Annotated in this window: 210 protein-coding genes and 2 tRNA genes (2 of these 212 running past the window's edge); 119 read left to right on the top strand and 93 right to left on the bottom strand. The window is 67.1% G+C overall.

The window, feature by feature from the left end; translation table 11 throughout:
• Positions 1–727 carry the 3' portion of a nucleotidyltransferase domain-containing protein gene (locus VGV58_RS12430; protein ID WP_326874325.1) on the top strand. 161 nt of this gene lie to the left of the window's left edge, so only the last 727 of its 888 coding nucleotides appear in the window; its start codon lies beyond the left edge, outside the window; its stop codon occupies positions 725–727.
• A gap of 251 nt (positions 728–978) precedes the next feature.
• Here VGV58_RS12430 and VGV58_RS12435 read toward each other — a convergent pair whose 3' ends face one another.
• The 4 genes from VGV58_RS12435 to VGV58_RS12450 form a co-directional block, all read right to left on the bottom strand.
• Positions 979–2,025: a DUF4238 domain-containing protein gene (locus tag VGV58_RS12435; protein ID WP_326874326.1), complete on the bottom strand. Its 1,047-nt coding sequence runs from the start codon at positions 2,023–2,025 to the stop codon at positions 979–981.
• 15 nt (positions 2,026–2,040) lie between these two features.
• Entirely contained in the window at positions 2,041–3,729 is a 1,689-nt protein-coding gene (locus VGV58_RS12440; protein WP_326874327.1) for a hypothetical protein, read from the bottom strand.
• 51 nt (positions 3,730–3,780) lie between these two features.
• A complete protein-coding gene (locus VGV58_RS12445; RefSeq protein WP_326874328.1) occupies positions 3,781–4,845 on the bottom strand; it encodes a dsDNA nuclease domain-containing protein in 1,065 nt (354 codons plus the stop codon).
• Between the two features lie 116 nt (positions 4,846–4,961).
• Positions 4,962–6,221: a DUF4238 domain-containing protein gene (locus tag VGV58_RS12450; RefSeq protein WP_326874329.1), complete on the bottom strand. Its 1,260-nt coding sequence runs from the start codon at positions 6,219–6,221 to the stop codon at positions 4,962–4,964.
• 427 nt (positions 6,222–6,648) lie between these two features.
• Here VGV58_RS12450 and VGV58_RS12455 point away from each other — a divergent pair, with 427 nt between their 5' ends.
• The 6 genes from VGV58_RS12455 to VGV58_RS12480 all read left to right on the top strand — a co-directional run bounded on the left by VGV58_RS12455 (position 6,649) and on the right by VGV58_RS12480 (position 13,244).
• Complete coding sequence (locus VGV58_RS12455; RefSeq protein WP_326874330.1) at positions 6,649–7,173, top strand: hypothetical protein; 525 nt, start codon at positions 6,649–6,651, stop codon at positions 7,171–7,173.
• 7 nt (positions 7,174–7,180) lie between these two features.
• On the top strand, positions 7,181–8,608 hold the full coding sequence (locus tag VGV58_RS12460; RefSeq protein WP_326874331.1) for an exonuclease domain-containing protein: 1,428 nt from the start codon (positions 7,181–7,183) through the stop codon (positions 8,606–8,608).
• A 124-nt stretch (positions 8,609–8,732) separates the two neighbouring features.
• A complete protein-coding gene (locus VGV58_RS12465) occupies positions 8,733–9,866 on the top strand; it encodes an AAA family ATPase (protein ID WP_326874332.1) in 1,134 nt (377 codons plus the stop codon).
• Positions 9,867–9,935: 69 nt separating this feature from the next.
• A complete protein-coding gene (locus VGV58_RS12470) occupies positions 9,936–10,829 on the top strand; it encodes a hypothetical protein (protein ID WP_326874333.1) in 894 nt (297 codons plus the stop codon).
• A gap of 108 nt (positions 10,830–10,937) precedes the next feature.
• Entirely contained in the window at positions 10,938–12,134 is a 1,197-nt protein-coding gene (locus VGV58_RS12475; protein WP_326874334.1) for a hypothetical protein, read from the top strand.
• A 225-nt stretch (positions 12,135–12,359) separates the two neighbouring features.
• Positions 12,360–13,244: a hypothetical protein gene (locus VGV58_RS12480; RefSeq protein WP_326874335.1), complete on the top strand. Its 885-nt coding sequence runs from the start codon at positions 12,360–12,362 to the stop codon at positions 13,242–13,244.
• Positions 13,245–13,342: 98 nt separating this feature from the next.
• Here VGV58_RS12480 and VGV58_RS12485 read toward each other — a convergent pair whose 3' ends face one another.
• The gene (locus VGV58_RS12485; protein WP_326874336.1) at positions 13,343–15,067 is read right to left on the bottom strand and encodes a tyrosine-type recombinase/integrase; all 1,725 of its coding nucleotides are present in this window, start codon (positions 15,065–15,067) and stop codon (positions 13,343–13,345) included.
• Positions 15,068–15,161: 94 nt separating this feature from the next.
• Positions 15,162–15,248 (bottom strand) — tRNA-Leu (locus VGV58_RS12490).
• Between the two features lie 181 nt (positions 15,249–15,429).
• Between VGV58_RS12490 and VGV58_RS12495 the strand changes: the two genes are divergently transcribed.
• Positions 15,430–16,431 (top strand): complex I NDUFA9 subunit family protein, encoded by a 1,002-nt coding sequence (locus VGV58_RS12495; protein ID WP_326874337.1) that lies wholly within the window; start codon positions 15,430–15,432, stop codon positions 16,429–16,431.
• Positions 16,432–16,437: 6 nt separating this feature from the next.
• Here the strand turns inward: VGV58_RS12495 and VGV58_RS12500 are convergent, their stop codons facing one another.
• A complete protein-coding gene (locus tag VGV58_RS12500) occupies positions 16,438–17,427 on the bottom strand; it encodes a quinone oxidoreductase family protein (protein ID WP_326874338.1) in 990 nt (329 codons plus the stop codon).
• A 102-nt stretch (positions 17,428–17,529) separates the two neighbouring features.
• On the opposite strand from VGV58_RS12500, the gene VGV58_RS12505 reads away from it, so the two are divergent.
• Positions 17,530–17,916 (top strand): winged helix-turn-helix transcriptional regulator, encoded by a 387-nt coding sequence (locus VGV58_RS12505; RefSeq protein ID WP_326874339.1) that lies wholly within the window; start codon positions 17,530–17,532, stop codon positions 17,914–17,916.
• A gap of 54 nt (positions 17,917–17,970) precedes the next feature.
• Here the strand turns inward: VGV58_RS12505 and VGV58_RS12510 are convergent, their stop codons facing one another.
• Positions 17,971–18,966: a 2-hydroxyacid dehydrogenase gene (locus VGV58_RS12510; RefSeq protein WP_326874340.1), complete on the bottom strand. Its 996-nt coding sequence runs from the start codon at positions 18,964–18,966 to the stop codon at positions 17,971–17,973.
• A gap of 234 nt (positions 18,967–19,200) precedes the next feature.
• On the opposite strand from VGV58_RS12510, the gene VGV58_RS12515 reads away from it, so the two are divergent.
• The gene (locus VGV58_RS12515) at positions 19,201–19,737 is read left to right on the top strand and encodes an SH3 domain-containing protein (protein WP_414643954.1); all 537 of its coding nucleotides are present in this window, start codon (positions 19,201–19,203) and stop codon (positions 19,735–19,737) included.
• Between the two features lie 30 nt (positions 19,738–19,767).
• On the opposite strand, the gene irrA is transcribed toward VGV58_RS12515, so the two are convergent.
• A complete protein-coding gene (gene irrA, locus VGV58_RS12520; RefSeq protein WP_326874916.1) occupies positions 19,768–20,229 on the bottom strand; it encodes an iron response transcriptional regulator IrrA in 462 nt (153 codons plus the stop codon).
• 157 nt (positions 20,230–20,386) lie between these two features.
• Here irrA and VGV58_RS12525 point away from each other — a divergent pair, with 157 nt between their 5' ends.
• The 6 genes from VGV58_RS12525 to VGV58_RS12550 all read left to right on the top strand — a co-directional run bounded on the left by VGV58_RS12525 (position 20,387) and on the right by VGV58_RS12550 (position 24,575).
• Positions 20,387–21,028, top strand: coding sequence for a LysE family translocator (locus tag VGV58_RS12525; protein ID WP_326874341.1), 642 nt, complete (start codon positions 20,387–20,389; stop codon positions 21,026–21,028).
• Between the two features lie 117 nt (positions 21,029–21,145).
• Entirely contained in the window at positions 21,146–21,658 is a 513-nt protein-coding gene (fabA, locus tag VGV58_RS12530) for a 3-hydroxyacyl-[acyl-carrier-protein] dehydratase FabA (protein WP_326874342.1), read from the top strand.
• Between the two features lie 120 nt (positions 21,659–21,778).
• Complete coding sequence (gene fabB / locus VGV58_RS12535; protein ID WP_326874343.1) at positions 21,779–23,005, top strand: beta-ketoacyl-ACP synthase I; 1,227 nt, start codon at positions 21,779–21,781, stop codon at positions 23,003–23,005.
• 10 nt (positions 23,006–23,015) lie between these two features.
• Positions 23,016–23,288, top strand: coding sequence for a DUF3303 domain-containing protein (locus VGV58_RS12540; RefSeq protein ID WP_326874344.1), 273 nt, complete (start codon positions 23,016–23,018; stop codon positions 23,286–23,288).
• A gap of 103 nt (positions 23,289–23,391) precedes the next feature.
• Positions 23,392–24,225, top strand: a complete 834-nt coding sequence (gene fabI / locus VGV58_RS12545) for an enoyl-ACP reductase FabI (RefSeq protein WP_326874345.1) — start codon at positions 23,392–23,394, stop codon at positions 24,223–24,225.
• 104 nt (positions 24,226–24,329) lie between these two features.
• The gene (locus VGV58_RS12550) at positions 24,330–24,575 is read left to right on the top strand and encodes a DUF2188 domain-containing protein (protein WP_326874346.1); all 246 of its coding nucleotides are present in this window, start codon (positions 24,330–24,332) and stop codon (positions 24,573–24,575) included.
• A 9-nt stretch (positions 24,576–24,584) separates the two neighbouring features.
• Here VGV58_RS12550 and VGV58_RS12555 read toward each other — a convergent pair whose 3' ends face one another.
• From VGV58_RS12555 to VGV58_RS12575, 5 genes are all read right to left on the bottom strand, one after another.
• Positions 24,585–24,950, bottom strand: coding sequence for a hypothetical protein (locus VGV58_RS12555; protein ID WP_326874347.1), 366 nt, complete (start codon positions 24,948–24,950; stop codon positions 24,585–24,587).
• Between the two features lie 67 nt (positions 24,951–25,017).
• The gene (gene metZ, locus VGV58_RS12560) at positions 25,018–26,211 is read right to left on the bottom strand and encodes an O-succinylhomoserine sulfhydrylase (RefSeq protein WP_326874348.1); all 1,194 of its coding nucleotides are present in this window, start codon (positions 26,209–26,211) and stop codon (positions 25,018–25,020) included.
• 99 nt (positions 26,212–26,310) lie between these two features.
• The gene (locus VGV58_RS12565; RefSeq protein ID WP_326874349.1) at positions 26,311–27,087 is read right to left on the bottom strand and encodes an ABC transporter ATP-binding protein; all 777 of its coding nucleotides are present in this window, start codon (positions 27,085–27,087) and stop codon (positions 26,311–26,313) included.
• Positions 27,063–27,815 carry an ABC transporter permease gene (locus tag VGV58_RS12570; RefSeq protein ID WP_326874350.1) on the bottom strand — a complete coding sequence of 251 codons (753 nt, stop codon included), beginning with the start codon at positions 27,813–27,815 and terminating at the stop codon, positions 27,063–27,065. The genes VGV58_RS12565 and VGV58_RS12570 overlap by 25 nt, the downstream gene beginning before the upstream one ends.
• 13 nt (positions 27,816–27,828) lie before the next feature.
• Positions 27,829–28,845 carry an ABC transporter substrate-binding protein gene (locus VGV58_RS12575; protein ID WP_326874351.1) on the bottom strand — a complete coding sequence of 339 codons (1,017 nt, stop codon included), beginning with the start codon at positions 28,843–28,845 and terminating at the stop codon, positions 27,829–27,831.
• A gap of 155 nt (positions 28,846–29,000) precedes the next feature.
• Here VGV58_RS12575 and VGV58_RS12580 point away from each other — a divergent pair, with 155 nt between their 5' ends.
• The 4 genes from VGV58_RS12580 (at position 29,001) to VGV58_RS12595 (ending at position 31,588) form a co-directional block, all read left to right on the top strand.
• A complete protein-coding gene (locus tag VGV58_RS12580) occupies positions 29,001–29,471 on the top strand; it encodes an Lrp/AsnC family transcriptional regulator (protein WP_164547550.1) in 471 nt (156 codons plus the stop codon).
• A gap of 104 nt (positions 29,472–29,575) precedes the next feature.
• Positions 29,576–30,262: a fumarylacetoacetate hydrolase family protein gene (locus VGV58_RS12585; protein ID WP_326874352.1), complete on the top strand. Its 687-nt coding sequence runs from the start codon at positions 29,576–29,578 to the stop codon at positions 30,260–30,262.
• A 24-nt stretch (positions 30,263–30,286) separates the two neighbouring features.
• The gene (locus tag VGV58_RS12590; protein ID WP_326874353.1) at positions 30,287–31,216 is read left to right on the top strand and encodes a dihydrodipicolinate synthase family protein; all 930 of its coding nucleotides are present in this window, start codon (positions 30,287–30,289) and stop codon (positions 31,214–31,216) included.
• A 147-nt stretch (positions 31,217–31,363) separates the two neighbouring features.
• Positions 31,364–31,588, top strand: a complete 225-nt coding sequence (locus VGV58_RS12595; RefSeq protein WP_326874354.1) for a hypothetical protein — start codon at positions 31,364–31,366, stop codon at positions 31,586–31,588.
• Between the two features lie 28 nt (positions 31,589–31,616).
• Here VGV58_RS12595 and VGV58_RS12600 read toward each other — a convergent pair whose 3' ends face one another.
• Both VGV58_RS12600 and aroQ read right to left on the bottom strand, forming a co-directional pair.
• Complete coding sequence (locus VGV58_RS12600; RefSeq protein ID WP_326874355.1) at positions 31,617–32,354, bottom strand: invasion associated locus B family protein; 738 nt, start codon at positions 32,352–32,354, stop codon at positions 31,617–31,619.
• Positions 32,355–32,634: 280 nt separating this feature from the next.
• Positions 32,635–33,084, bottom strand: a complete 450-nt coding sequence (gene aroQ, locus VGV58_RS12605; RefSeq protein ID WP_326874356.1) for a type II 3-dehydroquinate dehydratase — start codon at positions 33,082–33,084, stop codon at positions 32,635–32,637.
• 109 nt (positions 33,085–33,193) lie between these two features.
• Between aroQ and VGV58_RS12610 the strand changes: the two genes are divergently transcribed.
• On the top strand, positions 33,194–33,670 hold the full coding sequence (locus tag VGV58_RS12610; RefSeq protein WP_326874357.1) for a hypothetical protein: 477 nt from the start codon (positions 33,194–33,196) through the stop codon (positions 33,668–33,670).
• A 13-nt stretch (positions 33,671–33,683) separates the two neighbouring features.
• Here VGV58_RS12610 and VGV58_RS12615 read toward each other — a convergent pair whose 3' ends face one another.
• The 7 genes from VGV58_RS12615 to VGV58_RS12645 form a co-directional block, all read right to left on the bottom strand.
• The gene (locus tag VGV58_RS12615) at positions 33,684–34,649 is read right to left on the bottom strand and encodes a succinylglutamate desuccinylase/aspartoacylase family protein (RefSeq protein ID WP_326874358.1); all 966 of its coding nucleotides are present in this window, start codon (positions 34,647–34,649) and stop codon (positions 33,684–33,686) included.
• A gap of 28 nt (positions 34,650–34,677) precedes the next feature.
• Positions 34,678–35,499, bottom strand: coding sequence for an ABC transporter permease (locus VGV58_RS12620; RefSeq protein WP_326874359.1), 822 nt, complete (start codon positions 35,497–35,499; stop codon positions 34,678–34,680).
• An 8-nt stretch (positions 35,500–35,507) separates the two neighbouring features.
• Complete coding sequence (locus VGV58_RS12625) at positions 35,508–36,443, bottom strand: ABC transporter permease (RefSeq protein WP_326874360.1); 936 nt, start codon at positions 36,441–36,443, stop codon at positions 35,508–35,510.
• Between the two features lie 90 nt (positions 36,444–36,533).
• A complete protein-coding gene (locus VGV58_RS12630) occupies positions 36,534–38,126 on the bottom strand; it encodes an ABC transporter substrate-binding protein (protein ID WP_414643979.1) in 1,593 nt (530 codons plus the stop codon).
• Positions 38,127–38,261: 135 nt separating this feature from the next.
• A complete protein-coding gene (locus tag VGV58_RS12635; RefSeq protein ID WP_326874361.1) occupies positions 38,262–39,893 on the bottom strand; it encodes an amidohydrolase in 1,632 nt (543 codons plus the stop codon).
• A 250-nt stretch (positions 39,894–40,143) separates the two neighbouring features.
• Positions 40,144–41,631 (bottom strand): M81 family metallopeptidase, encoded by a 1,488-nt coding sequence (locus tag VGV58_RS12640; RefSeq protein WP_326874362.1) that lies wholly within the window; start codon positions 41,629–41,631, stop codon positions 40,144–40,146.
• Between the two features lie 201 nt (positions 41,632–41,832).
• Positions 41,833–42,960, bottom strand: a complete 1,128-nt coding sequence (locus VGV58_RS12645; RefSeq protein WP_326874363.1) for a saccharopine dehydrogenase family protein — start codon at positions 42,958–42,960, stop codon at positions 41,833–41,835.
• A gap of 120 nt (positions 42,961–43,080) precedes the next feature.
• On the opposite strand from VGV58_RS12645, the gene VGV58_RS12650 reads away from it, so the two are divergent.
• Complete coding sequence (locus VGV58_RS12650) at positions 43,081–43,512, top strand: Lrp/AsnC family transcriptional regulator (RefSeq protein WP_326874364.1); 432 nt, start codon at positions 43,081–43,083, stop codon at positions 43,510–43,512.
• A 1-nt stretch (position 43,513) separates the two neighbouring features.
• Here the strand turns inward: VGV58_RS12650 and VGV58_RS12655 are convergent, their stop codons facing one another.
• Complete coding sequence (locus tag VGV58_RS12655; RefSeq protein WP_326874365.1) at positions 43,514–44,317, bottom strand: IclR family transcriptional regulator; 804 nt, start codon at positions 44,315–44,317, stop codon at positions 43,514–43,516.
• A gap of 219 nt (positions 44,318–44,536) precedes the next feature.
• On the opposite strand from VGV58_RS12655, the gene VGV58_RS12660 reads away from it, so the two are divergent.
• From VGV58_RS12660 to VGV58_RS12690, 7 genes are all read left to right on the top strand, one after another.
• Positions 44,537–46,093 carry an ABC transporter substrate-binding protein gene (locus VGV58_RS12660; RefSeq protein ID WP_326874366.1) on the top strand — a complete coding sequence of 519 codons (1,557 nt, stop codon included), beginning with the start codon at positions 44,537–44,539 and terminating at the stop codon, positions 46,091–46,093.
• A gap of 149 nt (positions 46,094–46,242) precedes the next feature.
• On the top strand, positions 46,243–47,220 hold the full coding sequence (locus VGV58_RS12665; RefSeq protein ID WP_326874367.1) for an ABC transporter permease: 978 nt from the start codon (positions 46,243–46,245) through the stop codon (positions 47,218–47,220).
• A complete protein-coding gene (locus VGV58_RS12670; RefSeq protein WP_326874368.1) occupies positions 47,217–48,053 on the top strand; it encodes an ABC transporter permease in 837 nt (278 codons plus the stop codon). The genes VGV58_RS12665 and VGV58_RS12670 overlap by 4 nt, the downstream gene beginning before the upstream one ends.
• On the top strand, positions 48,053–49,660 hold the full coding sequence (locus VGV58_RS12675; RefSeq protein ID WP_326874369.1) for an ABC transporter ATP-binding protein: 1,608 nt from the start codon (positions 48,053–48,055) through the stop codon (positions 49,658–49,660). The genes VGV58_RS12670 and VGV58_RS12675 overlap by 1 nt, the downstream gene beginning before the upstream one ends.
• Before the next feature lie 131 nt (positions 49,661–49,791).
• Entirely contained in the window at positions 49,792–51,081 is a 1,290-nt protein-coding gene (locus VGV58_RS12680; RefSeq protein WP_326874370.1) for an ArgE/DapE family deacylase, read from the top strand.
• An 87-nt stretch (positions 51,082–51,168) separates the two neighbouring features.
• Positions 51,169–52,053, top strand: a complete 885-nt coding sequence (locus VGV58_RS12685) for a DMT family transporter (RefSeq protein WP_326874371.1) — start codon at positions 51,169–51,171, stop codon at positions 52,051–52,053.
• Positions 52,054–52,120: 67 nt separating this feature from the next.
• Positions 52,121–54,097, top strand: a complete 1,977-nt coding sequence (locus VGV58_RS12690) for a hybrid sensor histidine kinase/response regulator (RefSeq protein ID WP_414643956.1) — start codon at positions 52,121–52,123, stop codon at positions 54,095–54,097.
• Between the two features lie 6 nt (positions 54,098–54,103).
• Here the strand turns inward: VGV58_RS12690 and VGV58_RS12695 are convergent, their stop codons facing one another.
• The 6 genes from VGV58_RS12695 to VGV58_RS12720 form a co-directional block, all read right to left on the bottom strand.
• The gene (locus VGV58_RS12695; RefSeq protein ID WP_326874373.1) at positions 54,104–55,138 is read right to left on the bottom strand and encodes a LacI family DNA-binding transcriptional regulator; all 1,035 of its coding nucleotides are present in this window, start codon (positions 55,136–55,138) and stop codon (positions 54,104–54,106) included.
• Between the two features lie 119 nt (positions 55,139–55,257).
• Positions 55,258–56,382, bottom strand: coding sequence for a substrate-binding domain-containing protein (locus VGV58_RS12700; protein ID WP_326874374.1), 1,125 nt, complete (start codon positions 56,380–56,382; stop codon positions 55,258–55,260).
• 79 nt (positions 56,383–56,461) lie between these two features.
• Positions 56,462–57,445 (bottom strand): ABC transporter permease, encoded by a 984-nt coding sequence (locus VGV58_RS12705; RefSeq protein WP_326874375.1) that lies wholly within the window; start codon positions 57,443–57,445, stop codon positions 56,462–56,464.
• Positions 57,442–58,422 (bottom strand): ABC transporter permease, encoded by a 981-nt coding sequence (locus tag VGV58_RS12710; RefSeq protein ID WP_326874376.1) that lies wholly within the window; start codon positions 58,420–58,422, stop codon positions 57,442–57,444. The genes VGV58_RS12705 and VGV58_RS12710 overlap by 4 nt, the downstream gene beginning before the upstream one ends.
• Positions 58,419–59,933: a sugar ABC transporter ATP-binding protein gene (locus tag VGV58_RS12715; protein ID WP_326874377.1), complete on the bottom strand. Its 1,515-nt coding sequence runs from the start codon at positions 59,931–59,933 to the stop codon at positions 58,419–58,421. The genes VGV58_RS12710 and VGV58_RS12715 overlap by 4 nt, the downstream gene beginning before the upstream one ends.
• Complete coding sequence (locus VGV58_RS12720) at positions 59,930–60,805, bottom strand: sugar phosphate isomerase/epimerase family protein (protein ID WP_326874378.1); 876 nt, start codon at positions 60,803–60,805, stop codon at positions 59,930–59,932. Before VGV58_RS12720 ends, VGV58_RS12715 begins: the two co-directional genes overlap by 4 nt.
• A 774-nt stretch (positions 60,806–61,579) precedes the next feature.
• Between VGV58_RS12720 and VGV58_RS12725 the strand changes: the two genes are divergently transcribed.
• Genes VGV58_RS12725 through VGV58_RS12765 form a run of 9 tightly spaced genes read left to right on the top strand, consistent with a single transcriptional unit; the run spans position 61,580 to position 71,155 of the window.
• Positions 61,580–62,176 (top strand): flavin reductase family protein, encoded by a 597-nt coding sequence (locus VGV58_RS12725; RefSeq protein WP_326874379.1) that lies wholly within the window; start codon positions 61,580–61,582, stop codon positions 62,174–62,176.
• A 17-nt stretch (positions 62,177–62,193) separates the two neighbouring features.
• The gene (locus VGV58_RS12730) at positions 62,194–63,198 is read left to right on the top strand and encodes an MsnO8 family LLM class oxidoreductase (protein ID WP_326874380.1); all 1,005 of its coding nucleotides are present in this window, start codon (positions 62,194–62,196) and stop codon (positions 63,196–63,198) included.
• A gap of 17 nt (positions 63,199–63,215) precedes the next feature.
• A complete protein-coding gene (locus VGV58_RS12735) occupies positions 63,216–64,559 on the top strand; it encodes an LLM class flavin-dependent oxidoreductase (protein ID WP_326874381.1) in 1,344 nt (447 codons plus the stop codon).
• Positions 64,560–64,568: 9 nt separating this feature from the next.
• Positions 64,569–65,747 (top strand): M20 aminoacylase family protein, encoded by a 1,179-nt coding sequence (locus tag VGV58_RS12740; RefSeq protein ID WP_326874382.1) that lies wholly within the window; start codon positions 64,569–64,571, stop codon positions 65,745–65,747.
• A 26-nt stretch (positions 65,748–65,773) separates the two neighbouring features.
• Positions 65,774–66,307: a GNAT family N-acetyltransferase gene (locus VGV58_RS12745; RefSeq protein ID WP_326874383.1), complete on the top strand. Its 534-nt coding sequence runs from the start codon at positions 65,774–65,776 to the stop codon at positions 66,305–66,307.
• Positions 66,308–66,348: 41 nt separating this feature from the next.
• Positions 66,349–68,148, top strand: a complete 1,800-nt coding sequence (locus tag VGV58_RS12750) for an amino acid ABC transporter permease/ATP-binding protein (RefSeq protein WP_326874384.1) — start codon at positions 66,349–66,351, stop codon at positions 68,146–68,148.
• Positions 68,149–68,173: 25 nt separating this feature from the next.
• The gene (locus VGV58_RS12755) at positions 68,174–69,106 is read left to right on the top strand and encodes an ABC transporter substrate-binding protein (RefSeq protein WP_326874385.1); all 933 of its coding nucleotides are present in this window, start codon (positions 68,174–68,176) and stop codon (positions 69,104–69,106) included.
• A 38-nt stretch (positions 69,107–69,144) separates the two neighbouring features.
• The gene (locus VGV58_RS12760) at positions 69,145–70,098 is read left to right on the top strand and encodes an ABC transporter substrate-binding protein (protein WP_326874386.1); all 954 of its coding nucleotides are present in this window, start codon (positions 69,145–69,147) and stop codon (positions 70,096–70,098) included.
• A gap of 7 nt (positions 70,099–70,105) precedes the next feature.
• The gene (locus VGV58_RS12765) at positions 70,106–71,155 is read left to right on the top strand and encodes an LLM class flavin-dependent oxidoreductase (RefSeq protein WP_326874387.1); all 1,050 of its coding nucleotides are present in this window, start codon (positions 70,106–70,108) and stop codon (positions 71,153–71,155) included.
• Positions 71,156–71,193: 38 nt separating this feature from the next.
• Here VGV58_RS12765 and leuA read toward each other — a convergent pair whose 3' ends face one another.
• Positions 71,194–72,861, bottom strand: a complete 1,668-nt coding sequence (leuA, locus tag VGV58_RS12770; RefSeq protein ID WP_326874918.1) for a 2-isopropylmalate synthase — start codon at positions 72,859–72,861, stop codon at positions 71,194–71,196.
• Between the two features lie 305 nt (positions 72,862–73,166).
• Between leuA and VGV58_RS12775 the strand changes: the two genes are divergently transcribed.
• From VGV58_RS12775 to VGV58_RS12790, 4 genes are all read left to right on the top strand, one after another.
• A complete protein-coding gene (locus tag VGV58_RS12775) occupies positions 73,167–74,108 on the top strand; it encodes an ABC transporter permease (protein ID WP_326874388.1) in 942 nt (313 codons plus the stop codon).
• Complete coding sequence (locus tag VGV58_RS12780) at positions 74,105–74,983, top strand: ABC transporter permease (RefSeq protein WP_326874389.1); 879 nt, start codon at positions 74,105–74,107, stop codon at positions 74,981–74,983. Before VGV58_RS12775 ends, VGV58_RS12780 begins: the two co-directional genes overlap by 4 nt.
• A 4-nt stretch (positions 74,984–74,987) precedes the next feature.
• The gene (locus VGV58_RS12785; RefSeq protein WP_326874390.1) at positions 74,988–75,758 is read left to right on the top strand and encodes a glycerophosphodiester phosphodiesterase; all 771 of its coding nucleotides are present in this window, start codon (positions 74,988–74,990) and stop codon (positions 75,756–75,758) included.
• 67 nt (positions 75,759–75,825) lie between these two features.
• Positions 75,826–77,388 carry an ABC transporter substrate-binding protein gene (locus tag VGV58_RS12790; RefSeq protein WP_326874391.1) on the top strand — a complete coding sequence of 521 codons (1,563 nt, stop codon included), beginning with the start codon at positions 75,826–75,828 and terminating at the stop codon, positions 77,386–77,388.
• A gap of 67 nt (positions 77,389–77,455) precedes the next feature.
• Here the strand turns inward: VGV58_RS12790 and VGV58_RS12795 are convergent, their stop codons facing one another.
• The 3 genes from VGV58_RS12795 to VGV58_RS12805 are packed head-to-tail and all read right to left on the bottom strand — an operon-like array spanning position 77,456 to position 80,962.
• On the bottom strand, positions 77,456–78,922 hold the full coding sequence (locus VGV58_RS12795; protein ID WP_326874392.1) for an alkaline phosphatase family protein: 1,467 nt from the start codon (positions 78,920–78,922) through the stop codon (positions 77,456–77,458).
• Positions 78,923–78,947: 25 nt separating this feature from the next.
• Complete coding sequence (locus VGV58_RS12800; protein WP_326874393.1) at positions 78,948–79,940, bottom strand: ABC transporter ATP-binding protein; 993 nt, start codon at positions 79,938–79,940, stop codon at positions 78,948–78,950.
• Entirely contained in the window at positions 79,937–80,962 is a 1,026-nt protein-coding gene (locus VGV58_RS12805; protein WP_414643980.1) for an ABC transporter ATP-binding protein, read from the bottom strand. The genes VGV58_RS12800 and VGV58_RS12805 overlap by 4 nt, the downstream gene beginning before the upstream one ends.
• A gap of 290 nt (positions 80,963–81,252) precedes the next feature.
• Here VGV58_RS12805 and VGV58_RS12810 point away from each other — a divergent pair, with 290 nt between their 5' ends.
• The 5 genes from VGV58_RS12810 to VGV58_RS12830 all read left to right on the top strand — a co-directional run bounded on the left by VGV58_RS12810 (position 81,253) and on the right by VGV58_RS12830 (position 87,604).
• The gene (locus VGV58_RS12810; protein WP_326874395.1) at positions 81,253–82,137 is read left to right on the top strand and encodes a helix-turn-helix transcriptional regulator; all 885 of its coding nucleotides are present in this window, start codon (positions 81,253–81,255) and stop codon (positions 82,135–82,137) included.
• Between the two features lie 154 nt (positions 82,138–82,291).
• Positions 82,292–84,469, top strand: a complete 2,178-nt coding sequence (locus tag VGV58_RS12815) for a TonB-dependent siderophore receptor (protein ID WP_326874396.1) — start codon at positions 82,292–82,294, stop codon at positions 84,467–84,469.
• A 71-nt stretch (positions 84,470–84,540) separates the two neighbouring features.
• Complete coding sequence (locus VGV58_RS12820) at positions 84,541–85,338, top strand: alpha/beta hydrolase (protein ID WP_326874397.1); 798 nt, start codon at positions 84,541–84,543, stop codon at positions 85,336–85,338.
• Entirely contained in the window at positions 85,335–86,471 is a 1,137-nt protein-coding gene (locus tag VGV58_RS12825) for an ABC transporter substrate-binding protein (protein WP_326874398.1), read from the top strand. The genes VGV58_RS12820 and VGV58_RS12825 overlap by 4 nt, the downstream gene beginning before the upstream one ends.
• Before the next feature lie 29 nt (positions 86,472–86,500).
• Complete coding sequence (locus tag VGV58_RS12830; protein WP_326874399.1) at positions 86,501–87,604, top strand: siderophore-interacting protein; 1,104 nt, start codon at positions 86,501–86,503, stop codon at positions 87,602–87,604.
• 1 nt (position 87,605) lies between these two features.
• Here the strand turns inward: VGV58_RS12830 and VGV58_RS12835 are convergent, their stop codons facing one another.
• The 8 genes from VGV58_RS12835 to VGV58_RS12870 form a co-directional block, all read right to left on the bottom strand.
• On the bottom strand, positions 87,606–88,868 hold the full coding sequence (locus VGV58_RS12835; RefSeq protein ID WP_326874400.1) for an NAD(P)/FAD-dependent oxidoreductase: 1,263 nt from the start codon (positions 88,866–88,868) through the stop codon (positions 87,606–87,608).
• A gap of 23 nt (positions 88,869–88,891) precedes the next feature.
• Positions 88,892–89,521 carry a Rossmann-fold NAD(P)-binding domain-containing protein gene (locus VGV58_RS12840; protein ID WP_326874401.1) on the bottom strand — a complete coding sequence of 210 codons (630 nt, stop codon included), beginning with the start codon at positions 89,519–89,521 and terminating at the stop codon, positions 88,892–88,894.
• A 64-nt stretch (positions 89,522–89,585) separates the two neighbouring features.
• Entirely contained in the window at positions 89,586–90,458 is an 873-nt protein-coding gene (locus VGV58_RS12845; RefSeq protein WP_326874402.1) for an alpha/beta hydrolase family protein, read from the bottom strand.
• Positions 90,455–91,462 carry an ABC transporter ATP-binding protein gene (locus tag VGV58_RS12850; protein ID WP_326874403.1) on the bottom strand — a complete coding sequence of 336 codons (1,008 nt, stop codon included), beginning with the start codon at positions 91,460–91,462 and terminating at the stop codon, positions 90,455–90,457. Before VGV58_RS12850 ends, VGV58_RS12845 begins: the two co-directional genes overlap by 4 nt.
• Entirely contained in the window at positions 91,459–92,442 is a 984-nt protein-coding gene (locus VGV58_RS12855) for an ABC transporter ATP-binding protein (RefSeq protein WP_326874404.1), read from the bottom strand. The genes VGV58_RS12850 and VGV58_RS12855 overlap by 4 nt, the downstream gene beginning before the upstream one ends.
• Positions 92,439–93,347: an ABC transporter permease gene (locus VGV58_RS12860; RefSeq protein ID WP_326874405.1), complete on the bottom strand. Its 909-nt coding sequence runs from the start codon at positions 93,345–93,347 to the stop codon at positions 92,439–92,441. The genes VGV58_RS12855 and VGV58_RS12860 overlap by 4 nt, the downstream gene beginning before the upstream one ends.
• Complete coding sequence (locus tag VGV58_RS12865) at positions 93,344–94,321, bottom strand: ABC transporter permease (RefSeq protein WP_326874406.1); 978 nt, start codon at positions 94,319–94,321, stop codon at positions 93,344–93,346. Before VGV58_RS12865 ends, VGV58_RS12860 begins: the two co-directional genes overlap by 4 nt.
• A 31-nt stretch (positions 94,322–94,352) precedes the next feature.
• Positions 94,353–95,963: an ABC transporter substrate-binding protein gene (locus VGV58_RS12870; protein WP_326874407.1), complete on the bottom strand. Its 1,611-nt coding sequence runs from the start codon at positions 95,961–95,963 to the stop codon at positions 94,353–94,355.
• 97 nt (positions 95,964–96,060) lie between these two features.
• Between VGV58_RS12870 and VGV58_RS12875 the strand changes: the two genes are divergently transcribed.
• From VGV58_RS12875 to VGV58_RS12890, 4 genes are all read left to right on the top strand, one after another.
• A complete protein-coding gene (locus tag VGV58_RS12875) occupies positions 96,061–96,933 on the top strand; it encodes a MurR/RpiR family transcriptional regulator (RefSeq protein WP_326874408.1) in 873 nt (290 codons plus the stop codon).
• Between the two features lie 131 nt (positions 96,934–97,064).
• On the top strand, positions 97,065–99,890 hold the full coding sequence (locus tag VGV58_RS12880) for a xanthine dehydrogenase family protein molybdopterin-binding subunit (protein ID WP_326874409.1): 2,826 nt from the start codon (positions 97,065–97,067) through the stop codon (positions 99,888–99,890).
• Positions 99,887–100,432 carry a (2Fe-2S)-binding protein gene (locus VGV58_RS12885; protein WP_326874410.1) on the top strand — a complete coding sequence of 182 codons (546 nt, stop codon included), beginning with the start codon at positions 99,887–99,889 and terminating at the stop codon, positions 100,430–100,432. Before VGV58_RS12880 ends, VGV58_RS12885 begins: the two co-directional genes overlap by 4 nt.
• Before the next feature lie 5 nt (positions 100,433–100,437).
• Positions 100,438–101,715 (top strand): cytochrome c, encoded by a 1,278-nt coding sequence (locus VGV58_RS12890; protein WP_326874411.1) that lies wholly within the window; start codon positions 100,438–100,440, stop codon positions 101,713–101,715.
• A 30-nt stretch (positions 101,716–101,745) separates the two neighbouring features.
• Here the strand turns inward: VGV58_RS12890 and VGV58_RS12895 are convergent, their stop codons facing one another.
• The 14 genes from VGV58_RS12895 to VGV58_RS12960 all read right to left on the bottom strand — a co-directional run bounded on the left by VGV58_RS12895 (position 101,746) and on the right by VGV58_RS12960 (position 116,587).
• Entirely contained in the window at positions 101,746–102,618 is an 873-nt protein-coding gene (locus VGV58_RS12895) for an ABC transporter permease (RefSeq protein WP_326874412.1), read from the bottom strand.
• Between the two features lie 10 nt (positions 102,619–102,628).
• Entirely contained in the window at positions 102,629–103,570 is a 942-nt protein-coding gene (locus tag VGV58_RS12900) for an ABC transporter permease (protein WP_326874413.1), read from the bottom strand.
• Between the two features lie 124 nt (positions 103,571–103,694).
• Positions 103,695–105,287, bottom strand: coding sequence for an ABC transporter substrate-binding protein (locus VGV58_RS12905; RefSeq protein ID WP_326874414.1), 1,593 nt, complete (start codon positions 105,285–105,287; stop codon positions 103,695–103,697).
• A 156-nt stretch (positions 105,288–105,443) separates the two neighbouring features.
• Positions 105,444–106,544: a mandelate racemase/muconate lactonizing enzyme family protein gene (locus tag VGV58_RS12910; RefSeq protein ID WP_326874415.1), complete on the bottom strand. Its 1,101-nt coding sequence runs from the start codon at positions 106,542–106,544 to the stop codon at positions 105,444–105,446.
• Between the two features lie 13 nt (positions 106,545–106,557).
• A complete protein-coding gene (locus tag VGV58_RS12915) occupies positions 106,558–107,367 on the bottom strand; it encodes an alpha/beta fold hydrolase (protein WP_326874416.1) in 810 nt (269 codons plus the stop codon).
• Between the two features lie 4 nt (positions 107,368–107,371).
• On the bottom strand, positions 107,372–107,767 hold the full coding sequence (locus VGV58_RS12920; protein ID WP_326874418.1) for a RidA family protein: 396 nt from the start codon (positions 107,765–107,767) through the stop codon (positions 107,372–107,374).
• Positions 107,768–107,797: 30 nt separating this feature from the next.
• Positions 107,798–109,231 carry an NAD-dependent succinate-semialdehyde dehydrogenase gene (locus VGV58_RS12925; RefSeq protein ID WP_414643981.1) on the bottom strand — a complete coding sequence of 478 codons (1,434 nt, stop codon included), beginning with the start codon at positions 109,229–109,231 and terminating at the stop codon, positions 107,798–107,800.
• A 71-nt stretch (positions 109,232–109,302) separates the two neighbouring features.
• On the bottom strand, positions 109,303–110,274 hold the full coding sequence (locus tag VGV58_RS12930) for a Bug family tripartite tricarboxylate transporter substrate binding protein (RefSeq protein WP_326874421.1): 972 nt from the start codon (positions 110,272–110,274) through the stop codon (positions 109,303–109,305).
• Between the two features lie 50 nt (positions 110,275–110,324).
• Complete coding sequence (locus tag VGV58_RS12935; RefSeq protein ID WP_326874422.1) at positions 110,325–111,332, bottom strand: NAD(P)H-dependent flavin oxidoreductase; 1,008 nt, start codon at positions 111,330–111,332, stop codon at positions 110,325–110,327.
• On the bottom strand, positions 111,329–112,966 hold the full coding sequence (locus VGV58_RS12940; RefSeq protein WP_326874423.1) for an AMP-binding protein: 1,638 nt from the start codon (positions 112,964–112,966) through the stop codon (positions 111,329–111,331). Before VGV58_RS12940 ends, VGV58_RS12935 begins: the two co-directional genes overlap by 4 nt.
• On the bottom strand, positions 112,963–113,754 hold the full coding sequence (locus VGV58_RS12945; RefSeq protein WP_326874424.1) for an enoyl-CoA hydratase/isomerase family protein: 792 nt from the start codon (positions 113,752–113,754) through the stop codon (positions 112,963–112,965). The genes VGV58_RS12940 and VGV58_RS12945 overlap by 4 nt, the downstream gene beginning before the upstream one ends.
• Positions 113,754–114,905 carry a CaiB/BaiF CoA transferase family protein gene (locus tag VGV58_RS12950; RefSeq protein WP_326874425.1) on the bottom strand — a complete coding sequence of 384 codons (1,152 nt, stop codon included), beginning with the start codon at positions 114,903–114,905 and terminating at the stop codon, positions 113,754–113,756. Before VGV58_RS12950 ends, VGV58_RS12945 begins: the two co-directional genes overlap by 1 nt.
• Complete coding sequence (locus VGV58_RS12955; protein WP_326874426.1) at positions 114,902–115,648, bottom strand: enoyl-CoA hydratase/isomerase family protein; 747 nt, start codon at positions 115,646–115,648, stop codon at positions 114,902–114,904. The genes VGV58_RS12950 and VGV58_RS12955 overlap by 4 nt, the downstream gene beginning before the upstream one ends.
• Before the next feature lie 15 nt (positions 115,649–115,663).
• A complete protein-coding gene (locus tag VGV58_RS12960) occupies positions 115,664–116,587 on the bottom strand; it encodes a hydroxymethylglutaryl-CoA lyase (RefSeq protein WP_326874427.1) in 924 nt (307 codons plus the stop codon).
• A gap of 402 nt (positions 116,588–116,989) precedes the next feature.
• On the opposite strand from VGV58_RS12960, the gene VGV58_RS12965 reads away from it, so the two are divergent.
• Positions 116,990–118,381 (top strand): aminotransferase, encoded by a 1,392-nt coding sequence (locus tag VGV58_RS12965; RefSeq protein ID WP_326874429.1) that lies wholly within the window; start codon positions 116,990–116,992, stop codon positions 118,379–118,381.
• Between the two features lie 18 nt (positions 118,382–118,399).
• Here the strand turns inward: VGV58_RS12965 and VGV58_RS12970 are convergent, their stop codons facing one another.
• On the bottom strand, positions 118,400–118,726 hold the full coding sequence (locus VGV58_RS12970) for a DUF3870 domain-containing protein (protein ID WP_326874430.1): 327 nt from the start codon (positions 118,724–118,726) through the stop codon (positions 118,400–118,402).
• 284 nt (positions 118,727–119,010) lie between these two features.
• On the opposite strand from VGV58_RS12970, the gene VGV58_RS12975 reads away from it, so the two are divergent.
• The 19 genes from VGV58_RS12975 to VGV58_RS13065 all read left to right on the top strand — a co-directional run bounded on the left by VGV58_RS12975 (position 119,011) and on the right by VGV58_RS13065 (position 139,388).
• Positions 119,011–120,066 carry an ABC transporter substrate-binding protein gene (locus VGV58_RS12975; RefSeq protein ID WP_326874432.1) on the top strand — a complete coding sequence of 352 codons (1,056 nt, stop codon included), beginning with the start codon at positions 119,011–119,013 and terminating at the stop codon, positions 120,064–120,066.
• Positions 120,063–121,148 carry an ABC transporter ATP-binding protein gene (locus VGV58_RS12980; RefSeq protein WP_326874433.1) on the top strand — a complete coding sequence of 362 codons (1,086 nt, stop codon included), beginning with the start codon at positions 120,063–120,065 and terminating at the stop codon, positions 121,146–121,148. The genes VGV58_RS12975 and VGV58_RS12980 overlap by 4 nt, the downstream gene beginning before the upstream one ends.
• Before the next feature lie 10 nt (positions 121,149–121,158).
• Positions 121,159–122,058, top strand: coding sequence for an ABC transporter permease (locus VGV58_RS12985; protein ID WP_326874435.1), 900 nt, complete (start codon positions 121,159–121,161; stop codon positions 122,056–122,058).
• A complete protein-coding gene (locus tag VGV58_RS12990; RefSeq protein ID WP_326874436.1) occupies positions 122,058–122,879 on the top strand; it encodes an ABC transporter permease in 822 nt (273 codons plus the stop codon). The genes VGV58_RS12985 and VGV58_RS12990 overlap by 1 nt, the downstream gene beginning before the upstream one ends.
• Entirely contained in the window at positions 122,876–123,718 is an 843-nt protein-coding gene (locus tag VGV58_RS12995) for an arginase family protein (RefSeq protein ID WP_326874437.1), read from the top strand. The genes VGV58_RS12990 and VGV58_RS12995 overlap by 4 nt, the downstream gene beginning before the upstream one ends.
• A gap of 177 nt (positions 123,719–123,895) precedes the next feature.
• On the top strand, positions 123,896–124,948 hold the full coding sequence (locus VGV58_RS13000) for an ABC transporter substrate-binding protein (protein ID WP_326874438.1): 1,053 nt from the start codon (positions 123,896–123,898) through the stop codon (positions 124,946–124,948).
• A gap of 20 nt (positions 124,949–124,968) precedes the next feature.
• Entirely contained in the window at positions 124,969–125,997 is a 1,029-nt protein-coding gene (locus VGV58_RS13005; protein ID WP_326874439.1) for a histone deacetylase family protein, read from the top strand.
• Positions 125,994–127,055, top strand: coding sequence for a phosphotransferase (locus tag VGV58_RS13010; RefSeq protein WP_326874440.1), 1,062 nt, complete (start codon positions 125,994–125,996; stop codon positions 127,053–127,055). Before VGV58_RS13005 ends, VGV58_RS13010 begins: the two co-directional genes overlap by 4 nt.
• A 23-nt stretch (positions 127,056–127,078) precedes the next feature.
• The gene (locus tag VGV58_RS13015; RefSeq protein ID WP_326874441.1) at positions 127,079–128,359 is read left to right on the top strand and encodes an aspartate aminotransferase family protein; all 1,281 of its coding nucleotides are present in this window, start codon (positions 127,079–127,081) and stop codon (positions 128,357–128,359) included.
• Between the two features lie 279 nt (positions 128,360–128,638).
• Entirely contained in the window at positions 128,639–129,505 is an 867-nt protein-coding gene (locus VGV58_RS13020; RefSeq protein ID WP_326874442.1) for a fumarylacetoacetate hydrolase family protein, read from the top strand.
• 3 nt (positions 129,506–129,508) lie between these two features.
• Positions 129,509–130,312, top strand: a complete 804-nt coding sequence (gene hpaH, locus VGV58_RS13025; RefSeq protein WP_326874443.1) for a 2-oxo-hept-4-ene-1,7-dioate hydratase — start codon at positions 129,509–129,511, stop codon at positions 130,310–130,312.
• A gap of 165 nt (positions 130,313–130,477) precedes the next feature.
• Positions 130,478–131,515, top strand: coding sequence for an amino acid ABC transporter substrate-binding protein (locus VGV58_RS13030; RefSeq protein WP_326874444.1), 1,038 nt, complete (start codon positions 130,478–130,480; stop codon positions 131,513–131,515).
• A 67-nt stretch (positions 131,516–131,582) separates the two neighbouring features.
• Entirely contained in the window at positions 131,583–132,767 is a 1,185-nt protein-coding gene (locus VGV58_RS13035; RefSeq protein WP_326874445.1) for an amino acid ABC transporter permease, read from the top strand.
• Entirely contained in the window at positions 132,764–133,882 is a 1,119-nt protein-coding gene (locus VGV58_RS13040) for an amino acid ABC transporter permease (protein ID WP_326874446.1), read from the top strand. Before VGV58_RS13035 ends, VGV58_RS13040 begins: the two co-directional genes overlap by 4 nt.
• A 20-nt stretch (positions 133,883–133,902) precedes the next feature.
• Positions 133,903–134,640 carry an amino acid ABC transporter ATP-binding protein gene (locus VGV58_RS13045; protein ID WP_326874447.1) on the top strand — a complete coding sequence of 246 codons (738 nt, stop codon included), beginning with the start codon at positions 133,903–133,905 and terminating at the stop codon, positions 134,638–134,640.
• Between the two features lie 59 nt (positions 134,641–134,699).
• Positions 134,700–135,860 (top strand): pyridoxal-phosphate-dependent aminotransferase family protein, encoded by a 1,161-nt coding sequence (locus tag VGV58_RS13050; protein ID WP_326874448.1) that lies wholly within the window; start codon positions 134,700–134,702, stop codon positions 135,858–135,860.
• Positions 135,861–135,880: 20 nt separating this feature from the next.
• Entirely contained in the window at positions 135,881–136,294 is a 414-nt protein-coding gene (locus VGV58_RS13055) for a 5-carboxymethyl-2-hydroxymuconate Delta-isomerase (protein ID WP_326874449.1), read from the top strand.
• A gap of 69 nt (positions 136,295–136,363) precedes the next feature.
• The gene (gene hpaR, locus VGV58_RS13060) at positions 136,364–136,864 is read left to right on the top strand and encodes a homoprotocatechuate degradation operon regulator HpaR (RefSeq protein WP_326874919.1); all 501 of its coding nucleotides are present in this window, start codon (positions 136,364–136,366) and stop codon (positions 136,862–136,864) included.
• Between the two features lie 172 nt (positions 136,865–137,036).
• Positions 137,037–139,388 (top strand): xanthine dehydrogenase family protein molybdopterin-binding subunit, encoded by a 2,352-nt coding sequence (locus VGV58_RS13065; protein ID WP_326874450.1) that lies wholly within the window; start codon positions 137,037–137,039, stop codon positions 139,386–139,388.
• Between the two features lie 12 nt (positions 139,389–139,400).
• On the opposite strand, the gene VGV58_RS13070 is transcribed toward VGV58_RS13065, so the two are convergent.
• The 6 genes from VGV58_RS13070 to VGV58_RS13095 all read right to left on the bottom strand — a co-directional run bounded on the left by VGV58_RS13070 (position 139,401) and on the right by VGV58_RS13095 (position 145,464).
• The gene (locus VGV58_RS13070) at positions 139,401–140,441 is read right to left on the bottom strand and encodes a LacI family DNA-binding transcriptional regulator (RefSeq protein WP_326874451.1); all 1,041 of its coding nucleotides are present in this window, start codon (positions 140,439–140,441) and stop codon (positions 139,401–139,403) included.
• Positions 140,442–140,567: 126 nt separating this feature from the next.
• A complete protein-coding gene (locus VGV58_RS13075; RefSeq protein ID WP_326874452.1) occupies positions 140,568–141,212 on the bottom strand; it encodes a ThuA domain-containing protein in 645 nt (214 codons plus the stop codon).
• A 12-nt stretch (positions 141,213–141,224) separates the two neighbouring features.
• Complete coding sequence (locus VGV58_RS13080; RefSeq protein WP_326874453.1) at positions 141,225–142,322, bottom strand: Gfo/Idh/MocA family protein; 1,098 nt, start codon at positions 142,320–142,322, stop codon at positions 141,225–141,227.
• A gap of 25 nt (positions 142,323–142,347) precedes the next feature.
• On the bottom strand, positions 142,348–143,208 hold the full coding sequence (locus tag VGV58_RS13085) for a carbohydrate ABC transporter permease (protein ID WP_326874454.1): 861 nt from the start codon (positions 143,206–143,208) through the stop codon (positions 142,348–142,350).
• On the bottom strand, positions 143,201–144,091 hold the full coding sequence (locus tag VGV58_RS13090) for a carbohydrate ABC transporter permease (RefSeq protein WP_326874455.1): 891 nt from the start codon (positions 144,089–144,091) through the stop codon (positions 143,201–143,203). The genes VGV58_RS13085 and VGV58_RS13090 overlap by 8 nt, the downstream gene beginning before the upstream one ends.
• Before the next feature lie 113 nt (positions 144,092–144,204).
• Positions 144,205–145,464 (bottom strand): ABC transporter substrate-binding protein, encoded by a 1,260-nt coding sequence (locus VGV58_RS13095; protein WP_326874456.1) that lies wholly within the window; start codon positions 145,462–145,464, stop codon positions 144,205–144,207.
• Between the two features lie 127 nt (positions 145,465–145,591).
• Here VGV58_RS13095 and VGV58_RS13100 point away from each other — a divergent pair, with 127 nt between their 5' ends.
• The 16 genes from VGV58_RS13100 to VGV58_RS13175 all read left to right on the top strand — a co-directional run bounded on the left by VGV58_RS13100 (position 145,592) and on the right by VGV58_RS13175 (position 164,077).
• On the top strand, positions 145,592–146,371 hold the full coding sequence (locus tag VGV58_RS13100; protein WP_326874457.1) for an SDR family NAD(P)-dependent oxidoreductase: 780 nt from the start codon (positions 145,592–145,594) through the stop codon (positions 146,369–146,371).
• Positions 146,372–146,494: 123 nt separating this feature from the next.
• Complete coding sequence (locus VGV58_RS13105; protein WP_326874458.1) at positions 146,495–147,340, top strand: AraC family transcriptional regulator; 846 nt, start codon at positions 146,495–146,497, stop codon at positions 147,338–147,340.
• Between the two features lie 294 nt (positions 147,341–147,634).
• Positions 147,635–150,577: a xanthine dehydrogenase family protein molybdopterin-binding subunit gene (locus tag VGV58_RS13110; protein WP_326874459.1), complete on the top strand. Its 2,943-nt coding sequence runs from the start codon at positions 147,635–147,637 to the stop codon at positions 150,575–150,577.
• Entirely contained in the window at positions 150,574–151,401 is an 828-nt protein-coding gene (locus VGV58_RS13115; protein ID WP_326874460.1) for an FAD binding domain-containing protein, read from the top strand. Before VGV58_RS13110 ends, VGV58_RS13115 begins: the two co-directional genes overlap by 4 nt.
• Positions 151,389–151,931 (top strand): (2Fe-2S)-binding protein, encoded by a 543-nt coding sequence (locus VGV58_RS13120; protein ID WP_326874461.1) that lies wholly within the window; start codon positions 151,389–151,391, stop codon positions 151,929–151,931. The genes VGV58_RS13115 and VGV58_RS13120 overlap by 13 nt, the downstream gene beginning before the upstream one ends.
• The gene (locus VGV58_RS13125) at positions 151,924–153,468 is read left to right on the top strand and encodes an AMP-binding protein (RefSeq protein WP_326874462.1); all 1,545 of its coding nucleotides are present in this window, start codon (positions 151,924–151,926) and stop codon (positions 153,466–153,468) included. The genes VGV58_RS13120 and VGV58_RS13125 overlap by 8 nt, the downstream gene beginning before the upstream one ends.
• Before the next feature lie 29 nt (positions 153,469–153,497).
• Positions 153,498–154,301 carry an enoyl-CoA hydratase/isomerase family protein gene (locus tag VGV58_RS13130; protein ID WP_152015176.1) on the top strand — a complete coding sequence of 268 codons (804 nt, stop codon included), beginning with the start codon at positions 153,498–153,500 and terminating at the stop codon, positions 154,299–154,301.
• Between the two features lie 87 nt (positions 154,302–154,388).
• Positions 154,389–155,567 carry an ABC transporter substrate-binding protein gene (locus VGV58_RS13135; protein WP_326874463.1) on the top strand — a complete coding sequence of 393 codons (1,179 nt, stop codon included), beginning with the start codon at positions 154,389–154,391 and terminating at the stop codon, positions 155,565–155,567.
• A 64-nt stretch (positions 155,568–155,631) separates the two neighbouring features.
• Positions 155,632–156,522, top strand: coding sequence for a branched-chain amino acid ABC transporter permease (locus VGV58_RS13140; protein ID WP_326874464.1), 891 nt, complete (start codon positions 155,632–155,634; stop codon positions 156,520–156,522).
• The gene (locus VGV58_RS13145) at positions 156,515–157,558 is read left to right on the top strand and encodes a branched-chain amino acid ABC transporter permease (protein WP_326874465.1); all 1,044 of its coding nucleotides are present in this window, start codon (positions 156,515–156,517) and stop codon (positions 157,556–157,558) included. The genes VGV58_RS13140 and VGV58_RS13145 overlap by 8 nt, the downstream gene beginning before the upstream one ends.
• Positions 157,555–158,298 (top strand): ABC transporter ATP-binding protein, encoded by a 744-nt coding sequence (locus tag VGV58_RS13150; protein WP_326874466.1) that lies wholly within the window; start codon positions 157,555–157,557, stop codon positions 158,296–158,298. The genes VGV58_RS13145 and VGV58_RS13150 overlap by 4 nt, the downstream gene beginning before the upstream one ends.
• Position 158,299: 1 nt before the next feature.
• Positions 158,300–159,007 (top strand): ABC transporter ATP-binding protein, encoded by a 708-nt coding sequence (locus tag VGV58_RS13155; RefSeq protein ID WP_326874467.1) that lies wholly within the window; start codon positions 158,300–158,302, stop codon positions 159,005–159,007.
• Positions 159,008–159,131: 124 nt separating this feature from the next.
• Entirely contained in the window at positions 159,132–160,238 is a 1,107-nt protein-coding gene (locus VGV58_RS13160) for a PspA/IM30 family protein (protein WP_326874468.1), read from the top strand.
• Entirely contained in the window at positions 160,238–160,888 is a 651-nt protein-coding gene (locus VGV58_RS13165) for an OB-fold-containig protein (protein ID WP_326874469.1), read from the top strand. Before VGV58_RS13160 ends, VGV58_RS13165 begins: the two co-directional genes overlap by 1 nt.
• Positions 160,889–160,892: 4 nt before the next feature.
• Positions 160,893–162,614 (top strand): flotillin family protein, encoded by a 1,722-nt coding sequence (locus VGV58_RS13170; RefSeq protein WP_326874470.1) that lies wholly within the window; start codon positions 160,893–160,895, stop codon positions 162,612–162,614.
• 287 nt (positions 162,615–162,901) lie between these two features.
• The gene (locus tag VGV58_RS13175) at positions 162,902–164,077 is read left to right on the top strand and encodes an MFS transporter (RefSeq protein ID WP_326874471.1); all 1,176 of its coding nucleotides are present in this window, start codon (positions 162,902–162,904) and stop codon (positions 164,075–164,077) included.
• A gap of 64 nt (positions 164,078–164,141) precedes the next feature.
• Here VGV58_RS13175 and VGV58_RS13180 read toward each other — a convergent pair whose 3' ends face one another.
• Positions 164,142–165,050 carry a dihydrodipicolinate synthase family protein gene (locus tag VGV58_RS13180; RefSeq protein WP_326874472.1) on the bottom strand — a complete coding sequence of 303 codons (909 nt, stop codon included), beginning with the start codon at positions 165,048–165,050 and terminating at the stop codon, positions 164,142–164,144.
• Positions 165,051–165,150: 100 nt separating this feature from the next.
• On the opposite strand from VGV58_RS13180, the gene VGV58_RS13185 reads away from it, so the two are divergent.
• The 4 genes from VGV58_RS13185 to VGV58_RS13200 all read left to right on the top strand — a co-directional run bounded on the left by VGV58_RS13185 (position 165,151) and on the right by VGV58_RS13200 (position 168,923).
• On the top strand, positions 165,151–165,897 hold the full coding sequence (locus VGV58_RS13185; RefSeq protein WP_326874473.1) for a FadR/GntR family transcriptional regulator: 747 nt from the start codon (positions 165,151–165,153) through the stop codon (positions 165,895–165,897).
• Positions 165,894–166,862 (top strand): tripartite tricarboxylate transporter substrate binding protein, encoded by a 969-nt coding sequence (locus tag VGV58_RS13190; RefSeq protein WP_326874474.1) that lies wholly within the window; start codon positions 165,894–165,896, stop codon positions 166,860–166,862. Before VGV58_RS13185 ends, VGV58_RS13190 begins: the two co-directional genes overlap by 4 nt.
• A gap of 76 nt (positions 166,863–166,938) precedes the next feature.
• The gene (locus tag VGV58_RS13195; protein ID WP_326874475.1) at positions 166,939–167,412 is read left to right on the top strand and encodes a tripartite tricarboxylate transporter TctB family protein; all 474 of its coding nucleotides are present in this window, start codon (positions 166,939–166,941) and stop codon (positions 167,410–167,412) included.
• 5 nt (positions 167,413–167,417) lie between these two features.
• A complete protein-coding gene (locus tag VGV58_RS13200; protein ID WP_326874476.1) occupies positions 167,418–168,923 on the top strand; it encodes a tripartite tricarboxylate transporter permease in 1,506 nt (501 codons plus the stop codon).
• A gap of 106 nt (positions 168,924–169,029) precedes the next feature.
• On the opposite strand, the gene VGV58_RS13205 is transcribed toward VGV58_RS13200, so the two are convergent.
• Genes VGV58_RS13205 through VGV58_RS13215 form a run of 3 tightly spaced genes read right to left on the bottom strand, consistent with a single transcriptional unit; the run spans position 169,030 to position 171,959 of the window.
• Positions 169,030–170,175 carry a serine hydrolase domain-containing protein gene (locus tag VGV58_RS13205; protein WP_326874477.1) on the bottom strand — a complete coding sequence of 382 codons (1,146 nt, stop codon included), beginning with the start codon at positions 170,173–170,175 and terminating at the stop codon, positions 169,030–169,032.
• 43 nt (positions 170,176–170,218) lie between these two features.
• Complete coding sequence (locus VGV58_RS13210) at positions 170,219–171,559, bottom strand: NAD(P)/FAD-dependent oxidoreductase (RefSeq protein WP_326874478.1); 1,341 nt, start codon at positions 171,557–171,559, stop codon at positions 170,219–170,221.
• On the bottom strand, positions 171,546–171,959 hold the full coding sequence (locus tag VGV58_RS13215) for a Rid family hydrolase (RefSeq protein WP_326874479.1): 414 nt from the start codon (positions 171,957–171,959) through the stop codon (positions 171,546–171,548). Before VGV58_RS13215 ends, VGV58_RS13210 begins: the two co-directional genes overlap by 14 nt.
• Positions 171,960–172,189: 230 nt before the next feature.
• Here VGV58_RS13215 and VGV58_RS13220 point away from each other — a divergent pair, with 230 nt between their 5' ends.
• The 7 genes from VGV58_RS13220 to VGV58_RS13250 all read left to right on the top strand — a co-directional run bounded on the left by VGV58_RS13220 (position 172,190) and on the right by VGV58_RS13250 (position 181,492).
• A complete protein-coding gene (locus VGV58_RS13220; RefSeq protein WP_326874920.1) occupies positions 172,190–173,326 on the top strand; it encodes an NAD(P)/FAD-dependent oxidoreductase in 1,137 nt (378 codons plus the stop codon).
• Positions 173,327–173,412: 86 nt separating this feature from the next.
• Entirely contained in the window at positions 173,413–175,044 is a 1,632-nt protein-coding gene (locus VGV58_RS13225) for a peptide ABC transporter substrate-binding protein (protein WP_326874480.1), read from the top strand.
• A 9-nt stretch (positions 175,045–175,053) separates the two neighbouring features.
• Positions 175,054–176,004 (top strand): ABC transporter permease, encoded by a 951-nt coding sequence (locus VGV58_RS13230; RefSeq protein ID WP_326874481.1) that lies wholly within the window; start codon positions 175,054–175,056, stop codon positions 176,002–176,004.
• Positions 176,005–176,006: 2 nt separating this feature from the next.
• Positions 176,007–176,891 carry an ABC transporter permease gene (locus tag VGV58_RS13235; RefSeq protein ID WP_326874482.1) on the top strand — a complete coding sequence of 295 codons (885 nt, stop codon included), beginning with the start codon at positions 176,007–176,009 and terminating at the stop codon, positions 176,889–176,891.
• A 40-nt stretch (positions 176,892–176,931) separates the two neighbouring features.
• Positions 176,932–177,831 (top strand): LysR substrate-binding domain-containing protein, encoded by a 900-nt coding sequence (locus VGV58_RS13240; RefSeq protein ID WP_326874483.1) that lies wholly within the window; start codon positions 176,932–176,934, stop codon positions 177,829–177,831.
• Between the two features lie 390 nt (positions 177,832–178,221).
• A complete protein-coding gene (locus tag VGV58_RS13245; RefSeq protein ID WP_326874484.1) occupies positions 178,222–180,336 on the top strand; it encodes a TonB-dependent receptor in 2,115 nt (704 codons plus the stop codon).
• A 25-nt stretch (positions 180,337–180,361) separates the two neighbouring features.
• Positions 180,362–181,492: an ABC transporter substrate-binding protein gene (locus VGV58_RS13250; RefSeq protein ID WP_326874921.1), complete on the top strand. Its 1,131-nt coding sequence runs from the start codon at positions 180,362–180,364 to the stop codon at positions 181,490–181,492.
• Positions 181,493–181,770: 278 nt separating this feature from the next.
• Here VGV58_RS13250 and VGV58_RS13255 read toward each other — a convergent pair.
• The 12 genes from VGV58_RS13255 to VGV58_RS13310 all read right to left on the bottom strand — a co-directional run bounded on the left by VGV58_RS13255 (position 181,771) and on the right by VGV58_RS13310 (position 191,818).
• Positions 181,771–181,847: transfer RNA gene (locus VGV58_RS13255), tRNA-Arg, on the bottom strand.
• Between the two features lie 140 nt (positions 181,848–181,987).
• The gene (gene hisE / locus VGV58_RS13260; protein WP_326874485.1) at positions 181,988–182,404 is read right to left on the bottom strand and encodes a phosphoribosyl-ATP diphosphatase; all 417 of its coding nucleotides are present in this window, start codon (positions 182,402–182,404) and stop codon (positions 181,988–181,990) included.
• Between the two features lie 62 nt (positions 182,405–182,466).
• The gene (locus VGV58_RS13265) at positions 182,467–182,970 is read right to left on the bottom strand and encodes an RNA pyrophosphohydrolase (protein WP_326874486.1); all 504 of its coding nucleotides are present in this window, start codon (positions 182,968–182,970) and stop codon (positions 182,467–182,469) included.
• On the bottom strand, positions 182,967–184,175 hold the full coding sequence (locus VGV58_RS13270; protein ID WP_326874487.1) for a divergent polysaccharide deacetylase family protein: 1,209 nt from the start codon (positions 184,173–184,175) through the stop codon (positions 182,967–182,969). Before VGV58_RS13270 ends, VGV58_RS13265 begins: the two co-directional genes overlap by 4 nt.
• 157 nt (positions 184,176–184,332) lie before the next feature.
• Positions 184,333–185,703: a S41 family peptidase gene (locus tag VGV58_RS13275; protein ID WP_465247883.1), complete on the bottom strand. Its 1,371-nt coding sequence runs from the start codon at positions 185,701–185,703 to the stop codon at positions 184,333–184,335.
• A complete protein-coding gene (locus VGV58_RS13280) occupies positions 185,703–187,070 on the bottom strand; it encodes a murein hydrolase activator EnvC family protein (protein ID WP_326874489.1) in 1,368 nt (455 codons plus the stop codon). The genes VGV58_RS13275 and VGV58_RS13280 overlap by 1 nt, the downstream gene beginning before the upstream one ends.
• Positions 187,067–187,549: a 23S rRNA (pseudouridine(1915)-N(3))-methyltransferase RlmH gene (gene rlmH, locus VGV58_RS13285; RefSeq protein ID WP_326874490.1), complete on the bottom strand. Its 483-nt coding sequence runs from the start codon at positions 187,547–187,549 to the stop codon at positions 187,067–187,069. The genes VGV58_RS13280 and rlmH overlap by 4 nt, the downstream gene beginning before the upstream one ends.
• A gap of 12 nt (positions 187,550–187,561) precedes the next feature.
• Positions 187,562–187,918, bottom strand: a complete 357-nt coding sequence (gene rsfS / locus VGV58_RS13290; protein WP_326874922.1) for a ribosome silencing factor — start codon at positions 187,916–187,918, stop codon at positions 187,562–187,564.
• A gap of 123 nt (positions 187,919–188,041) precedes the next feature.
• Positions 188,042–188,653 carry a nicotinate-nucleotide adenylyltransferase gene (locus VGV58_RS13295; RefSeq protein WP_326874491.1) on the bottom strand — a complete coding sequence of 204 codons (612 nt, stop codon included), beginning with the start codon at positions 188,651–188,653 and terminating at the stop codon, positions 188,042–188,044.
• Entirely contained in the window at positions 188,650–189,957 is a 1,308-nt protein-coding gene (locus VGV58_RS13300) for a glutamate-5-semialdehyde dehydrogenase (protein WP_326874492.1), read from the bottom strand. The genes VGV58_RS13295 and VGV58_RS13300 overlap by 4 nt, the downstream gene beginning before the upstream one ends.
• 18 nt (positions 189,958–189,975) lie before the next feature.
• The gene (gene proB / locus VGV58_RS13305; RefSeq protein WP_326874493.1) at positions 189,976–191,115 is read right to left on the bottom strand and encodes a glutamate 5-kinase; all 1,140 of its coding nucleotides are present in this window, start codon (positions 191,113–191,115) and stop codon (positions 189,976–189,978) included.
• Between the two features lie 115 nt (positions 191,116–191,230).
• Positions 191,231–191,818 (bottom strand): hypothetical protein, encoded by a 588-nt coding sequence (locus tag VGV58_RS13310; protein WP_326874494.1) that lies wholly within the window; start codon positions 191,816–191,818, stop codon positions 191,231–191,233.
• A 210-nt stretch (positions 191,819–192,028) separates the two neighbouring features.
• Between VGV58_RS13310 and rpsU the strand changes: the two genes are divergently transcribed.
• The 5 genes from rpsU (at position 192,029) to VGV58_RS13335 (ending at position 196,148) form a co-directional block, all read left to right on the top strand.
• Positions 192,029–192,292 carry a 30S ribosomal protein S21 gene (gene rpsU, locus VGV58_RS13315; protein WP_110489825.1) on the top strand — a complete coding sequence of 88 codons (264 nt, stop codon included), beginning with the start codon at positions 192,029–192,031 and terminating at the stop codon, positions 192,290–192,292.
• A gap of 84 nt (positions 192,293–192,376) precedes the next feature.
• The gene (locus VGV58_RS13320; RefSeq protein ID WP_326874495.1) at positions 192,377–192,751 is read left to right on the top strand and encodes a DUF6481 family protein; all 375 of its coding nucleotides are present in this window, start codon (positions 192,377–192,379) and stop codon (positions 192,749–192,751) included.
• A 277-nt stretch (positions 192,752–193,028) separates the two neighbouring features.
• Positions 193,029–194,144, top strand: a complete 1,116-nt coding sequence (locus VGV58_RS13325; protein WP_326874496.1) for a TRAP transporter substrate-binding protein — start codon at positions 193,029–193,031, stop codon at positions 194,142–194,144.
• Positions 194,145–194,229: 85 nt separating this feature from the next.
• Positions 194,230–194,817, top strand: a complete 588-nt coding sequence (locus VGV58_RS13330) for a TRAP transporter small permease subunit (protein WP_326874497.1) — start codon at positions 194,230–194,232, stop codon at positions 194,815–194,817.
• Positions 194,817–196,148 (top strand): TRAP transporter large permease, encoded by a 1,332-nt coding sequence (locus VGV58_RS13335; protein ID WP_326874498.1) that lies wholly within the window; start codon positions 194,817–194,819, stop codon positions 196,146–196,148. Before VGV58_RS13330 ends, VGV58_RS13335 begins: the two co-directional genes overlap by 1 nt.
• A 3-nt stretch (positions 196,149–196,151) precedes the next feature.
• On the opposite strand, the gene VGV58_RS13340 is transcribed toward VGV58_RS13335, so the two are convergent.
• The gene (locus VGV58_RS13340) at positions 196,152–196,682 is read right to left on the bottom strand and encodes a hypothetical protein (RefSeq protein ID WP_326874499.1); all 531 of its coding nucleotides are present in this window, start codon (positions 196,680–196,682) and stop codon (positions 196,152–196,154) included.
• Between the two features lie 198 nt (positions 196,683–196,880).
• Between VGV58_RS13340 and VGV58_RS13345 the strand changes: the two genes are divergently transcribed.
• The gene (locus tag VGV58_RS13345; protein WP_091838229.1) at positions 196,881–197,192 is read left to right on the top strand and encodes a hypothetical protein; all 312 of its coding nucleotides are present in this window, start codon (positions 196,881–196,883) and stop codon (positions 197,190–197,192) included.
• Positions 197,193–197,285: 93 nt separating this feature from the next.
• Here VGV58_RS13345 and VGV58_RS13350 read toward each other — a convergent pair whose 3' ends face one another.
• On the bottom strand, positions 197,286–198,710 hold the full coding sequence (locus VGV58_RS13350) for a M20 family metallopeptidase (RefSeq protein WP_326874500.1): 1,425 nt from the start codon (positions 198,708–198,710) through the stop codon (positions 197,286–197,288).
• Between the two features lie 143 nt (positions 198,711–198,853).
• Here VGV58_RS13350 and VGV58_RS13355 point away from each other — a divergent pair, with 143 nt between their 5' ends.
• Positions 198,854–200,008 (top strand): glycosyltransferase family 4 protein, encoded by a 1,155-nt coding sequence (locus VGV58_RS13355; RefSeq protein ID WP_326874501.1) that lies wholly within the window; start codon positions 198,854–198,856, stop codon positions 200,006–200,008.
• On the top strand, positions 200,005–200,676 hold the full coding sequence (locus VGV58_RS13360) for a class I SAM-dependent methyltransferase (protein ID WP_414643961.1): 672 nt from the start codon (positions 200,005–200,007) through the stop codon (positions 200,674–200,676). The genes VGV58_RS13355 and VGV58_RS13360 overlap by 4 nt, the downstream gene beginning before the upstream one ends.
• 17 nt (positions 200,677–200,693) lie before the next feature.
• Here the strand turns inward: VGV58_RS13360 and VGV58_RS13365 are convergent, their stop codons facing one another.
• The 4 genes from VGV58_RS13365 to VGV58_RS13380 all read right to left on the bottom strand — a co-directional run bounded on the left by VGV58_RS13365 (position 200,694) and on the right by VGV58_RS13380 (position 203,828).
• Positions 200,694–200,909: a DUF1059 domain-containing protein gene (locus tag VGV58_RS13365; RefSeq protein ID WP_326874502.1), complete on the bottom strand. Its 216-nt coding sequence runs from the start codon at positions 200,907–200,909 to the stop codon at positions 200,694–200,696.
• Between the two features lie 220 nt (positions 200,910–201,129).
• A complete protein-coding gene (locus VGV58_RS13370; RefSeq protein ID WP_326874503.1) occupies positions 201,130–201,837 on the bottom strand; it encodes a L,D-transpeptidase in 708 nt (235 codons plus the stop codon).
• Between the two features lie 141 nt (positions 201,838–201,978).
• On the bottom strand, positions 201,979–203,046 hold the full coding sequence (locus VGV58_RS13375; RefSeq protein WP_326874504.1) for a patatin-like phospholipase family protein: 1,068 nt from the start codon (positions 203,044–203,046) through the stop codon (positions 201,979–201,981).
• Positions 203,043–203,828: a 3-hydroxybutyrate dehydrogenase gene (locus VGV58_RS13380; protein WP_326874505.1), complete on the bottom strand. Its 786-nt coding sequence runs from the start codon at positions 203,826–203,828 to the stop codon at positions 203,043–203,045. Before VGV58_RS13380 ends, VGV58_RS13375 begins: the two co-directional genes overlap by 4 nt.
• Before the next feature lie 118 nt (positions 203,829–203,946).
• On the opposite strand from VGV58_RS13380, the gene VGV58_RS13385 reads away from it, so the two are divergent.
• From VGV58_RS13385 to VGV58_RS13395, 3 genes are all read left to right on the top strand, one after another.
• Entirely contained in the window at positions 203,947–204,480 is a 534-nt protein-coding gene (locus VGV58_RS13385) for a transcriptional repressor (RefSeq protein WP_326874506.1), read from the top strand.
• Between the two features lie 67 nt (positions 204,481–204,547).
• A complete protein-coding gene (gene ispG / locus VGV58_RS13390; RefSeq protein WP_326874507.1) occupies positions 204,548–205,822 on the top strand; it encodes a flavodoxin-dependent (E)-4-hydroxy-3-methylbut-2-enyl-diphosphate synthase in 1,275 nt (424 codons plus the stop codon).
• Between the two features lie 160 nt (positions 205,823–205,982).
• On the top strand, positions 205,983–207,968 hold the full coding sequence (locus VGV58_RS13395; RefSeq protein ID WP_326874508.1) for a potassium transporter Kup: 1,986 nt from the start codon (positions 205,983–205,985) through the stop codon (positions 207,966–207,968).
• Between the two features lie 6 nt (positions 207,969–207,974).
• Here the strand turns inward: VGV58_RS13395 and VGV58_RS13400 are convergent, their stop codons facing one another.
• Complete coding sequence (locus VGV58_RS13400) at positions 207,975–208,928, bottom strand: polyprenyl synthetase family protein (RefSeq protein ID WP_326874509.1); 954 nt, start codon at positions 208,926–208,928, stop codon at positions 207,975–207,977.
• A gap of 78 nt (positions 208,929–209,006) precedes the next feature.
• Between VGV58_RS13400 and mtgA the strand changes: the two genes are divergently transcribed.
• Together mtgA and rpmF are read left to right on the top strand one after the other, a co-directional pair.
• Entirely contained in the window at positions 209,007–209,720 is a 714-nt protein-coding gene (gene mtgA, locus VGV58_RS13405; protein ID WP_414643962.1) for a monofunctional biosynthetic peptidoglycan transglycosylase, read from the top strand.
• A gap of 139 nt (positions 209,721–209,859) precedes the next feature.
• Positions 209,860–210,045 carry a 50S ribosomal protein L32 gene (gene rpmF / locus VGV58_RS13410; protein WP_057189713.1) on the top strand — a complete coding sequence of 62 codons (186 nt, stop codon included), beginning with the start codon at positions 209,860–209,862 and terminating at the stop codon, positions 210,043–210,045.
• 79 nt (positions 210,046–210,124) lie between these two features.
• On the opposite strand, the gene VGV58_RS13415 is transcribed toward rpmF, so the two are convergent.
• Positions 210,125–210,343 (bottom strand): hypothetical protein, encoded by a 219-nt coding sequence (locus VGV58_RS13415; RefSeq protein WP_326874511.1) that lies wholly within the window; start codon positions 210,341–210,343, stop codon positions 210,125–210,127.
• A 167-nt stretch (positions 210,344–210,510) separates the two neighbouring features.
• On the opposite strand from VGV58_RS13415, the gene VGV58_RS13420 reads away from it, so the two are divergent.
• On the top strand, positions 210,511–212,208 hold the full coding sequence (locus tag VGV58_RS13420) for an EAL domain-containing protein (protein WP_326874512.1): 1,698 nt from the start codon (positions 210,511–210,513) through the stop codon (positions 212,206–212,208).
• 35 nt (positions 212,209–212,243) lie between these two features.
• Here the strand turns inward: VGV58_RS13420 and phaR are convergent, their stop codons facing one another.
• Positions 212,244–212,819, bottom strand: coding sequence for a polyhydroxyalkanoate synthesis repressor PhaR (gene phaR, locus VGV58_RS13425; RefSeq protein ID WP_326874513.1), 576 nt, complete (start codon positions 212,817–212,819; stop codon positions 212,244–212,246).
• Positions 212,820–213,069: 250 nt separating this feature from the next.
• Here phaR and VGV58_RS13430 point away from each other — a divergent pair, with 250 nt between their 5' ends.
• From VGV58_RS13430 to VGV58_RS13445, 4 genes are all read left to right on the top strand, one after another.
• Positions 213,070–214,248 (top strand): acetyl-CoA C-acetyltransferase, encoded by a 1,179-nt coding sequence (locus VGV58_RS13430; RefSeq protein WP_326874514.1) that lies wholly within the window; start codon positions 213,070–213,072, stop codon positions 214,246–214,248.
• 13 nt (positions 214,249–214,261) lie between these two features.
• Complete coding sequence (locus tag VGV58_RS13435) at positions 214,262–214,477, top strand: DUF1737 domain-containing protein (RefSeq protein WP_326874515.1); 216 nt, start codon at positions 214,262–214,264, stop codon at positions 214,475–214,477.
• 40 nt (positions 214,478–214,517) lie between these two features.
• Positions 214,518–215,243, top strand: coding sequence for an acetoacetyl-CoA reductase (phbB, locus tag VGV58_RS13440; protein WP_326874516.1), 726 nt, complete (start codon positions 214,518–214,520; stop codon positions 215,241–215,243).
• A gap of 392 nt (positions 215,244–215,635) precedes the next feature.
• Complete coding sequence (locus VGV58_RS13445) at positions 215,636–218,773, top strand: autotransporter family protein (RefSeq protein ID WP_326874517.1); 3,138 nt, start codon at positions 215,636–215,638, stop codon at positions 218,771–218,773.
• Between the two features lie 30 nt (positions 218,774–218,803).
• Here VGV58_RS13445 and VGV58_RS13450 read toward each other — a convergent pair whose 3' ends face one another.
• Together VGV58_RS13450 and VGV58_RS13455 are read right to left on the bottom strand one after the other, a co-directional pair.
• The gene (locus VGV58_RS13450) at positions 218,804–220,000 is read right to left on the bottom strand and encodes an MFS transporter (RefSeq protein ID WP_326874518.1); all 1,197 of its coding nucleotides are present in this window, start codon (positions 219,998–220,000) and stop codon (positions 218,804–218,806) included.
• 94 nt (positions 220,001–220,094) lie between these two features.
• Positions 220,095–220,754 carry a GntR family transcriptional regulator gene (locus VGV58_RS13455; RefSeq protein WP_326874519.1) on the bottom strand — a complete coding sequence of 220 codons (660 nt, stop codon included), beginning with the start codon at positions 220,752–220,754 and terminating at the stop codon, positions 220,095–220,097.
• A gap of 44 nt (positions 220,755–220,798) precedes the next feature.
• Here VGV58_RS13455 and VGV58_RS13460 point away from each other — a divergent pair, with 44 nt between their 5' ends.
• Complete coding sequence (locus VGV58_RS13460) at positions 220,799–221,965, top strand: pyridoxal phosphate-dependent aminotransferase (protein ID WP_326874520.1); 1,167 nt, start codon at positions 220,799–220,801, stop codon at positions 221,963–221,965.
• 8 nt (positions 221,966–221,973) lie between these two features.
• Here the strand turns inward: VGV58_RS13460 and VGV58_RS13465 are convergent, their stop codons facing one another.
• Positions 221,974–222,960, bottom strand: coding sequence for a GlxA family transcriptional regulator (locus VGV58_RS13465; protein WP_326874521.1), 987 nt, complete (start codon positions 222,958–222,960; stop codon positions 221,974–221,976).
• A gap of 122 nt (positions 222,961–223,082) precedes the next feature.
• Here VGV58_RS13465 and VGV58_RS13470 point away from each other — a divergent pair, with 122 nt between their 5' ends.
• Entirely contained in the window at positions 223,083–223,913 is an 831-nt protein-coding gene (locus VGV58_RS13470) for an alpha/beta fold hydrolase (RefSeq protein ID WP_326874522.1), read from the top strand.
• Positions 223,914–224,095: 182 nt separating this feature from the next.
• Positions 224,096–224,977, top strand: coding sequence for an aromatic amino acid exporter YddG (yddG, locus tag VGV58_RS13475; RefSeq protein ID WP_326874523.1), 882 nt, complete (start codon positions 224,096–224,098; stop codon positions 224,975–224,977).
• A 162-nt stretch (positions 224,978–225,139) separates the two neighbouring features.
• Here yddG and VGV58_RS13480 read toward each other — a convergent pair whose 3' ends face one another.
• Positions 225,140–225,901, bottom strand: coding sequence for a GNAT family N-acetyltransferase (locus tag VGV58_RS13480; protein WP_326874524.1), 762 nt, complete (start codon positions 225,899–225,901; stop codon positions 225,140–225,142).
• A gap of 2 nt (positions 225,902–225,903) precedes the next feature.
• Positions 225,904–226,085 carry the 3' end of a cupin domain-containing protein gene (locus VGV58_RS13485; RefSeq protein WP_326874525.1) on the bottom strand. The gene runs 274 nt beyond the window's last position, so 182 of the gene's 456 nt are visible here — the last part of the coding sequence; its start codon lies beyond the right edge, outside the window; it ends in the stop codon at positions 225,904–225,906.

Consider the following 226,085-nt stretch of genomic DNA (forward strand, 5'->3'; position numbering starts at 1 on the left):
CACCAACGTCTATGGCGACAGCGACGTGGATGTCGTGGTCCGCCTGGATTCGGTTTTCTACACGGATTTGTTCTTCCTGAACGACGAGGAGAAGGCGCGCTTCAACGCGCAGCGCAGCCCGGGCACGTACACGCTCGAGGAATTCAAGGCATCGGTCGTCGCCTGGCTCGTCCGGCACTATGGGAGCGCGGTGAAGGTCGGAAAGAAGGCGGTCCTGATCCAAGGGAACGGCACCCGCCGGGACGCCGACGTGCTCGTCTGCGCGAAGCTGCGGCGCTACTACGCGTTCCCGGCCTATGGGGAACCGCGTTACGTCGACGGCATCTGCTTCTTCCTGCCCGATGGCACGCGGATCGAGAACTTCCCCGAAAAGCACAGCCTAAATTGCACGGCGAAGCATCAGGCGACGCGGGAATGGTTCAAGCACACCGTGCGCATCTTCAAGAACCTGCGGAACACGATGATCGAGCGACGGATTATCGCGGACGGCCTGGCGCCGTCGTATTTCATCGAGGGGCTACTCTACAACGTCCCCGCGGACAGGTTCGGCGGCAGCGAGCAGGTCAACTTCAGGGACGTGCTGAATTGGCTGATGGCAGCGGATCGCAGCGGCTTCGTGTGCGCCAACGAGCAATTCAAGTTGCTCGGCAACGCCAACGTCACCTGGCCCGCAGCCAATTGCTCGGAGTTTCTCGGCGCAATGGTAGCGTTCGATCGGGCCGCGTAGCTAGCCGGCAGGCCGATCATCTATCCCCGCATATGCGCCCCGGAACAGGCCAATCGCGATCCCGCGACTACTTCTGAGCGGGCATTTCTCCATAGAGGTGTGCAGGGGCGCGCACCGACGCGCGAAATCCGACAAGGCAGCGCACTCCGGAAGATCGGGGTCTGCCAACCGAGTGGCCACGCACTGCCATGGTACCCCGATCGCGTTCTAGGGTGATCCCGAGGAACCAAATTTGCGCGATCTTTGTCCATTCAGGACAGCGAGAACCGCAAACCCGATCGATAGGATTCATCGGCCGCGATCATACGCCGAGCGATATCGAAGTTTGCGCTCCGCCCAAGAAGCCAACGCTCCGCGCATCTCACCTGCAAGGAGTTCAACCGGGTGACGTGATCCTCCTCCGCGATGAGAGGCATTCCGGCGTCACGAGCGTTCGGCATCCGAGAGAGTCTGACGCCGATGGCTTCAAGCTCCGAGGCCTTTACCGCAGCGTCTGCCGCGACCTCTGCCGAGCCTATCGTCATCCGCACTCGCGCGTCGGCCGCTGCCCGACGGGCCTTCGTCACCCCCGACCGCAGTTCGCGGAGTATCGTGGGGCAATAAAACGCCAGCGAGTAACGAACGCCGATCGGCAGGTAAATCTCTATGTTCGGCAATGCTAAACCGATGTTGCCGTAGGGCCCGAAATCCCGCTCGTTCTGCATCGCGATCGGGTTGTCGCCCAGAATGAACTCGGTTCCTTCGGTTGCCTCGAAAAGGAGGAGGTCCTTGGAGCTGAAATGCAGAGCCAGTTCGGCAAGCTGTTCGACGATCAGCTTGAAGGCGACTAGCTTGGCCTCGTCCTGATCGGTGACTGTCACCTCATCGCTCGGGGCCGACGTTAGCTCCCTGGCTCGATGCGTGACCCGAGAGATCAGGTCAGTGAGCTGAGCCCGCGTCGCGGTCCCGCGCACGAACTGCAATGCGCAGAAGAGATTTATCGCGCTCCGCTGCGACGGTGTCAGGCCGGAGAGGGAGCGTCTCTCTAAAATCTCCGCGATCGGCGCCGCTGCGTCGCTTTCGATCATCCCCATCGCCGCCTCCAGCGACAGGCGAACACCGGACTGATCGAGACTGTAGAAATCGGATTCTACGGCGACATTCTCCACGGCGGTCCTGAACGACCGCTCCGTTGCCTTGTCGAACGCCCAAATTTGGAAATGCCCCGCCCGACGCTGGGTTGCGAAGTTCTTCATCAGGAAGCGCGGGACATAATGATGGCGGCGTGGTTCCGCGATGGCTGGACTCCCGGAAGCCATGTCGAGATACGCCCCCTAGATCGCCTGCCGAATGAAGGGCGTCATGCTCGCGTTCACGGCTTCAAATTCCGACGCCCGCAGCACGGAGAGCTTCTCGGTGAATTCAATCACGACAGCATCCTCGGGGTCGATGCCGTGCATCTCAACCGAACCAAGGATCATCTGCCCCCCGTCGGGGATGTTGTTGACGATTAGCTTGATCATGGCGGCGATGTTGATCTTGTCCTGATCCTGCTGGTTGGGACTGTCGATCACCATCGGAGCGGTGAACGAGTTACCGTATCGATGGATCGTATGAAGAAGCGCCAGATCATACGCCAGCACCGCACGCGGCAGGTCGCTGCCCGTCTCCACGATACGCGGATTGATTTTGGCCATGGCCTCAGCATCATAGTTGAGGACGTCGAGCTCACGTAGGAAGGTCGCGACCAGCTTCGCATGGAACGTTTCGACTTCATTCCGTCGAGCGGGACTCTTTAGGTCCTTCTGCTGCTTGGATATCTCCTCCACCCGATCGTTGAGGCCGCCGGCCGTCGTATCGATCTCCCCGATCTGTAACCGGAATAGCTCCGCAGCCGCGCGCTCGCCTTCGCTCCGGATCACGTCGCCGAGCGAGATCTCGCCCTGCTTATCCGCTAACGCAGCCTGCACGTCGGCAATCGTCCGATCCCTCTCGCGGATATCGGTTTCGATCGATCGCGCGTCAGCCGCCAGATCCCTGATAGCGATGTTCGTCGCAGAGATGAATTCGAGACACGTTTCCCGATCGTCGAGGATGCCGTAGCGCCTGGCAAAATCATTCTCGTGAACGGTATTGCACAGGGGGCAATGAACCTCCGCCTCGAGCGTCGCTGCGTAATGCGCATCCTTCTCGAGTTCCGAGATCGCGTGCCGCGCGATCCTTACCTGGCTGTCGAGAGACGCCCGCTGGTCAACGATATGCGCCAGCTTCGCCGCTCGTTCGTGGCGCACTTCCTTTAATCCGCGCAGGTGGCGCAGGAGCCGTTCGATCGCAGCCTCGTGCCCTTCGATCGACAGTTCGAGCCCCGAGAAGGAGGCATCCAAGCCCAGTTTCTCGACGGCCTTCACCATCGCGCGGCGATCACGGAAAAGTTCGTCGAGATCGAACCTTATCTTCTTCTTCTCGGCCTCAAGCACGTAGTATTCGTTGCCAAGGATGCCCGAGTGGAAATCGATCAGCGAATCCTTGAAGTTCGGATACTGACCAAGGTCGTCGAATGCGACGAACGGCTTCTCCCAGCTCGCCTCCTGATTCACGTAGAACGGCAGGAAGGCAAAGGCGGGCGGCGGGACCTCGGGTACGTTCTGCCTGCTGGCGAGAACCAGTCGAAAGTCCAGGAGATCCGCCATGAACGGGGCGAGCTCCCGCGTTATGCTTCTCGTGAACAGCAGCACCCGCCCCTCCGCATCGAACACGGCGAAGGAATCTCCTGCCCGCATGATCGAATGGCGAACACCATCCAATGTGAACGTCAGGAGCGATCGGACCCCGGCATCGAGCCATTTTCGGTGGATCGACTTGGGTTTGGCTCCGAAGGTCCAATAAATGCTCTTGATGACGGACGATTTTCCGACGTCATTCGCGCCGTTGATCACGGTCAGGCGTGGGTGGAACTCGATCGTCCTTGCCTTCGCCTCTTTCGCGGACAGCAAGTCCAGTCTTTCGAAGCGCAATTTTCTCATCGATCGCTTTTCTCAGGTGCCGAATGAGCATTCGGTAGTTGTCCGTCGAACTCATGCGAAATACTCGTAAAGGGCGGCCGCGATTGCGAAACTCGGCTTCCGTGGGCCGAGAATAGCCTCCAGGTCGGCCCTAATCACCGCCCCGGCCGCCACTGCCCCCTCCATCAGGCTTGCTGCTGGATCGATGATGGGGGTGACGCGGTCTCGCATGCCGTCGATGAGCTTGCGGGTCGCCGGTGTCGCCCTCGCGATTCTGATGAGCTCGTACTCACGCCAGGCATCCCGAAGCTCCCTCTCGAGCGCATGGGGCTGAGCGAGACGGCGACCAGCATCCTCCCAGACGGGCCTGCGAAGCCGAGTCACCCTTATCCGTTCGAGATCGGCCTCTACATCGTCGCGCGTGACGAACTTGGAAGCGACGAGGTCATCGATCGAAGAAAGATCCGCCAACCGCTTCGATCGGCCACGGCACTCGAAACCCAGCGTGAGATAGAAGCGCTTGGCATCGACGTCGCCCCCGATCTCCTTGGCTAGAAAAAGCGCAATCTGCCCGATGACCGTCCGATCGTACGTGTCGAGATGCAGGCCACAGTCCAGGAAACGCAATCTTGGAAGGTCGTCCGCCTCTGAGAAAGATGCGCTCTCGGCCTTCAATGCCGTAAGAAAACCCGTCAGTTGCTTGAGCTCCGCGTTAGTCAAAGCGAACTCGCCCGCCGCCCCCTTGGCTTCCGACAGGGGACGGTTGCTGACGAAAACGGCTTTCTCGGCCAAGCGACCGAACTTCCCGAGATTCGCGTGCATGCGTCCCGCGAATGATGGCTTGGGAGCGCCCTTGGAATTCCTCTCCGGCCGGGCGATGGCCGCAAGGGTCCAGTTTCCGCTCCTCTTCGTCTTCAGTTGGTACAGCCGCAGGAACGACGGATTGGCCGGGTCGTCGACCTCGGCGATGTCATCATGGAATTCGAACGCGATGGCGTATGGGCGACTGCCCGGCCCCGAGTGGAGGTCGATGAGGCGTGCGATGCCCCAAGATGTCTGGAAATCGAGGCGATCGAAGGCGGTCTCACCGCCGTGCTCCGCCTCCTCGACGGCCAGAAGGTCGCCAATGACCCCCATGAACGAATCCTAACCCTCCGTAAGTATTCGACCCTATCGGACTCGCAGGCGTCATCGCAATCATGCTCTGGGGTCCTTCTGTGGGACCGGGGTTCCGAACGAACCGGCGCTCGGCGTCAATCTTCATCGTCGGTCAACTCGAACTCGCCCGTGCGGAACGGTACGGCCGGATTACGGAGGATCAAATCGGCGCGCCGCTCTCCATCACCTGCCCACCGTAGACGAACTCGCTCCATGGCCGGCCTTACGATGCGCTCGAAAGTGAACTGCCGCAGCGTCTCCGCCTCCTCCCCGGATACACCCGGATACGCGTGCGCCATGAAGTCGTGGATCACGACCGGAACCAGCGTTTTCATCGCCATGGCCTCTCCGTCGGCCATCGGCGGCTCTCGCAACTCCGGTTCGGATGCTATGGCTGCATCGATGAAACTGAGGTCATCTTCCTTCTCGCCAATGATCCACCGCGATGCGAGCGTCAGGGCACCCCGGTTCTTGTCGTCTACGAACCCGTCGTCGACGTCGATGACGAGCCCCGACCTGAGGTAGCGCTCACACTTGTCGCGAGCGAAATCCATCCTGAACGATCCCCGAAGCGCGTAGCCGTCGAGATCGGTCTCAAGCCATGCGCGCCACTCCGGGCCCAATTTCGTCGGGTCACTCCGCGTAAGCCCATCGAGCCGCTCGATCGTCTTCGTGCAGAAGAGCAGGATGCCCATCTGCGCGGAGATCGGCATGAAGACCTCGACGCCCGGACTGCGGTAACCGTTCCAACGCCCCCAAGCCGCCGAAAAGATTGGATTGTCGCGGATGACGGGATCATCGCCGAGGATGAATGGTCGTCCCGTCGATTTAACGATTCTTAGCGTCAGGTGCGGCAGCCGGGTCGACAACGGGTTTCCGGACATGGCCGATAGCATGGCGTGCCTGGAAACCTCGCGGGCCTCCTCCCGCGTGGCAGGTACGCGAAAGCGTCGGTTGGCGCCGAGTTCCTCGATCAGGTCGGTCATGTATTCGGCGATCTGCTCTTGTTGGCTGAACGCTGAATGGGTCCGACCATCTTGGAAAGCGATGTAGCGAAGGATCTTCTTCCGTTCCGGGCGTGTGAGGGTCTTTACGCTCCCAGCCAGGATACGATTCCGAATTGGCCAGAACCCGGCCTCGATGGGATGCGTAACCGTTTTCTCGACGAAGTTCGTCGGAAGCAGCGTGCTTTCGTACATCCAAGTTCGAGCGCAGATCACGCCGATATTAATTCGCTTCTTGAGCACGCCATCAATCTTGTTGAAGGCACAGACGCATTCATCCCCGTCGGTATCAAAAGGGCGCATATGCTCTCGGGGAACGAAGTGTTGGAGATGAGTGACGCCGTTCGCCATACAGATCGCTGATCCTACGCTGTCGCTTCGAATAGGCCCGATCGTCGGACTACCAATTTTGACCGATGCGTGGGGAGTCCAGAGTAGACCTTCAGCGCCAATCTCAACAATGCAGACCGACGGTAATAGGTCATCCCACGCGCCGCGGTGTCTGATGACAATGACAGCGTTCCATCGAGCCACCGGCCATCGTCGAATGGTTCATAGGTGGTTCACCTTCTCGGTCCGACAGGCGTTCGCTAATTGGCGGCGACACCGAGACAGACTGTTGAGGGCGTGCTCGTGGCACGACCCGCCTTCCAGGCATTCTTGGCAATCGCGAGCATAAGACGGCCCGTTCCTGAGCCGCCGACAAGACCTCCCGAGAGCAGACGCTCCGAAGGTCGGCAATGGGCCACCTCCGGAAACACCGACTAGAGTGAAGAGAGTGCAGGGCGGAATCTCCTTTGAGATTACCCCCGAGAATGAAGATCCCTGGAGCGGATCCTCGGGCTCGCGCTCCTTGGAACTGAGAATGACGAACGAGACCTTTGCCGACGGCCACGGCACCCCGCCCGACGATGACCAGATGCGGCTTTATGCGCGCGCCTATGCGACGCAGAAGACCGCCGACGAAATCTTCCTCCGCTGGGAGGCGTGTCACGCTGACGCTCTGCAACTGGATCAGGCGCCAGACCGCTTCCATGGCGACTATGGCCTCAACGGCCGCCAGCTCGCAGAAGGTGCCCGCATCGCCGCGCGCCGCATGGCGCTGGTGCTGGCCGAGGCTCCGACCGAGCTGCGCGCGGTGCTCGCGCTGAAGATCCACGCCTACGAGTCGATGGCGCAGCTGGATGGCGAAGGCACGCGCTCGAACGCGATCTTCATGGTCGAGGCCGCCATGAAGGCCGATGCCGAGCGGCTCGACATCGTGCTGATGCCCTTGCCGCATCCGCCCCGCCAGGCACAGTGAGGGCGTCATGTACCTGTTCTACGACCTGGAGACCTCGGGCCTCGAACCCTGTTGGGACGTGCCGCTGCAGGCAGCGTTCCTGCAGGCCGACGCCAACCTCTCGGCGCAGCGCGAGGTGACGCTGCGCTGCCGCTTGCCGGCGCATGTCGTGCCGTCGCCCGACGCCCTGATCGTGACCGGTGTCACGCCGGTGATGCTCGAGAACCAGCCACTGTCGCATCTCGAGATGATGGCGCAGATCGCCAGGATCATCGCGGACTGCAAGCCCGCGATGCTGATCGGTTTCAACACGATCCGCTTCGATGACGAGGTGCTTCGGCAGTCGTTTTACCAGACGCTGCTACCACCCTATGCCGCGTCCATGACGGGCCACGGCCGCGCCGACGTCCTGAGCATGCTGAGGGCCGTCGTGATGCTCGAGCCGGATGCTGTCGCGATCCCACGCGATGACGCAGGCAAGCCGGTCCTGAGACTCGGGGACGTCTGCCGAGCCAACGGCATCTCGTTGTCTGAGGACGACGCACATGACGCGTTGGCCGACGTCCGCGCGACCCTCGACCTGTTCGCGCTGCTGCTCGAGCGGGCGCCATCGACGATGGCGACGATGCTCGGACATGCCAAGAAATCCGGTCCGCTCGCGCTGCTGGAGCCAGGCGAGCCGGTGATCCTCGGTGGCACCTTGCGATTGACGCCGGTCCTGCCGATGATCGGCTCGCCCACGAACCCGGGCGCGCGGATCTGCATCGATCTCGGCCAGGACCCGTCCGGGTTCATCGATTTGCCCGCGTTGGACCTTCTCGCGCGCATCCGGTCGAGCAGCTCGCCGGTCCGTCAGGTCAAGGTCAACGCCCAGCCGATTCTGTTCGGCTGGGATCAGGCCGCGCATGCCCTCGTCGAGGCTGAGCCTGATTCGGTCTATCGCGAGCGGGCCCGGGCGCTGTGGGCGCATCCGACCTTCACTCGCCAGCTCGTCCTCGCACTTGAGGGTCAATATGCCGACCGCGAACCCTCCGCCTGGCCGGACGCCCAGCTTTACTCGGGCGGCTTCGTCTCCGATGCCGATGCGGCGGCCTGCCGTCGCTGGCATGAGATTGCCTGGGAACACCGGGCCTCTTTCGCTGCGCAACACATCGCCGATCCGCGACTGCGGAGCCTGGCGATCCGGCAGGTCTTCCTTAACGCGCCGGAGACGCTCTCGCCCGAAGCGTGGAATCGTGGCCAGGACTGGTTTCGCAATCGGCTCATGACTGAGGACGAGGTGCCCTGGTTGACACTGCCACGAGCCCTGGCGCGCTGCAGGGAACTGGCGACGACCGCCGATCCGGATCAGCTTATAGCACTCGACAGGATCAGCACCTGGTTCATCGGGCGCCGTGATTCGCTCGGGCCGAATGGCGAGACGGTCGCCATGCCGACCTGCGCAATCGTGTCGTAAGGACGCTTGCCAGCGAACAATAATCGAGGGCGCGGCCGCAAGGCCAGCGCCCTTTCTCATGACCGGAACCAGGACCGGGACTGCAGCCGCAGAACCCCATGAACCCGCGAACCCTGGATCTTTCATGAGTCCCATTATCCGCCGACCGCGTCGCAAGCGTTCGGACGCCATCCCTCCCACGCCGCCCGAGGCCATCGGTCTGGATCTGTTCAAACCGCGTGACCTGCTTCAACGGCTCTATGCCGACCGTACCTCCGCCACGGGTGACGGCGAGGACGACTCTGCCCAGGCCGCCCGACAGCGCGCGCTGTGGCTGCGCCTTCATGAGGACGAGCGCGGCGCACGCCGCAGCCTGATCCAGCCCGATGCCGCGTTGCTGGCCCGCATCGCGGCGCTCGACCTGACCTGCCCGCAATTCAGCGAGGTGACCGCCTGGATCCTGCGTGCGGCGACGCTGGCGATGGCCGGTGGGCAGCCACTGCGCCTCGACCCCTGTGTTCTGTTGGGGCCACCCGGAATGGGCAAAACCTTCTATGCGAGCAAGCTAGCCGAGGCCTTTGGAGTGTCGACGCTGACCATCCCCATGAGCACGATAACCGATCGCGGAACCTGGTTCACTGGCCTTTCGCCGGCCTGGCGTGCCGCAGGCCCCGGCAAGATCGCCCAGCTCCTGATCGACAGCGATAGCGCCTCACCTGTCGTCGTCATCGATGAGATCGAGAAGTCGAGCCCGATCAACCCGAGCGAAACGCCCATCAACGTCCTGCATAGTCTCCTGGAACGCGAGAACGCTCGCTCCTTCCAGGACGAGTTCCTCGAGATCCCCGTTCGCGCCGATGCGATCATCTGGATCGCGACAGCCAACGACCTGTCGCCGTTGCCACCGTCGATCGTGGACCGCCTGATCACCTTCGAGATCAGCCTCGAGCCCGCTCAGATGCTCGCGATCCAGCGCTCGCTTTTCGGCGAGGCAAATGCCGCGACCGGCGGTCTGTTCGAGACACCGCCCGAAATTCTCCTTGAGGAGCTCGCCGCACTGACGCCGCGCTCGTTGTCGCGTCTGTGGCCGATCGCATTCGGCTTCGCCTGCATGGCTTCGCGCCGCTACGTGACCCGTAGCGATCTCGCGCGGGCCGAGGGAGTCCTCGGGCTCGACCGCGTGCGGAAGGGGCGGATCGGCTTCCTCGCCGGAATGAGGTGGCCGCCAGTGCAAGCGGGGGCCGCGGCGGCGAGCAGGAAGAGCAAGGCCAGGGATTGAGAGGAGCAAGCGAGAGGAAGGGAAAAGCACCCCCGAGAACCTCCGACGCACTCAATAGGAAGGCTCAACATGACCAACACCCATCCGCGCCAACCCTTGCGCCCTGCGGCCTACCGCGGCCTCAGCATCGATCGGATCGAGCATCGCGTCATAGACGAATTCGCGGCGCTGCGCCTGCACCGCCCGAGCTCGGCCGACTATGCGGCCTTCGTGCGCAATCCGCCTTCGATCGCGGCCATCGTCGATCGCGCCCGGCACCATGCCAATCAGGTAGCTCGCTTCGTCGCGCTCACCGACGACAGCCCCGAGGGCGTGCGCCTGCAGCTCGCGCAGCTCTACGCGCTCACCATCCTGAACGCGATCGCGACCGTCGCGGCCGCGCTGCTGCCTGCAGGGACAGGGGCAGACCGCCACGCGCGCCGCCAGCAGGGCGCCGCCTTCATCCAGTCGCTCGAGGATCCCGCGGACAATGAGCTCCGCGACGTGGCCGTCATCGCCTTCGGCCTCGATGACAATGACGCCGTCCGCGTCACCAGTGACGCAATCGCCCACGCGAGCGCGGACTGGAAGGCGGTGGCTCGCGCCGGTTCGGCGACGACCCACATCCTGGAGGAGCGCTCTGGGCTCGGCGAGTGGTTGCGGCGCACGCGCGATGTCGCTGCCCTTCTCAGTGAGGTAAGGCGCCACGGCGACGCTGCCAATCGCTTCGCCATCGTTCTAGCCGAGGACGAGCTCAGCCCGCGCGAGCGCGACGAGATGATGGCCGCACAGGAGGGCGCGCTGCTGCAGCATCTCGTCTCGCTGGCGGATCTGGCGCTGTCCCGCGCGGAGGTCGACACGGACCTTCTCCTCGGTGCAGCCCACCCTTCGGTCATGGAGCGAGCGCAGATGAATGCGACGCTGCTGATCGCCATCGCGGTCGGCCAGCATCACCGGACGATGATCGCCGCCCATCCGTATTAAACCGAGAGCTCCGGAAGCTCCCTGCGTCGTCCCACGGGTTCCTGGCTCAGGAACGCGCTCCCCCGCTCCTCTGTGGCCAAACTCCGCAGGGAGGACCGTGGGACGCCCGTGGCGATCCGTTGGCGTCGGCTCGCCAACGCCCTCCCTGCGTCCTCCCACGCTTCCTGCACAGGGAAGACCGTGGGAGGCCCGTGGGACAGGCGGGGGAGTGAAACGGACTGCGAAGGCGCCCTCCAAGGGGCGCCTTCTGCGATTCCCGGGATCGAGAGGTCGATGCAGCCATGTGGCTGTAACCCACGGAAAGACCAGATCATGCAGAATGACGACGATCAGGGCAGATTGCCGCCGCCCAAGACCACCAGCCTCGCGCTTCGAGAGGGAGAGCGCGTCCGCGATCCTATCGCGACGCTGACCTCCGGCCTCGGCGAGGACCCCTCTCTCGGCGAGCTCATTGCCTTCCGGCAGAGCCGGCCGGACCTGAAGGAGGCCGCCCGGATGTCGCGGCAGCTCGACCACGAAGCCCATCGGGTCGCCTATGCCGACGATCGGCACGCCCAGGCGACCACCATCGCTTCGGGCATGGAGCTCGCAGCACTCCTCTTCGACAGCCTGGTCTGCATTTGGCCGGCAGACAGCCTCGACGAGGTCGATGCCAAACTCGCCCTCGCCGACAGGCGTGGCCCTTACGGCACCAACCAGGAAGCCGATTATACTCCGTCGCTCGAGCCGAATACGGCGCGACGGATCCGGGTGATGCGGGCTGCCTTCAACGTGGGTGAACTCGCCGCTCCCCCGTCCCCGCCGGCCCCAGGGCTTGATGACCGCAACCTCTCGGGTTGGCCGCGCCTGCGCTACGACCTGCGCGATCTTCTGCCGCTGCGCGGCGGCCAGCCCGTTCTCTCGACCGTTCCCGAGGCCTGGATCGCGTTCGCGCGCAGCGGCCCCGACTTCGGTCAGTTGCGCGAGCGGATCCTCAAGATGTTCGCGACCGCCGAGCGGCTGTTCGACCTCGCGAATGCGAACGACGAGGGCAAGAGCCAGGAGCTCCGGCTCGCCGCCGAGGGCGCGCGGATCCTCGCCTATCTCACGGCCAGCCAGGCGATGATCTGGCCGGCGCGTTCGCAGGCCGATCTCGACGAAAAGCGCGCGGTCGCGCGGATCATCAACGATCGCGCCTGCCGCCCCGATCCTTTGCACATGCAGGCCGCCGCTCGGCACATGGTCGATGAGGCGATCTGGGTCCACCGACGCCTCGGGCTGCACGCCCCGGCGCTGTTCAAGACCGAGTGGATCGAGGTCGTCTGAACAGCGTTCGACGTGCATCAAATCACTGCGAACGACATTCGGAACGTCGTTCGCATCGCAGCTCGGCAGATATGCGGGCAGCTGCGAACAGCGTTCTGAACGGTGTTCGGAATTGAACGGGCGGCGCCGCAACGCGCCGCCCGTTCGCGTTTGAGAAACGGGGAAGTTCGGAAGCCGTGGGCAACGACCCCATGGACCAACAGCCGAGAATTGGAACAGCCCCTCATGACCACAGATTCGACGATCGCCAACGCCAAGATGGTAGCGCCTGCCGCCCCCCCGCGCCGCCAGCTCATGGATCAGCTGCTGCCCGCTGGCAGCCTGGGAGCGGTGACGCATTGGCTCCCGACGCAATGGCCGAGGATCGGCGGCAGGAAGCTCGCCATGCTTCCCGCTGATGCCTTCGAGCTGCCTGCCTACAAGCAGCACTACGTCGCCGGCGGCAGGATCGCTATCTACGCCGCCGGCTGCGGCTTCGATCATGCCAACTCCGCTGCCACCGGCCTCGTCGGTCTCGCGCGGCGCCTGATGGCGGCGGTCCACAAGCTGTCGACGACGACGCAGACCGATCTCCGGATGCGGCTCGAAGAGCTCAACAAGGACCATTACGCCGCGCTTACGACGAGCGCCGACGGTTACCCCTGCAGCGATCTAGGGTTCGACACCTGGATGATGCAACACATCCTGCCGCGCCGGCTGCCGCTCGCCGGCTCCCCCGTCGCGATCGGCGACCGCTGCCTCATCGTCCGCCTGCCGGCTGGCATGACGCCTCGGGAGTTCGACAAGCAGCTCGCCTATAGGATGAGGAATGCCCGCCTGAACAGCTGGCTCGAGACGCCGGACGGTCGGCGCCACTGCGAGTACCTCGGAATCGCCCCGGCCCAGCTCGCGCGCGGCACGGTGTACGGATTCAACGAGGCCCTGCGGCGCTCCGACGGAGAGGAGATCTACTTCTTCCGCCCCAAGTCGTTCGACGCCGACCGGCTGCTGCGCCTCGCCGAGACAATCGTCTACCGCTATGTCACGACGCCACCGACCCTGCGCAGGACCATCTCCTGGCGTTCTCGCGCGCAGGGAACGCGGTCGGACTTTCGGCCACCCGCGCCCTGACCTCGGTGCCGAGATATTGCAGCTCAGGCCGCCCGGTGCCCACCACCGCCTTTGGTCTCGCCGCTCGCAACCCTCTGGCTCGCGAGCGGCGATCGACCTCAGAGGGAATAGCGCCGGAACATCTTCATCACTTCGACGAGCTCGGCCGTGGTTGGCTTCTCATATTTCCGGGCGACCGTCCCGGGCGTGTGGCCGGTGATGGCATCGCGATAGCGCTCCTCGATGCCGAAGCTGGCCGCGATCGATTTCCAGGTGCCGCGCCAGCCGTGGTTCGGATCGACGTTCGGCCGCAGCTTGGCCTTGCTGCGGATGAAGACGGCGACGCCAGACGCGCGGACCTCGGAGGCGTCTCGCGATGCGGTCTCGGTCCGACCGGAGACCTCGGGCGGGTCGATGAAGAGCGGCCCCTTGCCGACACTTCGGACATAGTCGAGGAAGCCGATCTCGATGACATGCTCGTGCAGGGGCACCGTGCGGTCCTCATCCGTCTTGGTCTTGGTGAGGTCCATGACCCAGGCGCCGCCCTCGTTGCGAATGTGCTCGACCTCTAGGCTGACGAGTTCCTGGATACGGGCGCCGGAATAGGCGGCGAGCCAGGGCGCCCAGCGGTTCCCCGCGGCGGACTTGGGATAGCGACCGCCGATCTCCACCGCGCTTGCGGCACCGAGGATCGAGACGATCTCCTCGTGGTGGAGCCTCTTCTCGTGCTTGATCTTGCTGGCCCTCGGCAGTTTGATCGTCAGCCCCTGGATCGGATTCTCCTTGAGGCGCTCGCCCCCTTCGTCCGTGGTCGCGAAGTTCAGCACCGACTGGACCGCGACGAGGTCGTTGTTCCTGACGGTCTTCTTGCTGATGCCATCCTCGGTCGTTCGGTGCTTGATCCACTCCTTCACCCGTTCACGGGTCAGTGTCCGGAAGTCGGAATGGCCGGTGAAAGCGGAGAGCTTCTCGATCGTCGACTGGTAACGTCGGAGCGTGGACGGCTTGACGTAGTCGAGCATGGCCTCGCGCATGGCCTCAAAGAGCTGCGCGATGCTCATGATATCGCCCTGACCAGCTGCCGGCACTTGCACGGCAGCAGATGCCGGAGGAGCCGGAGGCGGCTCGAAAGGCGGGAAATAGGGGCGCTTCTCCTCGTCGCTGAAGTCGCCCTCCAGCATCCGCCCCAGCGCTTGGCTTCCGGAGAGCTCCGCCCGGCGGAACTCCTTTAGGAGGGAAGGGCGGCTGGCGTCGTCGCTTCGGACGCCTCTCATGGCCAGCGCGGCATCAACACGGGCGCCATAGCGGCTCTCGAGGGCAAGCTCCTCCTGGTCCGGAGGGATCGAGCCCGGAAGGACCGCTGCTATGACCGCGATGAAGTCGACGCCCTGCTCGGCGACGATGTCCTCGAGCCAGCCTTGGACGAGCTGGTCGCGTTCCTCTGATCCGCTTTCGGCGCGTTGGACGATGAACTTATCAAAGTCAGCGTTCATGGCCTCCCGCTCGGCGACCATCGACGCGTCATCGATCTCGCTGATTCGCTCACGATAGGCATCTGCGGAGAGGGCGACAGCCTGGCGCTTCGAGAGCGGCTGGGGGCCGGCCTTGACCGCATCCCAGTGCTTGAGGAGCGCATGATGGGCTTCTGCGTAGCGGCGAGCCGCTTCGTCAGGATCCGAGGTGCGCAGGCTGACTTCGACGTAGCCGGCGCTGATGGCGACCGGCGTGCGCCTGCCCCCAATGGGCAGGACGACGTGTCCCTGGACCTTGTCGACGATGTCGGATGGAACACGGACTTTGAGGAGCCAGTTGGCGCTGGTCCCCCGCTTGATCGGTCTGGCCATTCGTAAAGCCATTGAGTGAGCTTCCTGAGTGAGAGCTGATCTCACGGAAACCCTTGTTTTCACTTAACCCCCTGCGATCAAACAGGAAGAAAAGTGGTGCCCAGGAGAGGACTCGAACCTCCACGCCCTTGCGAGCGCCAGCACCTGAAGCTGGTGCGTCTACCAATTCCGCCACCTGGGCAACGGCGGTTCGTTTACGGGGGCCGAACGCGCCTGTCAACGGGCGAAGCCGGCTTTTTGACAATAGCGTGTCGGCCGCGCTGCGGGCGACGTCTCACCGCCTTCACAGCCGCGTTGCTATGCACTAGGACAGGCACAATAGAGCCAGTTTTCAGCGCTTCCAAACGGAGCTTCGCGTCGCCATGACGGTCCTGCCTCCCGCTTCGCAACTCGTCACGGTCTTCGGCGGCTCGGGCTTCCTTGGGCGCCATGTCGTGCGGGCGCTGGCGCGGCGCGGCTATCGCGTGCGCGCTGCCGTGCGCCGCCCGGACCTCGCCGGCTTCCTGCAGCCGCTCGGCATCGTCGGCCAGGTCACCGCGGTCCAGTCCAACCTGCGCTATCCCGATTCGGTCGCGGCCGCCGTGCAGGGCGCCGATGCGGTGATCAACCTCGTCGGCATCATGCGCGAGAAGGGCCGGCAGAACTTCTCCTCGGTGCAGGCGCAGGGCGCCCGCAGCGTGGCGCAGGCCTGCGCGCATTTCGGCGTCGATCGGCTGATCCAGGTCTCGGCGCTCGGTGCCGACGCCGAATCGAAGTCCGCCTATGCCCGCAGCAAGGCCGAGGGCGAGGCGGCGGCCCGGGCCCTGGTCAAGCAGGCGATCGTGCTGCGCCCCTCGGTGATGTTCGGGCCGGAGGACACCTTCTTCAATCGCTTCGCCTCGCTGGTGCGCATGCTGCCGGTGCTGCCGCTTGCCGGAGCCGAGACGAAGTTCCAGCCGGTCTTCGTCGGCGATGTCGCCGAGGCGACCGCGCGCGCCGTCGACGGCAAGGCCGAGGCCGGCAAGGTCTATGAGCTCGGTGGTCCCGAGGTGAAGACGCTGCGCGAGCTGGTCGACTATGTCTGCGAGGTCACCGGCCGCAAGCGCCTGATCGCGCCGATGCCCTTCGGCCTCGCCCGCCTGCAGGGCCAGGTCCTCGAGCTCGCGGACATGCTGACGCTCGGCCTGCTGCCGAACGAGTTCATCCTGACGCGCGACCAGGTCAGCCTGCTCCAGAGCGACAATGTCGTCTCGACGACGGCGGAGAAGGAAAGCCGCACCTTGCACGGGCTCGGCATTATCCCGGTCTCGGCCGAGGCCGAGGTGCCCGGCTATCTCTGGCGCTTCCGCAAGGCCGGCCAGTTCGCCACCGCCCGCGCCAGCTGAGCCCGGTCAGGGCAGCAGCACCAGCTTGCCGGCGGTTCGCCGGCTTTCCAGCGCCGCATGGGCTGCGCTCGCCTGTGCCAGCGGGAAACTCTCGCCGGGCAGCAGCCCGAGTTCGCCCGAGATCGCGAGCCTGAACAGCTCGCCGAGATCGCTTGCGAGGCGTTTGGGCGCCAGATGCGGCAGCAGTGAGAAGCCGGCGATCGTCCGGTTACCGAAGATCAGGGCCTTCAGCGCCTCGGTCTCCGGCCGGAAATCCGAGAGCGAGAGCGGGCCGTAGAGCACGAGGCGGCCGAACGGCGCCAGCAATGCGAGGCATTGCGCCGGGATGTCGCCGCCGGAGGCGTCGAAGATCAGGTCCGGACCGGCACCATCGGTCGCGGCGCGAACCTGCTCCGGCCAATCGACTTGTGTGTAGTCGATGCCGGCATCGGCGCCGAGTTCCTGCGCCAGCGCCAGCTTCTCGGCCGAGCTCGCCATGGCGATGACCCGCTTGGCGTCGCCGCGCCTCGCCAGCTGCACGAGCAGGCTGCCGACGCCGCCAGCCGCGGCGCTGATCAGGACGTTCTTCCCTGCTGCCGGATGGCTGCGCAGCAGGTGCAGCGCAGTCAGGCCCTGGACCTGCAGTGTCGCGGCTGCCGGGAAAGAGATTTCGTCGGGCAGGCGCACAACCACATCGGCACGGATCGCGACCTGTTCGGCATAGCCGCCGCTCTGCACGCCCGCGACATAGAGCGCGGCGGCGACACGGTCGCCGGCCGAGAAGTTGGTGACGCCTTCGCCGAGCGCGATGACCGTGCCGGCGATCTCGACGCCCGGAATGAAAGGCAAGGGCGGCGTCACCGCATAGCGGTCCTGCCGCATCATCACCTCGAAGAAATTGACGCCGATGGCGCCGACTTTGATCAGCACCTCGCCCGGCTGCGGTGAGGGCGCGTCGATCTCGACGATCTCGAGCACGTCGGGGCCACCGAAGCGGCTGTACTGGATGGCTTTCATGGCAGGCCTCACGCGAAGGGGATGAGCGTGGGCTGCGTTCTGGGCTAGGATGGCGGAAGCTGACTTCACACCGATTTGTTTGGAGCAGACCAAGAGGTGAGCATGGCCGACCCGATGAAGCGCCTGCCGATGCTGCCGGTCGAGCGGGCGCTCAAGGTGATCTCAGGCCGCTGGAAGGCCGTGATCCTCTACCAGCTCTTCGGCGGCCCCAAGCGCCTCTCTGAGCTGCAGAAACGCATTCCCCCGATCACCCAGAAGGTGCTGATCCAGCAATTGCGCGAGATGGAGGAGCACGGCCTCGTCAGCCGCGAGATCTTCGCGCAGGTGCCGGCGCGCGTCGATTATGCGGCGACGCCGCTCGGCCAGAGCCTCGCGCCAGTGATTGCGACGCTCTGCGACTGGGGACGCCGCCACGCCGCCGATCTCGGCGAGCTCGATGCCCTGTCGGAATGCCGCTACCGCCCCGGAGCGCGATCCGAGGCGGCCTGAGGGAGGGATCGCTGGGTCCCAAGCGACCGCGAGACGGCCGTCCCGGTAGACGCTTCAGAGCATGCTGGGCAGGACGCGGTCCGGCGGCTTATGCCCATCCATGAAGGTCTTGATGTTGACGATGACCTTCTCGCCCATGTCGGCGCGGCCTTCATGCGTGGCTGAGCCCATATGGGGCAGGACCACGACGCGATGCTGGCGGGCGAGCTTGAGCAGGCGCGGATTGACCGCCGGCTCGTGCTCGAACACGTCGAGCCCGGCGCCGGCGAGCTCGCCGGCCTCCAGCATGCGCGACAGGGCGGCTTCGTCGACGATCTCGCCGCGCGCCGTGTTCACCAGGATGGCGTCGGGCTTCATCAGCTTGAGCCGCCGGGCCGAGAGCAGGTGATAAGTCGCCGGCGTGTGCGGGCAGTTGACCGAGACGACGTCCATCCGCGCCAGCATCTGGTCGAGCGAATCCCAATAGGTCGCGTCGAGCGCTTCTTCGATGCGCGAATCGAGCCGACGGCGGTTGTGATAGTGGATCGACAGGCCGAAGGCGGCGGCGCGCCTGGCCAGCGCCTGGCCGATACGGCCCATGCCGACGATGCCGAGGCGCTTGCCGGTGATGCGGCGGCCCAGCATCCAGTTCGGCGACCAGCCGGCCCATTCGTCATCGGTGATGATGCGGGCGCCCTCGGCGATTCGCCGGGCCACGGCGAGGATCAGCGCCATCGTCATGTCGGCGGTGTCGTCGGTCAGTACGCCCGGCGTGTTGGTCACGGTGATGCCGCGCTGCACCGCGCTGGCGACGTCGATATTGTCGACGCCGTTGCCGAAATTGGCGATCAGGCGCAGCTGATCGCCGGCCTGGGCGATCAGCCCGGCGTCGATCTTGTCGGTCACGGTCGGGACCAGCACGTCGGCGGTCTTCATCGCCTCGACCAAAGCGGCCTGGCTCATCGGCGCGTCATCGAGGTTGAGCCTGGCGTCGAAGAGCTCGCGCATACGCGTCTCGACCACGGCCGGCAGCTTGCGCGTGACCACGACCAGGGGCTTCTTCTTCGTCATGGGCGGCTCCCCTCAGGCTCCGATGGTGCTGGCGCTGCGCCCGGCCGGGCGCGACCAGTGGCCGCAGCGTCGCCATTCCGCCTCAACCCCCCATTAACCGAGGCGCATCAGGAATTGAGTCGGGCCGTTTCGACGGTCGGCAGCCGTTTCGTTCTCTAGCAGCGTTGCGGCGGAACACAACCTGACCCTTCGGCGCGAATGCGCCGGAAGCGGGGCAGGCGAGGAGTGGGTGGGATGACGGTTCAGACGACGCGCAGTGCGCTCGGCCTTCTGGTTGCGGCGGGCGTTGCCCTGTTGGCGATGCCGGGTTCAGCCCAGGAGGTCGCCAACGGCCCGGTCTCCGGCTTGCCGCTGCCGCGCTATGTCAGCCTGAAGTCGGACCGGGTCAATCTGCGCGAGGGGCCCTCGAAGGAACACCGCACCAGCTGGGTGTTCCAGCGCGCCGGACTGCCGGTCGAGATCACCGCCGAATTCGAGACCTGGCGCCGCGTGCGCGATGCCGACGGCACCGAAGGCTGGGTGCTGCACAGCCTGCTCTCGGGGCGGCGCACCGTGCTGGTCTCGCCCTGGTCGAAGAACAAGGGCGAGACCTTCTCGCTGCGCGAGACGACCAGCGAGAGCGCGCCGGTGGTGGCGACGCTGGAGCCCGGCGTCATCGCCAATGTGCAGTCCTGCCAGAATGCCTGGTGCCGCGTCACGGTCAGCAAGATGTCCGGCTACATCAAGCAGGACCGGCTCTGGGGCGTCTATCCCAACGAGACCGTGCAGTAGCGCGCTGGGGCAGCTCGCTGCAGGGCGGCTTCAGCCGCCGATCTTGCGCAATCTGACGACGACGTCGACCCGGCTGATCTCGTAGCCCTGGGGCGGCGGCGGCAATTCGGCGACGTCGACCGCCGAGGCCGGGATGTCGATGACCTTGTCCTCGCCATCGACGACGAAATGGTGATGGTCGCTATTGTCGGTGTCGAAGAAGGTCTTGGCGCCGTCGATCGCGAGCTCGCGCAGCAGGCCGGCCTGAGTGAACTGGTGCAGCGTGTTGTAGACCGTCGCGAGCGAGACCGGCACGCGCGCCTTCATCGCCTCCTCGTAGAGCATCTCGGCGCTGATGTGCCGGTCGCCCTTGGCAAACAGCAGCCAGCCGAGCGAGACGCGCTGGCGCGTCGGCCGCAGGCCGACCCGGCGCAGCTTCTGGCGCACATCATGGAAGGGGCAGCCCTGCCGTGCGTCCGCTCCGTAGCCCTGCTCCTGCGTCTGGCCGTCCATGCCGCGCGTCGTCTCCGTGAAACCGTCCCAGCATCGGGACATCATCGTTTAGATTCGATGTAAGGCCTTGGCTACCTGGCCGCAAGCATAGTGGTGCTGCTGACAGGCTCCGGCACGCGATCTTGGCAGGAAACGGGCCCCGTTCCGGATCGCTGCCATGCCCGATGTCGCCCTGCTCTGGCTGTTCTTCTGCTTCGTCTTCGGCATCATCATCGTGCCGGGCATGGACATGACCTTCGTGCTCGCCAATGCGCTCGCCGGCGGGCGGCGGCTGGGACTCTACGCCACGGCCGGCGTCGTCGCCGGTGGCGTGGTGCATGTCGTGGTCGGGGCTCTCGGCGTCGGTGCGGTGCTGAAGCTGTTTCCGGCGCTGTACAATGTGCTGCTGCTCGTCGGCGCGCTCTACATCGCCTGGATCGGGCTTTGCCTGCTGCGCAGCGGCGCCTCGCTCGGTGCAATCCCCGCCGCGCGGTCGCTTGGCCCGGTCGCGGCCTTCCGGCAGGGCATGCTGACCTGCCTGCTCAATCCCAAGGCGTATCTCTTCATGTTCGCGGTGTTTCCGCAGTTCCTGCGGCCCGAGGCCGGCGGGATCTGGCTGCAGGCGGCGATCCTCGGGGTGATCATCGCCGTGACACAGTTCGGCGTCTATGGTGGTCTGGCCATCGCCGCTGGCGGCGGGCGAGGCGTCTTGGCCGGTCATCCCCGGGCCGAGGCGGCTCTTGGTCGCGCGGTCGGCGTGCTGCTGATCGTCGTCGCCACCGTCACGCTCGCCGAGGGCTGGCGCAGCCTTGCCGGCTGATCATCCACGGTCGAGCCAGACCTGCGCCCTTCCGTTCCGCAGCGCCACCGTGTTAGGCACGTTGCATCGGGAGTTGGCCGCCGGATAATTTGCGGCCGGAATGGAGTGAAGTCGGATATGGAGCGGCAATCGTCATTCAGCTACGAGGAGATCCTCGCTTGCGGGCGCGGCGAGCTCTTCGGGCCGGGCAATGCGCAGCTGCCGCTGCCGCCTATGCTGATGTTCGACCGCATCGCCGAGATCAGCGAGACCGGCGGCGAGCATGGCAAGGGCATGGTGCGCGCCGAGCTCGACGTCCGGCCGGACCTCTGGTTCTTCGACTGCCACTTCAAGGGCGACCCGGTGATGCCGGGCTGCCTCGGCCTTGATGCGCTCTGGCAGCTCACCGGCTTCTTCCTCGGCTGGCTCGGCCTGCCGGGCCGTGGCCGTGCGCTCGGCGTCGGCGAGGTCAAGTTCGCCGACCAGGTGCTGCCTACCGTCAAGCATGTCGTCTACGGCGTCGACTTCAAGCGCGTCTTCAAGTCCAAGCTCGTCCTTGGCATCGCCGATGGCTGGCTCGAGGCCGACGGGAAGCGCATCTATACGACGACCGATATGCGCGTCGGCCTGTTCAAGCCCGAAGCGGCCTGAGCAAAAACCGTCCCGACGCCTTGCCTTCGCCGGCCGCGCAGTCCATTTGCGCGGTAGGCGATCTATTACAGGTCCGGGGTTGGCCTCCCGGCCCGTCACCAAAAGAGCCGGAGAAGCAGCATGAGACGCGTTGTGGTCACCGGGATGGGGATCGTCTCGTCCATCGGCAACAATACGCAGGAAGTGCTGGCCTCGCTGCGCGAGGCCAAGTCCGGCATCTCCTATGCGGCGGATTTCGCCGAGCACGGCTTCCGCAGCCGGGTCGCCGGCGTGCCGACGCTCGATCCTGCGACCGTGCTCGATCGCCGCGCCATGCGTTTCCATGGCGGCGGCTCGGCCTGGAACCAGGTCGCGATGGAGCAGGCGATCCGCGACGCCGGTCTCGAGGACAAAGAGATCAGCCATGATCGCACCGGCATCATCATGGGCTCGGGTGGTCCCTCGACCCGGGCGCTGATCGACGCCTACGACAAGGCGCGCGAGAGCGGCTCGTCCAAGAAGGTCGGTCCCTTCGCCGTGCCCAAGGGCATGTCCTCGACGGCCTCGGCGACGCTCGCCACCTGGTTCAAGATCAAGGGCGTGAACTATTCGATTTCTTCGGCCTGCGCGACCTCGAACCATTGCATCGGCAACGCCTATGAGCTGATCCAGTGGGGCAAGCAGGACGTGATCTTCGCCGGCGGCTGCGAGGAGCTCGACTGGACGCTCTCCGTGCTGTTCGACGGCATGGGCGCGATGTCCTCCGACTTCAACGAGACGCCCGCCGTTGCTTCGCGCGCCTATGATGCGCGCCGCGACGGCTTCGTCATCGCGGGTGGCGCCGGCGTCGTCGTGCTGGAGGAACTCGAGCACGCCAAGGCCCGCGGCGCCCGCATCTATGGCGAGATCGTCGGCTATGGCGCGACCTCGGACGGCTACGACATGGTCGCCCCGTCGGGTGAGGGCGCGGTGCGCTGCATGCGCATGGCGCTCGACGGCGTGAAGGCCAAGGTCGACTACATCAACCCGCACGGCACCTCGACCCCGGTCGGCGACGCCAAGGAGATCGAGGCGATCCGCGAAGTCTTCGGCGCCGGCGAGAAGAGCCCGCCGATCTCGGCGACCAAGTCGCTGACCGGCCATTCGCTGGGGGCCACCGGCGTGCAGGAAGCGATCTACTCGCTCTTGATGCTCAACAACGACTTCGTCTGCGAGAGCGCCCATATCGAGGAGCTCGACCCGGCCTTCGCCGACATGCCGATCGTGCGCAAGCGCATCGACAATGCCGGCCTCGGCTGCGTGCTCTCCAACTCCTTCGGCTTCGGCGGCACCAACGCCACCATCGTGATGAAGCGGCTCGAAGCCTGAGGCGCGGGCCATGCTCTTCATGGTGATCGAGCATTTCGACCAGGCGCGGGTGAAGGAGATCTACGCCCGCTACCATGAGCATGGCCGGATGATGCCCGAGGGCCTGACCTATATCGACAGCTGGATCTCGGCCGATTTTGCCCGCTGCTTCCAGGTGATGCAGTGCGACGACGTCACCAAGCTGCAGGAATGGGTACTGGCCTGGGGCGATCTTGCCCGCTTCGAGATCGTGCCGCTGGCGAGCTCGAAGGACACGGCGGCGGCCGTGAAGAAGCATTTGTAGTGGCTAAGCTGGCGGGCTTAGTGGTTAGTAGGTCCTGCCGGCGGCACCTTAGCGTTCTCCTTCTCCTCCCTCCGAGTTCCTGAATCCCGTTCGAGACAGGCATATGCTCCCCTTGATGCACAATAAGCGCGGCCTCGTCATGGGTGTCGCCAACCAGAATTCGATCGCCTGGGGCATTGCCCGGACCCTGCATGCGCATGGTGCCGAGATGGCCTTCACCTATCAGGGCGATGCGCTCGGCAAGCGCGTCAAGCCGCTCGCAGAGAGCATCGGTTCGAAGCTGGTCATCCCCTGCGATGTCGAGGACGTCGCGACGGTCGACGCCGCCTTCGCCGCGATCGACGAGGCCTGGGGCGGCGATCCCGAGCGCAACACGCTCGATTTCCTGATCCACGCCATCGGCTTCTCCGACAAGAACGAGCTCAAGGGGCTCTATGCCGACACCACCCGCGAGAATTTTTCGCGCACCATGGTGATCTCCTGCTTCTCGTTCACCGAAGCCGCCAAGCGCGCCGCAGAGCGCATGCCGCACGGGGGCAGCATGATCACGCTGACCTATAGCGGCTCGACCCGCGTGATGCCGAACTACAATGTCATGGGCGTCGCCAAGGCGGCGCTCGAAGCCAGCATGCGTTATCTCGCCGCCGATTACGGGCCGAAGGGCATTCGCGTGAATGCGCTCTCGCCCGGGCCGGTGCGGACGCTGGCTGGCGCCGGCATCTCGGATGCGCGCGCCATGTATTCCTGGCAGCGCGCCAACTCGCCATTGCGCAAATCGGTGACGCTGGACGAGATCGGTGGCTCGGCGCTGTATTATCTCTCGGATCTGTCCGGCGGCGTCACCGGCGACATCCATCATATCGATGCCGGCTACCACATCACCTCGATGCCGGTGCTGGAAGGCCTGCGGGCCGCCGATACCGGCAACGGCGACTAACTCGACCAGGCCCTTCCGCCGCCTGCAAGGCGAGGCTATCCTCCGCTTTGGTGGAACCTGGGGCGCATGCTGCCGGTTCGATCAGTGAGCCATGGAGGACGCTCATGGTCACGGTGAAATACGAGATCGTCCAGCACGATGGCGGCTGGGCTTACAAGGTCGGCGACGCCCTGTCGGAAACCTTCCGCTCGCACGATGCGGCGCTGAAGGCGGCCAACAAGGCGGCTGCTCGTCAGAAGCGGCCTGGTGTCACCGACGGCATCATCTATCAGGATGCCGGCGGAAAATGGCACGAAGAGCTGGCCGATGGCCGTGACCGGCCGAACACGAGAATCGTCGACGGCGACTGACGGCGCCTCTCACCGCTGCGTGAAGAACGTCAGCAGCACCTTGCCCTTCTCGCCGAGCAGGCAGAGGAAGCGGCGCGGCTTGTCGGATTTGTCGGTCTTCAGATAGGCCTCGCCCATGATGATGCGCGTCACCGGGGTGTCCTCGACCTTGGTCTCGGCCACCGCGATCGTCAGCCCGTCCTCGTCGATATAGATGTCCTTGATCTCAGGCTCGCGCGCCGTCAGCGCCGCCATCGCGGTCGCCTTGCAGGCGGAGAGTTCCGGCGAGGACGGCTTTTCGACTGGCGCCGGAGAAGCTGGCGCGGCGTTCTGAGCGAGGACGGGAGCCGCGAGAGAGGCGAGCAGAGCGGTGGCGCAGGCGGTCTTTCTGAGCATGTGAACCTCGGTTGTTGCCGAGGTTCAACGCGGATGGGCCTGCCTGGTTCAATCCCGGCGGCCGTGATCAGCCGTCGAGGGCCTGTTTCAGGTCGGCGATCAGGTCGTCGGCATGTTCCAGCCCGATCGAGAGGCGGACCAGCCCGTCGCCGACGCCCATGCTGGCGCGCACTTCCGGCGTGAAGCGCTGATGCGTCGTCGTCGCCGGATGGACGATCAGGCTCTTGGCGTCGCCGAGATTGTTGGAGATGCGGATCAGCCTGAGCCGGTTGAGGAAGCTGTAGGCCGCGTCCTTCCCGCCCGCGACCTCGAAGGCGATCAGCGTCGAGGGGCCGCTCATCTGCCTGGCGATGATGCCGGCCTGGGGATGGTCGGGATCGCCGATGAAGGCGACATGCGGCAGGTCCTTGCGGCTCTTGAGCCAGGCGGCGACCGCAGTCGCGTTCTGCGCCTGCTGGCGGATGCGCAGGGGCAGCGTCTCCAGCGCCTTCAGCATCACCCAGGCGTTGAAGGGCGACAGGGCCGGCCCGGTCTGGCGCAGATAGGTCTGGATGTCGGCCTCGATCAGCGCCTTCGAGCCGAGGATGAGGCCGCCGAGGCAACGGCCCTGGCCGTCGATGTGCTTGGTGGCGGAATAGACGACGAGATCGGCGCCGAGTTCGAGCGGGCACTGAAACAGCGGCGTCGCGAAGACATTGTCGACCACGAGGATGACACCGGCCTCCTTGGCGATCGCTGCGACGGCGGCGATGTCGATCACCTCCAGCGTCGGATTGGCCGGGCTTTCCAGGAAGAAGAGCCTGGTGTTCGGCCTGATCGCGGCACGCCAGGCGGCAGGGTCGGTGCCGTCGACCAGCGTCGACTCGACGCCATAGCGCGGCAGGTGGTCCTCGATCACGTAACGACAGGAGCCGAACAAGGCGCGCGCCGCGACGACATGATCGCCCGCCCGCACCGGGGCCATCACTGCCGCGGTAACGGCAGCCATACCGGTCGCAGTGGCGCGGCAGGCTTCGGCGCCCTCGAAGGTCGCCATGCGCTGCTCAAGCATGGCGACGGTCGGGTTGGACAGGCGCCCGTACTGGAAGCCGGGATCGGTGTTGAGGAAGCGGCCCTCGGCCTGCTCGGCGCTGTCGTAGACATGGCCCTGCGTCAGGAACAGCGCTTCCGAGGTCTCGCCATATTGCGAGCGCAGCGTGCCGGCATGGACGAGCAGGGTTTCGGGATGCAGCGCTGTCGCGCCCGTCGCGTCGTTCGCCATGAGATGCCGTCCGGTTCGTTCGATATAACGGACGAAGGGAATATCACTGTCGCCCGCGTTCGTAAAGGCGAACGAATTTTCTGCGTAGGGAACGGTTCGTCAGATCGCCGCGCCGTCGCTGACGATATCCGCGCCGAGATCGACGCGCACCGCCCGCACGATCTGCGCTTCCGCCTCCGCACCCCGTCTCCGTGGATGGGCGACCGTGATCTTGTGCTCGGCGATGATCTGGCCGGGCGCGCCCGAGAGCACCACGACCCTGTCGGCGAGATAGGCGGCTTCGTCGATGTCGTGAGTGACGAACAGCACGGTCTTGGCGGTCCGGCGGCGGACCTCGATCAACTCGTCCTGCAAGGTCTCGCGCGTCAGTGCGTCGAGCGCCGAGAACGGTTCGTCCATCAAGAGGATCTCGGGCTCGACCGCGAGCGCGCGCGCCAGCGAGACGCGCTGGCGCTGGCCGCCGGAGAGCTGGTGCGGCCAGCGCTGGGCGAGATGGCCGAGGCCGACGAGGTCGAGCATCTGCTGGGCCTTGGCGAGGCGCTCGGCCCGCGCCGTCTGGCCTTCGAGCCCAAAGCCGACATTGGCGATCACCTTGCGCCAGGGCAGCAGCCGCGAATCCTGGAAGACCAGCGCGACCGGCCGGCGGGTATTGTCCTTCGCATTGATCACGACCTCGCCGCCGCTCGGCCTGGCGAGGCCGGCGATGACGCGCAGCAGGGTCGACTTGCCGACGCCGGAGGGACCGACGATGGCGAGGAACTCGCCACGCGCGACGGAGAGGTTGAGCTTGTGCAGCACCTCGGTCGCTTCGCCGTCGCGGGTGAAGGTGAGCGACAGCTCCTTGATGTCGATCACGCTTTCCAACGCAGCACCCATCCCTGGAAGGCGACGAACAACGTATCGAGCAGGCCGTAGAGCGCCGCCATGGTCAGCATGTAGATCACGACGAGGTCGGTCGCGAGCAGGCTGGAGGCCTGCATCATGCGCTGGCCGACGCCGGCGACGCCGAAGATCTCGGCTGCGACCACGGCCATCCAGGCCTGGCCGAGCGCGGTGCGCACGCCGATCAGGATGCCAGGCAGTGCCGCCGGCAGCAGGATCTTGGTCAGGCGCTGGAGCGGCGAGCGGAAGCCGAAGGCGTCGGCGACCTCGATCAAGTCGCGGTCGACGCCGCGGATCGCGCCCTGGGCAGCGAAGAAGACGATCCAGAACACGCCGATCGCGATGATGAACACCGCCGCCTGCGGGTTGACGCCGAACCAGATGATCGCGAACGGCACCCAGGCGAGGCCCGGGATCGGCCGCAGCAGCCGGACCACCCAGGCGGTCGTCTCTTCGGCCAGTTTCGACATGCCGGTGAAGACGCCGAGCGCGATGCCGAGGCCGGCGCCGGTGAAGAGGCCGATGAAGTAATGGCCGAGCGAGCCCATGATCGCCGAGAGCCAGGCGCCCGACTTGACTTCGCGCAGAAAGGCGGCGGGCAGGGCGCTCGGACCCGGCAGGAAGGCCGGGTTGACGACGCCGAAATAAGGGATCGCCTCCCAGAGCAGGAGGAAGGCGACGAGGCCCGTCAGGGCAAGGGCCGGAGCCCGTAGTGAACGCAAGTCGATAGCCCCGTCAGCCCTTGATGGCGCGCTCGTAATACTGCGTCTCGAACAGGCCGTCGAACGGAAGTTCCTTCTCGAGCGAGCCGAGCTTGACCTGATAGGCCTGCATGGCGCGGGCCGGCTCGATAATCTTGCGCGGGTCGATCTCGAAGCGGGTTGCCGGCGAGACCAGCGCCTTCTCGATCAAAGCGGGGTCGACAATGCCCTTGCCGAGCGCAGCGCCGACATGGGGCGCTGCCTTGGCGGGCGTCTTGACCAGGACGTCGGCAGCCTTGACCAGGCCGGACACCAGTCCTTGCACCGCGGCGGCGTTCTTGGTGGCGAAGGCACCGGATACGGCGACGACGGTGCCGGGCTGGCCGGGGAAGACGTCTTCGCCGCCGGCGATCAGCTTGATGCCGGGATTGCGTGTCTGGATGATCGTCAACGCCGGCTCGCGCACGATCGCGCCCTCGACGGCGCCGGCGAGCACGGCCTGCTGCGTCGCGTCGATGCCCATCGGCACGATCTCGACATCGCCCTTGTCGGCCTTGGCGACCTCCCAGAGCCAGTATTGCAGCACGGTGTTGGGCACCGAGCCGGCCGGCTGGGTGGCGAGGCGGGCCGGCTTGCCGGTCGCGGCCTTGTGCGCCTTGAAGGCGGCGGCTGCGCTCGTGCCTGCCGTGAAGAACTTCGCCAGAGCCGGAGCGGCGACGAAGACGTTTTCGCCCGTTGCGGTCGAGGCGACGACGCGGATGTCGACGCCGCGCGAGCGGGCCACGGCGAGCGGGGCGACGCCGGCGACATAGAGGTCGATCGTCCCCGAGGCGAGCGCCTGGATCATGTTCGGGCCGGATTCGAACACCGTGAACGTCGGCGTGATGCCGGCCTGCTTCAGCCAGCCCTCGCCATTGGCGACGAAAATCGGGGCGGTGCCGATGACCGGGATGTAGCCGATCCGGGCCGGGACCGCCTCCTGGGCGCGAGCGCCAAACGGCAGCGTAGCGGCGAGCGACGAGCCGGCGAGCAGGAACTGGCGGCGGTCCATGATCTAATTCCCCAGATGGTGTGTGATATCTAGCCTATTGACGTCTGATAAAAGGATTTTCTATCTAAAGACAAGCATTGCCCTTCAAAAAGAAGAAAATTCTCCATTGCCTCGGATTGGCAAAGGGTTTTTTCTCTCTCACCATGGATCGAGAGATGGACGCCATCGACCGCAAGATTCTGACCGTGCTGCAGGCTGACTCCAATATCTCGATCGCGGAGCTCGCCGATCGGGTCGGGCTGTCGCAGACCCCGTGCTGGAAGCGCATCCAGCGGCTCGAGCAGACCGGGGTGATCATCAAGCGCGTCGCGCTGGTGGCGCCCGAGAAGATCGGGCTCGGCCTCACCGTCTTCGTCCAGATCGAGACGGCCGACCATTCCGGGCCCTGGCTGGAGAAGTTCGCCCAGAGCGTCGCGGCGATGCCGGAGGTGATCGAGTTCTACCGCATGGCCGGTGACGTCGATTACATGCTGCGCGTCGTTGTCGCCGACATGGCCGCCTATGACACCTTCTACAAGAAGCTGATCGAGACGATCCCGCTCAAGAACGTCACCTCGCGCTTCGCCATGGAGCGGATCAAGGCGACGACGGCCTACAAGGTGCCGGACCTGCCGAAGGCGTCATAGGCTTCATTGCGGGGAGCGCAGGCCCGTCATCGCATGCCCGCCACTTGCCCCGGCGGGCGCGCTCCCGCATGAACGCTCCCGGATTTCTCGAACGGGGCGTGCCCATGTCCAGCTATGTCATCGATCAGCCGAAGGTCGCCGCCATCCCGGTGGCCGGCGGCGGGCTCTTCCCGGTGCGCCGCATCTTCTGCGTCGGCCGCAACTACGCCGAGCACACCCGCGAGATGGGCGGCGACCCCGATCGCGAGGAGCCGTTCTTCTTCACCAAGCCGTCCGACGCCGTGCTGACCGGCGGCGCCGACATGCCCTATCCGCCCAAGACCGCCGACCTGCACCATGAGATGGAGCTCGTCGTCGCGATCGGGAAGGGCGGCAAGGACATTGCTGAAGCCGACGCGCTCTCCCATGTCTTCGGCTATGCCGCCGGCTTCGACATGACCCGCCGCGACCTGCAGGGCGCCGCCAAGAAGGCCGGCAAGCCCTGGGACATGGGCAAGGGCTTCGACTCGTCCGCCCCGATCGGCGAGCTCGTCCCGGCCGCCAAGGCCGGCCATCCCGACAAGGGGCTGATCGAGCTCAAGGTCAACGGCAAGGTCCGCCAGAGTTCCGATCTCGCCAAGATGATCTGGAACGTGCCGGAGACGATCTCGTACCTTTCCGGCTTCGTCATGCTGGCGCCAGGCGACCTGATCATGACCGGCACGCCCGAGGGCGTCGCCGCCGTCGTCAAGGGCGATCTGCTCGAAGGCGTGATCGCCGGTGTCGGCACCGTCCGCACCAAGATCGTCTGAGCGCCCGGCTCCAGGAGAACTGCAATGCCTTTGACCGCTTCCGCCTCCGGCGTCTTCCCGATCGCTCCGACCCCGTTCAACCCGGACGGCAGCGTCGACTGGAATTCGGCCGACCGGCTGTTCGAATTCTATCACGGCATCGGCTCGGACGGCGTCACCGTGCTCGGCATCATGGGCGAGGCGCCCAAGCTCGAGCCGGAGGAATCGATCGGCCTGGTCAAGCGCGCTGTGGCGAAGATGGGCGGCAAGCCGATCATCGTCGGCGTCTCCGCTCCGGGCTTTGCGGCGATGCGCTCGCTGGCGCGGCAGGTGATGGAGCTGGGCGCCGGCGGCGTCATGATCGCCCCGCCGACCAACCTTCGTACCGACGACCAGATCACCGGCTATTACGCGCAGGCGGTCGAGGCGATCGGCACCGACATCCCCTTCGTCATCCAGGACTACCCGCTGACGCTGTCGGTGGTGATGACGCCTGCGGTGATCCGCAAGATCATCCAGGACAATCCCTCCTGCGTGATGCTGAAGCACGAGGACTGGCCGGGCCTGGAGAAGATTTCGACGCTGCGCAAGTTCGAGGCCGAAGGGACGCTGCGGCGCGTCGCGATCCTGACCGGCAATGGCGGGCTCTTCCTCGATTTCGAGATGGAGCGCGGCGCCGACGGCGCCAATACCGGCTACGCCTTCCCGGAGCTGCTGATCGACGTGGTCAAGGCCAGCAAGGCCGGGCGCCGCGACGATGCGCACGACATCTTCGACGCGCACCTGCCGCTGCTGCGCTATGAGCAGCAGCAGGGCGTCGGCCTCGCCGTGCGCAAATATGTGATGATGAAGCGCGGCATCCTCAGCCATGACGCGCAGCGCAAGCCCGGCCCTGGCCTGACTGCCGCGGCCAAGGCCGAGGTCGACTACCTGCTTGGCCGTCTTGCGAAGCACGATCCGCGCGCGAAGCTCTGAGCGGCAACGACGGATTGATCGAGGTTCGAGGCCGCGCCTTCGTTGCGCGGCTCTCGCAGGCTCTGGACGTGCACTCCTCGGTCATGCAACCCTGAGCTGCGGCTTGGGGACTTGATTATGCGTGTTGCTCTTCTGCTCGGCGGTGCCGTGCTGATCACCCTCGGCTCGTCGGTGCCTGTATCGGCGCAACGTGGCGGCATCCATCCGGAATGCCGCAGCATGAGGAATCAGCGATCCTGCACCTGCGCGCTCAATAATGGCGGGCGGATCGTCGAAGATCCGGCGCGCCCTGGCCGCATGGGCTGGCGATCCGCCAGGCGCGGTACCGGCGCGCACATGGCCTTCATGAACTGCACCAATGGTTCTGGCTGATCGGCACCGCTCATCGCTCTGAGGCAGCTCAGTTCGCCAGCTGCGCCAGCCGGTCGAGCGCCGGGCCAAAACCGTTCAGCGCGATATTGAACGAGACCACGTCGTTGCTGGACAGATTGAGGGCGGCCGCGGTCAGCGTCTTGCCGCCCTTTATCGCGTCGGTCGCCACGGTCGGGAAGGAAACCGGCAGCAGGCAGCCGGCCGGGACGCAGGTCGAGAAGCGCAGACCCTGGCCGAGATCCTTCTCGTCGAGCTTGAGCACGGCGCCGTTTTCGAGCTTGACCCCGAACGGCATCAGGATCGTACCCTCGACGCGGCCATCCTTCGGCGCGCGCAATTCGATCGCGAAGACGCGCTGGTTGGTGCGGCTGTCACCCTGCGATTGCGAGAGCAGGCAGAGCTTCTGGCCGTCGTTGATGCGGCAATCGACGGTCCAGTCGCCATAGACCTCGTTGACCGCCGAGGCGCCGTTCGGCAGTCGGGCCGCCGCAGCGGCGGGCTGGCTCACGCTCGGCGTCGCGGCCGGAGCCTGCGCGGTGGCGGGGCGGGCAGGAGGATTGGTCGGGCGCGCAGCAGGTGCAGCCTGGCGCGGCGCCGGCCGTGCCGGGGCCGGGCGGGCGGCGGGCGCGCGTGGCGCCGGTTCTGACTGTGCCTCCTCGGCTTGCTCGGTCGTCGGCGGCTCGGCCTGGGCGAGGGCGGAGACAGCCGGCAGGCTGATCCAGCCGGCAAGCAAGGCGGTGCCAAGAAGAAGGTTTGCTTTGGTCACGTCAGGGTTCTCGTCTCAGCAGCCAACCGGCGCGGGCGAGATGCGGTTAGGGCATCGGCCCGACATATGCAAGTTGTCGTGGCGGAGCAATCGAGACATCGTCCCGGGCTTGTTTTTATTTATTGCAAGAAGAAATACTGCTTACGTGGTGATTACATCCGCCGCGCCAGATGTGGTTCGAGTTGATTTGCTGTGACTTCTCGCTTGCGGGGGCTGACCTCGCGTCTGCGCCGGCCAACCAGGCCGACGCCTTACCATGACGGGGAAAGCTGCAGTCGGCTCAGCCCTTCTTCTCGTCGGCGAGCTTCGCCACGCGACGGAGTGAAAGCAGATAACCCTGCGTGCCGAAGCCGGCGATGACGCCGTCGGCGCGCAGCGACATGTAGGAATGGTGCCGGAAGCTCTCGCGCTTGTGCACGTTCGAGATATGGCACTCGATCACCGTGCCGTCGAAGGCATTCAGCGCGTCGAGGATCGCCACCGAGGTGTGGGTGAAGGCGCCGGGGTTGATGACGATGCCGACGGCCTGCTCGCGCGCCTCGTGGACCCAGTCGATGATCTCGTATTCGCGGTTCGACTGATGGAAGCGGATCTCGAGGTCGAGCTCCTTGCCCAGCGCCCGGCAGGCTTGCTCGACATCGGCCAGGGTCTCCGCGCCGTAGATGTGCGGCTGGCGCTTGCCGAGCAGGTTCAGGTTCGGGCCGTTGAGGACGTAGACGAGACGGGGCATGGGTACTCCTGAAGCGATGCGCGCAGCATGTTGCTTTTATCCGGGCAGGACGCAACATGGCGAGCCTTGCCGCAGCGTCATGATGGCGTTGCCAAAAAGGGAGGAGGCGATGGGATCGTGGCGCAGTCTTGCCTTGGTTCTGTCGTTCGCCGCCCAGTTCGGAGCCGGCGCCTTGGCGCAACCGGCGGTTCCAGCCGAGATCGCCAAGGTGCGCGCCGAAATCCGGGATACCTGCGGCGGTCGTGCGACGTTCAAGCCGGGCTTCCAGCGGACGGTCGATTTCAATGGCGACGGTCAACCCGACTATCTGCTCGACTATAGCCAGTCCGAATGCGTCGGCGGGATGTCGACCAATCCGTTCTGCGGCTCGGCCGGCTGCACGCTCGATATCCTGATGTCGAGCAGCGGCGGTTACCGGCAGGCCTACGGCAGCAATGTCCAGGGCTGGTCGCTCGCTCAAACCGGCGGCAAGTCTGTGCTGGTGCTGTCCCTGCACGGCAGCGCCTGCGGCCGCTCCGGCCATATGGGGTGCCAGCGCCGGCTCGTCTGGAACGGCGACAAGTTCGTCGCCGCCGGCCGCCGCTGATCGTCGCCTTACGTCAGGCGCGCCCGATCGCGCGATTGCTGGCAATGCCGAAATGGCAGATCGCCTCGCCGAGCCTGGGCGCGGTGTTCGGGAAGATGATGTAGCCGTCGCGCGGAGCGTTCACCTTCGTTCCGTCGGCGCGATGGGCGAGGGTGGCGCCGGCCTTGACCGCATCGCCGGTGCGCCAGCCCGTCTCGGCGCGGTCGCCCTCCGTCTCGCAGAGCAGGACCTCGACCATCTCGATCACGTCGCGCAAAGCGGGCTTCGGCAGCGGCGCATCGACCAGCTGCAACTGCGCCAACGTGTTGCGGATCGCGGCATAGCCGATATCGGCGGCCTTGGGGTCGTCATGCGTGCCGCATTCCAGCGTCACCGCATAGCCGCCGCAAAACCGCATGAACTCGGTCGTGCCATAGCCCTCGGTGACGTTGAGCCTGGGCACCGGCAGGCGGGCGCGGATGTCGAGCAGCCTGGCGTAGTTGTCGAGCCAGCCATGGATCGCCGTGGAGACGCCCAGGCAGGAGGCGAGCGCCATCTCCTCTTCCGCGCGGGCGAAGGGTTCGAGCTCGCCGCGATTGTTGGACGGGCCGAAGAAGACGAAGGGCTCGCCCTCCTGCCGGAAGGAGTGGATGTCGAGCAGCGCGTCGTGCCGGCGCAGCAGCGCGCAGACGGGATTGCCGATCCGGTCCTCGTAATCGCCGGCCAGTGGCCGCTCGCGCAGGTCGCGGTTGAAGTTGCGGTCGCCCTCGCGGGTCTTCTGGCGGAAAGCCTTGGGATTGGTGACGGGCAGGAAGGTGACCTCGCCGCGCAGGATCTTGATCTTGCCCGCCCGGCACTCCTCGATGACGCGGCGGATCGCGGTCGGTCCGCAGGGCTCGTTGCCATGGACGGCGCCGGTCACGATCAGCTTCGGGCCGGGCTTCAGGCCGATGAAGCTGACGGTTTCAAGTGGGCCGTCATCGAGGTCTGTGGCAGTCACGGGCAGGGTCTTTCGTCGGAAGGAAGGCTCAGGCCTTACGGGTCTGCGAGTGCGGATCGAGGATGTCGCGCAGGCCGTCGCCGAGCAGGTTGAGGCCGAGCACGGTCAGGAAGATGGCAAGGCCCGGGAAGATCGAGATCCACGGCGCGGTCGAGATCTGGTCACGCGCGTCGGAGAGCATCGAGCCCCAGCTCGGGAAGGGCGGGCGAATGCCGAGTCCGAGAAAGGAGAGCGAGGCCTCGGCCAGCACGGCGCCGCCCATGCCGAGGGTGCCGATCACGATGATCGGGCCGGCGATGTTTGGCAGGATCTGGGTGAACATGATGCGGAAGGTGCCGTAGCCGAGGGATCTGGCAGCCTCGACATAACCGAGCTGTTTGACAGAGAGCGTCGCGGCTCTGGTCAATCGGCAGGTGAAGGACCAGTTGGTCAGGCCGAGCGCGATCAGCAGGCTGGTCAGTCCGGGCTGCAGGATAGCCATGATCGCCAGCGCGAAGATCAGCGAGGGGATGGCGAGCATCATATTGGTCAGGCCGTTGACGAAATCGTCCCACCAGCCGCCCCAATAGGCGGCGGACAGGCCCAGCGCGACGCCGATGCACGTGTTGATCAGTTGCGAGACGATGCCGACCGTCAGCGAGATGCGGGCGCCGTGCAGCACGCGGCTGTAGATGTCGCGGCCCTGCGCGTCGGTGCCGAACCAGAATTCGGAACCGGGCGGGATCTCGGCGTTCATCAGGTTGGCGTCCATCACCGGGTCGGTATGGGCGAGCCAGGGCGCGAACACGCCGCCTGCGACGACGAGCGCAAAGCAGGTGGCGCCGATCCAGAGGTTGGCACGGAACTTCATCGGCGAGCCTAGCTGTACTTGATGCGCGGATCGACGACGGCGCAGAGCACGTCGACGGCGATGTTCACGACGAGGAAGAAGAGCACGATCGTCAGGATGCAGCCCTGCACCGCCGGGATGTCGCGCCAGGTGACGCTGTCGACCAGTAGCGAGCCGAGTCCGGGCCAGGCGAAGAGCTTCTCGACCACGACGGCCTGGCCGAGCACCGAGCCGAACTGCAGGCCGAGCGTGGTCAGCACGATGACGAGCGCATTGCGCGCGACATGCCAGCGCATGACGCGATAGGCGCTCGCGCCCTTGGCGCGGGCAGTGCGGACGAAGTCGGCGTGCATGATTTCGAGCACGGCGGCGCGTGCCGTACGGGCGAGCAGCGCCAGCGGCGAGACGCCGAGCGCGATCGCCGGCAGCACGATGTAACGGGGATCGCCGTCGCCATAGCCGAAGCTCGGGAACCAGTTCAGCGTCAGCGCGAAGGCGTACATCAGGAGCAGGCCGAGCCAGAACATCGGCAGCGACAGGCCGGAGACGGCGAAGACCATCGAGAGCATGTCGACCCAGCTCCCCGGTTTCAGTGCTGCGAAGAAGCCGAGCGGCACGCCGATGACGATGGCGAAGGCCATGGCGGCGAGCGCGAGCTGCAGGCTCGGCCAGAGCCGCTCGCCGATCAGCGTGGTGACGGGCTGGCGGGTGCGGAAGGAATCGCCGAGATCGAAGGTCGCGAGCCCGCCGACATATTTGGCGAAGCGCAGCGGCAGCGGATCGTTCAGGCCAAACTGCTGGTTCATCCGCTCGATCGTCGCAGCGTCGATATTGCTGCGGCCGTCGGCCATCTGGCTGGTGGCGAAATTGCCGGGAATGACGCTGAACAGCACGAAGATCAGGGCGGCGACCGCGAGCAGGATCGGAATGGCCTGCAGCAGCCGGCGAAAGACATAAGGCAACATGGCAATAGGCTCCTGAGCGCCGGGGCGTGGCCGACGGGCGGAGGCGGACAAGCCCCCGCCGCCTTGTGACGGCGGGGGCTCGGGATGGGTTTACTTCGCCGCAGGCGAAGTGGTGTCGACCCAGAGCTCCTCATAGCGCTGCAGCGCCAGCTCGGTCGAATTCGGCTGGAGACCGTGCAGCCAAGGCTGATAGGCCATCACCGCCTTGTTGTAGTTGAAGAACCAGACCGGGGCCTCCTCCTGCAGCATGGCGTTGGCCTTCTTCAGGAGGTCGAGCTGCTTGGCAGGATCGGCCTCGTTCGAGGCGTCGTCGATCAGCTTGTCATAGGCCGGGTTCTTGAAGGTGGTGTAGTTGCAGGACGAGCGCGGCGTCGAGGAGTGGAAGCACTTCAGCGCCGTCAGCGAGTCCGGGCCCGAGGTGTTCGACCAGATATAGGCCTGGAAGTCGCCGCCCACGACGACGCCGCCGAGCGCCGAGGTCTCGACCGGCTTGACCTTTACCTTGATGCCGACCTTGGCGAGCATCGGGATTGTTGCCTCGACGATCGGAACGCCCCAGCTCTCGTTCGGTGTCGCGGTCCATTCGAACTCGAAGCCATCGGGATAGCCGGCCTCGACCAGCAGCTTCTTGGCCTTCTCAGGATCGAAAGCGTAAGGCTTGGCGTCCTTGTCGAAGGCCGGCGAGGACAGCGGAAGCCAGCTCGCGGCGCGGTAGGCCTTGTCGCGAACCAGGCGCTTGATGATCAGGTCACTGTCGATGGCGTAGTTGATCGCCTGGCGCACGCGCTTGTCGGAGAAGGGCTTGAAGGTCGGGTTCATGCCCATATTGCGGGTGAAGACCTCGGCGACTTCCAGAATGCCCTTCGACAGGTTCGGGTCGGCCTTGTAGGCGACATACTGGGTCGAGCCCAGGATGGAGACGTCGACCTCCTTGTTGCGGAAGGCGACATCGCGGGCGGCTGCCTCGCCCATCGGCGAGATCACGAGCTTGTCGGCATAGGGTTTGCCGGCGAGGTAGTACTTGTCCCAGCGCTCGAAGGCCATGCGCGAGCCCGGCACGTGCTCGACGAACTTGAACGGCCCGAGGCCGATCGGCTTGTCGAAGAAGCCGGCGGCTTGCGCTTCCTTGGCCGGCAGGATCGCGGTCTGCGCCTGGAACAGGAAGTAGCCGGGATTGGCCTTGTCGGTCAGCGTCATCGAGAACGAGGAATCGTCGATCTTCTTCAGGCCGGAGATCTCCTTGGCCTGGCCCTTCTGGACCTCGGTCGCGCCGACGATGCGGGCGACATAGCGCGCGCCCGGATAGTTCTTCGACCCGTCCATGATGCGGGTATAGGACCAGATGACGTCGTCGGAGGTCAGCTTGCGGCCGTTATGGAACAGCGCGTTGTCGCGCAGCTTGTAGGTATAGGTCTTGCCGTCGGCCGAAACCTGGACGCTCTCGGCGATGTCGAGCACCGGCTTGCCGTTCTTGGCATCCCATTTGTAGAGCATGCCGTGCAGCGCGTAGCCGTAGATCTCGTCCTGGATCTGGTTCGAGACATGGCTGTCATTGCTGACGAAGGACGCGCCATAGGGCGCGGTGAAGCGGATCGTGCCGCCGCGGCGCGGCTCCTGGGCCTGCGCCTGCAGGGTGAAGGCGGCCGCGAACGTCAGCGCGGTCGTGAAGGCAAGCTTTTTCAACACGTCGAAACCTCCCAATCTGTTGGTGAACTCTTCTGAGATCAGCGCCGTTGGCCGGCGCCGGTATTCGTTCCATCTGAGACCTTAGCGGGCTTTCGCGCCCTGTCTTCTTGTTTCGATTGTGCAGCGCGACGTTCAGGCCGCGCTGCCTGAACGCTGGTAGACGACCTTGCCGCCGCGAATGGTGAGGTCGCAGCGCGTATCCTTCAGGATTTCTCCCGGCGAGGCCGAGAGCAGGTCGCGCGAGAACACGGCGACATCGGCGAGGAAGCCGGGCTTGAGCTTGCCCTTCACCGCCTCCTGCTTCTGCGAGAAGGCGCCGTATTCGGTATAGGCCTGCAGCGCCTCCTCGATCGAGACGCGCTGGCGCTCATCCATTACCGTGCCGCGCCAGGTCTGCCGCGTCAGCATGGTGTGGAAGTTCGGGAACGGATCGGGATCGCAGACCGGCGCGTCGCTGCCGGTTGCCGGCTTCAGGCCAAGATCGAACCAGGTCCGGAACGGGTAGCTCGGCAGCGCCCGCTCCTCGCCGAGCACCTTGACGTAGGCGTCGCCGAAATCGTGGATGAAGACCTGCTGCGGGCAGGGGTAGATGCCGGCCTTGACCATGCGATCGTGCTGCTGCGGCGTCGAGAAGCCGCAATGCTCGATGCGGTGGCGCCGATCCGGATCGGGATGGGCCTTGAGTGCCTTCTCATAGGCGGTGATCAGCTGCTCGATCGCCGCGTCGCCGATGGCGTGGCAGGCGAGCTGGTAGCCCTTGGCATGGGCGTCGAGCACCTGCCGTTCCAGATCCTCGTCCGAGAGCATCTGCACGCCGGTGGTCTTGTCGTCGCCGAGATAGGGCTCGCTCATCCAGGCGGTGCGCCCGCCGGCCGAGCCGTCGAGGAAGATCTTGACCGCGCCGATCATCAGCATGTCGTCGCCGGTGCCGGAGATCAGCCCCGCTTCATGGCATTGCGGCACGATCGAGCGGCCCTCGTCGCCGAGCAGAGCGAGCCAGGTGCGGACCGGCAGGCGGCCGTCGCGCTTGGCCTTGTGGTACGCGGCGATCTCGTTGAAGCCGGTGACCATCCCGACCGCCGCATCCATGCAGCTGGTGATCCCGAGCGAGAGCAGATACTGCCCGCCGCGCTCGATCGCGGCAATCAGCTGCTCCTCGCTCGGTTCCGGAATCGCGGCCTTGACCGGAGCGCGGGCATTTTCCGCCAGCAGGCCGGTGAGGCGGCCATTCTGCTGCTCGATCAGCCCGCCCGGCGGCGTCGGCGAGGTCTCATCGATGCCGCCGAGCTTGAGAGCCAATGAGTTGCAGATCGAGATGTGGCCACAGGTGCGGACCAGCATCACTGGATTGTTCGGGGAGGCGCGGTCGAGCTCCTCGCGGAACGGGTGGCGGCCGGTATCGAGCTTGGTCTGGTCGTAGCCGCGCGCCAGCACCCACTCGCCGGGCTTCGATTTCGCCGCGCGGGCGGCGATCTGGCCGAGCAGCGCCTCCAGCGTCGGCGCATTGGCCGGGCGGGCATCGACCCAATCCATGGTCAGGCCGACCGAGATCAGATGCAGGTGGGAGTCGTTAAGCCCCGGCGTCGCCAGCCGGCCGGCGAGGTCGATGACCTTGGTCGCGGGCCCGACCAGTTCCGCGATCTCCGCCTCCTTGCCGGCGGCGAGCACCTTGTCGCCCCAGAGCGCCAGCGCCTCGACGACGCCTTCTTCGCGCCCGCACCAGATCGGCCCGCCGCGCAGCACGATATCGGCCTGAACCACCATGGTCTTCTCCTGCCTAGACTGTCTTCGCCGGCACTTTGCGGCCGGGCCTCATGAGGTCGGTCGCCCAGCTAAAAAAGCCAACGCAACTCGTTGATCTTGTCCCGCCCACTCGAGCACCACCCGCAATGTTCACCGCGAAAGACGGTATGTCGCGATCCGGCATCATGTGCGACCGAGCGGGCCATATCTTTTCGCAGAGCGGGCCAATTTCCGTCGTAGGAGGCGGGGTTATCGGTCAGCACTTCGCTTCTCAGATGTCGTCGAGCGGAAAGATCGGGCGGCGCACCTTCTGGTAGGGCCGCTCCTTGAAGTTCTTGGTCGAGAGCGCGCCGGTGTCGACCTCGATCACCTCACGGGCGATCGGCTCGAAGGCGGCACGGAAATGCTGCATCGATTTGACGATGACGGTCGATTTCCGGGTGGGGTCGACGCCGAGCGAGGTGAACTGGGCAAGGTCGGTGGCCTGGCCGTTATGGGTGATGACGATGATCTCGACATCGTCGACGCGCAGCAGGGCCGAGAGCCCGTAATTGCGCCAGACGCCGCCGGCCATCGGCCCGTAGCAGATGAAATGCCCGTCGGTCAGCGCCACGACATGGGCGTCGAGCTCAAGCGGGCCGCCGCCGGTATTGGGGTCGACCTTGCCGCCGAGCTTCAGCCTGACGCGATTGCCGACGCCGGCAGCCTGCGCCGCGAGCGCAGCTTCCGGATCGCGGATGGCGTGGAAGCCGACATTCTTGAGGCCGGCGTCGAGCACGGCGCGTAGCAGATTGGTCGCATCGCCATAGGCGCCCGAGCCCGGATTGTCGGAATAGTCGGAGATCACCACCGGCTTGCCGCCCGCTTCCGGCCCGAGCGTGCCTTCGCCCGCCTTGGCCTTCGCCATCGCCTCCTTCAATGGGGTGAAGTGGATCGAGGAGAAATGCCGCTGCTCCCAGGCATAGTCCATCAGCTCCTCGGCGATGGCCTGGGCCTTGCCGCGATCGTCATGGGTGACGGCGATGGAGGGGCCGATATCGTGGACATCGGCCGAGGAAAAGCCGGCCTGGACACTGACGACGAGCGCATCGCCCGCCGCCTCCAGCACATCGCCGCGGCGCAGCAGCTCGACGAAGGGCGGCGAGGTCGTGCGCCCACCATCGAGCGCGTAGAGGATCGGCCGGCGCGCCACCGCGACGCGCGGCCTGATCTCGCCCTGCATCGCCCGCTCCAGCAATTCGGCGCCCTGCCAGGTCCGCTCATACTGATCGATATGCGGATAGGTCCGATATGAGATCAGCGCGTTGGCATTGTCGGCCATGAGCTGGGTGAGCGTCGCATGCAGGTCGAGGATCGCGACCACCGGCACGCCCTCGCCGATCTTGGCGCGGATGCGCTTCAGCAGCTCGCCCTCCCCGTCATCCGAGCTCTCCGTCGCCATCGCGCCGTGCAGATGCAGCAGCACGCCGTCGAGCCGTTCGCAGGCGGCGAGGATCATCCCGGCAAAGACGTCGAAGGCCGCGTCGGTGACGCGGCCCGAGGGGTTGGCTCCGGTAACGAGCGGGTGGACCAGGCTCCAGCCGAATTTCTCGGCTGCCTCGAAAGCGGCGCCCATCGAGGTCCGCGTGCCCTGGAAGGCGGCAGGCACCTCATTGTCGCGGAAGACGCCGTGATGGCGGAACACCGCCTCATCGGTGAGCTGAACACTGAAGGTGTTCGTCTCATGCATGAATTCCGCGATCAGGACGCGTCTGGCCATCGTGCGATCGTTCCCCCGAAAACGTTCCCTATGGAACCATTTTTTGTTTTGTAGCGTGGGTCCGGGCGTTTGCCAGCCCGGACCCGTTCATGCTCCCCCTGACTTTGGCCCGCTTGCCGGGCAGGGGCGAATATGCTTCGCGCGAACTCAAGCTTGAGCAGTTCTTATCGCAAAAGTGGTGCCCACTTTTGCGGAACGGGCTCAGGCCGCGCGGGCCGCATGGCTCTCGCCGGGAGCGTTGCCGAGATCCTCGGGCCGGGCATAGGCACGGCCGAAGCGGTTGGCGAGGAAGGCATCGAAGCCGATATCCTCCTGCTTGACGAAGCCCTTCTGCGGCAGCTTGCCCTCTGCCAGCAGGTCGAGCACGGCGCAGATGCCGGAGGCCGTGGTGATCTGGATGGCGCTGCGCATCACGCCGCCGACGACGGCGCTGTAGACCTTGTTGGCATAGGTCTGCTGGGTCAGCCGGCCGTTCATCCGGCCGCTGGCGGTGACGAAGATCACGACCACGTCCTGTAGCGTGCTCGGCAGGGCGTTCTCGAAGATGTCCTTCAGCACGTCGCGGCGCTCGCCGAGGCGCAGATCCTGCAGTAGCGCCTTCATGATCGCGCAATGGCCGGGGTAGCGGATGGTGCGGTAGTTCAGCGTGCGCACCTTGCCGGTGAGCGTGTCGCAGAGCGTGCCGAGCCCGCCGGAGGTGTTGAAGGCCTCGTAGGTGACGCCGTCGAGCGAGAATTCCTCGCGTTCCTCCATCGCGGGCACCAGCACGCGCTCGCCGTTGACCACGGCTTCGCAGGGCTCGCAATACTCGTTGATGACGCCGTCCGTGCTCCAGGTCAGGTTGTAGTTGAGCGCGTTGGACGGGTATTGCGGCAGCGCGCCGACGCGCAGCTTCAGGCTGTCGAGCTGATCGAAGTCGCGAGCGAGATCGGCGGCGACGATCGAGATGAAGCCCGGCGCCAGCCCGCATTGCGGGATCAGCGCCGCCTTGGCGGTCAGCGCCAGTTCCTTGACGCGGCGGGTCGAGGCGACGTCCTCGGTCAGGTCGAGATAATGCACGCCCTGCGCCGCCGCGGCCTCGGCGATGCGCGTCGTCAGGTCGTAGGGCGCGGCCGAGAGCACGGCGAAGGCGCCGTTCAGCACCTGCGCAAGCTCGGCGGCGTCGGTGATGTCGACCCGGCGGGTCGAGATGGTCGGGCTGGTCTTGATCGCGGCGAGCTGTTCGTTGGAGCGGTCGGCGATCACCACGCGGTAATCCCCGGTAGCGCCGAGCAGGTCGGCGATGGTTGCGCCGATCTTGCCGGCGCCGATGACGACCACGTTTTTCATGGTTCCCCCGATGAATCTGCTTCTGTCAGGCAGATTCGCTCGGGGCTTCGTCGGATAGAAGCCGGCGACACGACGATTCATATGGGATTTTTCAGCGAAACGCCGTAAGCTTTCGGCGTTATGTCGATAGACCCGACCGATCGCCATCTCCTGACCCTGCTCACCGAGAACGCCCGTGCGCCGGTGGCCGAGCTCGGCCGCAAGCTCGGCCTGTCGCGCACGACGGTGCAGAGCCGGATCGAGCGCCTGGAGCGCCGCGGTGTCATCGCCGGCTACACGGCCCGGCTTTCGGAGGATTACGAGAAGGGCCAGGTCAAGGCGCATGTGCTGATCACCGCCTTGCCCAAGCTCGCGCCGCGGGTCGAAGCGGAGTTGCGCCGGATTCCCGAGATCAGGACGCTGCATTCGGTCAGCGGCCAGTTCGACATGATCGCCGTTGTGGTGGCGCCCTCGATCGGCGAGCTCGACGGATTGATAGACCGGATCGGCGCGCTCGAAGGCGTCGAGCGCACCATGTCCTCGATCATCCTCTCGACCCGGATCGAGCGGTAGCTCACCCCGGCAGCAGCCGCCCCCCGATCCGCGCCGCCGCATCGCGCAGCGCGTCGAGATGCACCGGCTGTCCTTGCGGCGCGACGATCGAGGTCAGCGAGGAAATGCTGAGCGCGCCGGCGAGCGCGCCCGAACGGTCGAAGATCGGCACGCCGACGCCGGTCAGGCCGATGAAGAAGTCGTCGGCCGCCAGCTCCCAGCCCTGCGCGCGGATACGCTCGGCCTCGCGCAAGAGCAGGCTAGGATCAGTCTGGCTCGCTGGAGCACGCTTGGGCAAGTCGAGCGACAGCGCCGCCCGGCGCTGCTCGTCGTCGAGATAAGCGAGCAGCACGCGCGGGCCGCCGCCGCAGTTCAGCGGTGCCTGTGCGCCGACCGCGAACCAGGTCGCATCGACATGCGGCAGCGAGGCGCGCACGCGATCGACGCAGAGCCCTCGCCCGGCGATATGGACCCAGAGGAAGGCGGTCGCGCCGGTCTTCTCGGCGATCTCGGTCAGATACGGGCCGGCGATGTCGCGCAGTTCGCGGCCGGTGGTCACCGCGCTGCCAAGCTCGATCAGCCCGACGGCCAGCGCATAGCTCTGCGAGTGTTCATCGTATTCGACGAGTTCGTTGAGCTGCAAAGTCAGCAGCAGACGCCGTGTCGTACCCTTGTCGAGGCCGACCTGCCGGGCGAGCTCGCTGAGGCCGAGCCGCGAGTGCTCCGGACGGAAGGCCCTGAGCAAGGCGATCGCACGGTCGACGGCCCGGACGATCGGCACGCCCGGCGGCAGTTGTGCGGCCCTGTCCTCGTCTTTGTGGTTCATCGCAGGTGTGGGTACGCCATGTTCGTTTGCTGAGCGTGTCGCCTAATAACACAGCATGTCAATCCTTGACACGGAATTTGTCTCTCGCTTTCATTGCGGCGGAGCTTGCCAACAGGCGCCTGATCGGGTGCGATCAGGCTGAGCTGGCCGGTGAACGAAAAACGGGGACGCTTGGGCCGCTGTGTGCTGCGGACCCGGCGCTGGGAACGGAGAACGACGATGACCGGATTGAGATTTGGCTTGGCGCTCGCCGCCTCCGTCCTGGCGCTCGGCGTGGCGCAGGCGCAGGAACCGAAGAAGGGCGGCACGGTCCACGTCGTCGTCCAGCCCGAGCCGCCGATGCTGATGCAGGGGCTCAACCAGAACGGCCCGACCAACATGGTCGCCGGCAACATCTACGAATCCCTGCTGCGCTATAACGAGAAGCTCGAGCCGCAGCCCTCGCTCGCCAAGAGCTGGGAGATCTCGCCGGATGCCAAGGTCTACACCTTCAAGCTGCAGGAGGGCGTGACCTGGCATGACGGCAAGCCGTTCACCGCCGACGACGTCGTCTTCACCCTCGACAAGTTCCTGCGCGAGGTCCATCCGCGCTGGCGCCCGATTGTCAACGCCCAGGTCGAAAAGATCGAGAAGGTCGACGACCTCACCGTGAAGATCACGCTGAAGCAGCCCTTCGGCCCGTTGATCATGACGCAGGAGGTCGCCTCCGCGCCGATGATCCCCAAGCACATCTATGACGGCACCGATTATCGCGCCAACCCGGCCAACAACACGCCGATCGGCACCGGTCCGTTCAAGCTGAAGGAGTGGAAGAAGGGCTCCTACATCCACCTCGTCAAGAACGAGAACTACTGGCTGAAGGGCAAGCCCAACCTCGACGAGATCTACTGGCAGATCATCCCTGACGCGGCGGCGCGCGCCGTCGCCTATGAGACCGGCAAGGTCGATGTCCTGACCGGCGGCTCGGTCGACGTCTACGACGTCGCCCGCCTTGCCAAGCTGCCCAACACCTGCATGACCACCAAGGGCTGGGAGATGTTCGCTCCCCATGCCTGGCTGACGCCGAACGTGCGCAACGGCATTCTGGGCAACAAGCAGTTCCGCCAGGGGCTGATGTACGCGATCGACCGCGAATTCGGCCGCGAGGTGGTCTGGGGCGGGCTCGGCAAGCTGCCGACCGGCCCGATCTCGTCGAAGACCAAGTTCTATTCGGCTGATGTGCCGAAATACGTCTTCGATCCGGCCAAGGCGAAGGAGCTGATCAAGGCCTCCGGCTACAAAGGTGAGACGATCCGCCTGCTCAACCTGCCCTATGGCGAGACCTGGACCCGCTGGACCGAGGCGATCAAGCAGAACCTCGAGGATGTCGGCGTCAAGGTGCAGGTCGAGAACACCGACGTGCCCGGCTGGACCCAGAAGGCCAGCAACTGGGACTTCGATCTCAACTTCAACTTCCTCTACCAGCTCGGCGACCCCGCCATGGGCGTGGCGCGCAGCTACATCACCTCCAACATCGCCAAGGGCAATCCCTTCGCCAATGTCGGCGGCTACTCCAATCCCGAGGTCGACAAGCTCTTCGCCGAGGCGGCGATCGCGCCGACGGACAGCGCGCGACAGGAGCTTTACACCAAGGTGCAGAAGGTCCTCGCCGACGAACTGCCGGTGCTCTGGCTGCTCGAGATGGACTTCCCGACCATCTATCGCTGCAACGTCAAGAACCTCGTCACCACCGGCGTCGGCGTCGACGACGGCTTCCGCGACGCTTGGAAGGAGTGAATTCGGCAGCTGATCGCTTGGGCAATGTCGTCTCGGACAAGCCGCGTCAGCGGCGCTGATCCGGGACCCATTCCTGATCCGTTCCGGAATGGGTCCCGGGTCTCCCTGCGGTCGCCCGGGACGACAACGGCAAGCAAAGACGGGTCTGAATGAACCTCGCGCAATTCCTCGCCGGCCGGCTCGCGAAGGGGATCGTTGTCCTCTTCGCCATCGCGGTGCTGAACTTCTTCCTGATCCGGGCTGCGCCGGGCGACCCGGCCCAAGTGCTGGCCGGCGAGGCCGGCGCCGCCGACGAGCAGTTGCTGATCCAGCTGCGCGAGCGCTTCGGCCTCGACCAGCCGCTGCTGACCCAGCTCTGGGTCTATCTCAAGGGCTATCTCACCTTCGATCTCGGCTTCAGCTACCGCCAGCAGCAGAGCGTGCTGAGCCTGATCCTCGACCGCCTGCCGGCGACGCTGCTGCTGACCGGCGCCGCCTTCATCGTCTCGCTGGGGCTGGGCACGCTGATGGGCGCGCTCGCCGCCCGCCGGGCCGGCCGCTGGCAGGACAGCGTCATCACCACGCTGGCGCTGGTCTTCTATGCGACGCCGCTGTTCTGGGTGGCGCTGATGAGCCAGATCGTCTTCTCGCTGAAGCTCGGCCTCGTCCCCAATGTCGGCTACGAAAGCATCGGCGCGAACTATACCGGGCTCGCCCGCGCGCTCGATATCGCCAGCCACCTCGTCCTGCCGGCGCTGACGCTCGGCCTGTTCTTCACCGCGCTCTATGCAAGGATGATGCGGGCCTCGATGCTCGAAGTCGCCGGCGCCGATTTCGTCAAGACCGCTCGCGCCAAGGGACTAGCGCCTGGTCTCGTCTCGCGCCGGCATGTCGCCCGCAATGCCATCCTGCCGGTTGTGACCTTGGCGGGCCTTCAGGCCGGCCAGCTGGTCGGCGGTGCGGTACTGACCGAGACGGTCTTCGCCTGGCCGGGGATTGGGCGCCTGATGTTCGATGCCCTGGTTCAGCGCGACTATTCGGTGTTGCTCGGCGTCTTCTTCATTTCCTCGGCCATGGTCGTTGGCTTCAACATCCTGACCGACCTGGTCTATCGGCTGGCCGATCCGCGCATCGAGGCGGTGTCATGAGCTTCCTCAAGCGTTTCGCCCGCAATCGCGGCGCCCTGATCGGCCTTGCCATCCTGATCGTGGTGATCCTCTTCGCGATCATCGCGCCGCAGCTCTATCCGCAATCGCCCTGGCGAACGGTGGCGCGGCCTTTCCTTGCGCCGTTCGTGATGGACCGGTTCCCGCTCGGCACCGATACACTCGGCCGCGACATCGCCTCGGGCCTCGCCCATGGCGCCCGTGTCTCTCTGACGATCGGGCTGGTCTCGACGCTGGTCGCATTGCTGATCGGCGTGCCGCTTGGCGCCATCGCCGGCTATGCCGGCGGTATCATCGACGATGCGCTGATGCGCTTCACCGAGTTCTTCCAGACCATTCCCTCCTTCGCGCTCGCCATCGTCCTCGTCGCGATCCTGCAGCCCAAGCTCGGCTCGATCGTGCTCGCCATCGGGGTGGTCAGTTGGCCGCCAGTGGCGCGATTGGTGCGCGGCGAGGTGCTTTCCTTGAAGACGCGCGAATATGTCCAGGCGGCGATCACCATCGGCCAGCCGACGGCGCGCATCATCTGGAGCCAGGTCCTGCCCAACACGATCGCGCCGATCATCGTGATGGGCTCGCTGATGATCGGCTCGGCGATCCTGCTGGAATCCTCGCTCTCCTTCCTCGGCCTCGGCGATCCTAACCTGATGAGCTGGGGCTACATGGTCGGCGCCGGCCGCACGCGCCTGCTCGATGCCTGGTGGATCAGCTTCTTCCCCGGCGTCGCGATCTTCCTGACCGTGCTGGCGCTCAACCTCGCCGGCGAGGGGCTGAACGATGCGATGAACCCGCGCCTTGCCCGGGAGAGCGAGTGATGGCCGATCCCGTTCTCTCGATCGAAGGCCTGAAGCTCGCACTCCCGGCGATGGCCGACCGCCCCTATGCGGTCGAGGATGCGACGCTGGCGATCGCCGCGGGCGAGACGCTCTGCGTCGTCGGCGAATCCGGCTCCGGCAAGTCGATGATCGCCCATGCGGTGATGGGGCTGCTGCCCAAGGCGGTGAAGCCGGTATCCGGTGCGATCAGGCTCGCCGGACGCGACCTGCTGGCGCTCTCGGAAGACGAGATGCAGGACGTGCGCGGCCGCGAGGTCGGCATGATCTTCCAGGAGCCGATGACCTCGCTCAACCCGGTCATGCGCGTCGCCGACCAGATCGTCGAGACCTTCGAGGCGCATAAGCTGCTGAGCAAGCCGGAACGCTATGCCCGCGCCGTCGCGCTCTTGACCGAGGTCGGCCTGCCCGAGCCCGAGCGGTTGGCGCGCGCCTATCCGCACGAGCTCTCCGGCGGCCAGCGCCAGCGCGTGATGATCGCGATGGCGCTCGCGCTCGAACCCAAGCTGCTGATCGCCGACGAGCCGACCACCGCGCTCGACGTGACCACGCAGGCGCAGATTCTCAAGCTGATCGACAATCTCCGCCACAAGCACGGCACGGCCGTGCTGTTCATCACCCACGACATGGGCGTCGTCGCCGAGATCGCCGACCGCATCGCCGTGCTGGAGAAGGGCGTTCTGGTCGAGGAGGGCACCGTCGACCAGGTACTCGGATCGCCCCGCCATCCCTATACGCAGAAGCTGCTCGCCGCCGTGCCCTCGCTGACGCCGCCGGAGCGGCCGGCACTGCCAGACACAAAGCCGGTGCTCACCGTCGAGAAGCTCGGCAAGGTCTATCGCAAGCGCGCCTTCTTCCGCCCCGGCCGCGAGGTGAAGGCGGCCGATGATGTCAGCTTCACGCTGGCGCGGGGCGAGACCCTCGGGCTCGTTGGCGAGTCCGGCTCGGGCAAGTCGACGGTCGGGCGCTGCTGCCTGCGCCTGATCGAGCCGGATTCCGGCCGCATTACCCTCGGCGATCTCGCCATCACCGATCTCTCAGTCGCGGCGCTGCGTCCGCACCGCAAGCGCATCCAGATGGTCTTCCAGGACCCGTTCGCCTCGCTCAATCCGCGTCAGACGGTTGGCCGGATCATCTCGGATGGGCCGGTCGCGCATGGTGTCGCGCGCAAGGACGCGCTGGCGCGGGCGAAGGAGCTGCTCGAACTCGTCGGCCTCTCGGCCAATGCGATCGACCGCTATCCGCATGAGTTCTCCGGCGGCCAACGCCAGCGCATCGGTATCGCCCGGGCGCTCGCACTCGAACCCGACGTGCTTGTCGCCGACGAAGCCGTCTCGGCGCTCGACGTCTCCGTGCAGGCGCAGATCCTCAAGCTGATCAAGGACATCCAGAGCCGCCTCGGCCTCGCCATCCTGTTCGTCACCCACGACCTGCGCGTCGCCGCGCAGATCTGCGACAAGATCGCGGTGATGCAGCGTGGCCGGATCGTCGAGAGCGGCCCGACCGCCGCGCTCTTCGCCGCCCCCCAGCACGACTACACCCGCCAACTGCTCGCCGCCGTTCCGGGTGGGGAGCGGTTCGGGCGGTGAGCACAGCTCGTCATGGTCGGGCCTGTCCCGACCATCCACGCCTTCGCTGGTCGAAGGCAGTGTTCAAGACGTGGATGCCCGCCACAAGGGCGAGCATGACGGCGTAGCCCTACGACGACCGGAGACCTCCCATGCCGCTCGATCCCGCCTTGCGCGACCGTATCCTCGCCTCCGTCGAAGCGGGCTTTGCCGAGCAGATCGCCTTCACCCAGGAGATGATCCGCTTTCCCTCGACGCGCGGCGACGAGCACACCGTCCAGGACTTCATCTTCCGCGCCCTCAAGGCACGCGGCTTCACCATGGATCGCTTCCCGATGGACCGCGAGGCGATCGGCCGTCACCCCGGCGGAGCGCCGTTCTCGGACACGCATTCGGACGCGCCGATCGTGGTCGGCATCCACCATCCGCGCGAGGAGAAGGGCCGCTCGCTGATCCTGCAATCCCATGTCGATGTGGTGCCGACCGGCCCGGCCGAGCTCTGGACGCATCCGCCCTTCGATCCCGTCATCGACGGCGACTGGCTCTATGGCCGCGGTGGCGCCGACATGAAGGCCGGCGGCGCCGCCAATCTCTTCTGCCTCGATGCGCTCCGGCGCATCGGCCTGCAGCCGGCGGGAACCGTCTATGTCCAGTCGGTGGTCGAGGAGGAATCGACCGGTAATGGTGCGCTGATGACGCATTTGCGCGGCTACGAGGCCGATGCGGTGCTGATCCCGGAGCCGGAGGAGGAGATGCTGGTGCGCGCCAATACCGGCGTGCTCTGGTTCCAATTCGAGGTCCGCGGCGTGCCGATGCATGTGCGCGAGATGGCGGCCGGGGCCAACGCGATCGACGCCGCCTATCGCGTCATCGGTGCGCTGCGGGAGCTCGAAGCCGCGCTCAATCGCGAGAAACATGGCCGCAAGCATTTCGAGGACATCGCCCACCCGATCAACCTCAACATCGGCAAGATCGAAGGCGGCGACTGGGCCTCCTCGGTGCCGTGCTGGTGCCGGGTCGATTGCCGCATCGGTCTCTATCCCGGCATGTCGGCCGAGGAACTCGGCAAGCGTATCGAGGCCAAGGTGCTGGCCTTCGCACGCACCGACAGCTTCCTCTCCAACAACCCGCCCAAGGTCGTCTTCAACGGCTTCTGGTCGGAGGGCTATGTGCTCGAACCCGGCAGCGAAGCCGAGGCCGTGCTCGGCAACGCCCACAAGGCCTCGACCGGCAAGGCGCTGAAAAGCTTCATGACCCCCGGCTATCTCGATACCCGGGTCTACGCCCTCTACGACAAGGTGCCGGCGCTCTGCTATGGGCCGATCTCGCAGAACATCCACGCCTTCGACGAGCGCGTCAGCCTCGCCTCGCTGAAGCGCATCACCGGCACCATGGCGCTCTTCGTCGCCGAATGGTGCGGGGTGGAGACGATCGAAGGGTGATCCGAGGCTCGGTGCGCGCCTTGCGTGCATCGAGCCTCCATCGAAATGACATGACGGCGCGGGCCGGTCCTCAAGCATAGTCTCCGCATGCCGCAAACCTCTGCCCGCTCGCTCCTGCTCGTCCCGCTGCTCGGGCTGCTCTGGGGTTTCAACTGGCCGGCGGTGCGGATCTCGCTGACCGAGATCGCGCCCTGGACCTTGCGGGCCGGGGGCATGACCTTTGCTGGCCTTGCACTCGTCGTGGTCGCGCTGGTGCGAGGCATCAGCCTGCGGGTGCCGAAAGAGCACTGGCCGAGGCTGATCGTCGCCGGCATCCTCTCGATCGCCGCCTTCAACATCCTGCTCGCCTTCGCGCAATTGATGGCGCCGACCTCGCGCGCCGCGATCCTGACCTTCACCATGCCGGTCTGGGCGACGCTGATGGCCTGGCCGATACTGGGCGAGCGCTTCGACCGGCCGCGCCTGATCGGTCTGGGGCTCGGCATCGCCGGGCTGCTCTGTCTCGGCCTGCCATTGATCCGGGCCGGGCAACTGTCGCCGGGGCTCGCGCTCGCCTTGCTCGCGAGTCTCAGCTGGGCGCTCGGCACCATCGTCACCAAGCGCTGGCCGGTGGCGGCGCCGACACTGACGATCGCCGCCTGGCAATTGCTGATCGGCGGCGGCGCGGCGGGCATCGGCATGCTGATCTTCGAAGGCGTGCCGATTCCGAAGGCGTTGTCGTCACCGGTCGCGGCGGCGCTCACTTTCCATATCCTCGGCGCACAGGCGCTCGCCTATTTCCTCTGGTTCACCGTGATCGCCCGCCTGCCGGCCGGGATCGCGAGCCTGGGAACGCTGATGGTTCCGGCGGTCGGCGCGCTCGGCTCCGTGCTGCTCCTCGGCGAGCGACCAGCGGCCAGCGACTGGCTCGGTCTTGCGCTCGTCGTTGCGGCTTCAGGCGCGATCCTGGTCTCGCCGAAACCGGAGCGTTGACCCTAGGTCAATTTTTCTTCGTCCCATCGGGAACCTTTTGTTTTTCGCCGCGTTCAGCGCGTTCGACATGTCACATGCCAAGGTCCCAAACGTGCTTCAGACTACGGAAGGTCCGGTGACCGCCGAGCGTTATCGATTGCTGGTGGAGTCCGTCACGGACTACGCGATCTACATGCTCGATCCGCAGGGGACGGTGATCAGCTGGAACCCGGGCGCGCGTCGCTTCAAGGGCTATGAGGATCACGAGATCATCGGCCAGTCCTTCTCGCGCTTCTACACCGAGGAGGATCGTGCCACCGGCCTGCCGCAGCATGCCCTGCGCATGGCCGCGGAGGAGGGCCGCTTCGAGAAGGAGGGCTGGCGCGTCCGCAAGGACGGCACGCGCTTCTGGGCCCATGTCGTCATCGACCCGATCCTCAACCCGGCGACCGGCCGCGTGCTCGGCTATGCCAAGGTGACGCGCGACCTGACAGAGCGGCGCCAGGCCGACGAGGCGCTGCGGCGTTCGGAAGAGAAGTTCCGCCTGCTGGTGCAGGGCGTCACCGACTACGCCATCTACATGCTCGATGCCGACGGCATCGTCACCAACTGGAATCTCGGCGCTGAGCGCATCAAGGGCTATGCGCCGGACGAGGTCATCGGCAAGCATTTCTCCCTGTTTTATACGCCCGATGAGCGCGAGAGCGGCGAGCCGCAGAAGGCTCTCGAGGCTGCGATCGACAATGGCAGCCTGGAGAAGGAGGGCTGGCGCGTCCGCAAGAACGGCGAGGTCTTTTGGGCCAGCATCGTCATCGACCCGATCCGCGACGATGCCGGCGAGATCATGGGCTTCGCCAAGGTCACGCGCGACCTGACCGAGCGCCAGAAGGTCCAGGCCGAGCTCGACGCGGCCCGCGAGGCCCTGTTCCAGGCCCAGAAGATCGAGGCGCTCGGCCAGCTCACCGGCGGCGTGGCGCATGATTTCAACAATCTGCTGACCGCCGTGCTCGGCAGCCTCGAACTCGTGCGCCGCCAGATCGGCGACGAGCGCCAGCTCAACCTGATCGACAATGCGATCAAGGGGGCGAGCCGGGGCATCTCGCTGACGCAGCGCATGCTCTCCTTCGCCCGCAAGCAGGAACTGGCGTTGCAGCCGGTGTCCGCCGATGTGCTCGTCGCAGAGATGGGTGACCTGCTGCAGCGCTCGCTGGGGCCATTGATCCGGATCGAGACGGATTTCCCCGCTGATCTCGCCATGGCCGCAGCTGATCCGAACCAGCTTGAGACCGCGGTGCTCAACCTCGCCGTCAACGCCCGCGACGCCATGCCGGAAGGCGGTGTCCTGCGGATCAGCGCGCGCAACGAGCCTGTCGGCAGTGGGCACCGCACAGGCTTGCCGGCCGGAGATTACATCCGCCTCTCAGTTGCCGACACCGGCACTGGCATGGATGCCAGGACGCTCGCCCAGGCGACCGAGCCCTTCTTCACCACAAAGGGGGTCGGCAAGGGCACAGGCCTCGGCCTGTCGATGGTGCATGGCATGGCCGAGCAGCTCGGCGGCCGGCTCCTGCTCGATAGCCGACTGGGGCAGGGGACGACCGCGGAGGTCTGGCTACCGACGGCGGTTGCGGTCGCTGTCGTTGAACCCGCTCCATTGCCTGTCGAGCCGAAGAGCGAGGGCGAGATGGCGCCGCGCTCGCTCACCGTGCTCGCGGTCGATGACGATGCGCTCGTGCTGATGAATACGACGGCCCTGCTCGAGGACCTCGGCCACAGGGTCGTCGAGGCAAGTTCGGGCCGGGAAGCGTTGGCGATCCTGGAAGGCGGCGAAGAGATCGACCTGCTGATCACCGATCATGCCATGCCGCAGATGACCGGTGCGCAATTGATCGCCGAGGTCGGACAACGCTGGCCGGCTCTGCCGGTCATCCTCGCGACCGGTTACGCCGACCTGCCAGCCGGAGCGGGCGTGCTGCGGCTGAACAAGCCGTTCTGGCAGGCCGATCTGGAGAAGACGGTCACAGCCGCCATGGCGCGGCGCACGACGGCGGCCGTAGCGGCCTAAGGGGCTTTACCGGGCCCGATCGGTTCGCTTGGTCGGCGCGGCTGCCGAGCCGCGCTCGACCAGCCGGGTCGGCAGCACGAGATCGCGATGGCCGCTGCGATCCGACAGCTGTTCGATCAGCAGATTCATCGCCGCCTGGCCGATCTCGCGGCGTGGCTGGTGAATGGTGGTGAGCTGCGGCTCGACCGCCTCGGCCAGCACGATGTCGTCGAAGCCGACGACCGAGACGTCGTCGGGGACATTGCGGCCGCGGGCGCGCAGCTCGCCCATGGCGCCGACTGCCATCTGGTCGCTGGCGGCGAAGATGGCGGTATAGTCGATGCCTCTTGCGTCGAGCATGCGGATTGCAGCGCGGCCGGCGGCGAGACCGAAATCGCCCTCGACGACGAGGCCGGGATCAGCCGCGATACCTGCGTCGGCGAGGCCGGCGAGATAGCCGTCGCGGCGGTCGAGGCTCATCGGGTCGGGCATCGGCCCGGCGATATGGGCGATGCGGCGATGGCCGAGCCCGGCGAGATGGGCGACCGCGGCGCGTGCCGCAGCATGGTTGTCGACCTTGACCGTCGGCAGCTTGAGCCCGGGCAGCATCTCCAGCGCGACGACGATGGGTGGCAGGCGGCTGCGTCTGGCAAGCGCCTCGGGGAAGCGGCCGACCATCAGGATCAGCCCGTCGGCATGGCGCTCCCTGACCATGTCGACATAGCGCAGGATGCGCTCGTCATCGTCGCGGGCATCGCCCATCAGCACCTTGTAGCCGGCGTCGATCGCCGCCTCTTCGACGCCCTTGTAGATCTCCAGATAGAACGGGTTGCTGATGTCGCGCACCAGCAGGATCACGGTGCGCGTCGCCTGCAGGCGCAGATTGCGGGCCTGGGCGTTGGGAATGAAGCCGGTCGCCGCGACGGCTTCGAGCACGCGCTCGCGGGTGCGGGCTTTGACCTTCTCCGGCATCGCCAGCGCGCGCGACACCGTCGCGGTCGAGACTCCGGCGAGGCGTGCGACTTCGGCGATGGTCGGAGCGGCTGTGGGTACGTCTTGCAAGGCTGGTGATCTGGAAAGCGGCCGCGAATCGGCAGGAGGGACAGAGTGCCCATCATGCCGCAATCGCTGCCGATAGGGCAGGGGTGGGCGCCCGTTGTCGAGCGGGCGCCCTGTTTTCGTTACTTCCCGCCCCAGCGGGCCGGATAGTTCGCCATCTGCTCGCAGCCGCAGAGCGCGTAGTGCAGCGGCGGCATCTTGTCGTTGACGAACTTGTCGAGGGTTTCGGCCGTGATCGCCGGCTGCGGCAGCTTCCAGGTCGGGCCGGTGACTGGCTCGCCCTTGAGGATGCGGAGCGCCGCGATCACCGGGGTGCGCCACTGATAGGTCGGATAGGTCGGGGCGATCGCGGTGAGCTTGTTCTTCTTCCACTTTTGCAGGAAGTCCTGCTGGTCCTCGCCATTGATCACCGGATAGGGCTTGCCGGCATCCTCGAAGGCTTCGAGTGCCGCGACCGCGGTCGCGCCGGCATCCATCCAGACGCCGTCGATCTTGCCGAAGCGGTTGAGATAGTCCTCGACGATCGCCTTGGTCTTGGCGTTGTCGCCATTGGTGAATTCGGCGCCGACGACCTTGATGCTCTTCTCCTTGAAGATGCGCTCGGCCGCGGCCCAGCGGTTCTCCAGCACGTCGACGCCCGGCAGGATGCGCAGCGCCAGCACCGCGCCGCCGGCCGGGATCTTCTCGGCGATGAAGCTCGCGCCCTGGATGCCGAAGCCGTAGCCGCCGATCGGGTTGATGAAGGTGACCGGCGCCTTGCTGTCGACGCCACGGTCGAAGACCACGACGGGCAGCTTCTTGGCGGCGGCCTCGACCGCCGGCGTCAGCGCCGCGGTGGTGTTCGGCGAGACGATCAGCGCGTCGCACTGGCCGCTGTTGACGAAGGCGTTGATGTCCGAGATCTGCTTGTCGTCCTTGCCCTCGGCATCGGCATGGGTGAACGAAGCGATGTCGGCCTTGTTGGCGTCGACCTCGGCCTGCATGTTGGTGAAGCCGACGACGCGCCAGGGATTGTTCACGCCGGCGTTGGAGAAGCAGAGCTTGTAGGGGCCGGGCTTCTTGTACTTGGCGGTGTCGACCTTCTCGCCGCCGAGGTTCTGCTCCCAGGGCTTGCCGTCCGGACCTTGCGGGGCGACCGTGAGCAGCGCCTTCTGGCGCTCGAACTCGGCTGGGTCGTTGAAGTTCTGGGCGATGGCGCCCGTCGACAGTGCCGCCAGCAGCGCCGCCAAACCGATCTGGGTCTTCATGTTCACCTCCCTCTGTCGCGCCGCCTTGCCAGCGGCCTCTGGCGGAGCGCGTGGGATCACGCGCTCCGGAAACTCGTTGTCATGCCCGCCGCATGCGCCAGGCGCTCGACGCCACCGCGGCGATCAGGATCAGGCCCTGCACGGTCTCGCGCAGCGGCTGCGGCAGCCCCATCAGGTTGAGCAGCGTGAACAGGGCGAACAGGCTGAGCCCGCCGGCGACGGCGCCGGTGACGCTGGCGCGCCCGCCGAGCAGTTGCGCGCCGCCGATGACGCAGGCGGCGATCGCCTGCAGCTCGAGCCCTTGTCCGACCGCGGTCGAGACCCCGGCGAAGCCGCCAAGCAGGATGCCGGCCGTCACCGCCGACAGCGCCGAGATGACGAAGACCAGCACCCGTGTCGCGCCCACCGGCACGCCGGAGAGCTCGGCCGCACGCGGATTGTCGCCGACCGCCAGCACCTGCCGGCCGAAGACGGTGGCGTGCAGCAGCCAGGCGGCTATCCCGACGAAGCCGATGAGGATGAGCACCGAGAGCGGCATGATCCCGGTCAGCGGCACGTCGCGGTAGACTAGGCGACCGAGCGCGCGGAAGTTCTCCGGCAGATAGCCGCGTGGCGCCCCGCCGGACCACATCAGCGCCGCGCCGTTGAGCGAGAGCAGCATGCCGAGCGTCGCGATGATCGAGGGCACCTTGAGCAGGGTGACGACGAGCCCGTTGACCAGCCCGACACCGAGCCCGATCAGATAGAGCACGCCGATCGTCCACCAGGTGTTGTCGGGATTGCCGCCGGCCAGCATCGAGCCGCCGAGCACAGTCAGCGTTACCAGCGAGCCCATCGAGAGGTCGAAGCCGCCGCCGGCGATGACGAAGAGCTGGCCGCAGGCGAGGATGATCAGCGGCGCGGCCCGGCGCAGGAGGTTGAGGAAGCCCTCGACCTCGAAATAGCTCGGCTGCAGCACGGTGATGGTGCCGTAAAGCACGAGGAAGACGGCGAGGCCGACATTGATGCCGCGGGCGAAGCGCAGCGCCGCCGAAGGACCGGTATGAGTGGCAACCGCGCTCATGCGACATGCCCCCGGCTGCGTACGGCGTAGACCGCGACCGCGAGGATGACAATGGCGCCGCGCAGCACCTGCTTCGGGAAGGCGTCAATGCCGGTCATGTTGAAGACGGCGTCGAGCGTGGCGAACAGGAAGACGCCGGCGAGCGTGCCCCAGACGCCGCCGCGCCCGCCGGCGAGCAGCGTGCCGCCGATCACCACCACGGCGATCGATTCCAGATCATAAACGCCGTCGCGGCCGACCCAGGGCGCGCCGGCGCGCAGGCGGCTGGCAAGATAGAGCCCGGTCAGACCGGCCATCAGCGAACACAGGATGTGCGCGCCGATCATAACGCGCTCGGTGCGGATGCCGGCGAGGCGGGCGCCGTCGCGGTTGCCGCCGGTGGCGTAGAGATGGGCGCCGAAGCGCGTGCGGCTCAACAGCAGCCAGATCGCGAAGGCGAGCACGAACAGCAGCAGCACCGACCAGGGCAGCGGCCCGATCCGGCCATAGGCGAAGGCCTGGAAGGCTGCCGGGACCGAGCCGGCGAAATTGCTGAAGCTCGCCGAGAGCAGGCCCTGCAGGATCAGCCCGACGCCGAGCGTCGCGATCAGCGGATTGACGTCGAGCCGGGCGATGATCAGCCCGTTGACGAGGCCGACTGCCGCCGAGAGTGCCAATACAGCGAGGACGGCCGGGGCGATCATCGCCGGCTCGCCCTTCATGATGAAGGAGGCGAGCACGGCGGAGACGCTGATCAGGTTGGCAACCGAAAGATCGATCGAGCCGACCAGGATGGTCAGCGTCTGCCCGAGCGCGACGATGCCAAGGCCGACCATGCGCTGGGTCAGGCCGACGAAGCCTTCGCCGGTGAGATAGGCGTGCTGTCCCGTCGCGAGCGCGGTCGCGACATAGAGCGCGAGCGAGCCGGCGAAGAGCAGTGGCGCCACGGGCACGTTGCGCGCCGGGCGAGTGGCGACGATGTCGGCGCCGGCGCTCATGCCGCTGCCTCCGTCGTTCCGGTGCCGAGTGCGAGGTGCATCACGTCTTCTTCGTTGGCGCCGCGCTTCAGCTCCCCGGCGATGCGGCCTTCGTGCATGACGAGGATGCGGTCGCTGACGCCGATGATCTCCGGCAGGTCGGAGGAGATCATCAGGATGGCGCGGCCGCGATCGGCGAGGCCGCGCATCAACTGGTAGATCGCCGCCTTGGCAGCGACGTCGATGCCGCGGGTCGGCTCCAGGAAGATCAGGACCTTTGGATCGCGCGCCAGCCAGCGGCCGATCACAACCTTCTGCTGGTTGCCGCCGGAGAGCTCGCGGATCTCCTGCGCGAAGCCGGCTGCCCTGACATCGACTTCGGTCAACTGCCGGTCGGCGGCGGCACGGGCCATGTCTCCGGAGCCCGGCGGCAGCAGGCGCCGCGCAAAGGCGCGCAGGGTCATCAGGACATTGTCGCGCAGCGATTGCTGCGGGGCGATGCCCTCCTTCTTGCGATCGTCGGAGAGAAAGCCGATGCCGGCTGCGATCGCGCCGCGCGGCGAAGCGATCAGCCCGTTCTGGCCGTCGATGACCATGCGGCCGCGGGTAAAGGGCTCGTCGCCGAACAGGGCGCGCCCGAGCACACCTTTGCCGGAGCCTTCGAGCCCGGCGACGCCGACGATTTCACCGGCGCGCAGGTCGAGCGTGATGTCGGAGAGCACGGTGTTGCCGGCGCCCTCCACCGACAGGACGACCGCGCCGAGCTTGGCTGGATCGCCGGGGGGCGGGAAGAAATCGGCGAGGTCGCGCCCGACCATCAGCCTGACGATCATCGCCGGCGTCAGCGCGGCGGCGGGGCGTGTCGCGACGAGCTTGCCGTCCTTCAGCACGGTGATGCGGTCGGCGATCGCCTTCAGTTCGGCCATGCGGTGGGAGATGTAGAGGATCGCGGCGCCCTCGCGCCTCAGCGTCCCCACCAGTTCCAGCAGCCGGCCGGCATCGCGCTCGTCGAGCGCCGCGGTCGGTTCGTCCATCACGATGATGCGGGCATCGAGCGCCAGCGCCTTGGCGATCTCAACCAATTGCTGCTCGGCGATCGAGAGCGATTTCACCAGTGTATCGGGGTGCACCTTCGCGCCGACGCGCTCCAGCAACTTGAGCGCGCCGTCCCGCATCGCGGCGCGGTCGAGCAGGCCGCTTCTGGTTGGCTCCAGGCCGAGGAAGATGTTGTCGGCAACGCTGCGCTCGGGCAGCAGGCTGAGTTCCTGGTGGATGATGCTGATCCCGGCCCGGCGCGCCTCGACCGGATGCCGGAAGCCGACGGGCTTCCCGCCAAGGAGAATCTCGCCTTCATCGGGGCGATAGACGCCGCCGAGCACCTTCATCAGCGTCGACTTGCCGGCGCCGTTCTCGCCGCAGATGGCGTGGACCTCGCCAGCCTGGCAATCGAGGCTGACATCGTCGAGCGCCCGCACGCCGGTAAAGCTCTTGCCGATGCCGCGCATCGAAAGGACCGGCGTGACGGCGCTCATGTGGCGCCTGCCTCGGTCGGCGAGGCAGCTTCGGCCCAGCCCCGCCGGATGAAGCCGTGGCTCTCGACGAGAAGCGTGTCGAGATCGGGGAAGAGGTCGCGCCAGACCCGCGTCGCCGCCGCCAGCGAGGGCAACGCCCGGCCGAAGGCCTCGACCGTCAGCCAGCTATCATAACCGGTGGCGCGGATGGCGCGGAATGTTTCAGCCCATGGCACATGGCCGCGCCCGACGATGCCGCGATCGTTCTCGGAGAGGTGGATGTGATTGATCTCGGAGGCGTAGCGGCTGTAGGCGCCGACCGGATCGCGCTCCTCGATATTGGCGTGGAAGGTGTCGTACATGTAGCCGAAATTCGGATGCGCGACCCGCGCACGCAGCGCGCTCGCGGCTTCCATCGTGTTCAGCGCGTAGCATTCGAAGCGGTTGATCGCCTCCAGCGAGAGCGCGATCCCGGCCTTGCCGGCATCCTCGGCCATGACATGCAGCGCCTCGGCGAGATGAGCGAGCTCGTCCTCGCGCGGGCCTTCGCCGCTGAAGACGCCGACCGGCGAGTGATAGGGGCCGGCGATGACGGTCGCGCCGAGCGCCGCGGCGCAGCCGACCGCCCAGCGATGGCGCTCGCGCGCTTGTCGGCGGATGGCCGGATCGGACGAGAGCGGGTTGCTGTCCTCGGCGACGATGGTGACGATGGTGCGCTTCAGGCCGATCGCGTCGAGCTGGCGGCCGAGCCGCTCGTAATGGCCGGCATCGCCCTCGAAGACCGGGATCTCGACGCCGTCATAGCCGATCTCGCGGATGCGCTCGCACAAAGGCAGATGCGCTTCGTCGATGAAGCCGCCGACCGTCAGCAGGTTGAAGCCGATCTGGACCATGGCCTTGGCTTTCGCGCCGCGTTCAGCGCAGCCGCAGCGCGACCGCGTGGCTGCCAAAAGCCGATGAAACGACGATGCTGGCATGCATGACCGGCACTCCTCCCTGGGGCGGTTCATTCTGAGGAACCGCTTCGGATTGGATTATGTAATCGATTGCAAAACTGTCAACCTGCTCCATTGCGGCGCCCGGTCACATCAAGGGCGGCGATCCGACCAGGGCTCGCCACCTCATCAGCGGATCGCGCCGTCGCGGCGCTGCAGGTGGACCGGAACCCATCGGTCCACGCGGTTGCCGTCGCAGAGCCCTTATTGCCTGGCCCATCGATGGCATGTGCCCGTGACAGGCTCGATGGCGGAACGGAATTCTCCCATGGCGGGCGCCGGCCGCAGGCGCTTCCGCCTCCTGCCGGAGGCAACTTTGAAAAGACATTCCATTGACCCTGCCTGCTTTCGCATGAAGAATGTCAGTATCGAGTGCCGATATTGGCACTCGATCGCGGGATTTGCTGGAGCAGCTTGCACCGCGTCAACAATGCTAAAAGCACCACGATGAAATCGTGGGCTCCGAATGCGGAGACACGTTGATGACAGCACGTAATATTCTGGATCCCGAGCGAGCGGGCGGCCAGCCGCGATGTTCCTGATCCTTCGCCCTGCGGCCTGATCACAAGGCTCGTCATTCCCTAGCAGCGTCCGCCCCCGGCTTGTCCGGCCGGAGCGTCGTTCCCTGACGACGCTTAGCCTCGCTGCGTCCTCCCGCCAGCCGAGGCCTTCATGACTGTCGTCTCGCTCGTCACTCCAGCATCTGCGGCGCCCCGCCGCTTCGGCCGGGCTGCGCCGGCGCAAGCCGAAACACCCAACTTCCGTGCAGCGCTGCGCCATCTCGCTGGCGGTGTCAGCGTGATCACGACCGGGCAGGGCGAGGATCGTACCGGGCTGACCGTCACCTCGCTCTCATCGCTCTCGGCCGAGCCGCCGACGGTGATGTTCGGGCTCAACCTGAGCTCGTCGAGCTTTCCGGTGCTTGCCCGCCATCGCAGCTTCGGCGTCAACTTCCTCAACGCGACGCAAAAGCAGATTGCCGATCGCTTCGCCGGCCGCGGCGGCGAGAAGGGTCCGGCCCGCTATGCCGGGGCGAGCTGGACGGAAGGCGTCACCGGCGCGCCGCTGCTCGAGGGCGCGCTCGCCGCGCTCGACTGCGAGGTCGAGGAGCTGATCGAGCGCCACTCGCACGCCATCGTCATCGGCCGGGTGCGCGAGGTCCGGCTTGGCGGCGACGATGCGGCGCTGGTCTATTGGCGCGGCGACTATGAGCGTCTCGGCTGGATGGCCGAGGAGGCGCGCACGGCCTGCGGCCTGCGCGGCATCTGATCCCGGCGAGACATCCCATGGCCTATTCCCTCAGCCTGCTCGACAAGAGCCCGATCCTCGACGGCGAGACCGCGGTCGACGCCCTGCAGCGCACGATCGCGCTGGCGCAGGCGGCCGAGCGGCTGGGCTATCGCCGTTTCTGGCTCGCCGAGCATCATGGCTTTCCCGGCCTTGCCAGCTCGGCGCCGGAAATCCTGGTCGCGCATCTGATCGCCCGCACGCGCCGCATCCGCATCGGCTCCGGCGGCGTGCTGCTTCAGCATTACAGCCCCTACAAGGTCGCCGAGACCTTCAATCTGCTCGCAGCGTTGGCGCCGGGTCGCATCGATCTCGGCATCGGCAAGGCGCCGGGCGGTCTGCCGCTCTCGACCAAGGCGCTGCGCGTTCAGCACGATCCCAAGAGCGCCCGTTCCTTCGAGACGTTGCTGGCCGAGCTCGACGGCTTCCTCGCCGGATCGCTCCCCGCGGATGATTCGCTTGCCGGTGCGCAGGCTCTGCCGAAGCCGTCCGCACCGGCCGAACGTTTCCTGCTCGGTGCCAGCCCTGACAGTGCAAGGCTAGCAGCCGAGCGCGGGTGGCGCTTCGTCTTTGCCGGCCAGCTCAACGGTGACCCCAAGGCAATCGAGGCCAGCCTCGATGCCTATGCGAAGGCGGGTGCCAAGCAGCCACCGCTCTTCGGCCTCGCCGCACTCGCCGCCGCGACGGCGGAGGAGGCGCGCGCCCTCACTGATCCGTTGCGGGTGGTCAGGCTGACGCTGGACAATGGCCAGAGCGTCAATCTCGGCAGCGAGGAACAGGCGGCCGAGTTCGCCCGCCAGGCCGGAGCGGCGTCCTACACCACCGAAATCCGCCGCCCGAGCATCCTGTCCGGCACCGCCGAGGACGTCCGTCGCGAGCTCGATGCGCTCTCGGCCCGCTTCGGCATCGCCGAGTTCGTCATCGACACGCCGGCTGCCGCGACCGCCCAGCGCCTCGCCTCGATCACGCTGCTTGCCGGCGACGCGCCGGCGCTTGCGGCCTGAGCCGACAGGAGACACCGATGAGCAAGACCCGTCTCACCTTCGGCCTGATGCTGCAGGGCCCCGGCAGCCATATGAACGCCTGGCGCCATCCGAGCAATCCGCCAGATGCGAGCGTCAATCTCGACTTCTTCATCCGCAATGCGCGCAAGGCCGAGGAGAACGGCATTGCCTTCGCCTTCGTTGCCGACGGGCTCTACATCAACGAGAAGTCGATCCCGCATTTCCTCAATCGCTTCGAGCCGCTGACCATCCTCTCGGCGCTGGCGACGGCGACGAGGAAGCTCGGCCTTGTCGGCACGGTCTCGACCTCCTATAGCGACCCCTTCACCATCGCCCGGCAATTCGCCTCGCTCGACCTGATTTCGGGCGGGCGCGCGGGCTGGAACGCGGTGACCTCGCCGCTGGAGGGCTCCGGCCGCAATTATGGTCGCCCGCATCCCGAGCACTCGCTGCGCTACGAGATCGCCCACGAATATCTCGATATCGCCAAGGGGCTCTGGGATTCCTGGGACGACGACGCCTTCGTCCGTGATCGTGAGGCCGGACGCTTCTTCGATCGCGAGAAGCTGCATACGCTCGGCTACAAGGGCCACTTCTTCCAGGTCGAGGGCCCGCTCAACATTCAGCGCTCGCCGCAGGGTCAGCCGGTGCTGTTCCAGGCCGGTGCCTCCGATGCGGGCATCGGCCTTGCCGGGCGCCATGCCGATGCGGTCTTCGCCAACCATGTCTCGCTGGAGGAGGGCCAGGCCTTCTATCGCAGCATCAAGACCAGCGCGATCGCGCAGGGGCGGCTCGCAGACGACATCAAGATCTTTCCAAGCGCCGGGCCGATCGTCGGGCGCACCCGCAAGGAGGCCGAGGACAAGTACCAGGCGATCCGCGATCTCGTCTCGATCGACGAGGCGCTCGCCTATCTCGGCCGCTATTTCGACCATCACGATTTCAGCGCCTATCCGCTCGACGCGCCGTTCCCCGAGCTCGGCGATATCGGCAAGAACAGCTTCCGCTCGACCACCGACCGCATCAAGCGCACCGCCGCGCTGAAGCGCCAGACGCTGCGCGAGGCGGCGCTGGAGGCGGCGACCCCGCGCGCCGACCTGATCGGCTCGGCGCAGGAGATCGCCGACATCCTGATCGAGCGCGTCGAGAAGCAGGCGGCCGACGGCTTCATCCTGGGTTTCCCGGTGATCGGCCAGGGCCTGGAGGATTTCGTCGAACTGGTCATCCCCGAGCTGGAGGCGCGCGGCGTCTACGACCGGACCCTGCCGGGCGAAACGCTGCGCGACCATCTCGGACTGCCGCGCCGCGAGAGCCGCTATGCCCGCCCCGCTCCGGCGTCTGTACCGCGCAAGGCTGGCTGAGCCGATCGCATGACCATCCACGCCCCCATAGCCGGCGCCGGTATCGACCCTGGCATTGCCGCCTCAGTCGAAGAATTCATCGCGCTGCGCCGCGACCTGCATCGACATCCCGAGCTCGCCTTCCGCGAGACACGGACCAGTGCGATCGTCGCCGAGCGGCTGGCAAGCTATGGCTACGAGGTGACGACCGGGCTCGCCGGCACCGGCGTGATCGGGCAGTTGCGCAAGGGCGACGGCGCGCGCCGGCTCGGCCTGCGCGCCGACATGGACGCGCTGCCGATCACCGAGCAGACGGGGCGCCCCTATGCTAGCGAGACTGCCGGCGTCATGCATGCCTGCGGCCATGACGGCCACACCGCGATCCTGCTGGCGGCGGCCAGGCGGCTGGCCGAGCGCGATTTCTCCGGCACGCTCAACCTGATCTTCCAGCCGGCCGAAGAGATCGGCGCGGGCGCGCGCAAGCTGCTGTCGGAAGGGCTGTTCGAGCGCTTCCCCTGCGATGCCGTCTTCGGCCTGCACAACTGGCCGGGCGTGCCGTCCGGCCAATTCGGCTTCGTCGAAGGGCCGGCGATGGCGGCAGTCGACAAGGCGATCATCCGCATCGTCGGCAAAGGCGGGCACGGCGCTTCGCCGCATGAGACGGTCGATCCCGTCGTTGCCGCCTCCAGCCTCGTACTGGCATTGCAGAGCATCGTCTCGCGCAATGTCGATCCGCGCCAGGCTGCCGTCGTCACCGTCGGCTCGATTCATGGCGGCGAGGCCTCGAACGTCATCCCTGATAGCGTCGAGCTGAAGCTGACCATTCGCAGCTTCGATGCGGATGTGCGCAGGCAGCTGGAAGAGCGTATCCCCGCGCTGGCGCGAGCGCAGGCCGAAAGCTTCGGCGCGACGGCGCAGGTCAGCTATCACCGCGGCTTCCCGGCGCTGACGAACCATGTCGCCGAGACGCAGTTTGCCCGTGAGGTTGCACTTGCCGCTTTCGGGCCGGAGCGGATCGAGCCCGATTTCAAGCCGCGCATGGCGAGCGAGGATTTCGCCTTCCTGCTCGAAGCCCGGCCCGGCAGCTATCTCTTCGTCGGCAATGGCGACAGCGCCCCGCTGCACAGCCCCGCCTATGATTTCGATGACGCGATCATCGCCCCGGCCGCGAGCTTCTGGGTTCGCCTCGCCCGCACCTTCCTCGTCTAGATCCTGCAACGGAGAGGCTTTCCGCCATGTCCGACCGGTTCCTTTACACCACCCCGCTCGATCCGCTCGCCCAGCCCCTGGTCGAGCAGCTGACCTGGGAATACGCCACCCGCTATGGCAGCTATTTCGGCGAGCCGCCGGGAGCCGAGATGAGCCGCTATCCGGCGTCGCTGTTCGCGCCGCCGGAGGGCAATTTCGTCCTCTTGCTGCGTGAGGGCCGCGCCATCGCCGGCGGCGCGTTCAAGCGCTATGACGAACAGACGGCCGAGCTGAAGCGGATGTGGACCGACAGCGCCTTCCGCCGCCAGGGGCTGGCCCGGCGCGTCGTCGAGGAGCTGGAGGCGCAGGCCGCGCGCCAGGGCTATGGCAAGATCTTCCTGACCACGGGTTTCCGCCAGCCCGAGGCGCGGGATCTCTATCTCAGCACCGGCTACACGCCGCTCTTCGACCCCGCCGTCGATCCCGAGATCTACAAGAAGCTCGCCTTCGAGAAGGACCTGGCGGTGGCAGCCTATCGGCCGCGCTCGCCCGCCGAGCAGCTGCCTGCCAGCGCCGCCTGATCGCGCTGCCTTCGTAAACATCAAGGGGACGAATTCCAGCCATGAGCCTCGCCAGCGATTTCGCGGGCCTGCCGACGCACGCCCACAGTACACCGCCGACCCGCGATTTCAGCCGCTACCGGATCGTGCCGGCGCGCTATCCGGCGCGCGCCATCGGCACCGCCTTCGCGGTTGTGGTGATCTTCGCAGTCGTGAACTCGGTCCTCTCCAATCCGCGCTGGGGCTGGGATGTCTTCGCCGAATGGTTCTTCGCCGAACCGGTTCTGGCGGGCCTGGCGCGCACGCTGCTGCTCACTTTGCTCGGTACCGTGCTTGGCTTCCTGCTCGGCACCGGCCTCGCTTTGGCGCGCGTCTCCGGCTCGCCGCTGCTGGCCTCGCTGTCCTGGGCCTATGTCTGGTTGTTCCGCTCGATCCCGCTGATCGTGCTGCTGCTGATCCTCAACAATCTCGGCTATCTCTACTCGACCGTCTGGCTCGGCATTCCCTTCACCGAGATCACCTTCGCGAGCTGGTCGACGACGCAGCTGATCACGCCCTTCTTCGCGGCGGTGCTCGGGCTGACGCTTCATGCCGGCGCCTTCTCCTCCGAGATCGTGCGCGGCGGCATCCTTTCGGTCGACCAGGGCCAGCATGAGGCGGCGGCGGCGCTCGGCCTGCCGCGACGACGCCAGTTCTCGCGGATCGTGCTGCCGCAGGCGATGCGCACCATCCTGCCCAACGGCTTCAACGAGATCATCCTGCTGGCGAAGGGCACGAGCCAAGTCTACATCCTGGCGCTGCCCGAGCTGTTCTACACCATCCAGATCATCTACAGGCGCAATCTCGAGGTGATCCCGCTCCTGATGGTGGCGACGGTCTGGTACCTCGTCATCCTCAGCGTGCTCTCCTTCGTCCAGCACCATATCGAGCGCTATTATTCGCGCGGCGCGCTGCGCAATCCGCCGCCCTCGCTGATCGGGCTGGCGCTGGCGCGCTTCGGCCGCTCGCGTGACGCCGCCGCGGCGCGTCGTACCGAAGCTGCGCTGGCCCAGGCGGCAGCATCAGCCCCGGTCGCTCCTTCGCTGGCGAGCCTGCGGCGCAGCGGCGGCGAGATCCGCATCAGCAACGTCTCGAAGAGCTTCGGCCCGCTGAAGGTGCTCGACGATGTCAGCCTGGCCCTGCGCCCGGGCAGCGTCACTGCGATCATCGGCCAGTCCGGCTCCGGCAAGTCGACGCTGCTGCGCTCGATCAATCATCTCGAACGCGTCGATGCCGGCTTCATCGCTATCGATGGCGAACTGATCGGCTATCGCCAGGACGGCGACACGCTTTACGAGCTCAAGGAGCGCGAGATTCTGAAGCGCCGCGTCGATGTCGGCATGGTCTTCCAGAGCTTCAACCTGTTCCCGCATCTGACCGCGATCGAGAACGTCACCGAGGCGCCGCTCTCGGTGCGCGGCGTTGCCCGCGAGCAGGCGCTGGCCGAGGCGCGCGAACTGCTCGCCCGTGTCGGTCTCGCCGACAAGGCCGACGCCTATCCGCGCCAGCTTTCCGGCGGCCAGCAACAGCGCGTCGCCATCGCCCGGGCCCTCGCCCTGAAGCCCAAGGTCCTGCTCTTCGACGAGCCGACCTCGGCGCTCGACCCCGAGCTGGTCAACGAGGTGCTCGACGTCATCAAGGAGCTCGCCCGCTCCGGCACGACGCTGGTGATCGTCACCCATGAGATCGGCTTCGCCCGCGAGGTCGCCGACGAGGTCGTCTTCATGGAGGCCGGCCGCATCCTCGAAGTCGGCCCACCCGCGCGCGTCCTTGCCGAGCCCGACCATCCGCGCACCCGCGAATTCCTCGCCAAGGTCCTCTGACGTTCATTTCCCTGGGAGTTAGGCCATGATCACCAGACGCAACGCTCTCTCTCTGCTTGGCGCTGCTTCCGCCGGCGCGCTTCTCCCCTCCCTCGGCTTCGCCCAGCAGGCGATCGACCTCTCGCCCGAGCAGCCTGGCCGGCCGCGAGCGCAGCGCGACGACGCCGCGATCAAGCTGATCGGCAAGGACGCCAAGTTCGTGAAGGACGGCGTCTTCACCGTCGCCAACGCCACCGGCCGCCTGCCCTTCGCCGGCTATGCGAGCGACACCAAGTCGATCGTCGGCTCGGAGCCCGACATCGCCCAGCTCGTCGCCGATGCGCTCGGGCGCAAGCTCGAGATCGTCCCGGTCTCCTGGGCCGACTGGCCACTGGGCGTCGTCTCCGGGAAGTACGATGCGGCGATCTCGAACATCACCGTCACCGAGCAGCGCAAGGAGAAGTTCGACTTCTCGACCTACCGCAAGGACTTGCTCGGCTTCTATGTGAAGAAGGACAACGAGATCCAGATCCGCGAGCCGCGCGACATCGCCGGTCTGAAGGTCATCGTCGGCTCCGGCACCAATCAGGAGCAGATCCTGCTGCGCTGGAACGAGCAGAACGTGAAGGACGGGCTGAAGCCGGCCGAGGTCCAGTATTATGACGACGATGTCGTGCTCTATCTCGCATTGGAGACCGGACGTGCCGATGCCTATCTCGGTCCGAACGCCCTTCTGAGTTTCAAGGCGGCGCAGGAGAACAAGACCCGCCTCGCCGGCAATTTCTCCGGCGGCTGGCCGGTCCTGGCCGAGATCGCAGTCACGACCCGCAAGGGCGCCGGCCTCGCCGAGGCGATCACCCATGCCGTCAACACCCAGATCGGCAATGGCAACTACGCCAAGGCGCTCGGGCGCTGGAACCTCGCTGCCGAGGCGATCGAGCAGTCGCGCACCAACCCGCCCGGCCTGCCGGCGAAATGAGCATGGCGGGCGCCGTGGCGCCTGTGAAGACTTCAAGCATGACGGAGACGAAGATGTTGCGAGTGCGCGCCCTGTCGGCGCTTCTCCTCGGCAGCCTGGCCGCGTTCGGTCTGGCTCAGAATTCGGCGCTGGCCCAGGCGCCATTCGATCTCGGTCCGGAACAGCCCGGCAAGGTCCGCACCGAGAAGCAGCCGGAGGCGATCGCGGCCATCCCGAAAGGGTTCAAATTCGCCGCGCCCGGCGTGCTCACCGTGGCGGTCAGCCCCGGCGGGCCGCCGCTCGCAACCTATGCCACCGATGCGAAGACCGTGGTCGGCGCCGATGCCGATTTCGCCCAGCTGATCGCCGACAGCCTCGGGCTCAGGCTCGATCTGCAGCCGATCGCCTGGGCCGACTGGCCGCTCGGCCTCGCCTCGGGGAAGTATGACGCGGTCATCTCCAATGTCGGCGTCACCGAGCAGCGCAAGGAAAAGTTCGACTTCTCGACCTATCGCAAGGGGCTGCACGGCTTCTTCGTCAGGGCCGACAGCAAGGTCACCGCGATCAGCGAGCCGAAGGATGCGGCGGGCCTCAAGGTCAGCGTCGGCGGCGGCACCAATCAGGAGCGCATCCTGGTCGAATGGAGCAAGCAGAACGTCGCCGCCGGCCTGAAGCCGATCGAGCTTCAGCTCTTCGACGACGAGGCCGGGCGGTTGGTCGCGCTGCGCTCGGGCCGTGTCGATGTCATTGTCCAGCCGCATGCCCAGCTCGTCTTCATCGCGGCACGCGACAAGGACATCAGGCGCGTCGGCACGCTCAGCGCCGGCTGGCCGCTGAAATCCGATGTCGCGATCACCACGCGCAAGGGCAGCGGGCTGGTCGATGCGTTGACCATCGCGACCAACGGGCTGATCGCCAATGGCAAGTTCCGGGCATCGCTGGCGCGCTGGGGCCTGGAGGAGGAGGCGCTCGATCGCTCCGAGACCAACCCGCCCGGCCTGCCGAAATACTGAAAAGCGCATGTCCGAACTCGCCATCCGGCACGTCGCCTTCCTGACTCCCGGCAATTACGACGATGCCGATCCGCGCGCCGGGCTGGAGGAGACGCTCGCGCTCTTCGAGCATGGCGAGGCGCTCGGCTTCGACAGCGCCTGGGTGCGCCAGCGCCATCTCGAGCCCGGCGTCTCCTCGGCCGCGACCTTTCTCGCGGCGGCGAGCCAGCGCACCAGCCGGATCGGGCTCGGCACCGCCGTGATCCAGATCGGCTATGAGAACCCGTTCCGCTTAGCCGAGGACCTGTCGCTGGTCGACGTGCTCTCCCGCGGGCGGCTCAATGTCGGCCTGAGCGCCGGGCCGCCGCCCTTCGGCAAGCTGCTGGGCGAGCGCTTCTTCGATGCCGATCCTGCGACTTACGATTTCTCGCATGCACGCGTCGCCCGGCTCGCCAGCAATCTCGACGGTGACTGGCTCGGCGATGCCGATACCCGCATCACTTCTGCAGCCGGCGAGCATCGCCCGCGCCTGCGCCCGCATGCGCCCGGCCTGCGTCAGCGTCTCTGGTATGGCGGCGGCTCGCTACGCTCTGCTCGCTGGGCGGCCGAGAATGGCTTCCATCTGCTCGTCGGCAATCTCAACACCGGCGAGGTGACCGATGATTTCTTTGTGGCTCAACGCCGCCATATCGAGAGTTTCCGCAGCCATTGGCGTGGCGAGGGCGAGCCGAAGGTCGCGGTCGGCCGCGTGATCGTGCCGCTCGACAGCGCCGATGCCGCCACGCGCCAGCGCTATCGCGACTATGCCGCCAGCCGGCATGAGCGGACCCTGGCCCCGCAAGGCGAGCGCCGGACGCTGTTTACGCCCGATCTCGTCGGAACGGCGGCCGAGATCGTCGAGCGGCTTCACGCCGATCCGGTCCTGCCGCTGGTCGATACTCTGCGGCTGGAGCTGCCCTATAATTTCTCGATCGCGGACTATCGCCAGATCATCGGCGACTTCGCCGCGCTGGTTGCGCCTGCGCTTGGCTGGCGTGGCACGGAGCCAAACCAGCGTCGCAAGGCTGCAGGGGAGTGAGGAAAGGCGGTGGGCAAGCCCACCGCCAAGAGGCGATATTAGCCCGTCTGCCCGGCCATCACCCGCTGCATGCCGCTGAGCACGGCCTTGAGCGAGGCCATCACGATGTTCGGGTCGATGCCGACGCCGTGCACAGCCCGGCCTTTCTCGTCCTGAAGCTGGACATAGCAGGCAGCGGTGGCGTTGGCGCCGCGGCCGACTGCATGCTCGTGATAGTCGAGGAAGGAGAATTCGACGCCATAGGTCGTCTTCAGCGCATCGACGAAGGCATCGATCGGGCCGTTGCCGACGCCCTCGATGGTGCGGATCGCGCCTTCCTGCTTCAGCTCCGCCGTCAGCGTCCGCGAGCCCTGCGCGCCCGGGAAGGTCTTGTGGGACAGCAGTTCCAGCGGTGCATCGCTGAGCAGGTAGGTCTTGCTGAACAGCGACCACAGCACCGCGCTGGTCAGCTCCTTGCCCTCCTCGTCCATCTGCTCCTGCGCGATTTTGGAGAAGGCGATCTGCAGCGGGCGCGGCAGGTCGAGGCCGTGATCGGCCTGCAGGATATAGGCGATGCCGCCCTTGCCGGATTGCGAGTTGATACGGATCACCGCCTCGTAGTCGCGGCCGACATCCTTGGGGTCGATCGGCAGATAGGGCACCTGGAAGAGCGGGTCGTTGCGCTTCTCCTGCGCGTCGAAGCCCTTCTTGATCGCGTCCTGATGCGAGCCGGAGAAGGCGGTGTAGACGAGCTCGCCGACATAGGGATGGCGCTCATGCACCGGCAGCTGCGTGCAGTATTCGGCGACGCTGCGGATCTCGTTGACATCGCGCAGATCGAGCTCGGGATCGACCCCTTGCGTGAACAGGTTCAGCGCCATGGTGACGATGTCGACATTGCCGGTGCGCTCGCCATTGCCGAACAGCGTGCCCTCGACGCGGTCGGCGCCGGCCATCAGCGCGAGCTCGGCCGCCGCCACCGCCGTGCCGCGGTCATTGTGCGGGTGGATCGAGAGCAGCACGCTGTCGCGGCCGGAGATGTTGCGGCCGAACCATTCGAACTGGTCGGCATGGACATTGGGCGTCGCCATCTCGACGGTCGCCGGCAAATTGAGGATCAGCTTCTTCTGCGGCGTCGGCTGGATCACCGCCTTGACCGCCTCGCAGATCTCCAGGGCGTAGTCGAGCTCGGTGCCGGTGAAGCTCTCCGGCGAATATTCGAAAGTGAAGTTCGTCTCCGGCGCCCGCGCGGCCAGGGCCTTGATCTGGGCAGCCGCATCGGTCGCGATCTTGATGATTCCGGCCCTGTCGGAGCGGAAGACCACGTCGCGCTGCAGCGTCGAGGTCGAGTTGTAGAAGTGCAGGATGACGTTCTTCGCCCCCTTCACTGCTTCGAAGGTGCGCTCGATCAGTTCGGAGCGGCACTGCGTCAGCACCTGGATCGCGACATCGTCGGGGATCGCCCCGCTCTCGATGATCGAGCGGACGAAGTCGAAATCGGTCTGGGATGCGGCAGGGAAGGCGACCTCGATCTCCTTGAACCCCATCTTCACCAGCAGGTTGAACATGCGCTCCTTGCGATCGACGCCCATCGGCTCGATCAGCGCCTGATTGCCGTCGCGCAGGTCGACGGAGCACCAGATCGGCGCCTTGGTCAGCACCTGCGACGGCCATTTGCGGTCAGGCAGGTTGACCGGCGCATAGGCGCGGTACTTGGAAATCGGCATCGTGGTCATGGGACAACCCTTGCGAAGGATGCGGCGTCAGGCCTGCTCAGGGCTCTGCTGCGCCGTCATGCGATATGGACAGGCCTTTGAACCCCGGCGCGCTCACAGCGCCGGGCGGCTAAGTCGCAGGGTCAGGCCCCGGATGGCGGACCGAATTCGCATGGTCGGACATAACCACCCCGGGAGAGGAAGATCAACCTTGCTGCGCCAGACAATCCTGAGCCGTGCGGGTTGATGGCGACCTGTCATTCCTTTGTCGCGTAAGCATCGGCACAAGCTCGCCTTCGATTCACGAGCCCCTGGCGATGCTGCGTTTCCTGGCCCTTCGCACCTTACGCGCGCTGCTGACGGTCGCGATCTGCGTCTCGGCGGTGTTCCTGGCGCTGCGGCTCGCCGGCGATCCCGCCGACATCATGCTCTCGATCGAGACGCCGCCGGATGTGCGTGCCCATTATCGCGAGCTCTGGGGGCTCGATCGTCCGCTTGCGGAACAGTATCTGCGCTATCTCGCCAGCGTGATCCGGGGCGATTTCGGCCTCTCCTTCGCCGACGACAGGCCGGCCTTCGCCGCGGTCCTCGACGCGCTGCCGAAGACGTTCCTGCTCGGCGCCTGCGCGCTGCTGCTGGCTTTGCTGATCGGCATGCCGCTCGGTGTCCTGGCGGCGCTGCGCCACAACAGCGCGGTCGACCGCTTCGCCATGGCGGTCGCCGTGCTCGGCTATGCGATCCCGATCTTCTTCCTGGGCATCCTGCTGATCCTGCTGTTCGCGCTCAAGCTGCGCGTGCTGCCCTCGGCGGGGTCCGAGACGCTCTGGCATTTGATCCTGCCGGTGGTGACGCTCGCTTTGCCGCTTGCCGGGCGCCTCGCGCGCTTTGCCCGCACGGCGACGCTCGAAGTGCTCGGCAAGCCCTTCATCCGCGCTGCCCGTGCTCGCGGGGTGATGCCGCTCTCGGTCATTCTGCGCCACGCGCTGCCCAATGCCGCGGTGCCGCTGCTGATGTTCATCGGCATCGAGATCGGCCATATCCTCGCCGGCAGCGCCGTGGTCGAGACGATCTTCGCCTGGCCCGGCATCGGCCGCCTGCTGGTCGATTCCGTCTCGACGCGCGATCTTGCCGTGGTCCAGGCGGTGATCCTGACGGTCACCGTGGTGATGGTCGCCGCCAATCTCCTGGTCGATATCCTGCACATCCTGATCGATCCGCGGCTGGGCGGTTTCTCGCGCAGCCTGGGCAAGCCGGCATGAGCGCGAGCCTCGATCTTAGCGCCGCTCCGGCCTCCCGTCCGCGCGGGCGCCGCATGTCGCCGGTGGTGAAGCTCTCGGCCGGCTTCCTGATCCTGGTCGTGCTCGTCGCGATCCTCGCCGACTGGCTGGCGCCGATCCACTACACCACCCAGAACCTGCTGGCCCGGCTGAAGCCGCCACTGACCCAGAGCGGCGGCACGACCTATTGGCTTGGCACCGACCAACTCGGCCGCGATATCCTCAGCCGCATGATCTATGCGGTGCGCACCTCGATCCTGATCGCGGTGATGGGCACGCTGATCGGGGCCGTGTTCGGCACGTTGCTCGGCTTCATCGCGGCACGGATGCGCGGCATCATCGACCAGGCGATCATGATGCTGGTCGATGCGCAGGCGGCGATTCCGGCGCTGTTCCTAGCGCTGACCATGCTCGCCTTCTTCGGCAACAATATTGTGCTGTTCATCATCCTGGTCAGCATCGACGGCTGGGACCGCTATACGCGGCTCGCCCGTGGCCTCGTCGCCTCCGAGCAGGAGAGCGACTATGTCAACGCGGTCGAGGCGCTCGGTGCCAGCACGCCGCGGGTGATCCTGCGCCATCTTCTGCCCAACATCGTCGCGGCGTTGGTGGTGCAGGCGACGCTCAACTTCCCCGGCACGATCCTGTTGGAAACCTCGCTCTCCTTCCTCGGCCTCGGTGTGCAGCCGCCCGGCACCTCGCTCGGCCTGATGCTCGGCGAAGGCCGGCGCTATCTCCTCAACGCCTGGTGGATCGCTGTCTTCCCCGGCCTCGTGATCTTCCTGACGACGCTGTCGATGAGCCTGTTCGGCGACTGGCTGCGCGACCGCTTCGACCCGACCAGCGAGCGGCACTGAGACCATGAGCTTCGTCATCCGCAGCATCGCCGGCCCCCTCCCGCTCGCCATCGCTCATCGTGGCGGGGCCTTGCTCGGGCCTGAGAACACCGCCGAGGCCTTCGAGCAGGCCAGGGCCGTCGGTGCCGAGATGGTCGAGACCGATGTGCGTCTGAGTGCCGACGGCGCGCTGGTCTGCCTGCACGATGCGGACCTCCGGCGCATTGCTGGTGACCCCCGCCTCGTTGCCGAGATCGGGCTCGGGGAATTGCGGGCGATCCTGCCTGGTCTGCTGACGTTGGACGAAGCGATCGGCGCCTCCGCGCCACTCGGATTGCTGCTCGACGTCAAGCTCACCGACCCGGCGGTGCTGCCGCGCATCCTCGATGTCGTCGCGGCGGCTGGGGCCACCGAGCGCTTGCTGCTCGGCCTGCGCTCGCTCGACCTGATCGCCGCTACGCGGACCTTATCCGAGGAGATCGCCGTTCTCGCGTTGGTTTCCGATCCGGGTTCCTACCGGCAGGCCAAAGTCCTCGGCGCGAACTGGTTCCGCTTCTGGCAGGGCGAAGCGACGGAGGAGCGCCTTGCCGCCGCGCGCGGTCTTGGCCTGCGGACCGTGATCATGGTCGGGCAGCCGCGTTCGGTCGTGGAGCCCGGCTATCCGCCTTTCCCAGTCGGGCGGATCGATGCGGAGGGTATCGACCGCGTCCTGTCGCTCGCACCCGATGCGGTGATGCTCGACGACCCCCGCCTGCTGCTCTCGGCCCGCTCCGTCACGGCCCTGTCGTCAAGTTGAGGCATGGCAGCGCGATTGCGCGGCGGGCTGGATCGATGCCGCTGCCGACCTCGATGCGAGACATGCCATGATCACCCTCTCCCGCCGCCGCTTTCTCGAAGGCGCTGCCGCCGCCTCGGCGCTGTTCGCTGCCCCGCAGGCTTTCGCCGCCGGCGAGACGCGGCCGAACTTCACCGTCGCGGTTGCTGACCTGCCGGCGACGCTGGAGCCGGCGCGCGAGCTCTCCAATGTCGGCACACGCGTCACCTATTCGATCTTCGACACGCTGATCCGCCGTGACTTCCTCGGCGCTGCCGATGGCGGCGGCTCGGAGCTGAAGCCGCATCTGGCGACAAAGTGGGAGCGCGTCTCGCCGCAGGAGCTGATCGTCACGCTGCGCCAGGGCGTCAAGTTCCACAATGGCGACGAACTGACCTCGGAGGACGTCGCCTATACCTTCCGCGATGGCCGCCTCTGGGGCGAGAAGGCCCAGATCCCCGGTGGCAAGGCCTATTTCGGCATCCTCGCCAGCGTCGAGCCGATCGACCGCTACACGGTGCGTTTCCGCACCAAGGTCGCCGACGTGCTGCTGGAGCAGCGGCTCGCTTCCTGGTGCGCCTGGATCGTCAACAAGCGCGCCTATGAGGCGATGGGCTTCGAGGCCTATTCGCGCAAGCCCGTGGCGACCGGCCCCTATCGCGTCGTCTCGCATTCCGCTGCCGAAGCCACCGTTCTGGAAGCCTTCGACGACTATTTCATGGGCAAGCCGACGGCCAGGCGCGTCACCTTCCGCCGCGTGCCGGAGCTGGCGGCGCGCGTCGCCGGGCTCGTCGCCGGCGATTACGACCTGATCACCAATATCCCGCCGGACCAGATGAGCGTGGTCGGTGCCTACAAGGACATCGACGTCCGCTCCGTCGTACTCGCGAACGTCCATGTCCTCGCCTATAACGACCAGGACAAGGTGCTCGCAGACAAGCGGGTGCGGCAGGCGCTGAATCATGCGATTGACCGGCAGAAGCTGGTCGATGCGCTCTGGCAGGGCACGGCGCAGGTGCCGGCGAGCCACAACTTCCCCGAATACGGCCAGATGTTCGTCGAGGGCCGCAAGCTGTCTTACGACCCCGCCAAGGCCAAGGCTCTGCTGCAGCAGGCCGGCTACAAGGGCGAGCCGATCGTCTACCGCACCATGGCCAACTACTACACCAATGCGCTTGAGGCGGCGCAGATCCTGGTCGAGCAGTGGAAGGCCGTCGGCATCAACGCCTCGCTGCAGGTGGTCGAGAACTCCACCCAGATGCGCGGCGCCGGCGCGCAGATCTTCAACTGGTCGAACTCGACGCGCCTGCCCGATCCGCTCGGCGCGATCTGGGTCGCCTGGGGCCCGGCCGGCGAAATCCAGGTCTCGAAGTTCTGGACCTCGGCAGATGGCTTCAACAAGGCCGGCACGGCGCTGGAGGCGGAGGTCGATCCGGCCAGGCGCAAGGCGCTGTTCACCGAGATGCTCGACATCTGGGAGGACGAGGCGCCGGCGACGATCCTCTACCAGCCGAGCGAGGCCTACGCGATCAAGAAGGCAATCGGCTGGCGGCCGACAACCTTCTATTTCATGGATCTGCGCCCGGACAATCTGTCCTTCGCCCGCAGCTGAGCGGCGCGGATGCTAGAAAGAAGAAGGGGCGGCTCGGCCGCCCCTTTTTTGCATTCGTTGCCTCGGATCAGTGCCCGCCGAGGATGAAGCGGCGCCCGTCCTGCTCGGCAAACTCGACCTGCTGGCTGAAGGCGCCGCGCCCCGTTGAGACACGGCGGATGCGCGCCTCCTCCCGTGCCGGGCGGGAGAGGTCGCGGCCGACCATGCTCGGCGCCTTGGCGAGGCCGGTGAGGCCGAGCACGGTCGGGCCGATATCGATGATCCCGGCCGGCTCCTGCGAGACGCTGCCGACCTCGCCAGTGCCGGTGCCGACGATCAGCACGGTGTTGAGCTCGTGCGGGTTGACGCCGCCATGCATGCCGCCGCCGAGCGGGACGTCGCCCGGCGTCATCGCGCCGAGGCCGGGCAGTCCGTATTGGTCGGCCTCCAACGACGATTTCAGGATGAACATCAGGTCGGGCTGGCGCCCGGCATGGCCGGCGCCCATCAGGTCGAGCGACAAGGTGCCGGCGATGTCGCCTTCCTCGCCGCTGCCGCGCGAGAAGACATGCCCCACCGTCGGCTGCTCCATCAGCCAGGCGGCGATGCGCTCGAGTTGGCTGCGGTCGTCGCCGCGCAGGCGGATCTCGCCGCTGATGCCGCCAGTTGCGAGGAAGGCGGCGCCATCGACCGCCTTGGCGTTGCTGAGGTCGAAGCCGGCCCGGCGCGCCGCGTCGAACAGCGGCTCGACCGAGCCCGTCGAGATCTGGCCATGGTCGGAGGCGGCAATCACCGCGATGCGCTCGCCATCGGGCTGGGCCTCGACCCAGTCTAGGATGGCGCCGAAGGCGCGATCGGCCTGCTGCAGGCCGGCCTTGGCTTCTGGTGAGCCGAGGCCGCGGTAATGGAAGGTGGTGTCGGGCTCGTTGAACCAGATCAGCGCGACGTCGGGCTTCAACACCGGCAGCACATGCTCGACCATCAGCCGGCCGCCATAGGCGAGTTCGTCGAGGCGTGGCAGCTGGCGTTCCGGCAGCGGACCGAGCTTGGCGATGGCGTCCTCGACCGCTTCCGGCGTCTGCGTCGCCTCGGTCCCGAGCATCGTGAAGGTCCAGTGCCCGTTGGCGCGGGCACGCGGATTGATGAAATGCGCCGAGCCGGCCGAGCCGGTGTGGACGACGGCGAGCCTTTTGCCGGCCCGCGCCAGCACGTCGCCGAAAGTGTCGACCGCGATCAGCCGGCCGCCATGATGCGCTTCCGCCCGGCGCAGCATGCCGATGTCGCTGGTGTCGAAGATGCGCTCGGGGATGGCATCTGCGAGGTAGAAGGCGTTGCCGACGATGCCATGCACGCCGGGAGGCGCGCCGGTGGCGATTGCGCTGGTGGCGACGCGGGTCACCGAGGGGAAGACGCTGCGCGCCCGACGGAACCAGGTGCCGCGCGCCGCGAGGCGCAGGATGTTCGGGGTCAATTCGGGCGTGACCAGATCGGGCCGCAGGCCGTCGAAGACCGCGACGATGACGCGTGTGGCGGTGGAGCGATCGTCTTGGGCCATGTCGGTATCCGGTCGGTCGATGGAATCAGGCGGCTGCTGCGGCGGCGGCGTCCGAGGCCACCGGTACCAGATGGCAGGCGGCGAGTCGTCCGTCGCTGGTGGGGCGTAGCGTCGGCGTCTCCTCGCGGCAGCGGGCGATGGCGCGCGGGCAGCGCGGATGGAAGGCGCAGCCCGCCGGCCGGTCGACCGGATTGGGCGGGTCGCCGCGCAGGATGATGCGCTCGCGCGTGCCGCGCTGCAGCGTCGGCACAGCCGAGACCAGCGCCTCGGTGTAAGGATGGGCCGGCGCATGGAACAGCGCCTCCGGCGGGCCCTGTTCGACGATCTTGCCGAGATACATCACCGCGACCTCGTCGGCGATCTGCCGCACCACTTTCAGGTCGTGGCTGATGAAGAGATAGGCCATGCCGAAGCGCCCTTGCAGGTCCTGCAGCAGGTTGGTGACCTGGGCCGCGACCGAGACGTCGAGCGCCGAGATCGGCTCGTCGCAGACCAGCAGCTCCGGGCCGAGGATCAGCGCCCGGGCGAGCACGACGCGCTGGCGCTGCCCGCCGGAGAGCTCATGCGGATAGCGCTCGAACAGGTCCGGCCGCAGGCCGACCGCCTCGAACAGCTGGAGCGCCTTCTGCCGTCGCGCCCCGATGCCGGCTTCGAGGCCGTGGATGAGGAGCGGCTCGACGATCTGCTCGCCGACGGGCAGCCGCCGGTCGAGTGCCGCGAGCGGGTCCTGATGCACCAGCTGCATCCGCCGGCGCAGAGCCCGCCAATGACGATCGCGTGTCGCGCTGACCGCTTCGCCGGCGAATGTGATCCGCCCGCTTGTCGCCGGCAGCAGGCCGAGCGCGAGCCGCGCGGTGGTCGACTTGCCACAGCCGGATTCGCCGACCAGGCCGAGCGTCTTGCCGGCGGCGAGGGAAAAGCTGACGCCGTCGACGGCATGCAGCAATCGCTTCTGTCCGCTCGCCGTCGCGACCGGATAATGGCGGGCGAGATCGTCGACGCGCAGCAGCGGGGTCATGCGAAGGCTCCGACCGGAACCGGCTCACGGGCGGCAGGCGCCAGTGCCGTCTCGGCGAGACGCAGGCAGGCGGCACGCTGGTCCTGTGCCGCAAGCACGAGAGGCGGCGTTTCGCTCCGGCACGCCTCGGTCGCCAGGGAGCAGCGTGGTGCGAAGGCGCAGCCCGGCGGCATCCGGTCAGGCGCGGGGACGGTGCCCGCGATCGGCGTCAGCCGGCGGCGCGGCCCGTCGAGGCTGGGCAAGGCCGAGAGCAGGCCGCGCGTATAGGGATGGCGCGGCCGGCCGAGCAGGTCCTGCGTCGCCGCGGTCTCGACGACGCGGCCGGCATACATCACCGCGACGCGGTCGCAGAGATCGGCGACGACGCCGATGTCGTGCGAGATCAGCACCAGCCCCATGCCGCTCTCGCGACGGATGTCGCGGATGAGATCGAGGATCTGCGCCTGGATCGTCGCGTCGAGCGCGGTGGTCGGCTCGTCGGCGATCAGGACCTCCGGTTCGCCGGCGAGCGCCAGCGCGATCATCACGCGCTGGTTCATCCCCCCGGAGAACTCGTGCGGATATTGCCGCAGCCGTCGCGGAGCATCGGCGATGCCGACACGGTCGAGCAGGCGCAGGGCCTCGCGCTGGGCGGCGTCGCCGCGCAGGCCGCGATGCAGGCGCAGCACTTCCATCAACTGGGTGCCGATGCGCTGGACCGGGTTGAGCGAGCTGGTCGGGTCCTGGAAGATCAGTCCGATCCGCCCGCCGCGAACCCTTGCGAGTGCGTGCTCCGGCAGGCGAGTGATGTCCTTGCCTGCGAGCCGGACCTCGCCGGAGGTCGCGACGCCGCGGCCGAGCAGGCGCAAGGCGGCGAGCCAGGTCACGCTCTTGCCGCAGCCGGACTCCCCGACGATGCCGAGCGCCTCGCCCGGCGCAAGCCGGAGGTCGATGCCGCGCACGACTGGGACGGGGCCGTTGGCGCCCGGGAAAGCCACTGAAAAGCCATCCAGTGCCAGCAGCGGCGTGATGGGCGCCTGCATGTCGGGCAGCAGCGCGGCCATGCCGGGGCGGTCGCTTGTGATCGGGAGCGTCATCGCAGCGGGATAGACGCGCTTCGATGACCGTGATGTGACGCGATTGGCTCAACCAAGCCCGGCTGCATTCTGGCGAGGCCGCGCGACGTCGGCCACGGGCGCTGAGCAAATCGCGTTGGCAAGGATTGTCGATGTGCAGGCGAACAAGGTTATGAAGTTCAACCGAGGATAGCCTCGCGCCTAATCAAACCTAGAATACCTTCAATCTGATCGGGAAGTCTTGAGGCGGGAGACGATTGAACTATGCTGCGCCGGTGAACGCCAACCAGACCCTTTCCGCTCCTCAATCCTTGGTGGGCCTGCCGCTGTTCTCGCGGCAGCTGTCGCTGTCGGCCGGGACATTTCCGATTCCCGAAGGCGAACGCATCATCGGGCCGATGCGGCGGGGTCTCAAGATCGCGGTCATGCTCGACGGACGGCAATCCCTGGAGATCGATGATCAGCCTGCCGTCATGGTCCGTGGGCCGGCGCTGCTGGTCACCGCCAATGTCGGCGATCATGTCCAGCAGCGCACCGGTCTCAGCGGCGGCATGGTCCGCTGCGTGCTGATGCAGTTCGACCTCGATTTCGTCGAGCGGGAATTCGCCGCCCCGATGCAGCAGCTGTTCGCACTGGCGGGGGCCGGGGATGCCGGCATCTGGGTGCGGCCGGCCGATGCCGAACTCTGCGCGCTCGCCCTCCAGATCGCGGAATCGCCGGTGGCGGCGCCGCTGCGGCGACTCTACCTCGCGGGCAAGGCGCTCGAGCTGACGGCCAAGGCGCTCGACCGGATCGTCGGCCAGCCGCCCTTGCGGCCGGCGCGGCTTCCGGTCCGGACGCGCGAGCAGGTCCATGCTGTCCGGGACATGCTGGTCGCTGCGATGCAGAAGCCACCGAGCCTGGCCGAGCTTGCCCGTGCGACGGGTCTCAATCCGACCAAGCTGACTGCGGCCTTCCGCGCCGAGTTCGGAGACAGCGTCTTCGGCTATCTGCAGGAACAGCGTCTGCAGCAGGCGCATGCGCTGATCGCCGAGGGCGAGGCGAGCATCGCGGAAGCGGCTTTCCGCGTCGGCTACACCCCGGCGCATTTCTCCAGCCTGTTCCGCAAGCGCTTTGGCATGTCGCCGAGCGCGCTGCGTTGAGGGACGCCTTCTGCTTCAGAGCTGGAAAGGCTCGAAACTGCAGCGAAAGAAATACTGCCGCGATCGAAAGCCGACGGCGTTGCCGGCCAAGCATGCTTCCTGAAAGAACCCTGCCAATGGGTCGCCAGGACGGCGAAGGGGCAAGAGTATCGGCATGACCACGGTTTTCATCACGGGCAATCGCGTCGCGTTGGCGGCCGGCGTCGCCTTCGGAGCAATTATCGCGGCCTTGCCGGGCAGCGCCCTGGCGCAAAGCAGCGAAGCGGTCAGCCTGGACACGATCGAGGTCCAGGGCGAACGAGCCGGAGGGCCGGTCAACGGCTATGTCGCCCGCCGGAGCGCGTCCGCGACCAAGACCGACACGCCTCTGATCGAAACGCCGCAATCGGTCACCGTCGTCACCCGCGACCAGATGGACGACCAGGGTGTCCAGAGCGTCAGCCAGGCGCTGCGCTATTCGGCGAGCGTGCTCGGCGAGACGCGCCTGTCGATGGGGCGCTATGACAGCGTCTTCATCCGCGGCTTCGGCGGCGCCGGTACCGGCGCCGGCTTCGTCAACAATCTCGACGGCCTGCGCCTGCTGCGCGGCTACAATTTCCTCGTGCCGTCAGTCGATCCTTGGGGGCTCGAGCGCGTCGAGGTGATCCGCGGCCCGGCCTCGGTCGTCTTCGGCCAGGTCAAGCCCGGCGGCTTGATCAACATGATCAGCAAGCGCCCGCGTGACGAGGCCCATGGCGAGGTCCAGGTCCAGTTCGGCAGCTTCGAGCGCAAGCAGCTCGCCTTCGACATCGGCGGGCCGGTGACCGCCGACAAGACCGTGCTCTATCGCATCGTCGGACTCGGCCGCGCCGCCGACACGCAGGTCGACTTCACCAAGGAAGAGCGCCTCTATATCGCTCCGTCGCTGACCTTCCGGCCGAATGCGGCGACCAGCCTGACGCTGCTGACCTCCTTCCAGCGCGACCCGGAAACCGGCTTCTACGGCTTCATGCCTTCGGTCGGCACCGTGCTGCCGAACCGCAACGGCCGCATCCGCAGCAATGTCTTCCCGGGCGAGCCGAACTATGAGGGCTATAGCCGCAATCATCTGACGGCCGGCTATGCCTTCGAACACCGCTTCAACGACGTCTTCAGCGTCCGCCAGAACGTCCGCTACAGCGATCTGGAATCGCGCTTCCGGACGGTGGCGGCGGCCTCTCTGGGGGCCGACCAGCGCACTGTCACGCGCCGCGTCACCGCTTCGAACGAGAAGGCCAAGACCTTCGGCATCGACAACCAGCTCCAGGCCGATTTCCGCACCGGCCCGCTGACCCACAAGGTGCTGTTCGGTGTCGACGGCTACTGGTCGGACGCCACGGCCTTCACCGGCGCCGGCGGCACGGTGCAGACGCTCGACTTGTTCAGGCCGGTCTATGGTCGGACGCCGTTCGCGGTGCCGGCCCTCCCCGGAACGAAATACGAGTCGCAGCAATACGGCATCTACCTGCAGGACGAGATCAAGATCGACCGGTTGTCGGTCGTGCTCGGTGGCCGCTTCGACCGCGCCATGTCGCGCGCCCGCAACCTCACCAATGCTGCCCTGACCAAGCAGGACGACACCGCCAATACCGGCCGCGTCGCGGTCATGTACAATTTCGACAATGGCTTTGCGCCCTATGCGAGCTACTCGACATCGTTCGATCCACAGACGGGAGCGACCTTCGCCGGAGCGGCGTTCAAGCCGACCGAGGGCGAGCAGTACGAGGCCGGTTTCAAGTATCAGCCGCCCGGTTCCAGCGCCTTCCTGCAGGCGGCGGTCTACCAGCTGACCCAGACCAACGTCCCGACCACCGACACCAGCAATCCCGGCTTCCAGGTCCAGACCGGCGAGGTCAGGGCGCGCGGCGTCGAGGTCGAGGCCAGGGCGACCGTCTTCGACAATCTCGATCTCGTTGCGGCCTATACCTATACCGATGCCGAGGTGACCAAGAGCACCGGCGTCGATCTCGGCAAGCGGCCGACGGTCGTGCCCCGCCACATGGCCTCGCTCTGGGCGCACTACACCTTCAAGACCGGCCTGTTCTCAGGGCTCGGCCTCGGCGCCGGCGTGCGCTATGTCGGCAAGGGCGCCGGCGATGCCGGCAACACCTTCTTCACCGACGACTACGCGCTTGTCGACGCCGCGATCAGCTATGATCTCGGTGCCGCCAACGCCGCGATGAAGGGCTGGAAGGTGCAGGTCAACGCCCAGAACCTGTTCGACAAGGAGTATGTCTCCGGCTGCTACGGCGCCGTGCAGTGCTCCTTCGGCCTGCGCCGCACCGTGCTGGCGACCCTGTCCTATCGCTGGTGAGGGCAGGCGGGATGCTGCGCCCGGAGCCGGTTGCATTTACGGGGCATGACCTCCCGGCTTCCCGGCCGGTCGTGCTGCCGCAGACGCACGGCCTCGCCTTCGTCGCGCCTGGAGGAGCCGAGTATCGGCTCCTGGTGGGGATCCCGTCCGTGCCGGCGCCGGCTGCGGGCTTTCCCGTCCTGATTGTCGTCGATGGCGATGCGCTGTTCCCGACGGCGCTGTCCGCCGCGCGGTTGCAGGGCGGTCGCCCCGAGGTGACCGGCGTCGGTCCGGCTGTGATCCTCGGCATCGGCTATCCCGGCGCGGCGCCCTTCGACGCCGAGCGGCGCCGGCGTGACCTCCTGCCGGCGGATGGCGGCGCCGACCGCTTCCTCGACCTGATCGAAGGTGGAATCCTGGCGCAGGTCGAACGATTCGCGCCGATCGACCGGGCGCGCCTGTCGCTGGCCGGCCATTCCTTCGGCGGGCTCTTTTCCCTCTACGCGCTGTTCGCGCGGCCCGGCCTGTTCCGCAGCTATGTCGCCGGCAGCCCGTCGATCTGGTGGGAGGAGCGCGCCATCCTCAAGACGCGCGAGCGGTTCCTGCGTTTACCTGTGGCGGCGAACGCCCCGCGCCTGTTGATCGCCGTCGGCGGTGACGAGCAGAACGGCGACGAGCGGCGTGATCCGCAGCGGGCGGCGCGCCTGCGCATGGCGCGGATGCTCGACAACGCCGCCGAGATGGCTGGGGCGCTGACCGCCTCGGGGCGGGTTGCCTGCGAGCATGTCGTCTTCGCGGGCGAGAACCATATCTCCGTCCTTCCGGCCATGCTGTCGCGCGCGGTCGCCTTCACGCTCGGCGAAGACATCGGCCAGAGAGGCACGCCATGATCGCCTTGCCGTTACAGCCCCTGATGCGGCTGCTGCTCGCCGCCGCCTTGCTTTGCGCGCTGGCGCTGCCGGCCCGCGCCGAGCGGATCACCGTGACCGACCTGCTCGGGCGCAGCGTGATCTTGCCCGGGCCGGCGAAGCGGATCGTGCTGGCGCAGGGACGCCAGCTCAATGCGCTCGGGCTGCTTCATCCCGACCCGATCAGCCTGCTGGCCGGCTGGGGCGCCGATCATCGCCGCCAGAACCCCGACGCCTATGCCCGCTATCTCGCCAAGTTCCCGGCGATCGAGAGCGTGCCGACTGTCGGCGACGGCGGCACGCAGGACGGCTTCTCCTTCGAGAAGGCGGTGTCGCTGTCACCGGACCTGGTGATCCTCAGCTCGTCGCTCGCCGGCACGCGGCGCGGGCCGGGCGATCTCGTCCAGCGTTTCGAGGCGGCCGGCATCAAGGTCGCCGTGGTCGATTTCTACCTGCAGCCGATGCGCGACACGCTGCCGAGCCTGCGCATCCTCGGCAAGCTGATCGGCCGCGAAGAGCAGGCCGAGGCCTATATCCGCTTCTACGAGGAGCGCCGGCGCCTGATCGAGGAACGCGTGCGCGGCGCGGAACGTCCGGCTGTCTTCATGCATGCCCATGCCGGCGGCTTCGATTGCTGCCCGACGCCGGGCAAGGGCACCTTCGACGACTTCATCACCGCGGCTGGCGGCCGCAATATCGCCGCCGCGATGCTGCCGGGCGCGACCGGGCAGATCAGCCTCGAGCAGCTGCTGGCCGCCGATCCCGCGATCTATGTCGGGACCGGGGGCACCCATCTGGCAAAGCTCGGTGGCCTCGTCCTCGGGCTGGGCGTGCCCCGCGAGACCTCAGCGCAGAGCTTCGCCGCGCTGCTGGGACGGCCCGGCATCGCCGCGCTCGCCGCCGTGCGCAATCACCGGGCCTACGGGCTCTGGCAGCTCTTCAACGATACCCCGCTCCACATCGTCGCCATCGAGCGGCTGGCGACATGGTTCCACCCCGATCGCTTCGCCGATGTCGATCCGCAGGCGACGCTGGACGAAATCTCCCGCCGTTTCTCGGCGATTCCGCTCGACGGCGCGCTCTGGATCGAAAGTGCCGGCCAGGCCAAGCCCTGACAGCCGGGACAGCGACAGGATACCTCCCGATGACCATGCTTCGCGCGCAAACGCGTATTGTCTTGCCGGACCCCGCTGCCGTGCTGCGCCCGCTCTGCGAGCATCTGCTCGAGCACGAGGCTGAAATCAGCGAGGCCGATGGCGTGACGACGATCAGCTTCGGCGACAGCCGGGCGGAGCTGACCGTGGAGCCGGGAGCCCTGTCCGTGGCGATCGAGGCTCCCGATCTCGCCCAGCTGCAAGGCAACAAGTTCGCGATTGCGAGCCATGTCGTCGAGTTCGCGCCGGAAGGCGCCGCCCCTGCGATCCGCTGGCTCGGCGACGGCGCCGAGCCGATGCTGCCGCCGGATTTCCGCGTGCTGAGCGTGACCGGCGTCGAGCAATTGACGCCGCATATGCGCCGCATCCGCTTCCGCGGCGAGGACCTTGCTCGCTACGATTCTCTGGAGGCGCTGCATGTGCGCCTGTTCATCCCGCCGGCGGGCCTTGCCGAGCCGGTCTGGCCGATGATCGGCGCAGATGGGCTGCTGCAGGCGCCGCCGGAAGGACAGCGGCCGGCAGTCCGCAAATATACGATCCGCGAGATCGATGTTGCAGCCGGCACGCTCGCCATCGATTTCGTGCTGCATGACGACGCCGGGCCGGGCTCGGCCTTCGCAGCGCGCGTAGAGATCGGCGACCGCATCGGCATGGCCGGGCCGGGCGGGCGCGGGCTGAAGCAGGCTGAGCGCTACCTCTTCCTCGCCGACGAGACCGGCCTGCCGGCGCTCGCCCGCATGCTGGAGCATCTGCCGGCTGATGCGTCCGGCCTCGCGTTGGTCGAAATCGCCGATGCCGCGGAGCGCCAGCCTCTCGCCATGCCGGAAGGGATCAACTTGCGCTGGCTGCATCGCGACGGTGCGGCGCCGGGCTCGACGAGCCTGCTGACCGACGCATTGGCAACGCTCGACTGGCCGGCGGGCGAGGGCAGCCTTTATCTCTGGGCCGCCTGCGAGCACGCTGCCTTCCGCGAGATCCGTGCCGCGGCACGCCAGTATCTGCGCTCCGACATCGATGCACATCTCGTCGTCAGCTACTGGCGCGCCGGTATCTCGGAGGAGCAACACGCGGCGGAGAAGCGCAAGGCCGCTTAGATCAGTGCGCGAAGCGGGCGGCCGCGAAGGGCGCGGCATCGCAGAACGGAGCCTGCCCGGTCATCATCTCGGCCAGCAGTCGCCCGGTTGCCGGGCCGAGCGTGAAGCCGTGATGGGCGTGGCCGAAGGCGAGCCAGAGGCCGCGATGCCGGGGCGCCGGGCCGATGATCGGCAGCATGTCCGGCAGGCAGGGGCGGGCACCGCGCCAGGGTTCGGCATCGAGGCGTTCGCCCAATGGCATGATCCGGCGGGCGACGGTCTCGGCCTGGTCGAGCTGCCAGGAATCAGAGGGTGCGTCGCGCGCGGCAAGCTCGATGCCGGTGGTCAGGCGAATGCCACGCGTCATCGGGGTCACCACGAAGCCGGCCTCGACATCGCAGAGCGGATGTCGCGGGGCAGCCCCGTCCATGGCTGCGTAATGCATGTGGTAGCCACGCTTGAAGCCGAGCGGGAAACGATAGCCGAGTCGTTCGCAGAGATCGTTCGACCAGGGGCCCAGCGCGACGACGGCTTCGGGCGCGCGCCAGTCCTCGCCACTGGCCGGCAGGCGCCAGCCCGTGCCGTCCCGCTGCAGGCTGGTCGCGTCGGCGCGTCGCAGCTCGCCGCCGCGCGCAGCGAAAAGGGCGGCGTAGGCGCGCGTCACCGCGCCGGGATCGCTGACCGTCTCCGGATCGCGCCAATGTACCGCGCCGGCGATTGCGCCCGGTAGCAGCCCCGGTTCGCGCGCCCGCAATGCGGCTTCGTCCAGGACATCATAGGTAAGGCGATAGGGCGCGAGTTCCTCTGCCGCCTTCGCCGCCTGCTGCAGGTCGCGGTGGTTGCGATAGAGCTCGATCCAGCCCTCACTGCGCATCAGGGCTTCGGTGCCGGCGGCCTTGGTCCAGTGCCGATGCTCGTCGATGCAGCGCTCGATCAGCGGCAGGATGGCGCGTCCCAACCTGTCGAGCCGGTCGGGCGCCGAATTCCACCAATAACGTGCGAGCCAGGGCGCCATCCGCAGCAGGGCGGCGGGCCGGTAGCGCACTGCGATCGAGCGGTTCGAGGCAAAGGCGAGAAGCGTCGCGAGGTTGCGCGGGAAGGCGTAGGGGACGACCGAGGCGCGTTCGATCAGCCCGGCATTGCCATGGCTGGTCTCGGCTCCGGGCTCGCCGCGGTCGACCAGCAGGACGCTGCGGCCGCGCTCCTGCAGATGCAGGGCGATGCTGACGCCGACGATGCCGGCCCCGAGCACGATCACATCGGCCTGTCGTCCTGCGGTCGTCATCGCCTCGCTCGCGCTGTTCTCGTTCAGATGAGCTCAGCCGAGGTGACGACATGCGTCCCTGACTTTGCTGCGATGGCGGCCTCGATCATCGCGGCGGCGATGCGCCTGGCCGGATTGATGCGCCAGGCGCGAGGCAGCAGCGGGCCGAGGATACCAAGCAGGACGAGCGCGGCGCGTTCGGCGGGGCGGCTTTCGCGCCGCTCACCGCCGATCAGCCCCGGCCTGACAAAGGTCAGCGAGGCGAAGTCGAGGCCGGTGAGATCCCGCTCCAGCTCGCCCTTCACCCGATTATAGAAGATGCGCGAGGCCGGATCGGCGCCGAGCGCCGAGTTCAGGACGAAGACCGGTGTGCCGTGCCGGCGGGCAAGCCTGGCGACGGCAAGCTGATAATCGTGATCGACCCGCCGGAAAGCGTCCTGCGAGCCGGCAGTGCGGATTGTGGTGCCGAGCGCTGAGATCGCCGCATCCGCCGCCCACCAGGGCGCATCCTCGGGCAGCGCCTCGAAGTCGACGGTCGGTGCGAGGAGCTTGGGATGGGCCGGCAGGGCGCGGCGCGTCGGAGCAACCACCGCATCGATGCGCGGATCGGCGAGTGCCTGCGCCAGAACATGGCCGCCGACCAGTCCCGTCGCACCCGCCAGCAGCAGCTTCATCGCGATCTGCCTCCCGTCAAAACCGAACGCCAGATGTCGCAGATCGGGCTTGGCCGGTCGAGCCTCAGGCGACTGCCGTCGCCTCCGGTTTCAGCTCCTCGACCGACGGGATGCGGCCTTCATACCACCAGGCAGCGGCGGCGCGCGACATCGCCGCGCCGTCATGGCCAATGCCGGGCACGGTGATCAGCGTCCAGTTGCAGGGCAGGCCGCGGCGGGCTGCTTCCGCCCTGGCGAAGTCGAGCATGAAATGGGCGCGGGCATAGCGCATCGGCCCCTGCGCCAGAGCCTCCGGCTGCGTCGGCAGGTTGGGGTCATCCGTGACGATGTCCTGATCGCCGGCGAAGATCACCATTGGCCAGGCGAGCCAGCGCGCGAGATCCGCCTCGCCGAGGCCGAGCCCGCCGAGCCCTTCCGGAAAGCGCCGCTCCAGCGTCGGCAGCGTGTACCAGCCGGAATTGGCGGGGAAGGCGACCTCGTAGGGGGTCTCGCTTTGCGTCGCCAGCAGGCGATGGACGAACTGGCCGCCGGCGGAGTGGCCGAACAGCTTGACCTTATCGCGCGTGGTGACGCCGGCCTGGCGCAACGCCGCCAGTACGCGGGCGGGAATGGAGTACAGCCAGTCCTTGGAAGCGGCGATCGTGCCATCCTCGCCGACGACGAGGCCATTATTGTAGCTCTCGGCCTTGGGGAAATGCTCGTTGCCGAAAGTCGGCGCGACGATCAGGAGGCTGTGCTTCTCGGCGGCGTCGATCCAGAAGTCGCGGTAGTCGTCGCCATTACGCAGCATCCCGTGCTGCACGAACACGACTTCATCCTCGGGACGATGCCGCGCCGGCCGGTAGAAATTGATCTCCAGAGGTCGCTCCGGATGGCGGGCGTCGATGAAGGGCAGCGTGTTGCGGCCCTGTGGCGGATCGAGAACGAGCGTGGTCATGCGGCTTTCGCTGTCGTGTGCAGGTGGCAGGCGGCGCTGCGGCCGGGAGCGATCTCCGTAAGGTCCGGGCGGACCTCGCGGCAAACCGCCATGGCGTGCTCGCAGCGCGGGTGGAACGGACAGCCGGGCGGTGGGGCCAGCGGCGAGGGCAGTTCGCCCTTGAGCGGCTGGAAGCTGCTCCTGCGCCGTGCCGCCGAGGGGATCGCCTTGATCAAAGCGGCGCTATAGGGGTGCGCCGGCTCGGCGAAGATTGAGGTTGCGCTGCCGATCTCGACGATGCGGCCGAGATACATGATCGCGACGCGGTCGCTGATATGGCGGACGAGGCCGAGATCGTGGCTGACGAAGAGATAGGTCAGCCCGTGCCGCTCGCGCACATCCATGAACAGGTTGATCACCTGCGCCTGGATCGAGACGTCGAGCGCCGAGACCGGCTCGTCGCAGACCAGGAAATCCGGCTTGACCGCGAGCGCCCGGGCGATGCCGATGCGCTGGCGCTGGCCGCCGGAGAACTGGTGCGGGTAGCGCTCGCGATAGGCGAGGTCGAGCCCGACCTCGGACAGCGCCCGGTCGACCGCGCCGTCGAGCTCGGCCTTCGGCACCAGCTTGTGGACCGCGAGAGCCTCGCCGACGATACGGCTCACCCGCATGCGCGGATCGAGCGAGGCATAGGGGTCCTGGAAGATCATCTGCACCTTGAGCAGATAATCGAGCCGGTCCTTGCCCTTCAGCGCCGCGGCCGAGCGCCCCTTGTAGAAGACCTCGCCCTCGGTCGGCGGCAGGATGCCGGTGGCGATCCGCGCCAAAGTCGACTTGCCGCAGCCGGATTCGCCGACGAGGCCGAGCACCTCGCCCTTGCGGACGCTGAGATCGACGCCGTCGACAGCCTTAAGCGTCGAGGGCGGCGCGTGCCGGCCGATCGCGGTCAGGATGCGCTCGGCCATATTGGCCTTGCCGCGGAAATATTTGCGGACGCCGCGCAGCTCGAACAGGGTCTCGCTCATGCCGCCACCTGATCCGGCACGGGGTTGTGGCAGCGCAGCGTGCGGCCATCAAAGGCCTGCGGCTGCGGATCGCTGTCGGCGCAGATCGGCAGCGCCCGCTCGCAGCGCGGCCGGAACGGACAGCCGGAGGGACGCGAGTCGATGCGCGGCGCCATGCCGTCGATCTGGTGCAGGCGCTCGCCCGGCTCGACCATGGTGGCGGAGGAATTGAGCAGGCCGAGCGTATAGGGATGGCGCGGCCGGTCGAGCACGGTCTCGACCTCGCCGATCTCGACGATGCGCCCGGCATACATCACCGCCACGCGGTCGGCGAGCTCGGCCACCACCGCGAGGTCATGGGTGATCCAGATCACCGCGGCCCCGCTCTCGCGCGAAAGCTTCTGCACCTCGTAGAGGATCTGCGCCTGGATGGTGACGTCGAGCGCCGTGGTCGGCTCGTCGGCGATGATCAGGTCGGGATCGTTCAGGAGCGCGGTCGCGATCGCGACGCGCTGGCGCATGCCGCCGGAGAATTCATGCGGATACTGCTTGAGGCGGGCTTCCGGCGAGGAGATGCCGACGCGCGCCAGCGCCTTTGCCGCCTTGCCGAGCGCCTCCTGCCGGCTGCAGGCGCGATGCTCGAGGATCGCCTCGCTCATCTGCTCGCCGATGCTGAGCACCGGGTTCAGCGTCATCAGCGGATCCTGGAAGATCATCGCGATCCGGTCGCCGCGCAATTGGCGCAGCCGTTCCTGCGAGGCGGCGCGCAGATCATCGCCGTCGAACAGCACCTCGCCGGCGACGACTTCGCCCGGCGGATCGATCAGCTGCACCAGCGAGAAGCCGGTTACAGACTTGCCCGAGCCGGATTCGCCGACGAGGCCGAGCACCTCGCCCTTTGCGACGGAGAAGTCGACGCCGTCGACCGCCGGCCAGGCGCCGTCCTGCGCATGGAACACGGTCTTGAGGCCGCGCACGGAAAGGAGGGGAGCGTCGCTCATGCGCGCACGTTGAAGCTGCGGCGCAGGCGATCGCCGACGAGGTTGAGCGACATGATCAGGAGCACGAGCGCGATGCCGGGGAAGACGGCGATCCAGTATTCGCCGGAGAGCAGGAATTCGAAGCCGTTGGCGATGAGCAGGCCGAGCGAGGGCTGCGTCACCGGCACGCCGACGCCGAGGAAGGACAGCGTCGCCTCCAGCGTGATCGCCGAGGCGATGCTGATCGAGGCGACGACGAGCACGGCGCCGACCGAGTTCGGCAGCAGATGCGCCAGCATGATGTGGCGGGTCGGCAGGCCGAAATTCACGGCCGCCTCGATATATTCCTTGCGCCGCTCGACCAGCGCCGCCGCCCGCATCAGCCGGGCGTACTGCGCCCATTGCACCAGCACGATGGCGAGGATGACCTTGTCGACCCCGCGCCCGATCGAGGCGAGCAGCACCAGCGCGACCAGGATCGAGGGGAAGCCGAGCATGAAGTCGACGATGCGCATGATGATCGCGTCGACCACGCCGCCGAACTGCGCCGCGGCGAGGCCGGCGAGGATGCCGATCGAGAGCGCGCCGACGGTCGAGGCAAGGCCCACGAGCAGGCTGGTGCGCAGGCCGTAGAGGATGGCGCTCAGCATGTCGCGGCCCTGCGCATCGCTGCCGAGCCAGAAGGTGAAGCCGCTCATGCCCTGCTCGCCGGGTGCCAGCCGGTTGTCCATGACGCTGAGCGAGCCGAGGTCGTGCGGGTTCTGCGGCGTGATGAACGGCGCCAGCAGAGCGAGCGCCACCATGATCCCGAGCAGGATCGCCGCGCCGCGCGTGGTCGGGCGATTGCGCAGATGGCGCAGCACCTTCTCGCGCAGCGGTGTGTCGGCCTTGATGGGGCCGGCGAGGCGGGGAGCGTCCAGGCTCATGCCTGCTCTCCGGCGAGCTTCACCCGCGGGTCGAGCGCGGCATAGAGCACATCGACCAGGAAGTTGACGGTGACGAAGAGCAGCGTCGCCAGCAGGACATAGGCGACGACCACCGGCCGATCGAGCTGGTAGACCGAGTCGATCAGCAGCTTGCCCATGCCCGGCCAGGCGAAGACGGTCTCGGTGATGGTCGAGAAGGCCACGAGGCTGCCGAACTCGACGCCGACCACGGTGACGACCGGGATCAGGATGTTGCGCAGGATGTGCCGGTTGACGATGCGCTTCGGGCGCACGCCCTTGGCGCGGGCGTATTTGACGTAGTCCTGCGTCATCGTCTCGGTGGTGCCGGCGGCGACGAGGCGCACGATCAGCGCAAGGTTGGGAATGGCGAGGTTGAGGGCGGGCAGGGCGATGTGCTGCAGGCCGTCCAAGGTCAAAAGGCTGGTCTGGATGCCGAGCAGCGAGACCGTCTCGCCGCGCCCCGCGGTCGGCAGCCAGCCGAGCCAGACGGCGAAGAGCAGGATCAGCATCATGCCCTTCCAGAAGCTCGGCAGCGAGAAGCCGAGCACGGTGCCGGCCATGACGATGCGGGCGCGCCGGCTGTCGGGGTTCAAGCCCGCCATCAGGCCGAGCGGGATGCCGGCGGCGAGCGCCAGCGTCATCGCCAGCAGCACGAGTTCGAAGGTCGCCGGCAGGCGCTGCAGGATCAGTTGCAGCGCCGGGATGCCATGCACGAAGGAGCGGCCGAGATCGCCCTTCAGCGCATTGGCCATGAAGGTCAGGTATTGCTGCCAGACCGGCAGGTCGAGCCCGAGGCGGCGGATCAGCGCTTCGCGCTCGGCCGCGCTGGCCGAGGGCGAGACCAGTAGCTCGATCGGATCACCGATGCCGTAGACCGCGAAGAAGACCACGACCGAGACCGCGAGCAGCACGAGCACGCTCTGGATCAGCCGCTGCAGGACAAAGGCGGTCATGGCACTGAGCCTCGGGCGAGTGCTTGCCGGCTTACTTCGCCGGCTTCACCGACATGGCGAGCATGAACTGATCGGCGCGGCCGGTGACGGCGAGCTCGGCCTTGTGGGCCCAGATGCCGCTTTCGAAGTGGAGCGGAATGAAGGCGCCGTCGTCGAGGACGAGCTTCATCGCCTGCTGCAGCAATTCGGCGCGCTTCTTGTCGTCGAGCTGGGAGACCGCGGCGCGGATCACCTTGTCGAACTCGTCGTTCTTGTAGCCGCCATAGTTCGAGCCGCCGAGGGTCTTGGCCTCGTTCGGGGTCGGCGGCCACTGGCGCAGGAAGGAGGCGGCCTCGCCGGTCGCCGAGCCCCAGCCGCCGATCGCGACGCTGAATTCCTTCTTGGCGCGGCGCGGGAAGTAGATCGCGCGGGTCATCGCATCGACCTCGGCCTTGATGCCGATCTGGGTCAGGTACTGCGCAACGGCCTGGGTGATCTGGCTGTCGTTGATGTAGCGGTCATTGGTCGAGGACAGCGTCAGCTGGAAGCCGTTGGGATAGCCGGCCTCGGCCAGCAGCTTCTTCGCAGCGGCCGGGTCATAGGCGAGCTTGGGCGGGTTCGGCAGCGTGCCGAACATGCCGGTCGGCAGGTACTGGTAGGCCGGCTCGGCGGCGCCGTCCATGATGCGCTTGACGATGGCCTCGCGGTCGATGGCGAGCGACATCGCCTTGCGCACGCGGGCATCCTTCAGCGGGTTCTTGCCGTCGGGGGCCTTGACGAAGGGGCTCTCGTCGCGGGCGACGTCGAGCTGGAAATAGACCACGCGGGTCGAGGGCGTGATGACCGAGCCGAAGCGCTTGTCGCTCTTGATGCGGGCAAGGTCGCGCGCCGCCGGGTTCTCGATCACGTCATAGTCGCCGGCGAGCAGGCCGGCGAGACGCGGGCCGGCATTGGTCACCGGCAGGAAGCGCACGGCGGCCCAGGGCTGCTGGCCACCCCAGTAATCCGGGTTGCGCTCGAGCTCGATCGCCGAGCCGCGCACATAGGACTTCAGCTTGTACGGCCCGGTGCCGATCGCCATCGTGCCGTCGTTGAAGTTGTTGACCGCCGGCCAGGGGCCGGTGACGCCGCAATTGCTGGCGATGTCGTACTTGATCTCGCCATGCTGGACGATCGAGGCGGAGAGGATCGGCAGGCCCGAGAGCAGGTTCGGCAGCAGAGGCTCCGGCTCCTTGGTCTCGATGACCAGCGTGCCGGCGTCCGGGGTCTCGACCTTGGCGAAATTGCCGGTGATATCGGCGAAGGAATCGGAGACCTTGGTCTCGTTCTTCAGCGTGCGGCAGAAGGTGAAGACCACATCCTGCGCGCCGAAGGACTGGCCGTTGGTGAACTTGACGCCCTGGCGCAGCTTGAAGGTCCAGCGGTTCTTGCCGTCATTCTCCCAGGAGGTGGCGAGGCCGGGCTGCAGCGCCTGCTTCTCGTCCTGCCGCACGAGGTTGTCGAAGATGTGCTGGGCCAGCGCATTGTTGGGGGTGAGGTCGTGATAATGCGGGTCGACGGCGGTCGGCTCGGAGGCGAGCGCAATACGCAGGGTCTGCGCCATGGCGGGCGCGCTCAGCATGCTGGCGCCGAGCAGGATGGTGATGAGCGCGCGCTGACGCATCGGTCGGTCTCCGTTCCCGTAGCTGGTCGTTTTGACAGCTTTATTTTCACGCGGTAGCAAACATGAAAATGATCCGACGTCAATCAGCAGGAGAGCCATGTCACGCGCCCTGAAGCCGACGACGGATCTCGCCAACCGCATCGCCCGGATCTACCCCTCGCTGAGCGAGGGCCATCGCAAGGCGGCGGACTTCGTGCTGCAGAGCCCGCTCGACTCGGCGACGGTGACGATCGAGGGACTGGCCGAGAAGAGCGGCACCTCAACCGCGACCGTGACCCGCTTCGTCCGGGCGCTGGGTTACCGCAATTACGGCGATTTCCGCGCGGCACTGTCCACGGCGCTCAAGGTTGCGCTCGCGCCGGTCGAAGGGCTCGCCGATGCGCGTGCTACCGCCGGCTCGGTCTTCGCCACCATGGCGACGACGCTGAAGGGCGAGGCCGCCAATCTCGACGAAGCCATCGCGACGCTGGAGGAGGAGACGGTCAACCGCGCCATCGGCCTGATGCTGAAGGCGCGCCGCATCTTCATCGTCGGCTCCGGCGCCAGCCACTATGTCGGCGCCTTCCTCGAGGATGGGCTGGCGCTCTATCTCGATGCCGAGGTGGTCTTCGCCTCGTCGCGGGGAGGACCGGAACGCGCCGTGCGCCACATGCTCTCGGCCGGGCCGCAGGACGTCGTCATCGCGATCTCGCTGCCGCGCTATTCGCGCGCCACGCTCGAGCTCGCGAAGTTCGCCAAGAAGCGCGGCGCCGTCCTGGTCGCCCTGACCGACAGTCCGTCATCGCCGCTGGTACCGCTGGCCGACATGACCTTCTTCGCTCCCGCCCGCAACAGCTTCCTGCCGAATTCGCCGACCGCCGCCTTCGCCGTGGCCGATGCGCTGATCACCACGCTGGCGCGCGAGCGCCCCGACGCGGTCGAGGCGCTGAAGGGCCTGAGCGAAAGCCTGCTCTGGACCTTCCACTATTAGGCTTCGGTTCACTCTTCGCCGCATCGCACAACCAGGCCGAGCAACAATCCCATGTACGCGCCCACCATCTGCTTTTAGAATGATTCGCGAAAACGAGATGTGCTCGTAGGAAAAGCAGGGGGAGATCGCGCGTGAAGGCGGATCTGTCGCGCAGAAGCTTCCTCAAGGCCGGTGCCGCCGGCATCGCCGTCAAGATTTCCCTGCTGCCCTCCACGTCACAGGCCGAACTGATCGAGACGCCGCCGCGCCCCGGCGCCGATTGGCTTTCCGGCGGCAAGCCGAAATACCGGCTCGACGCCATCGCCAAGGTCACCGGCGGCAAGACCTTCACGCGCGACTATCGCGCCCGCGATCTCGAGGGCTGGCCGAAGGAGCAGGCGCACGCCTTCATGCTGCACGCGACGCGGGTCGACCGCGTCTTCGACGGCGTCGACCTTTCCCTGCTCGGCGACGATCTCAAGCCCGACCGGCTGGTGTTGCAGGAAGACCTTATCGCCGATGGCGTCGCGATGCCGGCGCCCTGGCCGGGCTTCTATGGCGACGTCTTCTTCGTGCCGAAGGGGCAGACGGCGCGGCTGCTCGGCCAGCCCGTCGCCATGCTGATCTACAACGATTTCGCCCGCTATGACGCGGCCAAGCGCAAATTGCGCTTCAACGACAAGGTCGTGCGCTATGGCGCCGAGGGTCCCTCGACCACGCCCGGCCCCTATGGCGCGGCGCGCTATGTCCGGATCGACGGCGGCAATCCCGATGCCGAGGACCGCTATTCCGCGCTGAAGGACACGACGATCCGCGCCGGCTTCAAGGGCATCGAGCCGCAATGGCCCGCCGCCGGCGAGGGCGACGCCATGGCGCGCGGCATGGCGGCGGCGGCCGAGATCGAGCGCGAGATCGCCACTGCCGGCGACGACGTGCTGGTGCTGCGGCGCTCCTACTCGACCCAGTCGGCCGACGCCTCGGCGATGGAGGCGGACAACGGCAATGTCTGGTACGAGCGCGGGAGCGGCGTGCTGCATGCGCTGGTCGCGACGCAGTCGCCGCACGAGGTCGCCGAGATGGCGGCGCATATGCTGGCGAAGTCGAAGTTCCCGCTCGGGAGCATCGACCTCAGGATCGGCTACACCGTCGGTTACGGCACCAAGGACCACGCGCTCTTCCCGTTCTTCTGCGTGCTCGCCGGGCTTTACGGCGAGGGCCGGCCGGTCCGGCTCGCAAACGATCGCTACGAGCAGTTCCAGACCGCGCTGAAGCGCCATGCCTTCCAGATGGAGAAGGTCATGGTGATCGATCGCAAGACCGGCAAGTTCCGGGCGATGACCGGTCGCTACCAGAACGATGGCGGCGGGCGCGAGAATTTTTCGGTCTCGGTCGGCACGGTCGGGGCGACCGCGGCGCAGTCGATCTACTATCTGCCGAAGAGCGATTTCTCAGCGGCGATCATGTCTTCGCGCGCGGTCGATGCCGGCTCGATGCGCGGCTACGGCACGCTGCAGACCATGGCGGCGACCGAGATGATGGTCGACGAGGCGGCGGAGGCGCTCGGTCTCGACCCGATGGAATTTCGCCGGCGCAACGCACTGAAATCGGGCATGAAGAACTCGCAGGGCGCGATCCCGTCGGGAGCGCTGCGCCATGACGAGATCCTGGCCAAGGCGGAGAAGCATCCGCTCTGGGTGAACCGGCAGAAGCGCAAGGCCGAGTTCGAGGCCGCCAATCCCGGCAAGAAATACGGTGTCGGCTACGGCCATGTGCACAAGGACTACGGCACCGGCGCGGAGGCTGCGCTCTGCGCGCTCGAATTCGATGCGAGCGGGCGGCTGAAGCTCTCGCATGTCGCGCACGAGATCGGCACGGGCGCGACGACATCGCAGGCGGTGATGGCCGCCGCCATCCTCGGCAAGCAGCCGGATGAGACCGTGTTCGGCAAGGTGCGCTGGCCGCAAATGCCGCTGGAGACGACCGACGAGCCCTATACGCTGTCGCAGGAGGAAGAAGACAGGCGGATGGCCAATCCGCGTTGGACGCCGAGCTTCACCTCGCCGATGAGCGCCTCCAACAGCGTCTACTATCTCGGCCATGCGACGCGCGAAGCCGCCCGTATCCTGGTTGATCTGACGATCTGGCCGGCTGCGCGCTCGCTCTGGTCGCGCGGCATCGGCGGCGGCCAGATGGCACCTGAAGCGGTGCGCCGCGAGGATCTGCGTGTCGTCAATGGCAAGGTTACGGCCGCGGCGATGCAGCCGCTGTCCTTCGCCGAGGTCGCAGCCGAGGCGCATCGGCTCGGCCTCGCTACCGGTATCACCGTGCACAGTTTCAATCGCTGGCAGTGGGCGGAAGCCGAGTTCGAAGTGCCAGGATCCGGGCGCCGCCGCTTCGCCATCGACGCGCTGTCGGTGAAGTACGGCGACGGGGCGCCGGCCGAGCGCAAGGCCCTGATGACTGAAGGAGGCTGGCATTTCGTCGAGCGCGCCTCGGTCTCCTATCCGCCGGCACAGCGCAACAATGCCGGCGTCACCTATTACGCGCCGATGGCGACGCTGGCCGAGATCGTCGTCGACACCGGCAGCGGCGAGGTCAGCCTGCTCTCGCACCACTCCATCCTCGAATGCGGCAACCAGATCGTGCCGGAACTGGTCTCCGGCCAGATCCAGGGCGGGCTCGCCATGGGCATCGGCCATGCCCTGAAGGAGTACCTGCCGCTCTATGAGGACGGGCCGGGCGACGGCACCTGGAACTGGAACCGCTACGAATTGCCGACCTCCGGGGATGTCGCCGTCTGGAAGCAGACGGCCGAGGTGCTGCCGCCGCTCTCCGACACCGATCCGCCCAAGGGGATGGCCGAGGTGGTGATGATCGCGGTCGTGCCGGCGATCGTGAACGGCGTCGCCCATGCCATCGGCAAGCGCTTCTACACCCTGCCGCTCACGCCCGAGAGGATCAAAGAGGCGCTGGCATGACGATCCCGACCAAGCAGCTCTCCCTGACCATCAACGACAAGGCCGTCGGCCCGATCGACGTCCCCGAGACGATGATGATGCAGGATTTCCTCTACGAGTACCTGAACCTCACCGGCTCGCGCATGGGCTGCGGCCAGGGTATCTGCCATGCCTGCACGGTGGTGCTGGAAAAGGCCGACGGTTCGCTGGAGGAGATGCGCACCTGCATCACCGGCGCACACTGGTTCGCCGGCCGCAAGATCAGGACCGTGGAGGGGCAGGCCAAGCGCGATGCCAATGGCGCGATCACCGAGCTCTCGCCGGTCCAGCAGGCCTTCATCGAGCATTTCTCCTTCCAGTGCGGCTATTGCACGCCCGGCTTCGTCACCGGCGCGACGGTGCTGCTCGACCAGCTGAAGCGTAACCCGGTCAAGCGCGAGGCGCTGGAGCAGGTGATCAGCGAGGCGCTCGACCGCCATATCTGCCGCTGCACCGGCTATGTCCGCTATTTCGAGGCGGTGCGCGACCTCGCCCTCAAAACTCCCGGCTTGGTGAAGGCGTAAGGCTGATGGCGAGGAAGCTGCTTCTGGCCGCTCTGGCGGTCGCTGTCGTCGGTGCGCTCGCCGGGGGAGCCGTCTTCCTCGGCCTGTTCGAGCGCAGCGTGGTCGCCAAGGAGATCGAGCAGCCGCTCTCGGCCGAGCAGATGAAGGCTCTCGCCAAGCGCGGTGCCTATGTCGCCGTCGCCGCCGATTGCTATGCCTGCCATGTCGTCAAGGGCGGCGCGCCCTGGGCCGGCGGGCTGCCGTTCGAGACGCCGCTCGGCACGATCTTTTCGACCAATATCTCGCCCGACAAGGAACACGGCATCGGCAACTGGACGCGCGCCGAGTTCCACCGCGCCGTGCGCGACGGCGTCGGCAAGCATGGCCATCTCTATCCGGCCATGCCCTATGCCTCCTATCGCAAGCTGACGGCCGACGACGTCGACGCGGTCTATGCCTTCCTGATGAGCCGCGAGCCGATGAAGGTGGCGAACCGCGCCAACCACATGCCGTTCCCGCTCAACATCCGGCAGGGGCTGACCTTCTGGAACCTGGTCAATCTCTCTTCGGACACGAAGAGCGAGGTCGCCGGGCGCTCGGCGCTGTGGAATCGCGGCCGCTATCTCACCGACGCGCTCGCCCATTGCGGCGAGTGCCATACGCCGCGCAACCTCGCCATGGGCATGAAGGAGAGCGCCTATCTCCAGGGTTCGGAGCTCGAAGGCGTGATCGCGCCGGATATCACCAAGGCCGGGCTGACCCGGATGGGCTTGGATCCGCTGGTCTTCACTGGTTTCATGAAGTCGGGCATCTCGGCGCAGGGCGCGATGACCAACCAGATGTTCGAGGTCGTCCACTTCTCGACCCAGTATTTCACCGCTGACGACCTCGCGGCGATGTCGGCCTATCTCTTCGACCTCGACAAGCTACCGGAGACCGCGACTCCGCCGCCGCCGCCGAAGCCGGTCGCCGTCTCCGCCGAGGTCGCGGCTTCCGCCCGCGCCAGCTACGTCGCCGTTTGCGCCGGCTGCCATGGCATGGACGGGCAGGGCATCCCGCATGTCGTGGTGCCCTTGGCGACCAATGCCTCGCTGCGGCTTGCCGATGCGCGCAACCTCAACAAGGTCATCCTGACGGGCATCCCGGCCCAGCGTTTCCCCGGGCTGGAGCGCATGCAGCCGATGCCGGGCTTCGCCGGGCAGCTCTCCGACCAGCAGGTCGCCGACCTCTCCAACTGGCTGCGGGCAAACTGGGGCGGGCAGCAGCCGAGCGTCACGGCCGACGAGGTCAAGCGGCTGCGCTGAGCCGGAGGGCGCCTGCGCAGCCAGCGGGCCTTACAAGGTCCGAGCGAGACGCGGATCGAGCATGTCGCGCAGGCCGTCGCCGATCAGGTTGATGAACAGCACGGTCGCCCCGAGGAAGAGGCTCGGATAGAGCACGACCCAGAAGGCGAGCTGCACGACGTTGCGCCCCTCCGAGATCACGCTGCCCCAGGTCGGCGTCGTCGGCGGGATGCCGAGGCCGAGGAAGCTGAGATAGGCTTCCGACAGGATCGCCGAGGCGCAGACGAAGCTCGCCTGCACGATCAGCGGCGCGATCGTGTTGGGCAGCACATGCCTGATCAGAAGGCCGGGAAAGCGGACGCCGCTTAATCGGGCTGCCTCGATATAAGGTTGCTCGCGGATGCTCAGCACGACGGAGCGGACGAGACGCACGACGCGCGGCACTTCCGGGATCGCGATCGCCACGACGACCGTGGTGATGCTCGGCTTGACGATGGCGACGAGCGCGACGGCCAAGAGGATGCCGGGGATCGCCATCATCCCGTCCATGATCCGCATCAGGATTGCATCGGCGACCCGGTTGAAGCCGGCGATCATGCCGATCGCGAGGCCGAGGCAGACCGAGAGGGCGGCGACGCCGATGCCGACGGTGAGCGAGACCCGCCCGCCCCAGATGACTCGGCTGAAGACGTCGCGGCCGAACGGATCGGAGCCGAACAGCCAGGCATCGCTCGGCGGCCGCAGCCGGGCGGCGGGATTGATCGCCACCGGATCATGCGTCCCGATCAGTGGCGCGAACAAAGCGAGCAGGATGATCGCGGCCAGGCCGATGCAGCCGAGGATGAAGAGAGGATAGCGCCGCAGCCAATAGCTCAATGTCTTGGAACTGGCGCTCTTGCGAGGGGCCTCGATGGCGATGCTCATGGGCTCGTTCTCAATAGCGGATGCGCGGATCGAACAGCGAATAGGACAGGTCGATCAGGAGGTTGATCAGCACGTAGAGCGCCGACAGCACGAGGATGACCCCCTGCAGGATCGGGAAGTCGCGGCGGATGATCGCATCGATCATCAGGCGCCCCATGCCGGGGATGGCGAAGACGGTCTCGGTGACGACGATGCCGCCGAGCAGTGAGGACAGCCCGATGCCGACCATGGTGACGATCGGCACGGCGGCGTTCTTCAGCGCATGCACAGCGAGGATGCGCGGCGTCGCCATGCCCTTGGCGCGGGCGGTGCGCATATAGTCCTGGTTCAGCACGTCGAGCACCGTCGCGCGGGTCATCCGCGTCAGCAGGGCGATGTAGATGAAGCTGACGGTCAGGCTCGGCAGCACGATATGCGGGAAGAATTTCGCCGATCCCGCCGACATCGGCTGGTAGCCGCGGACCGGGAACCATTTCAGCTCGACCGAGAACTTGAAGATCAGGAGGTAGCCGATCAGGAAGATCGGCATCGAGAAGGCGATGACCGCGAGCGTCATGATCAGCTGGTCGATCCAGCTGCCGGCCTTCCAGGCGGCGACGACGCCGAGCGGGATCGCGACGATCACCGCGAAGGTCATGATCGTCAGGCCGATGATCAGGGTCGGCTCGATCCGCTGCGCGATCAGTTGCGACACCGGCATCTGGTTGAACAGCGATGTCCCGAGATCGCCCTGCAGCACCTGCCAGAGCCAGCCGAGGAATTGCTCGGCGATCGGGCGCTCCAGGCCGAGCTGCTCGCGGATGCGGCGCAGATCCTCGGGTGTCGCGAGATCGCCGCCGATCAGCGCGGCGGGATCGCCCGGCGTCAGATGCAGCAGCATGAAGACAATGACCGCGACGGTCGCCATCACCGGGATGGTCGCGAGCAGGCGCTTGAGGATATAGGCCAGCATCGGTGGCTCCGTTCCAGTGCTTGAGGGCGGGCCATGCGCTCCGCCGACGGTCCGCCGGCGCGCCGAGTGACGCGCTCACGGCAGATGAAAAGGCGGCGCACGCCGGGCGCGCGCCGCCGGCCGCTCACTTCTTGCCGACGTTCCAGAACAGCGGGATCGGCGAGTCGATCAGGCCTTCGACCGATTTGCGATAGGCGGTGAGCTGCTTGTACTGGCCGGTCAGCCCATAGAGCGAGGCGGCATAGGCCTCCTGCTGGATCTTGTCGGCGATCGCGCCCTGCTCGGCCTCAGGCGCCTTGAGGAAGGCGGCCCGCAGCGTCTCGATCGCCTCGTTCTTCGGCCAGCCGATCGAGGCCTTGCCGACGCCACCCGCCCGCAAGGCGTTGTTGAGGAAGGGCACGGAGTAGTTGGTGCTGTCGGCATATTGCGGGCCGATGTTCCAGCCGCCCTGCGCGATCGGCTCCTGCTTCAGCATCAGCGCGAAGATGGTGGCGCCGTCCGTCGCCCGGAGCTCGACATTCAGGCCGATCGCCTTGAGGTTGTCGAAGAGCACGACGGTGATCGGATGCAGGATCGCGTCGTCGACGGCATCGAGCAGCACGACCTTCTCGCCCTTGTAGCCGGAGGCGGCGAGCGTCTTCTTCGCCTCGTCCAGGTTCTTCTTGAACAGCAATTGTTCGGGCGCGAGGTCCCGGCCGAAGCGGGTGCCGCAGAAATAGAAGCTGCGGCAGGGCTCCCAGCTGCGCTTGTCGTCGCTCAGAACGCGCAGGTATTCGCCCTGCTCGATCGTCTGCAGCACGGCGCGCCGGACCTTCTCGTTGTCGAAGGGCGGATGGATATGGTTGAAGCGGATCATCGTCTGCATGCCGAAGGGGTCGACGGCGCGGACGGTGATGTCCTTGTCGTTCTGCAGGGTCGGCAGGAGGTCGGAAGGCGGGTGCTCGAGCCAGTCGACCTCGCCGGCCATCAGCGCGGCGGCGGCGGTGGCGCCGCTGGGGATGAACACCCATTCCATGCGCTCGACCTTGGCGATCTTGCCGCCCGCCATGAAATCGGAGGGCTCCGAGCGGGGCTTGTAGCCCTTGAACTTCTTGTAGACCGCCTTGTCGCCCGGCATCCATTCGTCGCGCGCGAACATGAAGGGGCCGGAGCCGATGGTCTCCTTGATCTGCTCGAAGCCGCTGGTCTTGGCGATGCGCTCGGGCATCATGAACGGCACCGGCGAGCCGGTCTTGGCCAGCGCCGAGAGCACATGGCCGAACGGTTCCTTCAGCACGATCTCGAACGTATCGGCCCCGGTCGCCTTGATCTCGCTGGCAGCGGCGATCAGCGCCTGGCCGATCGAGTCGCGCTGGCCCCAGCGCTTGATCGAGGCGACGCAGTCGGCGGCGGTGACGGGCGTGCCGTCATGCCAGGTCAGGCCCGGCCGCAGCTTGAACGCATAGCGCAGCTTGTCGTCGGAGACGGTCCAGGTATCGACCATCTGCGGCTTGACCTGGAACTTCGAGTCGAAGGCGAACAGCGTGTCATAGACGAGATAGCCGTGGTTGCGGCTGTTGTATTCCAGCGACCAGATCGGATCGATGACGCGCAGGTCGGTCGCTGCGGCGAAGCGGAAGGTGTCCTTGTCCTGCGCGGCGACTGCTGTCGCCATGCTGGCCGCGATCACGACGCCTGCAACGCGCACGGCGCGCGCAAAACTTGTCCGGATGTTCATTGTCTGAGCTCCTCACCTGAACGAGATCACGGGTCGCGCGCTCTACGGCGTTTGATCGACCAGTGCCGGTGAGGAAGGCTTGATATAGCGAGGATTGGATCCCTCGTTACCGCCAACCGCCTAACCTGTTGAACCTGAAGCCGGCCTTGGGGAATGTCAAGTATTCCCCGATAGTTGCGGCAGCCCCGAACCGACACCTTGCGGTAGAGAAAGCCGGCCCTCCACAGCCTCCAGTCCGCTGAAGGGATCATCGAGCAGATGGTCGAACTCGGCGAACTCGACGGGGTAGTGACAGGAGGGCAGCGCCGCCGCCAGGTGCAGGCACTGCGCCGCGATCAGGCGGGGGCCATAGGCGGTACCGACCCGATAGGTCCGTCCTGCCGCCTCGCAGATCTGCGCGGCGATGAAGACCTTGCCAAGCCCGCCCAGCACCGAGCTCTTCAGGTTGAAGCTGTCGCAGGCGCCTTCCGCGATCAGCGTGACGATGTCGCGCAGTGAGCGGATGGCTTCATCGGCCTCGACCGCGATCGGGCTGCGCTGCGAGATGAAGGCGAGGCCCGCAATGTCCGCGGCGGGAACAGGCTGCTCGACGAGGTCGACGCCATGGCGGGCGATGCGCTCGATCATGCGCAACCCGGCTTTCGGCGTGTAACTCTGATTGGCATCGGCCGAGAGTCTGACATCGGCCCCGACGCTCTCGCGCACAGCCCTCACGCGCGCCTCGGCGAGGTCGGCATCGCCATCGACCTTCACCTTGAGGCAGCGATAGCCGAGCCCGGCCAGCCTGGCGGCATCGGTGGCCATGCCCTGCGGGTCCTTGAGCGGCAGGATGCGCTGGAGCTCGACGGTCTGCCGTCGCGCGCCGCCGAACAGCACATGCAGCGGCACGCGCAGTGTCCGCGCCGCCAGTTCGTGTAGCGCGCTGTCGATGCCGGCCTTGACCGCTTCGTGGCCGGAGAGAGCCTTGTCGAGGCGATCCCGCGTCTGGGCATAGTGCAGGGGATCGGCGCCGAGCAGGGTTGGGCGCAGCACCTCGATGGCGGCCTCCGAACCGGCGAGATCGTCGGCATAGAAGGCCATCGCCTCGACATGCCCTTCGCCAACGAGGCCGGACGCTGCGCGCAAGGTCACGATCAGCCCGTCGAGACGCGGGATGCCTCCCAAAGCGAAGCGCCAGGCAGGGTCCTGCTGCGGCTGGACGCAGCGCCTGACCTCGATGGCGACGATCCGGTCGGCCTCGGTGGAAGGGATAGCCATAGTCAAGGTGCTCCTAGCGGCTCACGGAGCCGAGAAAGTTCAGGATTTCGCGGTTGTAGAGCTCCGGCACCTCCCACCAGGGCGAATGGCCGGAACCGGGCAGGATGGTCAGGCGCGCGCCGGGGATCCGGCTGGCGATCAGACGCGCATTGGCCGGCGGGGCGTAGAGATCGGCATCGCCGGTCAGGACGAGCGTGGGAAAGTCGAAGCGCGGCAGATCGGCCCAGCGGACGCGGTTGGCGAAGCGCAAGGGAACGCGCTCGACGCCGGAGCGTGCCAGCATCGCATTCCAGCGGGCGACGCCTTCGGGGCATTGCGCGCGGAAGGACGGGCCGAGCTCGCGGAAATCATGGGGAAGTCGCTCGAATTCGGGCGGCAGCAACCGCTGCAGCATCGCCTGATAATCGTCGTCGACCAGCCCGACGATGCTGCTGGAGATGACGAAGCTGAGCAGGCGCTGCGGATGTGACACCGCGAAATCGGTCGCGACCATGCCGCCGGCGGCGGTGCCGATCAGGTGGAAGCGGCCGAGCCCGAGCGCATCGACGAGCCTAAGCAGGTCGGTCGAGGCCGGCGTCATGGCAGTCGCATCGCCGTCGTCGGAGCCGAAATGCCCGCGCCGGGAATAGCCGATGACGCGGTAGCCGGCTTCGGCGAAGACCGGCCATTGCAGGTCCCAGCATTCGCCGCTGCCGGCCGAGGCGTGCAGCAGGACGATGGCCGGGCCGTCGCCGCCCGTATCCCAAGTCCACAGTCGCGTGTCGTCGCCGACATCGACTTGGGCTTCGTGCCGCGAGCGGCCTTGGGGGACGGCGGCGTTCACCGGCTCAGTCCGCCCTGAAGGCGATGGCATCGGCCTCGATCAGCCAGGCGGGATTGGCGAGGCCCCCGACCACGAAGGCGGTCGTCGCCGGCGGCTTGTCTGAGAAGTAGCCGTTGCGGATGCCAGCATAGCCGATGATCTCCTCGGCGCTGCGGCAATAGGCGGTGATCTTGACGATGTCGTCGAAGCCCATGCCGGTCGAGGCGAGGACGGCGCCGATATTGTCCATCATCTGCCGGACCTGGTCGTCGAAGGCCTCGGGAATGGAGCCGTCGGGCCGGACGCCGACCTGTCCGGCGATGAAGAGCTGGCGGCCCGGGCCGCGGGTCTCGACCCCATGCGAATAGAGATTGCGGGCGGGCGGCGCGATCGAAGCCGGGTTGTGCTGAAGCGTGGTCATGGTCGCCTCTTGCGATTGGATGGGACGCGCTCAGGCGCCGACCTGGCTGACGAACTTGGTCGAGAGATAGGCTTCCAGCCCTTCCGTGCCGCCTTCGCTGCCGTAGCCGGAATCCTTGATGCCGCCGAACGGGGTCTCGGCCGCGGCCAGGCCAAAATGGTTGATCGAGACCATGCCGCTCTCGAGGCCATCCGCGAATTGCGCCGCGCGCTTGGTCGAGCGGGTGAAGGCGAAGGCGGCGAGGCCGAAGGGCAGGGCATTCGAGCGCTCGATCGCCTCGTCGACTGAGCCGACCCGGACCAGCGCCGCGACCGGCCCGAACGGCTCGTCGCGCATGATGCGGGCGGCGTCGGGCACGTCGGAGAGCACGGTGGGCTCGAAGAAGAAGCCCTCATTGCCGATGCGGCGGCCGCCGGTTTCGAGCCTGGCGCCGTGCTGGACGGCGTCGGCGACGAAGTCCTGCAGCGCATCGAGCCGGCGGGCATTGGCGAGCGGGCCCATCTGCGTGCCCTCGGTGGCACCGGGGCCGACCTTGACCGCCCTGGCGGCCTCGGTGAAGGCGGCGCGGAAGCCGTCATAGACGGCGTCCTGCACATAGAAGCGCGTCGGCGAAGCGCAGACCTGGCCGGCATTGCGGAACTTCAGGCCCACGCCGAGCTTCACGACCGCGTCGAGATCGACATCGTCGCAGACGATGAAGGGGGCGTGGCCGCCGAGCTCCATGGTGGCGCGCTTCGCCTGCGCCCCCGCCAGCGCGCCGAGATGCTTGCCGACCGGGACCGAGCCGGTGAAGGAGACCTTGCGGATCACCGGCGAGGCGATCAGCCGTTCCGAGATCTCGGCGGGTACGCCGAACAGGATGTTGAGCACGCCTTCGGGCAGGCCGGCCTCCTGGAAGCATTTGGCGAGCTCGATGCAGGCCGAGGGCGCTTCTTCCGGCGGCTTGGCGATGATCGAGCAGCCGGCAGCCAGCGCTCCGGCGATCTTGCGGACGAGCTGGGCGAGCGGGAAATTCCACGGGCTGAAGGCCGCGACCGGGCCGACCGGCTCCTTGACGACGATCTGGCGTGCGCCGGGGATGCGCGAGGGGATCACCCGGCCATAGGCGCGCCGGCCTTCCTCGGCATACCACTCGATATGCTCGGGCGCGGTGCCGGCTTCGCCGCGCGCCTCGGCCAGCGGCTTGCCCTGCTCGCGGGTCATATGCTGCGCCAGCACCTCGGCGCGCTCGCGGACCAAAGCGGCGGCGCGATGCAGGATGCGCGCGCGTTCGAGCGCGGTCATGGCGCGCCAGGTGGCGAAACCCTTCCGTGCGGCCTCCAGGGCGGCATCGACATCGGCCGCCTCGGCGAAGCCGAGCTTGCCGATGACCGCGCCGGTGGCGGGATCGACGACGTCGCCGGTGCGGGAGCCGGACGGCGCGCGCCAGGAGCCGGCGATGAGAAGGGGCTTGTCGAGCATGATCCGATGTCCTGCGTTGGGAGCTTGGGGCCGCAGCTGTGCGGCCGGTCGTTGGCCGGGGAGCGGTGCGGGCGCTATTCGAGCTTGACCCCGATCGAGGCGATCAGCGGCCCCCATTTCGCCCGTTCGGCCTTGATGAAGGCGACGAACTCGTCCGGCGAGGTCGGCGAGGAGATCGCCTCCTGGCTCTCGAACTGCTTCAGCAACTCATCCGAGCGGAGGGTCGCGAGGGCGGCGGCGTGGATCCGGCTCGACACCTCCGCGGGCATCCCGGCCGGTCCGACCAGCCCGTACCAGTTGTCTGAGACGACCTTGGGAAAGCCGGCTTCGGCGGTGGTCGGCACATCCGGCAGGGCCTTGATCCGCTTGTCCGTGGTGACCGCCAGGGCATTGACGCTGCCGGCCTGGATCTGCGGCAGCAGCACCGGGATATCGGCCGTGACCATGTCGATATGGCCAGCGATCAGATCGTTCACCGCCGGCGCGGCGCCACGATAGGGCACATGGGTGATGTCGATCCCTGCTTCCGCCTTGAACAGCTCGCTGGCGAGGTGGGTGATGCTGCCGAGCCCGGCCGAGCCGAAATTGACCTTGCCCGGATTCTTCTTCGCGTAGGCGACGAGGTCGGCGAGGTTCTTGAGGCCGAGCTTGGCGTTGGTGGTGATGACTTCCGGAACGCGCGACACCAGTGTGAGCGGCGTCAGACTGGTCTCCCAGTCGAACGGCATTTTCGCGATCATGAACGGCACGGTCGAGAGCGCCGCCGCGCCGGCCAGCGCGATCTGGTAGCCGTCCGGCCCCGCCTTGGCGATGGCGTCGATGGCGGGCAGTCCTGCGGCGCCGCCGGGGCGATTGTCGATGACCACCTGCTGGCCGAGCCGGGCGCTCATCCCGCTGGCAAGGGCGCGGGCGAACAGGTCGGCCGGGCCGCCGGCCGCGAAGGTGACGATCAGGCGGATCGGCCTGACCGGATAGCCCTGCGCGCCGGCACCGCGCGGCGCCAGCATCGCTGCCCCGGCGGTCGTCATGAATCTGCGCCTGTCCATGTCGATCCTCCTCCCGTTTATGGCTTTTCCGGCTCTGGCGGCGCGGATGGTCACGAGAGCTGCAAGGCAGGCTCGCGGATGGGGTGGGCTGCAGGGAGCCGCGCCAGCGTCGCCCGGTATTCTTCGGCGATCCGCGTCACGAGCTCGCTGGCCGGGACGATGTCGTCGATCAGCCCGGCGCTCTGCCCGGCCTCGACCTTGCCGTCCTCGATGTCGCCGTCGAAGGCGGCGAGCTTCAGCGAGGAACGCTGGAAGAGCTCACGCCGCTCCTCGTCGGGGCGTCCGGCGCGCTCGGCCGCCGCCATCTCTTCGGCGAAGCGGTTTCGCAGCACGCGGATCATCCCGAAGCCGCGTCCGACCACCATGGTGTCGGAGACGTTAGCCGCGACGACGCGGCGGCGATAATCCGCGTGCAGGCACGCCTCCGGCGTCGCCATGAAGCGGGTACCGAGCTGCGCGGCATCGGCGCCCAGCGCCAGCGCGGCCGCAAGGCCCTGGCCGTCGGCGATGCCGCCACCGAGCACGATCGGCAGCGCGGGCACGGCCTTCGCCACGGCGCGGCTGATCACCAGTGTCGAGACCAGCTCCGGCGGCGGGTGGCCGCCGGCCTCGCCGCCGACCACCACGAGACCATCGACGCCCTTGGCTGCGGCCTTGGCGGCATGGACTTCCGAGGCGACGACATGCAGGCAGAGCGTGCCGATCGCCTTGAAGCGGTCGAGATAGCGATCCGGCCCGCCCTGCGAGGCGATGATGACCGGGACACGCTCATCCACGAGCAGCGCCAGGATGTCATCGACCTCCTTGCGATAGAGCGGCACGTTGACGGCGAAGGGCCGGTCCGTCTGCGCACGCACGCCGGCGATCGCCGCCTTGAGGTCGTCGCGCCGCATCGGCCCGGCCGCGATGACGCCGAGCCCACCGGCGCCCGATACGGCCGCCGGCAGCGCCACGCAGGAGGAGGCCCAGCTCATCCCGGCCTGCACGATCGGCAGGTCGATGCCGACCAGCCGGGTGAAGCGGGTCTCGATGCGCAGGCTCTCGATGCGCGTGTTCATGCCACCGCCTCGAGCCCGAAGAGCTGGCGCGCATGGGCGGCGAGCTTGTTCTTCTGGACCTTGGAGCTCGCGGTCATGCCGATCTGGTCGAAGCTCTCGACGATCTCGACATAGCGCGGCACCTTGAAGCCGGCGAGGTGCTCCTTGCTCCAGGCGATGATCTCATCGGGGGCGAGCGAGGTGCCGCTCGCCAGGATCACGAAGGCAGCGGGCACCTCGATCAGGCGCTTGTCGGGCACGCCGACGACCTGTGCCTGCTGGATGCCGGGATGGCGGTGCAGAACATTCTCGATATCGGCCGAGGCGACGTTCTCGCCGCCGACCCGGATGATGTCCTTGGCACGGCCGACGAAGGCGAGCCGGCCATCGGGCGAGAGGCGGCCGAGATCGCCGGTACGCAGCCAGCCGTCTTCGCTGAGGGCTGCGCGGGTTTCCTCGGGCTTGGCGTAATAGCCCTGCATCACGTTCCAGCCGCGCGCATAGATCTCGCCGACCTCGCCGGGGCCTGGTTCCGGGCCGTCCTCGGTCGCCCGGATCTCGACCTCGACGCCGGGATGGATGCGCATCCAGCCGGCGATCCGGTCGGCGAGCGGGTCCCACCAGGCGGCGGTGCAGATGTTCGGGGAAGCTTCCGACTGGCCGTAGCAGACCGCCATCTCGGTCGCGCCGAGCTGGCGCGCGATGCGCTCCATTACCGAGGGCGTCGCCGCCGCCCAGCCACCGCGCAGGGAGAGCTTGCGCTGCGGCAGATCGGGGTGGTCGAGCAGCATCAGGAAGATGGTGTCGTTGCCCGACATCAGCGTGCAGCGCTCCTCTTCCATCAGGCGCAAGGCGTCGCCCGGCTCGTAGCGCTCGCAGCTGACGAGGCAGGCGAGATGCTGCAGCGAGGCGATCACGGCGAGCGTGCTGCCGGCGACGTGGAAGAAGGGGCGTGGGCTGAAATAGCGCTCGCCCGAGCGCAGGCCGAAGAAGCGGCCAGCGGAATAGGCGTCCCAGGTCATGTTGCGATGGGTCAGCACCGCCCCCTTCGGGAAGGAGGTGGTGCCGGAGGTGTACTGGATCAGCAGCGGATCATCGGCCGTCGGGACGGGCTCCGGCACCGGCTGGCCGGCGCCCGCCTTGAGGAAATCGGCGAATGCAGTCGCGCCCGCCGGGACGGTCTCGCCGAGCACGACGATGCGAGTGAGCTTGGGCAGGGCCGGGTCGGGCAGCGTTTTGTCGATCGCGGGGCAGATCTGCCTGAGGATCTCGACGAAATCGATCTTGAGCAGCTGGTCGGTCATGAACAGCAGCGAGACGTCCGACTGTCGCAGCGTGTAGGCGATCTCCTCCGCCTTGAGCCGGGTATTGACCGGCACGGTGACGGCGCCGAGCCGGGCGATGGCGTGGAACACGACGATCCAGGGTATGCTGTTGCCGAGGCAGATGCCGACATGGTCGCCCTTGCCGACGCCATGCGCGGCGAGGGCGGCGGCGACGTCGTCAACCCGGGCGGCGAGAGCGGCATAGCTGATGCGCTCGCCATTGCAGACGACGGCTTCCTCCTGGCCGGCCAGGCGCACAGCCCGTGCCAGTGCCTCCGGCAAAGTGCCGGCGCAGCCGAAGAGATTGGATGGCAGCTCGCTGGCGCTCATGAGCTCTTTCCCTGTGCGTCGCGTTCGGCGAAGGCTTCGAGGCCCTTGCGCCATTCGGTGTCGGCGAGCGCGCGCTCGATCGCGGCGAGCTCGATGCGGATGCCGGTGGCGAGGTCGGTCTTCTCGCCGAGCTCGATCGATTGCTTGGCGAGGGTCAACGCCAGCGCCGGCGCCTTGGCGATCTGTGCGAGCAGCTCCGCGACGGTCGCTTCGAGTTCGTCCGGCTTGACGATGCGGTTGACGAGGCCGGCGGCCAGCGCGTCCTCGACCGGCCAGCGCCGCGCGGTGAACAGCAGCTCCTTCGCCAGCCGCTTGCCGACGACGCGCTGCAGCCGCTGCGTCGCGCCGACCGTGCCCCAGTGCGCTTCGGGGAAGGTGAAGCTCGTGCGTTCAGAGGCGATGATGAAGTCGCAGGCCATGGCGATCTCGCCGCCGGAGCCGACGACCGGGCCGTCGACGACGCAGATCACGGCCTTGCTGGAGCGCTCGATTGCGTCATAGGCGGCGAAGGAGGCGAGCCGGCGCTGCCGGACCCAGATCTCGTCCTTGCCCTTGCGCTCCTTGAGGTCGGCCCCGGCGCAGAAAACCGGGCCGGCGCCGTCGAGCCGGACGATGCGGATCGCCGGATCAGCCTCGATCGCCTCGAACACGGCGCGCAATTCGCGGCACATCGTCAGGTCGAGCGCGTTGCGCGCTTCCGGGCGGTTCAGCGTCACCCGCAGGATCGGGCCGTCGGCGGCGACCGCCAGGCGCTCGAACGCCATTCCGGACAGAAGAGTCTCGCTCATCAGCCGATCTCCTTCAGGCCGAACTCGGCGGCGAGGGCGGCGCTGTCGGCGCCATGCAGCGGTGGGGTGCCGAGAGACGGGGCGTCATAGCCGGTGAAGCGCAGCGGATTGCGCAGCGCCGGGAAGGCGCCGGCCGTCGGATGCTGGAACTCCGCCACCATGCCGCGCGCCTGCACATGCGGATCGGCCAGCGCCTGAGCGACCGTGTTGACCTCACCGGCTGGGACGCCGGCAGCGCGCAGGGCCTCGGCGACATCGGCGCGCTTGCGCCCAGCCAGGGCCTCGCGCATCGTCGCCATCACGCGCTCGCGCTGCTTCACCCGCTCGGCATTGCCGGCGAGGGCCGGGTCGGCCGCGAGTTCGTCGAGGCCGAGGACCGAGCAGATCGCCTGCCAATGCTGGTCGCTGCCGCTTATGTGCAGCCACTCGTCGCCGGCGCAGGCGAAGGCGGCGGAGGGGACGCGGCCGGGATGCTCGGTGCCGGTGCGCTGCGGGTCTTCGCCCAGCGCAAAGAGGCGCGCCGCGGCGATGGTCAGCAGGCTGATCTGGGTGTCGAGCATGGAGAGGTCGACATGGCAGCCCTTGCCGCTGCTGGCGCGGCCGACCAGCCCGGTCAGGATGGCGACGGCATTCCAGAGCCCGGCGGTCAAATCCGCCATCGGCACGCCGACCTTGGCGGGCGGTCCATCGGGATGGCCGGTCAGCGCCATCACGCCGCTCAGCGCCTGGAAGATGGTGTCGTAGCCGACGCGGTCGCGATAGGGGCCGTTCTGGCCGAAGCCGGTATTGGAGACGTAGACGAGCCCCGGCTTCTCCTTTGCGAGCTCGGCATAACCCAGCCCCATCTTGTCCATCTGGCCGGGCAGGAAGTTTTCGAGGACGACATCGGCCTGGAGCGCGAGCGTCCTTGCCGCGGCGCGACCGGCCGGGGTCTTCAGGTCGAGAACGATCGATTCCTTGCCGCGGTTGAAGGCGAAGAAATAGGCGCTTTCCTCGCCGACGCGCGGTTCCCATTGTCGGGATTCGTCGCCCGTGCCGGGGCGCTCCACCTTGATGACCCTCGCCCCCATCTCGGCCAGGATCATCGTCGCCATCGGCCCGGCGAGGACGCGCGAGAAATCGACGACGGTGATGCCCTCGAGCGGTCTCATGCGCTATCCCCGTCGCGGAAGCTGCGCATCAGCGCATTGATGTCGCGCCCGGCCGCCATCGCCGCCTCGAAGGGCAGGTCGGCGACGCGATAGAACAGCCGCTTGGTCGCCTCCATCGCGACCGGCTTCACCTTGGCCCAGCCCTCGGCGATGGCGAGGGCCTCGGCCAGCACATCCTCCGGCGCCACCACCTTGTTGACGAAGCCGAGCCGAAGCGCCTCCTCGGCGCCGACCATCCGCCCGGTGCTGACCAGCTCGAAGGCGAGCTTGCGGCCGACAGCGCGCTGCAGGCTCGTCATCACGATGGCGGGAACGATGCTGTGGCGCAGCTCGGGATAGCCGAATTTCAGGTCGCTGCCGGCGACGACCATGTCGCAGCCGATCGCGGTGCCGGCGCCGCCGCCGACCGCGACGCCCTGCACGGCGGCGACGATCGGCTTCGACAGGCCGGGCAGCAGCATGTGCAGCCGCGTCGTCAGGTCGGCGCGGGCGATCACGGCCTTCTGGTTGGCCGGGGTGAGATCGGCGAATTCCTTGAGGTCGGCGCCGGCGCAGAAGCCGCGCCCGGCGCCGGCCAGGACGATGGCCCGGACCGTCTCGTCTTCCTGCGCCGCGAGCAATCCGTCGAAGAGCGCCTGCGTCAGCGCCGTGTCGAGCGCATTGAGCTTGTCGGGCCGGTTCATCGTCAGGATGCGGACGGCGCCGCGGGTCTCGACGATCAGGGGAGCTGGGGCTTGGGACATGATACCTCTTCAGGATCAGGCGACGAGGCCAAGCCCGGAGCGGGCGACCATCGAATGGAGCTGGCGACCGAGAACCTCCTCGCAGCGATGCGCGGTCTCGATCAGGGCGGCGAGGTCGAGGCCGGTCGGCACGCCCATCGCCTCGAACATGTTGACGAGGTCCTCGGTCGCGACATTGCCGGTGAAGCCGCCGCCATAGACGAGCTGGGCCGGGTGGCCGCCGATGCCGCCGAAGGCGCTGTCGAAATTGCGCACGCCGGCCTCATAAGCGGCGACGCAATTGGCGAGGCCGGTGCCGCGGGTGTTGTGGAAATGCGCGATCAGCGTCAGCTCCGGCACGGCCGCGGCGATGGCCTGGAACAGCGCCTTGGTGGTGCGCGGCGTGGCGAGGCCGGTGGTGTCGCCGAGCGTGACGTGGCGCACGCCCAGGGCTGCGAACCGTTCTGCGTCGGCGATGATTGTCCCGGCGTCGACCTGGCCCTCGAACGGGCAGCCGAAGGCGACCGAGATCGTGCCGATCAGGCGGAAACGGCCTTGCGCAGCGGCGACCATCGCCTCGACATTGGCCCATTGCGCGGCCCGCGAGCTCTTCAGGTTGCGCTCGCTATGCGCCTCCGTCGCGGAGACCAGCAGGCTGATCTCATTGGGTCCGTAGCCGGCTTCCAAATCGGCGACTGCGCGGGCGACGGCGCGCGGATTGGGACAGGTCGCCTTGTAGAAAACCCCGTCCTTGCGCCGGATGCCGGCGAGGACCTCGCTGGCGTCGGCGAAGGCCGGCACGACCTTGGGATTGGAATAGGAGGTCGCCTCGATCCGCCGGAAGCCCACGGCGGTGAAGGCGTCGATCAGCGCGATCTTCTGCTCGCTCGGCAGGAAGACGGGCTCATGCTGCAGCCCGTCGCGGGCAAAGCATTCGCAGATGACAACCGCATCGGTCATGGCATCAGTCCAAAAAAAAACCGGCACACGGACGAGCGGGGTTTCCGCTCCTGCGTGTGCCGGTCCGATTTGCTGTGGTCCCGCTGCCTTGAAGGGCGTCGGGGCACAAATCTCCTAGCTGCTTTCAGGTCTATGCCTGTGTCTGGCGCGCCGTCAAGTGGCGAAATTTCGGGCGTTCACCGGCGCGTCAACAGGTGCCTCGCCCCTCGCCAAGGCATGGCGGATGCGCGCCACCCGGTTTGACAAGCACCGTGCCCGCAGGCATTTTCGGTGTTGTCAGGCGATTGGCGATGGGCCGCTTCGACGGCTGCCCAGACAAGCGATCGAACCGGCTCTTCCCGAAAATTTTGCGCGGATGCGAGGCGGTTTTCGGCTGCCTTGAGCCGGCATGCGAGGTGCGCCATGACCGCCAATTCCAATCACGCCAGAGACATCGCCTACCAGCTCCATCCGCAGACGAATTTCTCGCTGCACGAGAAGATCGGCCCGACGATCATCTCCCGCGGCGAGGGTTTCCACGTCTATGACGATGCCGGCAACCGCTATCTCGAAGCCATGGCCGGCCTGTGGTGCGCGGCGCTCGGCTTCAGCGAGAACCGGCTGGCGGAGGCGGCGGCGAAGCAGTTCGCGGCGCTGCCCTACTACCAGAACTTCGCGCACCGGACCTCGGAGCCGGCGATCGCGCTCTCCGAGCGCCTGATCGAGATCGCGCCGGTGCCGATGTCGAAGGTGCTGTTCCAGAGCTCGGGCTCGGAAGCCAACGACACCGCGGTGAAGCTGGCCTGGTATTATTTCCACGCGATCGGCAAGCCGCAGAAGCGCAAGATCATCGCCCGCAAGCGCGCCTATCACGGCACCTCGATCGCCAGCGCCAGCCTGACCGGCCTCCCGCATATCCATCGCGACTTCAACCTGCCGCTCGACGGATTCCTGCATGTCACCTGCCCGCATTTCTACCGGGAAGGCCTGCCGGGTGAGAACGAAGAAGCCTTCGCGACGCGCCTCGCCAAGGAGATCGAGGACCTGATCCTGGCGGAGGGGCCGGAGACCGTCGCCGCCTTCTTCGCCGAGCCGGTGATGGGCACGGGCGGCTGCGTCGTGCCGCCGAAGGGCTATTACGAGAAGGTCCAGGCGATCCTCAGGAAATACGAGGTCCTCTTCGTCGTCGACGAGGTCATCACCGGCTTCGGGCGCACCGGCAACTGGTGGGGTTCACAGACCTATGACCTCAAGCCCGACATGATCAGCAGCGCCAAGGCGCTGACCGCGGCCTATCAGCCGCTCTCGGCGCTGCTGCTGTCGGAGCCTATCTACCAGGCGATGAAGGAGCAGGGCGACAAGATCGGCGTCTTCGGCCATGGCTATACCTATGGTGGCCATCCGATCGCCTGCGCGGTCGGGCTGGAGGCGCTGACGCTCTACGAGGAGCGCGGGCTGATCGCCGGCGCCCAGGTGCTGGGAGCCCAACTGGAAGGACGCCTGAAAGCCCTGCTCGACCATCCGCTCGTCGGCGAGGTCCGCGGCGTCGGCCTGATGTGGGGCATCGAGCTCGTCCGCTCCAAGGCGACGCGGCAGGCCTTCGAGCCCTCGCTGAAGTTCGGCCTGGAGATCCAGCGTCTCGCCTTCGAGAACGGCCTGATCGTGCGGGCGCTCGGCGACACGCTGATCATGACGCCGCCGCTGATCATCACGCCTGAGGGCATCGACGACGCAGTCGACCGCTTCACCAAAGCGCTCGACCTCGGGCTCGATCTGCTGACGACGAAGGGCATCGCGCTGGACAAGGCCGCCTGAGGGCGGCCGGTCCCGCCTTTACCCGCGATTGTCGCGGATCTGGAAATAGCGCTGCACGGCGGCGCGCGTGGCGACGATCAGCGCCTCACGCGACGGCGTGTGCACGGCCGTGGAGATCAGCCGTTCCAGCGGCGCCATGCCGTTGCTGACGTCGTAGCCGACGATCAGGCGCGAGTAGAACGAACGGGCAAGCTGCGTCACGAAGGTGGCGTCGACCGCCATGATGACGTTCGTCGCCGGGTCGATCTCGAGCACCACGCCGGCATGCTTGAATTCCTCGAACATGCTGGTGCCCTTGGGAGCGGCGGAGTAGCCGCTCACCAGAACGGTCTTGACGTCGGTCATGGCGATTCCCCGGTTCGTGCCTGCTTGGCCTGACGGCTCTCACACTCACCTGCCGGCTGACAAGGGGTGAAACGACGTTCGCGACGAGTCGGTTGACAGGCACGAAATTCCGGCGCGTACTAAATGGGCTAGGTGATTTGTGCTGGAGCAGCCCTCTTCGGACGGGCCTCCAGGGGAACAATTCGAACCGGCGCTTTTTCTCCGGGCCGCAAGGGCTGGGGCGAAGGCGCCGGTTTTTTTCGTTCCGGGTCACCTCGCGCACAACAAAATCCGAGGGGTTGGACATGACCGACAGGACAGAGAGCGCAAGGCGCCGCCAGATCGCCATCATCGTCGGCGCGGCGATTTCCGCGATGCTTCCGGCCGCTGTGAGCGCGCAGGAGAGCGTGACCGTCGCCGGCTATGGCGGCGCGATGCGCAAGGGTTTCGATGCGGCGCTGGTCAATCCCGCCGCGCAGCAGGTCGGCGTGAAGATCCGCAGCGAGACGCATGGCGACCTGCCTTCGATCCGGGTGCAGGTGCAGTCCGGCGCGCCGGCCTGGGATCTCGTCCATCTCGGCGGCGACGAATGCGCCCGCGGCGAGAGCGAGGGGCTGTTCGAGCCGCTCGACCTCTCGAAGTTCGACGATGCCTCGATCCCGGCCACGGCGCGCGGCAAGAGCTGGGTCGCGACCAACTACTATTCCGTGGTCATGGCCTGGCGTACCGACAAGGTGAAGCAGCCGCCGAAGTCCTGGGCCGATTTCTGGGACGCCAAGGCGTTCCCGGGCCGCCGCGCCATCGCCGGCCTCGCCCAGGAGACGCTGGAGATCGCGCTGCTTGCCGACGGCGTGGCCAAGGACAAGCTCTATCCGCTCGACGTCGAGCGCGCCATTGCCGCGATCAAGCGGCTCAAGCCGCAGATCGGCGTGTTCTGGACCACGGGCGCCCAGTCGACGCAGCTGATCAAGGATGGCGAGGTCGACCTGATCGCGATCTATGGCAGCCGCGTCTCGCCGGTGATCGAGGACGGCAGTGCCGTCCAATTCACCTACGACCAGGGGCTGCTCGGCTATGGCTGCGTCGCCGTCCCCAAGGGCGCCAAGAACGCCGCCAAGGCGAAAGCCCTCGCGCTGGCGATGGTCTCGCCCGAGATCCAGGCCAACATCATCGAGAAGATGGACAATTACGGCCCGGTCAACGCCAGGGCCTATGAGGTCCGCAAGTTCACGCCCGAACAGCTCGCCAAGACCAATTCCTCGCCGCAGAATGCGAGCAAGCAGGTGCTGATCGACGCCGCCTGGTGGGCCAAGAACGGCGACAAGGCGGAAGAGGCCTTCAAGTCGGCGATCCTGCAATGAAGGTTCCGGTTTCGATCCGGGGGCTCTCGAAGAAATTTGGCTCATTCGAGGCGCTCAGGGATATCAATCTCGACATCGCGCCCGGCGAGTTCGTCACCCTGCTCGGCCCGTCCGGCTCGGGCAAGACGACGTTGCTGCAGGTGCTCGCCGGTTTCGTCACTCCGACCAGCGGCAGCATCCTGGTCGCAGGCGAGGAATTGCTGACGAGGCCGCCGCACCAGCGCGAGATCGGCCTCGTCTTCCAGAACTACGCGCTGTTCCCGCATATGAACGTGTTCGAGAACGTCGCCTATCCGCTCAAGCTCCGGCGCCTCGCGCGGAGCGAGATCGAGACCAAAGTGCGCGGTGCGCTCGACATGGTCAGGCTGAGCCAGTTCATCGACCGCTCTGTCGACAAGCTCTCGGGCGGGCAAAAGCAGCGCGTCGCCCTGGCGCGGGCGATCGTCTTCGAGCCGCGCATCCTGCTGATGGATGAATCGCTCTCGGCGCTCGACAAGAAGCTGCGCGAGCAAATGCAGATCGAGCTGCGCCATCTGCATGAGCGCCTGCACACGACGACGGTGTTCGTGACGCATGACCAGCGCGAGGCGCTGACCATGTCGGACCGGATCGCGGTGATCAACAACGGCGCGCTGATCCAGTTCGATACGCCGCGGGCGATCTATGAGCGGCCTCGGACGCGCTTCGTCGCCGATTTCGTGGGGGAGACCACCTTCCTGCCGGTCGAGCTTAGGGCGGGCGGCGGCGCCAGCGTCTTCGGCACGCCCTTGCTCCTGCCCGATCATGCTGGAGTCGGTGGGGCCAGCCCGCACGAAAGCTGGCTGGCGTTGCGGCCGGAAAAGCTGGCGATCGGCCCGGTCGCGGGTCCGGAGGCCGAGGTCAACTCCTTCTCGGCGGTGGCGCGCGAGACCATCTTCCAGGGCGACAGCCTGCTGGTGATCGCAGGCTTTCCGGACGGCCAGAACATTGCGGTGCGGCTGGTGCCGCAGGAGGCCAATCGCGGGCTGGTGCCGACTCCCGGCCAGCCGATCCACATCAATGTCCACCGCAATGACAGCATCCTGGTCAGCGGCGATGTCTGAGGCGCGGCCCATGATCGGTGCGATCGCAGCGGCATCGTCAGGCTCCGCCGACACTTCTTATTTCGCCCGCGCCGAACGGCGGGAGGCGTGGTCCTTCGCGCTCCTCGCCGTGCCCGGGCTCGTCGTCATCGGGCTCCTGCTGATCGTCCCGGTCGGCTGGCTCTTCGTCCTCTCCTTCATCGGCAAGGATGGCGGCGTCTCGCTCGAGAACTACGCAAGGCTGGCGCAGCCGGTCTATGTCATCACCTTCGTGACGACCTTCCAGATCGCAGGGATCGTGACTGTAGGATCGATCCTGCTCGGCTATCCCGTCGCCTATCTGCTTTCGCAGCTCAGCCCGCGGGCGGCGGCGATCTGCATGATCTTCGTGATCCTGCCGTTCTGGACCTCGGTGCTGGTGCGCACCTATGCCTGGCTCGTGCTGCTGCAGCGACGAGGGCTGATCAACAGCTGGCTCGTCGGTCTCGGCATCATCAACGAGCCGATCCCGCTGGTGAACAACTTCATCGGCACCACGATCGGCATGCTGCACGTGCTGCTGCCCTTCATGATCCTGCCGCTCTATTCGAGCATGAAGACCATCGACACCGACTATCTGAAGGCGGCGTCGAGCTGCGGCGCCTCGCCGATGCGGGCCTTCTGGGACGTATTCTTCCCGCTCAGCCGCCCCGGGCTCTTCGCCGGCACGGTGCTCGTCTTCATCCTGAGCCTCGGCTTCTACCTGACGCCGGCTCTGCTCGGCGGCGGACGCGTCAGCATGTGGTCGATGCAGATCGCCACCAATGTCTCGACCTACAGCAACTGGGGCGCGGCGAGCGCGCTCGGCGTGCTGCTGCTCGTCGTGACGATCGCCATCCTCGCCGCGCTGAACAAGGTGTTCCGCGTCGACAAGCTCTACGGGGGCCGCTGATGCTGACCGCCGCCGCCAGCGCCACGCAGATCAGGCATTATCAGAGGCTCTGGCTCTACGGGCTCTGCGCGCTGATCTTCACCTTCCTGATCGTGCCCTGCGTGCTGATCGTGCCGATGTCGTTCTCGGCCTCGAACTATCTGGAGTTTCCGCCGCGGGCCTGGAGCCTGCGCTGGTATCGCGAGTTCTTCGACTCCGCGGAGTGGATGGATGCGCTCTGGCTCTCGCTCAGGGTCGCCGGGCTGACGACGCTGATCGCGACGCCGATCGGCACCGCGGCGGCTTACGGCCTCTCGCAGATGCCGGAGCGATTGACCAAGCCGCTGCGCCTGTCCTTCCTGCTGCCGATGATCGTGCCGAACATCCTGGTCGCGATCGGCGTGTTCTTCGTCTTCGCCAAGCTCGGGCTCAACAACACGGTGACCGGCCTCGTGCTCGTCGGCATCATGCTGGCGCTACCCTTCGTGCTGGTGACGGTGTCGAGCGGCCTGCAATCCTTCGACGGCAATCTGGAGCGGGCGGCCCGTAGCCTTGGCGCGACGCGGCTGAAGGCCTTCCTCACCGTGACCGTGCCGCAGATCAAGAGCTCGATCGCGGCCGGGGCGCTGTTCGCCTTCGTCGCCGCCTTCGACGAGGTGGTGATCGCCCTCTACATCTCCAGCGGCGAGAACTCGACGCTGCCGCGCCGGATGTTCGCCAACATCCGCGATCAGGTCGACCCGTTGGTGGCGGCGGTCTCCTCGGTACTGGTCGTCGCCTCGATCGTGCTGCTGCTCATCGTCCAGATCGCGAAGCGGCCAGAAAAAGGAGCGGCGCGATGACCGCGAAATCCGCCTGGAAGAGCGACAATGGAGACGCGGCAGAGCTGGATTCGCTCTGCCAATATGCGATCCAGGGCGTGCACGAGGCTTCCTATCTGGAGTTCCTGCGCTTCGCGCCGCTGGAGAAACCGGAGGCCGAGATCAGGGCGACGCTCCATCCCGGCTGCGACCGGATGCGTCTGCCCGCCCATATCGAGGCGCGCGCCGGCTTCTACCTCGCGGATGGGTTGACGGCGGTCTCGCCTTCGACCTGGCCGGACGCCTTCAGTGACGCACGAAACGTCATGGCCGGCGCCCTGCGCGTCGCGGCGGGCGAGCGGCAGGTCGTCGTGCGTTGTAGTGGCAGCGGGCGCCACGCCTATGCCGGACGCGCGGCGCATGGTTGCCATCTCAACCATGCTGCGATCGCGGCCTCCTTCCTGCGCGAGAGCCTGCCGCGTGTCGCGGTGCTCAGCCTCGGCGAGCACCATGCGAGTGGAACCCAGTCGATCTTCCTGTCGCGCGCCGATGTGCTCTGCGTGTCGGTTCATGGCGATCCCGCCCTGCGCTACCCGTTCTATACCGGCTATGCCGACGAGCATGGCAGCGAGGACGCCGCCGGCGCCAATCTCAACCTCGTCCTTGGCGCCGAAGCTGACGAGAAAACCGCCGATGCGGCGCTGGCCGAAGCCTGCGAGGCGATCCGGCGGTTCTCGCCGGGCGCCGTCGTGGTCGACATCGAGGCAGGACTATCCGCGCCTTTCGACCGCCTGGCGATGTCGGGCCCTGCCGCCGCAGCGCGCAAGCTTTCCGGCGCCCTGAATTGCCCGGTCATGGTGATCGCATGTGAGACAAGCTAGCCGGCCGAGCGCCCTTGCATAGGGCGCCTGGCCGAACCCGCCTTTTTCATCAACGTCGCAAGGCATTTCGCGGTGTCCGTCCCGCAAGGACGGACACGAGGAAGCGGATGAACCGGCGCCGGCATGCGGACAGCCCGTCCGCGTGCGCGGCGCCGTTTTCATGTGGGGAAGAGAAACATGACGCAGTTTTCATCGGGCACGACGATGTCGCGCTTCGCCTTCGCTGCCGCCGCGCTGATAGGATCGGCGCAGATCGCCGCGGCGCAGGATTCCGTCACCTTCGCCGGCTTCGGCGGGCAGTATCAGGGCAGCGTCCGGAAGGCGTTGTTCGATCCGGCCGGCAAGAAGCTCGGCGTCAAGGTACGCGAGGAGAGTCATAGCGGCCTCGCCAGCGTTCGCGTGCAGGTCCAGTCTGGCAAGCCCGGCTGGGACATCGTGCAGCTTGGCGAAGCCGATTGCGCACGCGGCCAGAGCGAAGGGCTGTTCGAGCCGCTCGACTATTCGAAGATCGATGTAACGGGCATCGCGCCGCAGGCGCGGGGGACGGCCTATATCGGCAGCAACTACGTCTCGACCGTGCTGGCCTGGCAGAAGGACAAGTACAAGGACAAGCCGCCGCGCAACTGGAAGGACTTCTGGGATGCCAAAGCGTTCCCGGGGCGGCGGGCCATGCACATCTACCCGCAGGAGAGCATGGAGGTCGCGCTCCTCGCCGACGGGGTCGACAAGGACAAGCTCTACCCGCTCGACGCCGACCGGGCTTTGGCTTCGCTGGCGAAGCTGAAGTCCTCGATCGACGTGTTCTGGCAATCGGGCGCCCAGGCGTCGCAGCTCCTGAAGGATGGCGAGGTCGACATGATGGTGATCTGGGGCAGCCGGGTCGCCAGCGTGCTGGCCGACGGTGCGCCGGTCGACTTCACCTATGACCAGGCCCTGCTCGGCTTCGGCTGCTTCGGCATCCCCAAGGGCGCTGCCAATGCCGCCGCCGCGCAGCGCATGATCGCGCAGATGGTGACGCCCGAGATCCAGGCGAACATCCCCGATGTGCTGCCCTACTACGGGCCGATCAACGAACGCGCCTTTTCGGTGAAGCAGTTCTCGGCCGAAGCGCTGGAGAAGGCCAATTCCTCGCCGCAGAACAAGGATCGCCAGGCACCGCTCCAGCCTGCCTGGTGGGCCGACAACATCGCCAGCGTGCAGGAGCGCTACCAGGCGCTGATCGCGAAGTGAGCCTTTGAGGACTGCCTGAGATGAAGACGATCTTCCATCCCGACCAGTACGGTCATCATGTCCGCACCCGGCTTTCGGGTGGCGGGCTCACCACGGCGCTGGAGGTGCCGGACCGGGCGCGCGTCCTGCTCGCGGCGGCCGAGGGCTGCACCGAGACTGTGGTCTCGCCGGGGCCGGCCGACCTGTCGTTGATCCGGCGCGTCCATGACGCCGGCTATCTCGACTTCCTCGAAACCGGCTTTGCCGCCTGGAAGCAGCGCTTCCCGGCGAGCGAGGAATTGCGCCCGAGCCTGCATCCCAATGCCTATATGCGGCGGCTGCCGCAGGACCTGCTCGGGCGAGCCGGCTATTACATCGCCGATGCGGCGAGCGTGCTGCTCGCCGACAGCTGGTCGGCGATCCTCGCCAGCGGCGCGACCGCGATCGATGCGACGGCGCGGGTGCTGAACGGCGAGGGGGCGGCCTATGCGCTGTGCCGGCCGCCGGGACATCACGCCTATCGCGACCAGGCCTGCGGCTACTGCTTCCTCAACAACACGGCGCTGGCGGCGACCTTGGCGCGTGATCACGCTCAACGCGTCACCATCCTCGATGTCGACGTCCATCATGGCAACGGCACGCAAGCGCTGTTCTATGATCGTGCCGACGTCCAGACCATCTCGGTCCATGCCGACCCGGCGACGGTCTACCCGTTCTATGCCGGCTATGCCGACGAGACCGGGGCAGGCGCTGGCGAGGGTTTCAACCTCAACCTGCCGGTTCCTGAGCGGGCTGACGACGAGGTCTATCTCGCCGCCGTCCGGCAGGCGGTCGACAAGGCGAAACACTTCTCTCCCGATGTCCTGGTGATCGCGCTCGGGCTCGATCCCTCGGTAGCCGATCCCTTCGCCTGCACGGCCGTGACGACGGAGGGATTCAGGCGCATGGGCGAGAGCCTTGCCAGTCTGCGGCGGCCGACCGTGATCATTCAGGAAGGCGGCTATCCCTCGCCGGTGCTGGGCGACAATCTCGCCGCCTTCCTCACCGGCTTCCAGGAGGCGATGGCGTGAGCGGTCTAGCTGCGCCCGCTTTGGACGATGCGCTGATGGCGCCGCTGCCGCAGTTCACAGGCGACGAACTGGCCGGGATGCTTCGCGAGCATTTCGGGATCAGCGGTTCCTTCGCGCGGATCAGCGGCGAGCGCGACCTCAACCTCCATGTCGCCAGCGCGGATGGCCGAGACGTCGTCTTCAAGATCTGCGGCGACTCCGACAGCGCGGAGGAGCTCGCCTTCCAGAACGCGGCGCTCGCCCATCTGGCACGGACCGATCCGGCCCTGCCGGTGCCGCGTGTGGTCGCCGCCCGCGATGGCAGCACGATCGTCGCGCATGAAAGTGGCGGCCAGCGCCATCTGCTGCGCGTCTTGACCTATCTGCCGGGCGAGCCTGCGCTCGGCAGCACCTTCTCGCGGGCCCAGCGGGTCGAGATCGGCATGCTGGCGGCGCGGCTCGATCGTGCTCTGGCCGATTTCGACCATCCCGGCGCGAACCGGGCCTTCATCTGGGATCTCGTCCACTTCGCCGGCCTGCGCGAGAAGGTCGCCTTTCTCGATACCGACCAGCGTAAGGCTCTGGCGGAGCGTGTGCTCGACCGCTTCAGCGAGAGCGTCGCGCCGCTTCTGCCGCCGCTGCCCCGACAGGTCATCCACAACGACCTCAACCAGAACAACCTGCTGCTGCAGCCGCAGGACGGCTCGGTTTCCGGCATCATCGATTTCGGCGACATGATCAGGACGATCCGCGTCGCCGAGGTCGCGATCGCGGCTGCGCATCTCCTCTACCGCGAGGCCGATCCGCTGGGCGCGATGGCGCAGGTGGTGAAGGGCTATGCCCGGGTCCTGCCGCTCGCGGCCGACGAGATCGCCGTGCTGCCGGTTCTCGTCCAGGCGCGGCTCGCGACCCGCGAGCTCATCGTCTCCTGGCGCCGCCAGGCCAATCCCGCCGCGACGACCTCCTATCGCGACGATGTCAGCCGCTTCGGCTGGGAAGCGCTCGCCCGCTGCGATGCGCTGTCCCCGGCCGAACTCCACGCCCGCCTCGCCGAGGCCGCCGGCCTCGGCACTCATTGATGTCCCCCGGAAAGAAGCCAGCCATGTACGACACGCTGATGGAACGCCGCGCCCGCCTGCTCGGGCCGATGTACAAGCAATTCTACCAGGCTCCGTTCGCACCGGTGCGCGGCGAGGGCGTCTGGGTGACCGATCAGGGCGGCAAGCGTTATCTCGACGCCTACAACAACGTCCCGCATGTCGGCCATTGCCATCCGCGCGTGGTCGAGGCGGCGAGCCGCCAGCTCGCGACCTTCAACTCCAACACCCGCTATCCCAGCGAGCTGATCGTCGACTATGCCGAGCGCCTCGCCGAGAGCATGCCGGACCCGCTCAAGGTCTGCATGTTCGTCTGTTCGGGAACCGAGGCGAATGAGCTCGCCTGGCGGATCGCCATGGCCAATTCCGGCGGCAGCGGCGCGCTGATCACCCGCTCGGCTTTCCACGGCAATTCAACGATCATCGGTGCGCTCGATTCCTCGACGATCCCCGCCGAGCGCCAGCAGGGCTGGGTCGCGACCGTGCCCGCGCCGGAGCATCGCGGCGTCGGCGACAAGACGCCGAAGCTGACGGCCTCGCAATATGCCGAGCAGTATCGCCGCGCGATCGCCGGCCTCGCCGAGCGCGGGCACCGGCCGGCCGCGTTCTTCGCCTGCCCGGTCTTCGCCAGCGATGGCCTCTACAGCCCGCCCGCCGGCTATCTCCACGAGGCGATCGCCGAGGTCCGCAAGTCCGGCGCGCTGATCATTGCCGACGAGGTCCAGTCGGCGCTTGGGCGCACCGGTACGCATTTCTGGGGCTTCCAGCATGCCAGGATCACGCCTGACATCGTCACCATGGCCAAGCCGATGGGCAACGGGTTGCCGCTGGCCGTGGTCATCACGCGCCGCGAGCTGGTCGAAGGCTTCCTCAGGACGGAGCGCTATTTCAACACCTTCGGCGGCAACCAGGTTGTCGCAGCGGCGGGTATCGCCGTGCTCGATGTGCTGCGCGATGAGGGCTTGCAGGAGAATGCGTTGCAGGTCGGCGCCTATTTGCGCGGCCGGCTCGCTGGCCTGATGGAAAAGGATGAGCGCATCGGCGATGTCCGCGGCACCGGACTGTTCGTCGGCGTCGAGATCGTCAGGGATCGCGCAAGCCAGGCACCGGCGCCGGAGATGGCGCGCGCGCTGATCGAAGGGCTGATGCAGCGCGGCGTCCTCGTCGGTATCACCGGGGGTGGCCGCAACCTGCTCAAGATCCGCCCACCGATGGTCTTCTCGAAGGACAATGCCGACCAACTGGTCGACGCTCTCAAACAGACCCTGGCGGCGACGCCACGGTAGACGTCGCGGCTCGTCGGCATGGACCAGCGCGGCTGAAGCCGCGCAGTCCTCCGCCGGCGAGCTGATCGATTTCAGCTCGCGAGTGATGACACAGCCGCGCCGCTCCAGAACAGAGCGTCGGCGCGGGTTGACAGCGCGCGCCAGAAATTGCTTAACATGATAATTAGATGATGGGAGCGTAACGCTTCCGAGCTCCCGTTCGGCAGGCTCCGAGGGGCTGGGCAGTGCATGCCCGGCCTTGTCGGCCCATCGTCTTCGTCATTCATGAGGAAGCGATCCTTGACCGCGAGATTCGTTAGTTTTGCCGATGGCGACGAGGCGCGTTACGGCCTTGTCGTCGATGGAGGCGTCGTCGACCTGTCTGCCCGGTATGGGGCACAATGGCCGACGCTGCAGCATGTCCTTGCCGACCGGGCTTTTACGGTTCTGGCTGAGAAGGGGGCGGCTCTGAGCCCCGATCTCCCGCTCGAAGGCCTTCGCTACGAGATTCCCTCGCTCGCCCCCGAGAAGATCATCTGCGTTGGCGTGAACTTTCCCGACCGCAATGCCGAGTACAAGGACGGGCAGGAGGCTCCGCCGAACCCGTCGCTGTTCCCGCGTTTCCTGCGTTCCTTCACTGCGCACGAGCAGCCGCTGATCCGGCCGCCGGAGAGCGTGCAACTCGACTATGAAGGCGAGATCGCGATCGTGATCGGCAAGGCGGGGCGGCGCATCGCCGAGCGCGATGCCCTCGATCACATCGCCGCGCTGACCCTGTCGAACGAGGGGACGATCCGCGACTGGGTGCGTCACGCCAAGTTCAACGTCACCCAGGGCAAGAATTTCGATCGCTCCGGCTCGCTCGGCCCCTGGCTGGTGCCCTTCGTCGGGGAGGCTCAGATCGCCGACATCGCGCTGGAGACCCGGGTCAATGGCCAGGTGCGCCAGAGCGACCGGACCAGCCGCATGATCTTCTCCTTCCGCAAGATCATCAGCTACATCTCGACCTTCACCACGCTCGTCCCCGGCGACATCCTGATCACCGGCACGCCGACCGGCGCCGGTGCCCGTTTCGACCCGCCGATCTGGCTGAAGCCCGGCGACGTCGTCGAGGTCGAGGCCGAGGGGATCGGCCTGTTGCGCAACACCGTCGCGGACGAGGCCTGAACCATGCTGTCCTCGGAAGAGATTTCGGCCGCCGCGCTCAGCCTTGACGAAGCCGAGCGGACACGCCGGCAGACCGGGCTGATGTCGCTGCGCTTTCCGCAGATGACGATGGACGACGCCTATGCGATCCAGAGCGCCTGGGTCGAGCGCAAGCGCGCCGCCGGCCGCCGCGTCATCGGCTGGAAGATCGGCCTGACCTCGAAGGCGATGCAGTATGCGCTGAACATCGACACGCCCGATTCCGGCGTGCTGCTCGACGACATGCGCTTCGAGGATGGCTGCCGCATCCCGAAGGAGCGCTTCATCCAGCCGCGCATCGAGGCCGAGATCGCCTTCGTCATGAAGGCGGGCCTGGAGGGGCCGGACGTCAGCGTCTTCGACGTGCTGAACGCGACCGACTATGTCGTGCCGGCGCTCGAGATCCTCGACACGCGCATCCTGCGCGTCGATCCGCAGACCAGGCAGGCTCGCACCATCGTCGACACCATCTCCGACAATGCTGCCAATGCCGGCATCGTCACCGGCGGGCGTGCGATGCGCCCGGACCAGGTCGATCTGCGCTGGGTCGGGGCGATCGTCTCGCGCAATGGCGAGGTCGAGGAGACCGGCCTTGGCGCTGGCGTGCTCAACCACCCGGCGCGCGGCATCGCCTGGCTGGCGAACCGGCTCGCAAGCTATGGCGGTCGGATCGAGGCGGGGCAGATCGTGCTCGCGGGCTCTTTCATCCGCCCGGTCGAAGCCCGGCACGGCGACACCATCATCGGCGATTACGGGCCGCTCGGGACGGTGAGCTGCTTCTTCGAGTGAGGCGCGCGGGCGTGATCCCGCATGGCGGCGGAGGCGCGACCTTGTGTCCCGCCACGGCGCCGCGCCAGATAATTAACTTGATAATTAACATGTTACGTGTTGTCTGACCGAACGGTGGGCGCAGGGTTACGCGCCCGTCTCACGACAGGCACTGGGGAGGGCTGAATGCTCGGATATCTGCGCAATACAGGGGCACTGGCCGCGGGCTGCCTGTTGCTCGCCGCGACGGCGGCCTCGGCCGAGAGCGGGGCCACACAGAAGGCGATCGCGGGACGCGGCGCCCTCAATTGCGGCGTTTCCAGCGGCGTCCAGACCGGCATGAGCACGCTCGACAGCAATGCCAAATGGTCCGGCTTCGAGGTCGATTTCTGCCGTGCGGTTGCCGCGGCCACCCTCGGCGACGCCGACAAGATCAAGTACGTGCCGCTCGAGATCAAGACGGCCTTCGCGACGCTGCAATCGGGCGGCATCGACCTGCTCGCCCGCACCGCGACGCACACCTTCATCCGCGACATCGAGCTCAACGTCGAATGGCCGGGCGTCTATCTCTATGACAGCCAGGGCTTCCTGGCGAAGAAGTCGCTGGGGGTGAAGAGCGCCAAGGAGCTCGAAGGCGCCTCGATCTGCGTCTCGGCCGGCTCGAACTATGAGCTCAACCTCGCCGACTTCTTCCGCAAGAACAGCATGAAGTTCACGCCGGTCGCGGCAAACACCCGCGACCAGAACGAGAAGAACCTCGCCTCGGGCCGCTGCGATGTCTACGCCAATGTGCTGAGCGCGCTTGCCGGCGCGGTCTCGAAGCTCGGCAAGCCCGACGACTGGGTCGTGCTGCCGGAGCTGATTTCGATGGAGCCCATCGGGCCGGTCGTGCGCAAGGACGACAGCCGCTTCCGCGATGTCGTCGCCTGGACGCTGAACGCGCTGATTGCCGCCGAGGAGCTCGGGATCACCCAGGCCAATGTCGAGCAGATGAAGGCGAGCTCGACCTCGCCGGAAGTGCAGCGCCTGCTCGGGGCGACCGGCGATTTCGGCGCCAAGCTCGGCCTCGACAACGCCTGGGCCCTCAACGCGATCAAGGCCGTCGGCAACTATGGCGAGATGTTCGAGCGCAATCTCGGCGCCAAGAGCCCGATCAAGCTCGAGCGCGGCCTCAACAATCTCTGGAACAACAAGGGCCTGATGTCCGCGCCGCTGCTGCGCTGAGACAGGACAGCCGAGGCCGGCGGCAAGTTGCCGGCCTCCCCTCCCTATGCCGCCGACGTCAGGACCGATGACCTCTACGCCCGCCGCCACCCTGCCGACCAGACACCCGCTCTTCGGACGCCGGCGCGTCATGGGCTGGCTCTATCAGGGACTGCTGGTCGCGGCGCTCGCCGTCCTGGCCTACGTCGCAATCGGGAACCTGCAGGACAATCTCGCGGCGCGCGGCCTCAAGCTCGGCTTCGATTTCCTCTGGCGGGAAGCGGGCTTCGAGATCGCCTTCCACCTCATCCCCTATACGGCCAGTGACAATTACTGGCGGGTCTTCCTGATCGGCATCACCAACACTTTGCTGGTCACGGTTCTGGCGATCCTGTTCTCGACCATGCTCGGCTTCGGCGTCGGCATCGCCCAGCTCTCCGGCAATTGGGCGATGTCCCGCGCGGCGCGGATCTATGTCGAGATCGTGCGCAACCTGCCGCAGCTGCTGCACATCCTGATCCTCTACAACGTCGCCTTGCGGGCGCTGCCGGCGCCGCGCGCGGCGGTGAACCTCGGCGATGCCGTCTATCTCTCCAATCGCGGCATCCTCGTCCCGGCCTTGACGACCGACCGTCCCGGCCTGCTCGCCATCGCGATCCTCATCGCCATGATCGCGGCGCTCGCCCTCTTTCGCAGCCTGACGGGTTATGCCGAACGCAGCGGCCGTAGCGTCAATGCCTGGCTGCCCTCGCTGGCGCTTCTGCTGCTGGTGCCTGCGCTGGCTGTCGGCCTGAGCGGCGCCCAGCTCGGGGTCTCGCTGCCGCAGCTCAGGGGCTTCAATTTCGCCGGTGGCTGGGTGCTGGTGCCGGAATTGTCGGCGCTGGTGATCGCCATGGCGATCTACAACGCCGCCTTCATCGGCGAGCTCGTCCGCGCCAGCATCGAATCCGTCAACAAGGGCCAGCGCGAGGCTTCCGCCGCGATCGGCTTCGGCTGGTGGCAGACGCTGCGCTTCATCGTCATTCCGCAGGCGACGCGCGTGCTGCTGCCGCCACTGTCGAACCAGTATCTCAACATCCTCAAGGGCTCTTCGCTCGCGGTCGCGATCGGCTATCCGGACCTCGTCGGCGTCTTCACCGGGATCAGCATCAACCAGACCGGGCGAGCCATCGAGATCGTGACCATGACCATGGCGGTCTATCTCGCGATCAGCCTGCTGATCGGCGCGCTGATCAACCTGTTCAACCACATGACCCGGATCGTCGAGCGGTGACGGACGCAGCCACCCTTCCGGCCGGACGTGCGCGGCCTTCATCCGCAGGCACGAATGCCCCGCTCGGCCGAGTCCTGTCCTGGTTGCGCCGGCGCATCTTCGCCTCCTGGCGCGATGCCGTGCTGTCCTTCGCCGTTGCGGCGGTGCTTGGGGGCATCGCCTGGGCGATCGTGCCCTGGGCGCTGTTCGACGCGACATGGTCCGGCGCCAGCCGTGCCGACTGCACCGGGACCGGCGCCTGCTGGGCCTTCGTCACGGCCAAGGCCTCGCAATTCGTCTACGGCTTCTACCCGCCGGCGGAGCGCTGGCGGGCGAACACCGCCTTCGTGCTGCTGGTCGTCGGCCTGATCTGGCTGATGGTGCCGCGCCTGCCGGGCAAGCGCCATGCCGCGGTCTTCATGATGGTCGTGCTGCCGGTCGCGACCTTCCTGCTGCTGCATGGCGGCTTCGGCGGCCTGGCGATCGTCCCGAGCGACCAATGGGGCGGGCTGCTGCTGACCATGATCCTCGCGGTCTCCGGCATCACCTTCTCGCTGCCCTTCGGCGTGCTCTTCGCGCTCGGGCGGCGCAGCCGGATGCCGCTGATCCGCTGGTTCTGCATCGGCTTCATCGAGTTCTGCCGCGGCGTGCCGTTCCTGACCGTGCTGTTCATGGCGATCGTGATGCTGCCCTTCTTCCTGCCCTCGGGCACGAAGCCGGACCCGCTCGCGCTCGCGGTCGTCGGCATCATCTTCTACGAGGCCGCCTATATGGCCGAGGTGGTGCGCGGCGGCCTGCAGGCGCTGCCGAAGGGCCAGTACGAGGCGGCGATGGCGATCGGCTTCGGCTACTGGCGCACCATGCTGCACATCATCCTGCCGCAGGCGGTCCGCAAGGTCGTGCCGGGCGTGGTGAACACCACGATCTCGCTGCTGAAGAACACCACGCTCGTCATGGTGGTCGGGCTGTTCGACCTGCTCAACATCGTCTCGGCTGGCGTCTCGGACCCGCTCTGGGCGGGATCGCAGGCCGAGGGCTACTTCATCGTCGGCCTGGTCTTCTGGCTGATGAGCTTCGGCCTGTCCTGCTACAGCCGCGCCGTCGAGGCCGGCTTCGCGCGCGCCGAGCGCTCCTGAACACACCGGGTCATCACGCCATGGAAACCCCTCTCATCCGCCTCGCCGGCGTCAACAAATGGTACTCGCAGTTCCATGTCCTCCGGGACATCGACCTCGATGTGAAGCCCGGCGAGCGCATCGTCGTCTGCGGCCCCTCGGGGTCGGGCAAATCGACGATGATCCGCTGCATCAACGGGCTCGAGGCCTATGAGCAGGGCATGATCACCGTCGCGGGCGAGCATGTCGCGCAGGACGACGACAGGATCGAGGCGATCCGCCAGCGCGTCGGCATGGTCTTCCAGAACTTCAACCTGTTCCCGCATCTGTCGATCCTAGACAATCTGACGCTCGGGCCGATCAAGCTGAAGCGCATGCCGCGCGCCGCGGCGGAGGCGCGCGCCATGGAGCTGCTGGAGCGCGTCCATATCGGCCATCAGGCCCGCAAGTTTCCCAACCAGCTCTCCGGCGGCCAGCAGCAGCGCGTCGCGATCGCGCGCGCGCTGGCGATGGAGCCGCAGGTGATGCTGTTCGACGAGCCGACCTCGGCGCTCGACCCGGAAATGGTCAAGGAGGTGCTCGACGTGATGATCGAGCTTGCCGGCACCGGCATGACCATGATCTGCGTCACCCATGAGATGGGCTTCGCCCGCGCCGTGGCCGACCGCGTCGTCTTCATGGCCGATGGCGCGATCGCCGAGATCGGTGCACCCGACAGCTTCTTCGAGGCGCCGCGTACCGAGCGCGCCCGCCAGTTCATCCAGCAGGTCATCCACTGACCGGCGCCATGCCGGCCACCAGCTTTTCTGCCAAGCCCAGCCTTCCGGAGCTCCCTCCCGTGACGACGTCGCCCGCCAGCCCCTACCCGTATCGCCTGCGCCTTCCCGGCCCGATCTCGATTCCCGAGCGCATCCGCCAGGCGACGGCCCGCCCGATCATCAATCATCGCGGCCCCGAGATGCGCGTGGTCCTCGAAGAGATCCAGCGCCTGATCCAGCCGCTGTTCGGCACGACGGCGCCGGTGCTGACCTTCGGCGCCTCCGGAACCGGCGTGATGGAGGCGAGCCTCGTCAACGTGCTCGCGCCCGGCGAGAAGGTGCTGGCTCTGGCGCATGGCCAGTTCGGCGACCGCTACGCCCAGATCGCCCGCGCGCTCGGCGCCGAGGTCGACGTCATCGAAAGCGAATGGGGCTGGGCGCCCGATCCGGTGGTTGTCGCGGCCAAGCTGGAGACCGCGAACTACCGTGCGCTGATCACGGTCCACAATGAGAGCTCCACCGGCGCGGTGACCGACCTTGCCGCGATCGGCGCGCTGCTGCGCGACCGCGAGACGCTGTTCCTGGTCGACTCGGTCAGCGGGCTTGCCGGCATGGAACTGCGGCAGGACGAATGGGGCGTCGACATCATCGTCACCGGTTCGCAGAAGGCGCTGATGTGCCCGCCCGGCCTCGGCTTCGCCAGCGTCAGCGAGAAGGCCCGCAAGGTGATCGAGCGCGATGATCGCTGCCCACGCTTCTATCTCGACATGCGAAAGGCGCTCGCCACCGTCGACAAGCACGAGACCGCTTTCACCTGCCCGGTCTCGCTGCTGTTCGGCATGCAGGAAGCCTTGCGGGCGATCCATGAGGAAGGCCTTGAGCAGGTCTTCGCCCGCCACAAGCGGCTCTCGGACGCCCTGCGCGCCGGCTGCGTCGCGCTCGGCCTGCCGGCCTTCGGCGATCCCGCCGCGGCCTCTCGCACCGTCGTCGTCGCCTCCGTGCCGGAGCCGCTTACCGGCGGGGCGATCGTCAGGCACATGTACGAGACCTACAACACCGTCATCGCCGGCGCCCGCAACAAGCTGAGCGGCCGGGTCGTCCGGATCGGCACGATGGGGCAGATCAGCGAGGCCGACATCCTGACCGATCTGCACTATCTCGAACTCAGCTTGACCGCCCTCGGCCACACGGTGCCGTCTCCCGGCTGCGGTGTCACGGCTGCCATCGCCTCCCTCCGCTGAAGACCACGGACGCAATCGCCATGCCTCACATCTGGGTCGAATATTCCAGCAATCTCGAAGCCAGCGTCGATATCCCTGTCCTCCTCAAGACGGTGCAGGATGCGTTCATCGGTGACGGGACGGTGTTTCCCTTCGCCGGGGCCCGCACGCGCGGCGTCCCGGTCGCCAACTACCTGATCGTCGACGGCCATCCCGATAACGCCTTCGTGCATGTGCTGCTGCGCATCGCCAAGGGACGTTCCGATGAGGACAAGAGGGTGGCCGGCGCCCGCGTCTTCGAGGCGGCCAAGGCGCTGCTTGCGCCCGTTTTGGCCGCCCGCCCGCTCGGCCTCTCCGTGCAGATGGAAGAGGCGGACGAGGCGCTGAACTTCAAGACCAGCAATTATCGCGAGCATCTGAAGCGGCGCGGCATTCCGGAGAAGGTGGTAGCCTGAGGCAAGGGCGGCGCGGCCGCGATGCCGCGCTCGCGCCGCTTCGGCTCGGGAGTTTCCATGTCTGGACCAATGCAGGGCAAGTCCCGATCGATGCCGCACGACTCTGACACTGCCACAGCCCGCATCCGCATCCGGCACTTCTCGAAATCGCTCCCGATGTCGCTGCTTCGGGCGCGCGAGGCGGTGATGCGCCATTTTCGCGCGAGCCTCCGGCGCTTCGGGCTCACCGAGCAGCAATGGCGTGTCCTGCGCGCCCTGACCTCGGGAGAGAGCTTCGAGGTGACCGAGCTGGCGGAGGCGACGTTCCTGCTCGCTCCCAGCCTCTCGCGCATCCTCAGGGATCTCGACGAGCGTGGCCTCATCCTGCGCCGGACGCTGAAATCGGACCTGCGGCGCGGCATCGTCTCGATTTCCCCGCAGGGGTTGGCGCTGATCGAACGGGCGGGCACCGAGTCCGAGGTGATCTATCGCGAGATCACCGGACGCTATGGCGGCGAGCGCCTCGCCGAACTGCAGAGTTTGCTTCGGCAGTTGGAAGAATGCCTGGACGGGCCGGAGATTGCCGGCTGAGCGCTGTTCGCCCGTCGCGCATGGCAGGGTTGCTTGTCGCGATGGCCTTCCGCTGTCCGGAGGATTTGACAACCACGCCGCCTTTCATGTGACAATCAGGCAGGCAAACCGCTCTGCCCTCTGCAGCGGGATCGCTCGTCGATCGGCCAACATCCCATCGTGGTGCCTCGTCATGAACATGCGCGCAGCTCCTGCCGAGCTTTCCTCGGCGTCGTTCGGAATCGGCCAGCCCGTGCCGCGCAAGGAGGATCCGATCCTCGTGCGCGGCGAGGGGCGCTATACCGACGATCTTTCGCTGGACGGACAGCTCTATGCCGCCTTCGTCCGCAGCCCGCATGCGCATGGCCTGCTCAACGGCATCGATACGTCGGCTGCGACGGCGATGAAGGGTGTGGTGGCGGTCTATACGGGCGCCGATCTCGAGGGCCAGGGCTATGGCCCGCTGCGCTGCCAGATCGACCTGCCCAACCGCGACGGCACGCCGATCCGCAAGCCGGTCCGCATGGCGCTGGCGACCGGCAAGGTCCGCTTCGCCGGCGATCCCGTTGCTGTCGTCGTCGCCCGCACGGCACTTCAGGCGCGCGATGCGGCCGAGGCGGTCGCGCTCGACATCGAGGTCCTGCCTGCCGTCACCTCCGGCGAGGAGGCGCTCGCCCCCGGCGCGCCGCTTCTCTATGACGAGGTGCCGGGCAATCTCGTTCTCGACTACCAGTCCGGCGATGCCGGGAAGGTTGCCGCCGCCTTCGCCGGGGCGGCCCATGTCGCCCGGCTGCGGATCGTCAACAACCGCGTCGTCGTCAATCCGATCGAGCCGCGCTCGGCGATCGCAAGCTATGACCGCAAGGCCGGCCGCTACACGCTGCATGCGCCGAGCCAGGGCGTCTTCGGCCTGCGCAACAATCTCGCGGCGGCGATGGGCGTGCCGGCTGCGAAGATGCGGCTGGTCACCGGCCATGTCGGCGGCTCCTTCGGCATGAAGGCCTCGGTCTTCCCCGAGCATGTGGCGCTGCTGCACGCGGCGCGCCTGCTGAAGAAGCCGGTGAAATGGACCGACCAGCGCTCGGAAAGCTTCGTCGCCGACCATCACGGCCGCGACATGGTGTTCGAGGCCGAGCTCGCGCTCGATGCGCGCGGCCGTTTCCTGGCGACGCGCTTCACCGGCATCGGCAATATGGGCGGCTATCTCTCGCCGGTCGGGCCGATGATGGCGAGCCTGAACATCGGCAAGAACAGCGTCGGCATGTACCGCACGCCGCTGGTCGAGGTTCTCGCGAAATGCGCCGTGACCAATACACCGCCGATTGGCGCCTATCGCGGCGCCGGGCGGCCCGAGGGCAATTATTTCATGGAGCGGCTGATCGATACCGCCGCCCGGGAGATGGGCATCGACAGCGCCGAATTGAGGCGCCGCAATCTGGTCAAGCCGGCGCAGCTGCCCTGGACCACGCCGATCGGGACGGTCTACGACAGCGGCGATTTCCCGGCCCTGTTCGCGCAAGCGCTCGAAGCTGCCGACTGGAAGGGCTATGCGGCGCGGCAGCGGCAGAGCCGCAAGGCCGGCAAGCTGCGCGGCCGCGGCATCGGCTGCTATCTCGAGGTGACCGCGCCGCCGACCAACGAGATGGGCGGCCTGCATTTCGAAGCCGATGGCAGCGTCACCATCGTCACCGGGACGCTCGATTACGGGCAGGGCCACTGGACGCCCTTCGCCCAGATTCTGTCGAGCCAGCTCGGCGTGCCCTTCGACAAGATCCGCCTGTTCCAGGGCGACAGCGACCGGCTGATCGCCGGCGGCGGCACCGGCGGCTCGAAATCGGTGATGGCGAGCGGCTCGGCGATCATCGAGGCGAGCGAGCTGGTGATCGAGAAGGGCAAGCTCCTGGCGGCCCATGTCCTGGAGGCCGCCGCCGCCGATATCGAGTTCGTGGCCGGCCAGTTCCGGATCGCCGGGACCGATCGCGCCATCGGCATCATGCAGCTCGCCGAGACCTTGCGGACGAGCGCGTCTCTGCCGGCCGACCTGCCGCAGAGCCTCGACGTCGACCATGTCTTCAAGGCAGCGCCCTCGGCCTATCCGAATGGCTGCCACATCGCCGAGGTCGAGATCGACCCTGAGACCGGGGTGGTCGAGATCGCCAGCTATGTCATGGTCAACGATTTCGGGGTGGTGGTGAACCCGCTGATCGTCGAAGGCCAGCTGCATGGCGGCGTCGTCCAGGGGATCGGCCAGGCGCTCTACGAGATGACCGTCTATGACGAGGCCGGCCAGCTCATGACCGGCTCCTTCATGGATTATGCGCTGCCGCGCGCCGCGGACGTGCCGTTCTTCTCCTTCGCCAGCCGCGGCGTTCCGACCGCGACCAACAGGGTCGGCGCCAAGGGCTGCGGCGAGGCCGGCTGCGCGGGCTCGCTGCCCTCGGTGATGAATGCGGTGGTCGATGCGCTCGCGCCGCATGGCGTGCGCCATCTCGACATGCCGGCGACGCCGCTCGCGATCTGGAAGAGCATTCACGCGCGGGGCTGAGGCGGCGGCGCTTCAGCTCATATTATCGCGCAGGAAGATCTCGATGCGGATGCGCTCCTGGTCGAGCAGGATCGGCTCGCCGGCAGCCTCCGCCATCAGCAGGCGTGCGGCGGAGCGCGCCTCGTGGCCAGGGTCCTGGTTGATCACGGCCGCGACGGTGCCGGAGAGCAGGCCGCGCCGCGTCGCCTCGGTCAGCTCATGCGCGATGAAGACCAGCGGCCTGTCGGCAGCCTCCAGTGCGGCGACGATGCCTTCATTGCCGGCGCCGATATTGTAGAGCCCGATCAGGTCGGGATGCTCGGCGAGGAGCCTCGCCACCGCCGCCTCGTTGCGCTCGCTCTGGTCGCGCCCCTCCAGCACCGGCAGCAGGGTCAGGCCGGGATACTCGCCGGAGAGCACCTGCTGGAAGCCGTAGAGCCGCTCGACATGGTCGCGCAGCGACATCGAGCCGAGGATGACGCCGACCTTGCCGCTGCGGCCGCCGAGGAAGCGGCCCATCAGCGAGGCGCTGGTGCGCCCCGCCGCCGGATTGTCGATGCCGACATAATGGGCGCGGCGGGAGGTCGGAGCGTCCGAGACCAGGGTGACGACGGGAATGCCGTGCGCGACGAGATCGTCGATGGCGGCGCGGACCTTGGGATGGTCGAGCGCCACCGTGGCGACGCCATGGAAATGATCGGCGAGGCCGGCAAGCCCGCTCGCCAGCGCCTCGGGATCGAAGACGTCGAGCTGCAGGATGTCGACGAAGGCGTTCTGCGGCTCCAGCCAGTCGCTGATCCGGCGCACCTGCTGCATCAGCCCGGCCATGAAGGCGTTGGTGCTGGAGGGCAGGATGAAGGCGAAGCGGAAGGACTGGCCGCGCGCCAGCCGCGCCGCTGCCGGATTGGCCCGGTAGTCGAGCTTGGCGATGGCGCGCCTGACGTTCTCGACGGTCTTGGCACGGACCCCCTCGCGCTGGTTCACGACCCGGTCGGCCGTGGCGAGCGAGACGCCTGCCTCGCGCGCCACATCCTCCAGCGTCGCCCGCCTGATCGGGATCCGGCTTCGATCCACCGCGTCCTCCACGAATTCTCCTCGCATCTGCGCCTCGGATTCGGCTTTCACCCTGTCTCGCAGCGCAGGCCTTGGCATTTGCGGGGGGCTTAAGTCCAGCCGTTCGGCCAGCCTGGCGCCCCAATATCAGCGCGCCGCCCAGAGCAGGCCGCGCGTCATGATCGTGCGGATCTCCGGCACGTCGAGCTCATAGGCACGGTGGCCGAGCGAGGAATAGAACACCCGCCCCTTGCCGTAGCGCTTGCGCCAGACCACCGGCATCACCACCCCGTCGATCCAGGGCGCGTGCTCGCCGGTGAAGGTCGTGGTCGCCAGCACCTCGTTGGCCGGGTCGACATGCATGTAATACTGCTCCGAGCGATGCTCGAAGCTGGCGATGCCCTGCATCAGCGGATCGTCCGGGCGGGTGATGTCGACGGTGTAGTCGATGATGCCGCCGGGATGGGCGACCCATTGGCCGCCGCACATGAACTGGTAGTCGACGGCGTCGCGGAAGGCGTCGCCCATGCCGCCATGATGGCCGGCGAGGCCGACGCCGCCGGCGACCGCCTCGCACAGAGCGGCAGCCTCCGGCTTCTCGATCTTCGACATCGTGTAGATCGGCACGATCAGCGAATAGTCGCGGATCGCGGGATCGAGGAAGACGGAGGTCGCGGTCTCGACGCGAACGTCGAACCCTTCCGCCTTCAGCCAGCCCCGGATCATCGAGCTGCAGAGGTCGGGGTCATGGCCGTTCCAGCCGCCCCAGACGATCAGCGCAGTCCTTGTCATGTCGATCCCCGTTCAATCCAGAGTGCCGGTGGGCAGGCCGGGCGGCAGCATGGCTGGCCGCTCGACCGTGGTTGCAAGCGTGACGCGTCGCCCCTCGTCGGAGGCGATCTGGAAGGCTTCCATCGCTTCGAGCACATGCAGCGCCAGCGCGCCGCTGGCCCGGTGCGGCCGTCCGGAAAGGAGGCCCGCAGCCATGTCGGCGACGCCGATCGAGCGGAACTCGCCCTCGCTGTTGCCGTGGCTGAGCGCCCGCGCTTCCCAATCGCCGCCGGCCTTGGCGACCAGGACCTCGCCGCCGAAGCGGTTCGGGTCAGGCACGGACAAGCTGCCGTCGGAGCCATAGATCTCGATCGGACGGTGGCTATGCTTGGGCACATCGAAGCTCATGGTGATCGAGACGACGGCGCCGCAGACGAATTCGAGCACGCCGGTGACATGGGTCGCGACCTCGACCGGGATCAGCGTGCCGTTCATCGGCTGGCTGGTGACCAGGCGCTCGGCCTTCGGCCGCGTCGCGAAACCGACGACCGAGGCGATCGGTCCGAGCAGGTTGACGAGGTCGGTGATGTAATAGGGACCCATGTCGAGCATCGGCCCGCCGCCGCGCAGATAATAGAAGCCCGGTGCCGGATGCCAGCGCTCATGGCCGGGGCAGCCGAAGAAGGCGTTGCCGGCGACGGCCTTGCCGATCGCGCCGTCGTCGATCAGCTTGCGGGCGGTCTGGTGGCCGCCGCCGAGGAAGGTGTCGGGGGCCGAGCCGACACGCAGGCCCTTCTCCTGGGCAAGGTCCATGACCTTGCGGGCTTCGGCGACGTTGACGCCGAGCGGCTTCTCGGAATGGACGTGCTTGCCGGCCCGCAGCGCAGCGAGGCTGACATCGGTATGGGCCAGCGGCACGGTCAGGTTGACGACGATCTCGACGTCGTCGCGCTTCAGGAGCTGGTCGACCCGCATCGCCGGGACGCCGAACTCGGCGCCGCGCGCTTCGGCCGGCGCGGTGCGCATGTCGGCGACGGCGCGCAGCTCGATGGTCGAGAACTGCTGCATCGCCGTCATGTATTTCGTCGAGATATTGCCGCATCCGATGATGCCGACGCCGATCTTTCGCATGGGACGCTCCTTGATAGACGGGTGCTCAGCCTTTCACCGCGCCGGCGGTCAGGCCGGCGACGATGTGCTTCTGGGCGAAGAGGAAGAGGATGATGGTGGGCAGGATGGTGAGGGTGATGAAGGCGAGGATCAGGTGCCACTCGGTCGAATATTCGCCCTGGTAGACCATGATGCCGAGCGGCCAGGGGTAGAGGCTGTCGCTGTTCAGCATCACCAGCGGGATCAGATAAGCGTTCCAGCTGTGCACGAAGGTGATGGTGCCGACCGTCGCCAGGATCGGGCGTGACAGCGGCAGCGTCACGTAGCGGAAGAATTTTGGATAGGAGCAGCCATCGACGAGGGCGGCTTCCAGCAGCTCGGTCGGCAGGTCCTTGAAGAAGCGCCGCAGCAGCAGGATGCTCATCGCCAGCGCGAAGGCGACCTGGGGCAGGACGACGCCCATATGGCTGTCGAGCAGGCCGAGATCGCGCACCTTGATGAACATCGGCAGGATCGCGGTGGCGGCCGGGAAGAGCAGGCCCATCGTCAGATAGTTCAGCAGCATGTCGCGGCCGAAGAAGTGCAGATGGGCGAAGACGAAGGCGGCCATCGAAGCGCAGATCAGCGTCAGCACCACGGTCAGCATTGCGATGACGAAGGAGTTGCCGAGGAGCTGCCAGTAGCGCCGCGACAGCAGGATGTCGGCGTAGTTGCTCCACTCCCAGACGCTCGGCAGCCCGAACGGGTTGGTCCGCAATTCGCCGAGCGACTTGAAGCCGCCGAGGACGGTGGCAACCAGCGGCGTCATCACGAACAGGACGATGGCGAGGAGATAGAGCGCCTTGCCGACAGCGGCGGGGCTGAAGCCATCTTCGCTGAATGCGGTGGTGGGGGCGGGCTCACTCATCGCGCATGATCCAGCGCTTGTAGGTGAAGGCGAACACCACGCAGATCAGGAACAGGATGACGCCGACGGCACTGCCGAAGCCGACACGCATGCGCGTGATCCCGAAGGTGTAGAGGAAGCTCACCATAGTGTGGGAGGAGTCCGAGGGGCCGCCGCGCGTCAGCGGCATCACCAGGTCGAAGAGCTGCAGCGAGCCGACGATGGCGAAGAAGACCGAGAGCCGGATGGTTGGCGCCAGAGCGGGGATGACGACATAGCGCAGGCTCTGCCAGCGGCTGGCGCCGTCGATCCTGGCCGCCTCCAGCATGGAACGGTCGATGGTCTGCAGCGCCGCGATGAACAGCATCATGTGGAAGCCGAAATACTTCCACACGACGACGACGAGGATGGCGGCGAAGGCCGTCTGCGGGCTGGCCAGCAGATGCGGCGCCTGCGCCCCGAAGCTCTTGTAGATCGCTGCCAGCAGGCCGTAGTCGCCGTCATAGACGAAGCTGAAGATCAGGCCGGTGGCGATCTCCGCCAGGATATAGGGCAGGAAGAACACCATCCGCAGCGCCACCGAGCCGCGGAAGCGGTCGGCCAGGATGATCGCGAGCGAGAGCGCCAGCGGCAGCTGGATCACCAGCGAGACTGCGATGATCAGCAGGTTGTTCCTGAAGGCGGTGCCGAAGGCGCGGTTGTCGAAGACGAAGCGGTAATTGTCGAGGCCGATCCAGTTGGTCGGCTTGCCGAAGCCGTTCCAGTTGAAGCCCGAGTACCAGGCGGCCTCGCCGACCGGCAGCACCACGAACAGCGTGAACAGCAGCAGCGCTGGCGGCAGGAACAGCAGGATGGTCGAGAGCTTGCCGACATCGGCGACTCTGCGTCCGGCGAGCGCAGCCATGTTCACCTCGCGCGATGATGGCGGGCAGGGGAGGTCGCCGGCGGAAGACCATCCGCCGTCCGGCGCTTCGATCGGCGAGAGGGCGTGCCACGCCCCCGCGTCCTCGCTTGTCGTCAGTTGCCCTGGCGGAAGGCGTCCTGGATCGCCTTGGCCGCCTGCTTCGGCGTCATCGTGCCGGCGGCGATCTCGGTGGTTGCGTCGTTGACGACCCGGCCGACGGAGGGGCCGAGATCCTGATCGTAGAAGTTCTGGTGGTAGGTCGAGTTGGCGATGTTCTGGGCGATGTTGCGCATGAAGGCGCTGCCGAGCCCCGCTTCGGCGCCCTTGTAGACCGGCACGATGAAGTTGCCGGCGGCGAGGCGCTTCTGCGGCTCGGCGCTGACGAAGTGTTTCAGGAAGGCGACTGCCTCCTTCGGCGCGCCCTTGGTGACGAGCCAGCCATTGATCCCGCCCAGCGTGTCGCCCGGCTGGCCCTTGCCGCCGGGAACGGCCGGGAAATTGATCCAGGCGAGCTTGTCGTCGGGCACGCCGGTCTTGTCGACGGCGAAGACCTTCTGGGTGTGGTAGAAGCTGGAGATGGCGAGCAGCATCGCCGCCTTGCCATCGCCGAAATGGCCGATGGCCTGCTGGCTTTTGAAGCCGAGGAAACCGTTCTGGTAGGGCTGGAGATCGACGAGCTGCTTGAACAGCTCGCCGGATTTCTGGAAGGTTTCGCCCTCGAAGCCGCCATCCTGCCCCTTCAGAGCCGCCTGCATCGCGCCCTTGCCGCCGAGGCGCACGGCCAGATGCGTCCAGTAGAAATGCACCGGCCATTTGTCGGCGCCGCCGACCGCGAGCGGCGTGATGCCGGCGGCCTTGAGCTTCTTCACCGCGTCGAGGAAGTCGTCATAGCTCGCGACCTTGCCGGCATCGACGCCGGCCTTGGCCAGCAAGTCCTTGTTGGCCATGAAGCCGACCTGCGAGACGCCATAGGGCACGCCGTAGATCTTGCCGTCGACCGTGAAGGCGTCGACCGCGCTCTGGGAGAGATTGTCCTTGTAGCCCTGCAATGCCGGGGTGAGGTCCTCGAGGACGCCGGCCTCGACCTGCGACTTCAGCACGCCGCCGGCCCAGCTGTAGATGATGTGCGGCCTGTCCCTGGACTGCAGCAGCGTCGGCGCCTTGGCCTTGTAGGCCTCGTTCTCGAGATACTGCATCTCGACCTTCACGCCGGGGTTCTTCGCCTCGAACTCCCGCGCCACCTCCTCCCAGAGCTTCACCACGACCGGGTTGGCCTCGATGTGCAGCCATTTGACGGTGGTCTGGGCCAGGGCCGCGTCTGTGCTGAAGGCGAGGGCGACGGCGCCGACGAGCAGGCCTTTGAAACGAGCCATGACGATCCTCCCGGGTTTCGGCCACTGGTGGGCCGTTGATTGACGGGAACGCTAACCTCAGAATTTGAGGTGCGCAACTCAAATTCTGATGCTATGCGAATCCGGGCGCTGCGGCCCATGCGCGGCGATGACGAGGGAGGCGGTCTTGGCGGGTGCGATTTATCCCGATCTTGCGGGCAAGGTGGTGCTGGTCACGGGCGGTGGCTCAGGCATCGGCGAGGCGATCGTGCGCGCCTTTGCCCGGCAAGGCGCGAAGGTCGGCTTCATCGACCTGAAGGAGGTGGAGTCCCGCGCCATTGCCACAGAACTCAACGCCGCCGGCGCGAGGGTGCATTTCGAGCGCGCCGACCTGACCGATATCGCCGCGCTGCGCCAGGCGATCGCCGCGATCCGGGCTGCTCTCGGGCCGATCGATATCCTGATCAACAACGCCGCGCATGACGAGCGTCACGATACGCTGGAGGTCACGCCCGAATACTGGGACGAGCGCATGGCGGTGAACCTGAAGCATCAGTTCTTCGCGGCGCAGGCGGTGCTGCCCGACATGATCGCGCGGAAAGGCGGCGCGATCGTCAATTTCGGCTCGACCTCCTGGATGATCGGCCAGGGCGGCATGCCGGCCTATACGGCGGCGAAATCGGCCGTGCTCGGGCTGACGCGCTCACTGGCGCGCGATTTCGGCGAGCACAATATCCGCGTCAACGCGATCGCGCCGGGCTGGATCATGACCCAGCGCCAGATCGACCTGTGGCTGACGCCGGAGAGCGAGGCCGAATTGATGCGCCGACAATGCCTGAAGCGCCGGCTGGTGCCCGAGGACATCGCCCGCGCGACGCTGTTCTTCGCCTCGGAGGAGGCGGGCGCCTGCACCAACCAGCACTATGTCGTCGACGGCGGCTGGGTCTGAAGTCTGCGGCACCCGCGACAAAGCGGCCGGCCCGGGCCGCCTTGAAAGACGTTTGCCGGCCGTCCAATATCTTCGTTTAGGCGGTTGGCCGCCCTATGACACGATACTGGGTGAGGAAACGGCATGTCGGATGCCCTGCGCATCGCGCACGGAGCTTTCGGCCGGGTGGCGCTGCTCGACATGGATCGCAGCCTCGTCCGGCACGCGCATCCGCATTGCCATGTCCTGCTCAAGGTCGATGGCGACGACACGCAGTTCCTGGTCGGGGACCATGTCGCGCCGCTGACGGATGATCTCGCAGTGCTGGTCAATGCCTGGGAGACCCATGCCTATGTCCATGATCCCTCGCGCAAGAACGCGCTGATCCTGGCGCTCTATATCGAGCCGGAGTGGCTGCGCAGCTTCCGGCCGAACTGGGCGGCGAGCGGCTCGCCCGGCTTCTTCGAGCACTCCGCCGGCGAAGTCAGCGCCCATATCCGCCAGACCGCGCTCGACCTCGCCGCGGAGATGGTGCACGAGCCCGGCGCCAGCCGCCGCCAGGAGGAGCTGCTTTCGGAACTGATGATCGCCGTGATCGAGCGCTTCACGCCCTGGCGCTCGATTGGCGCCTCGCTGCGCGAGATCGCGCGTTCGAGCGCGGTCGATTTCAGGGTGCGCCGGGCGATCTCGCTGATGCGCTCCGATCCCGCCGCGCCGCTCTCGATCGAGCGGCTGGCCAGCGAGGCCGGCCTGTCGCGGGCTCACTTCTTCCGGATGTTCGAGACCTCGACCGGCGTGACGCCGCATGTCTTCCTCAATGTGCTGAAGGTCGAGCTCGCGGTCGGCGCTGTCGTCGACGGTGATGAGAGCTTCAGCGCGATCGGCGACCGGCTCGGCTTCAGCGCGCCGGCACACTTCACCCGCTTCTTCCGCGACCATTGCTCGGTGGCACCGAGCGAGTTCCGCAGCGTGGCGCGGCTGGGTCGCTAGTGGTCTGATTCCGGCATTCGCATCCCTCTATATAGGGCGTGGAGCGAATGCCGGAATCAAAGAGGGCCACTAGCAACTAGCTGATTTTCTAGTGGAACCCTTGAATTTGACATTTGCTCCCCGCGTGATGTCGGGCCGGAGGCAAATGTCAAATTCGTTCCACTAGGGCCAATCCTTCGAATTTGAGACTTTTCGGTAAGTCGCGAGACTGGGCGGGATCGAACCCGGCTGGCCAATGACCGATTCATCCCGTGAGGCGCCTCCGTAAGAGCGCCTCCTGGGAGCCGAACGCTGGTGAAGGCTGAAACCATTTCGTGGACGGGTCAGTCCGTGGAGCGCGTCGAGGACGCCGCCCTGCTGACTGGTCGCGGACGTTTCATCGATGATCTCGGCACCAGGCCGGGCACGCTGCACGCCGCGATCCTGCGTTCGCCGCACGCCCATGCCGACATCCTCTCGATCGAGACCAAGGCCGCCGCCGCGCTGCCGGGCGTCGTGGCGATCGTCACCGGGCGCGACCTTGCCAAGCTGACCACGCCGATGGTCGCCGGGTTGAAGATCGCCGCCGAGAACTGGCCGATGGCCGTCGAGCGCGTGCGCTATGTCGGCGAGCCCGTCGCGATCGCGGTGGCCGAGAGCCGCTATCTCGCCGAGGATGCGCTCGACGCGATCGAGATCACGTACAAGCCGCTGAAGGCGGTCGTCGATCCCATCGCCAGCATGGGCGAGGGAGCCCCCGTCCTGCATGAGAAGGCCGGTGCCAACCTCGTCAGCGATCGGCGCTTCCGCTATGGCGAACCTGCAGCCGCCTTCGCCGCAGCCGCGCACACGATCTCGGTCAGCATCGCCTATCCGCGCAATACCGGCTCGCCGATGGAGACCTTCGGCGTCCTCGCCGACTACGACCCGCATGAGGACGTCTACGACATCCTCGCCAATTTCCAGGGCCCGTTCAGCATCCATACCGTGCTGGCGCGCGCGTTGAAGGTCCCGGGCAACCGCCTGCGGCTGCGCATGCCGCCGGATTCCGGCGGCAGCTTCGGCGTCAAGCAGGGCGTTGCGCCCTATGCCGTCCTGATCGGCGTCGCCGCCCGCATCGCCGGGCGACCGGTGAAATGGATCGAGGACCGGCTCGAGCACCTTGGCGCTGCGGTGGCGGCGACCAATCGCGTCACCACGCTGAAGGCTGCGATCTCCGCTCAGGGGCGGATCAGCGCGCTCGACTGGGACCAGATCGAGGATTGCGGCGCCTATCCGCGCGCCCCGGAGCCGGCGACGCTCTACCGGATGCACGGCAACATGACCGGCGCCTATGACATCCGGCATGTCGCGATGCGCAACCGCGTCGTCCTGACCAACAAGGCGCCGACCGGACTGGTGCGCGGCTTCGGCGGCCCGCAGGTCTATTTCGCGCTGGAGCGGCTGATGCAGCGCATCGCCGTTGAATTGCAGCTCGATCCGCTCGACGTCATCCGCCGGAACCTGATCCCAGCCGATGCCTTCCCCTATCGCACCGCGACCGGCGCGCTCTACGATTCCGGCGACTACCAGGCGGCGATCGAGCAGGCCGTCGCCGGCCACCTCGCCGAGCTCGAACAGCGTCGCGACGCGGCGCGGGCCGCCGGCAGGCATTACGGCATCGGCTTTGCCGCCGCGGTCGAGCCCAGCGTCTCGAATATGGGCTACATCACCACCGTGCTGACCGCTGAGGAGCGGCGCAAGGCCGGGCCGAAGAACGGCGCGCAGGCGACGGCGACGGTCTCGATCGACCCGGTCGGCTCGGTCAGCGTCCATGTCGCCTCGACGCCGCAGGGCCAGGGCCATCGCACCGTGCTGGCGCAGGTCGTCGCCGACATCTTCGGCCTGCCGCATCGTGAGATCAGGGTCGTGGCCGATCTCGACACCGGCAAGGATGCCTGGTCGATCGCCTCCGGCAATTATTCCAGCCGCTTCGCCGCGGCGGTGGCCGGCGCGGCCCATCTCGCCGCGACCCGGCTGCGGGACAAGCTCGCCTTGATCGCCGCGGACCAGCTCAAGGCTAAAGCCGGGCAGATCGGCTTCGCGGGCGGCGCGATCTTCGCCAAGGGCCACCCGGACAAGACCATCCCGTTCGGCCGGATCGCGGCACTCTGCCATTGGTCGCCGGCGCTGCTGCCTGAGGGCGTCGATCAGACCATCCGCGAGACCGCCTTCTGGGCGCCGCCGCAGCTCACCGCGCCGAGCGAGGGCGACGAGATCAACTCCTCGCTCTGCCATGGCTTCATCTTCGACATGGCCGGCGTCGAGGTCGATCCGGCCAATGGCAAGGCGCGGATCGACCGCTACGTCACCATGCATGACTGCGGACGCGTGCTGCATCCCGGCATGGTCGAGGGGCAGATCCGCGGCGGCTTCGCCCAAGCCCTCGGCGCGACCTTCTACGAGGAGCTCGCCTATGCCGAGGACGGCGCCTTCCTGACCGGCACCTTCGCCGACTACCTGCTGCCGACCGCGACCGAGACGCCGGACATCGAGATCCTGCACATCGAGACGCCGTCGCCCTTCACGCCGCTCGGCACGAAGGGCGTCGGCGAAGGCAACTGCATGTCGACGCCGGTCTGCCTGGCGAATGCGGTCGCCGATGCGCTCGGCGTCTCCGATATCAACCTGCCGCTGACCCCCGCCAGGCTCGCGGCGCTCGCCGCCGAACCCGAGCCGGCCCGGCCGGCGACCAGCCGCGCCGCTGCGCCTGCCGCGAGGGCGGGCGATCGCAGCCTGCGCGGCGAAGGCGAGGCCAGGGTCGCGGCGGCGCCCGAGGCGATCTGGACGATGCTGCTCGACGTCGACACGCTGGCCTCGATCATTCCCGGCTGCCATGGCGTGCAGAAGCTGTCCGAGACGCATTTCAAGGCCGATGTCACGCTCGGCGTCGGCCCGGTAAAGGGACGCTACAAGGCCGAGATCAAGCTCTCCGACCTCGACGAGCCCCGGGCCGCGACATTGACCGGCTCGGTCTCCGGCGCGCTCGGCACCGGCGGCGGTTTCGGCCGCGTGACGCTGACGCCGGACGGCGCCGGCGGGACCGTGATCGGCTACGCCTATGAGGCCGCTGTCGGTGGCAAGGTCGCGGCGATCGGCGGGCGCCTGCTCGACGGCGCCGCCAAGGCGATCATCGGTCAGTTCTTCGCGGCGCTGGCGCGCAAGGCATCGCCGGGCAGGCCCGGCCTGCTCGCCCGCTTGTTCGGGAGGCGCGTATGAAGCCCGCGCCCTTCGATTATCTGCGCGTCGGCAGCCTCGACGAAGCCCTGGCGGCACTCGCCGAGCATGGCTCCGAGGCGCGCATTATCGCCGGCGGCCAGTCGCTGCTGCCGATGCTGAACATGCGGCTCGCCAAGCCCGCTCTGCTCATCGACATCATGGGCGTTGCCGGGCTCGGCGAGGTCCGGCGCGAGGGCGCGATGATCGTCGTGCCGGCCGGCGTGCGGCAGGCGGCGCTGTTGCAGCGACCGGGCCTTGCGAGCGAGCAGCCGCTGCTGGCCGCCGCCCTGCCCTGGCTCGGCCACTACCAGACCCGGGCGCGCGGCACGGTCTGCGGCTCGGCAGCCCATGCTGATCCCAGCGCCGAGATCCCGCTCTGTCTGGTCGCGCTCGACGGCGAGGTCCGCCTGCGCTCGCGCCGCAAGCGCCGGGTGCTCAAGGCGGCCGACTTCTTCTCCGGCATGATGGTGACCGACAAAGCCGATGACGAGCTGATCGAGGCCGTCGCTTTCCCCGCCGCCAGGCCGGGCACCGGCTACGCGTTCAACGAGGTGGCGCGCCGGCATGGCGACTTCGCCATCGTCGGCTGCGCCGCGATGGTCGAGGCCGGGCAAATCCATCTCGCCGTCGCCGGTGTCGCCGACAAGTCGGAGCGTCGAAGCTGGCCGCGCCTGGACGGTTCGGCGCTCGACGATGCGCTCAACGCCTTCGCCTGGGAACTCGACGCGCGCGAGGACCTGCATGCCAGCGCCAGGCTGCGCCGCGACCTCGTCCGCACGCTCGGCCGCAGCACGATCGAGGAGGCCGGCCGATGCCTCGCCTGAGCGCCGCCACCCGCCACACCGTCGGCTTCACACTGAACGGCAAGCCGGTCTCGGTCGAAGCCGAGCCGCGCCTGCTCGCGACCGACGCGCTGCGCCACGGCCTCGGCGCGACCGGCACCCATGTCGGCTGCGAGCATGGCGTCTGCGGCGCCTGCACCATCCTGATCGATGGGGCACCGGCGCGCGCCTGCCTGACGCTCGCCGTCCAGCTCGAAGGCCGGGAGGTCACCACGGTCGAAGGGCTGGCGCCAGCACAGGACCGCCTTTCGGTGCTGCAGGCCGCCTTCCGGCGTCACCACGCATTGCAATGCGGCTTCTGCACCGCCGGCATCCTGATTTCGCTCGACGCCTTCCTGCGCGAGCAGCCGGAGCCGAGCGAGCAGGAACTGCGCGAGGTCGTCGGTGGGCATCTCTGCCGCTGCACCGGCTACACCCCGATCATCGCCGCCGCGCGCGAGGCCGCTGCCGAGCTGCGCCGGCAATCCCAGACACCTGCCCAGACCATCGCCTTGGAATCCCTCGATGTTTGACCTCGGGACCAGCTTCACTGCCAGCGTGGCGCGCAACCCCGACGCGCTCGCCATCGTCGATGGCGAGGTCCGCCTGAGCTACGCGCAATGGCTGGCGCGGATCTCCTCGCTCGTCGCCGCCTTCGATGGCATCGGGCTCGAGGCCGGCGATCATTTCGTTACGGTGCTGCAGAACCGATGGGAAGCGGCGAGCCTGCACTGGGCCTGCCAGTTCGCCGGGCTGATCATGACGCCGATCAACTGGCGGGCGAAGCCGGACGAGATCGACTTCGTGCTGGAGAATGCCGGCGCCAAAGCGATCGCGTTCGAGGCCGTCTCCGCCGCTGCCATAGCCGAGAGCATGCTCGCCGCAAGCCTGCCGCGGATAGCGGTCGGCAGCGATGCCGGGCCTGCGGACTTCAGCTTCGCGCAGATGATCGCCAAGGAGGCCCCGACCGCGACGCCCCGGGCCGGCGCCGAAGACTGGTCGCTGATGCTCTACACCTCCGGCACCACGGCCAAGCCGAAGGGGGTGCCGCGGCGGCACCGGGCCGAGCGCATGGCGGCGTTCGCCCATGTCGCGCAGAACCTCTACGGCAACGGTGAATGCACGCTCGGCGTCATGCCGCTCTATCACACGATGGGGGTGCGCTCGCTGCTGGCGATGTCGCTGATCGGGGGCAGCTTCGTCTGCCTGCCGCGCTTCGATGCGGCGCGGGCGCTGGAGCTGATCGAGGCCGAGCGCGTCAGCAACCTCTATCTCGTGCCGACGCTCTATCACGACGTCGTCCATCATCCGCGCTTCGCCGGGAGCGACGTCTCCTCGGTGCGCAAGCTCGGCTTTGCCGGCGCGCCGATGACCGACGGGCTGCTCGGCAAACTGACCGAGGCCTTCAAGCCCGAGCTCTTCGTCAACCATTACGGCTCGTCGGAGATCTACACCTTCACCATCGACCAGAACGCGGCGGCGAAGCCGGGCTGCGCCGGCAAGGCCGGGCTCAACCAGCTCATTCGCGTGGTCCGGCTCGGCGCGGCCTCGGCCACGGAACTGGCCCGGCCCGGTGAGGAAGGCGAGATCATCGCGCTCGCTGCCAGCGACGAGGCCTTCGAGGGCTATTGGCGCCGGCCCGAAGCCGACGCCAAATCGCTGCGCGACGGTTGGTACTTCACCGGCGACACCGGCTATTTCGACGGGGACGGTGATCTCTTCGTCACCGGCCGCGTCGACGACATGATCATCACCGGCGGCGAGAACGTTTCGCCGGTCGATATCGAGAGCTGCCTGTCGCTGCACCCGGCAGTGTCGGAAGTCGCCGTGGTCGGCCTGCCGGACGAGCGCTGGGGCAAGATCGTCGTCGCCTTCGTGCAGCGCGCCTCGGCCGTATCAGCCGAGGAGCTCGACCGGCACTGCAAGGTCTCCGGCCTCGCCAATTTCAAGCGTCCGCGCCGCTACGAGTTCGTCAAGGCGATCCCGAAATCGCCGGTCGGCAAGCTGCTGCGCCGCCAGCTCGTCGCCGGCGAGTACGAGGCCGAGCGGCCCGATCTCGCCGCCGAATGATCCCAACTCCGTAACCGAGAGCTAAAGCCATGAACGCAGTCACCCCGATCCACGCCAGCCTCACCGGCCTCGATGGCTTCCGCGTCGAGATCGATCCCGCCCGCGAACGCGCCGACATCATCCTCGACCGGCCGCCGATGAACACGGTGGCGATGGCGCAGCGCGACCAGCTGCGCAAGGTGTTCGAGGCGCTCGACGAGGACGACCGCGTGCGCATCATCGTGCTGCGCGCTGTCGGCGAGCACTTCTCCTCCGGCGGCTACATCAAGGGTTTCCTGGAGGCTTCGCCCGAGCATGTCTCGAAGCTCGCCTGGAACATCGCGGCGCCGGCGCGCTGCTCCAAGCCGGTGATCGTCGCCAATCGCGGCTACACCTTCGGCGTCGGCTTCGAGATCTCGCTCGCCTGCGATTTCCGCATCGTCTCGGAGACCTGCCAATACGCCCTGCCGGAGCAGAAGCTCGGGCAGATCCCCGGCTCGGGCGGCTCGGCGCGCCTGCAGAAGATCGTCGGCATCACCCGGACCAAGGACATCGTGATGCGCTCCAAGCGCATCTCGGGCAAGCAGGCGCTCGACTGGGGCATCGCCACCGAATGCGTGCCGGATGGCGAGCTCGAGGCCGCGACCGACCGGCTGGTCGACGAACTCCGCTCCTTCTCGCCGATCGCCCAGCGCACCGCCAAGAAGCTGCTCAACGACACCGAGGATTCGACGCTGGCGATCGCGATCGAGCTGGAAGGGCATTGCTACAGCCGCCTGCGCCAGTCCGACGATTTCCGCGAGGGCGTCGAGGCCTTCCACGCCAAGCGCGCGCCGAAGTTCACCGGCCGCTGAGCCGGCAAAACACCTGCGCGAGCAATGCCTCGCGCAGGCCCGCCAAGCCGAGATCGCAGAACAACAACCAGAACCGAGGGAACGACCATGAAGACGACCGGATACTTTGCAGCCGCCGGGCTGCTCGCCGCGACGGCGCTCACGAGCGGCGCGCTCGCGCAAAGCGGCCCGATCAAGATCGGCGTCGTCACGCCGCTGTCGGGCACCTACACCCCGATCGGCCAGCAGGTTCGCTGGGGCCTGGAGCTCGCCGCCAAGGAGATCAATGCCGCGGGCGGCATCGCCGGCCGGCAGGTCGCGCTGATCGTCGAGGACGAGGAGGCCAACCCTGCCGTCGCCGTGCAGAAGGCCGAGAAGCTGTTCCAGGTCGAGAAGGTCGACTTCCTCGCCGGCACGGTCAATTCCGGCTCGACGCTCGCCGTCGCCCAACTGGCCGAGCGCAACGCCAAGCTCGCGGCGACGACCGTCTCCTTCGCCGACTCGATCACCACCGACAAATGCTCGCCGAACATGTTCCGCGTGAACGCGCGCGCCGAGCAGCAGTCGGTCGCGCTCGCCGCCTGGCTTGCCAAGGAGAAGCCGAAGGCCAAGGTCTATTATCTCGGCCCCGACTACGAGATGGGCCGCTCGACCGTCGCCGCCTTCAAGAGCAGCGCCGAGAAATCCGGCGCGCCGACCGGCGGCGAGGTGTTCGCGCCGCTCGATTCCAAGGATTACACCCAGTATTTTGGCCAGATCCGTGCTTCGCGGCCGCAGGTGCTCTATACCTCCGTCGCCGGCAACGACACGGTCAGGCTGCTGACCCAGCTCCAGGATTTCGGCCTGCTCACCAACCTGCAGGTCGTCGGCGCCTCCGGCACCGTGACCTCGCAGAATATCGGCGCGATCGGCCAGGCGGCCGAGGGTTTCGCCACCGGCGTCGGCTATTCCCCGCAGATCGACACGCCCGAGAACAAGGCCTTCGTCACGGCCTTCCGCGCAGCCAACAAGGCCGATCCGGATCTCTACGGCGCCGACAGCTACGGTCTGCTCTTCGCCTACAAGGCCGCTGTCGAGAAGGCGGGCTCGACCGAGACCGACAAGGTGCGCGAGGCGCTGCGCGGGCTGAGCTGGCAGACCCCGCAGGGCACCAAGACCATCCGCGCCGGCGACCACCAGGCGATGCAGCCGATGTATGTGGTGCGCGTCGCCAAGGGCAAGTTCGACATCATCGACAAGGTCGATGCCGACAAGGCGATCGGTCCCGACGCCTGCACCCGGTTCTGAGGACAGGCGCCGGCCCCTCCCTTCACAGGGGAGGGGGCACACCGCCCTCGCGAAAGCATATGACATGAATGCCCTCGACTACCTCCAATTCGTGCTGGCGCCGCAGGTCGTCAACGGGCTCGCGCTCGGGGTCGCCGTGGTGCTGGTCGCCCTCGGGCTGACGATCATCTTCGGCATGCTCGACGTCATCAACATGAGCCATGGCGAGTTCTACGCCATCGGCGCCTACGCGGCCCTTGCCTTGGGCGCGGCCGGGATCAATTTCTGGTTCCTGCTCGTGCTGGTTCCGGTCCTGATGGTGCCGCTCGGCATGGCGGCCGAGCGCCTGCTGATCCGGCCGGTCTTCGACAGTCGGGACCGGCACGTCACCACGCTGCTCGTCACCTTCGGCCTGGCGCTCGTGGTCGAGGATCTGCTCAAGGTCGCCTTCGGCCCCAACACCCAGCGTCCGCTGACACCGATTCCCGGTGCGACCGAGCTCGCCGGCATCATCGTGCCGAACTACCGGCTCTTCCTGATCGTGGTCGGCGCGGCGATCGTCAGCGGCGTCGCCTATGTCGTCTATCGCACTCGTCTCGGCGCAATGGTCCGGGCCGCCGCCTTCGACCGCAACATGGCGGCCTCGCTCGGCGTGCCGGTGGCGCTGGTCTATGCCGGCACCTTCGCCTTTGGCGTCGCGCTCGCCGGCCTTGCCGGCGTCCTGCTCGCGCCGATTTACTCGGTCTTCCCGACCATGGGGCGCGACTTCATCCTGCTCGCCTTCACCGTCGTCATCGTCGGCGGCATGGGCTCGATCTGGGGCGCGGTCGTCGCCGGCCTGCTGCTGACGCAGGTCCAGGCGCTGGCCAGCCTGGTGATCTCGCCGGTCTGGACCGATCCGATCGTGTTCGGGACCATGGTCGCCTTCCTCGTTTTCCGCCCGCAGGGCCTGTTCGGGAGGCTCGGCCATGCGTGACCGGCTGACTTTGTCGATGCGCGCGAGCCATCTGCTCGCTCTGGTTTTCGTCGCGGCCGCGCTCGCGCTCGCCGCGATTGGCGCTGCCAGCGGCGACACCTTCTACCTTCGCCTTGGCACGGAGGCGCTGATCTTCGCCGGGCTCGCGCTCTCGGTCGACCTTCTGCTCGGCTATTCCGGCGCGCTCTCACTGGGACAGGCGCTCTATTTCGGCATCGGCGCCTATGTCTCGGCGCTGACCCTGCTGAAGGTGCCGTCCTTCTGGCTCGCCATGGCGGCGGCTGGCGGGGCGACGCTCGTCGCCTCCATTTTCGGCGGGCTGATCGCCAACCGGGTGCGCGGCGTCTATTTCGCGCTGATCACCTTCGGCCTGGCGCAGGTCGTCGCCAAGGTCGTCTACAACACCCGCGAGCTCGGCGCCTCCGACGGCATGATCGGCATTCCCGTCATCGATATCGGCTTCGGCCCGGTCTCGGTCTCGGCCGGTAATCCGGTCGGCTTCTTCTTGATCGTGCTCGCGATCATCATGGGGCTGTACGGGCTCACCGCCTATCTGCTCGACACGCCATTCGGGCGGGTGCTGACCGCGCTCAAGGCCAATGAGAAGCGCGTGCCTTTCCTCGGCTATTCGGTCTGGCGGGCGCGGATGTTCTCCTACGTGCTGGCCGGGCTGATCGCCGGGCTCTCCGGCGCGCTCTATCCGATGCTGCGCGGCTTCGTCTCGCCGGAGCTGATGTTCTTCGCGACGTCCGGCAATGCGGTGATCTCGGTCATCCTCGGCGGCGTCGGCACGCTGATCGGCGCGATCTACGGCTCGGTGCTGCTCGTCCTGCTGAAGTCGATCATCGGCAGCTGGACCGAGCACCATCTCATCGTGATCGGCCTGATCTTCATGGTCTGCGTGATGTTCCTGCCCAAGGGGCTGGTCGGCTTCATCCGGCCGCGCATCGAGGAGCGCCTGCTCACCGGTGCAAAAGAGCCGGCCGCGCCGTCCTTCGCCCCGGCCCGGCTCGAAGCGGGGAGTGCCAAGCCATGACCGGTCCCGTCCTCGAAATCCGCGATCTCGGCATCGCCTTCGGCGGCCTGAAGGCGGTCGACAAGGTCAGCTTCAGCGCGAAGCGCAACCGGATCACCACGGTGATCGGGCCGAACGGCGCAGGCAAGTCGACGCTGTTCAACCTGATCAGCGGGGCGCTCAAGCCGAAAACAGGCCAGCTGCTGATCGACGGCGTCGACATGACCGGCGCCTCGCCGGCACGCACCAAGGCAGCCGGGCTGTCGCGCTCCTTCCAGATCACCAACCTGTTCTTCGAGCTGACGGTGGCCGAGAACCTGCGCATGGCAGCGCAGGTTCTGGAGCCGAAGGGGCGCTCCTTGCTGCCGCTTGGCCGCTCGACCCGGGCGCTCGCCAAGACCGGCGAGATGCTCGAGCGCTTCCAGCTTGGCCACAAGCGCGACGAGCTTGCCGGCAATCTCTCGCATGGCGACCAGCGCCGGCTCGAGATCGCGGTCTGCCTGGCGTCGGAGCCGAAGATCCTGCTGCTCGACGAACCGACGCAGGGCATGAGCCACGCCGACACCGCCGACACCGCCAAGCTGGTGCGCGAGCTCAGCCGCGATGTCAGCGTGCTCCTGATCGAGCACGATATCGGGCTCGTCATGGACCTCTCGGACCATGTCGTCGTCATGCATCAGGGCCGCAAGCTCGCCGAGGGGCCGCCCGCCGTGGTGCGGGCCGATCCTTCCGTGCAGGCCGCTTATTTCGGACATCACTGACATGCTCGCGATCAACGGACTGCACAGCCATTACGGCCTGAGCCATGTCATCCAGGGCATCGACCTTTCGGCCGCGCCCGGCGAGGTGATCGGCATCTTCGGCCGCAACGGCGTCGGCAAGACGACGCTGCTCAAGACCATCGCCGGCTGGGTCAGGCCGAGCGAGGGCGCGATCACGCTCGGCGGGCAATCCCTGAGCGGGCTCGCGCCGGACCGGATCTGCCTCTCCGGCGTCGGGCTGGTGCCGGAAGACAGGCGCATCTTTCCCGGCCTCACCGTCGAGGAGAACCTGCAGCTCGGCTTGCTGCAGGTACGGGGCCGGGCCGCGAAAGCGGAACGCGCTGCCATCGACCAGATCTATGACCGCTTTCCCCGCCTCGGCGAGCGCCGTCGCCAGCTCGGCACGACATTGTCGGGCGGCGAGCAGCAGATGCTCGCCATGGCGCGCGTGCTGGTCGGCGAGCCCAGGCTCGTGCTGGTCGACGAGCCCAGCGAGGGGCTGGCGCCGATGATCGTCGCCGAGGTCTTCGCCATCGTGCGCGAATTGCGCGAGCGCGGCTGCATCGTGCTCCTAGTCGAGCAGAACGTGCACGAGGCGCTCTCGGTGACCGACCGCTTCATCGTGATCGAGCGCGGGCGGATCGTCCTCAGCGGCGACGCCGAGAACGACGCCGATCGCGCGCGCCTGCTGACGGCCCTGGCGGTCTGACACCCGGCTTTGCTCGCACGGGCTCCTTGTCAGGGCTCCGTGCAGCAACTGGCAATAGAGTCTTCTGTGGCGGTGCAACCGTCAACTCTTGAAAGCACTAAAGAAGTGCTTTATATAATCCAGCATGGTCGGAAAGCCGCACACCACGATGGCGCTCATCCTGTCGCCATCTCCCGAGGACCGCGAGGCGCTCCATGGAACGCTTGTCGCCTATCGCCAGGCCATGGCGATCCTCGACGGCACCAAGGGCGCCAATCTCGTCGCGCTTCACGAGGAAGCCTATGAGGAGATCCGCGCCCGCACCGGCCTGCCTTCGCGCATGGCGACGCTCGCCTTGCGCGACCACAGCAAGCGCACGGTCGGCGCCCCGATCGACGACATCCCGCTCGATTCCAAGCTGTTCTCGGTCAAGGGTCCCGACAGCCTGAGCATTGCCACCATCGGTGGCCGCGTCGTCATCCCCTATTCGGTGGATGGCTATCGCGGCGGTTGGGATGATTTTGCCGAAGCCCGTTTGTGCTTCAGCGGAACGTCGATCAACGTCCTCGTCGGTGTCCAGGCCGGCCTCCATCCCCAGAAGGAGACCACCATGTCCAATGAAGGTATCCTCGCCCGCCTCGGGCGCGTCATCGCCGGCGTCGTCAACAACGCGGTCGACGCCGCGGAGGGGGCCAACCCCACCGCCATCGCCCAGCAGGCCGTGCGTGAGATCGAGAAGATCGCCGAGGAGGCCCGCGCGGCGCTCGGCGTCGCGATCGCGGCCGGCCACCGCCTGAAAGCCAAGGCGGAGGACCTCGACGCCGAGATCCGCGATCTCGACGCGAAGATTCGGACCGGGCTCGAAAAGGGCCGCGAGGATCTCGCAAGAGCGGCGACCGGCGTCCAGATCGATCTGGAGGCGCAGCGCACCGCCCTCGCCAAGGCGATCGCCGAGAATGCCGGCGAAACCGCCGAGACCGAGGCGACCCTGCGCAGCATCGCCTCGGCTCGTGCCGATGCGATGAAGCGGCTCGACGACGCCAAGCGCGCCGAGCGAGCTGCTCCCGCCGCGGCGACGCCCTCGCAGCGCAATGACCAGCGCCTCGCTGCCGCGCTTTCGGCGGTCGAACGGGTAACGGGCGTTCCGGCCAAGCCGGTCAAGGGCTCGGCCGAGGTCGAGGAGCTCGGCCGGATGCAGCGCGAGGACGAGATCGAGGCCCGGCTCAAGGCCTTCCGGGAAGGCCAGCGCTGATGGACACGCTCATCCAGCCGGGCACCGCGCCCTTCTGGGTGGCGCTCCTGGTGGTGGTCGGGCTCGGGCTTGTCGAGCTGATCTCGGTCCTGCTCGGGCTCTCGGCCTCCGGCCTGCTCGACGACAGCATCGGCCATCATGGCCCGGACGGTCACGAAGCCGGCCTGCTCGGCGGCTGGATGTCCTGGCTGAATGCCGGCGGGGTGCCGATCCTGGTGCTTGCCGTCATCCTGCTCTCGGCCTTCGCCGTCTTCGGCTTCGCCATCCAGGGGCTGGCGGCCGGCATCCTGCGCCCGTTGCCTGCGGTCGCGGCCGTGCCGCTCGCACTGGTGCCGGCCCTACCGGTCACCCGCTGGCTCAGCCGTGGCATCGCCCGGGTCATCCCGCGCGACGAGACCAATGCGTTGAGCCAGGCCGATTTTATCGGCCTTGTCGGCACCGTCACGATCGGGCCGCTCGACCAGGGCCATCCCGGCGCTGTGCGCGTGAAGGACCGGCACGACAACATCCACACCTTGCGCGCTCAGGCCGCGCCGGGTCATCGCATCGAGACCGGAGCCATCGTCGTGATCGTCGATGGCTCCGAGGGTCTGTTCCAAGCCATTCCCGCGCCGCAGGAACTCGGCGTCGTCGACAGCAAAGAGGGTTGATCAGATGGATTTTCTCTCCGTAGGCATCATCGCCGGCGTGATCGTCGTGGCGATCGTCGTCATCGGCATCATCATGACGTCGCTCTACACGCGGGCGACGCGCGACAAGGCCTATGTCCGCACCGGGCTCGGCGGCAAGAAGGTCGTGCTCGACGGCGGCTCCGTCATCCTGCCGATCTTCCACTCCTATTCCTGGGTCTCGCTCAGCACGCTGCGCCTCGAGGTCAAGCGCGCCGAGAACGAGTCGCTGATCACCAAGGACCGGATGCGGGCCGACATCACCGCCGAGTTCTACGTCCGGGTGAAGCCGGATGCCGAGAACATCGCGCTCGCCGCCCAGACCTTGGGCGACCGTACCAACGACGCCGACGCGCTCAAGGCACTGGTCGAGGCCAAGTTCGTCGACGGCCTGCGCTCGGTCGCCGCGACCATGTCGCTGCGCGACCTGCAGGAGCAGCGCGCCGAGTTCGTGAAGTCGGTGCAGGCGGCGGTGGCGCATGACCTGCAATCGAACGGCCTCGAGCTGGAATCGGTCTCGCTCACCCGGCTCGACCAGACCGACATCAAGCATTTCAACCCGAACAACACCTTCGATGCCGAGGGTCTGACCGCGCTCACCAAGATCACCGAGGAGCGCAAGCGTGAGCGCAACCAGATCGTCCGCGACAACGAGGTCGAGATCGCGACCAAGGACCGCGAGGCTTCGCTCCGGCGCCTGACCATCGAGCGCGAGCAGCGCGATGCCGAGCTGACGCAGGAACGCGACATCGCCAACAAGACCGCCGAGACCCGGGCCGAGGCAGCCAAGGCCGAGCAGCTCGCACGCCTGGCGGAGGAGACGGCGCGGCTGGAAACCGAGCGCGGCATCGCCGAGCGCGATTCCGAGGCCCGCCAGGCCCGCGAATCAGCCCGTATCGCCGCCGAGCGTGGCATTGCCGAGCGCGAGGCCGAAGCGCGCAAGATCACCGAAACGGCCCGCATCGAGGCCGCCATCGCCGTCGCCCACAAGACCGAGGAGGAGCAGGCTGCGCGCGCCAGGGCCGACGCGGCCAAGGCCAGCGCCATCACCGCCGAGGAACAGGTGACCACCGCCCGCGACGTCGAGATCGCCGAGCGTGCCAAGCGCATCGCGGTGATCGATGCGCGCAAGGAGGCCGAGCAGCAGGCGACAGCCGTCACGGTCAAGGCCGAGGCCGAGCGCCAGGCGGCCGAGGACCTCGCCGCCGCCGTGAAGATCCAGGCCGAAGCGGAAGCCGAGGCGGCCAAGATCCGCGCCACCGGCGTGATCGAGCTCGGCGAGGCTCAGGCCCGGGCCGAGCGCGCCAAGAACGAGGCGCGCAACGCGCTCGCCGCCAACATCATCGATTTCGAGCTGGCCAAGGCGCGGGTCGAGATCGTGCCGCAGGCGCTGGCGCAGGCGATGAAGCCGATCGAGAAGATCTCCGACATCCGCATCTTCAGCGCCGGCGGGCTGGCGGGCGCACTCGGCGGCGGCTCGGGCGAGCCGAACGGCAACCCGATGGGCGATCTCTCCAGCCAGCTCCTGAGCTTCACGGCGCAGAAGCCGATCCTCGACGAGATCCTGTCGCAGGCTGGCTTCAACGGCGCCGACCCGACCCAGGCCCTGCTCGCCGCCTCGCTGGGCGATGCCGCGGGCAAGACCGGCAAGCCCGCTGCGCAGCCGGCCGCCAAGCCGGTCCAGCCGAAGGGCGGCGAGCCCGCCTGAGTCCGGCAGCAAGGCCTCGTCAGTTGCAGATCCGAAGCGCCCGGGCCTTGCTGGCTCGGGCGCAGTGATCTTGTCGGGCCATCGCCGATAGGTCCGCTGAAACGATTGCATGCAAATCCTGCAGGTCAGGCAAGGCGTGCCTGGCCCTCGACCGCGACGGAAGATTCACGGAAGACCAGCGTAAGCCGACATCGCGCGCGGCGCTGCCAAAAGGCGGCCGCCGACCCGCGGATATGGCGAGGGCGCCGGGAGGAATCGCGTTGAAGCTGCCTTTGTGGGGGAGCGCCTTGAGCGCGACGCTCCTTGTGCAGGTCGTGAGCTCCTTCGCCGCCGCAGCCGTTCCCCTCCTCGGCCCGATCCTGACGCAGCGCTGGAACCTGCCGCCGGAAAGCATCGGCTATGTCTCCTCCGCCGTCTCGATCGGCATCTGCTGGTGCCTGGCCTGCGGCGGCCCGATGCTCGACCATCACGGGCCGATCCGCACCTTGCAGATCGGCCTGGCGGCGATGTGCCTCGGCCTGATCCTGCTGTCGCTGCCGGTCGCTGCCCTCGGCTTCGCCGGCGCGCTCGTGCTCGGCCTCGGCACGGCGCCGAACAATCCGGCGGGGAGCACGATGCTGATGCGCACGGCGCCGCCGACGCATCGCAACCTGATCTTCTCGATCCGGCAGGCCGGCGTCCCGCTAGGCGGCACGATCGCCGGCCTTTCGGTCGCTCCCACCGTCGTCGCACTGGGCTTTACCCATACGATCTGGCTGATCGCGGCCATCGTCCTGCTCAGCCTGCTGGCGGTCCAGCCGTTCCAGAAGCGGCTCGACATGGAGAGGGGGCCTGCGAACCGGCAATGGGCCCGGATGTTCCTGTCGCCCTCGGCCCTGCGCCGCGCGGCAAAGATCATCCGCTCGCACCCGACCCTGCCGCTGCTCACCGGCATGGGCATCTCGTTCTCGATCGCCCAGACCAGCGTCCAGGCCTTCACCGCCACTTATCTGGTAACGCAGCACGGCAAGAGCCTGGCGGAGGCCGGTTACTTCATGGCCGTCCTGCTCGCCGCCAGCACGGTCTCGCGGATCGCGCTGGGCTGGCTGGCCGATCGTTGGCGTCGTGGCCTGCTCCTGCTCGGCCTGCTCCTGCTCGCCGCGAGCGCCGCGGTCATCCTGCTCGTCTGGTCGGCGACGGGGCCGTCATGGGCCCTGTACTGCTCGGTCGCCTTCATCGGCGCGACGTCTCTGGGCTGGAACGGGGTCTACATGGCCGAGCTGGCGCGGCTGGCGCCGCCGACGCAGATCGGCGACGTCACCTCGGCGGCGAACCTGTTCGGCTTCACCGGCTCGTTCTGCGGTCCGCTGATCTTCGCCTTCATCGCCAGCCGGACGGCGAGCTTCGACTGGCCCTATCTGCTGGTCGCGGCGCAGCTCGCCGCCTGCGGCGTCTTCGTCCTCTGGCGCCGCAGCTGGCGCTGAGGCTCCAGCCATTGCGGGGGGCTCGTCTCCTCGCTGCCGCCCGCATGGTCGACGAGGGCATCTCCTAGCGACTGCCGGCTTCGAACAATCCGGTTCGCTGGGCGTGGCCGCGAACGAGCTCCAGTCCGAATGCCGTCGGCCGCATGGCAGGCGCGCGATCGTGGATCTCGATGCCTGCACGCGCCCCGAAGAGGCGCTTGCCGTAGCAGATCAGGCTTTCCAATGACTGCATGATGAAGACGATCGTCGGCAATACCTCGCGATAGCTGGCCTCGGCCGCGACCTCGTCACCCGAGACGAAGCTCTCATAGATCGCCACCGTGAGGTCGATCAGCTCGGGCGCGAGGATCATGCCGACGCAGCCGGCGCGCAGGTTCTCGATCAGTTCGAGTCCGCCGCGCCCGTTCATCACCGGCAGCCTGCCTTCGGTCGTCTCGATCAGCTGCCGGATCTCGGTGGCCGGTCCCTCGCCCTTCACCAGCCTGATGTTCGGATGCTGCGCGACGAGGCTGCGGATATCCTCTGCCGACAGGCCGCGGCCCATATAGGCAGGGGCATTCTGGATCGCGACCGGAAGCGTCGTCGCATCTGCGACGCGGCCGAAGAAGCGGATGTATTCGCCAGCCGCGAAACTGCCGACCATCGGCGGCTGCAGGATGACCCAGTCGGCCTTGGCCGCCTCCGCTGCCCTGACCAGCTCGACCTGCTCGGCGACCGAGGTGCCGTAGATGGTGAAGCCGAGTGGCTTGCGACCACTGACATCCTCCGAGGTCCATTCCATCACCGTGCGCCGTTCCGGCACGGTCAGCTTGGAGACCTCCGTCGCAAGGCCGAGCGCCGCGACGCCATGGGCGCCATGCTCCAGGCAGAGTTCGACCTGCCGTCGCATTGCCTGCCGATCAAGCCGCTCCTGCGCGTCGAACAGCGCATAAAGGATCGCATGGATGCCGGTGAACGCGGTCTCAGTGGTCATGGCGTGCCTCGTTTCAATGATCAGATGTTAAACATCAGATGAATGCTTGCGCGCAAGCCCCGGACGTGACAGTTTCCCGCCGCAGGAGAGAAAACGGGCCATGGCGCGGGGCAGCAAGCCAGGAAAGATCGGCACGATGGTCGCAGCGCTCGGCGCTGCGATCGTGCGTGGTGAGATCGCCTCGGGCACCGTGCTGCCGCCCGAGCCTGAGCTGGCAGAGCGCTATGGCGCCGGCCGCAGCGTCGTCCGCGAGGCCGTGAAGATCCTCGTCGCCAAGGGTCTGCTCACCGTGCGCCCGCGCCATGGCACGCAGGTGCGCCCGCAGCATGACTGGACCTTGCTCGACCGCGAGGTGCTCGGCTGGATGCGCAGCGAGGATGGGCTCGACCGTGCGCTGCTGCTCGCTCTCGAAGAAACGCGCGAGATCATCGAGCCGGAGGCGGCTGCGCTGGCCGCGACCCGTGCCACGCCGGAGGATCTCGCCCGTATCCGCGCGGCACTGACCGAGATGGAGACCGGCCAGGACAATCCGCAAGCCGCCATCGCCGCCGACAAGCGTTTCCATCTTGCGATCCTCGACGCCACCAACAACCCGATCCTGCGCAGCTTCCGCGGCGCGATCGACACGATCCTCAGCGCGATGTTCGACTTTACCGTCGATGTCTTCGCCGGGAATCTCGCCAACCACGCCGCAGTCGTCGACGCGATTGCCGCCGGCGAGCCCGAGCAGGCCCGTCAGGCGATGCGGCAGGTGCTCGGCTACACGCGCGGTCACATGCTTTCCAACTCCGCTCTGGCGGATGGAACCAGCCCCAAAAAGAAAACCGTCTCGGGAGAAACGCCATGAAACTCGCAAAAGTCCTCCTCGCTGCAGCCGTCGCGGTGGTATCGCTGCCCGCCTTCGCCGCCTGGCCCGAGCGCCCGATCACCCTGGTCGTACCCTGGGCTGCCGGCGGCGGCACCGATGCGGTCGCCCGCATCCTCGCGGCCGGGCTGGAGAAGGAGCTCGGCAAGCCGGTCAACGTCGTCAACCGCACCGGTGGCGGTGGCGTGGTCGGCCATACCGAAATGGTCAACGCCAAGCCCGACGGCTACACGATCGGCCTCGCGACGGCAGAGGTCACGACCTATTACTGGTCGAACACCGCTCCCTTCACCTATGAGAAGCTCACCCCGATCGCACTGGTGAACTTCGACTCGGCTGCCTTCAACGTCGCCGCGAACTCGCCCTGGGCGGACCTGCGCGCCGCGCTCGACGACATCAAGAAGCAGCCTGTCGGTCACTACAAGCTCTCCGGCATGGCGGCCGGCGCCGCTTATCACCTCGCCTTCGCCGGCCTGCTCCAGCTCGAGGGCATCAATCCCAAGAGCGTCACGGTCGTGCCGAGCCAGGGCGCGGCTCCCGGCTTCCAGGAGCTGGCTTCCGGCGGCGTCCAGATCGTCCCGTCTTCCCTGCCGGAGGGCAAGCCGATGTTCGATGCTGGCCGCGTCAAGTCGCTGGCGGTGATGTCGAAGGAGAAGATCGGCGCCTTCCCGAGCGTGCCGACCGTCAAGGACGCGATCGGCAAGGAGTATGAGGGCGGCACCTGGCGCGGTCTTGCCGCCCCGGCCGGCCTGCCGGCCGATGTGACGGCCCGCCTCGTCGAAGCCACCGAAAAGGTCGCGAACTCCGAGGCCTACAAGTCGTTCCTGTCCGAGCGCGGCTTCGGCTACGCCTTCGCCAAGGGGCCGGCCTTCGGCAGCTTCCTCGCGACCCAGCACAAGAACAACGGCGAGATCATGGGCGCGCTCGGCCTGCGTCTGCGTCAGTAGTCGATCGCCCTTCGGACTGTTTCAGGGCGCGGCGGCTTCGCCGCGCCCCGTTTCCATCGCGCACACCGAGCACGCCATGAAGTTCAACGATCTCTTCGGGGGCCTCGTCTTCCTTGCCCTGTCGGGCCTGGTGGCGGCCGCGTCCTGGAGCCTGCCGAACCCGTCCGAGCAGCCGCTCGGTCCATCGGCCTTCCCGCTGATCCTGTCGGGGCTGCTGGCGCTCTGCGCCGCGATCCTTGCCGTCAACGGCGCCCGCGCGACGCAAGCCGGCCCGCGGGTCGGCCTCGCCGACTGGGCCCGCAGCGGCAGCGCGGTCGCACGGCTGCTGCTCGTGCCGGCGGCGGTGATCTTCTATATGCTCTGCGCCGAGACGCTCGGCTTCCTGATCTGCGCGCCGCTGATCCTCATCGTCCTGTTCCTGGCTGGCGGCACGAAGCCGCTGCACGCGATCGGTCTCTCTCTCGCCGCCGCACTCGTCATCCACTCGATCTTCTATCTGGCCCTCGGCGTGCAATTGCCCTGGGGCCCACTCGAACCCCTGCGCTGGTAACCGCCATGCTCGACGCCTATGTCACCGCGCTCGGGATGGTGCTCGATCCCTATGTGCTCTTCGTCATCACCGCCTCGGCGATCTACGGCCTCGTCGTCGGCTGCATTCCCGGCCTCTCTGCGACGATGGCGACCGCGCTGCTGGTGCCGCTGACCTTCTTCATGCCGCCGGTGCCGGCCATCGCCGCTATCGTCACCACCTCGACCATGGCGATCTTCTCCGGCGATATTCCCGGCTGCCTGCTGCGCATTCCCGGCACGCCAGCCTCGGCGGCCTATGTCGACGATTCCTACCAGATGACGCTGAAGGGCAAGCCGGAGCTCGCGCTCGGCATCGGCCTCTGGTTCTCGGTGCTGGGCGGACTGTTCGGCACGGCGGTGATGATGGTGGCTTCGCCCGCTATCGCCGATTTCGCGCTCGGCTTTGGCTCGGTCGAGTTCTTCTGGATCGTCATGCTCGGCTTGGGCGGCGCCGTCTTCATCGGCTCCTCGACACCGCTGAAAGCCTGCATCTCGCTCTTGATCGGCCTGCTGATCGCGATGATCGGCATGAACAACCCGGCCGGCCAGCCGCGCTTCACCTTCGAGTCGACCGAGATGCTCGGCGGCGTCTCGCTGATCCCGATGATGGTCGGCATGTTCGCCTGCTCGGAGGTGATGCGGCATATGGTCTCCGACGGCAGCGCCCCGCATGCCGTGGTCCAGAAGATCGGGCCGATCTTCGCCAATATGTGGCGTCTGACCAAGCAGTATCCCTGGCAGTTGATCCGGGGCAGCGCGCTCGGCACCATCATCGGCATCCAGCCGGGCAGCGGTGCCGATATGGCCGCCTGGATGTCCTATGCGATGAGCAAGCGCTTCTCGAAGGAGCCGGAGAAGTTCGGCACCGGCCATCCGGAAGGGCTGATCGAGGCCGGCGCCTCCAACAATTCCTCGCTCGCCGGCGCCTGGATCCCGGCGCTGGTCTTCGGCATCCCCGGAGACTCGATCACCGCGATCGCCATCGGCGTGCTGATGATGAAGAACATGGCGCCGGGGCCGACGATCTTCGTCAACAATCCGGAGAACGTCTATGCACTCTTCCTGGTCTTCGTCATCGCCAACCTTCTGATGCTGCCGCTCGGCTGGGCGATCATCAAGATCGCGACGCGCGTGCTCTCCGTGCCGCGACGCGTGCTGATGCCGATCATCCTGCTCTTCGCCATCGTCGGCTCCTACGCGATCAACAACTCGCTGTTCGACGTCGGCGTCATGCTCGCCTTCGGCGTGCTGGCCTTCCTGCTCGAGGAGAACGATTTTCCGGTAGCGCCGGTGATCCTCGGCGTCGTGCTCGGGCCATTGCTGGAGGAGTACTTCATCAACTCGATGATCAAGTCCGACGGCCGGCTGATCGGCCTGGTCGATCGGCCGATCGCCGCGGTCCTTGCGGCAATCACGATCGGCATCATTGGCTGGACGATCATCGCCTCGGTACGCGCGTCCGGCCGAACGGAAAAACTCGCCGGCGAGTGAGTTGCGTGTCTTGAACTGACACTGAAGGGAACCACCCAACGGGTTTGCCCTGGGCGCAGCGCGCCTCGTCGCCTGGCCAAAGCCAGCATCACTGGCGCCAGCCGATCTAAAGACTGTTCGCCAGGGCCACGAAAAAGGCGTCGTCGTTGATTTCGAGGCGGCGACGATAGCCCGGTTTCGAGCGGGCGCTCAGCACCACGACCACGAGACGCTTGCGCGGGTTGATGTGGATGAACTGCCCGTAGATGCCTTCGGCCTGGAAAGTGCCCTTCAAGGCGGGATCGTCGAGCACGGGGATCCACCACATATAGCCATAGGGGATCAGCGTTTCGCCGATCCGGTAGGGCGCGCCTGCTTCGTCCCGCCAGCCTTCCGGCAGCAAATCTTGCGAGCCGGTCCGCCCCTGGTCGAGAACGAACTGACCGAAGCGGGCATAGTCGCGCAGCGTCGCATGCAGGCCGCTGCCGGCGATGCCCATGCCGCCGGGGCTCTCGCACCACCAGGACGCGTCCGCCTCCATGCCGATCCGCGACCAGAGCTTGTCCGAGAGGTAATCGGCGAGAGCGGTGCCGGTCGCGTGCTCCAGAACCAGCCCGGCAAGATAGGAATCGCCGGTGTTGTATTTCCATGAACCGCCCGGGGGCGTTTCTGCAGGCAGGCTCTCCATATGTCGGACGATCCCGCCCGGCTCCCAGTCCATCTGGGTGTCCATCAGCAGGCGCCGGTCGGACGTCGGGTCGGTATAATCCTCGTTCCAGCGCACGCCGGTCGCCATGCGCAAGAGCTGGCGGACCGAGACATCGGCATAGAGCCCGCCGAGCGGCACATAGCGCGTCACCGGATCGTCGAGGCTTGTCATCGCGCCTTCACGCAAGGCGATGCCGTAGAGCGTGGCGGTGACCGATTTCGCCAGCGAGCAGGATTTCCACTGCGTCTGCGGTCTGATGCCGAGCGAATAGCTCTCCTCGATCACGGCGCCGTCCTGAAGCACCATCAGCCCGGCGACGCGGTTGACCGAGAGATAGTCGTAGAGATCGAAGGTCCGATCGTGATCGCGGATCTCCAGCGGCGGCAGCCTGCGGCCGGCATCGGGGAGCGGCGAGATGATTGCCCCCCGCCGCACCACACGCGACGGAAACCAGCCGGCCTCCTGCGACATCGCCACGACCATCTCGTCGGGCCGCAGCGTGCCGTCGTAATAGCGGCGGATGTGCTCGCGCGCGGCGGCGCTCATGCCGGTCGTCTGCGTCATGGCCAATCCTCTCGAAACCCGTTCCGCATTACTGTCGTCAAGGTCAGAGCGGGGCGTGTGGTGCCGAATAGGTGCCTCGCGCGAAGCGGTCCAGCCTGAGTGGCGCGAGGATCGCAGCGGCGGGCTCGCCTTTGGCCAGCCGGGCGACATGGCGGCCAACCGCGGGCGCGAGTCCGAAACCGTGGCCGGAGAAGCCGGTAGCGACGACCAGTCCGCCGATTTCAGTCGGTGCATCGAGCACCGGCAGCGCATCCGGCAGGACATCGATGCGGCCGGCCCAGGATTTGACGATCTCGATGCCAGCTGCGCCGGCGAACAGGTCGCGGACGGCAGCACCGGTGCTTGCTGCCAGCCTGGAGTTGGCGGGAATGCGGGGGCGCCGCGCGACGGCACGCTCGCGATGCGGCACCGCGAGCCGCTGATGCAGATCGTCGATGAAGGGACGCCCGAGCCGCAGCGAGAAGCCGCTGCCATGGCGCAGCAATCCCGGCAGGAAGAAGCGGGCGGCTCGGAAGGAATCGAGTGACAGGTCAATGTCGGAGGTGGAATCGGCCGCAATGATGCAGGAGCCGTCGGCCCGCTGGCGCAGGCCGATGCCGAAGCCGCAGAAGCAGGCCTCGCTCAGCGGCGGCAGCGGCGCGGAGAGGGAAACAGTGCTGCGCACGCTCTGCTGTGGCAGCGACAGGCCGAGCGGGGCGAGGAGCCGGTGGCTCTGGGCGCCGGCTGCGCAGACCACGGCACTGCAGCGGATCAGGCCGTGCTCGGTCTGAATGCCGCTGACCGCTCCGCCTGAGGTCTCGATCGCGAGCGCACCGCAATCCTCGACGATGCGGGCGCCGCGCCGCGCTGCGGCCCGGGCGAAGGCCGTGGTCGCCAGCACCGGTTCGGCCTGCCCATCGCTCGCAGTGTAGAGCGCGCCTTCCGTCCTGCCGCGCAGCGGCGGCAGCAAAGCGGTGACCTCGCTGGCGGAGAGCAGCCGGGCCTCGCGAGCGATGTCGCGGGTCTTGTCATGCCAGCCGGCGAAGGCGGCCATTTCCTTCTGCGTCGCCGCGACGAAGACGCAGCCGGTCTGGCGCCAACCGACGGTCGTCTCGAGCTCGCGCTCCAGCTTCGGCCACAATGCGAGCGCTTCGAGGGCGAGCGGCAGTTCCAGGGGGTCACGATACTGCGTCCGGACGAAGCCCCAGTTCCGGCCGGATTGCTGCGATGAGAGCTTGTCGGCTTCGAGCAGCACCGTGCTCAGCCCGGCTCCGGCGAGATGAAAAGCGGCGGCGGCACCGATGATGCCGCCGCCGATGACGACGACATCAGCCTGCCCGGGGAGGCGATCGGCAGCCGTGATGATGTCGTCGGGAACGTGCGAGCGCAGGCTAAGCATCGACATCGGCGATGGCGTCCATGTCCATCTCGACCAGGATGTCGGGGTCGAAGAGCCCGGCCTCGACCGTGGTGCAGGCCGGCCTCACCTCCCGGAAGGTCTCGGCGAACACGGCCATCACCGCCTCGTAGTCACTGGCGCGGGCGATGAACATGCGGACCCGGACGACATCGGAGAGGCCTGCTCTGGCCTGGGCGAAGGCTGCTGCGGCGTTGCGGAAGAGCTGGCGGGTCTGCTCCGCCGCGCCTTCGGCAAGCGTGCTCGTCGCATAATCATAGCCGGTCGTGCCCGACAGCATGACGTGTGGGCCGACCACGACGGCGCGGCTATAGCTGTACTGCGCCTCAAAGGCGCTGCCGGATGAGATGTTCCGCCGGCGCGGCGCCTGCAAACCGGTCCCGCTCATGGGTGTTGCTCCGCTGGTCTGTTCGGGCCAAGGCAAGCCCCGACGCGGCGGCGATGTCGATTTCAATAATTGGGGGCGGGGCCCAGGGAATTCGGGCTGCTCGGCGACCCAGCTTTTGAGGTGTCGGCCCCCAATTATTGAAATCGACTGCGGCGCGGCGCGGTGCTGTCGTTGACCCTGCCGGTGGATGGCTGCCGGTGGCCGATGACCGGAAAGCTGGTGCGGGAACGATGCGGGTCGACGTGATCATTGTAGGTGGCGGGATGGCGGGAGCATCCGCGGCCTATTTCCTGTCCCGCCACGGTTCGGTCGCGTTGATCGAGCGCGAGGAGCAGGCCGGCTATCACAGCTCGGGGCGCTCGGCCGCGCAGTTCACCGTCGGCATCACCGCTCCGACGATGCGGCGCATGGCGCAGGCGAGCCGCGCTTTCCTCGAAGAGCCGCCGGCCGGCTTCTGCGCCCATCCGATCATGACGCCGCGCGGCTGCCTGACGGTCGCGGCTGCCGGCCAGGAAGACAGGCTGGCGCGGCTGGAGGAGCGCATCCTCTCCGTCGGCGCCCGGGCGGAACGATTGGATGGCCCTGCGGCGCTTTCGCTGTTTCCGGCGCTCCGTCCGGAGAAGGTCCAGGCCGGCGTGAACGAGCCCGATGCCATGGACATCGATGTCGACATGCTGCTGCAGGGCTATCTGCGTGGCGCCAGGGCGAACGGTGCGATGATCGTTCTGAAGGCGGGCGTCGACACTATTCGTCGCGATGCAGTCGGCTGGACGGTGGCCTGGCCCGGCGGCGAGGTGCAGGCGCCGCTGCTGGTCAATGCTGCCGGCGCCTGGGCGGACGAGATTGCCGGCATGGCCGATATCGCCCCGATCGGCATCGTGCCCAAGCGCCGCACCGCCTTCACCTTCGCCCATCAGCCCGATTATGACGCCCGCGCCTGGCCGCATGTCAGCACTGTCGATTACCGCTGGTATGTGAAGCCGGAGCCCGGCTGCCTGATGGGCAGCCTCGCCGATGCGACGCCGGTCGAACCGGGCGACGCTTACGCCGACGATCTCGATGTCGCGCAGGCGATCGACAATATCGAGCAGGACACCAGCTTCCGCATCGGCCGGCCGCTGAGCCAGTGGGCCGGCCTGCGCAGCTTCGTCGCCGATGCGGAGCCGGTGGCCGGCGCGCGGCCGGGCGAGCCCGGCTTCTTCTGGCTAGTGGGGCAGGGCGGCTGCGGCATCCTGACCTCGCCGGCGATGGGCCAGGCGATGGCGGCCTTGCTCGCCGGGCGAGACCTTCCAGCCGCGATGACCGAGCTCGGGGTGACCGCTGGTGACCTGTCGCCGGCACGAAACAGCCTGCAAGGGGCCGGCTGAATCGCCGAGCCGACGAGACATGACCGAGGCTGAACACAGCCCGGACGCAATGAGGGGAGTTCGATATGGCCGAACCTGGCAATCGCATGAGATTCCACAGCCGGCGCGAGGCGCTGGCGCTCGGCCTTGGTGCCGCTGGCCTGGTGGCCGGTGGGGCGCGGGCGCAAACGCGTCCGCCCCAGCAGCCGAAGGGCCAGGTGGTTGCAGGCCTGTCGCAGGAGCCGACGGTCTTCAATCCGCTGATGCCGGGCAGCGAGGTCGACCAGGGCGTCTGGTGGCAGCTCTTCAGCCCGCTCTGGTTCGTCGACCCCGACGGCAAGCTGGTCCCCGACCTCGCCGCCGAGGTGCCGAGCATCGCCAATGGCGGCCTCTCCGCCGACGGGCTGAGCTGGAAGGTCAGGCTGCGGCGCGATGCGAAATGGCATGACGGCGCGCCCTTCACCGCCGAGGACGTCAAGTACACGCTCGACCTGATCAACACGCCCGGCTTCCGCGTGCGCAACCGGGTCGGCCACAACCTCGTGCGCGAGATCAAGGTCGTCGCGCCCGACGAGATCCATTGGCGCATGGAGAGCGCCTATTCGCCCTATCTCTCGATCCTGGCGCTAACCTTCATCGTCCCCAGGCACATCCTGGAGAAAGCATCCGATCCCAATACGGCACCGTTCAACGGAGCGCCGGTCGGCACCGGCCCGTTCCGCTGGGGCGAGCGCGCGGCGGGCGATCACCTGCTGCTGCGCACCAACACCGCCTATTACGGCGATGGCCCTTATCTGGAGCGCGTCGTCTTCAAATATATTCCCGACCTGACGGTGCTCTACACGCAGTTCCGCACCGGGCAGGTCGATTATCTCGGCATCGGCGGCATCGCGGCGCATTTCGTCAAGGAAGCGCAGAGCTTGCGCGGCCGGCGCATCTCACGCTCGCCGACGCCGTTCATCGAGCATATCGCGCTCAATCTCGAATTCGGCCCCTTCGCCGACAAGGCGGTGCGCGAGGCGCTCTATCTCGCCATGAACAAGGCGGCGCGGATCGACGCGCTCTATTACGGGCTGCCGGTGCCGACCGAATCCTTCCTGCCGCGCGAATCCTGGGCCTATGACGACGGCCTGCCGGGGCATCGCCATGATCCGGCCAAGGCCAACGCCATCCTCGACGCGGCCGGCTGGGCGCGCGGAGCCGACGGCATCCGCCAGAAGAACGGGGTGCGCCTCGAATTTTCCAACTCGACCACGGTCGGCAATCCCGGCCGCGAGCAGTCGCAGCAATTGCTGATGCAGGACTGGCGCGCGGTCGGCGCGGCCCTGCGCATCAACAACATGCCGGGCGCGGTGATCTGGGGCGAGTTCTGGCAGAAGTCGAAATTCGAGTCGGTGATGGTCGGCTCGAACTTCATGATCGGCAACGATCCCGACGTGACGCCGCGCTTCGCCTCGACTGCGATCCCGGCCAAGGCCGGCGCGGGGCTCAACACCTACCAGTACGGCAATCCCGAGGTGGACCGATTGCTCGCCGAAGGCGCCAGCCAGTTCGACCCGCAGGAACGCAAGACAATCTACGGCCGCATCCAGCGCATCATCCGCGAGGACCTCGTCTTGTTGCCGATCTACCAGACGGTATTGGCCGAGGGCATCAAGGATGGCCTGCAGGGCTTTCAGCCCAACATCAACTGCTCCTCGAGCTGCTGGAACATGCGGCGCTGGTACTGGGCGGCGTGACCGGCTGAAATGGGTCCGTTCCTCGCAAGGCGGCTCTGGCAGTCGCTGCTCCTCCTCGCGATCGTCTCGGCGATCGGCTTCGCCATCCTGCATCTGGCACCCGGCGGGCCGATGTCGCAATTCGCCCAATCGGCCCAGATGACGCAGGAGGATCTCGACCGGATCAGCCGCGAGCTCGGCCTCGACCGGCCGCTGCCGGTGCAATATCTCGACTGGCTCCGGCGAATGCTGACCGGCGACTGGGGCCGTTCGTACCGCGACAATGCCCCGGTCTGGAGCGTCATGGCCTCGCATCTGCGCGCGACCTTCGAATTGATGGCGGTCTCGACCCTGATCGCCATGCTGCTCGGCTGCGCCATCGGCATCCTCGGTGCGATCCGGCGCTATTCGCTGTTCGATACGGTGGCGACGGTCGGCGCCATGATCGCCCTGTCGATCCCGACCTTCTGGTTCGGCCTGATCGCGATCTATCTGTTCTCGGTCGAGCTCGGCTGGCTGCCGGCCGGCAACCGCCAGACGATCGGCGACGGCTCGTTCGTCGATGTGCTGCATCACATGATCGCGCCGGTGATGGTGCTGGCCTTGGTCGAGACGGCGATCTGGGCACGGTTCACGCGCTCGGCCGTGCTCGACGTGGTCGGCCAGGACTATATCCGCACCGCCCGCGCCAAGGGCGTGCCGGAACAGGCGGTGCTGAGCCGCCACGCCTTGCGCAACGCGCTGTTGCCGCTGATCACTCTCGCCGGCCTGCAGTTCCCGACTTTGCTCGGCGGGGCCCTCGTCACCGAGACGGTCTTCACCTGGCCGGGCATGGGCCGGCTCTTCCTCGATTCGATCGAGTACCGCGACTATCCGGTGGTGATGGGCATCCTGATGCTGTCGGCGCTGATGGTGCTGATCGGTTCGCTGATCGCCGACATGCTCTACGCGGTCGCCGATCCACGCATCAGGCTGGGCTGACCATGAGCGCAGACGCATTCCAGTTACCGGTGGAACTCGAAGATTCCGCCCGCAAGAGCGCCTGGAACCGCTTCCGGCGGCACAGGCTCGCGATGGCCGGGGCGGGGATCATCCTCGTCCTCGCGCTCGCCTGCTTCCTCGGCCCGTTCCTGCTGCCGTTCGACGAGACCCATATCGACGTGATGAACCGGTTCGCCCCGCCCCTGGCGAGTGCGCACCTGCTCGGCACCGACGAACTCGGCCGCGACATGCTGGCCCGGCTGATGATGGGCGGGCGCATCTCGCTCGGCATCGGCTTTACCGCCATGGCGATCGCGATTGCCATCGGCACCGGCGTCGGCATGATCGCCGGCTATCATGGCGGCGCCATCGGCTCAGCTCTGATGCGCCTCGTCGATGCGATCCTGTGCTTTCCGACGATATTCCTGCTGCTGGCGCTGGCGGCCCTGGTCAAGCCGGGGCTGGCTTCGATGGTCGTGCTGATCGCGGCGACCTCCTGGATGAATGTCGCGCGCATCGTCGAGGCGCAGATCAAGGCCCTGCGCGAGCAGGACTATGCCGTAGCGGCGCGCTCCTTCGGCGCCTCGCATCTGCGGGCTATGCTGCGCGAGCTCCTGCCCAACGCCATGGCGCCGATCGTCGTCGCGGCGACGCTCAACGTCGCCCGCGCCATCCTGCTCGAATCCTATGTCAGCTTCCTCGGCTACGGCATCCAGCCGCCGGCCGCGAGCTGGGGAAACATGCTCAACAACGCCCAGATCTACCTGACGAGCGCGCCATGGCTTGCGATCCTGCCCGGGATCGCCATTACACTGGCGGTGACGAGCTTCAACTTCACAGGAGACGGGCTGAGGGATGCGCTCGACCCGCGCATGGACATCCGATGAGACGGGCGGCCGCGACAGCACGGCGTCCGAGCCCGCAGCCATGACCCGGCGACTGCCCTCGCTCAATGCCCTGCGCTGCTTCGAGATCGTCGCGGCGCAGCTCAGCATCAAGAAGGCCGCGGCGGCGCTGAATGTCAGCGAGAGCGCCGTCAGCCGGCAGGTCAAGATCCTCGAGGACCAGCTCGGCACGCCGCTGTTCCAGCGCAACCACAACGGACTCGAGATCACCGACGCCGGCCAGCGCCTCGCGCTCAGCGTCAAGGAGGCGTTCGATCACATCGCCGACGCGATCACGCCGTTCCGTGCCGAGCAGGAGACGGTCACGATCAAGTGCCTGCCGACCTTCGCGCTGCGTTGGCTGCTGCCGCGCCTGAAGGCTTTCCAGGAGCGGCATCCGTTGGTGAAGGTCAGCGTCCAGACCCGGCTCAACGACATGACGCTCAACGATGCCGACGCAGATCTCGGCATCCGCTACGGCATGGGCAACTGGCCGCTCGACTGCGTCACCGAGCTCTACCCGGAATGGATCCTGCCGGTGTGCGCGCCCTCCTATGGCGGTGGCCGCTTTTCAGGCGCGGACCTGCCCGAGGCGACGCTGCTCCATCCGCTGCCGGACAGGCGCGACTGGCGGACCTGGTCCGAGAAATCGGGGATGCAGATCGAGACCCGCCACGGGCTCGATTTCGACGCGCTCGACATGGCTCTCAGCGCCGCCGAGGCCGGGCTCGGGGTCGCCATGACCGATGTCGTCCTTGCCCATGAGGCGATCCAGGACGGCAGGCTCGTCGTGCCGTTGCCCAAGGCCGTGCCGACCGGGATCTCCTATTACCTCGTCCGGCCGCCGGGCATGCGCCGGCGCCGCGAGGTCAAGCTCGTCGACGAATGGATCTGCGATGAGATCTCGGCCGCGCGCGAGCTGGTCAGGCGCTACGCCGCCTGACGGCGGGCTGCCTCTAATTTTCAGAAGCCCCCCACGAATAAACGCGTTCGACGGCCGAGGCCGCACCGCGCTACCGCATCGCTCGATCCTCAGATGACGTCGCGCGAGTGTTCGTGCGGCGCTGTCGGCATGTTCATCAGAATGCGTTGATTGAAGTTATTATAAAGTATTCGTTGCAAAATTGGCACGTATAACTGCTATCTTCTGATCATATCTTATTGCAACGTCTGCGTGCTTTTCTTTTCAGTTCGCGACGAACAGGGTCCCTGCCAGCTGGAATCAACTCCGGCGCAGTTCCGGGGTCTCGTCATGTTGGATATTCGTCTCGCAATGTTGTTGCCGCGATCTGCCCCCCGTGGTGTTGCCGGGCGCGCCAGGCTCGCACTGTCCTTGCTCGCGGGCACGGCGCTTGCCGCCGTCGCCGCTTCGGCAGCGAGCGCCCAGGAGCACAATGACGGTCAGGTTCGGCTCGACGAGATCGTGGTCGAAGGTCCGGCCCGCGCCGCCGGTGTGCCTGCCCCGTTTGCCGGCGGGCAGGTCGCGCAGGGCAGCCGGCTTGGCCTGCTCGGCAATGCCGAGACACTGAAATCCCCGTTCAGCACGACGAGCTATACCGGCGAGCTCGCCCGCAACCTCCAGGCCTCGACCGTCGCCGATGCGCTGATCCTCGATCCGTCGGTGCGCAGCTCGCACCCCACCGGCGGCACCGTCGATTCCTTCAATATCCGCGGCTTTCCGGTGGGCGAGGGCAATAGCGGCGAGATCGCCTTCGACGGCGTCTTTGGCGTCGCGCCGAACTATCGTGTTTTCACCGACTATGCCGAGCGCATCGAGGTCCTGAAGGGGCCGGCGGCGGCGCTGACCGGCATCGCGCCCAATGGCGGCGTCGGCGGCGTGATCAATGTCGTGCCCAAGCGTGCCGAGAGCGACCTCACCCGCGTCGGCGCCGAGTTCTCGTCAAGGTCGCATGGTGGCGCCACCTTCGACGTCGCCCGACGTTTCGGCGCGGGCCGTGAATTCGGTGTTCGCGTCAACGGCTCGCTGCGCGGTGGCGATACGGCCGTGAACCGGCAATCAGAGACGACAGGGATCGGCTCGCTGGCGCTCGATTATCAGGGCGCGCGCTTCCGCAGCTGGCTCTATGCCCTGGCGCAGCGGGACGAGCTCGACGCGCCCAACCGTCCGTTCCTGATGACGCGGGGCCTGCGCGTCCCCTCAGCCCCGAGCGGGCGCGAGAACGTCATCCAGCCCTGGGAATGGTCGCGCATCAGCGACCGCTCGGTGCTGTGGAAGAACGAGTTCGACCTCACCGACAACATCACTCTCTTCGGCAATGTCGGCGGCTCGCAGACCCGGGTCGAGCGCTTCTTCGGCCTCCCGACGATCCTCAACGCCCGCGGCGACACCAGCCACACACCGCAATATTTCGATCTCGGCGTCAGCCGCCAGAGCTATGACGCCGGCATCCGCGCTCGCTTCGAGACCGGCTTCGTCAAGCACCAGCTGACCTTGCAGGCCTCCTACTACAGAGAGACGATCGAGCGGGCGCTGACGAACGGCACGTCGGTCCTCTCGAACATCTACGCGCCGAGCTGGAGCGCCACGCAGTTTGCGACCCGCGCGGCACGCACACGTCTCTCCGACAGCGACCTGACCAGTATCGCTCTGGCCGACACGATGTCGGCCTTCGACGATCGGGTCATGCTGACGCTCGGCGTCCGGCGCCAGTCGGTCGCGACGCATAATTATGCGGCGGGAACCGGCATCCTGACCTCGGCCTACGACGAGAGCGCCACCACGCCGATGGTCGGCCTCGTGCTGCGGCCGCTGGACTACCTCTCGGTCTACGCGAACTATGTCGAGGGCTTGAGCCGTGGCGACGTCGCTCCGACAACAGCGAGCAATGCCGGCGAGACCTTCGCGCCCTATCGCACCAAGCAGTACGAGGCGGGCGTCAAGCTGCAATATGGCAGCTTCGGCGCCTCGCTCGCCGGCTTCCAGATCAGCAAGCCCAGCGGCGAACTGAATAGCGGCCTGTTCTCCGTCACCGGCGAGCAGCGCGTGCGCGGGCTCGAGCTCAGTGTCTATGGCGAGGTCACGCCGCAGCTGCGCTTGCTGGGCGGCGCCTCGCTCCTCGACGGAAAGCTGACCAAGACCGCAGTCGCAGCCAATCTCGGCAACCGGCCGATCGGCGTCGCGCCGGTGCAGCTCAATCTCGGCGCCGAATGGGACGTGCCCTGGCTCAAAGGCCTGACGCTCACCGGGACCCTCGTCTACACCGGCAAGCAATACATCGACGCGGCGAATACCCAGTCGCTGCCGGATTGGACGCGGTTCGACCTCGGCGCGCGCTATGCCACCGAGATCGCCGGGCGCAAGACCGTGTTCCGCGCTGCGGTCCAGAATGTCGCCGATACCAAGTACTGGTCGAGCGTTGCCTCCTTCGGTACCTTCTATGTCGGCGCGCCGCGTACCTTCCGGCTGTCGATGTCGATGGATCTCTAGCATGGACGGGGGGCGGTCCAGCGGCATGAGCCCCCTGCGCTGGGTCGCGCTTGCGCTGTTGAGCTGGCTCGCGCTCATGCCGGCGCGGGCGGTGGCGGAGACCGCCACGGTGACGGACGTTGCCGGACGACAGGTCTCCGTGGCGGTTCCCGTCCGCCGCGTCATCCTCGGCGAAGGCCGGCAGATCCACGTCACTGCAGCGCTGGACCGCGATGATCCGTTCGGGCGCATCGTCGGCTGGGGCGAGGATTTCGAGAAGTCCGATCCCGACACGCATGCGGCCTATGTGGCGCGTTTCCCGCAGGCGGCGACGCTACCGCGCTTTGGCTCCCCCAGTCGCGGTGCCTTCGATATCGAGAAGGCGATCTCGCTCCAGCCCGACCTCGTCGTGCTCGGTGCCGAGATGCAGCGTCCGGCCGAGGAGGTCCGCCTGGTCGAGCGGCTGGCAGCGGTAGGCATCCCGGTCGTCTATGTCGACTTCCGGCATGCGCCCTCGCGCAACACCGAGCCGTCGCTGCGCCTGCTTGGAGAGCTCTTCGGCAAAAGCGAGGTCGCCGAGGCGCTGATCGCCTTCCGGGCTGCGGAGATCGCTCGCGTGACGGAGCGGCTTGCTGCGGCTGGTCCGCTGACCCGGCCGCTCGTCATGCTCGACCGGATTCCCGGTTACTCGGATGAATGCTGCCTGAGCTTCGGCAACGAGAACTTTGGTGCGATGGTCGCCGCTGCCGGCGGCGTCAATCTTGGCAGCGAGCTGCTCCCCGGCACGTTCGGGACGATCAATCCCGAGACGATCATCGTGCGCGATCCCGACGTGGTGATCGTCACTGGCGGCAACTGGGAGGCGCTGGCGCCGAACGGCGCCTGGGTCGGCCTCGGTCCCGGCGCCGATCTTGGCAAGGCGCGGGAGAAGCTCGCCGCGCTGATGGCCCGGCCAGCCTTCCGAGCGACGAAGGCGGTCAGGACGGGCCGGGTCCACGCGATCTGGCACCAGTTCTATACGAGCCCTTATCAATTCGTGGCGCTGCAGCGCATTGCCCGTTGGCTGCATCCCAGGCTGTTCGCGGATCTAGATCCTGACGACACACTTCGCCGATTGCACACGCGTTTCCTGCCGATAGCCTATCGGCCCGGATACTGGATCGATATCGAGCGCTAGCCGCGCGGAAGCCGGAATACGTGGAAAGTCCCTGGAGCTGCACAGGCATGTGCCCCCGGCGTCGAGTTGGCAATGGCCGGCTCGAGCGGTGCCGAGGTCATGGGGCAGATGGAGTACGCTACCGCAGTGAAAATCCAGCGCCGGCACGTGCAGGCCAGGATCGACAACCTCATCGACCTCCGCGCCAAGCGGAAAGCCGAGAACCGAGCATGGTTTGGAAGTTTTACACGGCCTGGGAGGCAGGCTGTGAACGGTGCCCCTCAAAAGGAGCTTTGTAATGGCGCGCCCGAAAGGATTCGAACCTCTGACCCTCAGATTCGTAGTCTGATGCTCTATCCAGCTGAGCTACGGGCGCGTGGCAGCGAAACGGTCTTGAAGGCCGTCATCGGCTGACGGATGCGGACTTAACGGCTCCCGCCGCGCTTGGCAAGCCCGATTTGCCGACTTCCTTCGCTTTCTTGTCGAACCCTGTGGCAAGCGGCGGCGAAGAGGCTGTCAGCCCCGCTTGCCGCGCAGGAGCAGCGGCTGCAAGGCGTCCTGTCTTGCCCCGTCATCGCTCGCCTCGCTGTCCGACACAGCCAGGTAGCGGCCACCATGCCGCGATTTCGGCAGTTTTTCGGCGATGCCGTAGAGCGCCTCGCGCCGGTCCATCTCGCGCCAGACCTCGCCGGGCGTGATGCCGAGTTCGCTCCAGAGCACAACGAGATTGTAGATGAGATCGGCGCTTTCGCGGACCACCGCCGGGCGATTGTTCTGAACCGCCTCGATCCCGACCTCGACCGCTTCCTCGCCGAGTTTCTTGGCCATTTTCGGCGCGCCTTCGCGGATCAGCTTGGCGGTTCGCGACAAGGCTGGGTCGCGGCTGCGGGCCGACAGCACGGCTGCGTAGAGCTTCTGCACCGAATCGGTCATCGATGCAGAATCAGGCCGCCATGTAAGGGTTTCATGACGGTCCAGCCGCTTGCGCCGGGCGCTCATCGCGCGACACTCGCGAACTGGCGGACCACCTCACGGTAGACCTCGCGCTTGAACGGGATGATCAGCTCGGCGGTTTCCGCGAGCGGCACCCAGCGCCAGGCGTCGAATTCGGGCTTGTGGCCGCCGCCAGGGTTGAGAATGTCGATCTCGCTCTCGTCGCCGTCGAAGCGGAAGGCGAACCATTTCTGCGACTGGCCGCGATACTTGCCGCGCCAGGCCTCCCTGCCGATCTCGCGCGGCAGGTCGTAGCTCAGCCAGTCCGGCGCTTCGGCGAGCAGCGAGACCGAGGAGACATTGGTCTCCTCGCGCAGCTCGCGATAAGCGGCCTCGATCGGCTGCTCGCCGGCATCGATGCCCCCCTGCGGCATCTGCCATTCGTGACCGGGGGCGGTGTGCTCACGCTGGCTGCGATTGGCCCTGCGGCCAACGAAGACGAGCCCGGCCGGGTTGAACAAGGCAAGGCCGACGCAGGGGCGATAGCCGGCGGGCGGTTTTATCATCGCAGCGAACCGGTGGTGGAGGGGTTGCGGAAGCCGCGGGCGGCGCTGACGGGTACGAGGACCAGGTTCTTGCCCTCGAGCGTGCGGGCCCAGCGTGTGATGCGCTCGACCGTGACGGGCAGGGCACTGGCGGTGGCGACGGCCACGCCCTGGTCGCGGGCGAGAGTCTCGAGACGCTGCAGCTCCTTGTCGATGGTCTCGGGCCGCGGGACGGTATCGAGCGAAAGATCGGCCTTGAGCGCCGGGATCTGCGCCCGCGTCGCTGCGGAGGCGAGCAGGCTGCGCGGCGAGGAACCGTCGTCGACGACCATCAGTCCGCGCCCGGCGAGCTCGCGCAGCAGCGGCGTCAAGGCCATGTCGTCGGCGGTGAGGCGGCCGCCGAGGAAATTGACGATGCCGACATAACCGGAAAAGCGGCCGAGCACCCATTGCAGCCGGTCGAGATTGTCGCTGCCCTTCTGGCCGGTGAGGAGGGTGTGCGGACCGGGATCGTTGTCGGGGTAGTCGAACGGCTCCATCGGCACCTGCAGGAAGACCTCGTGGCCTTCACCGCGGGCGCGCTGCACCGTCTTCTCCAGCTCGGCGCCATAGGGGGCGAAGGCGAGCGAGACGGGGCCTGGCAGGCGCGCGATGGCCTCGCTGGTCGAGCTCTGGCTGATACCGAGCCCCCCGACGAGGATGGCGATCCGGCCGGCAGGCTTGCCGGTTGGGGCAGGGCCGAGCGGGCGGGCATAGACCTGCGCCGGCGTCGCGCCATCCGGGCCGACCTTCGGCAGCGTGCCGTGCCGGGTGCGCTCGACCAGGCGCTTGTCCGGCGCGGGCGCCAGCTTGACCGTACCGTCATCGGGGACGGTGATGATGATCGCGCCGGGCGCGTCCGAGCCCGGGCGGACGACGGTGACGCCGGATTCGGTCTCGAGCTGGCTCGCGCTGGCCGGGCCGCGCCGGTCATCGCGCTGGGCGGGCTCAGGAGCGGCCTTGGCGATGTCGGGTGCGGCAGGGCGCTCGCGGATCATCGCGGTCGCGGTCGGTTCGCCGCCGTTGGGATCGCGTTTCAGCGCCGCATAGAGGATGAGGCCGACGAAGAGGGCCGCCAGTCCGCCGGTCAGCCCGCGCCAGAGCCAGCGCCCATAAGGCTTCGGCGCGCGCGTGTGCTTCGCCTGCCCGAGCGGCTGGTCGAGTTCGCTGAGCGGCAATCCGGCCAAGAGGCGCCGTCCTACGTCACAACATCTGCGAATCAGTTCGCAGCGCTAGAGTCGGATGATTCGAGCCGGAATCAATCGCCAATCGACCGCAGGGGAAACAATCTCCTGCGGTCGATGCGCAAGTGCCGAATAACCTGGCCGAAAACGGCCTGCGGGCTCAGTCGGACTTCTTTTCTCCGTCGGACTTGCCGGCCTCAGGGGCCGGGGCGGGCGTGGCAGGCGCCGGCGTCGCGGGCAGGGCGACGTCCTTCTTGCCGCGCAGCAGGTTGAGCGCCGCGGCGAGCTGGGTGTCCTTGGCGGTATCGATCGGAACATAGGACGGCGAGCCGGCCTGCTCTTCCTTGCCGTCGCCGTTGCGCAGATGGCCCTTGAGCGAGGCCTCGCCCTTGTTCTCGACCTTGTCCTTCAGCTCAGCCGGCACGTCCTGGATGATCTCGATATCGGGCGTGATGCCCTTGGCCTGGATCGAGTTGCCGGACGGGGTGTAGTAGCGCGCCGTGGTCAGCCTGAGGCCACCATTGTCGCCGAGGCGGATCACGGTCTGGACCGAGCCCTTGCCGAAGGAGCGCGAGCCCATGACGGTGGCGCGCTTGTGGTCCTGCAAGGCGCCGGCGACGATCTCGGCAGCCGAGGCCGACGAGCCGTTGATCAGCACGACGATCGGCTTGCCCTTGGTCAGGTCGCCCGACTTGGCGTTGAAGACCTGGGTCTCCTCGGCGTTGCGGCCACGGGTCGAGACGATCTTGCCGCGCTCGAGGAAGGCGTCGGAGACCAGCACCGACTGGTCGAGGCGCCCGCCGCGATTGTTGCGCAGGTCGATGATGTAGCCCTTGATCTTGTCGAAGCCGATCTCGGCATTGACCTTGTCTAGCGCCTTGCGCAGGCCCTCATAGGTCTGCTCGCTGAAGGTGCCGATGCGGATATAGCCGACATCGCCCTCGACGCGCTCCTCGACAGCAGGGACGACGATGTTCGACCGGGTCAGGGTGAATTCCAGCGGCTCGGTCTTGCCGGTACGCTCGATCGTCAGCTTGACCTGGGTGTTGATGATGCCGCGCATCTTCTCGACGGCCTGGTTCAGGCTGAGGCCCTTGACCTCGTCATTGTCGATCTTGCGGATGATGTCGCCGGCCAGGATGCCGGCCTTGGCGGCGGGCGTGTCGCGAATCGGCTTGGCGACCTTGAGAACCTCGTTCTCCATCGTCACCTCGATGCCGAGGCCACCGAACTGGCCGCGCATGTCGATGTCCATGTCGCGGAAGCTCTTGGCATCGAGATAACCCGAGTGCGGATCGAGCGAGGAGACCATGCCGTTGATGGCGGCCTCGATCAGCTTCTGCTCGTCCGGCTTCTCGACATAGTCGGTGCGGATCTTCTCGAAGATGTCGCCGAAGAGGTTGAGGCTGCGATAGACCTCGGCCGAAGCCGCGACCGCGCTGGTCGAGGAGAAGAGCTTGGTCTGGGTCACCACACCGGTGAGCCCCGCGCCGGCGATGGCGCCGACCAGAACGAGAGAAACCTTGCGCATCATCCGCGAGCCTTTTCGCCTTGCGATTTCGTCCACCACGGCGTCGGATCGATCGAGACGCCGTCTTTCCTGAACTCGATATAGAGGACCGGCTCGCCGGTCCCCGCTCCTACATTCATTGCGGCCGCTTCCGCGGTCTCGCCCATCACCGCGACCGGCTCCCCCGCCAGCACAAACTGGTTCAACGACACGTCGATGCGCTGCATGCCTGCCAGGAGAACATAGTAACCATTGCCGGCATTGAGGATCAAGAGTTGGCCAAAGGAGCGGAACGGTCCCGCATACACCACCCAGCCATCGGAAGGTGACGAAACCACGGCATTGGCGCGTGTGGAAAGCGAAATTCCGCGCGTTGCGGCGCCAGCTTCGTCAGCCGCGCCAAATCCACGCAATTGTGAACCGGCGACCGGCAGGGGCAGCATGCCGCGCAATTCCTGGAAGGCCGCCTTGGGCGCGAGCCGGGCCGGATCGCGGAAGGCGAGCTGGGCCATGCGCTGGCGCTGCTCCTGAGTCTCCGCTTCGAGCGCGCGGCGGGCGGCATCGGCAGCGCGATTGGCGGCGGAGATGTCCTTCTCGATGCGCTCGACGAGATCGCGCAGGGTTTTCGCCTGCACCGCAAGCTCGCCGCCGGCGGCCCGTTGTGCCTCGATGTCCTGGGCAGCGCTCGTCTCGCGGGCGCGTCTGGCCTCGATCAGCGAGGCCAGACGCCGGCGCTCGCCGGCCAGCCCCTCCATTTCCCCGGCGATGCTCTTGCGTTCCTCGGCGATGGCCTCGCGCAGGCGCACCAGCTCGGCAAGGTCGGTGCCGAGGATGGTGATTTCCTGGCGCAGATCCGGGACGACGGCGCCGAGCAGCATCGAGGCGCGCACCGCCTCCAAGATGTCCTCCGGCCTTACCAGCACGGCCGGAGGCGGCCGGCGGCCGATGCGCTGGAGCGCCGCCAGAACCTCGCCGATCAGGCCGCGACGGCTCTCAAGCGAGCGCCGGATCGCGGTCTCGCTGGTCTGCAGCAGGGACAGGCGCTGCTCGATGCCGGCGATGCGGCCTTCAGCGGCTTGCGTGCGGGCGGTGGTCTCGAGCAGGGCCTGGTTGAGCTTGGTCCGGTCGGCGCGGATGCCGGCGATCTCGGCCTCCAGCTTGGCGCGAGCCTCGGCGCTGCCGGCGAGCCGCTCCTCGATCGCCTTGAGCTCGGCCTCGCGGGCGCGCTTTTCCTCGCGCTTCTGCTCGGTGTCGCGGGCGGTCTGTTCGGATTCGGGGGAGGGAGTGGTTTGGGCCGCGGCAAGGCCGGCCGACAGGCAGGCGCAAAGCAGCACCAGCCAGGGCCGGAGCGTGCGTGTGATTCGAATCAGCCGGGAGTGGCGGGTCATGCGCGATGATAGGGATGTCCGGCCATGATCGTCATCGCTCGATAGAGCTGTTCGAGCACGAGCGCACGCACGATCTGATGCGGCATGGTCAGCGCGCCGAAGGAGAGCACCAGCGCCGCGCGCTCGCGCAGCTCTGCGTCGAGCCCGTCGGCGCCGCCGATCAGCAAGGTCGCGGCCGGCGTGCCGGCGTCGCGCGCGGCGGCGAGGCGGCTGGCGAATGCGTCGCTGTCGATGCTCCTGCCGCGCTCGTCCAGAGCGATCACGAGGCCGGAGGGCGGCAGGCGCTCGCCGATCAGCTTGGCTTCCTCGCGGCGTCGTTCCTCGGTGCGGCGGCCACGGCCTTCGGCGAGTTCGACGACGTCAGGGCCGCTGAGGCCGAGCCCGCGGGCAAGACCTTGCGCGCGTTCCTGATAGCGGGCGCAGAGGTCACGCTCCGGCCCGTCCTTGAGGCGGCCGACCGCGATGACCGACAGGCGCACGGGAACCGGGACTCAGCCGTCGAGGCGCTCGCGCGGCCGGTCGGCGCCCCACATCTTCTCGAGATTGTAGAACTGGCGCACTTCCGGACGGAAGATGTGGATGATCAGGTCGCCGGTGTCGATCAGCACCCAGTCGCAGGCGGGGACGCCCTCGACCTTCGGAGACTCATGGCCGGCCTTCTTGAAGGCTTCGACGAGGCTGTCGGAGATCGAGGCGACATGGCGGTTAACCCGGCCGGAGGCGATGATCATGGCGTCGGCCAGCGAGGTCTTGCCGACAAGGTCGATCACGGTGGCGTCCTCGGCCTTCATGTCGTCCAGGACCTGCAAGGCGAGCGCGATGCTGCTCGCGGCGGGGTTCTCGGTCATGGCGGCCGGGGGAAGCGGCTCGGTGCCGGCTTCGCCGATGGATTGACGGTTCAGAGCCGTATCCTCACGTGACGACGCGCTCATGGCGCGACGTCCCCAATTTAAGCGTCGGAGGGGGCGAGTTCAATTGGTTTCGGCGAGTTCGCGCAGATAGGTCGAGGATAGATCGGAGCGCCGGCCGTGCAGGAAGATCCAGGCGGGCGGAGTGCGAACCGGCAAGGCGGCGCCCTGATTCTCCGACAGACGCCAGCGCGCCATCCAGTTGGCGGCGGGCGAGGCGATCGAACGATGGGTCGAGCCGGGGCGGTCGATCACCGCGATCGGCATCATCCGGGCGATGGCGCGCCATTCGTTCCAACGGTGGAAATTCGCGAGATTGTCCGAGCCCATGATCCAGACGAAGCGCACGCCGGGGCAGCGGCGCTTGAGCTGGCGCAGCGTGTCGGCGGTGTAGCGGGTGCGCAGGGTTGCCTCGATGCCGGTGACGTTGATGTGGCCATGGTTGGCGAGCGCACGGGCCGTTTCGATGCGCTGCGTCAACGGCGGCAAGGCATGATTGTCCTTCAGCGGGTTGCCGGGCGTGACCAGCCACCAGACGCGGTCGAGCTGGAGCCGGCGCAGTGCCGTCAGGCTCGCCATGCGATGGCCGTCATGGGCGGGGTTGAAGGTGCCGCCGAACAACCCGATGCGCAGACCGGGGGCGTGCGGCGGCAGGCGCAGCTCCTCGGCGCTCACGGGCGGACCTGCCCCTGGCCATGGACCCGGTATTTGAAGGAGCAGAGTTGCTCGACGCCGACCGGGCCGCGCGCATGCATGCGGCCGGTGGCGATGCCGATCTCGGCGCCGAAGCCGAATTCGCCGCCATCGGCGAACTGGGTCGAGGCATTGTGCATGACGATCGCCGAATCGACCTCGGCGAGGAAGCGGGTGGCAGCCGCTTCGTCCGCAGTGACGATCGCGTCGGTGTGGTGCGAGCCATAGGTCTCGATATGCGCGATCGCGGCGTCGAGCCCGGGCATGAGTTTCACCGCGATGATGCGGTCGAGATATTCGGTGCGCCAATCCTCTTCGCTTGCCGGCGTGACGCGCGGGTCGATGGCGAGCGTCGCCGCGTCGCCGCGCACGGCGCAGCTCTCGTCGAGCAGGGCGGTGACCAGCGGCTTCAGATGCGTCGCCGCACAGGCTTCGTCGACCAGCAGCGTCTCGGCGGCGCCGCAGACGCCGGTGCGGCGGAGCTTGGCGTTGATGAGGATCGCGCGGGCCATGGCGAGATCGGCTGCGCCATGGACATAGACATGATTGTTGCCGTCGAGATGGGCGAAGACCGGCACGTGGGCCTCTTGCTGCACGCGCGCCACCAGGCTCTTGCCGCCGCGGGGCACGACGACGTCGACGTTGCCGTCGAGCCCTTTCAGGATCTCGCCGACGGCGGCCCGGTCGCGGCTCGGCACCAGTTGGATCGCCTCGCGCGGCAGGCCGGCGGAGCTAAGCCCGTCCTGCATGGCAGCGGCGATCTCGCTGGAGCTGCGGAAGCTGTCGGAGCCGGCACGCAGGATCGCGACATTGCCGCTCTTCAGGCAGAGCGCGCCGGCATCGGCGGTGACGTTGGGGCGGCTCTCGAAGATCACCGCGACGACCCCGAGCGGCGTCGCGACGCGCTCGAAGACGAGGCCGTTGGCCTGAGTCCAGCTTGCCAGCACCTTGCCGACGGGATCGGGCAGGGCGGCGATGTCGGCGACGGCCTGCGCGATCGCTTCGAGGCGGGCCTCGTCCAAGGTGAGGCGGTCAATGAAGGAGGGCGCGAGGCCGTTGGTGCGGGCGTCGGCGAGGTCCTGCCGGTTGGCGGCGAGGATTGCCGGGGCGCGCTGGCGCAGGGCCGTAGCCATCGCGGCGAGCGCGCGGTTGCGTTGCTCTGCCGATGCGGTGCCGACCTGACGCGCTGCGGTGCGAGCGCCCCGGCCGAGCCCGTGCATCAGCGCGGCGATGTCGCCGTTCTCATTGTCGGGCGCGGGGACGCGCCTTGCGCTTTCGCTGGTCATCACAGGCCTGGTGTTTCCTCACTCGCCCGGATCGTAGCCGAGGCGCAGCGCCATGTCGTCCCGGTGAATCATCTCGGCGCGGCCGGGGTAGCCGAGCACGGCCTCGATATCGCGGGAGGCCTTGCCGAGCACGCGTATCGCCTCGTCGGCATCATAGGCGACGAGGCCGCGGCCGAGTTCGCTGCCGTCCCCGGCGCGGATCATCACCGCGTCGCCGCGGCTGAAAGCGCCCTCGATCCGGGTGACGCCAACCGGCAGCAGGCTTGCGCCGCCACGCAGCGCCCGGGCGGCGCCGTCGTCGACATGCAAGGTGCCGCGCGGCTCGAGCGAGCCGGCGATCCAGGTCTTGCGCGCGGTGGCGGGCGTCGAGGCGCTGAGGAACCAGGAGCAGCGTGCGCCTTCCGTGACCGCACGCAGCGGGTTCTTGGCCCGGCCGTCGGCGATCAGCATATGGGCGCCGCCGGCGGTGGCGATCTTGCCGGCCTCGATCTTGGTACGCATGCCGCCGCGCGAGAGCTCGGAGGCGGCGCCGCCGGCCATCGCTTCGATCGCGGGCGTGATCGCCGGGATGACCGGGATGTGCCTGGCGTCCGGGCTCGACAAGGGCGGGGCGGTGTAGAGGCCGTCGATGTCGGAGAACAGCACCAGGAGATCGGCGCCGGCCATGGTGGCGACGCGGGCGGCGAGCCGGTCATTGTCGCCATAGCGGATCTCGGAGGTGGCGACGGTGTCGTTCTCGTTGATCACCGGTACTGCGCGCAAATCGAGCAGGCGGCCCAGCGTCGCGCGGGCGTTGAGATAGCGCCGGCGCTCCTCGGTGTCGGCGAGGGTGAGCAGGATCTGGCCGGCATTGAGCCCGTGATGGCCGAGCGCCTCCGACCAGTTGCGGGCAAGCGCGATCTGGCCGACCGCGGCCGACGCCTGGCTTTCCTCGAGCCGGAGCGGGCCGGCCGGCAGCTTCAGCACGGTGCGGCCGAGCGCGATCGCGCCGGACGAGACGACGAGGACATCGGCGCCGCGAGCGTGCAATTCGGCGAGATCCTCGGCGAGCGCGGCGAGCCAGGCATGGCGCAGGCGACCTTGCGCCCGGTCGACGAGCAGGGACGAGCCGACCTTGACGACGATGCGGCGAAACTGGTCGAGAGCAGGCAGGTTCACGGGGCGGGACCGGGCTTCGGGTGGGCTGGATGACGCCCGCTGCCGTTCCTTGGCTAAATTGCCGGCATTGTAAAGCAGCGTCGGCGCAATGCTGTTGTGCCGGGTGCGGCGTCCTCTAGAGCGGCGCGGTGAGCACCCGGGCCGTCCAGTAGACCTGATAGGTGATGTGCAGCAGTGCCATCGCGAGCTGCAGGCGCTTGTTGGCCCAGAGCGATGCGATGAGGCAGAGCCCAAGGCCGAGCGGAACCTGAATGAGATAATCGGCGCTGTAGTGACTCCACCGTGCCGGCCCCTTGAGGGCGGTGTCGACGATGTCGAGGACGAAGATCAGCGCGAAGAGCCCGAAGAACCAGCGCCGCCGGTTGAGAAAGTAGTCCTCGTAATCGGCGTATTCGTCGAGGTCCTCGGGAAACAGCAAGGCGCAGAGCAGGAAGAGCGTCAGCGCGTAGACGATCAGGAAGATGAAGGTGCCGAAGGTCAGGCTCGGCAGCCGGGAGAGCGCGAACTCCCACCACCAGAACAAAGCGAGCTCGGCCAGCAGCGAGAACACCCAGAGCAGGTGGATGACCGAGACGCGATAGCGCTTGGGATGCTGGATCAGCCGGGCGATGCCGGTCAGCAGCCGGGCGATGGCGAGGCCGATCACCATGCCGATGACGATGCGGATATGGGGGAAGAGCTCGTTGACGGCCTGCGAATCCATGATGCCCGATGCGATCGAAGGGGCGTTCAAGGTGCATGGCGGACTGCTCCATGCCAAGAGATGGAAGGCGCCGCAGGTTCGTTATGCGTCGGACGGGACACGATTAGGGGTGGCGCTCCCCGCTGATTTCTGTTACCGCGACGCACAAATCCCAAGGGTCGGGCGTTGCCTGACCCTTTTTCCTTCCATCCTGCAAAGCTGGAGACACGGATGCAGGTTCTCGTGCGCGACAACAATGTCGATCAGGCCATTCGCGTTCTGAAGAAGAAATTGCAGCGCGAAGGCGTGTTCCGCGAGATGAAGCGCCGCGCTTCCTATGAGAAGCCGTCCGAGCAGCGCGCCCGCGAGAAGGCCGAGGCCGTCCGCCGCGCCCGCAAGCTCGCCCGCAAGCAGGCTCAGCGCGAAGGCCTGATCGCCGCGCCGAAGCCGAAGGTGCTCAAGCCCCGCGCTGCCGGCGCAGCAGCCCCGCGCTGAGTTCAGTACCAAAAATCCGCGAGTTGCCGTAAGCGCAGCGCGCGGGCGGCATCTTCGCCCATGTAAACCCCGAGAAGGCCCACCTTGAAGAACCCGAACGACCGCCATTTCACTGATCGCCAGGCCAATTCCGCAAATGCGAAGAAGGCCCTGCTGGAGCGCTTCAAGAAGCGGCCCGGACCAGACGATCCGGTGATGGTGCAGCGTCGGGCCGAGCGCGAGGCGATTGCTGCCGCGCGGGCCGAGCGTGATGCCAAGAAGGAAGCCGAGCGCCTGGAGCTCGAGCGCATCGCCGCCATCGAGCAGGCTGCGCGCGAGGAAGCTGAGCGCCTGGCCGAGATCGAGCGCGAGGTACAGCGCAAGGCGGAGCAGGCCAAGCGCGACGCCGAGCGGCCGCGCCGCGTCCTGCTCGAGGCCGTGCAGTACATGGAGATGCGGGTCGCCGGTAAGCGCCGCTGATCGACGAATTCTCGATCGAACTCATTTGATTGCTAAAGGCGCCGCACCTCGTGCGGCGCCTTTTTCGTGCCGCCCGGTCCCGGCACGTCATTTCTTTCTGCTGTGGAATAGCACTCGTTCCAGTTGAGAACGGTATCCGTTCCGATTGCAACTAAAGTGCTACGACCTTCCGGCTTGCCATCTCCCCGCAGCGCCGAAACTGTCAGAGCGACCGGCCATCAGAGCCGAAAACAATGCTCGCCGGCCTCAACGGCGCCATTTCTCCGGGGAGAGAACCATGACGTCCGAAGCGACGAAGACGCGTGCCAATCGACGCAATTTCCTGAAGGTGGCCGGCCTTGCGGGGGCCGGTGCCATTGCCATGCCGCAGGTCAGCCGGGCGCAGACTGCGACCTGGAAGTTCCAGTCGACCTGGCCGACCAAGGACATCTTCCACGAATTCGCCGGCGACTTCGCCAAGCGCGTCAACGACATGTCGGGCGGGCGGCTGAAGATCGACGTGCTCGCAGCCGGCGCGGTCGTGCCGGCTTTCCAGATGCAGGATGCGGTTGCGGCCGGGATCCTCGACGGCGGCCATGGCGTCTCCGCCTATTGGTACGGCAAGAACAAGGCCTTCTCGCTGTTCGGGACGCCGCCAGCGCTGGGTTGGGACGCCACCAACTTCCTCGGCTGGATGAACCATGGCGGCGGTTATGATCTCTACAACGACCTCGTCCAGAACCAGCTCAAGCTCAACCTGGTCGGCTTCTTCTCCGGGCCGATGCCGTGCCAGCCGCTCGGCTGGTTCAAGAAGGAGCTGAAGACTGCCGACGACTTCAAGGGCCTGAAATACCGCACCGTCGGCCTCGCCGCCGACCTGATGCGCGAGATGGGCGCGGCGGTCACCATCCTCGCCGGCGGCGAGATCGTGCCGGCGCTGGAGCGCGGCGTCATCGACGGCGCCGAGTTCAACAACCCGTCCTCGGATTCGATCCTCGGCTTCCAGGACGTCGCCAAGGTCTACATGCTGCAGAGCTATCATCAGGCGGCGGAAAGCTTCGAGCTGCTGTTCAACAAGACCAAGTTCGACGCCCTTTCGCCCGAGCTCAAGGCGATCGTGAAATATGCGGGCGAATCCGCCTCCTCCGACATGAACTGGAAGGCGCTCGACCGCTATTCCAAGGATATCGAGGTGCTGCGCTCGAAGGGGGTCAATGTCGTTGCGACCCCCGAAGCGATCCTGAAGGCGCAGCTCGCCGCCTGGGACAAGGTGCTGGAGAAGCTCGGTGGCGAGAACGCCTTCTTCAAGAAGGTGGTCGACAGCCAGAAGGCGTGGGTCAAGCGCACAGTCGCCTTCGAGCGGCTCAACGAGCCCTCGCGCGACCTCGCCTTCGACCACTTCTTCAAGACCTGACCCGGCCGCTTCGCCCAAGCCTGCGCCCGCCATCCCCGTGGTGGCGGGCGTTCCTTGCCAATCCGAACAGTAGCGACGGGCCCGGATGAAGCTGATCCTCGCGATCGACAAGTTCAACACTGCCATCGGCAAGCTCGCCGGTTGGACGATCCTGATCCTGACGCTGGCGATCAGCTACGAGGTCTTCTCGCGCTATGCGCTGCGGGCGCCGACGGAATGGGCCTTCGACGTCAGCTATATCCTCTACGGCACGCTGTTCATGCTGGCCGGGCCCTATGCGCTCGCCCGCAACGCCCATGTGCGCGGCGATTTCCTCTATCGCGCATGGAGCCCGCGCACGCAGGCGAGGCTCGATCTTGCGCTCTACATCCTCTTCTTCTTCCCCGGCATCATCGCGCTCGCCTGGGCCGGCTACAAGTTCGCGGCCTTCTCCTGGATGATCAAGGAGCACTCCTCGAACTCGCCGAGCGGGCCGCCTCTTTATCACTTCAAGACGCTGATCCCGATCGCCGGCGTGCTGATGACGCTGCAGGGGCTGGCCGAGGTGGCGCGCTGCGTCATCTGCCTGCGCACCGGCGAATGGCCGCCGCGGCTACACGATGTCGAGGAAACCGAGAAACTCATTCTCGAACAGGCCACCCAAAGCGGGCCGGATGCGGGGAAGACGGTCTGATGCTGTTCGGTCTTTCCAATCCGGAACTGGGCGTGGTGATGCTCGTCCTGTTCATCGTCTTCATCATGCTCGGCTTCCCGATCGCCTTCACGCTGATGGCGCTGGGCGTCGGCTTCGGCTACTGGGCGATGGGCGATACCGTCTTCAGCCTCGTGGTCCAGCGCACCTATTCGGTGATGGCCAATGACGTGCTGGTCTCGATCCCGCTCTTTATCTTCATGGGTTACATCATCGAGCGGGCGAACATCCTCGACCGGCTGTTCCACTCCATCCAGCTCGCGCTCGGCAACGTTCCGGGCTCTCTCGCCATCGCCACATTGGCGACCTGCGCCATCTTCGCGACAGCGACCGGCATCGTCGGCGCGGTGGTGACTCTGATGGGGCTGCTTGCCTTCCCGGCGATGCTGCGGGCCGGTTACGACGTCAAGCTCTCGGCCGGCGTGGTCTGCGCCGGCGGCTGCCTCGGCATCCTCATCCCGCCCTCCGTGATGCTGATCCTCTACGGCGCGACCGCCGGCGTCTCGGTGCCGAAGCTCTATGCCGGCGCGCTCTTCCCCGGCCTGCTGCTCGCCGGCATGTACATGCTCTATGTGCTGATCCGCTGCTGGCTCAACCCGGCACTGGCGCCGAAGCTGCCGAAGGAGCAGACCGACGTGCCGTGGACGACGGTTCTCTGGGCGCTCGTCACCAGCTTCTTCCCGCTCACCATCCTGATCATGTCGGTGCTCGGCTGCATCTTCTTCGGGCTGGCGACGCCGACGGAAGCGGCCGCCGTCGGCTCGCTCGGGAGTCTCATCCTCGCTGCCGCCTATCGATCGCTCACCTTCGGCAAGGTCAAGGAATCGGTGATCCTGACGGCGCGGACCTCGGCAATGGTCTGCTGGCTTTTCGTCGGGTCCTTCATCTTCTCGTCGATCTTCGCCATCCTCGGCGGGCACGAGCCGATCAAGAACCTGGTAACGGCGCTGAACCTGTCGCCGACCATGTTCCTGATCGTCGCGCAGCTGATCATCTTCGTGCTGGGCTGGCCGCTGGAATGGACCGAGATCATCGTGATCTTCGTGCCGATCTTCCTGCCGCTGCTGGAGTTCTTCAAGATCGATCCGCTGTTCTTCGGCATTCTGATCGCCCTGAACATCCAGACCTCGTTCCTGTCGCCGCCGGTGGCGATGGCGCCCTTCTACCTGAAGGGGATCGCGCCGCCGCACGTCACCATCAACCAGATCTTCTCCGGCGTGATGCCCTATCTGGCGATCGTGCTGTTCGCGATGGTCCTGGTCTATGTCTTCCCGGGCATTGCGCTCTGGCTGCCGAAATATCTCTATGGCTAGAGTTCAGTCCTCGGACCGGGCGTCCTGGCCGCAGCGGAAGCCCGTCGCCTTCTCGTCGGCGAGGCGGCGGGCGGCGGCATTCGCATCCGGCTTGCGTGCATCGACGCTGCCGATGATGCAGGAGGCGGCGCCATCCGCAGCGAGGCGATGGACGACGAGCCGGCTGCCGTCGAGCTTGCCGACCCTCGCGCCGGTCGCATAGCGCAGGATCGCTGCCTGCGGCTTTCCGCCCTTCGGACCGCGCCATTCGATCGTCTTGCCCGCCTCGAAGAAAGCGGCCTTGTCGGAGATCGTTTCCTGCAGCGCCTTCGTACCGAACTCGACTGCCGATGAATCGTCACCGGCGGTCCAGATCACGCTGATCCCGGCCTTGCCGGGGCAGCGATGCACCGAAACCGGATCGCCATTGGCCTTGGCCTTGCGGCATTTCGCGTAGTCATGGGTCGTATAGCTGCTCGCCCATGGCTCGGCGCGCAGCGGCACCGTCAGCACGGCTGTGAAGCCGATGGCGAGGGCAAGCCGTGCGATCATCATGGCGAATTTCCTCCGGTCGGTGATGGCCGATCCGACGATATCCAGCGCCCGCCGGCAAGCCGTAGCGCGCAAGCGCAGGGCAGAACCCGGCGGCGTTTCGGAATTTTTTATGCGGCCCGCGCGATTCCGGTCCTGTGACCGACAAGTCTCGTGCATGGCGAACAGTTCGCCACCCGGCTACCAGATCGGAGAACGAACATGACCCGTACCAAGAAGAGCTTCGCCGCTGCCCTTGCCGCCCTTGCGATCGGCGCTTCCGTTTTCGCCACCTCTGATGCCGAGGCCCGCCCGCGCTATCGTGGCGCCGCGATCGGTGCCGGCATCGTCGGTGCGCTCGCCCTCGGCGCCATCGCAGCCGGCGCTGCCAGCGGCCCGGCCTATGGCTACTATGACGACGGCTATGCCCCGGCTTACGCCTACGGCCCGGCTCGCCGCTGCCACCTCGTCGACCGCGTCAACTACTATGGCGAGGTCATCGGCACCCGCCGCGTCTGCCGCACCTACTACTGAGTTCCACAGAGTTTCTCCCAGGGCCTTCCTCCCCGGCCCGAGATCCTTGCCCGCCGGTTCGCCCGGCGGGCTTTTTTCATGCCTGTCGGCTGCTCAGCCGCCGGTCGACATGGTCAGCGGCGGCTTCACCTCGGCTGGGACCGGCGAGGTATAGCCGCCATCGGCGGCGACGCGCTTCTGGAAATCGGCCTTGGCGGCCGCCATCAGCTGGGGGTCGGTCAGCACGGCGGCGCCGGTCGCGGCCATCGCCTTGGCGACCTGCACCATCGCCTTGTGAGCCGCGGGCATCTTGCCCTGCGCCACCACCTGCCAGGTGTGGAAGGGCGTGCCGATCGCGACGGTCGGCGCATGCGCCTGCACGGTCGGGACGACCCAGCTGACGTCGCCGACATCGGTCGAGCCGATCGCCGGATTGCGCGGGGAATCGAGCGGCACAGTGAAATCGGCGAGCTCGGCATCGGTCTTCTGCACGCCGATCGCGCGCCAGACGGCGTCGATGTCCTTCTGCGACAGGGTCGCGCGGATCTGGCGGGCGAACTCCTTGTCGGCGTCGTCGAAATGCGGCGGGCCGAGATCTTCCATGATGCCCTGCAGCGCCTGCTCAAGCGGGCCGTTGCCGACAACGTTGGAGACGGCGCTGACGATCTTCATCTCCATCGTCGTCTCGGTCATCAGCGCTGCGCCCTCGGCGATCTTCTTGACCCGGCCGACGAGCTCCAGCATCCCCGGCAGGTCGCGGGCGCGGATCGAATAGCGCACGCGGGCATGGGCCTGGACGACGTTGGGGGCGATGCCGCCGGTGTCGAGCAGGGCGTAGTGGACGCGGGCGTCGCTCGGCATGTGCTCGCGCATGTAGTTGACGCCGACGCTCATCAGTTCGACGGCGTCGAGCGCGCTGCGGCCGAGCTCAGGCGAGGCCGCGGCATGCGAGGCGCGGCCGGTGAAGATGAAATCGGCGCGGGTGTTCGCCAGCGAGAGCGGCGGGGTGACTTCCCAGAAGCTGGCGGGATGCCAGGAGATGGCGATGTCGGCATCCTTGAAGGCGCCGGCGCGCACCATGAAGGCCTTGGCGGCGCCGCCTTCCTCGGCCGGGCAGCCATAATAGCGGACGCGGCCGGGCAGCTTGTTCTCGGCGAGCCAGTTCTTCATCGCGGTCGCGGCCAGCAGCGCCGCCGAGCCGAGCAGGTTGTGGCCGCAGCCATGGCCGTGGCCGCCGGTCTCGATCTCGCTGTGCCTGGCAACGCCGGATTCCTGGCTGAGGCCGGGCAGGGCGTCATACTCGCCGAGGAAGGCGATGACCGGGCCGCCTTCGCCGGCCTCGCCGATCACCGCAGTCGGGATGTCGGCGACGTTCTCGGTGATCCGGAAGCCCTGGTGCTGGAGCTCCGCGACATGCTCGGCGACCGAGCGCTTCTCGGTGTAGCAGACCTCGGGAATGGCCCAGACCCGGTCGCTGAGTTCGATGAAGCGCTCTTTGCTGGCGTCGACGTGACGCCAGAGGTCGTTGCGATTGTCCATGTCTTGTCTCGCTGGAGAGGGAAGCCTCGCCTCCTTTTCGCAAGCGCGGCGGCAGGCGTCCAGCAACCGTGGGGCATGGCGGCCCTGCCTCGTGACTTTCTTCTGCGCTTGCTTTTCGGCGCGGCATCGGCCTGATGCGCGCCATGGCCCGCCAGAAGCTGTTGTTCGTCGCCACCGAGGACTGGTTCTTCGCCTCGCATTTCCTGCCGATGGCTCGCGCCGCGGCGGAGATGGGGCTCGACGTCGCGGTGATCGCCAGGGAGCGCAACCACCGCAAGGCGATCGAGGCGACCGGCGCAAGGCTGATCGCGCTCGAGGCCGAGCGGCGCTCGCTCTCGCCGGTGGCGCTGGTCAAGCAGGTCATGGCGCTGAAGCGCCTGATCGAGCGCGAGAAGCCCGATATCCTGCACTGCATCGCGCTGAAGCCGATCGCGCTCGCCGGCCTTGCCGGGCGGCTCGCCGGGGTCGAGCGGCGGGTCTATGCCTTGACCGGCCTCGGCTTCCTCGGCGCACGCGAAGGCGCTGCCGCCGATGCGGCGCGGCTGGCGGCGAAGTTCTGGCTGCGCGAGGCGGTCGACGGGCCGCATGTCCGCTTCCTGTTCGAGAATCCTGATGATCCTGTCACGCTCGGGCTCGATCCCGCCGATGCGGCGAAGGTCGCGATCGTGGGCGGCGCCGGGGTCGATCCGCTGGTCCTGATGCCGGAACCGATGCCGCCGCAGCCGCCGCTCAAGGTCGCGCTGGTCGCCCGTATGCTCTGGTCGAAGGGCATCGACCTTGCCGTCGAGGCGGTGACCTTGGCGCGCAAGCAGGGCGCGCGCGTCGAGCTGACGCTGCACGGCGCGCCAGACCCCTCCAATCCCAAGGCGGTGCCGGAGGCGACCTTGCGCGAGTGGTCGGCGCGGCCGGGGATTACCTGGGCCGGGCCGACGCGCGACATCGAGGGCGTCTGGCGGGGGCACCATGTCTGCTGCCTGCCCTCGCGCGGCGGCGAGGGCCTGCCGCGGACCCTGCTGGAAGGTGCTGCCTGCGGCCGGGCGCTGCTGACCACCGACGTGCCGGGTTGCCGTTCCTTCGTCCGCACCGGCCAGGACGGCTTCGTCGTGCCGGCCAACGACATCGCTGCTCTGGCACAGGCGCTGGTGACCCTCGCCGCTTCGCCCTCCCAGGTCGAGCGCATGGGCGTGAGCGCACGCGAGCGCCTGCTCGCCGGCTATACCGAGCGCGACGTGATGGACGGGGTGAAGGCGCTCTATCGCGCCCTGCTCGGCCAGCGGCTGGCGGATGTGGTCGCGTGAGCGAAGTGGACGCCACGCTGGACCGGCTCGCCTTCATCCGCGCCCATACGCGGCTCTTGCCGGTGCCGCACGCGCCGGAGATCTCGCTTCATGTCGCCGAGGAGGCGACCGAGCTCTGGCAGAAGACCGAGGACGAGCTGGCGACGATCGGCCTGCCGCCACCGTTCTGGGCTTTCGCCTGGGCAGGTGGGCAGGCGCTGGCGCGCTATATCCTCGACCATCCGGAGGCCGTGCGGGGTAAGCGCCTGCTCGATTTCGCCAGCGGGTCCGGCCTCGTCGCCATCGCTGCGGCAAAGGCAGGCGCTGCACAAGTAATCGCTGCCGATATCGACGCCTTCGCCGCTGCCGCGATTGGGCTCAATGCGCAGGCGAATGGCGTTTCGATCGAGGCCAGGCTCGACGATCTCCTCGGCCTCGACCAGGGCTGGGACGTCATCCTCGCCGGCGACATCTGCTATGAGCGCGAGCTGGCGACGCGGGTGATCGATTGGCTCTCAGGCCTGTCGCAGCGCGGCGCGACCGTTCTGATCGGCGACCCCGGCCGCAGCTATCTGCCCAAGGACAGGCTCGCCGAGGTCGCGACCTATCAGGTGCCGGTGACGCGCGCGCTTGAGGACGCCGAGATCAAGAAGAGCTCGGTGTGGCGGCTGGCAGGTGAGCGGCGGTAGAGGGCGGAAGCTCCCGCTCAGGCGGCCCGGCTCGGCGCCGTCTCCGGCGGCATGCCGTCCTTGATGACGCTCTTGAGCAGATCCCGCAGTTCGGGCGTATCCTGATGCCCGTGAACCTTGACGGCATGCTGGACGGCCGCCTCCAGCAACTCGCCTTCGCTATCGGCGCCGATCGCGATCGAGCAATTCATCTCGCTCGGGAATTCACGGCAATCGATGAATTTGCGTCCCATGGCATCCTCCTGGATTGGAAGATCCGGCGCCCTTCAGGTCAAAGGGCTGCCTGGTCCACAATACGCCCAGGCACGATTGCCGCCAAAGCGATATGCAGCCGACGATGACGGTAAGCGCGACTATTCAGTCTATTGCGCGATGATCATTGAGCTCATCGCGCATGAAAAAGGGCGCTGCCGACACCGGCAGCGCCCATATCAAAAGCGCGATGACCCCGCCTCAGGCCGGCAGAACGACCACTTTCGTCTTGACCGGCGTGTTGTTGTAGAGGTGGATCATGTCCTGCGTCAGTAGGCCGATGCAGCCGCTGGTGATGCCGTTACCGATCGATTCCGCGTCGAGCGAGGCGTAGATCGTGTAGAGTGTGTAGGCGCCGTTCTGGTAGAGATGCAGCGTGCGCGCGCCGAGCGGGTTGTCGAGGCCGCCGGGCATGCCGCGGGCGTATTTGGCGGCTTCCGGCTGGCGCTTGATCATCTCCTTGGGCGGCGTCCAGGTCGCCCATTCGGACTTGCGCCCGACATAGGCATCGCCGTTCCAGCGGAAGCCGTCGCGGCCGACATTGGCGCCATAGCGGGTTGCGTTTCCGCCGTCCTCGACGCGGTAGACGTAGTAATTGCCGGGATCGACGATGATCGTGCCGGGCGCTTCCTTGGTGTTGTAGGCGACCGTCTTGCGGAAATATTTCGGATCGACGTGAGTGACATCGATCGCCGGGATCGGGAACTTCTCCTCCGGCACCGGCCCGTAGAGCTTCTGCGCCTCGGCGAGGCTCATGCCGTCGGTGGTGCAGCCGCCGAGCGCGAGCGCGCCGAGACCGGCGGCCGAACCGGCCAGGAAGGTGCGGCGGCCGATGAGGCCGGCCGGACGCCCGAGCAGGGCGATCTCGTGCATCTTGCGGGCGTCGGCCTTGCTATCGTCGATGATCATGTTCCTGGACTTCCCATGTCCTGCTGCCCGACGAGAGAACACTCCGGCATACATCTGCTGAACGTCTTGGCTCGGCCGAGATTGCCGTCACGCGACCTAGCCTGCAAGCTGGTGCCTTTACCGTATTAGCGGCTTCACGTCTTACGAAATCGCTTCCTTCAGATCCAAGGTCCCCTGGACGCCGATGGCCGCGTAGTTGCGTTTCAGCCAGCGCTTGGCCGCGGTGCGGCCGAGATCGCGCAGGCTGAGGAGGAAATTCCACTCGGAATTGAGGCGCGAGGAGGAGGTCAGCTGCGCCAGCGGCAGGCCGCCGTCGATCCGGTGCATCAGCACGCGCTTGTAGTCGCCGGTCGAGAGCTTGCCGTCGTCGAGCAGCCGGTTGACGAAATCGATGGCGCGCAGCTCGCGCAGCAGCGAGGCGTTGAAGGTGATCTCGTTGAGCCGGTCCTGGATCGCCCTTGCGTTGGTCGGCAGTTCCCGGCGCTCGAGCGGGTTGATTTGCACCAGCATGATGTCGTCGCCGGCGGCTTCGTAGAACAGCGGGAAGAGCGGCGGGTTGCCCATATAGCCGCCGTCCCAATAGGCCTCGCCGTCGATCTCGACCGCCTGGAACAGCATCGGCAGGCAGGCCGAGGCCATCAGATGGTCGGCGGTCAGCTCCTGCCGGGTGAAGATCCTGATCTTGCCGGTGCGGACATTGGTCGCCGAGATGAACAGGTTGACGTCGGCACAGCCATTGACCTTGCCGAAGTCGATGAGGTCGGCGATCACCCCGCGCAGCGGGTTGATGTTGAGCGGGTTGACGTCATAGGGGCTCGCCACCTTCGACAGCAGCTCGAACCAGATCAGCCCCGGCGGGCGCCCATCGGTCCAGGCGCCCAGCATGGTGTCGAGCAGCGAGCGCTCGGAGCCGCCATATTTGCCGTCGACGCTGATCCGGCGCCAGAAATTCTCCAGCGCGGTGCGGGCGCCGTCGATGCCGCCATCGAGCCAGCCCTCGGTCAGCACCACTGCGTTCATCGCGCCGGCGCTGGCGCCGGTGATCGCCTCGATCGCGATCCGGCCATCGGCGAGGATCTCGTCGAGCACGCCCCAGGTGAAGGCGCCGTGCGCGCCTCCACCCTGGAGCGCGAGATTGACCGATTTCTCGGCCTTCGGCCCCGCCAGGCCCTTGACCTGGGGGACGCGGCTGCGCTTGCGGCCGGTCACGCGGCGGTCCAGCCGCCATCCATCGGCAGCGTCGTGCCGGTGATCGACTTGGCGGCATCGGTGCAGAGGAAGACGGCGAGCGCCGCGACCTGCTCGACGGTGACGAATTCCTTGGTCGGCTGGGCCAGCAGCAGCACGTCGTTGATGACCTGCTCCTTGGTCAGGCCGCGGGCCTTCATCGTGTCGGGGATCTGCTTCTCGACCAAAGGCGTCCAGACATAGCCCGGAGCGATCGCGTTGACGGTGATGCCGTTGGTCGCGACTTCCAGCGCCACCGTCTTGGTGAAGCCGGCGATGCCGTGCTTGGCCGAGACGTAAGCGCTCTTGAACGGCGAGGCGACGAAGGCGTGGGCGCTGGCGGTGTTGATAATTCGGCCCCAGCCCTTCGCCTTCATCTTCGGCAGGGCGGCGCGGGTGGTGTGGAAGGCCGAGGTCAGGTTGATCGCGATGATCTGGTCCCATTTCTCGATCGGGAACTCGTCGACCGGGGCGACATGCTGGATCCCGGCATTGTTGACGAGAATGTCGATCGCGCCGAACTCCTTCTCGGCTTCGGCGATCATGGCGGCGATCTCGTCCGGCTTCATCATGTTGGCGGCGGAATAGCGCGCCTTGACCTTGAAGTCCGTCTCGATACCGGCGCGCTCCTTTTCGATCGCATCGGCATCGCCGAAGCCGTTGATCACGACATTGGCGCCTTCGGCGGCGAGCGCGCGGGCGTAGGCGAGGCCGATGCCGGAGGTGGAGCCGGTGACGAGGGCGGTACGATCTTTGAGGAACATGGGGGCGGCTCCTGACATTTGGCCTGAGAACGCTTAGCTTACCGGCGGAGGCTGGCAGGGCGCCAGCGAGGGAGCGTCGGTCACCAGGACGGTGCCCGATGTGCTATTGCAACGCAACATGACGAAAATGCAGCCTGCGAGCGACGCTCATCATCACGATCACGAGCATGGTCTGTGCCAGCACGCGCACGACCATTCGCGCCATGCCGCCACTGGGCTGGCACGGGCCGAGAAGGTCTGCCGCGAGCGCGGCCTGCGCCTGACGCCGATCCGGCGCAAGGCGCTGGAGACGCTTTATTCCGACCACAAGCCGGTCGGCGCCTATGATCTCGCGGATCGGATCTCGCCACCGGGCGGGCGGCGCCTCGCGCCGATCTCGATCTACCGGGCGCTCGACTTCCTGGTCGAGCAGGGCTTCGTGCACCGTTTGAGCTCGCGCAACGCCTTCATCGCCTGCCCGCATGGCCATGGCGCCAATGAGGCGGTCGCCTTCCTGATCTGCGAGGTTTGTGGCGGCGTCGACGAGGATGCCTCGCCGGCGATGCGTCAGGCGATCAGGGGCATGGCCGAGGGTCGCCGCTTCCAGACCTCCTATCAGGTGGTGGAGATCGTCGGCCGCTGCGAGCACTGCCGCGACGCAGCCACGGCTTGACGAGCACCGATCGAGGGCGCAGTGCAGCCGCGACGAGCCGCTGCCGGCGAAGGATCCGGACCATTCCATGAGCGACCAGCCGCTGACCTGCCTGCCCGAAGGACCTGACGCCGCACCGGCACCGCGCAAGCGTACCGTGCCGGTGATGGTCGGCCATGTGCAGGTCGGAGGCGGCGCGCCGATCGTCGTGCAGTCGATGACCAATACCGATACCGCCGACATTCCGGCGACCGTCGGGCAGGTCGCGGCGCTGGCGCGCGCCGGCTCGGAGCTGGTGCGGATCACCGTCGATCGCGACGAGGCGGCGGCGGCGGTGCCGCATATCCGTGAGCGGCTCGACATCCTCGGCATCGACGTGCCGCTGGTCGGCGACTTCCACTACATCGGCCACAAGTTGCTGGCCGACCATCCGGCATGTGCCGAAGCCCTGGCGAAATATCGGATCAATCCGGGCAATGTCGGCTTCAAGGACAAGAAGGACAAGCAGTTCGGCCAGATCGTCGAGCTTGCGATCAAGCATGGCAAGAGCGTGCGGATCGGCGCCAACTGGGGCTCGCTCGACCAGGAATTGCTGACCTCGCTGATGGACATCAATGCAGCCGCGCCAAAACCGCTCGATGCGCGCGCGGTGATGCGCGAGGCGATGGTGCAGTCGGCCCTGCTCTCGGCGGAGCGGGCCGAGGAGATCGGCCTCGCCAAGGACAAGATCATCCTCTCGGCCAAGGTCTCGGGCGTGCAGGACCTGATCGCGGTCTACCGCATGCTGGCTGAGCGCGGCGACTATGCGATCCATCTCGGCCTGACCGAGGCCGGCATGGGCTCGAAGGGCCTCGTTGCCTCGTCGGCGGCGCTCGGCGTGCTGCTGCAGGACGGCATCGGCGACACGATCCGCTTCTCGCTGACGCCGGAGCCGGGCGGCGACCGCACGCTCGAGGTCAAGGCCTCGCAGGAACTGCTGCAGACCATGGGCTTCCGCGCCTTCGTGCCGCTGGTCGCGGCCTGCCCGGGCTGCGGGCGAACGACCTCGACGGTGTTCCAGGAGCTGGCGATGGACATCCAGAGCTGGATCTCCACCTCCATGCCGGAGTGGAAGACGCGCTATCCCGGCATCGAGGCGCTCAACGTTGCGGTGATGGGCTGCATCGTCAATGGGCCCGGCGAATCCAAGCACGCCGATATCGGTATCTCGCTGCCGGGCACGGGCGAGACGCCGACCGCGCCGGTCTTCGTCGACGGCAAGAAGGTCGCGACCCTGCGCGGGCCCTCCATCGCGGCCGACTTCAAGACGATGGTTGAGGATTACGTCGAGCGGCGCTACGGCGCCCGCGTCGCGGCGGAATAGACGCAGGCGATTATTCAATCGTTTGAAGCGAATTCCGGCCGGCCCCACTTGAAAGTGGCTCCCGCCTCCGGGGAACATGCTCTAGCGTCTTTGCCTGAAAGATATGCCGTGCTAGAGGCCCCGGCCTTTCGCTGCATTGCAGCACCCGCGGAGCGCCCTGATGGGTCATGACCAGCAGCACCCGCCGGCCTCCAAGCCGGATGGGGATCGCTTCGGGCTCGAAGAGCCGGCCGGCAACGGCCACTCCACGCAGAGCTACGCTGCATTGGCGCTCGGAGCGCTCGGCGTCGTCTATGGCGACATCGGCACCAGCCCGCTCTACGCATTGCGCGAGACCATCCTGGCCGCGACCGGTGCTGCCTCGGGCGGACATGGCGGCAGCGCCGAAGTCGTCCTGAGCGGCCCGCTGCCGCGCGCGGCGGTGATCGGCGTGCTCTCGCTGATCCTGTGGTCGCTCGTCGTCGTGGTGACGCTGAAATATGTCGTGCTGCTGCTGCGGGCCGACAATAACGGCGAAGGCGGCACGCTGACGCTGGTGGCGCTGGCGCAGCGCGCGCTCGGGCGCACCCGCGGTGGCATCGTGCTCTTCCTCGGCATGGCCGGCGCGGCGCTATTCTATGGCGATGCGGTGATCACGCCGGCGATTTCGGTGCTCTCGGCGGTCGAGGGCCTGAAGCTGGTGACGCCGGTGCTCGACGACTATGTCATCACCATCGCCTCGGCGATCCTGATCGCGCTGTTCCTGGTGCAGAGCCGCGGCACCGGCAAGGTCGCCAATTTCTTCGGCCCGATCATGACGATCTGGTTCCTGACGCTGGCGGGCCTCGGCATCTACCATATCGCCGACGATCTCGGCGTCTTCGCCTCGATCAACCCCTATTACGGCGTGCGTTTCTTCTTCGACCATCCCGGGCTGTCGCTCGCGGTGCTCGGCAGCGTCTGTCTCGCCGTGACCGGGGCGGAGGCGCTCTATGCCGATATGGGCCATTTCGGCCGCGGGCCGATCCGCAGCGCCTGGATCTTCCTGGTCTTTCCGGCGCTCTGGCTCAACTATCTCGGCCAGGGTGCCCTGATCCTCGCCGACCCCACGACGATCGACAATCCGTTCTACAAGCTCGCGCCGCCGGCGCTGATCCTGCCGCTGGTGATCATGGCGACGCTCGCCACCATCATCGCCAGCCAGGCGGTGATCACCGGTGCCTATTCGCTGACCCGCCAGGCGATCCAGCTCGGCCTGCTGCCGCGTCTCGAGATCCGCCACACCTCCGAGCATACCTCCGGCCAGATCTACATTCCGCGCATCAACATCCTGCTGCTGTTCACGGTGCTGCTGCTGGTCTGGACCTTCAAGACCTCGTCCAACCTGTCGCATGCCTATGGCATCTCGGTGTTCGGCGCGATGCTGGTGGATTCGCTGCTCGCCTTCATCGTGATCTGGAAGGGCTGGCGCTGGGGCCTGGCTGCCGCCGCGGCGGTGATCCTGCCCTTCCTCATCATCGACGTCGCCTTCTTCTCGGCGAACCTGCTGAAGCTGTTCAGCGGCGGCTATGTGCCGGTGCTGTTCGCCTTCGCGCTGATCGTGCTGATGTGGACCTGGGTGCGCGGCACCAAGATCCTGTTCGACAAGACCCGCAAGACCGACGTGCCGCTGCTCGAGCTGGTCGGCATGCTGACCAAGAGCCCGCCCTACCGGGTCAAGGGCATGGCGGTGTTCCTGACCAGCGATCCCGAGACCGCGCCGGCCTCGCTGCTGCACAATCTCAAGCACAACAAGGTGCTGCACGAGCGCAACGTGATCCTGACGGTGCGCTCGGCGGACACGCCGCGCGTCGCCGAGAGCGAGCGCGTTAGGCTTTCGCGGATCACCGACGATTTCTGGCGCGTCGAGATGGTCTATGGCTACATGGAGAGCCCGAACGTGCCGAAGGGGCTGGCCATTCTGCGCAAGCAGGGCTTCAAGTTCGACATCATGTCGACCTCGTTCTTCCTGTCGCGCCGCTCGATCAAGGCCTCGCCGCAATCGGGCATGCCGGTCTGGCAGGACAACCTCTATATCGGGCTGACCAAGAGCGCGACCGACGCCACCAACTTCTTCCAGATCCCGACTGGCCGCGTCGTCGAGGTCGGCACGCAGGTCACTGTCTGAAGGCCGTCAGCTCTTGCGCTGCGCGGTGAACTGCGCCGCTGCGCGCAACATGGCCGCCTCCGGCCCAAAGCCGGCGAGTGCCGCGATCGCCTCATCGGTAAGCCGGTCGCGCTCGCGCTTGGCCGCGTCGATGCCAAGCGCGGCGACGAGCGTCGCCTTGCCCTTGGCGTCGTCCTTGGCGGTCGCCTTGCCCATCTGCTCGGGGCTCGCTTCGATGTCGAGGATGTCGTCGGCGACCTGGAAGGCGGCACCCAGCGCCTTGCCGTAGCGCTCCAGCGCCGCCATCCGGTCAGGGTCGGCTTGGCCGAGGCGAGCGCCGATCAGGACGCTGCCGGCGAGCAATGCGCCGGTCTTCATCGCCTGCATGCGGCGGATCTGCGCCTCGTCGAGCTTCTCCGCCGCGCCGTCGGCGGCAAAGCGTCCTTCGGCGGCAAGATCGAGCATCTGGCCGCCGACCATGCCGCCAAGCCCGAGCGCGCGGGAGAAGAGCAGGATGATCGCGGCGCGCGTCTCGCCGTCCGGATGGGTCCGGGGGGCGGCGATGACGTCGAAGGCGAGCGTCAGCAGGCCGTCGCCGGCGAGGATCGCGGTCGCCTCGTCATAGGCCTTGTGCACGGTCGGGCGGCCGCGGCGGGTGTCGTCGTCGTCCATGGCCGGCAGGTCGTCATGGACGAGCGAATAGCAATGGGCGAGCTCGACGGCGGCGCCGGCGCGCAGCGCCTGCTCGGGCGGCACGCCGAAAAGCCCCGCCGTCTCGACGACGAGGAAGGGCCGCAGGCGCTTGCCGCCGCCAAGCGCGCCATGGCGCATCGCGGCGAGGAGCCGGGCAGGGCGATGAATCTCGCCGCTCTCGGATTTCTCCTGCAACAGGGTATCGAGCAGGGCTTCGATCGCCTCCGCTGTCTCCGACAGGGCGCTGGCCAGGGCCGGTGCAGGGGCGGTTGGTTCCGCGGAACTCATCATCGTCTCTCGCGTTGGCTGGCCGGGCTTGACGCGCGGGGCTTGCCGGAGGCGGCCGTAATCGTCAAGCGTGGGGGTATGACGCAGATGGCAGAGAACCCGGCTCCGCGACGCGGGAGCCTCGTGGGGCGGATCGTCCGTGCCGTGATCCGGCTGGCGCTGGTGCTGGCGATCATCTTCTCCGCCCTGCTGCTGCTCTACCGTTTCGTGCCGCCGCCATCGACGCTGATGCTCGGCCGCTGGCTGACCTTTCGCTCGGTGGAGCGCGACTGGGTGCCGCTCTCGCAGATCTCGCCCCATCTGATCCGCGCCGTGATCGCCTCCGAGGACCAGCGCTTCTGCTCGCATGGGGGCGTCGATTGGGGCGAGCTCAACGCCGTGCTGCAGGATGATGACGGGCCGCGGCGCGGCGCCTCGACGCTGACCATGCAGACGGCCAAGAACCTCTTCCTCTGGCCAAGCCGGTCCTATCTGCGCAAAGGGCTGGAGCTGCCGATGGCGATGGCGATCGATCTCGCCTGGCCGAAGCGGCGTGTGATCGAGGTCTATCTCAACATCGCCGAATGGGGTGATGGCGTCTTCGGGGCGGAAGCGGCGGCGCAGCGCCATTTCGGTAAGTCGGCTGCGCGCTTGACGCCGGCGGAGGCCGCGCGGCTCGCCGGAGCTCTGCCCAACCCGATCCTGCGCAACCCGTCGCGGCCGAGCCGGGCCCTGCAGGCGGCGGCCGGGCGGGTGCAGCGGCGGATGAACCAGCTCGGCGCGCTTGGCAATTGTGCGCTGCCGGGGGCCTAGACCACTTTTTCCGCCCGGCGCACTAGCCAGAGCTCGCGCGAGCGTGTAAGTGCCAGCCCTCATCACGGATGTGACGTCGTCGCGACAGTGGTGCGGGTGAAATGCCCCGCCTCGCGCGAAGGCATGATGGAGAGTACCGATGGCCGTTCCGAAGAGAAAGACTTCGCCGTCGAAGCGCGGCATGCGCCGCTCGGCCGACGCGCTGAAGCAGCCTACCTATATCGAAGACAAGAACTCGGGCGAGCTGCGCCGTCCGCACCATATCGACCTGAAGTCCGGCATGTATCGCGGCCGTCAGGTGCTGAAGGCCAAGACCGAGGCCTGATATGGCGGGGCCCTGCTGGGCCCTGTGTCTTCGAGACCGAAGAGCGCCGGCCGAAAGGCCGGCCTTTTTGCGTTTGGCTTCAGGCGGAGTGCAGAAGCTTGAGTGGGGGATGGCGGCGCGCCATTCCTTCATAATAGCGGCGGGCGCCGATGAAGGGCGTCTCGCGGTCGCGGCCGGCGAATGGGCCGATCCCGGCCTGGCTCGCGGCGAGCTGAACGAGGAAGGCGGCGGGAACCCTCGGCGCGGGTTCTTCCCGCTCCGTGAAGGAGGCCGCTTCGGGCTGTCCTGTCTCAATCATCGTGCCGCTCCGGAACATCTGAGGGTTCGGGAGCGAATCCTTGCAATCCGGGCGCCGGTCTTAACCGGCCGTTAACGCCGCCTCCTGCATCGTTTCGGGACAGTTTCCCGCTATTCCGCAATCAGAACGGGGCGGTTCTCCAACCCGTCGTCCGAGGCAGCCGCATCATGTCTGCGCCGTCCCTGTTCGGTTCCCGCGACGAGAGGATCGTCGAGCCGCGCAGTCTGCTCTCATCCATCGGCGAAGTGGCCTATAGCTGGGATATCGGTAGCGACACGTTGAGCTGGGGGCCGAATGCGGCCGAGGTGCTCGGTCCTGTTCCACTCGCTGTGCTGCAGCGCGGCCTCGCCTTCGCCGGGCTGGTCGAGCCCGGGAGCGGGCGCAGCCGTTACGACGCGATCTTCTCCTCGGGCGGGCATGATCTCGGTGACGGTGCGGTCTATCGCACGCGCTATGCCGCCGATCTCGCCGGCCGCAAGATGTGGATCGAGGATGCGGGGCGCTGGTTCGTCGGGATCGACGGCCGCCCCAGCCGCGCACGCGGCGTGCTCAGGCTGGAGCGGGCGGTGCGGCCAGAGGAGCTGACCGCGACTGACGCCGATCTCTGTGACCGCAATATGCTGGTCGCGCGTGTCGACGAGGCCCTGGCCGAGCATCTTCCGGCGGAACGCTCCGTCGTCGTGCTGATCGCGGCAATCGGCGAGCTCGCGCGCCTCAACGGTGAGTTCGGTCATGAGGGCACCGAGGAGATCATCGAAGAGGTGCGTCAGCGCCTGCATTCGGTGATGCGCCGACGCGACCAGCTCATGCACTATTCCGGCAATCGCTTCGCCATCCTGCTCAGCAGCTGCCCGGCGAACCAGATCGAGGCGGCGGCTGAGCGCTTCATCAAGGCAGTTGCCCGCTCGGCGGTCGAGACCTCGCGCGGGATCGCGCTGATCAGGCTGCGTGTCGGTGCAGCGATCGCCCCGGACCTGACCCGCAAAGGCGCGACGCTGGTCAAGGCGGCTGAAAATGCACTCGCTGACGCCGAGGCGGCGGGGCCCGACAATGCCGTGATCGCGCGCCGGCCGGCTGCAGCCGAGACCGGCGGTGGCGCTGCGCCGCGGCTCGACCTCGAAGCCGTCGTTGCGCTGAACGAGCGCAAGATCAGGCTGGCCTTTCAGCCGGTGGTGACGGCGAAGGCCCGCACTCTGGCCTTCAACGAGGCGCTGCTACGGGTCGAGCGTCCGCAGGGCGGCTTCCTCGCCGCGGCCGAGCTGGTGCCCCTGCTCGAAAGGCGGGGCCTGGTGAACCTATTCGACCATCGCGTGCTCGAGCTCGCCATGACGCATCTGGCGGAACGGCAGGACGCGGTGCTGTCGATCAACGTCTCCCCGCGCACCCTGGCGGAGGCCGACTGGATCGAGGGGTTCGAGGCGAGCGCCGGGGCGAACCCGATCGCGGCAAAGCGCCTGATCGTCGAGGTCACGGAGACGGCGACGATCGAGGATCCCGAACGGATGGCCAGGCTGCTGACCAGGATCAAGCAGCGTGGTGCCAGGGTGGCGATCGACGATTTCGGCGCAGGCCACACCTCGCTGCGGCATCTGCGCACCTTTCCGATCGATATCCTCAAGCTCGACGGTGCCTTCACGCAGAACCTGCGGCGTTCGACCGACGACCGCTTCTTCGTGCGCACCCTGCTGGAGCTGGCGCATCATCTCGGCGTCGAGACCGTTGCCGAATGGGTCGACGACGAGCTGCAGGCCTCGATGCTGTGCGACTGGGGCGTCACCTATCTGCAGGGCCACCTGGTCGGCAAGGCGGAGCTGAACCTGCCGGACGAGACGCAGGCCAACCCGCCGCTGCGCGCGGCGGGCTGATATTGCGGGCGATCAGCTCTGCGCAGAGCTGTTCCTCACTTGTCCTTGGCGAGCTTGTCGAGCCGCTCGCGCATCTCGTTGAGCTCGCGCTTGAGATCGCCGAGCTCGCCGTTCTCACCCTGGGCCGGCGCCTCGCCCCGGCCCTTTGCGGCGGCAGCCGCCGCGAACGGGTTGAACAGGCGGAAGGCCTCGGTGAACATCTGCATATTGGCGCGCGTCTGGGCCTGGAGCGCATCCATCGCGCCAGAGCCGAAGGCCTTGCCCATCTGTTCGCGGATCTTGTTCTGGTCCTGCGTCAGATTATCCATCGAGAATTCGAGATAGCGCGGCACCAGCGCCTGCATGCTGTCGCCATAGAAACGGATCAGCTGGCGCAGGAAGGTGATAGGCAGGAGGTTCTGCCCATCCTTGCTCTCTTCGTCGAAGATGATCTGGGCCAGCACCGAGCGGGTGATGTCCTCGCCGCTCTTGGCGTCGTAGACGACGAAATCCTCGCCCTTGCGCACCAGCCCGGCCAGATCCTCCAGCGTCACGTAGGAGCTCGTACCCGTATGGTATAGCCGACGATTGGCGTATTTCTTGATGACAGTCGGTTCTTTGTCGCTGGCCATCGACACCCACACGGCTTGTTGCGGCCAAGCCCGAGGGTTCGGGCAGGCCGGAGAACGGTCCCGGTAGGAACGATAACTCTTCGGCCGCCTGCTGCAAGTTTTTTGAGCGCGTGGCGAGATCGAGCCGAGTCTGCCTCGAAGATGAGCTTGGCTGCTCAGCCCGCTTGACGGCGTCGTTTCACCCTTCGAAGGTGGGCAAGACGAGCCGCCGTGCCGTGTGGCCGGTGAGAGAACCGGAAGGAAGAGCCCCATGGCTGAGAATGACATCGTGATCGTCGGTGCAGCGCGCACGGCGGTCGGCTCCTTCAACGGCGCCTTCGCCAATACGCCGGCTCACGATCTCGGCTCGGCGGTGATCAAGGACGTGCTGAAGCGCGCCAAGGTCGATGCCGGCGAGGTCGACGAGGTCATCCTCGGCCAGGTGCTGACGGCGGCGCAGGGCCAGAATCCAGCCCGCAAGGCGGCGGTCGATGCTGGCGTGCCGCAGGGCTCGACCGCCTGGGGCCTCAACCAGGTCTGCGGTTCGGGCCTGCGGGCGGTGGCGATCGGCATGCAGCAGATCGCCAATGGCGATGCCAGCATCATCGTCGCAGGCGGCCAGGAATCGATGTCGCTTTCGGCCCACGCCTCGCATATGCGCGCCGGCACCAAGATGGGCGACGTCAAGTTCATCGACACGATGATCAAGGACGGCCTCTGGGATATTTTCCACGGCTACCATATGGGCACCACGGCGGAGAACGTCGCGGCCAAATGGCAGATCAGCCGCGAGGAGCAGGACCGCTTCGCCGTCGGCTCGCAGAACAAGGCCGAAGCCGCCCGCAAGGCCGGCCGCTTCAAGGACGAGATCGCGCCGATCACGATCTCGACGCGCAAGGGCGACATCGTCGTCGACACCGATGAATATATCCGCGACGGCGCGACGCTGGAGGCGATGGCCAAGCTCCGGCCTGCCTTCTCGAAGGATGGCACGGTGACTGCCGGCAACGCCTCGGGCATCAATGACGGCGCCGCCGCGCTGGTGCTGATGACCGCGAAGGAAGCGAACAAGCGCGGGCTGACCCCGCTCGCGCGCATCGCCTCCTGGGCGACCGCCGGCGTCGACCCGGCGATCATGGGCTCGGGCCCGATCCCGGCGACCCGCAAGGCCTTGGAGAAGGCCGGCTGGAAGGTTGGCGATCTCGACTTGGTCGAGGCTAACGAGGCCTTCGCGGCGCAGGCGCTGGCGGTGAACAAGGACCTGGGCTGGAACCCCGACATCGTCAACGTCAACGGCGGCGCGATCGCGATCGGCCATCCGATCGGCGCGTCGGGCGCGCGCGTGCTGGTGACGCTGCTGCACGAAATGGCCAAGCGCGACGCCAAGAAGGGCCTCGCCACGCTGTGCATCGGCGGCGGCATGGGCATCGCCCTGGCGGTGGAGCGCTGAGCAGCGCCCCGCCATGCCGAAGCAGACCACGCTCTACCGCTATCTCACCGGCCCCGATGACGCCTCGTTCTGTCATCGGGTCTCGGACGCGCTGAGCCGTGGCTGGATTCTCTATGGCCATCCCACCCTGACCTATGACGAAAAGACGGGGCGGGTGATCTGCGGCCAGGCGATTATCAAGGATGTGGACCGGACTTACGAGCCCGGTCTCGATCTCAGCAAAGAATAACGCGGCCTTCATAGCCGCGTCTAAGAGGGAGAAGACGACGATGGCTAAGGTTGCATTGGTGACGGGCGGTTCCCGTGGCATCGGGGAGGCGATCTCGAAGGGCTTGAAGGCGGCCGGCTACACCGTGGCGGCGAGTTATGCCGGCAATGACGAGGCTGCGGCGAAGTTCACCGCCGAGACCGGCATCAAGACCTATAAATGGGACGTCTCGAACTATGAGTCCTGCGTCGCCGGGATCGCCAAGGTCGAGGCCGAGCTCGGGCCGGTCGACGTGCTCGTCAACAATGCCGGCATCACCCGCGACGGCATGTTCCACAAGATGACCAAGGAGCAGTGGGACGCGGTCATCAACACCAACCTCAACTCGCTCTTCAACATGACCCGCCCGGTCTGGGAGGGCATGCGGGCCCGCAAGTTCGGCCGCGTCATCTGCATCTCGTCGATCAATGGCCAGAAGGGCCAGATGGGCCAAGTCAACTATTCCGCCGCCAAGGCTGGCGACATCGGCTTCGTCAAGGCGCTGGCGCAGGAGGGGGCGCGGGCCGGCATCACGGTGAACGCGATCTGCCCCGGCTATATCGCGACCGAGATGGTCAAGGCGATCGATCCGGCCGTGATCGAGAAGTCGATCCTGCCGCATATCCCGGTCGGGCGCCTCGGCGAGCCTGCAGAGATCGCGCGGGCGGTCGTCTTCCTCGCCAGCGACGAGGCCGGCTTCATCACCGGCTCGACCCTCTCCGCCAATGGCGGCCAGTACATGGCTTGAGATCCTCTGGGCCGCCGCATCGCCTGCTTTGGCAGGCGATGCGGCGGCCGTATCATTCTCGTGGTTGCTACAATCTGGCCGTGCTTTTCGGCTTTCATATTGTGAACGCGTGCAGTTCGGCCATGTTCCGGACGCAGCTCGAGCTGAGCTTCGCGAGAGCTGAAGTAGGTTTAAAGATTTAAATATTCCAGTGTCTTCCTCGTATTGCCGGGCCTTCTGCGGATCTGGCTCCGTTAGTGCTCCCTTAATCATCCCCCTGAAACTTCGCTGGACCAAGAGTTGGGAATCGCTTCGACTATCGCGAAGCGATCAATGGCCGCGTTTGAGTTTTCTGTGAGCGAGGTTCAGCTGGCCGTCCAAAATGCGAGGCCAGAAAAGGGGAGAGAAAGCCTGTGACATCCGCAAGGACACGCTGTCTCGCATTGCTGTCGACCTTGTCGCTGGTCGTCTACGCTCTCCACACAGATGCTGCCTTGGCAGGCTGCGGCGCGACCACCGCCGGCAACGACATCGTTGTCTGCAACGCTGGCACTGCTCCCGATCCGACCGCTGCGCCAGTCGATCTCCAGGCTGGCGACGACACGCTCACTGTTGATAGCGGGACCTATAGTGGCGGGATCACCGGCGGCGCCGGAACCAAGACGATCACCTTCAATGGCGGCACCATTGCGAACTATACGAATACCATCGGCACCAGCCTGATCACGCTGCCGGGTGGCAGCACCGTCACAGTGACCGGAGGCGTCACCACCGGCGCGGGCGCCGACAGCTTCACGATCGATGCCGGCACCATCAACGGCGCCGTCAATCAGGGCGCCGGCATCGACAATTTCGTCATGAATGGCGGCACGATCGGCTCGCTGGCGCAGGGCGACCAGCGTGACACCTTCCTGATGACCGGTGGCACGATCGTCGGTGCCTTCGAGGACGGCGACGTCGCGACGATGACCGGCGGCACGATCGGCCGTGTCGACATGAAGCTCGACAACAACATCTTCGACATGTCGGGCGGCCGGATCATCAGCAATCTGGTGACCGGCTTTGGCAACGATACGATCACGATTTCCGGCGGCTCGATCGGCGGCAATATCAGCGTCAGCGGTGGCACCGACAGCGTCACCGTGACCGGCGGCGCGATCGCCGGCGAGATCCGGATGAGCACCGGCAACGACACCTTCCTTTGGCAGGGCGGCGGCACCATCGGCGGCCTGATCGACATGGGCGATGGCGACGACACGGCGACGCTGCGCAATCTCGGTGACGCTCACGTCTCGGCGACGCAGACGATCACCGGCGGAGCCGGCACCGATCTCCTGGTGCTCGCCGGATCCGGCCCCTCGGCGATGAACGCCAGTCTCATCACCGGCTTCGAACGGCTGGACAAGATCGAGGCTGGAACCTGGACCCTGAGCGGTTCTCTCACCGATTTCCAGACGGTCAATGTGCAGCAGGGCACGCTGCGCCTGACCGGCGACAATTCCGCCTTCGCCGGACAGACGATCGTCGATCCGGCCGGCATCCTCGAAGGCCCGGCCCTCGGTATCACGCCGGCCGTCACCAATAACGGCCTGGTTCGCTTCATCCAGCCCGACGTCGGCACCTATGCTGGTACGATCAGCGGTGCGGGCGCGGTCGAGAAGACCGGCGCGGGCACGACGATCCTGACCGGGACGAACACCTATACCGGCGGCACGACCATCACCCAGGGTACGCTGCAGCTTGGTGCTGGCGGGACAAGTGGCAGCATCGTCGGCAATGTCGCGAACAACGGAACGCTTGCCTTCAACCGTTCCGATCTGGTGACGTTCGCCGGCATTATCTCCGGGACTGGGGCGGTCACGCAGGACGGCTCTGGCACGACGGTGCTGACGAGCGTCAACACCTATACCGGCGCGACGAGCGTCACGGCGGGTACGCTGGCGATCGGCGACGCGGCCAATCGTGGTGCGGCCCTGGCGGGTGGCGGTCCGGTCACGGTCGCGGCTGGCGCGACCTTCGGCGGCTATGGCCGCGTTGCTGGCTCGGTGACGAACAGCGGCACCGTCGCAGTGGCGGATGCGATCGCGGCCTTCGCCGGCTTCGGCAAGGGCAACTTCACGATCGCGGGCACGCTGATCAATGCCGGCCTTGCGAAAGTCGGCGGCACCGGCATCGGCAATACCCTGACCGTGTCCAGCTATGTCGGCCAGGGCGGCACCGTCGCGCTCAATACCCATCTCGGCAGCGATGGTTCGCCTTCGGATTTGCTCGTGGTCAATGGTGGCACGGCGAGCGGGACCTCACAGCTCGCGATCACCAATGTCGGTGGTTCCGGCGGCGCAACCAGCGGCGACGGCATCCTGGTGATCGAGGCGACCAACGGCGCGACGACGAATCCGACCGCCTTTTCGCTGGCGGGGCCGGTTGCGGCCGGCGCCTATGAGTACATCCTCTTCCACGGCAGCACTACGGGCGGATCGAGTGAGAACTGGTATCTGCGCAACACGGTCGTTGCGGAAACGGGTGGCTCGGATACGCAAGCCGCGCCCGGCTCGCCGGCCCTGCCCGATGTGCCCGCGGGCTCGGCTCCGATTCCGCTGTATCGCCCGGAGATCGCAGCCTATGCCGCAGCTCCGGCGATGGCGCGGCGCCTCGGCGTCGCGACACTGGGCACCTTCCATCAACGCCGCGGCGAGCAGGGTCTGCTGAACACGCAAGGCAGCTTTGCCGCCGGCTGGGGGCGCGTCTTCGGCGAGCGGACCGAACAGCGCTGGTCGGGAGCCGTCGATCCGGAATTCGACGGCCGCATTTGGGGTCTCCAGACCGGCCTCGACCTCTATGGGATCGATCGTCCCAGCGGCCACCGCGACCGGTTCGGCTTGTTCTTCGGCTATGGACGCGCTGAGGGCGATATCCGTGGCTTCGCCATCGGCCAGAGACGCAGTCAGGTCGGCAAGCTCAATCTCGATGCGAAGAGCCTGGGCGCCTACTGGACGCATCTTGGCCCCACCGGATGGTATGTCGACGCCGTGCTGATGCACAGCTGGCACGACGGCGATGCGCGCTCCGATCGCGGCGTGCGCGGCGATCTAGGCGGCACATCGCTGACGGCCTCGCTGGAAGGCGGCTATCCGATCGCGCTTGGTGCCGGTTTCACCCTCGAGCCGCAGGCGCAATTGATCTGGCAGCATTTGTCGCTAGACCGGACCCGCGACAGATTCTCGACTGTGAGCTTCGACAATGGCGACAGTCTCACCGGGCGGATCGGCGCCCGTCTGCAGACCAGCGTCTTGCTGGGCGGGGCCGAGCTGCAGCCCTATCTGACGGCGAATCTCTGGCACAATTTCAGCCGGACGGACAAAGTCCTGTTCGACGCGACCGATGTGATCCCGACGCGGTTCAAGGGAAGCTCGCTGGAGGTCGGCGGCGGCGTGATCGCCAAGCTCACAACCAATGTCAGCCTCTATGCGACAGGCGGCTATGTGACGGCGCTCGGCGACGACAAGGGCCACAGCCTGCGCGGCAACCTCGGATTGCGTGTCATCTGGTGAGGCGCGCCGCCCTGCGACGGCGCGAGCCTCTCAGCTGCGGGCGCTCTTTGGCAGCAGGAAGGTGAGCAGGCCGAAGGCCGGCAGCCAGGCGCAGAGCCAGAAGACCTGGATGATGCCGATCCTGTCGGCGAGCGCGCCTAGCCCGGCTGCGGCGATGCCGCCGAGGCCGAAGGCGAGGCCGTAGAACAAGCCGCCGACCAGCCCGACGCGATGCGGCACCAGGTCGATCGCGTAGATCAGGATCGCCGAAAAGGCGCTCGCCATGATGAAGCTGATGATCACGCTGAGGACCACCGTCCAGGTGAGATCGGCATAGGGGAGGGCGAGCGCGAACGGCAGGCAGCCGAGGATCGACAGCCAGATCACGCGGTAGCGCCCGATGCGGTCGCCGATCATGCCGCCGATGATCACGCCGACGGCGCCGACGACGAGGTAGACGAAGAGCAGGATCTGCGAGAGCTGCAGCGAGACCTGGAAACGCTCGATCAGATAGAAGGTGTAATAGGAGGTGAAAGAGGCCGTATAGGCGTTCTTCGAGAACAGGATGACGATCAGCACTGCCATGGCGAGCAGCACCTTGCTGCGCGACATGCCATGCGAGGCGACGTCGTCGGCATGCGCCTTGGAGGCGACCTGCTCCTTGCGGAAGGCGGAATAGCGCGAGCCGATCCAGCCCATCAGCAGCATGGCGACAAGGACGATGCCGGAGAACCAGGACAGGCTCTGCTGGCCGTTCGGCACGACGACGGCGGCGGCGAGCAGTGGGCCGATCGCATAGCCGGCATGGCCGCCGACCTGGAAGACGCCCTGCGCCAGCCCCTGCCGGCCGGCGGCGGCATGGCGGGCCATCCGGGTTGCCTCCGGGTGGAAGACGGCTGAGCCGGTGCCGACCAAAGCGGCGGCGACCAGCACCATGCCGTAGCTGTGGGCGAAGGCGAGCGAGAGCAGCCCGGCCAGCGTCGCGCCCATGCCGGCGACCATCGCATAGGGCCAGGGCTTTTTGTCGGTGACATAGCCGAGGAGCGGCTGCAGCAGCGAGGACGTCACCTGGAAGGCCAGCGTGATCAGGCCGATTTGCACGAAGTCGAGCTGATAGGTCTCCTTGATCAGCGGGTAGACCGCCGGGATCATCGACTGGATGAGGTCGTTGAGCAGATGGGCGACGCTGAGGGCCGCCAGGACCGGCATCAGCGGGCGGGCGGCGGTCGGCAGAGGGAGCGTGGTCATGGCGCACGCATGCGCCTGCACGCGGGCGCGGTCAATCGCCGCACGGCGCGCAGGTTGCATGGCCGCTATCGCACACGCGCGCGCCGAAGCTGCGTCAGGGCGAGGCCAGCAGTTTCGCCGCCAGCGCTTCGCCCGCTTCGAGGATGTGCGTTTCGAGCACCCGGGCAGCGGACTCGACCCGGCCCGCCCGGAGTTCGGCGAGGATCTGCCGGTGTTCCGTGTCCGAGCGCGGTTGCCAGTCGAGGCCCTGCCAGGTCGCGAACAGGAAGCGCGCGCTCGTCCGCTGCAGGTCCGCGATCGTCGCCAGCAGGCGCGGCAGGCCGCAAGGCGCGGTGATGGCATGATGGAAGCGCCGATTGGCCGCCTCCCAGACCAGGACCTCTTCACTCACCTCTGACTCGGCGATCGCTGCTGCCGCCTCCTCCAGATCGGCTGCCGCGAGCCTCGGAAAGCCGCGGCGCAAGGCGAGGACCTCCAGCGCGGCGCGCATCGCCGTCACTTCCAGCACCAGCTCCGGCTCCAGCGGAGCGACGCGCACGCCGCGCCGCGGCTCGCTGACCAGCAGGCCCTGCGCCTCCAGCGTGCGGAAGGCTTCGCGCACAGGCACATGGCTGGCGCCGAACTCAGCCGCGATATGGTCCTGCCGCACGGCGGCTCCCGGCGCCAATGCCCCGGTAAGGATGCGCTGCGCCAGGCTTCTGGCGATGCGGCTGGTCAGCGAGGCGCCGGCCTCGTTCTCGTCTTGAAAGCTCATGGCTCGTATGATTTCATAGATAATATATGAAATGAGGTGTCACGATGTCACGCTCTCGTCCAGCCCGCCTGCGCCATATCGCCGGAATCGGCGTCGACCGCATGGGATCAATCGCCGACGCCTCCGGCAAGGATTTCCTGCGGCTGGAAAACCTCGACACCGACATCCTGCCGGATCCAGAGGCGATCGCACGTACGATTCGGGCCGCGAGCGAGGATGCCGACAACAGCTATCTGCCCTTCATCGGCCAGGCTCGGCTGCGCGATGTCGCGGCGCGGCATGTCTCGGCCATCTCGGGGGTGAGCTATAGCGGCGAGCGCAATTGCGTGATCTCGGCCGGCGGGCTTTCCGGCATCCTCAACGTGCTGCTGGCGACGATCGAGGTCGGCGACGAGGTTGTTGTCACCGATCCGACCTATGCCGGGCTGATCAACCGGGTGCGGCTCGCCGGTGGCGTGCCGCGCTTTACGCCCTTCCACTTCGAGCCGGGCGGCGAATGGCGGCTCGACCGCGAGGCGCTGCGCGCCAGCATCGGGCCGAAGACGACGGCGATGCTGCTGATGTCGCCCTCGATGCCATCAGGCGGCTGCCTCGATGCCGGCGACTGGGCGCTCGTTGCCGAGCTCTGCGTCGCGCATGACCTCTTGCTGATCGTCGATACGGCGATGGAACGGCTGGTCTTCGACGGCCGGCCGGTACTGCATCCGGCCGGGCTGCCCGGCATGGCGGAGCGGACGATCACGGTCGGCTCCTCGGCGAAGGAACTGCGCATGATCGGCTGGCGCGTCGGCTGGATCGTGGCGCCGGACGCCTTCATGCCCGATCTCGTCGCCGTGTCGCTCGCCAATGTCGTGGTGCCGGTCGGCATCGGGCAGGACGCGGTCGCGATCGCGCTGGAGAATTCCGCGACGACGCTCACGTCTTATGTCGATGAGTTGCAGGCGAGGCGCGATTGCGTGCTCGACGAGTTGCGCGGCCTGCCGGTCGGCGTCCCCGGCGGCGGCTGGTCGCTGCTTCTGCGTGTCTCGGATTTCGGGCTGGATGGTGCGGCCATGTCGGAGCGGCTGCTGGAGCAGGGCGTCTGCGCCACCGCCATGGCGGGCTGGGGCGAGACGCATGGCGCGCAATACATCCGCTTCGTCTATGCCAATGAGCCGGTCGAACGCCTGAGGAGGCTTGGTAGCCGCGTCCACGCGGCGCTCCGCCTTTAGCTGCCTGTTCAGGCGGCGGCGATGCCGAAGCGGCGGCGGTAATCGGCCGGGGCGAGCCCGGTGATGCGCTGGAACAGCTTGCGGAAGGCCGAGGCATCCTCGTAGCCGACATCCCAGGCGATCTGCACGACCGGGCGCCGGCTCAGCTCCAGCGCCTCGCGCGCCCTGGCGATGCGGACCTGCTGGGCGTATTCGGTCGGGCGCAGGCCGGTCGCCTTGCGGAAGCGGCGCAGGAAGGTGCGCTCCTCCAGCCCCGCCCGCTTCGCCAGTGCCGGCACGTCGTGATCCCTGGCGCCGCTCGCCTGCAGCCAGTGCTGCGCCTTGAGGATCGCGGCGTCGCCATGGTCGAGCCGCGGCACGAAATGGCCATAGGGCTGCTGCGTGCGCCCGGGGGGATCGATCAGCAGGAAACGCGCGGTCTCCAGCATCACGCTTGGCCCGAGCAGGCGCTCCACCAGGGTCAGGCCGAGATCGGTCCAGGCCAGGATGCCGCCGGCGGTGATGATATCGCCATCGTCGATCACCATGCGGTCGGTATCGACCTTCGCAGCCGGAAAGCGGGCCGCCAGCTCCCCCGCGAACGCCCAATGCGTCGTCGCCTCGCGGCCCTCGAGCAGCCCGGCCTCGCCGAGCAGGAAGGCGCCGGCGCAGACCGAGCAGAGCGTCGCCCCCTCGCCATGGCGCTCCGCCAGCCAGCTTGCGAGGCCATTCATCTTCTGCATCTTTGCCGGCATGATCAGGCTCGGCGGTGCGATCAGATGGCTCGGATCGTGCTTAGGACCTGGATGGCTGTCGAAGACGCACTCCACGCCCGCACCGCCCGCCGCCTGGCGCCAATGACTGACACGGATCGCGGGCGCCTGCGGGCCGGCGCGCTCCCGGCTCGTCTCGCCGGCGATCCGGAACAGATCGGTCAGGCCGTAGACGGCGGCGAGCTGCACATCCGGATAGAGCAGGAGTCCGATCTCTGCGACAATCTGCTTGCCTGTCGTCATGCTGTCAGTTTTGCCCTGCTGATTGTCGGTTCCGCCAAGCGGCAGCATGCAACGCCCCGCCTATAACCGTCCACATCGAAGGGCGACGCTCCCGCCGCCCGGAAAGCCGAAGGAAGCGACAGATGAGCACGATCACCACCAGGGACGGCACCGAGATCTTCTACAAGGACTGGGGCCCGAAGGAGGCGCAGCCGATCGTCTTCCACCATGGCTGGCCGCTCAGCGCCGACGACTGGGACAACCAGATGCTGTTCTTCCTGCATCAGGGCTTCCGGGTGATCGCGCATGACCGCCGCGGCCATGGCCGCTCCAGCCAGACCGCGACCGGCAACGAGATGGACACCTACGCTGCCGATGTCGCCGAGCTTGCCGCCCATCTCAACCTGCGCAACGCCGTCCATATCGGCCATTCCACCGGCGGCGGCGAGGTCGCCCATTACGTCGCACGGGCTGAAGCTGGCCGCGTCGCCAAGGCGGTGCTGATCGGCGCGGTGCCGCCGGTCATGGTCAAGTCCGAGAAGAATCCGGGCGGTCTGCCGATCGAGGTCTTCGACGGCTTCCGCGCCGCGCTGGTCGCCAACCGCGCCCAGTTCTATGTCGATATCCCCACCGGCCCGTTCTACGGCTTCAACCGCGAGGGCGCGAAGGTCTCGCAGGGCGTCATCGACAACTGGTGGCGGCAGGGCATGATGGGCGGCGCCAAGGCGCATTACGACTGCATCAAGGCCTTCTCCGAGACCGACTTCACCGAGGATCTGAAGGCGATCGAAGTGCCGGTGCTGGTGATGCATGGCGATGACGACCAGATCGTGCCTTACGCCGACTCGGCCCCGCTTTCGGTCAAGCTGCTGAAGAACGGCACGCTGAAGACCTATGCCGGCCTGCCGCATGGCATGTGCACCACCCATCCGGATGTGATCAACGCCGACCTGCTCGCCTTCATCAGGGGCTGAGGCGAGATCGGGGCGAAGCCCTCGGCCTTCACTCGTTCCGACAAGATTGCCGGTAGGGCCTCTGCATTGGCCCTGCCGGCATTTTTTTTGCGCGCCATGCCGGCTGCTCATGGTGAATGGGCTGGCGAGGGGGCGACGCAGCGCTTAACGGGTCTCCAATCGTCACGCTGAAACTTATTCCCATGACCTCCCGCACCGCCACCGCAACCGGCGCCATCGCGATCCTGCTCTGGTCGACGCTGGCGCTGTTCACCACCATGTCCGGGCGGGTGCCACCCTTCCAGCTCGTCGGCATGACCTTTGTCATCGGCGGCGTGCTCGTGCTGGCGATCGCGGCGATGCGGGGGCGGCTGCATCTGGCGCGGCCGACGCCGGCCTCCTTCCTGCTCGGGCTCTACGGGCCGTTCGGAGACACCGCGCTCTATTATGCCGCGGTGAAGACGGCGCCGGCGGCCGAGGCCAACCTGATCCATTATCTCTGGCCGCTGCTGATCGTGCTGTTCGCGGCGTTGCTGCCGGGTGGTGGTTTGAAGCTGCGCCATCTCGTCGGGGCACTGATCGGCCTGGCTGCGACGGCGCTGCTGATCTCCGGCAGCCTCGGCTCGGGCGCCGGCATCCAGCTCGGCCATGTGCTGGCGGCGCTTGGCGCCTTCGTCTGGGCGAGCTATTCGGTGTTGTCGCGGCGCTTCGCTGGTGTGCCCTCGGAAAGTCTCGCCATCACCATGCTCGGCTGCGCGATTGCGGCCTTCGCCTGCCACCTTGCTTTCGAGACAACCTTGTGGGCGCCGAACGCGGCCGAATGGGGCGGCGTGCTCGGCCTCGGCCTCGGCTCGATCGGGCTCGCCTTCATCTGCTGGGACATCGGGATGAAGAAGGGCGACGTCGCCTTCCTCGGCGTCGCCTCCTATGCAGCGCCGGTGCTCTCGACCGTGATCCTGGTCATCGCCGGCTATGCGCCGGCGAGCTGGCTGCTGGCTCTGTCCTGCGTGCTGATCGTCGTCGGCGCGCTGGTCGCGAGCTTCGGTCCGGCAGCGCGGAGCGCTGCGCCGAAGGCTGTCAGTTAGCTCTGCCGTCTTTCCGGGACTTCGCGCAGCGAAGGGCCCGGAATCCAGAACCGATACCGCTTCTCGCGAGGGGCAGCGGGCTGCGAGCATATTCAGCCATGGCATCGGTTCTGGGTTCCGGGCTCGCTGCTGCGCAGCGCCCCGGAATGACGGCGTATTCCGTCAGGTATCGAGAATCCGCGTCTCGTAGGCGTAGATCGTGCGGAAGCCGAGCCGCTTGTACATCTCGAAGGCGAGGCCATTGCTCTGGTCGACCTGGAGATAGGCCTGTTTGCAGCCTTGCGCCGCGGCCCAGCCCATCAGTCCCAGCATCATCTGCTTGCCGAGGCCTTTGCCGCGCAGGGCTTCGTCGACGATGACCGCGCCGATCTCGGCCATGCCGCGCTCGGCGACGCTCATCGCATAGGCGGCCGGGCGCCCCTCATGCAGCAGGGTCGCGAAGGCGGCGGGCACGCGCACGCCCGAGACGATCGCAGCAAGATGCTCGCGGTTGCGCTTCGCGCCGGTCTGGTGAGCGCAGACGCCGTCGATCCAGGCATCCTCCGCCTGCGTGGTCGCGATCATGCCGGGAATGGGCGGGTGCAGATTGGGATCGAGCTCGGCGACCATGCCGAAGGAAGCGGTCTCGATGCGGTAGCCGCGCTCGGCGAAGCGGCGACGGGCGTCCTCGGCGACCAGCGGGGTGAAGCGGATGCGCGGCGGCAGCCCGGCCTGGCGATAGAGCCCCTCGACAAAGGCCAGCGTCGCCTCGTCCATGTCGCCGCCCTCGCGCAGCGAGGAGGCCGAGTTGGCGCGGCCGGAATAGCCGTTGGCGAAGCGGACAACCCATTGGTCGACGACGAGCGTGGTCGGCGCCGGCCAGGCGTTGACGATGCGGGTCTCGCAGGCGCTGACCAAGGCGATGTCGGTGACGGGCTTGTCCATGCTCAGCCTCCGGCCAGGCGCGGCGTCGGCCGCCAGTCCGGCGGCGCCATCTCGAAGCCGGAAAAGGCAAAGCCCGGCGCGACCGTGCAGCCGACCAGAGTCCAGGCGCCGAGCGAGGTCGCGCTCTGCCAGTGCCCGGCGGGGACGACGATCTGCGGCCGCTGGCCGGCGGCAAGGTCCTTGC

It is taken from the genome of Allobosea sp., assembly GCF_035944895.1.
Lineage (GTDB): Bacteria > Pseudomonadota > Alphaproteobacteria > Rhizobiales > Beijerinckiaceae > Allobosea.

Excerpts from the sequence above, each read along its gene's own strand:
- VGV58_RS12435 (WP_326874326.1), bottom strand. The coding sequence starts at position 2,025 with ATGGCTTCCGGGAGTCCAGCCATCGCGGAACCACGCCGCCATCATTAT.
- VGV58_RS12440 (WP_326874327.1), bottom strand. The coding sequence starts at position 3,729 with ATGAGAAAATTGCGCTTCGAAAGACTGGACTTGCTGTCCGCGAAAGAG.
- VGV58_RS12445 (WP_326874328.1), bottom strand. The coding sequence starts at position 4,845 with ATGGGGGTCATTGGCGACCTTCTGGCCGTCGAGGAGGCGGAGCACGGC.
- VGV58_RS12450 (WP_326874329.1), bottom strand. The coding sequence starts at position 6,221 with ATGGCGAACGGCGTCACTCATCTCCAACACTTCGTTCCCCGAGAGCAT.
- VGV58_RS12460 (WP_326874331.1), top strand. The coding sequence starts at position 7,181 with ATGTACCTGTTCTACGACCTGGAGACCTCGGGCCTCGAACCCTGTTGG.
- VGV58_RS12465 (WP_326874332.1), top strand. The coding sequence starts at position 8,733 with ATGAGTCCCATTATCCGCCGACCGCGTCGCAAGCGTTCGGACGCCATC.
- VGV58_RS12470 (WP_326874333.1), top strand. The coding sequence starts at position 9,936 with ATGACCAACACCCATCCGCGCCAACCCTTGCGCCCTGCGGCCTACCGC.
- VGV58_RS12480 (WP_326874335.1), top strand. The coding sequence starts at position 12,360 with ATGACCACAGATTCGACGATCGCCAACGCCAAGATGGTAGCGCCTGCC.
- VGV58_RS12485 (WP_326874336.1), bottom strand. The coding sequence starts at position 15,067 with ATGGCCAGACCGATCAAGCGGGGGACCAGCGCCAACTGGCTCCTCAAA.
- VGV58_RS12495 (WP_326874337.1), top strand. The coding sequence starts at position 15,430 with ATGACGGTCCTGCCTCCCGCTTCGCAACTCGTCACGGTCTTCGGCGGC.
- VGV58_RS12500 (WP_326874338.1), bottom strand. The coding sequence starts at position 17,427 with ATGAAAGCCATCCAGTACAGCCGCTTCGGTGGCCCCGACGTGCTCGAG.
- VGV58_RS12505 (WP_326874339.1), top strand. The coding sequence starts at position 17,530 with ATGGCCGACCCGATGAAGCGCCTGCCGATGCTGCCGGTCGAGCGGGCG.
- VGV58_RS12510 (WP_326874340.1), bottom strand. The coding sequence starts at position 18,966 with ATGACGAAGAAGAAGCCCCTGGTCGTGGTCACGCGCAAGCTGCCGGCC.
- VGV58_RS12515 (WP_414643954.1), top strand. The coding sequence starts at position 19,201 with ATGACGGTTCAGACGACGCGCAGTGCGCTCGGCCTTCTGGTTGCGGCG.
- irrA (WP_326874916.1), bottom strand. The coding sequence starts at position 20,229 with ATGGACGGCCAGACGCAGGAGCAGGGCTACGGAGCGGACGCACGGCAG.
- VGV58_RS12525 (WP_326874341.1), top strand. The coding sequence starts at position 20,387 with ATGCCCGATGTCGCCCTGCTCTGGCTGTTCTTCTGCTTCGTCTTCGGC.
- fabA (WP_326874342.1), top strand. The coding sequence starts at position 21,146 with ATGGAGCGGCAATCGTCATTCAGCTACGAGGAGATCCTCGCTTGCGGG.
- fabB (WP_326874343.1), top strand. The coding sequence starts at position 21,779 with ATGAGACGCGTTGTGGTCACCGGGATGGGGATCGTCTCGTCCATCGGC.
- VGV58_RS12540 (WP_326874344.1), top strand. The coding sequence starts at position 23,016 with ATGCTCTTCATGGTGATCGAGCATTTCGACCAGGCGCGGGTGAAGGAG.
- fabI (WP_326874345.1), top strand. The coding sequence starts at position 23,392 with ATGCTCCCCTTGATGCACAATAAGCGCGGCCTCGTCATGGGTGTCGCC.
- VGV58_RS12550 (WP_326874346.1), top strand. The coding sequence starts at position 24,330 with ATGGTCACGGTGAAATACGAGATCGTCCAGCACGATGGCGGCTGGGCT.
- VGV58_RS12555 (WP_326874347.1), bottom strand. The coding sequence starts at position 24,950 with ATGCTCAGAAAGACCGCCTGCGCCACCGCTCTGCTCGCCTCTCTCGCG.
- metZ (WP_326874348.1), bottom strand. The coding sequence starts at position 26,211 with ATGGCGAACGACGCGACGGGCGCGACAGCGCTGCATCCCGAAACCCTG.
- VGV58_RS12565 (WP_326874349.1), bottom strand. The coding sequence starts at position 27,087 with ATGGGTGCTGCGTTGGAAAGCGTGATCGACATCAAGGAGCTGTCGCTC.
- VGV58_RS12575 (WP_326874351.1), bottom strand. The coding sequence starts at position 28,845 with ATGGACCGCCGCCAGTTCCTGCTCGCCGGCTCGTCGCTCGCCGCTACG.
- VGV58_RS12580 (WP_164547550.1), top strand. The coding sequence starts at position 29,001 with ATGGACGCCATCGACCGCAAGATTCTGACCGTGCTGCAGGCTGACTCC.
- VGV58_RS12585 (WP_326874352.1), top strand. The coding sequence starts at position 29,576 with ATGTCCAGCTATGTCATCGATCAGCCGAAGGTCGCCGCCATCCCGGTG.
- VGV58_RS12590 (WP_326874353.1), top strand. The coding sequence starts at position 30,287 with ATGCCTTTGACCGCTTCCGCCTCCGGCGTCTTCCCGATCGCTCCGACC.
- aroQ (WP_326874356.1), bottom strand. The coding sequence starts at position 33,084 with ATGCCCCGTCTCGTCTACGTCCTCAACGGCCCGAACCTGAACCTGCTC.
- VGV58_RS12610 (WP_326874357.1), top strand. The coding sequence starts at position 33,194 with ATGGGATCGTGGCGCAGTCTTGCCTTGGTTCTGTCGTTCGCCGCCCAG.
- VGV58_RS12620 (WP_326874359.1), bottom strand. The coding sequence starts at position 35,499 with ATGAAGTTCCGTGCCAACCTCTGGATCGGCGCCACCTGCTTTGCGCTC.
- VGV58_RS12625 (WP_326874360.1), bottom strand. The coding sequence starts at position 36,443 with ATGTTGCCTTATGTCTTTCGCCGGCTGCTGCAGGCCATTCCGATCCTG.
- VGV58_RS12635 (WP_326874361.1), bottom strand. The coding sequence starts at position 39,893 with ATGGTGGTTCAGGCCGATATCGTGCTGCGCGGCGGGCCGATCTGGTGC.
- VGV58_RS12640 (WP_326874362.1), bottom strand. The coding sequence starts at position 41,631 with ATGGCCAGACGCGTCCTGATCGCGGAATTCATGCATGAGACGAACACC.
- VGV58_RS12645 (WP_326874363.1), bottom strand. The coding sequence starts at position 42,960 with ATGAAAAACGTGGTCGTCATCGGCGCCGGCAAGATCGGCGCAACCATC.
- VGV58_RS12650 (WP_326874364.1), top strand. The coding sequence starts at position 43,081 with ATGTCGATAGACCCGACCGATCGCCATCTCCTGACCCTGCTCACCGAG.
- VGV58_RS12655 (WP_326874365.1), bottom strand. The coding sequence starts at position 44,317 with ATGAACCACAAAGACGAGGACAGGGCCGCACAACTGCCGCCGGGCGTG.
- VGV58_RS12660 (WP_326874366.1), top strand. The coding sequence starts at position 44,537 with ATGACCGGATTGAGATTTGGCTTGGCGCTCGCCGCCTCCGTCCTGGCG.
- VGV58_RS12665 (WP_326874367.1), top strand. The coding sequence starts at position 46,243 with ATGAACCTCGCGCAATTCCTCGCCGGCCGGCTCGCGAAGGGGATCGTT.
- VGV58_RS12670 (WP_326874368.1), top strand. The coding sequence starts at position 47,217 with ATGAGCTTCCTCAAGCGTTTCGCCCGCAATCGCGGCGCCCTGATCGGC.
- VGV58_RS12675 (WP_326874369.1), top strand. The coding sequence starts at position 48,053 with ATGGCCGATCCCGTTCTCTCGATCGAAGGCCTGAAGCTCGCACTCCCG.
- VGV58_RS12680 (WP_326874370.1), top strand. The coding sequence starts at position 49,792 with ATGCCGCTCGATCCCGCCTTGCGCGACCGTATCCTCGCCTCCGTCGAA.
- VGV58_RS12685 (WP_326874371.1), top strand. The coding sequence starts at position 51,169 with ATGCCGCAAACCTCTGCCCGCTCGCTCCTGCTCGTCCCGCTGCTCGGG.
- VGV58_RS12690 (WP_414643956.1), top strand. The coding sequence starts at position 52,121 with ATGTCACATGCCAAGGTCCCAAACGTGCTTCAGACTACGGAAGGTCCG.
- VGV58_RS12700 (WP_326874374.1), bottom strand. The coding sequence starts at position 56,382 with ATGAAGACCCAGATCGGTTTGGCGGCGCTGCTGGCGGCACTGTCGACG.
- VGV58_RS12705 (WP_326874375.1), bottom strand. The coding sequence starts at position 57,445 with ATGAGCGCGGTTGCCACTCATACCGGTCCTTCGGCGGCGCTGCGCTTC.
- VGV58_RS12710 (WP_326874376.1), bottom strand. The coding sequence starts at position 58,422 with ATGAGCGCCGGCGCCGACATCGTCGCCACTCGCCCGGCGCGCAACGTG.
- VGV58_RS12715 (WP_326874377.1), bottom strand. The coding sequence starts at position 59,933 with ATGAGCGCCGTCACGCCGGTCCTTTCGATGCGCGGCATCGGCAAGAGC.
- VGV58_RS12720 (WP_326874378.1), bottom strand. The coding sequence starts at position 60,805 with ATGGTCCAGATCGGCTTCAACCTGCTGACGGTCGGCGGCTTCATCGAC.
- VGV58_RS12725 (WP_326874379.1), top strand. The coding sequence starts at position 61,580 with ATGACTGTCGTCTCGCTCGTCACTCCAGCATCTGCGGCGCCCCGCCGC.
- VGV58_RS12730 (WP_326874380.1), top strand. The coding sequence starts at position 62,194 with ATGGCCTATTCCCTCAGCCTGCTCGACAAGAGCCCGATCCTCGACGGC.
- VGV58_RS12735 (WP_326874381.1), top strand. The coding sequence starts at position 63,216 with ATGAGCAAGACCCGTCTCACCTTCGGCCTGATGCTGCAGGGCCCCGGC.
- VGV58_RS12740 (WP_326874382.1), top strand. The coding sequence starts at position 64,569 with ATGACCATCCACGCCCCCATAGCCGGCGCCGGTATCGACCCTGGCATT.
- VGV58_RS12745 (WP_326874383.1), top strand. The coding sequence starts at position 65,774 with ATGTCCGACCGGTTCCTTTACACCACCCCGCTCGATCCGCTCGCCCAG.
- VGV58_RS12750 (WP_326874384.1), top strand. The coding sequence starts at position 66,349 with ATGAGCCTCGCCAGCGATTTCGCGGGCCTGCCGACGCACGCCCACAGT.
- VGV58_RS12755 (WP_326874385.1), top strand. The coding sequence starts at position 68,174 with ATGATCACCAGACGCAACGCTCTCTCTCTGCTTGGCGCTGCTTCCGCC.
- VGV58_RS12760 (WP_326874386.1), top strand. The coding sequence starts at position 69,145 with ATGACGGAGACGAAGATGTTGCGAGTGCGCGCCCTGTCGGCGCTTCTC.
- VGV58_RS12765 (WP_326874387.1), top strand. The coding sequence starts at position 70,106 with ATGTCCGAACTCGCCATCCGGCACGTCGCCTTCCTGACTCCCGGCAAT.
- leuA (WP_326874918.1), bottom strand. The coding sequence starts at position 72,861 with ATGCCGATTTCCAAGTACCGCGCCTATGCGCCGGTCAACCTGCCTGAC.
- VGV58_RS12775 (WP_326874388.1), top strand. The coding sequence starts at position 73,167 with ATGCTGCGTTTCCTGGCCCTTCGCACCTTACGCGCGCTGCTGACGGTC.
- VGV58_RS12780 (WP_326874389.1), top strand. The coding sequence starts at position 74,105 with ATGAGCGCGAGCCTCGATCTTAGCGCCGCTCCGGCCTCCCGTCCGCGC.
- VGV58_RS12785 (WP_326874390.1), top strand. The coding sequence starts at position 74,988 with ATGAGCTTCGTCATCCGCAGCATCGCCGGCCCCCTCCCGCTCGCCATC.
- VGV58_RS12790 (WP_326874391.1), top strand. The coding sequence starts at position 75,826 with ATGATCACCCTCTCCCGCCGCCGCTTTCTCGAAGGCGCTGCCGCCGCC.
- VGV58_RS12795 (WP_326874392.1), bottom strand. The coding sequence starts at position 78,922 with ATGGCCCAAGACGATCGCTCCACCGCCACACGCGTCATCGTCGCGGTC.
- VGV58_RS12800 (WP_326874393.1), bottom strand. The coding sequence starts at position 79,940 with ATGACCCCGCTGCTGCGCGTCGACGATCTCGCCCGCCATTATCCGGTC.
- VGV58_RS12805 (WP_414643980.1), bottom strand. The coding sequence starts at position 80,962 with ATGCAGGCGCCCATCACGCCGCTGCTGGCACTGGATGGCTTTTCAGTG.
- VGV58_RS12815 (WP_326874396.1), top strand. The coding sequence starts at position 82,292 with ATGACCACGGTTTTCATCACGGGCAATCGCGTCGCGTTGGCGGCCGGC.
- VGV58_RS12825 (WP_326874398.1), top strand. The coding sequence starts at position 85,335 with ATGATCGCCTTGCCGTTACAGCCCCTGATGCGGCTGCTGCTCGCCGCC.
- VGV58_RS12830 (WP_326874399.1), top strand. The coding sequence starts at position 86,501 with ATGACCATGCTTCGCGCGCAAACGCGTATTGTCTTGCCGGACCCCGCT.
- VGV58_RS12835 (WP_326874400.1), bottom strand. The coding sequence starts at position 88,868 with ATGACGACCGCAGGACGACAGGCCGATGTGATCGTGCTCGGGGCCGGC.
- VGV58_RS12840 (WP_326874401.1), bottom strand. The coding sequence starts at position 89,521 with ATGAAGCTGCTGCTGGCGGGTGCGACGGGACTGGTCGGCGGCCATGTT.
- VGV58_RS12845 (WP_326874402.1), bottom strand. The coding sequence starts at position 90,458 with ATGACCACGCTCGTTCTCGATCCGCCACAGGGCCGCAACACGCTGCCC.
- VGV58_RS12850 (WP_326874403.1), bottom strand. The coding sequence starts at position 91,462 with ATGAGCGAGACCCTGTTCGAGCTGCGCGGCGTCCGCAAATATTTCCGC.
- VGV58_RS12855 (WP_326874404.1), bottom strand. The coding sequence starts at position 92,442 with ATGAGCGACGCTCCCCTCCTTTCCGTGCGCGGCCTCAAGACCGTGTTC.
- VGV58_RS12860 (WP_326874405.1), bottom strand. The coding sequence starts at position 93,347 with ATGAGCCTGGACGCTCCCCGCCTCGCCGGCCCCATCAAGGCCGACACA.
- VGV58_RS12865 (WP_326874406.1), bottom strand. The coding sequence starts at position 94,321 with ATGACCGCCTTTGTCCTGCAGCGGCTGATCCAGAGCGTGCTCGTGCTG.
- VGV58_RS12870 (WP_326874407.1), bottom strand. The coding sequence starts at position 95,963 with ATGCGTCAGCGCGCGCTCATCACCATCCTGCTCGGCGCCAGCATGCTG.
- VGV58_RS12875 (WP_326874408.1), top strand. The coding sequence starts at position 96,061 with ATGTCACGCGCCCTGAAGCCGACGACGGATCTCGCCAACCGCATCGCC.
- VGV58_RS12885 (WP_326874410.1), top strand. The coding sequence starts at position 99,887 with ATGACGATCCCGACCAAGCAGCTCTCCCTGACCATCAACGACAAGGCC.
- VGV58_RS12890 (WP_326874411.1), top strand. The coding sequence starts at position 100,438 with ATGGCGAGGAAGCTGCTTCTGGCCGCTCTGGCGGTCGCTGTCGTCGGT.
- VGV58_RS12895 (WP_326874412.1), bottom strand. The coding sequence starts at position 102,618 with ATGAGCATCGCCATCGAGGCCCCTCGCAAGAGCGCCAGTTCCAAGACA.
- VGV58_RS12900 (WP_326874413.1), bottom strand. The coding sequence starts at position 103,570 with ATGCTGGCCTATATCCTCAAGCGCCTGCTCGCGACCATCCCGGTGATG.
- VGV58_RS12905 (WP_326874414.1), bottom strand. The coding sequence starts at position 105,287 with ATGAACATCCGGACAAGTTTTGCGCGCGCCGTGCGCGTTGCAGGCGTC.
- VGV58_RS12910 (WP_326874415.1), bottom strand. The coding sequence starts at position 106,544 with ATGGCTATCCCTTCCACCGAGGCCGACCGGATCGTCGCCATCGAGGTC.
- VGV58_RS12920 (WP_326874418.1), bottom strand. The coding sequence starts at position 107,767 with ATGACCACGCTTCAGCACAACCCGGCTTCGATCGCGCCGCCCGCCCGC.
- VGV58_RS12930 (WP_326874421.1), bottom strand. The coding sequence starts at position 110,274 with ATGGACAGGCGCAGATTCATGACGACCGCCGGGGCAGCGATGCTGGCG.
- VGV58_RS12935 (WP_326874422.1), bottom strand. The coding sequence starts at position 111,332 with ATGAACACGCGCATCGAGAGCCTGCGCATCGAGACCCGCTTCACCCGG.
- VGV58_RS12940 (WP_326874423.1), bottom strand. The coding sequence starts at position 112,966 with ATGAGCGCCAGCGAGCTGCCATCCAATCTCTTCGGCTGCGCCGGCACT.
- VGV58_RS12945 (WP_326874424.1), bottom strand. The coding sequence starts at position 113,754 with ATGAGCGAGACTCTTCTGTCCGGAATGGCGTTCGAGCGCCTGGCGGTC.
- VGV58_RS12950 (WP_326874425.1), bottom strand. The coding sequence starts at position 114,905 with ATGAGACCGCTCGAGGGCATCACCGTCGTCGATTTCTCGCGCGTCCTC.
- VGV58_RS12955 (WP_326874426.1), bottom strand. The coding sequence starts at position 115,648 with ATGTCCCAAGCCCCAGCTCCCCTGATCGTCGAGACCCGCGGCGCCGTC.
- VGV58_RS12960 (WP_326874427.1), bottom strand. The coding sequence starts at position 116,587 with ATGACCGATGCGGTTGTCATCTGCGAATGCTTTGCCCGCGACGGGCTG.
- VGV58_RS12965 (WP_326874429.1), top strand. The coding sequence starts at position 116,990 with ATGACCGCCAATTCCAATCACGCCAGAGACATCGCCTACCAGCTCCAT.
- VGV58_RS12970 (WP_326874430.1), bottom strand. The coding sequence starts at position 118,726 with ATGACCGACGTCAAGACCGTTCTGGTGAGCGGCTACTCCGCCGCTCCC.
- VGV58_RS12975 (WP_326874432.1), top strand. The coding sequence starts at position 119,011 with ATGACCGACAGGACAGAGAGCGCAAGGCGCCGCCAGATCGCCATCATC.
- VGV58_RS12980 (WP_326874433.1), top strand. The coding sequence starts at position 120,063 with ATGAAGGTTCCGGTTTCGATCCGGGGGCTCTCGAAGAAATTTGGCTCA.
- VGV58_RS12985 (WP_326874435.1), top strand. The coding sequence starts at position 121,159 with ATGATCGGTGCGATCGCAGCGGCATCGTCAGGCTCCGCCGACACTTCT.
- VGV58_RS12990 (WP_326874436.1), top strand. The coding sequence starts at position 122,058 with ATGCTGACCGCCGCCGCCAGCGCCACGCAGATCAGGCATTATCAGAGG.
- VGV58_RS12995 (WP_326874437.1), top strand. The coding sequence starts at position 122,876 with ATGACCGCGAAATCCGCCTGGAAGAGCGACAATGGAGACGCGGCAGAG.
- VGV58_RS13000 (WP_326874438.1), top strand. The coding sequence starts at position 123,896 with ATGACGCAGTTTTCATCGGGCACGACGATGTCGCGCTTCGCCTTCGCT.
- VGV58_RS13005 (WP_326874439.1), top strand. The coding sequence starts at position 124,969 with ATGAAGACGATCTTCCATCCCGACCAGTACGGTCATCATGTCCGCACC.
- VGV58_RS13015 (WP_326874441.1), top strand. The coding sequence starts at position 127,079 with ATGTACGACACGCTGATGGAACGCCGCGCCCGCCTGCTCGGGCCGATG.
- hpaH (WP_326874443.1), top strand. The coding sequence starts at position 129,509 with ATGCTGTCCTCGGAAGAGATTTCGGCCGCCGCGCTCAGCCTTGACGAA.
- VGV58_RS13030 (WP_326874444.1), top strand. The coding sequence starts at position 130,478 with ATGCTCGGATATCTGCGCAATACAGGGGCACTGGCCGCGGGCTGCCTG.
- VGV58_RS13035 (WP_326874445.1), top strand. The coding sequence starts at position 131,583 with ATGACCTCTACGCCCGCCGCCACCCTGCCGACCAGACACCCGCTCTTC.
- VGV58_RS13045 (WP_326874447.1), top strand. The coding sequence starts at position 133,903 with ATGGAAACCCCTCTCATCCGCCTCGCCGGCGTCAACAAATGGTACTCG.
- VGV58_RS13055 (WP_326874449.1), top strand. The coding sequence starts at position 135,881 with ATGCCTCACATCTGGGTCGAATATTCCAGCAATCTCGAAGCCAGCGTC.
- hpaR (WP_326874919.1), top strand. The coding sequence starts at position 136,364 with ATGCAGGGCAAGTCCCGATCGATGCCGCACGACTCTGACACTGCCACA.
- VGV58_RS13065 (WP_326874450.1), top strand. The coding sequence starts at position 137,037 with ATGAACATGCGCGCAGCTCCTGCCGAGCTTTCCTCGGCGTCGTTCGGA.
- VGV58_RS13075 (WP_326874452.1), bottom strand. The coding sequence starts at position 141,212 with ATGACAAGGACTGCGCTGATCGTCTGGGGCGGCTGGAACGGCCATGAC.
- VGV58_RS13080 (WP_326874453.1), bottom strand. The coding sequence starts at position 142,322 with ATGCGAAAGATCGGCGTCGGCATCATCGGATGCGGCAATATCTCGACG.
- VGV58_RS13085 (WP_326874454.1), bottom strand. The coding sequence starts at position 143,208 with ATGAGTGAGCCCGCCCCCACCACCGCATTCAGCGAAGATGGCTTCAGC.
- VGV58_RS13090 (WP_326874455.1), bottom strand. The coding sequence starts at position 144,091 with ATGGCTGCGCTCGCCGGACGCAGAGTCGCCGATGTCGGCAAGCTCTCG.
- VGV58_RS13095 (WP_326874456.1), bottom strand. The coding sequence starts at position 145,464 with ATGGCTCGTTTCAAAGGCCTGCTCGTCGGCGCCGTCGCCCTCGCCTTC.
- VGV58_RS13100 (WP_326874457.1), top strand. The coding sequence starts at position 145,592 with ATGACGAGGGAGGCGGTCTTGGCGGGTGCGATTTATCCCGATCTTGCG.
- VGV58_RS13105 (WP_326874458.1), top strand. The coding sequence starts at position 146,495 with ATGTCGGATGCCCTGCGCATCGCGCACGGAGCTTTCGGCCGGGTGGCG.
- VGV58_RS13115 (WP_326874460.1), top strand. The coding sequence starts at position 150,574 with ATGAAGCCCGCGCCCTTCGATTATCTGCGCGTCGGCAGCCTCGACGAA.
- VGV58_RS13120 (WP_326874461.1), top strand. The coding sequence starts at position 151,389 with ATGCCTCGCCTGAGCGCCGCCACCCGCCACACCGTCGGCTTCACACTG.
- VGV58_RS13125 (WP_326874462.1), top strand. The coding sequence starts at position 151,924 with ATGTTTGACCTCGGGACCAGCTTCACTGCCAGCGTGGCGCGCAACCCC.
- VGV58_RS13130 (WP_152015176.1), top strand. The coding sequence starts at position 153,498 with ATGAACGCAGTCACCCCGATCCACGCCAGCCTCACCGGCCTCGATGGC.
- VGV58_RS13135 (WP_326874463.1), top strand. The coding sequence starts at position 154,389 with ATGAAGACGACCGGATACTTTGCAGCCGCCGGGCTGCTCGCCGCGACG.
- VGV58_RS13140 (WP_326874464.1), top strand. The coding sequence starts at position 155,632 with ATGAATGCCCTCGACTACCTCCAATTCGTGCTGGCGCCGCAGGTCGTC.
- VGV58_RS13145 (WP_326874465.1), top strand. The coding sequence starts at position 156,515 with ATGCGTGACCGGCTGACTTTGTCGATGCGCGCGAGCCATCTGCTCGCT.
- VGV58_RS13150 (WP_326874466.1), top strand. The coding sequence starts at position 157,555 with ATGACCGGTCCCGTCCTCGAAATCCGCGATCTCGGCATCGCCTTCGGC.
- VGV58_RS13155 (WP_326874467.1), top strand. The coding sequence starts at position 158,300 with ATGCTCGCGATCAACGGACTGCACAGCCATTACGGCCTGAGCCATGTC.
- VGV58_RS13160 (WP_326874468.1), top strand. The coding sequence starts at position 159,132 with ATGGTCGGAAAGCCGCACACCACGATGGCGCTCATCCTGTCGCCATCT.
- VGV58_RS13165 (WP_326874469.1), top strand. The coding sequence starts at position 160,238 with ATGGACACGCTCATCCAGCCGGGCACCGCGCCCTTCTGGGTGGCGCTC.
- VGV58_RS13170 (WP_326874470.1), top strand. The coding sequence starts at position 160,893 with ATGGATTTTCTCTCCGTAGGCATCATCGCCGGCGTGATCGTCGTGGCG.
- VGV58_RS13180 (WP_326874472.1), bottom strand. The coding sequence starts at position 165,050 with ATGACCACTGAGACCGCGTTCACCGGCATCCATGCGATCCTTTATGCG.
- VGV58_RS13185 (WP_326874473.1), top strand. The coding sequence starts at position 165,151 with ATGGCGCGGGGCAGCAAGCCAGGAAAGATCGGCACGATGGTCGCAGCG.
- VGV58_RS13190 (WP_326874474.1), top strand. The coding sequence starts at position 165,894 with ATGAAACTCGCAAAAGTCCTCCTCGCTGCAGCCGTCGCGGTGGTATCG.
- VGV58_RS13195 (WP_326874475.1), top strand. The coding sequence starts at position 166,939 with ATGAAGTTCAACGATCTCTTCGGGGGCCTCGTCTTCCTTGCCCTGTCG.
- VGV58_RS13200 (WP_326874476.1), top strand. The coding sequence starts at position 167,418 with ATGCTCGACGCCTATGTCACCGCGCTCGGGATGGTGCTCGATCCCTAT.
- VGV58_RS13205 (WP_326874477.1), bottom strand. The coding sequence starts at position 170,175 with ATGACGCAGACGACCGGCATGAGCGCCGCCGCGCGCGAGCACATCCGC.
- VGV58_RS13210 (WP_326874478.1), bottom strand. The coding sequence starts at position 171,559 with ATGTCGATGCTTAGCCTGCGCTCGCACGTTCCCGACGACATCATCACG.
- VGV58_RS13215 (WP_326874479.1), bottom strand. The coding sequence starts at position 171,959 with ATGAGCGGGACCGGTTTGCAGGCGCCGCGCCGGCGGAACATCTCATCC.
- VGV58_RS13220 (WP_326874920.1), top strand. The coding sequence starts at position 172,190 with ATGCGGGTCGACGTGATCATTGTAGGTGGCGGGATGGCGGGAGCATCC.
- VGV58_RS13225 (WP_326874480.1), top strand. The coding sequence starts at position 173,413 with ATGAGATTCCACAGCCGGCGCGAGGCGCTGGCGCTCGGCCTTGGTGCC.
- VGV58_RS13230 (WP_326874481.1), top strand. The coding sequence starts at position 175,054 with ATGGGTCCGTTCCTCGCAAGGCGGCTCTGGCAGTCGCTGCTCCTCCTC.
- VGV58_RS13235 (WP_326874482.1), top strand. The coding sequence starts at position 176,007 with ATGAGCGCAGACGCATTCCAGTTACCGGTGGAACTCGAAGATTCCGCC.
- VGV58_RS13240 (WP_326874483.1), top strand. The coding sequence starts at position 176,932 with ATGACCCGGCGACTGCCCTCGCTCAATGCCCTGCGCTGCTTCGAGATC.
- VGV58_RS13250 (WP_326874921.1), top strand. The coding sequence starts at position 180,362 with ATGAGCCCCCTGCGCTGGGTCGCGCTTGCGCTGTTGAGCTGGCTCGCG.
- hisE (WP_326874485.1), bottom strand. The coding sequence starts at position 182,404 with ATGACCGATTCGGTGCAGAAGCTCTACGCAGCCGTGCTGTCGGCCCGC.
- VGV58_RS13265 (WP_326874486.1), bottom strand. The coding sequence starts at position 182,970 with ATGATAAAACCGCCCGCCGGCTATCGCCCCTGCGTCGGCCTTGCCTTG.
- VGV58_RS13275 (WP_465247883.1), bottom strand. The coding sequence starts at position 185,703 with ATGCGCAAGGTTTCTCTCGTTCTGGTCGGCGCCATCGCCGGCGCGGGG.
- VGV58_RS13280 (WP_326874489.1), bottom strand. The coding sequence starts at position 187,070 with ATGACCCGCCACTCCCGGCTGATTCGAATCACACGCACGCTCCGGCCC.
- rsfS (WP_326874922.1), bottom strand. The coding sequence starts at position 187,918 with ATGACCGAGAACCCCGCCGCGAGCAGCATCGCGCTCGCCTTGCAGGTC.
- VGV58_RS13300 (WP_326874492.1), bottom strand. The coding sequence starts at position 189,957 with ATGACCAGCGAAAGCGCAAGGCGCGTCCCCGCGCCCGACAATGAGAAC.
- VGV58_RS13310 (WP_326874494.1), bottom strand. The coding sequence starts at position 191,818 with ATGGATTCGCAGGCCGTCAACGAGCTCTTCCCCCATATCCGCATCGTC.
- rpsU (WP_110489825.1), top strand. The coding sequence starts at position 192,029 with ATGCAGGTTCTCGTGCGCGACAACAATGTCGATCAGGCCATTCGCGTT.
- VGV58_RS13325 (WP_326874496.1), top strand. The coding sequence starts at position 193,029 with ATGACGTCCGAAGCGACGAAGACGCGTGCCAATCGACGCAATTTCCTG.
- VGV58_RS13330 (WP_326874497.1), top strand. The coding sequence starts at position 194,230 with ATGAAGCTGATCCTCGCGATCGACAAGTTCAACACTGCCATCGGCAAG.
- VGV58_RS13335 (WP_326874498.1), top strand. The coding sequence starts at position 194,817 with ATGCTGTTCGGTCTTTCCAATCCGGAACTGGGCGTGGTGATGCTCGTC.
- VGV58_RS13340 (WP_326874499.1), bottom strand. The coding sequence starts at position 196,682 with ATGATGATCGCACGGCTTGCCCTCGCCATCGGCTTCACAGCCGTGCTG.
- VGV58_RS13345 (WP_091838229.1), top strand. The coding sequence starts at position 196,881 with ATGACCCGTACCAAGAAGAGCTTCGCCGCTGCCCTTGCCGCCCTTGCG.
- VGV58_RS13350 (WP_326874500.1), bottom strand. The coding sequence starts at position 198,710 with ATGGACAATCGCAACGACCTCTGGCGTCACGTCGACGCCAGCAAAGAG.
- VGV58_RS13355 (WP_326874501.1), top strand. The coding sequence starts at position 198,854 with ATGGCCCGCCAGAAGCTGTTGTTCGTCGCCACCGAGGACTGGTTCTTC.
- VGV58_RS13365 (WP_326874502.1), bottom strand. The coding sequence starts at position 200,909 with ATGGGACGCAAATTCATCGATTGCCGTGAATTCCCGAGCGAGATGAAT.
- VGV58_RS13370 (WP_326874503.1), bottom strand. The coding sequence starts at position 201,837 with ATGATCATCGACGATAGCAAGGCCGACGCCCGCAAGATGCACGAGATC.
- VGV58_RS13380 (WP_326874505.1), bottom strand. The coding sequence starts at position 203,828 with ATGTTCCTCAAAGATCGTACCGCCCTCGTCACCGGCTCCACCTCCGGC.
- VGV58_RS13385 (WP_326874506.1), top strand. The coding sequence starts at position 203,947 with ATGACGAAAATGCAGCCTGCGAGCGACGCTCATCATCACGATCACGAG.
- ispG (WP_326874507.1), top strand. The coding sequence starts at position 204,548 with ATGAGCGACCAGCCGCTGACCTGCCTGCCCGAAGGACCTGACGCCGCA.
- VGV58_RS13395 (WP_326874508.1), top strand. The coding sequence starts at position 205,983 with ATGGGTCATGACCAGCAGCACCCGCCGGCCTCCAAGCCGGATGGGGAT.
- VGV58_RS13400 (WP_326874509.1), bottom strand. The coding sequence starts at position 208,928 with ATGAGTTCCGCGGAACCAACCGCCCCTGCACCGGCCCTGGCCAGCGCC.
- mtgA (WP_414643962.1), top strand. The coding sequence starts at position 209,007 with ATGACGCAGATGGCAGAGAACCCGGCTCCGCGACGCGGGAGCCTCGTG.
- rpmF (WP_057189713.1), top strand. The coding sequence starts at position 209,860 with ATGGCCGTTCCGAAGAGAAAGACTTCGCCGTCGAAGCGCGGCATGCGC.
- VGV58_RS13415 (WP_326874511.1), bottom strand. The coding sequence starts at position 210,343 with ATGATTGAGACAGGACAGCCCGAAGCGGCCTCCTTCACGGAGCGGGAA.
- VGV58_RS13420 (WP_326874512.1), top strand. The coding sequence starts at position 210,511 with ATGTCTGCGCCGTCCCTGTTCGGTTCCCGCGACGAGAGGATCGTCGAG.
- phaR (WP_326874513.1), bottom strand. The coding sequence starts at position 212,819 with ATGGCCAGCGACAAAGAACCGACTGTCATCAAGAAATACGCCAATCGT.
- VGV58_RS13430 (WP_326874514.1), top strand. The coding sequence starts at position 213,070 with ATGGCTGAGAATGACATCGTGATCGTCGGTGCAGCGCGCACGGCGGTC.
- VGV58_RS13435 (WP_326874515.1), top strand. The coding sequence starts at position 214,262 with ATGCCGAAGCAGACCACGCTCTACCGCTATCTCACCGGCCCCGATGAC.
- phbB (WP_326874516.1), top strand. The coding sequence starts at position 214,518 with ATGGCTAAGGTTGCATTGGTGACGGGCGGTTCCCGTGGCATCGGGGAG.
- VGV58_RS13450 (WP_326874518.1), bottom strand. The coding sequence starts at position 220,000 with ATGACCACGCTCCCTCTGCCGACCGCCGCCCGCCCGCTGATGCCGGTC.
- VGV58_RS13455 (WP_326874519.1), bottom strand. The coding sequence starts at position 220,754 with ATGAGCTTTCAAGACGAGAACGAGGCCGGCGCCTCGCTGACCAGCCGC.
- VGV58_RS13460 (WP_326874520.1), top strand. The coding sequence starts at position 220,799 with ATGTCACGCTCTCGTCCAGCCCGCCTGCGCCATATCGCCGGAATCGGC.
- VGV58_RS13465 (WP_326874521.1), bottom strand. The coding sequence starts at position 222,960 with ATGACGACAGGCAAGCAGATTGTCGCAGAGATCGGACTCCTGCTCTAT.
- VGV58_RS13470 (WP_326874522.1), top strand. The coding sequence starts at position 223,083 with ATGAGCACGATCACCACCAGGGACGGCACCGAGATCTTCTACAAGGAC.
- yddG (WP_326874523.1), top strand. The coding sequence starts at position 224,096 with ATGACCTCCCGCACCGCCACCGCAACCGGCGCCATCGCGATCCTGCTC.
- VGV58_RS13480 (WP_326874524.1), bottom strand. The coding sequence starts at position 225,901 with ATGGACAAGCCCGTCACCGACATCGCCTTGGTCAGCGCCTGCGAGACC.